This window comes from Pseudoduganella sp. R-34, from assembly GCF_049904655.1.
Lineage (GTDB): Bacteria > Pseudomonadota > Gammaproteobacteria > Burkholderiales > Burkholderiaceae_D > Rugamonas.
In genome coordinates, this window is sequence record NZ_CP184572.1 from 3,556,813 (window position 1) to 3,787,498 (window position 230,686).

Consider the following 230,686-nt stretch of genomic DNA (forward strand, 5'->3'; position numbering starts at 1 on the left):
CGGGAACCACCTCGATTGCCCACCTCAAGGAGAACCTTGCCGCACAGGCGCTCGATTTGCCCGGCGAGGTCCTGGCGGAACTGGATGGCATGGCGCGCTAGCGGCGCGCTTAGAGGAATCGATCGAGGATCTTCTTGCTGTGCTTATCCAGCGCGAACTGGTCGCGGATCAGGAAGTGGATGCCGTGGCTGTCCGACACCAGCAAGGAAACGCTGCCGATGCGGCGAATATCTTCTTCGCCGCGCAGCACGAAGGTGGTATCGCCGCGGTCGGTTTCGACGCTCCAGGTGGAAGGGCAGGCATAGCTGCCCACGTCCACGATACGCTGGATGACCGGCATGAATTCACGGCCGGCCAGTTCTTCGCGCACAATGTCCGCCAGTTGCGGCGACAGGTCGGAAATACGATCCAGCCAGGCCACTTCCTTGCCGTCGGTGTTTACCAGCGACAGGCCTTCATCCGGCGCCTGGATGGGAAACGCGCGTACCGGCGACACGCCTTCATGCAGCACGCCGTTGGCGTCGATGAGGTTCAGCTTACCGAAGCTGTCCCGGCTCAAAGTAAAATTAATCATCTTCACGGCTCTTTGCCTTGTCATCCATGTCTGTATCGACGTTACGTGCCTGCGCCTGGTAGAGGCGGTAGTAGGCGCCTTCCCTGGCCATCAGTTCTTCATGAGGGCCTTCTTCGACGACCTTGCCGCGGTCCATCACCACCAGGCGATTCGCACGCTGCAGCGTTGACAGGCGGTGCGCAATGGCAATCGTGGTGCGGCCGGCGACCAGGTTGTCCAGCGCCTTCTGGATTTCTTTTTCCGTTTCCGAGTCCACCGATGCAGTCGCTTCGTCGAGGATCAGGATGCGCGGATCGATCAGCAGCGCGCGCGCAATCGAAATACGCTGGCGTTCACCGCCCGACAGGCCCTGGCCGCGCTCGCCCACCATCGAATCGTAACCCTGCGGCAGGCGCAGGATGAAGTCGTGGGCGTGCGCTGCGCGGGCGGCCTTCATGATTTCTTCGCGGGTGGCTTCCGGCTTGCCGTAGGCGATGTTTTCCGCAATGGTGCCGAAGAACAGGAAAGGCTCCTGCAGCACCAGGCCGATATTGCGGCGGTAGTCCGACACCGCGTAGTTGCGGATATCCACGCCATCCAGCAGGATCGCGCCCTCCGCCACGTCGTAGAAGCGGCAGATCAGGTTGACCAGGGTCGACTTGCCGGAGCCGGAATGGCCCACCAGGCCAATCATTTCGCCGGCCTTGATCTCGAGGTTCACCCCGCGGTTGACGGCGCGGTTACCGTAGCGGAAGCCCACTTCGCGCAGCGTGATGTCGCCGCGGACCTTCTCGACCTTCACCGGCTGCACCGGATCGGGCACGCTCGACACGTGGTCCAGGATGTCGAAGATGCGCTTGGCGGCCGAAGCGGACTTCTGCGTCACCGACACGATGCGGCTCATGGAATCCAGCTTGCCATAGAAGCGGTTGGCGTACAGGACGAAGGAGCTCAGGACGCCGACGGTGATGTTGTGCTTGGAGATCATCCAGATGCCGAACACGTAGATCACCAGGATGCCCAGTTCGGTCAGGAAGGACACGGTCGGCGAGAACAGCGACCATACCTTGTTCAACTTGTCGTTGACGGCCAGGTTGTGCTTGTTGGCGGTGCGGAAGCGGGTTGCTTCGCGGGTTTCCTGCGCAAACGCTTTCACCACACGGATGCCGGGAATCGTGTCGGCCAGCACGTTGGTCACTTCGCCCCAGACGCGGTCGATCTTTTCAAAGCCGGTACGCAGCTTGTCGCGCACCAGGTGGATCATCCATGCGATGAAAGGCAGCGGCAGCAGGGTGGCAATGGCCAGCCAGGGATCGATGGTGAACAGGATCACGCCGGTCATGATGATCATCAGGACATCGGAGGCGAAATCGAGCAGGTGCAGGGACAGGAAGACGCAGATGCGGTCCGACTCGGAGCCGATGCGCGACATCAGGTCGCCAGTGCGCTTGCCGCCGAAATACTCCAGCGACATGCGCAGCAGGTGCTCATACGTCGTGGTGCGCAGGTCCGCGCCGATGCGTTCCGATACCAGCGCCAGCACATAGGTCTTGGCCCAGCCGAAGATCCACGCCAGCACGGCGGCGCCGGTCAACGCTGCCATGTACTGCACCACCAGCATGTGCTCCACCGGCTTGCCGTTCTGGTAAGGGATCAGCACATTGTCCGTCAGCGGCATGATGATGTACGGCGGGATCAGGTGCGCGCCGGTCGACAGCAGCATCATGGCAAAGCCAAGCGCCAGTTGCCATTGGTAGGGACGCGCAAAGCGCCACAGGCGGAACAGGGTCCAGGTGGACGGCGGCGTGTGGACGACTTTGGTGCAGACCGGGCATTCTTCCTGGTCGGCTTCCAGCGGCGCCTTGCAGGTAGGGCAGGAATTCTGTTCGACCTGCTGCAGCGGCTTGCCGTGCACGTGCGCTTCCAGCAGGCGCGGAAAGTTCTCGGACAGGCGGATGGCGAGCAGGTTCTGGCCCAGCGTAAAGCGCCACGCGGCCAGGCGCTGCTTGTCATCCACCAGTTCCAGGTGGCCGACACCGGCGTGATCGTGCAGTTTTAGCGACATGCCAGGACGATAAGTCCAATCTCGCCATACCGTTTCACCGGGTGCGCGTGCCATAATGCGGCGTTCCGTAAGGAGTACCAGGCCTTTGTTGAAGTGAAGCTTGGAGTCCAGGTCAACCTCCAGCGCGCCAAGTACGTTTTCTTCGGGTGCAAGCGCTGGCAACTCTGTGCGCCACCTGTCGGGAAGTTCTGTCAGGCTGAGCTCAGAGGAAAGTTGGTTTGTTATCATTGTGGATCAGACTCCGGCACTCTTTGCCAAGTGGCAAGAATTGCGAAACAGTGGGAAAATAGAAGGACGGGCGGAGTATACCGCAAGAGGTACAAGAGCTAAAACATGACAAAAAAGAAAGACATTGAGTTTCTCCGTGTAACACACCTGCGCGGACCGAACATCTGGACCTATCGCCCGGTGATCGAGGCTTGGCTGGATATCGGCGAGCTTGAAAACTACCCCTCGAACAAACTCCCCGGTTTTTATGAACGCTTGACGGCCTTCCTGCCTGGCCTGATCGAGCATCGCTGCGGCGTCGGCGAACGCGGCGGCTTCTGTGAGCGCCTGCGCGACGGCACCTACGCTGGCCATATCCTCGAACACGTGGTGCTGGAATTGCAAAACCTGGCCGGCATGCGCACCGGCTTTGGCAAGACCCGCCAGACCGCCGAAGGCAGCGGCTTTTACAAAATGGCATTCCGTACCCGCCAGGAGCAGGTTGGCCGCGCCGCACTGGCCGCCGGCAAGGACCTGCTGATGGCGGCCATCGAAGACAAGCCGTACGACCTGGCTGCCACTGTTGAAAAACTGACTTCGATGGTCGAATCGCTGTGCCTCGGCCCATCGACCGCCTCCATCGTGGACGCGGCGACCGACCGCAAGATCCCGCATATCCGCCTGACCGACGGCAACCTGGTGCAACTGGGTCACGGTGCGCGCCAGCGCCGCATCTGGACTGCGGAAACCGACAACACCTCCGCCATCGCCGAAGGCATTGCCTCAGACAAGGACATGACCAAGGACCTGCTGAAGTCCGTTGGCGTGCCGGTGCCGGAAGGCACCCTGGTCAAGAGCGCCGACGAGGCCTGGGAAGAAGCGCAGGACATCGGACTGCCGGTGGCCGTCAAGCCTTACGACGGCAACCATGGCCGCGGCGTGTCGCTGAACCTGATGACCGAAGCCGACGTGCGCGCTGCTTACGATATTGCCGTTGTGCGCGGCGGCAGCAAGAGCGTGATCGTCGAGAAATTCATCGTCGGTAATGAACACCGGCTCCTGGTGGTTGGCCGCCGCATGGTGGCAGCGTCCATGGGCGAATCGCTGTGGGTGACTGGCGACGGCAAGTCCTCTGTGCAGGAGCTGGTGGACAGCCAGATCAACACCGACCCGCGCCGCGGCACCACTGAAGAATTCCCGCTGAATATCGTTGAACCGAAGAAGTCGGAAGAAGTGCAGCTGGACCTGAAGCGCCAGGGACTGACGCCGGACTCGGTGGTGGAAGCCGGCCGCAAGGTCCTGATCCAGGTCAACGGCAACGTGGCCAACGACGTGACCGACCTGGTGCACCCGGCGGTTGCCGAAATGGCAGCACTGGCGGCCCGCACGATTGGCCTCGACATCGCCGGCATCGACCTGGTCGCCGCCGACATTTCCAAGCCGCTGGAAGAGCAGGGCGGCGCGATCATCGAAGTGAATGCGAGCCCCGGCTTGCTGGCCCACCTGAAGCCTGCCGCCGGCGGCGTGGCGCGTCCGGTTGGTCACGCGATTGCCGACCAGCTGTTCGCGGAAGACGACGATGGCCGCATCCCGATCGTGGGCGTGGCCGGCAGCCGCCAGAACGCGCTGATCGCACGCCTGATCGGCTGGCTGCTGCAAATGAGCGGCCGCTACGTCGGTACTGCAACCGAGCAGGGCGTGTTCCTGAATGGCCGCAATGTGGCGCGCGGTCCGCTGACCGAATGGGAATCAGGCGAGCGCCTGCTCCTGAACAAGAATGTGGAAGCGGCGGTATTCGCCAATTCCGGCCGCATGATCCTGAGCGAAGGCTTCTCTTACGACAAGTGCATGGTGGGCGTGGTGACCGACGCCGCCGGCCACGAGGAACTGGGCGAGTTCTACATCAACACTGCTGAACAGATGTACGGCGTGCTACGCACTCAGGTCGACGTCGTGCTCCCGGAAGGCGCTGCCGTGCTGAATGCCTCCGATGCGCAAGTGGTCGAAATGGCCGAACTGTGCGACGGCGACGTGATCTTCTACGGCACCGACGAACACGTGCCTGCGATCGACTCGCACCGCCAGGATGGCGGCCGCGCCGTGTTCCTGCGCGATGGCGGTTTCGTCATGGCTGCCGGCCGCGACGAACTGGCTGTCTTGCCGCCGTCCTGCCTGCCGGCCAGCGGTGAAGACCGCAAGGAAGCAGTGCTGGCTGCAATCGGCGCCGGTTGGGCCATGGGCCTGTCGCCGGACCTGATTGGTGCCGCGCTGCGCACCTTCGAGTGGAATACCAAGAAAAACTAAGGATTACCAGGAATGGAAGTTATTCGCCTCCGCGCACTGCGCGGCCCTAATCTGTGGAGCCACCATACGGCTGTTGAAGCCATCGTGTCCTGCACGCCGGAAGAACGCTCCGTCGACAAGATCCCTGGTTTCGAAGTGCGCCTGCGCACCCGCTTCCCGCGCCTGGCGCAGCTGCAGCCGGACGGACATGCCGACACCATCCCGATGGCGCACGTGCTGGAACTGGCGGCCCTGGGTCTGCAAGCCGAAGCTGGCTGCCCCGTCACCTTCAGCCGCACCACGCAGACCCTGGAAGATGGCATCTACCAGACCGTCGTGGAATACACCGAGGAAGCGGTAGGCCGCCTGGCGATGGAATGGGCTGAGAAGCTGTGCAAGGCCGCCATGGACGACGCTCCATTCGATCTGGCAGCTGCCTTGCACGAACTGCGCGAGCTGGACGAAGATGTGCGCCTGGGCCCATCCACCGGTTCGATCGTGTACGCCGCTGTGGCGCGCAAGATCCCGTTCCGCCGCATGACCGAAGGTTCGATGGTGAGCTTCGGTTGGGGCTCCAAACAGCGCCGCATCCAGGCTGCTGAAATGGACAGCACCAGCGCGATCGCCGAAACCATCGCGCAGGACAAGGAACTGACCAAGAAGCTGCTGGACGCCGCCGGCGTGCCGGTGCCCGTTGGCCGGACCGCGGTCGACGCAGAGGACGCATGGAAAGCCGCGCTGGAGATCGGCCTGCCTGTCGTGGTCAAGCCGAAAGACGGCAACCAGGGCAAGGGCGTAACGGTCAACATTACCACCCGTGAGCAGACCATCGCAGCGTACAACGCGGCCAAGGAATTCCGCGACGACATCATGGTCGAACGCTTCCTGGCCGGCCACGACTTCCGCCTGCTGGTGATCGGCAACAAGCTCGTTGCTGCCGCTCGCCGCGATCCTCCGCATGTTGTGGGCGACGGCGTGCACTCGGTGCGTGAGCTGGTGGACATCGTCAATTCCGACCCGCGCCGCGGCACCGGCCACGGTACCGCGCTGACCAAGATCCGTTTCGACGACATCGCCCTGGCGCGCCTGGCGCTGCAAGGACTGGCGGCCGATTCCGTGCCGCCGATCGGCCAGCGCGTCGTCCTGCGCAATAACGCCAACCTGTCGACCGGCGGCTCAGCCACCGACGTCACCGACGACGTGCATCCTGAAGTGGCGGCGCGTGCGGTGGAAGCGGCGCAGATGATCGGCCTGGATATCTGCGGCGTGGACGTGGTGTGCGATTCCGTGCTGCGTCCTATCGAAGAACAGAATGGCGGCGTGGTGGAAGTCAACGCCGCGCCTGGCCTGCGCATGCACCTGTCGCCGTCTTACGGCAAAGGCCGTCCGATTGGCGAAGCAATCATCAACACCATGTTCCCCGAGGGCGACGATGGCCGCATTCCGGTGATTGCGGTGACCGGCACAAACGGCAAGACCACCACCGTGCGCCTGACCGCGCACCTGATCGCGTCCTCCGGCCTGCGCGTGGGCATGACCAATACCGATGGCGTGTACGTCAACGGCCGCCAGATCGATTCAGGCGACTGTTCCGGCCCGCGTTCGGCGCGCAATGTGCTGCAGCATCCCGACGTGGATGCGGCCGTCTTCGAAACCGCCCGTGGCGGCATCCTGCGCGAAGGCCTGGCTTATGACCGCTGCAAGGTGGCCGTGGTGACCAATATCGGCGCCGGCGACCACCTGGGCCTGAACTACATCACCACCGTGGAAGACCTGGCGGTGCTGAAGCGCGTGATCGTGATGAATGTCGACGAGCATGGCTACGCCGTGCTGAATGCGACCGATCCGATCGTGGCTGCGATGGCGGCCAAGTGCAAGGGCAAGGTGATCTTCTTCGGCGCCGATCGTTACCACCCGGTTGTAGCGACGCACCTGGCGCAGGGCAAGCGCACCGTCTACATCGAAAATGGCCAGCTGGTGGCGGTGGAAGGCAAGAACGAGCAGCGCATTCCGCTGGCCGATGTGCCGATCACCTTCAATGGCACCATCGGCTTCCAGGTGGAGAACACCATGGCGGCGGTGGCAGCGGCCTGGGCTGCCGGCATTGACTGGGATTCGATCCGCCGCGGCTTGCTGACCTTTACCACCGATAGCCATAACGCGCCGGGCCGCTTCAATATCTTCAAGTATCGCGGCGCGACCGTGATCGCGGACTATGGCCACAATCCGGATGCGATGCTGGCACTGGTGCAGGCAGTCGATGCGATGCCGGCCAAGCGGCGCTCGGTGGTGATTTCCGGTGCGGGCGACCGCCGCGACCAGGATATTCGCGAGCAGACCGAGATTCTCGGCAAGGCGTTCGACGATGTGATCCTGTATCAGGATGCTTGCCAGCGCGGGCGCGCTGACGGTGAGGTGGTGGGCTTGCTGCGCCAGGGACTGGTGGGGGCAAGCCGTACCAGGAATATCGACCAGATTACCGGCGAGTTCATTGCGATCGATGCGGCGATGGACCGGCTGCAGGATGGGGATCTTTGCCTGATCCTGGTGGATCAGGTGGAGGAATCGCTGCGGCATATTGCTGACCGGATTGCTGCCGGCTAAAACCGGTAAACCAGGGTCTGACCCGCAGGGTCAGACCCTGTCAGATCGACTGCTGGCGGTGTTGGGCCTGGTCTTTTGATCTTCGACGAACGTCTAAGGCGCACAACCCGAACCAGCGGCCTTCGAACAGACTGGGTCTGACCCTGCGGGTCAGACCCGGGTTTACCGGTTTTCAGGCAGCCAGAACAGCCTTCGGCAGCACCAGCCGCGCCGTCTCGCCTTCCACGAACTGCGCAGCAAACACCCGCTTCTCCGCCTCATGCTCCCCATCAGCCTCGATCAGGTTGCAGATCAGATCCGCGGTCGCCACCGCCATCTTATGCAATGGCTGTTTCAGTGTGGTGAGCTCATAGCTCAACCAGGTTGAGCCCTCAACCGCATCACACCCAACCACCGACATCTGCGACGGCACGTCGATGTGCAAATGCTGGCGCGCCGCGTCCACGCAACCCATGGCCATCGCATCATTCCCGCAGATCACGGTATCGGGCACCGCGCCGATGCGCGCAATCAGCTCGTGCAGGCCCGCCACCCCGCTGGAATAGTCAAAGCAGCCATGGAACACCGGCGCGTCAGGCAGCCCCAATTCCGCGATCCGGTCCAGCGCGCCGCGCAAGCGTTCGCGCGCCACAGAGTTCTGGGCCGGCCCGCCAATCAGGGCAAACTGACGGTGCCCGGCCGCGGCCAGGCGGGTCACCAGCGCACGGCTGGCTTCATACTGGTCGCACAGCACCGTATTGACGTCCAGGTCGCGCAAATGGCGGTTGAACACCACCAGCGGCACCTTCCTGCGCTTGAATTCCGCGACATGCGCCTCGGTCAGGCGGGATGCGGCCACCACGCCGTCGACCTGGAATTGCCAGATCTCGGTCAGGATGCTCTCGATCTCGCCCTCGTGCTGCATGGTGAAGAGCAGGGCGCGCTTGCCGCGGCGGTTAAGCTGCTGGCTAAGCTCCGACAAGGCCGCCGGGTTGTACAGCATGCTGGTGTGCGACACCACGATCGCAACGATATTGGTGCGGCGCGTGATCAGGCTGCGCGCCGCCGCGTTCGGGATGTATTCCAGCCCTTCGGCCGCCTTCATCACCCGCGCATAGGTCGCTTTCGACACGCTGGCGCCAGGCTTGAAGCAGCGCGAAACCGCCGATTGCGATACGCCGGCCACGAGCGCGACATCATAAGACGTGACGCGGCGCCCTTCCCGGAGGATGATGGCCTTTTGCTCGGCAAGGCTGATCGCAGGTTGTGGCTGGGTTTGGCGCATGAAAGCGATTTTGCGGCAAGGTTGCTTGCGATTTTGAAAATAAACCTCAATCTTACCACATGGCAATAGTTTCCCTCGGTTTATACGAGCCAGCCTGGCTTTGGTGTGGCGCCCAAGCCGCGCCGCGCTCTGGTAAAATATCGCCCCTTTTGGTTTTCGGATGATTAAGATGGCACAGGCTTGCGGCATCGACTTTGGCACTTCCAACTCCACCGCAGGATGGGTGCGCCCCGGCCAGCCCATCATGCTGGAACTCGAAGATGGCAAGATGACCCTGCCGTCCGTGGTTTTCTTCAATGCTGAAGACGAGGAAACCAGCTATGGCCGCGCCGCGCTGGCCGAATACCTGGCCGGTTGCGAAGGGCGCCTGATGCGTTCCCTGAAAAGCCTGCTGGGCACCAGCCTGATTGATGGCCAGACCGAGGTTGGCGGCCGTGCGCTGCCATTCCGCCTGCTGCTGTCCCAGTTCATCGGGGAAGTGAAGCGCCGCGCCGAAAGCGCCGCCGGCCGCCATTTCGACCATGTGGTGATGGGCCGCCCGGTGCATTTCATCGATGACGACAAGGTCGCCGACCAGCTGGCGCAAGATACCCTGGCCGACATCGCGCGCAGCGTCGGTTTCCGCGAGGTCGCTTTTCAGTACGAGCCGATTGCGGCCGCTTTCGAATATGAAGCGCAGGTCGACCGCGAAGAGCTGGTCCTGATTGCCGACATCGGCGGCGGCACATCGGACTTCACCCTGGTGCGGCTTGGGCCTGACCGGGTGGCGCGTGCCGAGCGGGTGGACGACATCCTCGCCACCGGCGGTGTGCATATCGGCGGCACCGATTTCGACAAGTACCTCAGCCTGTCGAGCGTCATGCCGCTACTGGGCTATGGCAGCCAGTTCCTGAGCGGCGCCGAGGTGCCGTCCAGTTACTACTTCAACCTGGCGACCTGGCACACCATCAACCAGGCTTACACGCGCAAGATGCAGGCGCAGTTGACGGAAATGATCCGCGATGCGCGCGAGCCGGCGAAGCTGGAACGCTTGCAGCACCTGATCGTGGAGCGTGCCGGCCACTGGCTGGCATTGAAAGTGGAAGAGGCCAAGATCGGCCTGTCCACCGAGGACCAGGTGCAGCTCGGCCTGGAGCGCTTTGCGCCGCCGGTGCTGCTGGAGGTGACGCGCAGCGGTTTCGATAGCGCGGTGGAGCACTTGGTATCGAGCGTCGGCGCCACGGTGACCCGGCTGCTGGCCGATGCCGGCGTCCAGCCGGGACAGGTCGACACCATCTTCTTCACGGGCGGTTCCAGCGGCGTGCGGCTGCTGCGCGAGCGCATTGCCGCGTTGGTGCCGGGCGCCCGCCGCGTCGAGGGCGACCTGTTCGGCAGCATCGGCGCCGGCCTGGCACGTGATGCATTGCGCAAGTTTGCATAATCTGCTTACAATAGCCGCCGTGAAGAAAGCCAATCGCCATTTCCTGCACGTTTTGCTCGCGGTGCTGCTGGTCCTGTCCCAGCAGCTCGGGATGGCGCACGCGGTATCGCACTGGTCGGACTTCCGCCATGGCAGCGAACAGCAGCAGGCAAGCGACGTCGACGTCGATGGCAATGGCCTGAGCGCCGGCCTCGCGCTGGATCACAACTGCAGCCAGTGCGCGGCCTTTGCCTCGCTGGCGACGGCGATCCACACGCCAAGCTTCACCTTCCCGTCTGTCGACTACAACGCGCCTCAAGCCGGCGCCGCCTTGCCGCAGATCCACAGGGCGCGCACCGCACGCGCCTACGATTCACGCGCGCCACCTCTGGCCTGACACAAACAACGTAATGCTTTTGTTGCCGCCGCGGCCTCGTGCTGTGCGCTGCCTATTGTTTGTCGTATCCAGAGGTTAAATATGAATTTCAAGTACTCCTTGCTGGCAGGCGCCGTCCTGTCGGCCGTATCCGCCATTGCCTGCGCCGATGACGGCGAAGTGACCAAGGTCGTCGTGACCGCCAACCCTTTCCATAAAGGCGAAACCGAGCAAATCCTGCTGCCGGCCAAAGTGCTTTCCGGCGACGAATTGCGCGACAAGATGGCCAACTCGCTGGGCGAAACACTGTCATCCGAGCTGGGCGTGTCGTCCTCGGCCTTCGGCGCCGGCGCTTCGCGCCCGATCATCCGCGGGCTGGAAGGCGCCCGTGTGAAGATGCTGGAGAACGGCATGGCGGTTTCCGATGTGTCGGGCTTGTCCAACGACCACGCCGTATCTGCGGAAGGTTCGGTGGCGCACCAGATCGAAATCCTGCGCGGCCCGGCTTCGCTGATGTACGGTTCGGGCGCGATTGGCGGCCTGGTCAACGTGGTGAACGAGCGCATTCCGCCCGCGCTGGAGCCGAAGCTGACCGGCCAGGCGGAAGCGCGCTACAGCACCGTTGATGACGGCAAGGCGAGCTCCGGCACCATCGACGGCGCTATCGGCAAGTTGGCGCTGCACCTGGATGCGAACACCCGCCAGACCGGCGACTACAAGATTCCGGGCAACCGTATCGAGGGCGATCCTGACTCGGCTTCCGGCCGCCTGCCGCATTCCGGCACCAGGGAAAAGGGTGCCGGCTTTGGCGGTTCCTACATCGATAGCTGGGGCTACGTCGGCGCCTCCGTCTCGGGCCTGGACAACAAGTACGGCATTCCGAGTGCGGAGGGTTCGACAATCGACCAGCACCAGACCCGTTACGATATCGACAGCCTGTTCAAGAACCCGCTGCCCGGCATCGAATCAGCCAAGTTCAAGGCCGGCTACACGGACTACCACCATGCTGAACTGGGCGACGATGGCCAGCCGGAAGTGCTGTTCAAGAACCGCACCGTCGAAACCCGTGCCGAGGCCGTGCACAAGGCGATCAGCGGCTGGCATGGCACTTTCGGCATGCAGACCGAATTGACGCACTTCTCGGCGCTGAGCGCGGAAGGCGGTCCGGATACCGTGCCGGTGACCCGCTCGAATTCCACCGCCGGCTTCCTGGTCGAGGAAAAGGAATGGGGACCGGTGCGCGTCAATGCCGGCCTGCGCCTGGAACGCATCAAGCGCGAACCGGTAAGCGGGCTGGATCGCTCGTTCTCGCTGCAAAGCGGCGCCCTGGGCGCCTTGTGGTCGTTCACGCCGGGTTATGCGACCGGCCTGACGCTGTCGCGCGCGCAGCGCGCTCCATCGACCGAGGAACTGTACTCCGGCGGCCCGCACGATGCGACCATCACCTTCGACCAGGGTGACCCGAACCTGCGCAAGGAGACTTCGCGCAATATCGAGTTCTCGCTGCAGAAGACCGCGGGCCTGATTCGCTGGAAAGCCAACCTGTTCCACAACAGCATCTCCGACTTCATTTACGGCCACGTTACCGGGCGCACGCTTGATGAAGAAGGAAATGACGGCGGCGAATTCCGCGAGCGCCTGTTCAGCCAGGGCGACGCCACCGTGCGCGGCGCCGAAGCAGAGATCGAATACAACCCGCTGGCCATGGGCCTGAATGGCCGCCTGTTTGCCGACACCTCGCATGGCGACCTGAAAGACAGCGGCAGCCTGCCGTTGCAGCCGGCATCGCGTGTGGGCGCCACCATCGGCTACCGCACGGCCAACTGGCGCGCTGGCGCCACGTGGATTCACGCCCAGGCGCAAGATCGCCTGGCAGCTTTCGAGTCCACGCCAACCGGTTCCTACAACCAGTTGAACGCAAACCTGTCGTACACGCAGAAGCTGAAGGACATGGACCTGACCTGGTTCGTGCTCGCGAAGAATCTGTTGAATGACGAAATCCGCGTATCGACCTCGCTGCTGAAGGATGTTTCGCCTTTGCCAGGCCGCAGCTTTGTCTTTGGTGTGCGCGCCAAGTTCTGAGTTTGCGCAAAATCAAACGTAGCACGGAGTCGCTTCTTATACTTTAGATAACAATCCAGGGTATGGGAGGCGACGATGGGCAAACGTGTGGCAGACCGGGAGCGCATCTTCCGGTGGTTTCTTGGCCCCGCCCAGCGGGGCAATCCCTACGCCCAGTTCAACCTGGCGCTTCTTTACAAAAACGGGCACGGCGTCGAGGCCGACGCGCGCCAGGCATTCAGCTGGATGCGCATGTCGGCGCTCCAGGGCCTGGCCTTCGCCCAGAACCAGCTTGGAGCCATGTACTACAAGGGCCTCGGCATCGGAAGCAGCGATGCCGAAGCCCTGTACTGGTTCCGGCGCGCTGCGCGCCAGGGCGACCCCGCCGCGCAGCAAAACCTGGGGCAGATGTACCGGCGCGGCCGCGGCGTGCCGGTGAATGAGGAGATGGCGGCGCGCTGGTTCAGCCGCGCAGCCGAGCAGGGCGTCTCCAGTGCGCAGGCCTTGCTGGGCGAGGCCTATCTGAACGGACGCGGCGTGGCGGCGGACTGCAAGCTGGCGCAAGCCTGGCTGCGCAAGGCGGCGGTGCGCGGCGAAGTTCACGCGCAATGCCTGCTGGGCAGCATGTTCGCCCACGGTACCGGCGTTGAGCGTGACACGATGCAGGCGTTGATGTGGTACACCCTGGCCGCGGAAGGCGGTTCGGCCCAGGCCCAGTTCAGCGTCGCCGTGCTGTATGCCTGCGGCGACGGCGTGCAGCGCGACCTGGTGCAGGCCGTGCACTGGTATCGCAGCGCAGCTGAAAAAGGCGATGCTGCGGCCCAGAATAATCTTGGCGTGCTGTATGCAACGGGGCAGGGTGTGACGCAGGACCAAACCGAAGCACTGCGCTGGTACAGGCGCGCGGCCGCCCAGGGCCACGCCCTGGCGCGGCACAATCTGGCGGGCTTGCGTGGCGGCGCGGTGAATGCGGCGCTGCCTGACGAGCAGGCCCACGGCAATATTGATTTCGATGAAACCTTGCGCTCACGCCCCCATGTGCCGGAGGCGCGCAACAGCCCGCGCTGATGCGGCTTAGCGCTGCGCGGACAGGAGATGGTCGGTGCCCGGCGCCAGTACCACCGTGGTGGTCAGGCGTTCCAGCCCGGCTTGGGCCTCCACGTTCTCGATGCGCACGCTGTAGGCGCCCCGGGACAGGGGGAAGTTGCCAAGGCTGCGCGAACGCTGATTGGCCCATTTGCTGGCCACGCACAAGGTATTCACGGTGCGCGAATGAACCAGCAGATTGTCCGGTTTGTGGCGCACCTCCACCTTGAATGTCATTCGGCGGCCGAAGCTGGCGCGGTCCTGCCTGGCAACCTTGGCCAGGTCGACGTTCTCGTCGCATTCTTCCACGCGGCGGTCGCCGATGATCGACACTTCCTGCTTGCTCAGGGATTCGCCGGCAGGATTGCTCATTTCAAGCACCAGGGAGTAGTTCAGATCCACCGGCACTTCGACGTCGGCTGCGGCCACGCTGCCCGCTTCGCCGAGCTTCATCTGGACGTCCTTCATGAGCGGAGGGAATTCACACAGTGCGACAGTTGCCATCGCCAAGCCGACAATGGGTTTCTGGCACAGGTTGTAGATGAATGGGCTCATGAATCCAATATAGACTACGCCCCCTGCGTTTGCAGCCTTCGGTCAAGGAAAAGACTGTTGCCATGTATCTTTTTGGCCTGTTTCTTGGCGTCGGCTGCGCTGGCTGCGATCTGGTGGTGCGAATAGTACTGGTGCGGCTCGACCCGGATCACGCCCACCGACAGGCTCATGAGCGAATAGAAGACTTTTTTGCCCTGGCGGTCCTCGCTGATATAGCCGCCGCGCTCGCGGTCTTCGTTGCTGTAGAAGCCGGCGATGGCGGTGGCAAAATCTTCCAGCACGGCATGGCAGCGCTGCTCCCAGTCTTCGCTCTGGAACAGGATCACGAAGTCGTCGCCGCCGATATGGCCGACGAAATCGCGATTGCGGTCGCCGTGTTTAGCCAGGATATGGCCTGTCAGCTGGATCACGTCGTCGCCGCGGCGATAGCCATAGACATCGTTGAAGGGCTTGAAGTGGTCAAGGTCCACATAGCAGACCCAGAACCGCGTGCCGCTCTCCAGCAAACGGTCGATATGTTCGTTGATCGGCACATTGCCCGGCAGCTGTGTCAGCGGATTGGCGTAGCGCGCAGCGTTGATCTGCATTTGCGTGATCTCGCGCATCAGGTCATGGCCCGTGCCCATGCCCACATAGCTGCCGCCTTCGGTGATGATGAAACCATTGAACAGGTGGTGCGCATCCGATTCGGCCATGCGGCAGGACAGGTCCTGCAGGCTGGTGTCGACGTCGGCAATGATCGGTTTGGCATCCATGAAAAGCGTGCATGGTTTCTTGCCGTACAACTCGCGCTGGTAGGGGCGCGCGAAGTGGTCGATCATGTCGAAGCGCGATACCAGGCCAAGCGGGCGGCCGGCGTCCACCACGGGAATGATCATCAGCTTGGGATCGGCCATGAAGATTTCATAGACGTCGTTGTTGTTCATGGACGGCGGCACGGCGGCCACGTCGTGCAACAGCTTGCGGATGGACACGGCATTTCTCTCGGCAGCGCGTTGCGGATAAACCGCCACGCCATTGCGGCCCAGTACCTTGACGACTTCCGCCGGCAGGGCCCGTGCCGGCTGGATGTGGGGGCGTCCCAGGTGGTAGCCCTGGCCGTACGCGATGCCCAGGTCGCGCAGCACCAGCAGCTCCGCTGCCTTCTCGATGCCTTCCGCGATGACCAGGGTGTTGGATTTGTCGGCAATCTCCTGGATCGAGCGCACGAACTGCAGCTTGACCGGGTCGTGATCGATGCCCTGGATGAAGTGCATGTCGATCTTGACGTACTCGGGGCGCAGCTCGGACCACAGGCGCAAGCTGGAAAAGCCCTCGCCCAGGTCGTCGATTGCGATCTGGAAGCCCATTTTGCGGTAATGCAGCACCGCTTCGCGCATCCGCTCGTAGTCGTAAGTGGGCTGGTTTTCGGTCAGCTCGATGATGACGTTGGCGGGATTGAGGCCGAATTGGTGGATGTAGCCGAGTGTTTCACCCTGGCTGCCGGCGTGCTGGCGCACCAGCGACTCGGGGCTGACGTTCAGGAACAGCTTGCCGGGCAGCTGCAGTTCGGCGAAGCGCTCCAGGACGATGCGGCGGCACAGGTATTCCACTTCGCGCGACAGGTTGTTGGCGCGCGCCAAGCGGAACAGGTTGAGGGGCGAATGCAGGGGGCTGTCGGAAGGGCCGCGAACCAGGCCTTCGTATGCGATGATCTCGCCGCTTTGCATGTGGACGATAGGCTGGAACAGTGCGTGCAGCTGGCGGCGCTGGATGATGTCCAGCAGGTGCTGGCCGAGCATGTCGGTTGGCGGAGGACGCAGGTAGCTTACGTTGTGCGGGAGGGTGGCGGTAGAAGTGCTCACGATGGTGGTCGCAAAAATGGCAACCCCATCATTGTGTGTCGCAATTGTGACGGCATGATGAACGCTGGAAACACTTTTTGGCGTTACAATAAGCTTCCACGTCCTTGACTGAGACCGATGCCGAGCCAGTTCTTGATCCGTTCCGCTGCATTGGCGGCCTGCTGTTTTTCCGGTGCCGCCGTCGCGGCCAGCGTTGCCGTGCACGTCGCCGATGGAAACGGCAAGCCGCTAGCCGATGCCGTGGTCTATCTCGAAGCCGATGGCGGCCAGCCGCTGCCCAAGCTGCAAAATGCCGGTGAAATCAGCCAGAAGGGCTTGAAGTTCATCCCCCTGGTAACGGTGATCCAGACCGGCAGCAAGATCTATTTCCCGAATAACGACAAGGTGCGGCACCATATCTATTCTTTTTCTGCGCCGCACAAATTCGACCAGAAGCTGTATTCCGGCACCACCGCCGACTCACAGACGTTCGACAAGCCGGGCACCGTGGTCCTGGGCTGCAATATCCACGACAAGATGATCGCCTACGTGCGTGTCGTCGACACGCCGTATTTCGGCAAGACCGATGCCACTGGAGACGTGGTGCTGGACGCTCCCGCCGGCAAATACATGCTGAAGGCCTGGCATCCCGATATGGCGGGCGGCAATCCTCAGGAGCAGGCCGTACGCCTGGCCGACGGCCCGGCTAGTGCCGCCTTCCGGCTCACGCTCAAGCGTCCTGCAAGCGATCCGGACGCGCAAGGCTACTGACCATGCGATTCCGCAGCCTCGAAAGCCGTATCGTCACGCTGTTCCTCGTGCTGCTGATCGTGGTGCAGCTGGTCGGGCTGGTCGTTATCCAGCGCGGCATCGACAGCAACGCACGGGCCGCGATCGCCTCGGAACTGGTCAACGGCAGCAAGGTCTTTGCGCGGCTGATGGACCAGAACGCGCAGAACCTGCGCAACGGCGCGCGCCTGCTATCGCGCGACGCCGGCTTCCTGTCGGCGATCGGGAATACGGACGACGATGATCGCGCCACCATCGAATCGGCGCTGGCCAACCATGGCCGCCGCATCAAGGCCGCCATGACCATGCTGGTGAGCCCGGAGCGCAAGGTTGTCGCTTCGACCAGCGATGCGCAGGCCGCGGGACTGGAGCACATGGTGATGGCCATGCTGGACAAGGCCGAGCAGGGCGAAGGCGCGAATGGCATTGCCATCGTCGAGCGGCTGCCGTACCAGGTCGTCGTGGTGCCGGTAAAGGCGCCGGTGACGATCGGCTTCGTGGTGATGACCTTCCCGCTGGATGAACGCCTGGCGCGCGACATGCAGGAAACCACGGCGCTGCAAACCCTGCTGCTGACACGCGATGCGAACGGGCGCTGGCTCCCCGTGGCGTCCAGTCTTGCGCCGGCCGCCGTGGAGCGCTTCATGCAGCAGCTGCAAGGCATGGGCGGCATGCCAGCCGAAGCGTTCGACGTCGACGTCGGCGGCGACAAGCTCAGCGTGCACATGACCAAGATTGGCGTGGACGATGGCAATGTCGCGGTGGCGATGCTGGGCCGCTCGATCGACGAAGCAACTGCGGAATATGCGCGCCTGGAGCGCTGGCTGCTCGGCTTGACTGTCGTTGGCATGGTGGTGTGCGTGGTGGCCAGCGTGCTGACAGCCAAGCGCATCGCGCAGCCGCTTCGCCAGCTGGCCGATACCGCCAAGAAGCTGGAGCAGGGCGATTACAAGGTCGATATCGGCTCTTCCCGCGCCGACGAGATCGGCGAACTGGCGCACGCCTTTGGCAGCATGCGCGACGGTATCGCCAAGCGCGAGCAGGAAATCCGCCGGCTGGCGTACTGGGATCCCCTGACCAACCTGCCGAATCGCGCCCAGTTCCTGCTGCTGCTGAACGAAGCCATTGGCGAAGCGCGCAAGCGCGGCGGTTCGGTGTATGTGCTGATGATGGACCTGGACCGCTTCAAGCATGTGAACGACGTGATGGGCCACAGTTTCGGCGACGCCTTGCTGAAGCAGGTGGCGGGCCGGCTGATGCAAAAGCTGGCCAATCGCCGCCAGCCGGCCCAGGTGGCGCGCCTGGGCGGCGACGAATTCGCCGTGCTGCTGGCCGGCTCCAACCTGGACCAGGCCGTGGTTGTCGCAGCGGAGATCCTGCAGGCGCTGGAATCGCCGCTGTCGCTGGACGAGCAGATGGTCGACATCGGGGCTGGCATCGGCATCGCCGGCTTCCCCGAGAACGGCGTCGACGGCGAAGAGTTGCTGAGCAAGTCGGAAATCGCCATGTACACCGCCAAGCAGCGCAACGAAGGCGCCGTGGTCTATGAGGACGCGATCGATAAAGGCAGCCAGCAAAGCCTGTCGCTGCTGACGGAACTGCGCCAGGCGGTGGAGGGCAATCAGTTGCGCCTGTTCGTGCAGCCGAAGGTGACCCTGGCCACCGGCCACGTCGTGGGCATGGAAGCGCTGGTGCGCTGGCAGCATCCGGTGCGCGGCAACGTTTTTCCCGACCAGTTCATCCCGTTTGCCGAGCAGACCGGTTTTATCCGCGTGATCACGCACTGGGTGCTGGAGCGCTCGGCGGAGTTGTGCCATGAACTGGCGCAACGCGGCATTCACCTCAAGGTCTCGGTCAACCTTTCCACGCGCGACCTGCTGGACCAGGAATTGCCATTCAAGTTCGGCGAGATCTTCATGCGCCACCACGTTTCGCCTGGCGCGTTCTGCCTGGAGATCACGGAAAGCGCGATCATGGACGACCCGGTGCGCGCCCAGCAAACGCTGGAACGGCTGCATGGCATGGGCTGCGATCTCTCGATTGACGATTTCGGCACAGGGTATTCTTCGCTGGCCTACCTGAAACGATTGCCCGTCGACGAACTGAAAATCGACAAATCGTTTGTACTGAACATGGCGAATGACGTGGGCGACGCAAAGATCGTGCGCTCGACCATCGACCTTGGCCACAATATGGGCCTGCGCGTGGTGGCCGAAGGCATCGAGAGCGAGGCCGCGTGGAACATCCTGGCGGAGATGGGCTGCGACCAGGGGCAGGGCTATTACATGAGCCGCCCGATGCCGGCCGGCGAACTGGCGGGCTGGGTCGAGAACTGGAAAGCGTCAGCATTGGCCGAATAATAGCTGGCGCCGCCGGCTTCGGAGAGTTACTTATTCGTCAAAGTTCACGTTATGATCGCTGCCGCATCATAACTACTCTACGGACGACCAATGCCATTCAAGCGCGCCACCCTAGCACTCTCGCTGTTCGCCGCCTTCTCCGCACCTGCCTTTGCCCAGACCTGCCCGTCGACTGCGCCGGCCGTGGCCTATCCGGATTCCAGGAAGGCCGACCAGCAGGACAACTATCACGGCACCATGGTCGCCGATCCATACCGCTGGCTGGAAGACGCCAACAGCGACGAGACCAAGGCTTGGGTGGTTGCGCAGAACAAGGTAACGCAAGCGTGGCTGGGACAGATCCCTGAACGGGAGGCGATCAAGGCGCGGCTGACCAAGCTGTGGAACTACGAGCGTTATGGCGTGCCATCGAAGAAGGGCGGCCGCTACTTCTACAGCCGCAACGACGGCCTGCAGAACCAGGCGGTCCTGTACACGGCGAGGAGCTTGTCCGAAACCCCGCGCGTGCTGCTCGACCCCAACACGCTGGCCACTGACGGCACTGTAGCGCTGGCCGCCACCGCCGTGAGCCCGAATGGGAAATTCCTGGCATACAGCACCGCCGCATCGGGCTCCGACTGGAACGAAATCAAGGTGCGCGATATCGCGACCGGCAAAGACCTGGCCGACCATATCAGGTGGGTCAAGTTCTCCAACACCGCATGGGCCGCGGATGGTTCCGGCTTCTACTACAGCCGCTACGACGAGCCGACCGAAGAGAGCAAGCTGGCCGGCGTGAACTACTTCCAGAAGGTCTACTTCCACAAGCTGGGCACCCGGCAAGACAGCGATGCGCTGGTTTATCACCGTCCGGACCAGAAAGAATGGGGCTTTGGCGCTGAAGTAAGCGACGATGGCCGCTACCTGGTGATCAACGGGTCGCAAGGTACCGAAGCCAGGAACCGTGTCTTCGTCAAAGACCTGAAGGCCAGGGACGCGCAAGTGGTTGGCCTGCTGGAAGCATTCGATGCCTCCTACCACTTCATTGACAATGAAGGCCCGGTGTTCTACTTCCTGACCGATAAGAATGCGCCGCGCTCGCGCATCATCGCTATCGATATCCGCAAGCCCGCCATGGAAAACTGGAAGGAAATCGTTCCGGAAGCGCAGCAAACCCTGACCGGCGCCAGCATCGTCAACAAGCAGCTGGTGCTGAATTACCTGAGCGACGCGCATAGCGCAGTCAAGGTGTTCGACCTGAAAGGCAAGCCGGTACGCGAGATAGCGTTGCCGGGCCTGGGTACCGCGTCCGGCTTCGGCGGCAAGGCAAGCGACACGGAGACGTTCTACGCCTACACCAGCTTTACCACGCCGACCACGATCTACCGCCTGGACATGAAGAGCGGCAAGTCGAGCGTCTATCGCCAGCCGAAGGTCGACTTCGATCAGAGCGCCTTCGACACGCGCCAGGAGTTCTTCACCAGCAAAGACGGCACCAGGGTGCCGATGTTCATCGTGTCGAGGAAGGGGATGAAGCTGGATGGCAGCAATCCCACCTACCTGTATGGCTACGGCGGCTTCAATATCTCACTGACCCCGAGCTTCTCGGTCTCGAACCTGGCATGGCTTGAAATGGGCGGCGTGTACGTCGTTGCCAACTTGCGCGGCGGCGGCGAATACGGGGAGGCCTGGCACAAGGCCGGCACCAAGCTGCAAAAGCAGAACGTGTTCGATGACTTCATCGGCGCGGCGGAATGGCTGGTGGCGAACAAGGTGACGTCGCCGGCCAAGCTGTCGATCGGCGGCGGTTCGAATGGCGGCCTGCTGGTTGGCGCCGCGATGACCCAGCGCCCGGACTTGTTCGGTGCGGCGGTGCCGTCGGTAGGCGTGATGGACATGCTGCGCTTCCAGAAGTTCACCATCGGCTGGGCATGGGCCTCGGATTACGGCTCCTCCGACAACGCGGACGAGTTCAAGGCCCTGCTCAAGTACTCCCCGCTGCATAACCTGAAGCAGGGGGGCTGCTACCCGGCCACCATGGTGATGACTGCCGACCACGATGACCGTGTGGTGCCGGCGCACAGCTTCAAGTTCGCCGCCGCAGCGCAAGCCGCGCAGGCAGGCGCCGCTCCAATCCTGATTCGCATCGATTCCAAGGCAGGCCATGGCGCAGGCAAGCCGACCACCAAGCAAATCGAGGAAGTGGCAGACCGTTGGGGCTTCCTGACCCGTGCACTGGACATGCATCCCGCGGCAGCGGCAACGACCACCGGCGGCCAGTAAGCATGCGCGCGCTCCTGCTGCTGTGGACCGCCTTGCTTGCGCCGGCCGCGGCGGCGCAAGCGTCTGAATCATTCGCCGAGCAGACCCGGTCGCTCGCGGTGCAGCCGGGCTTCATCGAGGTCTGGCGCGACACGGCGAAGGGCAGGGTGCTGCTCTCCGTGCGAGAACTGAACCAGTCCTTCCTGCTGGTTTCGTCCTTGCCTTATGCCCTGGGCTCCAACGACGTCGGCCTGGACCGCGGCCAGCCGGGCAGCCCGAAACTGGTAAGTTTCCAGAAGTTCGGCAACCGCCTGTTCCTGGTGCAAGAGAACACGCGCTTTGTAGCGCGTTCCTTGGATGCAGACGAGCGCAATGCCGTGGCGGAGTCGTTTGCGGGTGCGGTGTTGTGGTCGGGCGAGATCATCGCCAGCGAGGGTGCACGCAACCTGGTCGACTTCTCCAGTTTCCTGCTGGCCGACCAGCACGGCGTGGTGCAGCGGCTCGACGAGACCAGGCAGGGCGCCTATCGCGTGGACGAAAAACGCAGCGCCGTGCTGGCGGCGGAAGCCAAGGCATTCCCAGACAATATTGAGCTTGAGTCCTTGCTGACGTTTGCCGGGCCAGGTACCGGTGAATACGTCAAGCAGGTGGCGGCCGATCCGGCCAGCCTGTCCATGCGCCAGCATATTTCGATGGTGCGACTGCCGGACAATGGCTACAAGCCGCGCCGCTACCACCCGTTTTCCGGCGGATTTGACACGGCCTATTATGATTTCGCCACGCCACTTGCCAGCAGCCTTGACGTGCGCTGGCAAGTGCGCCATCGCCTGGAAAAAGGCGGCAAGCCTATCGTCTACTACCTGGACCGCGGCGCGCCGGAGCCCGTTCGCTCGGCGCTGCTCGAAGGTGCGCGCTGGTGGACAAGCGCCTTTGAAAAAGCGGGTTTCAAGGACGGCTTTCGTGTCGAGCTGATGCCGGAAGGGGCTGACCCGGCCGACGTGCGCTATAACGTGATCACCTGGGTGCACCGCGCCACGCGTGGCTGGTCGTATGGCAATGCGATTGCCGATCCGCGCACGGGCCAGGTGATTCGCGGCGCGGTGACGCTCGGCTCGCAGCGCGTGCGACAAGATATCCTGATTGCGGAGGCCTTGCTGGCGCCTTACGGCAAATCTGCCCCCGCCGAGCGCCGCAAGCTTGCAGAGGAAATGGCGCTGGCACGCCTGCGCCAGCTTGCAGCCCATGAGGTAGGACATACCCTTGGCTTTGCACACAACTTTGCGGCGAGCCGGCAGGGCAACGGTTCGGTAATGGATTACCCGCATCCAGTGCTGAAACTCGGCTCCGGTGGCGCGATTGACTTGCAGGACGCCTACGGCACAGGCGTTGGCGCCTGGGACGATTACGTGGTCAAGCACATTTATGGCGATTTCGGCAGCGGCGAAGCAGAAGCTGCCGGCCTGGCCAGGTTGCGCAGCGACGCTCGCGCCGCTGGCCTGCAATATGTCTCGGACGAGGACTCGCGCGCGGCCGGCGCATCGCATCCGAATGGGCTGTTGTGGGACTTTGGCCCGGACACCCTGAAAACCTGGGATCAGCTCGGCGCCATCCGGCGCAGAGCGCTGGACAACTTCTCGCTTGACGTCCTGTCCGACGAGCGCCAGGCCGGCGAACTGGAGGCGCGCCTGGTACCGGTGTACCTGTTGCAACGTTATCAGGGCGAAGCCGTGGCCCGCTTGCTGGCTGGCGGCGAATACGAATCCGCCACCAGTGCCGACATCCGTGCCGGGCGCGCTGCCGCGGGCATCAAGGTTACGCCTGCCCCAACCCAGCGCGCCGCGCTGTCAAGGTTGGCCGATACGCTGCGTGCCGAATACCTTGCTTTGCCGGCGGGCGTACTCGACCAGTTGTCGCCGCCATCGACAGGCTTTGAACGCAACAAAGAGTACTTCGGCACCCGCATGACCGCGGTCTTCGACGCGCTGTCCGCAGCCGAAACGGCCGCAGCGCAGACAGCGAGCTTCCTGTTCGAAGCCGGCCGCCTGAACCGCCTGTACTGGCAGCACGCACGCGACGCTGCAATGCCAGGCGCCGACGAAGTCGTCGAAGCCGCGCTGTCGCGTGGCTGGAAGCGCGGTCCAATGCCCGTCAAAGTGGTCGGTGGCGAGGCCGTCCAACTGGCCGCAAACTGGGTCGTGCTCGATGCGCTCCTCCAGGCGCTGGACGGCGGCAAGCTCCATGCCAACGTCGACGCCGGGCTGCGCCAGCAGCTGCGTGAGTTCGCCGGCTGGTTGAAAGCAAATCCGGGCAAGGGCACCACCGCCGCCAGCCGCGCCCAGGCAGCCGACCATGTACTGCGCTACCTGGCCGATCCGCGCAGCGTCAAGCTTCGCGCTTTGCCGGCCATTCCGCCTGGCGCGCCAATCTGATTGAGGACCGCCGGGGTCAGGGCGGGGCCATCGGCGGCAGCTGCGGCATGACGGTGGAAAGCCAGCAGAGGATCTGCAGGCCTTTTACCTCCAGGGTGTCCTTGTTCAGGGTCGAATCGCGAATGTCGAAATAGCCCAGGGCAGTCGCCTGACCGAGGTTTTGCCGGTCCTCCTTCGACCAGTTGGCGGTAATCTTCAGGTCACGGATGACGATGAACGATGTGGGCAGCAACGGGAACATGCCTGGATTGTCGGTGCCGGAGCCATTGGAATATTCGCCGGCCTTGGTGCCGTACATGTACCAGTTTTTGGTTTTCAGCAGGGCGAGCTTGAACCAGCTGCGGTCGATGTTCACGCGGCAGTACCTGAAGGAGATGCTGAAGTTGTCGCTGGCGCCGGCGGGTTTGGTCTGCAATTCTTCGTTGACGAGGTTCACCAGGTGGTAGCGGTTGGCGACGTCAATGCGTCCGACGTTCAGATCCTTCTGCGTCAGGTCAACCGCCTGGAGCTGCTTGGCCAGGTTATACCTGTTGTAGGAGCTTGCGGGCGCGCTTTTCTGCTTGAACAAGGTCTGGGCGTTCGCCTTGGCCAGGTTGGCGACGAATACGGGTGACTTGGTCACATCCATGACAGCCGGCTTGGCTCCGGCGAGGGGAGCGATGGCAGGCATTGCCTTGATTGCCGTTGCCGCATGCAGGTTCAAGGGCTTTGTCACCACGGGGATCGGCCCGATGGGTTTGGCGAGCGCCAGCTGTGCTCTTTTTACGATCAACTGGTTTGCATTGGCCTTGATCAAGTTGGCCTTCGTGACGTCTGCCGGCCGCAGTTTCCATACGCCTTTGTTGACCAGTGTCGGCCCGCCTGCCTTGACAAACTGGGAAGTCTGCGCCGCCGGCTTGATCGCCCCGGATTGCATGTTAAGCGTAGGCCAGAACTGCGCTGCAGCCTCGTCGTACCAGTTGGACGGTGTTGCAAGGCAGGGATAGTAGAAGGAATTGGGATCGCTTGCGCTGCCGGTCCTGGCTTGAAGGAACTCGTATTGCGAGTCACTGAACATCTTGTACATCGGATTGGTGCCGATGTTGTCCGGTGTTGCGCCGCCCGGGATTGCGCCGGTCAGCAGGATTTCGTACAGGTCATCCACTTCGAGCCCGGAGTTCTGGAAGTAGGCGTTGGCCAGCGATGGCGCGATGTTCGCTATATGCGAGAACGTTTCCTTTGCGACCTGGGGATCGTAGGGACCGTTCGGGTTGTTGGCCGGCTTGAAGTCCTGCGCGGAGAGCGAGAATCCCGGCCAGGCCATTTGCATGACGGTGGAGGGATTCGCGTCCGATATGTTCAGCAGCCTTGCCAGTTCGTCATACACCGCGCCGATAAAGTCGACGGTATTGGACATGGAACCCCCTTGCTGAAAGCAGCGTGCTCAAATGGCGGCTCCGTACGGAGCCGCCTCTCATGGCTTCAACCAGGGCGAAACACTAGGCCGGCGGGCTGTATGGCACGACCTGGCTGATGAAGCCGATGATCTGCACGCCCGGTACCGTGATCGTCCCCGCCGCCAGCGCCGACGAGAATTTCTGGTTGGTGCTGGAGTGGGCATAGTTGCCGGAGATGCTGAAAGGCCCGATCCCGAAACCGCCTCCGCCGCTGGTTTTCGAAGTGATCAGGTCCCAGTCCGCCTTGGCCCAGTTGGCGGAGATCTTCAACTTGCGCACAACCACGAAGGAGGTTGGCAACAGCGGCATCAGCTCACCGTCCTGGTGTGCCTTGCTGCCGTTGGAAAGCGTTCCTTTCTTGTACAGGTTGCCGAGGTCCCAGCCCTTGGTTGAGAGCAGGCTGGCCTGCATCCACGGGCGGCGGATAGTGACCAGCGTGTATTCAAAGCTGACGCGCAGGCCGTTGGTCTCCGAGCTGGCGTGCTGCTGCGAGCTGCTATGCCCGGCCGAACCGCCAATGCTGAACAGCCCGAGGCTGAAGCCCGCCGAACCGCCATAGGACGTGAAGTCGGACGAGGAACTGTTTGCCACGCTGCTCGATGCCGAGTCGAAGGTGGTCCAGCCGCTGGATTTGCTGGTGCTGCTATACCAGTCCGACGGCAGCAGCTGCACGCGGTACACCTTCGGCGAGAGACCGGTGCCGGTGTCGTTCAACACCACGCCGTAGCCTTCAAACAGGTCCTGCGCCTGCTTCCAGGCCAATTGCAGTGCATTCTGGACGGAGGTCGTTTTGATCGCCAGGTTTTGTTCAACCTTGTTGGCATCTTCAGCGCGCCAGCGGTCGTAGGCGGTCTTCACAGGGATTTGCAAGGTCGATGCGACCATCGGCCAGGTATTCTTGCCGGTCGTGGTTTTCTGGGCTTCCAGGAAGGCGCCAATGTAGGCGATACGTGCATTGTTGTACGCGGCCTGGTTGTCCAGGTAGTCGCGGTAAACCTGCGATTCGATCTTCTTCTTCGACTCTTCGCCGGTGTCCGGATCGGTCACGGTAATCGTGCGGAAGAGGTAGTTCTCAGCATCGGTGAGCTGCTTCTCGACTGCCGGATTAGGCGGTTGTGCAGGAATGTGCACGCCGTCCAGCATCTGTTTGTACATCTCGCTGATCTTGCGCGTGCTGTCGGTATAGATGGCCGACATCTTTGGCGCTACGTCCACCAATTCTGCGGTGTTGATGGCGGCGTCCTGGCTGCCATTGCTGTTACCCGGAGTCCAGGGATTGCGGAAGTCGGCTGAATTGATGGCGAGGCCGGGCTTCATCAATGAGAGTACGGTGGACGAAGCCTGGAGGACGGGTTTGCCGCCAGGTTCAGCCTGCGTGACGGAATTGAAGATGTTGTCGAAGATGTTTTGGATCAGCTTTGCTACTTCAGCTTGTGTCATGGTAGCGCTCCTCACCAGATGATTGAGTTTTTATGGCGCGCCTGTACGCGCAGGATCCGTGCTGCTTGCAACCGGTTGACGATGAATGAATTGAATGGATTGCCAGTTAAATATAGACGGCCGAGCCGCCTAGACATACACGCTTTGTCACAGCCTCGAAATTTGTTGCGGAGCGCTTGGGCAGAAACGCAGCCGTGCTAACATTTGCGGAATTTTCAATCAACTGTGTCCTTCAGCATGAGTGAATTCCGCATCACCACAAAAGCAGGCGAGCTGGATACTGGGCTCGTGCACCGATTCCTTTCGGAGCAGAGCAGTTGGGCGAAGGGCATTTCCCGCGACCTGGTCGAACGTTCGATTGCGAACTCGCTTTGTTTTGGCGGCTTCCTGGGGCGGGAGCAAATCGCATTTGCGCGCGTGATCTCCGATTACACGACCTTTGCAAACCTGGTGGACGTCTTCGTCCTGCCCGGACATCGGGGAAAAGGGTACAGCAAGGAGCTGATGGCTGCAGTCTTCGCACATCCCGAACTTCAGGGTTTGCGCCGCTTTACGCTTGCCACTGGCGATGCGCATGGACTGTATGCGCAGTATGGCTTCACTGCGCCTTTGTATCCGCAATCGCTCATGGAGCGCTATTTCCCGGGAATGTACGAAGCGAAGCCAGACCTTCAGGTCAAACATCCAACAGGAGCAATGCGATGACAAAACGCCTCGCGTCTTGCAGTTGTGGTCAGCTCACCGCCGAAGTGATTGGCGAACCAGTCAGGATCTCGATCTGCCATTGCCTGGCGTGCCAGCGCAGGACTGGCAGTGTGTTCGGCGAGCAGGCCAGGTTTCCGCGTGAGAACGTCACCGTGTCTGGAACTTCGACCGAGTACGTGCGGATTGGCGATGAAGGCGGCAAGGCCACATTTCATTTCTGCCCGACTTGCGGTTCGACGGTCTATTACGGCCTCGATAGCATCGATGGCTTCGTCGGAATTCCGGTCGGGGCTTTTGCAGATCCTGGCTTTCCCGCGCCGCGGGTGTCGGTCTACGAAGAACGAATGCACGCCTGGGTGGTTCCGCCGCCCGATGCGGAGCGGATCCCCTGATTGGCGCCGCACGGTTCCACCGCTAGCGGTGGATCACCACCAGCAGTGCCTTGGCTTCAGTCTTGCCTGGGTTGCGGATGGCGTGGTGCACGTCTGCGGCGTAGCGTGCCGTGCCGCCCAGCTTGATTTTCTTCTTGTTGGCGCCGACTTCCAGCTCCATCGAGCCGTGCAGGATGGTGAGGTGCTCGGTGGTGCCGGGATCGTGCGGTTGCGACACCAGTTCGCCGCCTGCCGACAGGGTCAGCTCGTACCATTCGTATTTGCCGGCCAGCTCCATCGGCCCTAGGATTCGCAGCACATAGCCGGCGTGGGCGCCGGGCAGGGTAGGGGTTTCGTGTGCATCGATCAACTTTATCGCTTCGACATCCTTCTCGACATCGGAGAGCAGTTCGCCGATCTGCACGCCCAGCGCATTGGCCAGGCGCCAGGTGATGGCAATGGTCGGATTGGCCTTCTCGCGCTCAATCTGGGACAGCATGGATTTGGAAACCCCGGCAATGCGGGACAGGTCTTCCAGCGTCAGGCCGCGGGCCAGGCGCAGTCGTTGCAGGGCGGCGCCGACTTCCGGCGGGGCGTTGGTTGAAATGTTCGGCTTCACGCTTGCAGAGTTCAATATAGTAAAGTAGGATTCCGTATATCGAATTTACGTTCAATATAGTGAATTTCGGCCTTATTAGTGAAATAAGAGTAAACTTTACATCAGAGGACGACCATGAGCCAAGCGACGAATGCGTTTTACACCGGCCTGCAACAAAACCTGGAAAAGCTGCGCAGCGATGGCCTCTACAAGCCAGAGCGCGTGATCGCTTCCCGCCAGGGCAGCGAGGTGCAATCGGAAGACGGTCGTACCCTGATCAATATGTGCGCCAACAATTACCTCGGCCTGTCGGGCCAGGAATGGGTGGCGCAGGCCTCCATCGCGGCAACCGAGAAATACGGTTACGGCTTGTCCTCGGTGCGCTTCATTTGCGGCACCCAGACCGTGCACAAGCAACTGGAGAAGGCAATCTCCGAATTCCTGGGCACCGAAGACACCATCCTGTACGCGGCAGCATTTGACGCCAACGGCGGCGTATTCGAGCCTTTGTTCGATGAAAACGACGCCATCATCTCCGACGCGCTGAACCACGCATCGATCATCGACGGCATCCGCCTGTGCAAGGCAGCGCGCTTCCGCTACGCGCACAACGACATGGCCGACCTGGAAAAGCAATTGCAGGCGGCCGCCGACAAGCGCCACAAAGTCATCGTGACCGACGGCGTGTTCTCGATGGACGGCACGATTGCGCAGCTGGACAAGATCGTCGAGCTGGCGGAGAAATACGGCGCCCTGGTCATGATCGACGAATGCCATGCTTCCGGCTTCATGGGCAAGACCGGCCGCGGCACCCACGAGCACCATAATGTGCTGGGCAAGATCGACATCATCACCGGCACCCTGGGCAAGGCCCTGGGCGGCGCGATGGGCGGTTTCACTTCCGGCCGCAAGGAAGTCATCGACACCCTGCGCCAGAAATCGCGTCCTTACCTGTTCTCGAACACCCTTGCGCCGGCCATCGCCGGCGCTTCGCTGGAAGTGTTGAAGCGCTTGTCCGCTTCGACCGAGCTGCGCGACCGCCTGCATGAAAACACCGCCTACTTCCGCAAGGAGATCGAGCGCATCGGCTTCACCATCAAGCCGGGCACCCATCCGGTCGTGCCGGTGATGCTGTTCGATGCGCCGGTAGCACAGAAGTTCGCGGCCCGCATGTATGAACTGGGCGTGCTGCTGTCCGGCTTCTTCTATCCGGTGGTGCCGATGGGCCAGGCGCGCGTGCGCGTGCAGCTTTCCGCCGCCCACACCCGCGAGCAGCTGGACAAGGTCCTCGCAGCATTCGAACAAGCCGGCAAAGAGCTGGGCATCATCAAGAACTAATCTGGAATATAGGTAGGAATCATGGAACGCATTCTCGTCATCGGCGCCAACGGCCAAATCGGTAGTGAACTGGTGGAAGCCCTGGCAAGACAGCACGGCGAACAGAACGTCATCGCAACCGATATCAGCCCGGTCAACAAGTACAACGCAGCCCGCTACCAGGTGCTGAACGTGATGGACAAGGCCGCACTGCAAGCATTGGTTGCTGCCGAAGGCATCACGCAGGTGTACCAGCTCGCTGCGATGCTGTCCGCCACGGGCGAGGCGGCTCCGCTGAAGGCGTGGGACCTGAACATGGACGGCCTGCTGAACATCCTGGAAGTGGCGCGTGAACGCGGCGAACAGGGCAAGCCGCTGCGCATCTTCTGGCCGTCGTCGATCGCCGCCTTCGGCCCGAACACTCCGGCCGAGAACACCCCGCAGTACACGGTGATGGACCCGACCACGATTTACGGCATTTCCAAGCTGGCCGGCGAACGACTGTGCGAATACTACTTCCTGAAGTATGGCGTGGACGTGCGTTCGATCCGCTACCCAGGCATCATCAGCTTCAAATCGCCTCCAGGCGGCGGCACCACCGACTACGCAATCGCGATTTTCCACGCCGCGCTGCGCGGTGAACGCTACGATTGTTTCCTCGGCCCGAAGACCACTTTGCCGATGATCTACATGCCTGACGCGATTCGCGCAACCATTGAATTGATGGACGCACCGGCTTCACAAATCAAGATTCGTTCGTCGTACAATGTCGCCGGCGTTTCCTTCAACCCGGAAGAACTGGCCGCGGCGATTACCCGCGCACTGCCTGAGTTCAAGATCGCCTACACGCCGGACAGCCGGCAGGCCATCGCCGACAGCTGGCCGCGCAGCCTGGATGACTCCCAGGCGACCGCGGACTGGAACTGGAAAGCGAAGATCGGCGTGGAAGAGATGGTGAAGGATATGCTGGCAAATATCGACGTGAGCCTCAGCGAGGCCGCATAACCAGAGAGAGACAAGCAACAATGGACATGAGTGTTTTCGACTTATTCAAGATTGGCATTGGCCCATCGAGTTCGCATACGGTGGGACCAATGGTGGCGGCACGCCGCTTCCTGGTCGAAAACTGTCCATTGGACGATGTCGCTTCGGTGACGGCCGAGCTTTACGGTTCGCTGGCCTTGACTGGCGTCGGCCACGGCACTGACAAGGCCGTGCTGCTTGGCCTGATGGGCGAGACGCCGCAGGGCGTCGATCCGGATGCGGTGGAAGACATGCTGGCGGCAGCCGACGTGGACGGAGAGTTGCGCCTGCTGGGCGAAAAGGCCATTCCATTCACGCGCAAGCAGCACCTGGTGTTCCATATGGCCGAGAACCTGCCGGAGCATCCGAACGGCATGCGCTTTACGCTGACGCGCGCAGACGGCAGTTCGGTTTCCAGGATTTACTACTCTGTGGGCGGTGGCTTCATTCGCGCAGAAGGCGAAGAGGCAAGCACGGATGGCAAGCCTGCCGTTCGCCTGCCATACCCGTTCAACACAATGGCCGAGCTGCTGGGCCATGGCGTCAGCAGCGGCAAGACCATTCCGCAAATGCTGCGCGCAAACGAGCTGACGCGCATCAGCGAAACTGAACTCAACGAAGGCATGGACCGCATCTGGCACGTCATGCGCGACTGTATCCAGCATGGCCTGGAGACCCGCGGCCAGTTGCCGGGCGGCTTGAACGTGAAGCGCCGCGCAGCCGATCTGTGGCGCCAGGCCCAGGGCGGCGACCGTGCCAATCAGCTGCCGCACGATGCGCTGAACGGCGTGAGCCTGTATGCGATGGCGGTCAATGAAGAGAATGCAGCGGGCGGACGTGTTGTAACGGCGCCTACAAATGGGGCTGCCGGCATCATTCCCGCTGTGCTGAAATACTATGCGGAAGACTGCAAACCGGTCGACCCGGTTTCCGGCGTGCGTGCGTTTTTGCTGACGGCTGCGGCGATTGGCATGCTGTGCAAGCGCAATGCTTCGATCTCCGGTGCGGAAGTAGGGTGCCAGGGCGAAGTTGGCGTTGCATGCGCGATGGCGGCTGCCGGCCTGGTGGCGGCGCTTGGCGGTTCCAATGCGCAGATCGAAAATGCGGCGGAGATCGGGATCGAGCATCACCTGGGCATGACTTGCGACCCGATCGGCGGCCTGGTGCAGATTCCTTGCATCGAACGCAATGGCATGGGGGCGGTGAAGGCGATCACCGCTGCATCGCTGGCCATGAAGGGCGATGGAACCCACTTCGTCACGCTGGATAATGTGATTGAGACCATGCGCCAGACTGGCGCTGACATGCAGGCCAAGTATAAAGAGACTTCGCTGGGCGGCCTGGCGATTCATGTGGTGTCGGTGAATCACGCCGCCTGCTAAAACCGGCAAACCAGTGTCAGGCCCGCGGGGCCTGACACTATGACGCGGCGGCTGCGGGGCAGGCACCGGTTCACCGGTTTTCGATAGAAAATTTCAAAAACTGGCTTAATTCACATAGAAACTCCGGCCAGACTATAATAGGTGTCCGTTTTCACCCGCCACCGGACTTTCTACTTTATGCAATACGTGTCTACCCGGGCCGACGCGTCGGCTGCATCGCACTCCCTCCAGCAATTTTCCGACATCCTCCTGGGTGGTCTGGCGCCAGACGGCGGCCTGTACCTGCCAGTCGAGTACCCTCAGGTTAGCGGCGAAGAGCTGAACAAGTGGCGCCACCTTTCCTACGCTGACCTGGCGGTAGAAATCCTGAAGAAATTTGCCGGCGACATTCCGGAAGCCGACCTGCGCTCCCTGGCTAAAAAGACTTATACCGCCGACGTGTACCGCAACGTGCGTGAAGGTGAAAACGCCGCCGACATCACCCCGCTGCGCGTGCTGGAAGAGACCGACGGCAAGAAACTGGTGCTGCAATCGCTGTCCAACGGCCCGACGCTGGCCTTCAAGGACATGGCAATGCAGTTGCTCGGCAACCTGTTCGAATATGCCCTGGCCAAGCAGGACGCGCAGCTGAACATTTTCGGCGCCACCTCGGGCGACACTGGCAGCGCCGCCGAATACGCGATGCGTGGCAAAAAAGGCATCAAAGTCTTCATGCTGTCGCCGCACAAGAAGATGAGTGCCTTCCAGACCGCCCAGATGTTCAGCCTGCAGGATCCGAACATCTTCAACATCGCGGTAGAAGGTGTGTTCGACGACTGCCAGGACATGGTGAAGGCGGTGTCGAACGACCTGGAATTCAAGGCCCGCCACAAGATCGGCACCGTGAATTCCATTAACTGGGCGCGTGTCGTGGCGCAGGTCGTGTACTACTTCCGTGGCTATCTCGCGGCGACCAGGAGCAATGAACAAAAGGTGTCGTTCACCGTCCCATCGGGCAATTTCGGCAATATCTGCGCCGGCCATATCGCCCGCCAAATGGGCCTGCCGATCGACAAGCTGGTGGTCGCCACCAACGAAAACGACGTGCTGGACGAGTTTTTCCGCACCGGAATTTACCGCGTGCGCAAATCGGCCGAGACCTACCACACCTCCAGTCCATCGATGGACATCTCCAAAGCTTCCAATTTCGAGCGCTTCGTGTTCGACCTGGTAAAGGGCGACGGCAAACGCGTGCGCGAACTGTTCAGGAAAGTGGAAACCGACGGCGGCTTCGACCTGTCGGGCGCGCCCGGCAGCGACGGCGACGAATTCAAGCTGGTGGCCAATTACGGCTTCAAGTCGGGCAAATCCACGCACGATGACCGTGTGCAGACCATTCGCGACGTGGCTGACGATTACGGCATCGTGATCGACACCCACACCGCCGACGGCATCAAGGTTGCCAAGGAATACATGGAGCCGGGCGTGCCGATGATCGTGCTGGAAACCGCTCTGGCCGCCAAATTCAATGAAACCATCCTGGAAGCACTGGGCGAAGATGCCGAGCGTCCGGCAGGTTTCGAGAACATCGAAGCGCTGCCGCAGCGCTTCGAAGTCATGCCGGCCGACGTGAGCAGGATGAAGGCTTACATCGCCGCCAATACAGGACTGTAAAACATGGCAATGCTCGCCGTACGCGAAGCCCTCGATTTCCTCCTCGCCGCCGCCCGCCCGGTGGCTGGGACCGAGCAGATTCCAACCCTGGAAGCCAACGGCCGCGTGCTCGCGAGCGCCGTGGTGTCCGCCATGAACGTGCCGGGCCACGACAACACGCAGATGGACGGCTATGCGGTGCGCTCCGCCGATTGCGCCAGCGGTGATGCGACGCTGACGGTAACACAGCGTATCCCGGCAGGGCACGTCGGCCAGCCGCTGCTGCCCGGCTGCGCCGCGCGCATTTTTACCGGCGCGCTGATTCCCGAGGGCGCCGATGCTGTGGTCATGCAGGAGCAATGCGAGGCGAAGGACGGCCTGGTGACGATCCGCCACACGCCCAAAGCCGGCGAATGGATCCGCCGTACCGGCGAGGACATCAGCGTTGGCAGCGTGATCCTGGCGGCCGGCACGCGCCTGCGCAGCCAGGAACTCGGCCTTGCCGCCTCGATCGGCATGGCGGAGCTGAACGTGCACCGCAAGCTGCGCGTGGCCGTGTTCTTCACCGGCGACGAGCTGGCGATGCCGGGCGAACCGCTGGCGCCGGGGGCGATCTACAATTCCAACCGCTTCACCCTGCGCGCCCTGCTGGAAAACCTGGGCTGCGAAGTGCGCGATTTCGGCATCGTGCCCGACTCGCTGGAAGCGACGCGCAAGGTCTTGCGCCAGGCAGCCGACGGCAATGACCTGATCATCACCTCCGGTGGCGTGTCGGTCGGCGAAGAGGACCATATCAAGCCGGCTGTCGAAGCCGAGGGCAAGCTGAATATGTGGCAAATCGCCGTCAAGCCCGGTAAGCCGCTGGCATTTGGCGAAGTGGGACAGGCCTTCTTCCTTGGCCTGCCGGGCAATCCGGTATCGAGCTTTGTCACTTTCCTGCTGTTCGTGCGGCCATTCCTGCTGCGCCTGCAGGGCGCAGACGTGCCGGCGCAACCACGCGGCATGCTGGTGCGCGCCGATTTCAGCTGGCCGAAAGCCGACCGGCGCAATGAATTCCTGCGCGCCAAGCTGAACGGGCAAGGCGGCCTGGACCTGTTCCCCAACCAGGGCTCCGCTGTGTTGACCTCGACCGTTTGGGGCGATGGCCTGGTGGACAATCCGCCCGGCAACCCGATCGCGCCAGGCGATGTCGTGCGCTTCATCCCATTCAGTGAACTGATGTATTGATATGCTGATCAACCTTAAATATTTTGCCAGCGTGCGCGAAGCGCTGGGCGGCGGCGAGCAGGTGGTGCTGCCGCCGGGTGCCGAGACGGTCGGCGATGTGCGTGCATGGCTGCTGGCGCGCGGCGAACCGTGGGCAAGCGCCCTGGCCGAGGGCCGCGCCTTGCGCATGGCCTGCAACCAGCGCATGTGCGACGCCGGCACGCGCGTTGCACCGGGCGATGAAGTTGCCTTTTTCCCACCTGTGACAGGCGGTTAAGGCCTATTGCTGTGCCCGCGCAACAGTCGAGTACTGACTGTTGACCAAAAGCATTGTCACGTTATACTTGACCACAGGCGGCCCAAAACCTGCGCCGCGCCTATCACCGCACACATTCCTGTCGCCTCTTCCCTGCGGCTTTTTCCTTTCACTGCAAGGAGAGTCGCAATGGGTTTTGTCTTTGCCGCCCTCGGCCTGAATGGCATCACACGGGGCCACGTTCCCGTCCCGCCGCGCAAGCGTGCGCAAAAGCTCCACATCGCCGGTTCGACCACGATGGGGCCGTTGTTGCAGGAGATCGCCGCCAAGTACCATCTGGCGCACCCTGAGATCGCCGTTGATGTCGAACTGGGCGGGTCGTCGCGTGGCCTGGAAGACGTGCGCTCTGGCCATGCGCATATCGCCATGCTGTCCCGCGCTCTCGCACCGGCGGAACGCGACCTGTACGGCATCCCGATTGCGCGCGACGGCGTTGGCGTCGTGGTGCATGCCAATAACCCGCTGCGGGAGTTGAGCGTGGAAGCACTGCAAGGCATCTTCACCGGCCGCCTGCGGGACTGGCGCGCAGCCGAAGGCAGCCCAGGATCGGTGTACGCGCTGGGCGGGCTGCACGATGGCGCCTCAAGTGCGCTGTTTGCCCGCTTTCTCCGTCAGCCGCTGGAGGCATTCAGCCTGAACGCGGCTGTGGAATCGAATATTGAACGTCTGGCCGTAGTGGCCTCATGCGAGAACGCAATCGCCTACGTCTCGGTCGGTACGGCGGAGCGCGCGATTTCGCAGGGCGTCCCGGTGCGCTTGCTGCCTATTGCCGGCGTGCCAGCCAGTACCGCAACTATCCGCAACGGCAGCTATCCGATCTGCCGCATCCTGACCCTGGCGAGCAGGGATGCGCCAACCGGGGTCGCGAGAAGCTTCTTCTCTTTTTGCCTTTCCGCTCAAGTGAACGGCATCCTGTCGGCATTCGACTTTGTCCCCTACCTGGACTGACGCCATGGAAAACTACATTTTGCTTGGATTGCTCGCTGCATGCGCAGCGGCGGCAACGGTCTGGGGCGTCCTCGCGCGTGAAGACGAGCACCAGCGCGCCAGTGCACAGGCAGACGAACTGCTGCGTGCCAACCAGGCCTTGCGCATGGCCTCGAGCTGCCGTGCGGCGTTGCTGCATGCCAGCAGTGCGGAAGAGATGATGGCGGCCATGTGTCGCGTCATTTCAGCCGAAGGCGCTTACTCGCTGGTCTGGACCGGCCTGTCGATGGCCGGCAGCAGCAAGGATCTGCTGGCCAGTGAGATCCAGGGCACGCCAGCGGGACGCTTTGCGGCGGCTGCTGGTGGATTGCAGCGCGGTTGCGCCTGTGAAGGCATCGCGCTTGATGTGATGGGGGACGGCCAACTCCGGCTGCGCCACGGAACGCCGGCGGAGTACGGTTATCCCAGCGTGCTTGCTTTGCCCTTGGACGGCACCGGTGAAGATGCGTCGCCGACGGGTGTATTGTGCGTGTACTCGATCGATCCCTGCGCCTTCGACGCAGATGAAGTACAGGTTTTGCAGGAACTGGCGGCCGACCTGGCGCTCGGACTCAGGAATATGCACGAAGCACGCAGGCGCCGGGCGGCAGAGCAGGCCTCGGCCAGCCATGCCCACCATGACCCGGCAACAGGCCTGGCCAATCGCGCCATGTTCAATGACCGCCTGCGCCAGGCCCTGGCGGCTGCCGAACGCACCGGCCGCAAAGTGGCGGTACTGGCCCTGACCATGGACCGCTACCGCGGCGTCAAAGCCAGCCTGGGCCCGGAAGCCTGCAGCGCCTTGCTGATGCATGCGGCTTCCGCCATGAAGTCCTGCCTGCGCGAAGGCGATACCGTCGCCCATTTGCTCGGCAACGAATTCGCGGTGATCCTGTCCGACATGGCCAATGATGACGGTGTGCTGCCGGTTGCTGGCAAGCTGCTCGAGGCGATCAAGGCTCCTATGCGCTGGAAGGACAACATCGTCAATACCACCGCCAGCATCGGCGTTGCATTGATGGGCGAGGGTGGCGCTGAGCCCTCAGTCATGCTGCGCTCCGCCAACTCGGCCATGGCGCACGCGGTCGGTCACGGCGGCAATCGTTTCCGTTTCGTCGCACAGGAGATGAACGAGCGCGCCTCGCGCATGTTTGCGCTGGAGGCTGAGCTGCGCAGCGCCCTGGTGCACAATGAAATGGTGGTCCATTACCAGCCGCGGGCGGCGTTGAGCGACGGCAGCCTGGCCGCTGCCGAAGCCCTGGTGCGTTGGCAGCACCCGGTCCGCGGCCTGGTGCCGCCAGCGGAGTTCCTGCCGCTGGCGCGCCGGTGATCCTGAGGCGCGAATGGCTGTGTGACCATTACTGCGACGAGATGCAGGGCTGCTTCGTTGCCCTGCCCATGGCGCCGGAGGACTTTGCTCAACTGCTGGCAGCCGATCGTCCGAGATCGACTACAATGCTGCCCCTATGGAAAGCAATCAATTACAAGGTGTAGCGGTGATCGGCGGCGGGCCGGCGGGCTTGATGGCGGCTGAAGTGTTGGCAGCGGCAGGTGTGCGTGTGGATGTGTATGACGCCATGCCCTCGGTCGGCCGCAAGTTCCTGCTGGCCGGCCGCGGCGGCATGAACCTGACCCATTCCGAGCCTTACGAAGCATTCGTGGCCCGCTATGGCAGCCGTGCCGCTGCCTTGCGCCCGATGCTCGATGCTTTCAAGCCCGACGATCTGCGCGCCTGGGTGCACGGTCTGGGCATCGACACTTTTGTCGGCACCTCAGGCCGGGTCTTTCCTACCGAGATGAAGGCAGCGCCCATGTTGCGCGCCTGGTTGCATCGCCTGCGCCAAAGCGGAGTGCATTTCCACCAGCGCCATCGCTGGCTGGGCTGGACGGAGGAAGGTGGCTTGCGTTTTGAGACGCCGGAAGGCGAGCGCAATGTGCAACATCGTGTGGTATTGCTCGCACTGGGTGGGGCAAGCTGGGCGCGCCTCGGTTCGGATGGCGCCTGGCAGCCCCTGTTGGCCGGGCGCGGCGTCGCAGTTGCGCCGCTGGTGCCGGCCAATTGCGGTTTCGATGCCCGCTGGAGCGCGCATTTCTCGCAGAAGTATGCGGGGCAGCCCCTGACCACCGTGGCCATTGGCGGCCGGAAGGGCCAGATGGTTGTCACCGCGACCGGCGTGGAAGGCAGCCTCGTGTATGCGCTGTCCTCTGGGATCCGCGACCGTATCGCAGCGCATGGCAGTGCGACCATCGAGCTGGACTTGGTGCCGGACTGGCCGCTGGAGCGCTTGCAACAGGAACTGTCGCACCCGCGCGGTTCGCGCTCGATGTCGAGCTTCCTGCAAAGCCGCCTCCACATCAAAGGCGTCAAGACCGGCCTGTTGCACGAAGTTCTGGACAAGGACGCCTTCCATGACCCGATGCGCGTGGCAGCAAGCTTGAAGGCCTTGACAATCACGCTGTATGCGCCGCGCCCGATTGACGAGGCGATCAGCAGTGCTGGTGGCGTGCGATTCGAAGCGCTGGAAGGAACGATGCTGAAGGCAATGCCGGGCGTGTTCGTAGCCGGAGAAATGCTGGACTGGGAAGCGCCGACCGGCGGCTACCTGCTCACGGCCTGTTTCGCCAGCGGCCTGGCCGCCGGCAAGGACATGTTGCGCTACTTAATGCACCCAGCTCACGCCGCCTGAGCCGCTGCGGCTGACGTTGCGTTCGGAAGGGTTGCCAAACACGCGGATATTGCCGGTCCCCTTGACGGTGAGATCGGCCGACTGGCGGGCGAAGACATTGGTGGTGCCGGAGCCCAGCAGGGCCACCACCACTTTGTCCGTCGCCAGGTGCTGGGCGTCCAGGTCGCCGGAACCGGTCACTTCGGCCGTCAACTCCTTGCAGCTGCCGCTGGAAGTAATGGCGCCGGAACCGACCATTTCCAGGGCGACTTTCTCGCCGTGGCCGGTGTTCAGGTTCAGGTCGCCGCTGCCGTGCACGCCGGCTTCCACATTCTTGTAGCGGCCATTGAAGGTCAGGTTGCCCGAGCCTTGCAACTGGATGCTCAGGTGCTCGCCGCTGAAGCCATTGACGTTGCTGTCGCCGCTGCCATTGACCACCAGCTCGTTCAGGGACGGCAGTACCAGCTCGACCTCAATCGGGCGGCGTGGATGCAGCAGCAAGCCCTTGGAACCGATGCGGAGCGTTGCGCCATCCTGTTCGGTGCCGATATTGCCCAGCAGGCGCTGTTCGCCGCGCACCTTCAGGGATGGCACATCGCCCTGTTTCAGGCGCAGGTCGATGGGTCCGACCAGTTCGACATTGGAAATCGTTGCGCTGATTTCGCGCACTTCGGTGCGGGCGGCGCGGCCGGCCACGCTGGTGGGATTGGCGGCGCCCTGGGCGCGCAGCATGCTGTAAGTGACGGCCGTCAGCAGCACCGCCAGCAATGCCATGCCAAAGCCAATCTTGAGCAGGGAACGGATGTTCATTGCGTTTCCTTTCATTGGCCGCGCAGCAGCGCAACGTTCATCTGGATGTAGCGTTTCAAGCCGATCAGCGAGTAGCGCGTGATCACGATGCTTGCCAGGCTCAATGCGATACCGAGCAATACCAGGCCGATGCCGACCGCGGTTTGCGTGGCGCGCGATTCGTTATCGAGGTCGGAGGTGATGCGTACGCCGCCTTCAGCCATGGCTTCCGCGCCTTCCAGCCACTGTTCGGACTTGCTGTCCGCTTCATCCCATTCCTTGCGCAGCCCCGCCGAAGGTTCCTGTAACACTTCGACACCCTGGTCGCTGATCGAAATCCTGGTCTGCATGCGGGCATCAACCTGGTCGCCATCATCGAAGACGACGAGGTGGCGCAACGGGCCCGTGAGGACCAGTTCATTGGCTCCCGCCAGGCCGGTGGCGGTGATGGCGATCCCGCTGATGTAAAAGGCAAAGGCGCTGGCGTAAATCGACACCAGCAAGGCAGAAAAGACCGCGGCCGGGACCACCATGAAGAGGTTGAAGATGCCGAGGCCAATGAGGGAAAACACCATGCGGGCGAGGTTGGCCGGGTTGCGCTTTTGCTCGAATGCGCTGCGGTGGGCGTTGGCGCGCAGGGTCATCGCGATCTTGCGCGGTTCGTCCAGCTCGGCGGCGATTTCTTCTTCAGTCTTGCCGGCGGCCAGGCTGTCGATAAAACGCTGTTCGTAGTAAGCCATCGTCTTGGCCGCCACGTCGGGCGGCAAGCCGGCGAGGGCTTTCTTCAGTGCGTCGAGGTACTCATTCTTGCTCATTGGAAACTCAAGCCTCCTGTTGTTCCATGATTGCACTGTATCGCTGGCACTGGAGGGGCTCGAGCTGTTTACGACAGGATGCAGAAATGGGGGAGCAGGCGAGCAAAACGCGGGACAGGCGGGACATCAAGGTTTCGCCTTCGCGAGCAGGTGCGCCGCCTGGACGCCGCTGCGGACGGCCATCTCGAGGGTGGCGGGGTATTCCCCGGCCGTGTAATCGCCGGCCAGGATCAGCCCTTTTGCCGGCGTTTCGTTGGCTGGGCGCTTGAGGGCAGGCGTGCAGGCGTAGGTGGCGCGCTTTTCCGTGATGACCCTGGACCAGGCCGGATTGCCAAGCTCGGGCCGCGCCAGGTCGGCAGCCAGTTGTGCGGCGATCGCCGCTGCCAGCTCCTCCTGCGGCAGGCTTGCGGCGTCACTTGAGGCGCTGATCACGACGGCGAACAGGCCGGCATGCTTGGCATCGAGCTGGCCGCGATCGAAGACGAACTGGCCCCAGCGCTGGGTTGCCGGATCGTCGATCAGGGCGTAAAACGGGATTGCCAGCCGCGTGTCCGGGGCATATTGCAGGTAGCAGGTCGTGATCGGTTCGGGCTCGAATGCCGCAAGCTGGCTTGCCAGTTCGGCGAATTCCGAAGGATTTACGGCTTCGCTGGCCCCGGCGCGGTGTGCGCTGGCGAGCAGTGCGGCGGTCGCAGTGGGGGAGGTGGCGAGTACGACGCCATCAAACTTGCCGGTCCAGTCGCCGCCAACAGCCGCGCCGCTTGCCTCGACGGTCCAGCCTCCGGCTTCGGAGCCGATGGAAGTGACCTTTGCGCCGAGATGGACGGTGTTGCCCTTGCCTTGCAGCCAGGCGGCGGCGGCATCGGGGAAGAGGGCGGACAGGTCGGCACGGGGAACCAGCATGTCCGATGCTGCCCGTCGTGCGCCGAGGCTGTCGCGCAGCACGGCAAGGAACACCTGCGCGGAAGCACGTTCCGGCGGCGTATTCAGGGCGGCGAGGCACAACGGCCGCCACATCAACGCCACCAGCCTTGGCGTCTGGTCGAAGCGTTCCAGCAACTCGGCCACGCTGCAATCATTGTTCAAGCGCCAATCCATCCAGCGCGCAGTCGTGGTAAAGCGGGCCAGGGCCATCTTGTCCTCGCGCGCCAGGCCTTTCGCCCGCAACAGGGCAATGCCGACATGCAGGGGCGCAGGCAAACGCGGCGCCAGGAAATCCATGCCGCCGCCACCGGGCGGATAGCGCATCTGCAGGGGCAGCGTGAGAACGGCGGAACGCAAATCCACGCCAACCGCACGCATGATGCGAAGCGATTCCGAATAAGCCCCCAGCATGATGTGCTGGCCATTATCCAGTTCACGCCCGTCGAAAGCTACGCGGCGCGCCCGGCCGCCCAGCGAGCGGGCAGCCTCGAAAACGGTCACCTGGTGGCCGGAACGGGCGAGTTCTACGGCGGCGGCGAATCCCGCCCAGCCGCCGCCGGCAACGGCGAAGTGCTTAGCCACGAACCCAGGTCTTCCACGCCAGCCACAGCTTGCGGATAGGCGTAAGGGAAATGCGCTGCTTGAGGACGTGGTAGCCATCCTCCTCGATTTCATTTAACAGGGTGCGGTAAATGGCCGCCATGATCAGGCCCGGGCGCTGGGCGCGGCGGTCTTCCTTCGGCAACAGCGCAAACGCCTCGTCATAAGCCTTCTGGGCACGCGCCACCTGGAATTGCATCAGCTTCGAGAAGTTCTCGGTCTCGCGGGCATTCAACAGGTCCGCGGCAGTTACGTTGAACTGCTGCAGTTCGTTGACAGGCAGGTAAATGCGGCCTTTGCGCGCATCTTCGCCCACGTCACGGATGATATTGGTGAGCTGGAAGGCATGGCCCAGCTTTTCGGCATATTGCAGCGTCTCCGGCCTCGTCACGCCGAAAATCGACGCCGACAGGATGCCGACCACGCTCGCCACATGCCAGCAGTACTTCGTCAGGCCGGCGTAATCGAGATAGCGGGTCTGGTTCAGGTCCATCTCCATGCCGTCGATGATGGCCTGCATATGTTCCTGCTTCAGGTCATACGTCGCAATATGCGGCTGCAAAGCCTGCGTCACCGGGTGGGTCTGCTTGCCCTGATACATCTGGGCGATCTCATTGCGCCACCAGGCCAGCTTGATGCGCGCCAGCGATTCATCGCTGCACTCGTCGACGGTGTCGTCGACTTCGCGGCAAAAGGCGTACAGCGCGGTGATAGCGCGGCGGCGCTCCGGCGGCAGGAACAGGAAGCTGTAGTAGAAACTGGAACCGCTGGCGGCGGCCTTCTGCTGGCAGTATTCGTCGGGGGACATGTTCTTATGGCTTTGGTAATGCTGACAAAGGCGCTATTTTATAGTGAAGACGGCTTCATCCGAAGCGCGCGCCAGAAAACCTTGAACCAGTCGCGCTTTTCAAGCTTGGGCCGACGAAGAAAAACGTCGTAATCGACTTCCTCGATTGCCTCCAGAATACGCAGGCCGCCCTGGACCACCATGCGCAACTCCAGTCCAATGCGGCCTTTCAGGCGGCAAGCCAGCGGCGCGCCCGAAAGTATCAGGGCGCGGGCGCGGTCGACTTCGAATTTCATCATGGCGCGCCACTTCGCCCTGTTGTCGGGGCGTGCCAGGTGGGCTGGCGACAGCGCGTAACGCGCCAGGTCTTCCATCGGAATGTAAATACGCTCCTTATGTTCATCGATGGCGACATCTTGCAGGAAGTTGATGATCTGGAGCGCCGAGCAGATGGCGTCCGACTGGCGGATATTCTCCTCATCGGCCGCGCCGTACAGGTGCAGCATCAGCAGGCCGACCGGATTGGCCGAGCGGGCGCAGTAATCGAGCAGGGAGGCGTAGTCCTGGTAGCGGTGCACCACAATGTCCTGCTTGAAGGCGGAAAGCAGGTCGTAGAAAGGGCGCATGGGCAGCCTGTGCTGCGCGATCACGGATGCCAGCCGTTCGAACATCGGTTCATGGCCGCCTTCGGCGCGCTCGATGCGGCCCAGGGCTTCCTCGTAAGCGGCCAGCCCCGCCAGGCGCTGTTCCGGCGTGGCGTCGCCCTCGTCGGCGATATCGTCGGCGCTGCGGGCGAAGGCGTAAATCGCCTCCACCGCCGGGCGCAAACGGCGCGGCATGAGGATGGAAGCGACAGGGAAATTCTCGTAATGGTCAACGGACATAGAGGTGCTGTTCTAAATTAATGACGCGAAAGTCATTTGCAAGTTCGGTTGACCCGGCTATAATTTTTTTCTTACTAAACGGAAAGTCATTTAGTTCCAAACGGGAAATAATAATGGCAAACATATACACCCGGCAATTGCCAGAGACACCAAAAAGGAATTCCATCGTGTTCGTCGCGAAAAAACTACCCCTGGTTGCAGCCTGCGCCTTGCTGCTTGCAGCCTGCTCGAAAGAAGCCCCCAAGACCGAAGACATCCGGCCCGTGCGCGCCATGGTGCTGCAAAGCTCGGATATCGATGTGAATGCCGAATTCTCCGGCGAAGTCCGTTCGCGCGTCGAATCGCGTCTCGGTTTCCGGGTTGGAGGCAAGATTATCTCCCGCAAAGTGGATGTGGGCAGCGTCGTCAAGCGCGGCCAGGTGCTGATGGATCTCGACCCGCAGGACCTGAAGCTGTCGCAGGCCCAGTCGATGGCGGCCCTGCGCGCTGCTGAAACCACGCGCGACCTGGCCAGTGCCGAATTGAAGCGCTACCAGGAGCTGCGCGAAAAGAATTTCGTCAGCCAGGCCATCCTCGATGCCAAGCTGTCCGCCTACAAGTCGGCGCAGGCCCAGGTGGACTCGGCGCAAGCGGCATATCGCGGCATGTCCAACCAGGCCGGCTACGCGAGCCTTGAATCGGACATCGACGGCGTTGTCACCGCCGTGGATGCGGAAGTAGGGCAAGTCGTATCGCCGGGGACGCCGGTAGTTCGCGTTGCCAAGACCGACGAAAAGGAAATCGTGTTTGGCGTACCGGAAGACAAGGTCGATACTTTGCGCAATATCTCGGACGTGCATGTGCGCCTGTGGGCCAGCCCGGATAAATCGGTGCCGGGCAAGATCCGCGAGATTTCGCCGGTGGCAGACCCGTTCACCCGTACCTACGCCTTCCGCGTCTCGATCCCTGCCAGCCTGGCCGAGGCCAAGCTGGGCATGACCGCCTTGGTGGCTTTCGCCTCGCGCACGCCGCAACCGCAGATCAAGGTGCCGCTGACGGCACTGTTCCATGAAAAGGCGGCGACCTCGGTCTGGGTTGTCGAGAACGGCGTGGTGCGCCTGGTGCCGGTCACGGTGAGCGGGGTATCGGGCAATGACCTGGTGCTGGGCAGCGGCGTCAAGCCCGGCCAGACCGTGGTCACCGCCGGCGTCAACCTGCTGAAGCCGGGCCAGAAAGTGACCATCCTCGGAGCCGCCAAATGAAGGGCTTCAACCTTTCGCGCTGGGCGCTGGAGCACATCCCGCTCACGCGCTACCTGATTGCGGTGCTGCTCCTGGGCGGCATGCTCGCCTACAAGAACCTGGGGCAGGATGAAGATCCGCCGTTTACCTTCCGTTCCATGGTGGTGCAGGCCTTCTGGCCGGGCGCTACCTCGCTGCAGATGGCCGAGCAGGTTACCGACAAGCTGGAAAAGAAGCTGCAGGAAACGCCGTTTGTCCACGAAATCACCAGCTATTCAAAGCCGGGCCAGACACTGATCATTCTCAGCTTGCGCGAGTCGACGCCGCCGAAAGAGGTGGCGCAGGCCTGGTATCAGGTGCGCAAGAAGATCGGCGACATCCGGTCGACGCTGCCGTCGGGCGTGCAAGGACCCGTCTTCAACGATGAATTCGGCGATACCTATGGCTCGATATTCGCACTGTCCGGCGATGGCTTTACCTATGCGGAGTTGAAAGACTACGCGGACCTGGTGCGCCAGCAGCTGCTCGGCGTGAAAAAGGTATCGAAGGTCGAGCTGTTTGGCGTGCAGGATGAGAAGATCAATATCGAGTTCTCGCACAAGAAATTTGCCCAGCTGGGACTGACCATCGAGCAGATTGCCAACCAGATCACCACCCAGAACGTAGTGGAGGCGACCGGCGTCGTGGTGACGCCAACCGACAACCTGCAAGTGCGCGTTTCGGGCGCGCTGCGCACGGTCAAGGACCTGGAAGAACTCGAGCTGCGCGCCAACAACACGACCTTCCGTCTTGGCGACTTCGCGACCATCAAGCGCGAATACCTCGATCCGCCGCGCGACAAGATGCGCTTCAACGGCAAAGAAGTCATCGGCTTGGGCGTGTCGATGGAAAAGGGCGGCAACATTATCCAGATGGGCAAGGACCTGGAAAAGACCGTGAATGCGATGAAGACCAAGCTGCCGGTCGGCATTGAGCTGGAGCGCGTGTCGGACCAGCCGGCCGCTGTCACGGCGTCGGTAGGCGAGTTCCTGCACACGCTGGTCGAGGCGGTGCTGATCGTGCTGGCGGTGAGCTTCGTCTCGCTCGGCCTGCACACCAAGCCCAAGCTGCGCCTCGACGCGCGGCCTGGCCTGGTCGTGGCGCTGACAATCCCGCTGGTGCTGGCGGTGACCTTCCTGTTCATGCGTATCCTGGACATTGACCTGCACAAGATTTCGCTTGGTGCGCTGATCATCGCACTGGGGCTGCTGGTCGACGATGCCATCATTGCGGTTGAAATGATGGTGCGGAAGATGGAAGAGGGCCATTCGAGGCTGGAAGCGGCGACCTTCGCCTATACCTCCACGGCCATGCCGATGCTGACGGGCACCCTGATCACTGTCGCCGGCTTCCTGCCGATCGGGCTTGCCGCATCGGCGGCGGGCGAATACACCTTCTCGCTGTTCTCGGTCAACGCGATTGCGCTGGTGACTTCGTGGATCGTGGCCGTCGTGTTCACGCCTTATATCGGCTACATCCTGCTGAAAGTGAAGCCGCACTCGGAAGGCGGCGGACACCACGAACTGTTTGATACGCCGGGCTACCGCAAGTTCCGCGCCGTCGTGAACTGGTGCGTGGAGTACCGCAAGACCACGATTGTGGCGACGCTGGTCGTGTTCTTCCTCGGCGTGTACGGCTTCAAGTTCATCGAGAAGCAGTTCTTCCCTGACTCCAGCCGCCCTGAACTGATGGTGGAAATGTGGTCGCCGGAAGGCACTGCATTCGCGCAGACCGAGCGCCAGGCGAAGAAATTCGAGGAATTCATCCGCAAGGAGCCAGGCGTGGCAAGCGTGACGACCTACGTCGGCACTGGCAGCCCGCGCTTCTACCTGCCGCTGAACCAGATCTTCCCGCAGACGAACGTCTCGCAGACCGTGGTGCTGGCGAAGGACCTGCATTCGCGCGAAGAGCTGCGCAAGAAGATCAGCAATGTCTTCAAGACCGATTTCCCGGAAGTTCGCGGCCGCGTGCAGTTGCTGCCGAATGGTCCGCCGGTGCCGTACCCGGTGCAGTTCCGCATTACTGGCACCGAGGTTGATGGCGTGCGTTCCATTGCCGACCAGGTGAAGGACATCATGCGTGCCAATCCCAATGCAGTGGGCGTCAACGACAACTGGAACGAGTCGATCAAGGTGCTGCGCCTTGACCTGGACCAGGACAAGATGCGCGCGCTGGGCGTGACTTCGCAAACAGTGATGCGTGCCGCGAACACGATCCTTTCCGGCACGCCGATCGGCCAGTTCCGCGAAGGTATTCGCCTGATCGACATCCAGGTACGCCAGCCGCTGGACGAGCGCAGCACCATTGCGGTCCTGAATGACACCTACATCCCGACCAATAGCGGGCGTTCGGTGCCGATCTCGCAGCTGGCACGCGTGCATTTCGTGTGGGAGCCGGGCGTGGTGTGGCGCGAGGGCAGGGAATGGGCGATCACCGTTCAGTCGGACGTGGTGGAGGGTGTGCAGGGGCCAACCGTGTCGGGCCAGATCAATCCGAAGCTGGACGCACTGCGCGCCAAGCTGCCGCCGGGCTATGAGATCAAGGTCAAGGGCGCCGCCTCGGACAGCAGCGCGGCGGAGGAGTCGATTGCCGCTAACCTGCCGCTGGCCGTGTTCATCATTTTTACCTTGCTGATGCTGCAGCTTCACAGCTTCTCGCGTGCGCTGCTGGTGTTCCTGACCGGGCCGCTCGGCGTGGCGGGTGCGGCGATGGCGCTGCTGGTGATGGGGCGGCCGCTAGGCTTCGTGGCGAACCTGGGCATTATTGCGCTGTTCGGCATGATTATCCGTAACTCGGTGATCCTGGTGGACCAGATCGAGCAGGACATCAAGGCTGGTGTGCCGGCCTGGGATGCGATTGTGGAATCGGCTGTGCGGCGTTGCCGTCCGATTATCCTGACGGCGGCAGCGGCGGCGCTGGCCATGATTCCCTTGTCGCGCTCCGTGTTCTGGGGGCCAATGGCGGTGGCGATCATGGGTGGGTTGATTCTGGCGACTGCGTTGACGTTGCTGTTCTTGCCAGCTTTGTATGCTGCGTGGTTCCGCGTGCCCAGGCCAAACCGGTAAACCGGTGTCAGACCCATGGGGTCTGACACCCGACCTGCGGCTGCCGCGAATCGGTGTCTGACCCTGTGGGTCAGACACCTGGGTTGCCGGTTTTGCCCAAATGTTGCGCAATACGCAAAAAAGCACTACCGCACTCCAGAAACACCGTATAGAATGCCGGGTTGAAGTTGAAAGCCCCGGGCGACCCCGTTTTCACTGTAAGGTCGCCCTTTGCTTTTGTGCAAATATGCCGCGAGGATGGCGAAATTGGTAGACGCACCAGGTTTAGGTCCTGACGCCAGCAATGGTGTGGGGGTTCGAGTCCCCCTCCTCGCACCATAAGTACACTTAAATTTTTATTGGACGATTTTTACAATGGCCACTGCAGTTGAAACCCTGGGCAAACTCGAACGCCGCATGACGATTTCCTTCCCACTGTCGGACGTGCGTTCCGAAGTGGAAAAGCGCCTGAAAGTGCAGGCTCGCTCCGCACGTGCTCCTGGCTTCCGTCCAGGTAAAGTGCCAATGAAGATGGTTGCCGCACAATACGGCTACCAGATCGAAACCGAAGTGCTGAACGACAAAGTCGGCCGCGCTTTCAACGACGCAGCCAACGAAAACCAGCTGCGCGTTGCCGGTTTCCCACGCATCGAGCCAAAACAAGACGCACCAGAGGGCCAACTGTCCTTCGACGCAACCTTCGAAGTGTATCCGGAAGTTGAAGTCGGCGACCTGACCAAGGTTGAGATCGAAACCGTCAAGTCCAACGTGACCGACGTAGAAATCGACAAGACCATCGACATCCTGCGCAAACAGCGCGTGCACTTCCACGTGAAGGGCGAGAAGGGCGAACACGGCGACGGCGGCGAAGCGATCGCTGCTAACGGCGACCGCGTGACGGTCGACTTCGTCGGCTCCATCGACGGCGTTGAGTTCCCAGGCGGTAAAGCTGAAGGCTACCCGTTCGTCCTGGGCGAAGGCCGCATGCTGCCGGAATTCGAAGCCGCTACCGTCGGCCTGAAGGTTGGTGAATCCAAGACCTTCCCGCTGTCGTTCCCAGAGGACTACCATGGCAAGGACGTGGCTGGCAAGACCGCCGAGTTCACCATCACCCTGAAGAACCTGGAATGGGCGCACCTGCCGGAAGTCGATGCCGAGTTCGCCAAGTCCCTGGGCGTGGCTGACGGCGACCTGGCCAAAATGCGCGAAGACATCAAGGTGAACCTGGAGCGCGAAGTTGCAGGCCGCGTCAAGGCTCGCAACAAAGAAGCCGTGATGGACACCCTGGTGAAGACCGCGACCCTGGAAGTGCCGCAGTCGCTGATCGCGCAAGACACCGAGCGCCTGGCTGAAATGACCCGCCAGGACATGGCCCAGCGCGGCATGAACGTAAAAGATGTACCATTCCCTCCAGAGCTGTTCAAGGACAAGGCTGAGCGTCGCGTACGCCTGGGCCTGATCCTGTCCAAGCTGGTGGGCGACCAGAACCTTCAGGCTACCCCTGACCAGGTGAAGGCACAGATCGAAGACTTCGCACAAAGCTACGAAGATCCACGCGAAGTGCTGAAGTACTACTACTCCGATCGCCGCCGCCTGGCTGAAGTCGAAGCTCTTGTATTGGAAGAAAACGTCGTTACTTACGTCCTGGGCCTGTGCAAGAACGTCTCGAAAGAAATTCCTTTCGACGAACTCATGGGAAGCGTACAAGCTTAATAGCTTGGTTAACCGCCAAACCGGTAACCCGGGGTCAGACCCACAGGGTCAGATCCCAGCAACGCGGCAGTCGCCGACCGGGGTCTGACCCTTGGGTCTGACCCCGTTTTTATTGGTTTGGCAGCAAAACAAGGAATTGGAATGAATCGTAATCCCGCACTCGATACGGAAATGCTCGGCCTGGTGCCGATGGTGATCGAACAAAGCGGCCGCGGTGAGCGCTCGTACGATATCTACTCGCGCCTGCTGAAGGAACGCGTGATCTTCATGGTCGGTCCGGTCAACGACCAGATGGCCAACCTGATTGTCGCCCAGCTGCTGTTCCTGGAAAGCGAAAATCCTGACAAGGACATCTCGCTGTACATCAATTCCCCGGGCGGTTCCGTCTCCGCGGGCCTGGCGATCTTCGACACCATGCAGTTCATCAAGCCTGACGTGTCGACCCTGTGCACCGGCATGGCCGCCTCGATGGGCGCCTTCCTGCTGGCCGCAGGCGCCAAGGGCAAGCGTTTCTCGCTGCCGAACAGCCGCATCATGATCCACCAGCCGTCCGGTGGCTCGCAAGGCATGGCGTCGGACATCGAGATCCAGGCCAAAGAGATCCTCTACCTGCGCCATCGCCTGAACAGCATCATGGCTGAGCGCACCGGTCAGTCGATCGAGCAAATCGCCAAGGATACCGACCGCGACCGCTTCATGTCTTCGGACGAAGCAGCGGAATATGGCCTGATCGACAAAGTCTTGACCAGTCGCGCATAAGCGTCCTTGCAAGTCGACGCCCGGACGCTACAACGTTCGGGCGTTTTGCTTTTATTTCGGGTAGCATGTGGTTGTGCGCAGGATTTCTTGCTTGTGCGCACGGTAAACTTGCACCAAAACTAAAGATTAGTCCCATGTCAGAGAAAAAATCCTCCAGCGGTGAAAAACTCCTTTACTGCTCGTTCTGCGGCAAAAGCCAGCACGAGGTGAAGAAGCTGATTGCCGGCCCGTCCGTCTTCATCTGCGATGAATGCATTGACCTGTGCAATGACATCATCCGCGACGAGACGTCCAGCATCGAATCTGTCACGGGCGCGAAATCGGACCTGCCAACCCCGCAGGAAATCACCGATCTGCTGAACCAGTACGTGATCGGCCAGTCGACTGCCAAGCGCATCCTGTCCGTGGCCGTGTACAACCATTACAAGCGCCTGAAGCACCTGGGCAAGAAGGACGACGTCGAGCTGGCCAAGTCCAACATCCTGCTGGTGGGCCCGACCGGCTCCGGCAAGACCCTGCTGGCCCAGACCCTGGCGCGCATGCTCAATGTGCCGTTCGTGATCGCCGACGCCACCACCCTGACCGAAGCCGGTTATGTGGGCGAAGACGTGGAAAACATCATCCAGAAGCTGCTGCAGAGCTGCAACTACGATGTGGAAAAAGCACAGCGCGGCATCGTCTACATTGACGAAATCGACAAGATTTCCCGCAAGTCCGACAACCCATCGATCACCCGCGACGTATCGGGCGAGGGTGTGCAGCAGGCGCTGCTGAAGTTGATCGAAGGCACCATGGCTTCCGTGCCTCCGCAGGGCGGCCGCAAGCATCCCAACCAGGACTTCGTGCAGATCGACACCACCAACATCATGTTCATCTGCGGCGGCGCCTTTGATGGCCTGGCCAAGATCATTTCCAACCGTTCCGAAAAGTCCGGTATCGGCTTTGCCGCGGAAGTGAAGAGCAAGGAACAGCGCTCGAACAGCGACCTGATGATGGACGCGGAGCCGGAAGACCTGATCAAGTTCGGCCTGATCCCTGAGCTGGTGGGCCGCCTGCCGGTCGTGGCAACCCTGGCCGAGCTGACTGAAGAGGCCCTGATCGAGATCCTGGTCGAGCCGAAGAACGCGCTGGTCAAGCAGTACTCCAAGCTGTTGGAAATGGAAGGCGCGGAACTGGAAATCCGTCCTGCCGCCTTGCACGCCATCGCCCGCAAGGCGCTGGCCCGCAAGACCGGCGCCCGCGGCCTGCGTTCGATCCTGGAACACGCCCTGCTGGACATTATGTTCGACCTGCCAAACCAAACGAACGTCACCAAAGTCGTAATTGATGAAAATACGATCACCAGTGGCGCAAAACCCCTCCTGATTTATCAGGAAACCCCAAAAGCAGCAGGGGAAAACTAAATAGGGTTTTGAATCCCTGAGGCAAGGCGTTACAATCGGTCTCAATAACCATAACGCCGGCTTCAGTCGAAAAGCCACTCGCGATCACCTGTCGCGCGTGGCTTTTTTTGTTCCAAAAATGGCTTTATTGCGGCGTTTAGTTAGAGTAAAACTGCATTTTCTCAAAGCAAATATAATTGCAGCATAGGGCTTGTGAATTGGCCGCTGGGGCCTATATCAGAACCAAGCTTTTAAAATAAGGTACGCCATGACAACTACCAAATTAACTGAGCAAACTCAACTGCCTCTGTTGCCACTGCGTGATGTCGTTGTCTTCCCGCACATGGTAATTCCGTTGTTCGTTGGCCGACCAAAGTCCATCAAGGCGCTCGAAGCTGCCATGGAGCAGGGCAAGAGCATCATGCTGGCAGCACAGAAAGCCGCTGCCAAGGACGAACCTTCGCCATCGGATATCTATGAAATCGGCTGCGTGGCCAACATCCTGCAGATGTTGAAGCTGCCTGACGGCACCGTGAAGGTGCTGGTCGAGGGCGCCCAGCGTGCACGCATCAAGAAGATCACCGATAGCCCAACCCATTTCATTGCCGACCTGATGCCGCTCGAATCCGAGCAGGGCGATGAGTCGGAGATCGAGGCCATGCGCCGCGCGATCGTCCAGCAGTTCGACCAGTACGTCAAACTGAACAAGAAAATCCCGCCTGAGATCCTGGCTTCGCTGTCGGGCATCGACGACGCCGGCCGCCTGGCCGACACCGTGGCTGCGCACCTGCCGCTCAAGCTTGAGCAGAAGCAGGTGATCCTGGAAATCATCGAAGTCTCGAAGCGCCTGGAGCACCTGCTTGGCCAGCTGGAAGGCGAGCTCGATATCCTGCAGGTGGAAAAGCGCATCCGTGGCCGCGTCAAGCGCCAGATGGAGAAGTCGCAGCGCGAGTACTACCTGAACGAACAGGTCAAAGCCATCCAGAAGGAGCTCGGCGAGGGCGAAGAGGGCGCCGATATCGACGAACTCGAGAAGAAAGTCGCCGCCGCCAAGATGCCGAAGGAAGCGCTGGAAAAGGCGCAGGCCGAGCTGAAGAAGCTGAAGCTGATGTCGCCGATGTCGGCTGAAGCGACCGTGGTGCGCAACTATATCGACACCCTGGTGTCGCTGCCATGGAAGAAGAAGTCCAAGGTCAACAACGACCTGGCCAACGCTGAGAAAGTGCTCGATCACGACCACTACGGCCTGGAAAAAATCAAGGAACGCATCGTCGAGTACCTGGCAGTCCAGCAGCGCGTGGACAAGCTGAAGGCACCGATCCTGTGCTTCGTCGGTCCTCCAGGCGTGGGTAAAACCTCGCTGGGCCAGTCGATCGCCAAGGCCACCAACCGCAAATACGTGCGCATGGCGCTGGGCGGTGTGCGCGACGAAGCCGAGATCCGCGGCCACCGCCGTACCTACATCGGTTCCATGCCGGGCAAGGTGCTGCAGTCGCTGGCGAAAGTCGGCGTGCGCAATCCGCTGTTCCTGCTGGACGAGATCGACAAGATGGGTGCGGATTTCCGCGGCGATCCATCGTCGGCCCTGTTGGAGGTGCTGGATCCTGAACAGAACCACACTTTCTCGGACCACTACATCGAAGTCGACTTCGACCTGTCCGACGTGATGTTCGTGGCGACTTCGAACTCGTACAATATTCCGCCGGCCTTGCTGGATCGCATGGAGGTGATCCGCCTGTCCGGCTACACGGAAGACGAGAAGACCAACATCTCCTTGCGCTACCTGTTGCCGAAGCAGGTGAAGAACAACGGCCTGAAAGACGAAGAAATCTCCGTCAGCGAAGCAGCGGTGCGCGACATCATCCGCTACTACACCCGTGAAGCGGGCGTGCGTTCGCTGGAGCGTGAAATCTCCAAGATCTGCCGCAAGGTCGTGAAGATGCTGCTGCTGAAGAAGTCGGACAAGAAGGTCAGCGTCACGCCGAAAAACCTGGACAAGTTCCTGGGCGTGCGCCGTTACGACTTCGGTGTCGCCGAGAAAACCAACCAGGTGGGGCAGGTGGTCGGCCTGGCCTGGACCGAAGTGGGCGGCGACCTGCTGACCATCGAATCGGTTGGCATGCCTGGCAAGGGCAATGTGATCCGCACCGGTACTTTGGGCGACGTGATGAAAGAGTCGATCGAGGCAGCCCGCACCGTGGTGCGCAGCCGCGCTTCGCGCCTCGGCATCAAGAATGAAGTGTTCGAGAAGCAGGACATCCACATCCACGTGCCGGAAGGCGCGACGCCGAAGGATGGTCCATCGGCAGGTATTGCAATGACCACGGCGATGGTGTCGACCTTTACCGGCATTCCGGTCCGTGCGGACGTGGCGATGACCGGCGAGATCACGCTGCGCGGCGAAGTGCTGCCGATCGGCGGATTGAAAGAAAAACTGCTGGCAGCGCATCGCGGCGGCATCAAGACCGTGCTGATTCCTGAGCAGAACGTGAAGGACCTGGCCGAGATTCCGGACAATGTGAAGAACAAGCTGGAAATCGTCCCTGTGCGCTGGATCGACAAGGTGCTGGAAGTCGCGCTGGAACGCCAGCCGGAGCCGATCGTGGAAGCGGCCGCGCCGGTTGAAGTACCGGCAGTCGCAGCGACCGCCGACGGAAGTGAAGTAGTTAAACATTAAACCGGAGGGCCAGTGTCTGACCCAATGGGTCAGACACTGGTTTGCCGGTTTTGCCGGTAAAAAAGGGCGCCAGAAATGGCGCCCTTTTCATTTCTACCCTTGACACAGTGCAACCCCGACCTGTCTAATACGGCCCTGAGATTTTTATACGCTTCAAAACGCGGCATAAAAAACGGTATAAACGATATAAACCTTTGTGACGGGGACTGTAATGAACAAGACCGAACTGATCGACCACATCGCGACTTCCGCTGACATCTCCAAGGCCGCTGCTGCACGCGCCCTGGATGCTGTGATCGATGGCGTAACCACCACCCTGGCCAAGAACGACAGCGTCACCCTGGTTGGCTTTGGCACCTTCTCCGTGAGCGAGCGCGCAGCCCGTACCGGCCGCAACCCACGCACCAAGGAAGAGATCAAGATCGACGCAGCAAAAGTTCCTAAATTTAAAGCTGGTAAAGCGTTGAAAGACGCTGTACAATAATGGCCTTCGGTAAGCAGTGATGCTTACCGGGCAGTTTAAGCGGGCGTTTAGCTCAGTTGGTAGAGCGGATCCCTTACAAGGATTAGGTCGGGAGTTCGACCCTCTCAACGCCCACCACTTAAACAAAACGTAGTACCTGTGTTGTGAATGCTGGAGCGGTAGTTCAGTTGGTTAGAATACCGGCCTGTCACGCCGGGGGTCGCGGGTTCGAGCCCCGTCCGCTCCGCCAGCAAACGCACACACACTACCTGGAGCGGTAGTTCAGTTGGTTAGAATACCGGCCTGTCACGCCGGGGGTCGCGGGTTCGAGCCCCGTCCGCTCCGCCAGAATCCCGAGAAAGCCCCACCAGTCCAAAAGACGGTGGGGCTTTTTTACATATTGCACCATCAGCAACTGCCCTGTAAAATCGCGCGAGCAGTTTTAAAGCCTCCACTCTAGGAAACCACGCTGACATGTTTGATTTCGTACGTACGCATCAAAAGCTGATGCAGATTATCCTGGCGCTCCTGATCGTGCCGTCGTTTGTGCTGGTCGGCGTGAGCGGCGTCAAGCTGTTCGGCGAAGACGCGAACACCATCGCTAAAGTCGCGGGCTATCCGCTGACCCAGCAGGAATGGGAAAATGCCCAGCGCCGCCAACTGGACCAGATGCGCCAGCAAATGGGCAAGAATTTTGACCAGAAGGCCTTTGACACTCCTGAGTTCAAGCAGAACGTCCTGGACCAGCTGATCGCCCAGCGTGCCGTGAACGCGGAAATCCGCAGCGCCCATCTGACCACCAGCGAGCAGAAAGTCCAGGAAGCGATCAGTACGCAGCTGCCAATGCTGTTCAAGGCCGATGGCACTTTCGACAAGGAGCAATACCTGCAGATCCTGGCTGCGCAAGGCATGAACGCCGGCATGCACCAGGAGCAGGTTCGTCACGACCTGGCGCTGCAACAGGTGGCCAATGGCGTGGAATTGAGCGGCTTTGTTCCACGCACTGTCTCCAAGGCGATTTCCGATTTCGGCTCGCAAGAGCGTGAAGTGCAGGAGATGGCCCTGCCAGTCTCGCAATTCCTGCCGAACGTGAAGGTTACCGACGACATGGTGAAGGCCTTCTACGATAAGAACGCCAAGCTGTTCGAGATTCCTGAGTCGGCCAAGATCGAGTACGTCGTGCTGAACACCGATGCCGTGGCTGCACAAGCTGCCGTAAGCGACCAGGAAGTGGCCAGCTACTACGAATCGAACAAGAAGCGCTTCACGAGCGAAGAAGCGCGCCGCGCGTCGCACATCCTGATCAAGGGCGAAGGCGACAAGGCAGCCGCGAAAGCCAAGGCCGAAGCAGTGCTGGCCGAAGTGCGCAAGAATCCAGGCGATTTCGCCAAGATCGCCAAGGCCAAGTCGGATGACCCGGGCTCCGCAGCCCAGGGCGGCGACCTGGACGTGCTGGTGAAGGGTTCTTTCGTCAAGCCGGTCGAAGATGCAATCCTGAAGCTGAAGCAAGGCGAAATCAGCGACCTGGTCGAATCCGATTTTGGCTATCACATCATCACCGTTACGGAGCTGAAGCCGGCGCACCTGAAGCCGCTGGATGAAGTGAAGGGCGACATCGCTGCGGAAATCAAGAAGCAGAAAGCCGCCAAGCTGTACTCGGAGATGTCCGAGCAGTTCACCGATACCGTGTTTTCGGATTTCGAAAGCCTGAAGCCGGTTGCCGACAAGCTGAAGCTGAAGATCGAAACCATGGAAGGCGTTCGCCGCCAGCCTAACCCGATCCTGGGCGCGGCTCCTTTCAACAACGCCAAATTCCTGGCCGCACTGTTCTCCGACGATTCGCTGAAGAACAAGCGCAATACCGAAGCGGTTGAAGTCGCACCGCAAACCCTGGTTTCCGGTCGCATCGTCGAATTCAAGCCTGCTGCCAAGAAGCCGCTGGCTGAAGTCGAAGCTGCAATCAAACAGCAGGTCGCGCTGGAAGAGGCTGTGAAAGCTGCGAAGAAGGCTGGCGAAGAAAAGCTGGCAGCAGCCAGGAAGTCCGGTGACGCTGCTGGTTTCGGCGAGGCGAAGACGATCTCCCGCGCCAAGGCAGACGGCATCAACCCGGCTGCCGTAGCAGCGGTGATGAAGGCCGATGCCGCCAAGCTGCCAGCCTACGTTGGCGTGGAAATCCCTGGCCAGGGCTACGGCGTGTACCGCATCAACAAGGTCGGCCAGCCGGCTGAGCAGGATGCTGCCCGCCGCGAACAAGAAGGCCAGCGCATCAACCAGATCGTCGCGCAACAAGAGATGACAGGCTACATCGACGCGCTGAAGCAGAAGGCCAAGGTCAAGATCCTGCACCCGGTCGCAACGATCAAGAAGCAAGCCGAATAAGCAGCTGAACGCTCTATGAGGGCCGGTGTCCGTGCAAACGGACCCCGGCCTTTTTCTTATGTGCGGATAATGTCCTGCGGGGCGGCGCCCCGCTGCCCATGCCTTGGGAGGAGCACATCATGCACATGATCCGTTTAGGTCTCGCTGCGCTGTTCTGCGCTTGCGTCGGCGCCGCCGGCGCCCAGGAACCGCCTGCCGCGCCCGGCACCAGCGAAATCGTCCTGCAGCTGTCGGACCTCGAATTCGACGCGTATTCCCTCGATCCGCTGGGAGGAACCGCTGCGGCGGGCTTGTTGGGACAGGAGTATCGTGCGGCCGCGGAAGTGCTTGGAACGCGGGAGCAGTTTTCCATGGTGCATGCCGGTGCCGGTCCGGTCAGCGCCTACGCGCTTGGCGATTCGACCCGCATGGAGTACGCCAGCAGCATCTTTATCGATTGGAATCGCTATTCCGACGCCACGGACTACGCTTTCGATGCGCATGCCAGGCTGCGCGATCCGCTGAGTCAATGGTATCTCGCGGAAGGAACGGCAAGCTGGAGCGCCACCATACACCTGACGCCCAACTCCGTGCTGGTGGTGAGCGGCCATCTGTTCGGCACGCAGGAAGTCGGCGCCGGGGCCCCCTTCGGTGCAACGGCGGGAGGGTTTTTTGATATCGGGCTTGAAGGCGCCGGCGCTGCAACGGCTTACACAAGAAGCTTCGGATCGGACAGCGCACAGCCGGGCATCGACGAGTCCTTTTCGCTGTCGATCTTCAACCGCAGCGACACGGCCAAGGACTTCAGCTGGAGCGTCGTAGCCGGCGCGAGCGCCGCCAAGGCCATTCCGCCGGTGCCGGAACCGTCCGCCCTGGCGATGACCCTGTGTGGATTGCTATTGCTCGCTATGCGCCATGCAGCCTGCGCGCAGCGGCGATGAAGGATTCGGGCGAGATGTCGGCAAGCGCCACTTCAGTGGCCTGGTCGTATTGAACGAAGTTGCGGTGGATCGATTTGAGATAGGCCGGGTCGTAATGATCGACCAGGAGTTCGTCGACCAGGGCGGGCATCTCGCCCGCAGTGGCCATGGCCTGCCAGCGTTCGATGCGTTCGCGGCCGTGCAACTGCACCAGGAATTCCAGCTGCGCGTTGAGCGCCGGGGCGTTGCAGGCGAAATGCTGGTAGTCCTCGATCAGCAGCTTAACGCGGTCTTCCCGCGCCACCTGCATGGCGATGCAGGGCGAAGCCCGCATACGTTCCATCAGCGCGCCCGGCACGCGCAGGCTGCCCACCTTGCGGCTTTCCGATTCGACGAAGACCGGCAACTGCGGGTCGAAACGGCGCAGGCGGTCCCAGATCGAGGTTTCGAAGGCCTTTTGCGAAGGCTGCGGCTGGCATGGAATGTTGCCCAGCACCGAACCGCGGTGCGCCGCCAGCTGCTCCAGGTCCAGCACCTGCGCCCCGATCGCCTCCAGCGTGTCGAGCAGGCGGGTCTTGCCGCTCCCGGTGGTGCCGCAGATCACGCGGAAGTCGAGTTCCGGCGTCCGTTCAAGCTGCGCATTGATGGCGGCGCGGAAGGCCTTGTAGCCGCCATCGAGTTGCACCACGGGCCAGCCGATCTTGGCCAGCACCGTTGCCATGGAGCCGCTGCGGTTGCCGCCGCGCCAGCAATAAACGAGGGGCTTCCAGTCGCGCGGCTTGTCCAGCCACAGCGTCTCGATATGGTGGCCGATATTCTTTGAGACCATGGCCGCGCCGACCTTCTTCGCTTCAAAGGAGCCGACCTGCTTGTACATGGTGCCGACGGTGATGCGCTGCTCGTCGTCGAGCACCGGACAGTTGATCGCGTTCGGCAGGTGGTCGAGCGCGTACTCGGATGGGCTGCGCGCGTCGATGATGGTGTCGAAATCGTCAAGGCGGGCCAGGACGTCTTCGATCGGCAGGATTTCTGGATACTTCATTTTGTTTTCAGTATTGGCTGGAGGTGGGGCCAGATATTGCCCAGGATGATAGGGTGGGCCGTTGCCAGCGGGTGCAGGCGGTCTGGCTGGAACAGCTCGGGCTTTTGCGCGACGCCATCAAGCATGAAGGGCGCCAGGGGTACTTTGACATCCTTGCTCACGGCGCCGTACATGGCGAAGAATTTGTCGGCGTAGTCGCGGCCATAGTTGGGAGGAATGCGAATGCCGACCAGCAGCACCTGTGCACCTGCCTTGCGCGATTCATCCACCATGGCGCGCAGGTTGGTTTCGGCGGCGGCCACCGGCAGGCCGCGCAAGCCATCGTTGGCGCCCAGTTCGATGATGACGATATTCGGCTTGTGCTTGCTCAGCAAGGCAGGCAAGCGGGTGCGGCCGCCGCTGGTCGTCTCGCCGCTGACGCTGGCGTTGACCACGGTTGCCGGCAGTTTCTGGTCCTTCAGCCGCTGGTCGAGCAGGGCGACCCAGCCGGCGCCGCGCGAGATGCCGTATTCGGCCGACAGGCTGTCGCCCACCACCAGGACGGTTTTTGATGCAGAATAGGCGTTCGTGGCGGCGCTGAACATCAGGATCAGCATCGCGAAGCAGCGTACACTATTTTTGAACATGACCATGCGTGATATTCCTCAAACCTCCAGTCAGTTGGCCAAGGCGGCTATTTCCGTTTCCGGCCTGGGCAAGCGGGTGGCCGACGCCAGCGGCGAACTGACCATCCTGCATGGAGTGGATTTTACAGTGCAAAAGGCGGAAACGCTTGCCATTGTAGGGGCTTCCGGCTCCGGTAAATCGACCTTGCTTGGCCTGCTGGCGGGCCTGGATACGCCCACCGAGGGCAAGGTGGTGCTGGATGGCGTGGACATTTTCGCGCTCGATGAAGATGGCCGGGCTGCCTTGCGCAAGGAAAAACTGGGCTTTGTGTTCCAGTCTTTCCAGTTGCTGCCTCATTTGACGGCGGTCGAAAACGTGATGCTGCCGCTTGAACTGGCCGGCGACGGCGCGGCGCGCGAAAAGGCGGAAGCCATGCTGGGCCGCGTCGGTCTTTCAAGCCGCTTGAAGCACTATCCGAAATTCCTGTCCGGCGGCGAGCAGCAGCGCGTCGCCCTGGCGCGCGCCTTCGTGACGCAGCCGCCCTTGCTGCTGGCCGATGAGCCGACAGGAAGCCTGGATGCGGCCACTGGCGAATCCGTCATCCAGCTGATGTTCGAATTGAACCGCGAACACGGTTCGACCCTGGTGCTGGTCACGCATGACACCCATATCGCAGCGCGCTGCGGGCGCGTCATCACGATCGCGGCGGGGCGCATCGCCTGATTCTTCAGGAGCCGTGCTGCGCCGCCAGCCGGTTGACGGCGGTGCGGATGGCTGGAATCAGTTCGCTGGCCGTCAGGCCGATGGGTCCTGCACCCTCCGTGACGAGATCGTCGGCCGCCATGCCATGCAGCCAGACCCCGGCCAGGGCTGCCTCCCATTCCGGCCAGCCCTGGGCAAGCAGGCTGCCGCACAAGCCGGACAGCACGTCGCCGGTACCGGCAGTGGCGAGGGCCGGATTGCCGGTTGTATTGATCACAATTTCCCCATTGCGGGCGGCAAGCACTGTTCCCGATCCTTTCAGTACGACCGTCGCCGCCAGCCGCGAGGCCAGCATGCGTGCAGCGGACGGGCGGTCTGCCTGGATTTCGGCGGCCGTCACGCCCAGCAAGCGGGCGGCCTCCAGCGGATGCGGCGTCAGGATGCACGGCGCCTTGCGCTGCGCCAGTTGCGTGCGCAGTGCTTCGGAACCAGCCAGCAGGTTGAGCGCGTCGGCGTCAAGTACGGCCGCGCTTTGGCTATGCAGCGCGCTGGCCAGCATTTCGGCGCTTGAGGCGGAGCCGCCCATGCCGGGGCCGATCACCAGCACCGCGCTGTTGAAATCATATTCCTGGGCGCTGCGGCACATCAGTTCTGGCTGTGCGGCATCGAAGGCCGGCGGCTCGCCGACGAAGCAGGCGTAGACGCGGCCGGCGCCGCTGGTGAGCGCAGTTCGGGCGGCCAGGATCGGCGCGCCTGCCATGCCGCGTGCGCCTCCCACCACAGCCACGCTGCCATGGCTTCCTTTGTGCGAACTGTGGCGGCGCCGGCGCACGCAGTGGGCGAACAGCGCCACGTCGTTCAGTCGCGCGCGCGGCGCCGGAAAGAGCTCGGGGTCGATGTCGAGATTGCTGACCGTGACAGCGCCCGCATGATCGCGGCCCTCGGCCGTGTGCAAGCCGGGCTTGTCGCCGATGAAGGTGAGCGTGCGCGTGGCACGCACCGCGATGCCTGTCTTGCCGCCCCCAACCACAGCGCCGGTGTCCGAGTCAAGGCCGCTGGGGACGTCGAGCGCGAGGATGGGGCAGGCCAGCTCGTTGACGGTCGCCACCAGCGCCGCGAAGTCGCCCGTGATTGGCCGGGCCAGCCCGATGCCGAACAAGCCATCAATCATCAGTGTCCAGGCGGTGCCAGTCACCACGGCACGGGCGTCGGCGGCCTCGGTGATTGCGGCGAAGCGGGCAGGGGAACTGCGTGCACGGCGCAAGGCCTCGATGCGCTCCGCTGCGGCTGCGTCTGCAGGCGGAAAATGCAGCACGGTGACCTGGGCGCCGGCATGGCCGAGGTGCGCTGCGGTTTCCAGTGCGTCGCCGCCGTTGTTGCCCGGGCCAGCGAGCACCAGTACCTGGGCGCGGTGAATGGTAAAGGGAAGCAGGTCCAGTGCCTGGTTGGCGCCGGCCTGGCCCGCGCGCTGCATCAGTGCACCTTCGGGCAAGCGCTGCGCCGCAGCGTGCTCGATCGCGCGAAGTTCTGCAATCGTAAAGAGGGGCGTCATGCGGGGCATTCTAGCACTACAATAACTGCTTCACGATTAGAGCGAGGCAGCGCAATGGATTGGCAATTCTGGATCGACCGTGGCGGTACTTTCACTGACATCGTGGCGCGCCGCCCCGATGGCGGCCTGATGACCCAAAAGCTCCTGTCGGAAAGTCCTGAACACTACCGTGATGCAGCCATCGCTGGCATTCGCCATCTGCTGGGCGTTGCAGGCGGCGCTGCCATCCCGGTCGGGCAGGTCGAGGCCGTGAAGATGGGCACAACGGTCGCCACCAACGCGCTGCTCGAGCGCAAGGGCGAGCCGACCGTGCTTGCGATAACGCGCGGCTTCCGCGATGCGCTGCGCATTGCGTACCAGAACCGTCCGCGCCTGTTCGACCGCCACATCGTCCTTCCCGAACTGCTCTACCGGCATGTGGTGGAGATTGATGAGCGCATGGGCGCGCACGGGGAAGTGGTCAGGGCACTGGATACAGCGGCGGCGCGGGCCGGCCTGCAGGCGCACTTTGACCAAGGGCTGCGTTCGATCGCGATTGTCCTGATGCATGGCTACCGCTACAGCGCGCATGAAGCGGCGCTGGCGCAAATTGCCCGCGAAATCGGCTATACCCAGGTCTCAGTGTCCCACCTGGTCAGCCCGATGATGAAGCTGGTGGCGCGCGGCGATACGACCGTGGTCGATGCCTACCTGTCTCCAATCCTGCGGCGCTATGTGGGCCAGGTTGCATCCGAGCTGCCGGGCGTGAACCTGCAATTCATGCAGTCCAACGGCGGCCTGACCGACGCGCGCACCTTCCAGGGCAAGGATTCGATCCTGAGCGGCCCGGCCGGCGGGATTGTCGGCATGGTGCGCGCCAGCCGGGCGGCAGGATTCGAAAAGATCATCGGCTTCGACATGGGCGGTACTTCGACCGATGTCTCGCATTTTTCGGGCGAATTCGAGCGTGTGTTTGAGACCCAGGTGGCCGGCGTGCGCATGCGCGCGCCGATGATGAGCATTCACACGGTTGCTGCCGGCGGCGGCTCGATCCTGCATTTCGACGGCAGCCGTTTCCGCGTCGGACCGGACAGCGCGGGCGCCGCTCCGGGGCCGGCCAGCTATCGCCGCGGCGGCCCGCTGGCTGTAACGGACTGCAACGTCATGCTGGGCAAGATCCAGCCAGCGTTCTTCCCGAAACTGTTCGGCAGCGATGGCGCGCAAGCGCTCGATGCGGCAACCGTGCGCGAAAAATTCGCCGCCATGGCCGCGGAAATCCAGGCGGCGACAGGCGCGCCGTCCTCGCCGGAGCAGGTGGCCGAGGGCTTCATCGAAATTGCCGTCGGCAATATGGCCAACGCCATCAAGCAGATTTCCGTGCAACGCGGTCATGACGTGACCGAGTACGCCCTGACCAGTTTTGGCGGCGCCGGCGGCCAGCACGCCTGCCTCGTTGCAGACGCGCTGGGCATGAAGACAGTCTTCATTCATTCCCTGGCCGGGGTGCTGTCGGCCTACGGCATGGGCCTGGCCGACCAGGCAGCGATGCGTGAAAGCGCCGTCGAACTTCGGCTCGCGGCTGAAGCGCTGCCGGCGCTGGAAGCGCGCCTGCAGGCGCTTGCCGCGGAGGCTGTGGCGGAGCTGCACGCTCAGGCGGTGGCTGGCGAGCGTATCAGCGTGGTGCACCGTGTCCACCTGCGTTACGAGGGCACGGATTCGGCCCTGATCGTGCTGTTCGGCACCATCGACAGCATGAAGGCCCAGTTCGAAGCCGCCTATCGCAAGCGCTTCTCCTTCCTGATGCCGGCCAAGGCCCTGATTGTGGAGGCGGTCTCAGTGGAGGCCATCGGCAAGTCCAACGCCCCGCCGGAAGCGGCGCCGCAGCAGGCGCCGCGCCACGCACCGCTGCAGCCTTCGCAAACAGTGCGCATGTACAGCGCCGGGCAGTGGCACGACACCGGCCTGTTCAAACGCGATGCGACCCGCATCGGCGATATCATCAAGGGCCCGGCCATCATTGCCGAGGCCAATGCCACGACGATCGTGGAGCCGGGCTGGCAAGCCGAAGTCACGCCACAGGACCATCTGGTGCTGACCCGCGTCGAGGCACTGCCGGTGCGCCGCGCCATTGGCACCACGGCCGATCCGGTCATGCTGGAGATCTTCAACAACCTGTTCATGTCGATCGCAGAGCAAATGGGCCTGCGCCTGCAGAACACTGCCTACTCGGTCAACATCAAGGAGCGCCTCGACTTCAGTTGCGCCATCTTCGACGCTGAAGGCAACATGATCGCCAATGCCCCGCACATGCCGGTGCACCTTGGATCAATGGGCGAGAGCATCAAGACCGTCATGCGCGAAAACGCAGGCCGGATGCATCCGGGCGACGTCTACATGCTGAACGATCCCTACAACGGCGGCACGCACCTGCCGGACGTTACCGTCATCACGCCCGTGTTCGATGAGGCAGGCAGCGCGATCCTGTTCTACGTCGGCTCGCGCGGCCATCACGCCGATATTGGCGGCAGTACGCCGGGCTCGATGCCGCCGGACTCGCGGAATATTGAAGAAGAAGGCGTCCTGATCAACAATTTCAAGCTGGTCGACGGCGCCAGCGGCAGCCAGTTGCGCGATGCCGAGGCGCGCGCCTTGCTGGCCAGTGCACGCTACCCGGCCCGCAATCCCGACCAGAACATGGCCGATTTCCGCGCCCAGGTCGCCGCCAACCAGAAGGGCGTTGAAGAACTGGGCAAGATGGTCGCGCACTTCGGCCTTGACGTGGTGCGTGCCTACATGGGCCACGTGCAGGACAACGCCGAAGAGGCAGTGCGGCGCGTGATCAGCGCCCTGCGCAACGGCAGCTATGAGCTGAAACTCGATAACGGGGCGGTCATCAACGTCGCGGTGCGCGTGAACGCGGCCGAACGCAGCGCCGAGATCGACTTCAGCGGCACTTCCAGCCAGCTGGATAACAATTTCAACGCGCCATCCGCCGTATGCATGGCGGCAGTCCTGTATGTCTTCCGCACCCTGGTCGACGATGACATCCCGCTTAACGCCGGCTGCCTGAAACCGCTGCACGTGATCATTCCACCGGGCTCGATGCTGAACCCGCATTTCCCGGCATCGGTGGTATCGGGCAATGTCGAAACCTCGACCTGCATCACCAATGCGCTGTACGGCGCGCTTGGCGTGCAGGGCGCTTCGCAGGGAACGATGAACAACTTCACCTTCGGTAACGCGAAGTACCAGTATTACGAAACGATCAGCGGCGGTTCCGGCGCCGGCGATGGATTCAACGGTACCGACGTGGTGCAGACCAATATGACCAACTCGCGCCTGACGGACCCGGAAATCCTGGAGTTCCGTTTCCCGGTGCGGCTGGAAAGCTATGAAATTCGCCACGGCTCCGGCGGCGCCGGCCGCTGGCACGGCGGCAACGGGGGCGTGCGCAAAGTACGCTTCCTGGAGCCGATGACGGCTGCCATCCTGTCGAATAACCGCGTGCATGCGCCGTTCGGCATGGCCGGCGGCGCTCCGGGGGCCTTGGGCCGCAATACGGTGCTGCGCGCCGATGGCAGCACCGAACAACTGGGCCACATCGGCAAGACCGAAATGCAGCCCGGCGATATCTTCGTTGTCGAGACGCCGGGCGGGGGCGGTTACGGTCCCGCAGGCGGCGAGGGCGCTTAGGCGGTCGTCGAAATACCGTATTTGCGCTGGGTGCCCGAATACTGCATCAGCAGGGCTTCCAGCGCAGGGCTGCCGGCGTCGAGACGGCGGATGCGGTCGATCAGGGCGCCCGCCTGGTCGCCCAGCGGTGCTTCCCAGCCCAATTCGTCCAGTTGGCGCAGGATGGCCTGCACGGCCGCGTACAGCACCTTCAGGTTGCCCGGCGTGCGACGCAGGGCCTGGTGCAGGGTCGCCACTGCCGCGCGATGGTCGCCCTGGCGGGCCATCGACTCCGCTTCCGTGACCAGTTCCTGCATGACGTTGTCGATCTTCTCGCCAACGCCGCGCGCCAGGTCGTGGCGGCCTGCCTTTTCGAAGACGCTGACAGCTTCTTCCATGGTGATCGGCTTTTCATTGTCGTTCATCATGTGCATGACGACGTCGGCAGCGTCCTTGTCCAGCCGGTGCTTGAGGCAGGAATCCACCAGCCCTATGCGCAGGCGGTTCGACAGGCCGCGCGCCATGCCGACCGCCGTGACGGCGTTGGACAATTCGGAGGCGGCCTCGGTTGCGTGCCCGGTCACGTCCAGCAGCAGGGCCGAAGAAATATGCTTGCACACTTCCGTGTTGGCACTGGCGCGCAGCGTGCGCTCCATATCGCGGATCACGCCCGAAGCCTGGTTGACGTCGCCCTTGCGTACCAGGGCGCGAACCAGGTTCACGTGGTCTTCAGGATCGCGGAATTCGGAGTAGCGGGCCTTGGTCACCACCTGGCGGAAGGCCTTCTCCGCCGCCGAGATATCACCGGTGCCGTAGGCGACCTCGCCAAGGTGGCGCAGGCGCCGCACCATGTTCGGCGACATGGCAACTGCATCTTCCAGGATCTTTTTCGCCTGCTGCGACTGGCCCATGGCCTCGTACGAGCGGGCCAGCAGGTCGTAGGCCGCCATCATGTTGGGATTGGCCTCGAGCAGGCGCTCCAGCGTCCCCATTGCGTCGGCATAGTGTTCGAGGCCGAACTGGCATCGCGCCAGGCCAAGCTGAGCCCAGCCCGCCGGGCGGCCGATCAGGATCGACTGGTAGATCAGCTCGGCCTGCGCAAGCTCGCCGATTTCATAGTGAAGTTCGGCGCGCAGGCGGGAAAATTCGGTGGCGTAGCGCGGATTCGCAGTCTCGGCCTCCTGGCAGGCATCGATGGCTTCGCGCTGCTTGCTCTGGGCGATGAGCTGATAGACCGGCATGAATACTGCGCGGCGTTCCACTGCGCGGCCGATGCGCTGCATCAGGCCATCGACAGTGAAGGGCTTCAGCACGTAATCGGTCGGCGTCAGTTCTGCGGCGCCAATCACCTTGGATTGCACCGCCTCCGAGGTCAGCATGATGAAGATGGCCGAGCGGTCGATCAGCTTGTGGTGGCGCAGGTCTTCCAGTAGTTGCTGGCCATCCTGGCCGTTGTCTTCATTGCCGCTGCCCAGGTCGTACTCGCACAGGATGACGTCAAAGCGCTTGTTGGTCAGTTGGCGGATCGCCGTGCCCGAGCTGACGGCATACTCGATCCGCGTGATCGAGGCCTGGTTCAGCATATTGTGCAGGTTGCCCCGCATTGCCGGGTTGGGGTCGATGATCAGCACCGACAGGTCGCTATACGATTGCATTGACTTCGTCTCTTATTGTTTGCCCCGCAGGGTGACATATTGTGATGATAACGCAGCCAGCATGGGATGATGGGGATCTGCCTTGCGCATGCGTATCAGCAGCGCAGCACATTGCTCGCCCAGCGCGGCTTCCCAGCCGCTGTCGCCCATCAGGCGCAGCATGGCGGAGGCGAGGGCGGAGATCAGTCCGGCATTTTCGGGCCGCCGCCGGACCGCCACCTGGAGCACGTCGATGGCGCCACGCTGGTCGCCCTGGCCGCTGCGCGCGGCCGCCTGCCGCACCAGGCCGTCAAGGTAGCGTTCCACGCTGTCGCCGCGGTTTTGCGCCAGTTCGGCGCGGCCGCTGCGCTCGTAGACGGCCGCCGTATCGGATTCGCTGATGCCGCTGGCGGGGTCGCTGGCCAGCGCATCGAGCAACTGCATGCCTTGCTCGTCCATGCCTTGCTTCAGGCAGCTTTCCGCGATGCCGAGTTTCAGCGCGCTGGAAAGGGTACCTGCCTCGCCGGCAGCGCGCACGGCATTGGCCAGCTCCGACTGCAGCGCCGCGCCATTGCCGTTCAATTCCTGCAGCAGGACGGCGGAAAAAGCCTTGCAGGCATCTGTCGCCGGGCCGCTGCGCGCCGAGCGATCGAGCTCGCGCAGGGCGTTGGCTGCGCCGGCGGCATCGCCTTTCCGGACCAGGGCCCGCACCAGGTTGACGTGGTCTTCGGGGTCGCGAAACTCGGAATACCTGGACTTGGCGACGACTTGTTTGAAGGACTTTTCGGCTGCATCGAGATCGCCGGCTTCAAGCGCCACCTGGCCCATGTGGCGCAGCCGGCGCACCACATGGGGAGAGATCGACACCGCAGTTTCCAGCGCGGCGCGGGCATCGGCCGCGCGGCCGAGGGCCTGCTGGGTGCGGGCCATGAGGTCGTAGGCCGCCATGTACCTGGGATTGTCGTCGATCAGGCGCTGCAGGGTCTCCAGCGTTTCAGCGAACTGGCCCTGGTCGAACTGGCAACGGGCCAGGCCAAGCTGGGCCCAGCCCAATGGGCGGATTTCGAGGATTTCCCGGTAAATCGCTTCCGCCTGCGCCTCCTCGCCCAGCGCGGCATGCGCCTCCGCGCGCAGGCGGGCGCATTCCGTCGCATAGCGCGGATTGGCCGCGGCCGACACTTCACTGGCCAGGATGGCTTCGTGCAGCCGGTCGCGTTCGATCATCCGGTGCACCGGGAGGAGGGCGGCGCGCCGGTCGACGGCCCGGGCAATGCGCTGCGCCAGCACATCGACTGTAAAAGGCTTGAGGATGTAATCGGTCGGCGTCAATTCCGCTGCGCTCACCACCTTGCCGTACACGCCCTCGGTGGTGAGCATGATGAAGATGGTGGAAGGGAGGATCAGCTTGTGGTGGCGCAGGTCTTCCAGCAACTGCTGCCCGTCCTGCCCCTGTTCGTTGCCCAGGTCGTATTCGCAAAACACCAGGTCGAACGCCTTCTTCTCGAGGTGGCGGATGGCAGTGCCTGCGCTCACGCCGTGCTCGATGCGGGTAATCCCCAACTGGCCGAGCATATTGTGCATTCCGCTGCGCATATGCTGGTTGGGGTCGATTAGCAGGACTGACAGGTCGCTATATTCTTGCATTTTGAAGGCAGAAGGCTGTCATAGAGGGAGAATACCCCAAGGCCGCTCAAAAAACAGGCGTAAACGCAGCAAATGTTGCTTTCGGACCAATGAAGGAAGGGTGGGAAGTGATGCCTGAAACAAGTATAATGTCGGCAAATCGAAATACAGCAAGACCAGTCAGCTCGTGCACAGTATTCCTTTAAACCGCAGCAACGCTGCATTCTTCACGCCCCCACTATGTTGATTCTGCCGGGCTCCAACGCCCTGTCCTCTTTCCGTAGCCAACGCCTCCTCAACCAGCTTCAAGCAGTTCTGCCGTCCATTACGTCGGTCCAAGCCCGCTTTATCCACTTTGTCGACTCCGCTTCGCCCCTGTCCGAAGACGATCTGAACCGCATGAATGGCTTGCTGACCTACGGCGAGCCAGCCTTGCCGGAGCATGCCGAGGGCGTGGTGGAAGAGTTTGTCGTCATTCCCCGTTTCGGCACCATTTCGCCATGGGCTTCCAAGGCCACCGACATCGTGCACAACTGCGGCATGGCGCATATCCACCGCGTGGAGCGTGGCGTTGCGTACCGTATCAACCTGAAGGGCGGCATCCTGGGAACCGGCCTGGGCGCGGCCAGGCGGCTGGATAGCGAGCAGGCGCAAGCTGTTGCCGCGCTGCTGCACGACCGCATGACCGAATCCGTGCTGCGTCACCCGGACCAGGCTGCCGGCCTGTTCTCGAGCCTGGAAGCCAAGCCGCTGGAATCGATCGACGTGATGGGCGCCGGCCGCAATGCGCTGGAAAAGGCCAATACCGACCTGGGCCTGGCGATGTCGGACGACGAGATCGACTACCTGCTGGAAGCCTTCACCAACGCCAAGCGCAACCCGACCGACGTCGAACTGATGATGTTCGCGCAGGCCAACTCGGAGCACTGCCGCCACAAGATCTTCAACGCCGACTGGACCATCGACGGCGTGGCACAGGACAAATCGCTGTTCAAGATGATCAAGAACACGCACGAGAAGAACCCGCGCGGCACCGTCGTGGCTTATTCGGACAACTCCTCGATCATCGAAGGCGCCGAAGTGACCCGCTTCTACCCGCGCGAAGGCCAGGAATACGCGCCGTCCACCGAGCTGGTGCACACCCTGATGAAGGTGGAAACCCACAACCACCCGACCGCGATTTCCCCGTTCCCTGGTGCTTCGACTGGCGCCGGCGGCGAGATCCGCGACGAAGGTGCAACCGGCCGCGGCTCCAAGCCCAAGGCAGGCTTGACCGGCTTTACCGTGTCCAACCTGATGATCCCTGGCGCCGTGCAGGCGTGGGAAAACGCCGCCAACGTGACCGCTCCGGTCGGCAAGCGCGACGAAAGCCAGGTGTACGGCAAGCCGGAGCGCATCGCTTCGCCGCTGCAGATCATGATCGAAGGCCCGCTGGGCGGCGCGGCATTCTCGAATGAATTCGGGCGTCCGGTGCTGGGTGGCTACTTCCGCACCTACGAACAGAATATCGGCCAGCAGTTCGCCGGCGGCAAGGACACCGTGATGGGCTACCACAAGCCCATCATGATCGCCGGCGGTATCGGCAACATCTCCGCTTCGCATACCCACAAGAACGACATTCCGGTCGGCAGCCTGCTGATCCAGCTGGGCGGCCCGGGCATGCGCATCGGCATGGGCGGTTCGGCTGCCTCGTCGATGGCGACCGGCACCAATACCGCTGACCTGGACTTCGATTCGGTCCAGCGCGGCAATCCTGAAATGGAGCGCCGGGCCCAGGAAGTCATCAACGGCTGCTGGCAATTGGCCGACAAGAATCCGATCATTTCGATCCACGACGTGGGGGCGGGCGGCCTGTCGAATGCCTTCCCTGAGATTACGAACGACGCCAAGCGCGGCGCGATTTTCGACCTGCGCAAGGTGCCGCTGGAAGAGTCCGGCATGGCGCCCAAAGAAATCTGGTCCAACGAATCGCAGGAACGCTATGTGCTGGCGATCGCCCCGAGCGACCTGGCCGTGTTCCAGGCCCTGTGCGAGCGTGAGCGCTGCCCGTTCGCCGTGGTCGGCGTGGCAACGGAAGAGCGCCAGCTGAAGGTGATCGACCAGGAAATGGGCAATAACCCAGTCGACATGCCGATGGAAGTCCTGCTGGGCAAGCCACCCAAGATGCACCGCGATGTGAAGCATGTCCAGCACGACCTGCCGGCCATCGACCTGACCGGCATCCAGCTGGAAGAGGCTGCCAAGCGCGTGTTGTTGCTGCCAACCGTGGCCGACAAGAGCTTCCTGATCACCATCGGCGACCGTACCGTGGGCGGCATGTCGGTGCGCGACCAGATGGTCGGCCCGTGGCAGGTGCCTGTGGCCGACTGCGCGGTGACCACCCTCAGCTACGACGGCTATGTGGGCGAGGCGATGGCAATGGGTGAGCGTACCCCGCTGGCAGTGATCGACGCGCCAGCTTCGGGCCGTATGGCGGTGGGCGAGACCGTCACCAACCTGGCAGCGGCGCCTATCAACGATATCTCCGACATCAAATTGTCGGCCAACTGGATGGCTGCCTGCGGCCAGCCAGGCCAGGATGCAGCCCTGTTCGACACCGTGAAAGCGGTCGGCATGGAGCTGTGCCCGGCGTTGGGCCTGTCGATCCCGGTCGGCAAGGATTCCCTGTCGATGCGCACTACCTGGAAGGACGAGGGCGCCGACAAGGCCGTGATTTCGCCGGTGTCCCTGATCGTTTCCGGCTTCTCGCCGGTGTACGACGTGCGCAAGTCGCTGACCCCGCAGATCCGCACCGACCTGGGCGAAACTTCCCTGATCGTGATCGACCTGGGCCGCGGCAAGAACCGCATGGGTGCTTCGGCCCTGGCGCAAGTGATGGGCCAGCTGGGCAATGCCGCGCCGGACGTGGATTCGCCGGAAGACCTGAAGGGCTTCTTCAACGCCATCCAGCAGCTGAACAAGGAAGGCAAGATCCTGGCTTACCACGACCGTTCCGATGGCGGCCTGTATGCAACCCTGGTCGAAATGGCCTTCGCCGGCCGCGCCGGCCTGTCCGTCAACCTGGACATGCTGACCCTGGGCGAAGAGGGCACCATGGATCACGGCGACGCCAAGAACTGGGCCGGCCAGGTGGCTGAACGCCGCAATGAACTGACCCTGTCCGCGCTGTTCAACGAAGAACTGGGCGCGGTGATCCAGGTACGCGCCGACGAGAAATCGGCGGTGATGGACGTGCTGCGCAGCTTCAACCTGGGCGCTTGCAGCCACATCATCGGCAAGCCGAACGACCGTGGCGTGATTGAGTTCACGCGCGACGCCAAGATCATCTACTCGCAGCCGCGCGCCGACCTGCACCGCCTGTGGAGCGAAACCAGCTGGCGCATTTCCCGCGTACGCGAAAACCCGGCCACGGCGGATGCCGAATACGATCGCCTGCTGGATGAAACCGACCCGGGCATGCAGCCGAAAATCACCTTCGATATGGCGGAAAACGTCGCGGCGCCTTTCCTGGCGACCGGCGTTCGTCCACGGGTTGCCATCCTGCGCGAGCAGGGCGTTAACTCGCATATCGAGACGGCCTGGGCAATGCACCGCGCCGGCTTCGCCGCTGTCGACGTGCACATGAGCGACCTGATTTCGCGCCGTGTATCGCTGGCTGATTTCCAGGGGATCATCGCTGTCGGCGGCTTCTCCTACGGCGACGTGCTGGGTGCGGGCGAGGGCTGGGCCAAGTCCATCCTGTTCAATCCTGAAATGGCTGAGCAATTTGCCGCCTTCTTCCAGCGCAAGGACACCTTCGGCCTGGGCATTTGCAACGGTTGCCAGATGATGTCGAACCTGAAATCGCTGATTCCGGGCGCGCATGCGTGGCCGAAGTTCACCACCAACAAGTCGGAGAAGTTCGAAGCACGCTTCTCGATGGTGGAGGTGCTGGATTCGCCATCGATCTTCCTGCAAGGCATGGCCAGCACCCAGACGCCGATCGCGATCGCGCACGGCGAAGGTTTCGCCGACTTCAGCCAGACCGGCAATATCGATGAGGCAATCGGTGCGTTGCGCTTCGTGGACAATCAAGGCGGCGCCACCGAGGGCTACCCATATAACCCGAACGGTTCGCCGCGCGGCTTGACCTCGGTGACCACGCCTGACGGCCGCTTCACCGTGATGATGCCGCACCCGGAACGCGTTTCCCGCACGGTGCAGAATTCCTGGCATCCGGACGGCTGGGGCGAGGATTCGCCTTGGGCGCGCATGTGGGGTAACGCGCGCAAATTCATCGGTTAAAGGCTAAGCGCGCCTCCGGCGGGCCGCCAGCAAGGCGGCCATGCCACCGAGCATCAAGACGGCCCCGCCCGGGGCCGGTACCTGGGTCGCATCGACGAACTGGAAGTCGTCGGCGACCCAGTTTCCATTCTGTTGTCCGAGTTCGCGCCGGTCGATCCGGTAGCCTGTGATCGGGCCCAGCGCAGCGAAAATGCTGGTGTTGACGAACGACAGCGGCTCCGGCAAACCCGGATGACTTTCTGGCAAGTCGAACACGACTGAGCCCAATTCACTTGCACCATTCAGCGCCACGATCGTGACCTGGTCAGCGCCACCCTCGCCGAAACCGTAGTACTGGTTGCGGCCGAACCATGCGCCGGTCAGGATTTTATCGGTCGTGATCGTCATGCCGCTCGATCCGCTCGAATTGGAGACAAAGTAGTGCCCGGAGTGGGAAATGCCGAATAATGGGCCGCTCGGCCCGCCAACGCGATATTGGTCGCCCACCACGCCGAACCTGGCATCCCAAATAACACCCTGGTATTCCAGGCTGCTGCTGGCATTTGTCCATTGGATGCCTGTCGCACTATCAAGCGCAGGAGGGAATGGCAGATCGTCGAAAGTAGCGATAACGCTTGCCATGGCAGGAGCCGCGGTAATAAAAGCGCCGCACAGGATTAACTGCCGTAATGCGAGTTTATTCATCGTCAGCCTCCATTTAGTTGTCACGAGTTTAACGCGACATTTTCAGGAGCGGCAATTGTGCGAATTATTTCTGTTGTTTTGATGCCGAATGGCGGCTAGCAGGATAAACGCTAACTTCTGGCACGTATGCACCAGCTCCTGGCTTAAGCAAAGGGCGCAAGGTGCTTGCTGGCCTCGCGAACGCTCAGCTTCGACAAAGACGCCTTATTTTCATTAATAAAATGAGCGACATTATGTGGAGCGTGCCGCGCATAATCCCGCAAGGCCCAGCCAATTGCTTTTTGAATGAAAAATTCATTTTCATGGCCGAGCGCAAGTGAATAGCGGAACAGGCGCATTTCATCGGTTTTGCCCCGCCACCCTAATTGGTGGAGCAGGGCAATTCGCCGCATCCAGAAGCTGTCATGTTTTATCGCTTGGTCCATGCCATCGTGCCCGAAACGCAGGACATCACCGATAATCGCAGCCATGCCGTCCACCGAATCCCACCAGGATTTGCGCATGACAAAAGCCAGCAATTCCGGTAAATCGCCGGCGCTGAACTGTTTCCAGTGTGCGGCCATCAAATCCAGTGCCGCGTACTGGTATTCACGTTCCGGCAGGCGCCATAGCTCATCTGCAATGCCGAGGAGTTCAGCCGGCGGCGCGCCCTTGAACGCGCGGATGGCAGGCTTGAGTGCTTCGCGTCGCGCCGGCGTGGGAATGCCGAGGAAAGGGAACTGCTCGCGCATATAGGCGCGCATGGCTGGCGCCCGCGAGGCGTCGGCCAGCGGTGCGAGGGCGGAAATGATGTCTTTGCTTGTTGGCATAATAAAAAAGCGCCCCGTGGGGCGCTTCGTGAAGATCGCCTGTAAAGGCGCATCTGGATTATTGCACTTTGGCCTTGGCCACCAGCTGGTCGCGGTACGCTGCGACTTTACGCTGGGTCAGGGACTCGGCGATCTGCGGCTTGATTTCTTCCAGCGACGGCACCTTGGCGGCGCGCGAGCCTTCCAGCTTGATCACGTGGTAGCCGAACTGGGACTGCACTGGCTTGTCGGTGATCTGGCCGTCTTTCAGGGCGACCATGGCGTCGGCAAATGGCTTCACGTAGTTGCCTGGCGCTGCCCAATCCAGGTCGCCGCCATTGGCAGCCGAGCCTGGGTCTTGCGAGGCCTTGGCCAGCTCTTCAAACTTGGCGCCGCCTTTCAGCTTGGCGATGATGTCGGTCGCTTCCTTCTCGGTCTTCACCAGGATGTGGCGAGCGTGGTATTCCTTGTCGCCCTTGGAAGCCTTGAACTGGTCGTAAGCGGATTTGATTTCTGCGTCGCTCACTGGATTCTTCTTGACATAGTCAACCAGCAGGGCGCGGATGATGATGTCCTGGCGAGCTTGTTCCAGGGCTTCTTTCACTTCCTTGTTGGCAGCAACGCCTTGCTTGGTGGCTTCCTGCACCAGCACTTCACGGCCGATCAGGGATTTCTTGATCATGTCGCGCAGTTGTGGCGAGTCAGGCTGGCCTTGGGCAGCAGCTTGCTTGACAGCGGCTTCCATCTGGGCCGATGGGATAGCTTTACCGTTCACGGTAGCGACGTTCTGGGCAAATGCAGGGGTCGCTGCAACTGCGATCAGGGCCAACAGCAGGGTGGCTGGTTTGAATTTCATTGAGTATTTCCTTAGTTAAAATAAATCCGGCGCCGCTTGGGCGCCGGATCAGGTCCGTGACGGATTATTGTACTTTGGCTTTCTTCACCAGGGATTCCTGATAGGCCTGCAGTTTCGCGCGCATCAGGGAATCGGCGATACGTGGCTTCACTTCTTCCAGGGTAGGCAGCTTGACTGGACGGGTGTCTTCGACCTTGATCACGTGGAAACCGCTTGGGGTTTGCACTGGCTTCTCGGTCACCTGGCCTTTTTGCAGGGAAGTGAACGCGTCAGCGAAGACTTTAGGGAAGTTGGCTGGAGTGCCCCAGTCCAGGTCGCCGCCGTTGGCAGCGGAACCGGTGTCCTTGGAGTTCTTGGCCAGGTCTTCAAACTTGGCGCCGCCTTTCAGTTTGGCGATGATGTCGCTTGCTTCTTTTTCGGTTTCCACCAGGATGTGGCGCACGTGGTATTCCTTGTCGCCTTCGGCGGCAACGGCGCGGTCGTATTCAGCCTTGATTTCGGCGTCGCCAACCGGGTTCTTTTTCACGTAATCAGCAGCCAGGGCGTTCAGCATGATGTCCTGGCGAGCCTGTTCCAGAGCAGTGGTAACGTCCTTGCTCTTGGCCAGGCCTTGCTTTTCCGCTTCCTGGATCATTACTTCGCGGCCGATCAGGGACTTCTTGATCATTTCGCGCAATTGAGGGGTGTCTTGCTGCTGGCCTTGGGCAACGACTTGCTTGACCAGGGCGTCAACTTTGGCGGTCGGGATGGCTTTGCCATTGACGACAGCGGCGTTCTGGGCGAAAGCTGGTGCAGCGGCAACGGCGATAAGTGCGAGCAGCAAGCGGGCTGGCTTGAAAGTCATTTAGTTTAATTCCTAGGGAAAGTTTACTGAATTGCGGGGATTTTGGGCTGGTTCGCCGAGATGTCTCTACTATTCAACGATCGAGGTTCTTTTTGATGTTTCCCAAAAACTCCGCGCATATCATACTTCGGACGGTGCCAATGCGGTAATGGCCAATGCATGAATTTCTTTATGCATCATATCGTGCACGGAATCATACACCAGACGATGGCGCATGACGAGTTTCACACCTTCGAATTTAGTAGAGACAATTTTCAGCCTGTAATGTCCGCCGCCGGAGGCTGCGCCGGCATGGCCGGCATGCAGCGCGGATTCATCTTCCAGCACGATTTCCGATGGCGCCAGCGAGGCTTCCAGGCGCTCGCGAATCCTGGCAAGGCGCGGGTCGCTCATGCTTCATCCTTAATATGTTTAGAGAGGTAGAAAGCCTGTGCGATAAAGAACACCAGCATCAAACCGGTAACTCCGAAAGCCTTGAAATTGACCCAGGCGTCGTTATCGGACTTGAACAGGATGAAGGCGACAAAGAGGTTCACAAAACCCAGCACCAGCCAGAAGGTAATCCACATGAAATGCAGGCGCACCCAGACATGTTCCGGCAGTTGGACCTGCTTTTCCATCGCCAGGCGGATCATGTTTTTATCGAAGAAGCGGTACGCCACCAGCATGGCCGTCGCAAGCGACCAGTAAATAATGGTTGGCTTCCACTTGATAAAGTCATCGTCGTGGAAATAGATGGTCATGCCGCCGAATACGATAAACACTACCAGGGAAACCCATAGAGCCCCGTCGACTTTCTTGCGCCGGGCCAGCAGATATAACACCTGGGCAGCGGTGCCGATAATGCCGACAATAGTCGCGACCACGATCGGCGCCTGCGATGCCGGAATCGCTCCGCCGGAAACCAGGCCGCCAAGATGGGCATTCAGCATGGCATGCGCGGCCTCCTGGTGACTGCCGGCAAATTTGTAGCTGACAAAAAACAGGATCAGCGGAAACAGGTCAAAAATAATCTTCATCTTTTCAAGGCTTCGGTTCAAAGCGCAGCGAGGCCGAATTAATGCAATAGCGCAATCCGGTCGGCGGCGGGCCATCAGGGAAGACGTGGCCCAGGTGGGCATCACATACTGCACAGATGATTTCGGTGCGCAGCATACCATGCGAGCGATCCGTTTTCTCTATGATATTCGCAGGATCGAGCGCCTTGAAGTAACTCGGCCAGCCGCAGCCGGAATCGAATTTGGCATCCGACTCGAAAAGCGGGGTGTTGCAGCATACGCAGGTGTAAATGCCATGCTCGTGGTGGTCCCAGAACTTGCCCGTAAATGCGCGCTCGGTGGCGGCATGGCGGGTAACCTGGTATTCCATCGGGTCGAGCTGGGCGCGCCATTCGGCATCGGTCTTGACAACTTTGTCGCTCATTGTTGATCTCTCACGAAGAGCAGCTTACCGAGAGCTGGCTGGACCAGTCTGGCGGAAAGCCTGCATATTGTTCATTCTCTGCTTGTTCGTCGAAGGGGCGTTCGAGCAGGGTCAAGAGGCGCTCGACTTCGGAAAAGTCCTTATTTTGCGCCTTTTCGATGGCGAGCTGTGCCATATAGTTTCGCAGCACATACTTGGGATTGACCTGATCCATCGCAAGTTTGCGCGCAGCATCGTCGCTGTTTTCGGCGCGCAGGCGCGCACGATAAGCTTCGGCCCATTTATCGAAAGCGGGGCGATCGATGAACAAGTCGCGCAAGGGTTCGTCGCCTTCCGAGCTGCCGGCGCGCAAGGCGCTCAGGCGGCGGAAGAAAATCGTGAAGTCAGTGTGGTTGGCTTGCAGGATGGCAAACAGGCCGTCAAGCAGTTCGCGGTCGCCTTCTTGCGTGGTAGCCAAACCGAGCTTGGCATGCAGCAGCTGATCGATGTGACGCGCGAACTCCGGCTGGTAGACGTCGAGCGCTTCCTGGGTCAGTTCGACTTCGCCAATCAGCGGCAACAAGGCTTGCGCGAGGGCGTAGCAGTTCCAGTGACCGATCTGCGGCTGGTTGGAATACGAGTAACGGCCACGCTCGTCGCTATGGTTGCAGATCTGGTTGGCGTCGAATCCGTCCATGAAACCGAAGGGGCCGTAATCGAGAGTCAGCCCCAGGATCGACATATTGTCGGAATTCATTACACCATGCATGAAGCCTACTGCTTGCCAGTGCGCAATCATGCGCGCGGTGCGGCGGGTCACTTCTTCCAGCAAGGCAGCGTACGGGTTTTCCTCGTCGCGCAGGGAAGGGTAGAAGCGGTCGATGACGTAATCGGCTAATTGCTTGAGTTCATCCGGCTTGCGATTGTAGTACCAGTGTTCAAAAGAACCAAACCGGATGAAGGTTGGGGCCATGCGGACGACGACGGCCGCGGTTTCGATCGATTCGCGCACGATTCCCTGGTCAGAACCGACTACCGACAAGGCGCGGGTGGTCGGGATGCCGAGGCCATGCATCGCTTCCGAGCACAGGAACTCACGGATGGACGAGCGCAGCACGGCGCGTCCATCGCCCATCCTCGAGTATGGCGTCATGCCGGCGCCTTTCAGCTGCAACTCGATCGGGCCCTCGGGAGTGGCTAGATCGCCGAGCAGGATGGCACGCCCGTCGCCGAGCTGGCCGGCCCAGACGCCAAACTGGTGGCCGGAATAGACAGCCGCAAGCGGCTTCGAACGCTCCGCGAGGCGGTTGCCGGTCAGGATATCAACCGCTTCTTGCGTCGCCAGCGTTGCTGGTTCAAGACCAATGAGGCGTGCAGCCGCAGGACTCAGCCCAACAAGGTAAGGCGCCGGCAATGGAGTCGGCATCAGGTGAGTGTAGAACGCTGGCGGCAAACCTGCGAAGGAATTTTCAAACTGGAAGTTAGTAGCGCTCATGTCCAGCGCATTTTAACGCAGGCACCCGAGGCCGTCTTGCGCCCTAAGGGAAACCTAAGTTTCCGTACGAAATCAGGGGTGACTTTCATGTCAATGTCGAGAATTCTTACAATTTTTGGGGTCAAGATTTAACTGCTGAGGTTAACCGATTGATTTCGTTGGTGAGTAACTTTTAGGCACGCTATATGCGTATAGGAGTTCGTACCATAATAAAAGGGGGTGTAACATGAAAAGTATCAAAACTGCGCTGGGTGTCTTGGGAGCAGCACTGCTGATGGGGGTTGCTCCTTTGTCTCATGCGGGCGAATGGACGCTCAATTTTAATAACGCCAACGTCTACACCGGAGACGCGCCACCCCTGCAGTCTGGGGCGACTGCAACCGACTCGTGGGCGCAACTGAAGTTTACCGACTATGGCACGAATTATGTGGACATCAGCCTGAGCGTTGCAACCGGCGTGCTGTTGCCGGGCATCTATGTGAACGACTGGTGGTTCAACGGTGATGCACTGGCCCAGACCGGAACGTTCTCCTTGTTAAGCGGGGTGAACGCCAACACCAGCATCTGCTCGGATTGCCAGAACGGCACCGGGTCCGGCAGCTACGATGGTGTGTTCCATTTTGTGAATGCGAACCCGGGTGAGCTGGCGCAGGGGAACGAATCGGTCTGGCGTCTCTCTGTCGACCTAAGCGAGACGCTAAGCGTCAATGATTTCATGTCCCTGTCGTGCATGCCAGGCCGTACCTGCGGAACGGACGGCTTGTTTGCAGCAGTGCATGTCCAGGGCTATGCATCTTCCGCTAAATCCGGTGCCTGTGTGGACGGAGAAGAAAACTGCAATCCGCCTGAATGCCCTCCAGGCGACACACGTCCGGAATGCGGAGGCGGTGAACAGGAAATTCCAGAGCCTGCTACGTTGGCCATATTCGGTGTCGGCCTGCTGGGTTTGGCGCTCAGCCGCCGGCGCAGTATCCGCTGATCGCGACCTGATGAAAAACGGCAGCCAAGGCTGCCGTTTTTCATTAGAGCCGCTTACTTGCGTACGCTCACGCTGCTGGCGGCAGTGTTACCGGCGCGATCACGGGCGACTGCTTTCAGGGTATGGCTGCCGTTGCTGGGTTTCCAGCTGTAGGCCATGCTCGATCCGCTGCCCGAAGCAACCAGCGCGCCGTCCACGTAAAGCGACATCGAAATCCCAGCCGCGCCGCTATTGTCCGATGCATTCACGGTAACGTTGACGTTGCCGTGAACGGTGCCGCCATTGCTTGGGTTGGTGATAGCCACAACGGGCGCAACCGTGTCGGTCGTCGGAGAAATGGTGGTGGTACTGTTCGAGACGTTCACGCTGACTGGCGTGGAAGAGGTCACATTGCCGGCAGCATCACGCGCGACGGCCGTCAGGGTTGCCATACCGTTGGCAACGCCTTTGGAATCCCACGCAAAGCTAAATGGGCTGCTCGCATCGCTCGCTACCACCGTGCTATTGACTTTCAAGTCCACGCGCGCCACGCCGACGTTATCAGCAGCGTTGACGTTGACCGAGACGATGCCCGACACCGTGCTGCTGCCCAGCGGGGCAGCGATCGAGACCGTTGGCGTAGTGGTGTCGGCCGTGGTTGTGGTACCCGCAGCTTTTGCTACGGCAGCCGAAGCATTCACACGGCCATAGCCGAAGTAGATGTCGCGGCCGGCAGTGCCCAGGTCGACAGCGGTGGTGAACAGGATGCTCTTCACCTGGTCTGCGCTCAGGGAAGGATTGGCCGACATCACCAGGGCTGCCACCGCTGCGGCGACCGGGCTGGCGAAGGAGGTGCCATTGACCGCGCCGTAGCCGCCACCCTGGACGGTGGTGTAGATGCCCGCGCCCGGCGCCGACAGCGCGACAAAGGCGCCGTAGCTGGAGAAGCTGGCACGGTTGTCGGCCGAATCGGTGGCCGAGACCGGGATCATGGTGTCGGTCGGGGTGAAGCCTTCATCGCGGTTGTAGTTGCCGGCCGAGACGAACAGCAGGCCGCCCTTGCCTTTGAGGTAGTTGGCAGCGCTTTGCACGGCCGAGCTGGTTGGCACGTTGGCGTAGCTGATGTTGACCACGCGGGCGCCGTGGTCGGCAGCCCAAGTCACGCCGCTGGCCATGGTCGAGAAGTAAGCGTAGCAGGTGCCGGAATTGTTGTAGGCAATGCGCACTGGCATGATCCTGGCTTGGCCCGCCACGCCGGCGACGCCGATGGCGTTATTGGACGCAGCTGCCGCGGAGCCGGCAGCCTTGGTGCCGTGGCCGCAGACGTCGGCGGTGTTGGTGTTATTGTCGTAGGTGTTATAGCCTGCTACCAGGCGGCCCGAGAAGTCGGGGTGGCTTGCGTCAACGCCCGAATCCAGGATGGCAATGGTGATGTTGCCGCCCTGTGTCTTGTCCCACGCGGCGCTGGCGCCGATCTTTCCGATGTGCCATTCGCTGCCCAGGTAAGGGTCGTTGGTGGTCGCGCTGACTTCCACACGCTGGTCAAGTTCGGCGAACTTGAAATGGGGATTGTGTTTCAGCTTGTTGGCAATCGCCCTCTCGGAGCCATGCGGCACGTCAATAATATGGATATTGCTCTGACCAAGCTTCTGAGCCTTGCCGGCGCCATGGCCTTTCAAGTCTTTGGCGAACTCATCGGCAGTCAAGCCTGCCTGAGGTTCGACCAGGATACGGCCGGGAGCAAAATCAGTATCGTTGCCTGGGGCTGCAAATACGATAGGGGCGGCGCCAGCGAGGATGAGGGTGGCGATGCAGGTGCGGTTCTTCATTAAAGCAGATCCTTTTTCAAGGTTTCAGAAAAAAGGACTGCCGGCCACTCCCAAGGGAGTAGTTGGAGAGCACACCGGGGACATCAGGGTCACCTGTGTATCTGGCAGTCCAGCCGTCATGGACGCTTGCGCGTCGTTAGACCGTTGACTTTGCGTCCCGTGCTTTCGCGCGGTTTGCCTTTGTCAGACTTCAGGTTCGATAGTAATTCACGATTTACCGCGAGGCAAATGAAATTTCCCTCAAATTACATCCTGATACAAATCCGTCTGAGCATTTGTGCAAAGTTGGCTTGCAAGATTGTAGCGATTAATAATATTCAGTCAAATCAAAGAGTTAACTAATGGCGCAAAGAAATGGATATTAACTTCATTTCATTTGATTTGGAGTTAACTGATATTTCCTTCGGCTAATAAAAAAAGCCCGGCCGAAGCCGGGCTGAAACAGGGTATTGATATTAATTAGCGGATTACCTGGACGCTGGTGGTCGAGGTATTGCCGGCAGCGTCCCTGGCCACGGCTTGCACGGTATGGGTGCCGCTGGCGAGCTTGCGGGTGTTCCAGCTGTAGGACAGCGAAGAGCCGGCGCCGGAAGCCTTCAGTTGGCCGTCGATGTACACGCTCATGTTGATGCCGGCGGCGCCGCTGTTGTCCGAAGCGTTGACGGTGACGTTGACGGTACCGGAAACAGCGCCCGAAGTCGGGTTGGTGATGGCGACCACCGGGGCAGTGGTATCGGCTACCACGGCTGGAGCGGCGTTGGAGACGTTGACCGACACGGTGCTGGAGGTGGCGACATTGCCGGCAGCATCGTAAGCGATGGCCACCAGGTTGTTCATGCCGTTGGCTACACCGGCAGAATTCCAGCTGAAAACGTATGGGCCGGCGCTGTCCGAAGCAACCACGGTGCCGTTGACTTTCAGGTCGACGCGGGCCACGCCCACGTTGTCGGCGGCGTTCACGCCGATCGAGACCAGGCCGGAGACGGTGCTGCCGCCTACTGGATTGGCAATGGCCACGGTCGGTGCGGTGGTGTCGGGAGCCGGTGCGGCCTTGGCGGCGGCCACGGCGGCGGCGGCATTGACGCGGCCGTAACCGAAATAGATGTCGCGGCCGGCAGTGCCCAGGTCGACAGCGGTGGTGAACAGGATGCTCTTCACCTGGTCTGCGCTCAGCGATGGATTGGCTGCCATCACCAGGGCCGCCACGCCGGCGGCAACCGGGCTGGCGAAGGAGGTGCCGTTGACCGCGCCGTAGCCGCCACCCTGGACGGTGGTGTAGATGCCCGCGCCCGGCGCCGACAGCGCGACAAAGGCGCCGTAGCTGGAGAAGCTGGCACGGTTGTCGGCCGAATCGGTGGCCGAGACCGGGATCATGGTGTCGGTCGGGGTGAAGCCTTCATCGCGGTTGTAGTTGCCGGCCGAGACGAACAGCAGGCCGCCCTTGCCTTTGAGGTAGTTGGCAGCGCTTTGCACGGCCGAGCTGGTTGGCACGTTGGCGTAGCTGATGTTGACCACGCGGGCGCCGTGGTCGGCAGCCCAAGTCACGCCGCTGGCCATGGTCGAGAAGTAAGCGTAGCAGGTGCCGGAATTGTTGTAGGCAATGCGCACTGGCATGATCCTGGCTTGGCCCGCCACGCCGGCGACGCCGATGGCGTTATTGGACGCAGCTGCCGCGGAGCCGGCAGCCTTGGTGCCGTGGCCGCAGACGTCGGCGGTATTGGTGTTGTTGTCGTAGGCGTTGTAACCGGCGACGGCGTTGCCGGCCAGGTCAGGGTGGGCCGAATCCATGCCCGAGTCCAGGATGGCGATGGTCACGCCGCTGCCTTGGGTGTTGTCCCAGGCGGTGGTGGCGCCGATCTTGTTGATGTGCCATTCGCTGCCCAGGTAAGGATCGTTGGCGGTGGCGGACACTGCCACGCGCTGGTCCAGCTCGGCAAACTTGAAGTGCGGGTTGTTCTTCAGCTTGGCAGCGATGGCTTTTTCCGAACCGTGCGCCACATCGATCACGTGGATATTGCTCTGGCCCAGCTTGCGGGCCTTGCCGGCGCCGCTGGCTTTCAGGATCTTGTCCATTTCCGTCACGGTCAGGCCGGCACGCGGTTCGGCGATGATGCGGCCCTGGGCGTAGTCTTCCGCTTGCGCGGCGAAGGCTGGGGCAGCCAGGGTAGCGATGGCGGTGGCGATGGCTGCGGAGATGGTGGTGATGGTTTTCATGGTGCGAGTCCCTGTTTTCAAAAATAAAAAACGAGGACTGCCCGCCGGTCTTTGCCGGGAGAAGACTGCATCACAAAGCGCACTGGGCTACTACCCGGTGGCAGGGATACTTTTGTCTGGCAGTCCTGCCGTCATGGGGCCGAAGCCCGTTAGACCGATGACTTTGCGTCCCACAGTTTCCCGTGGTTTGCCCTTATCAGATCTTGCTGTACGGAATCTTAGTCAAGCAATTGCCGTGTGGCAAGCGGATTTTAAAAACTTTTTTTGAATGTCGCAATTAAGTCTGGACTATTAGAAACATCTGTTAATTCAAAGACTTGGATTATTTCTTATGGTCACTTTTACTTTCGAAGTCTCAATATTGAAGATTAATAAAAAAAGCCCGGCCGAAGCCGGGCTGAAACAGGGTATTGATATTAATTAGCGGGTTACCTGGACGCTGGTGGTCGAGGTATTGCCGGCAGCATCCCTGGCCACGGCTTGCACGGTATGGGTGCCGCTGGCGAGCTTGCGGGTGTTCCAGCTGTAGGACAGCGAGGAGCCGGCGCCGGAAGCTTTCAGCTGGCCGTCGATGTACAGGCTCATGTTGATGCCGGCGGCGCCGCTGTTGTCCGAAGCGTTGACGGTGACGTTGACGGTACCGGAAACAGCGCCCGAAGTCGGGTTGGTGATGGCGACCACCGGGGCAGTGGTGTCGGCTACCACGGCTGGAGCAGCGTTGGACACGTTGACCGACACGGTGCTGGAGGTGGCGACATTGCCGGCAGCATCGTAAGCGATGGCCACCAGGTTGTTCATGCCGTTGGCTACACCGGCAGAATTCCAGCTGAAAACGTATGGGCCGGCGCTGTCCGAAGCAACCACGGTGCCGTTGACTTTCAGGTCGACGCGGGCCACGCCCACGTTGTCGGCGGCGTTCACGCCGATCGAGACCAGGCCGGAGACGGTGCTGCCGCCTACTGGATTGGCAATGGCCACGGTCGGTGCGGTGGTGTCGGGAGCCGGTGCGGCCTTGGCGGCGGCCACGGCGGCGGCGGCATTGACGCGGCCGTAACCGAAATAGATGTCGCGGCCGGCAGTGCCCAGGTCGACAGCGGTGGTGAACAGGATGCTCTTCACCTGGTCTGCGCTCAGCGATGGATTGGCTGCCATCACCAGGGCCGCCACGCCGGCGGCAACCGGGCTGGCGAAGGAGGTGCCGTTGACCGCGCCGTAGCCGCCACCCTGGACGGTGGTATAGATGCCCGCGCCCGGCGCCGACAGCGCGACAAAGGCGCCGTAGCTGGAGAAGCTGGCACGGTTGTCGGCCGAATCGGTGGCCGAGACCGGGATCATGGTGTCGGTCGGGGTGAAGCCTTCATCGCGGTTGTAGTTGCCGGCCGAGACGAACAGCAGGCCGCCCTTGCCTTTGAGGTAGTTGGCAGCGCTTTGCACGGCCGAGCTGGTTGGCACGTTGGCGTAGCTGATGTTGACCACGCGGGCGCCGTGGTCGGCAGCCCAAGTCACGCCGCTGGCCATGGTCGAGAAGTAAGCGTAGCAGGTGCCGGAATTGTTGTAGGCAATGCGCACTGGCATGATCCTGGCTTGGCCCGCCACGCCGGCGACGCCGATGGCGTTATTGGACGCAGCTGCCGCGGAGCCGGCAGCCTTGGTGCCGTGGCCGCAGACGTCGGCGGTATTGGTGTTGTTGTCGTAGGCGTTGTAACCGGCGACGGCGTTGCCGGCCAGGTCAGGGTGGGCCGAATCCATGCCCGAGTCCAGGATGGCGATGGTCACGCCGCTGCCTTGGGTGTTGTCCCAGGCGGTGGTGGCGCCGATCTTGTTGATGTGCCATTCGCTGCCCAGGTAAGGATCGTTGGCGGTGGCGGACACTGCCACGCGCTGGTCCAGCTCGGCAAACTTGAAGTGCGGGTTGTTCTTCAGCTTGGCAGCGATGGCTTTTTCCGAACCGTGCGCCACATCGATCACGTGGATATTGCTCTGGCCCAGCTTGCGGGCCTTGCCGGCGCCGCTGGACTTGAGGATCTTGTCCATTTCCGTCACGGTCAGGCCGGCACGCGGTTCGGCGATGATGCGGCCCTGGGCGTAGTCTTCCGCTTGCGCGGCGAAGGCTGGGGCAGCCAGGGTAGCGATGGCGGTGGCGATGGCTGCGGAGATGGTGGTGATGGTTTTCATGGTGCGAGTCCCTGTTTTCAAAAATAAAAAACGAGGACTGCCCGCCGGTCTTTGCCGGTAGAAGACTGCATCACAAAGCGCACTGGGCTACTACCCGGTGGCAGGGATACTTTTGTCTGGCAGTCCTGCCGTCATGGGGCCGAAGCCCGTTAGACCGATGACTTTGCGTCCCACAGTTTCCCGTGGTTTGCCCTTATCAGATCTTGCTGTACGGAATCTTAGTCAAGCAATTGCCGTGTGGCAAGCGGATTTTAAAAACTTTTTTTGAATGTCGCAATTAAGTCTGGACTATTAGAAACACCTATTAATTCAAAGACTAGGAATATTTCCCACTGTTACTTCAACTTTCGTAGTTAAAATAATGTTTTTAAATAAAAAGCCCGGCTTTGGCCGGGCGTATTCAGAGGAGAAATGAATGGGAGCGGCTTATCTGGAAGCCGCTCCATTGGCCACATTCACCTGGGAAACGGTGGAAGTGTCGGCATTGCCGGCTGCATCGTAGGCGATCACGGCCAGGCTGTTCATTCCGTTGGCAACGCCATTGGAATTCCAGCTGAAGCCGTACGGGGCGGACGTGTCGGAGGCAACGACGGTACCGTTCACTTTCAGGTCGACACGAACGACACCCTTGTCATCGGATGCGGCCAGGTCAATTGCAACCAGGCCGGAAACAGTGATGCTCCCCTCGGGGCTGAGGATGGACACGGTCGGCGCGACAGTGTCAGGTGCCGGCGCCGCCAGGGCGGCAGCAACGGCGCCCGCTGCATTCACCCGTCCAAAGCCGAAGTAGATGTCACGCCCGGCAGTTCCAAGATCGATCGCAGTATTGAACAGGAGGTTCTGGACCTCGTCGGGCGTCAGTACAGGATTAGCGGACATGACCAGCGCCGCAACAGCAGCGGCAATCGGGCTTGAAAAAGAGGTGCCGTTGACGCCGCCGTAGCCGCCTCCGCTCACCGTCGTGTAAATGCCCAAGCCTGGTGCAGACAACGCGACGAAAGCGCCGTAGCTCGAGAAACTGGCCCGGGCATCGTTGGGATCAGTGGCTGAAACCGGGACCATGGTATTCGTCGGCGTAAAGCCTTCGTTGCGGTTGTAATTGCCGGCTGAAACGAAAAGCAGGCCGCCTTTGCTGCGCAGGTAATTCGCTGCGCTTTGCACTGCCGAGCTGGTCGGAACGCTGGCGTAGCTGATATTGGCCACGCGGGCCCCGTGATCGGCTGCCCAGGTCAGCCCGCTCGCCATGGTCGAGAAATAAGCGTAGCACGAGCCTGCACTGACGAAGGCGATGCGGATCGGCATGATTTTGGCCCGGCCGGCCACGCCGGCGACGCCGAGCGCATTATTGCTTATTGCAGCTGCAGTGCCCGCGACCTTGGTGCCGTGGCCGCAGACGTCGGCGGTATTGGTATTGTCGTCGTAGGCGTTATAGCCAGCAACGAGGTTGCCCGCCAAGTCCGCATGGCCTGAATCGACACCCGAATCCAGGATGGCGATGGTGACGCCCGCTCCCTGGCTCGAATCCCAGGCGGTATTGGCCGCAATCTTGTTGATGTGCCACTCGCTGCCGAGATAGGGGTCGTTGGCTGTTGTGGCGACCGGTACTGCCCGGTCAAGTTCAGCAAATTTGAAGTGTGGATTGTGCTTCAGCTTATTGACCATGGCCCGTTCGGCGCCCACAGGTACCACAAGTACGTGAATATTGCTCTGTCCGAGCTTGTGCGCCCGGTTGCCGCCGTTCTCTTTGAAAATTTGCGACACCACTTCCATTGTCAAGCCTGCGCGCAGCTCAACAAGAACGCGGCCGGAGGCAAAAAATTCAGGCTGCGCGGCACTGGCGGATGTATTAAAGGCGGTGGAAAGCGTTGCGATTGCAAGACAATGGGCAATGATCTGTTTCATGATGCAAGTCCCTGTTTTCAAATGGTTTTAAAAAACGAGAACTGCTGTGCCTGGTGTTTGAACGATATTATGCGGACCATTAATGTTGGGCAAGCGCATTTTAAAAGATGAAGTCACTGGCGGAGAAATCTGATTTATACCTGATTGATATTTATTCGATGAAAGCCTGATTAATTTCAAGGAAGTTTTATATAATTTGCGACAAGCGCCGCCAGCGAAGCGCACGATCGTTCGATTTGTGGGTTATAGTAGCTGCTCGGCATCGGACAACCACACCAACAAAGAAGAGACAATCCATGAGCGCAGATTACGCAGTCCACGGTTCCATCGCTGTCATTTCGCTGAACAATCCCCCGGTCAACGGCCTTGGCCTGGCGACGCGCACTGCGGCAATTGAAGGCATTCGGCGGGCGCAGGAGGACGGCGCGGTCAAAGCTGTCGTGCTGACTGGAGCCGGCAAGGCATTTTCCGGTGGGGCTGATATCAAGGAATTCAATTCACCGAAAGCACTGACCGAGCCGACTTTGCACAGCCTGATCCGTGCGGTGGAAGGCTGCAGCAAGCCAGTGGTGGCAGCAATTCATTCGGTCGCCATGGGCGGCGGCCTGGAACTGGCACTTGGCTGCCATTACCGAGTAGCGCTTCCGGGCGCCCAGATTGCACTGCCGGAAGTGAAACTGGGCTTGCTTCCAGGCGCAGGAGGTACGCAGCGCCTGCCGCGCGTGCTGGGCCTGGAGATGGCGCTGAACATGATTGTGTCCGGCACGCCGGTGTTGTCGGAAAAACTCGCTGGCACGGCACTGTTCGACAAGTTGCTGCCGGCCGGCGCCGACCTGCTGGCCGAAGCCTGTGCCTTCGCAGAAGGCATCGCCGACGTGCGACCCCTGCCGAAAGTACGCGACCGCAAAGTGGACTACCCGAATCATGAAGCCTTCCTGCAATTCAGCCGCAATACGGTGAAGGCGGTCGCCGGACCGTTCCCGGCGCCGCTGGAATGCCTCGAAACCGTGGCTGCGTCGGTCACCATGGACTTCGAAGCCGGCCTGAAATTCGAGCGCGAGCGCTTCCTGCACCTGATGCAGACCACCGAATGCAAATCGTTGCGCCATGCGTTCATTTCGGAGCGGGCCGCGAGCAAGATTCCAGATGTGCCGCCCGATACTCCGGTTCGCGAGATCCGCAAGGCTGCTGTGATTGGCGCCGGCACCATGGGCGGCGGTATCGCAATGAATTTTGCCAACGCCGGCATTCCGGTCGTCCTGCTGGAAACCAGGCAGGAAGCGCTGGAAAAGGGCCTTGCCACCATTCGCAAGAACTATGAGAACACCCTGAAGAAGGGCAAGCTCACCCAGGAAAAATTCGAGCAGCGGGTAGCGCTGATTGGCGGCACTCTTGACTACAGCGCCATTGCCGACGCCGACATGGTTATCGAAGCCGTGTTCGAAGACCTGGGCGTGAAGGAAACCGTATTCCGGAAACTGGACGAGGTGATGAAGCCTGGCGCGATCCTGGCTTCCAACACCTCCACGCTCGACCTGGACAAGATTGCAGCCTTTACCAGCCGTCCGCAAGACGTGATCGGGACGCACTTCTTCAGCCCTGCCAACGTGATGAAGCTGCTGGAAGTCGTGCGTGGCAAGGCAACCGGCAAGGACGTCCTGGCGACCACCATGGCGCTGTCGAAAAAGTTGAAGAAGACCGGCGTGGTGTCCGGTGTGTGCGACGGTTTCATCGGCAATCGCATGATCGAACAATACTTCCGCCAGGCCGGGTTCCTGCTGGAGGAGGGCGCCTTGCCTGAGCAGGTGGACAAGGCTATCGAGAAGTTTGGCTTCCCAATGGGACCGTTCCGCATGAGCGACCTGGCAGGCAACGATATCGGCTGGTACATCCGCAAGCGCCGCTACATCGAAAAACCGGAAGTGGTGTATTCCAGGACAGCCGACCTGCTGTGCGAAATGGGCCGTTTCGGCCAGAAGACCGGCGGCGGCTGGTACGACTACAAGGAAGGCGACCGCAAGGCTTCCCCAAGCGCGCTGGTGAACGAAATTATCATCAAGCATTCGGCGGATATCGGCGTCGAACGACGCCAGGTCGGCGAACAGGAAATCGTCGAGCGCCTGGTCTATGCGCTGGTAAACGAGGGCGCCCTGATCCTGGAAGAAGGCATCGCCTTGCGCGCCTCCGACATCGACATGGTCTACCTGACCGGCTATGGCTTCCCGCTGTATCGCGGCGGCCCGATGTTTTACGCCGATACGGTTGGCCTGGGCAATGTATTGGGCACCATCGAGAAATTCGCCCGCGGCCGCCACGGCGAAGCCTGGAAACCGGCGCCGCTACTGGCCAGGCTGGCTGCGGAAGGCAAGGGCTTCAATAGTCATTAAGCAATGCGCTTGCGCATGCGCGATAACGGTACGGCGACGTCGCCTGGAAGCGCCAGCGCAAAATCTTCCACTGTCTCGAAGCCGCACGCAACGTAGAGCGGCACGCCGGGCATGGTGGCTGCCAGTTCCATGAGCAGGAAGCCCGCGGCAGCCGCCTGGCGCTCGCAATGCTCCATGAGCATGCGGCCCAGGCCTTGGCGTGGAACCGAAGGGTCGACGAAGAAGGCCCGGATGCGTGCCGGCTGGGTGGCTGGGTCCAGCAAGGGATCCGGTCCGGCTTTGTGGCGGTCGCCCCCGAACAGCGTGGCACGCTTGCTCCAGCCGCCGCAGGCCCGCAGTTCGCCGTCGCGCTCGATGACGAAATAGGTGCCGTCTTCCACCAGTTGCGTATCGACGCCGAACACGTGACGCGTTACGGCTGTCGCCTGTTCATCCGTATAAAACCCCTTGCTGAGCTCGATGCCGGAGCGCCGGATCAAGGCTTCCATGGCCGGGATATCAGCCTTTGTAGCGGCGCGCAATGTGACTGGATTTGTCATTCGGAAATGCTATCATAGGGTGGCACCGAGGGAGAAATCATGCGCAAATTCGCTGCTGCTATCTTCGCCTTGCTTTGCTGCCTGCCGGCGGCGGCCCGCGACCTGCTGGTGATCGGTACCCATTTCGAACGCGTCTATGAACGCGGCCAGGAGGGTGAGATTGTTGGCCTGGGCCCCGAAATTGTGCGCCTTATCGCCGAGCGCCTGGGACATCGGGCCATCTTCGAACTCTATCCGTGGGCACGCGCCCAGGCCCTGGTCGCGCAAGGCAAGGCCGATATCCTGGTTGGCCCTTACAAGACTTTCGAGCGCCAACAGCTGATGTCGTTCTCAAAACTGCCGTTCTACCAGGACCAGATGGTGTTCTACGTCCGTAAAGGGGCGCTGCAGGATTGGAGCGGCGACTACGCGTCCCTGTCAGAACAGCGCATCGCCATCGTCAACGGCTGGTCCTATGGGCCTGCCTTCGACAAGGCAAGGCCGCAGCTGCGGCTGGATATTGTGAACAGTGTCGACAGCGGGCTGAAAATGCTGGCGGCGCAGCATGCGCAAATGTTTGCCAGTAACCGCCGCAACACCGAACCGGTGCTGGGCCGGCTGGGGCTGTCAGGCCAGTTGGCCATGCTGCCACGGGTGATCGAGGTGCAGGATGGGTACTTCGCATTTCCCAAGCGCCCCGCAGCCGACGCGCTGCGCAAGGAATTCGATGCCGAATTCCAGCGCCTGGTCGAAAGCGGGGAGTTGAAGCGCCTGGGCTTGCGGCACGAGGTGAACGTGCCTTAGCGGCGCTCCGGCGTGAGCACGGTCGGCAAGGCTTTGGGCAGCGTAGCCGGGTAATCGCGGCTGAAATGCAGGCCGCGGCTCTCGCGCCGCTGCAGCGCACTGTTGACGATCAGCGAGGCAACTTCCACCAGGTTGCGCAGCTCCAGCAGGTCGCTCGTGATGCGGAAATGGCGGTAGTACTCGTCGATTTCTTCCTTCAGCAGGGCGATGCGGTGCTGGGCGCGCTCAAGGCGCTTGGTGGTGCGAACGATGCCCACATAGTTCCACATGAAGCGGCGCAATTCGTCCCAGTTGTGGGCGATGACCACTTCCTCGTCCGCGTCGGTGACGCGGCTTTCATCCCAATCCGGCAGGTAGGGCGTGCTTTCCTTGTCCTGGGCCAGGATGTCCTGGGCGCAGGCGCGCCCGATCACAACGCACTCGAGCAGGGAATTGCTGGCCAGGCGGTTGGCGCCATGCAGGCCGGTGCAGGCGGTTTCGCCCACGGCGTACAGGCCAGGCAAGTCAGTGCGGCCAAACAGGTCGGTCACCACGCCGCCGCAGGTGTAGTGCGCCGCCGGCACGATAGGGATCGGCTCCTTGGTGATGTCGATGCCCAGTTCCAGGCAGCGTGCATGGATGGTCGGGAAGTGCTCGATCAGGAAGTCGGCAGGCTTGTGGCTGATGTCGAGATGGACGTAGTCCAGGCCGCGCTTCTTGATCTCGAAGTCGATCGCCCGCGCAACCACGTCGCGCGGCGCCAGTTCGGCCCGTTCATCGTGCGCCAGCATGAAACGCTGCCCGGCGGCGGCGCCGGCTTCCGGCGGCAGCTTGAGCAGGCCGCCTTCGCCGCGGATCGCTTCCGTGATCAGGAAAGACTTGGCGTAGGGATGGTACAGGCAGGTCGGGTGGAACTGGATGAACTCCATGTTCGACACGCGGCAACCCGCGCGCCAGGCCATGGCAATGCCGTCGCCGCTGGCGGTATCGGGATTGGTGGTGTACAGGTAGACCTTGCCTGCGCCGCCGGTCGCCATCACCGTGTGTTCGGCCGTGACGGTGTGCACCTGGCCGGTTGTCACATCCTGGACATACAGGCCGTGGCAGCGGGGCTGCGAATTGGCGGGGCGCGGGCCCAGCTTGTCCGTGGTGATCAGGTCGATCGCGCAGTGCTGCTCGAACAGGCTGATGTTCGGATGCGCCCGGACTTTCTCTTCCAGCGTCACCTGCACCGCGTGGCCGGTTGCGTCGGCCGCATGGATGATGCGGCGCTGGCTATGGCCGCCTTCGCGGGTCAGGTGGAAGCCCAGTTCCGCGCTTTCGTCGCGAGTGAACGGAACGCCGAGGTCAATCAGCCACTCGATGGCTTCGCGTCCGTGTTCAACGATGAAACGGGTGGCCCCTTCGTCACATAAGCCGCCGCCGGCAACCAGGGTATCGGCAATATGCTGCTCGTGGCTGTCGCCGGAATCGAGCACCGCGGCGATACCGCCCTGGGCCCAGTTGCTTGCGCCGTCGAGCAAGGCGCGTTTGGAGATGATGGCTACTTTGCGGCTTTCCGCCAGGTGGAGTGCAACAGAGAGGCCGGCCAGGCCGCTGCCGACGATCACGACATCGAATTTCATGGTGTTTCGGGCTGTTTTTTCGCGTAATAAGCAACAATATAAACTATTTGCCGTTGCGCTGCCTCAAAAGCCCCACCGCCGGCATGCTGCATCATGGGCTCATGACCAAGAAAAAGCTGCTCGTGGTGGAGGATGACCTGGGCCTGCAAAAGCAGTTGCGCTGGGCCCTGGACGCGTACGAGGTGGTGTTTGCGGGGAACCGCGACGCCGCCCTTGGCCAGTTGCGCCGGCACCAGCCGGCGGTGGTGACCATGGACCTCGGCCTGCCGCCGGAACCCGATTGCGCAAGCGAAGGCTTGCTCTTGCTGCAACAGATGCTGGCAATTGCTGGCGATACCAAGGTGATTGTCCTGTCCGGCAACCAGGACCGCGAAAACGTGCTGAAAGCGATGGCGCTTGGCGCCTACGATTTCCACCAGAAGCCACTGGATGGCGAGATGCTGCGCCTGATGGCGGAACGCGCCTTCTTCCTGCACACCGTGCAGCAGGAGAACCGGCGCATGCTGCAGACCGAGGCTGATTCGCCGCTGGCTGGCCTGGTTACCCGCGACCCCGGCATGTTGCGCGTATGCCGGAGCATAGAAAAAGTCGCGCCAAGCTCCGCCACCGTGATGCTGATGGGGGCGTCTGGCTGCGGCAAGGAAGTGCTGGCCCGCGGCCTGCACCAGCTGAGCGCGCGGCACGACCGGCGCATGGTGGCAATCAATTGCGCGGCAATTCCGGAGCATCTGCTGGAGAGCGAATTGTTTGGCTATGAGAAGGGTGCCTTCACCGGTGCCGAGCGGCAGACGCTAGGCAAGATCGAACTGGCCGCCGGCGGCACCTTCTTCCTCGACGAAATTGGCGACATGGCGTTGCCGCTGCAGGCGAAGATGCTGCGCTTCCTGCAGGAGCGCGTGATCGAACGCCTGGGCGGCCGCAGCGAGATCGCGGTCGACGTGCGCATCGTCTGTGCCACGCATCGCAACCTGAAGGCGATGGTGGATGAGGGACGTTTCAGGGAAGACTTGTTCTACCGGCTGAGTGAAATCGTGCTGGTGGTGCCGCCGCTGCGCGAACGGATTGGCGATGCAGTCCTGCTGGCGCAACACTTCCGGCATCGTTTCCTGCAGGCTGAAGGACGCCCGCCGCTGCCATTCCATCCGGATGCGCTGGCCGCGATTGAAGCCTATGGCTGGCCGGGCAACGTGCGCGAGATGGAGAACTGCATCAAGCGTGCCGCCATCATGAGCGAAGGCCCGCATATCACGCTGGAAGACCTGGGCCTGCCGCCCGGCGCCCCGCAGGCCGAGAACATCGACCTGCGCGATGCGCGCGATGCTGCGGAATACCGGGTGATGGTCAAGGCCCTGGCCAGGACCGGCGGCAATATTGCGCGCGCCTCCGAACTGCTGGGCGTGAGCCGGCCCACGCTGTACGACTTAATGAGCCACCACGGGATCAAGTGAATCAGCTTCGCGCCATTCGCGCGCAGCCTTCAATTGCTGCCGCAGGCCGGGGAGCGGGAATCCAAGGCCATATGCCTTGTGTGCCGCATCCAGTGCCGCCGGCCAGTCTTTCTGCCTTACCCGGGCCAGGCCCAGGTTGTACCAGGCGGCGGCATTGCCTGGCTGTGCCTGCAGCGCCGCCTGCAAATGCTCTATCGCATCGGCATCGCGCCGCAAGGACAGCAGATAGGCGCCGAACAGGGCGCGTGTTGCGCCATCTTTGGGCGCGAACGCGATGGCGCGCTGGAAGTAGCACTCCACTGTGTGGTGTGCCCCCGGCGCTTGCGCCTGCTTTGTGCGCAATGCAAGGCGCGCCATTGCCGACAGGGCGCGGGGATGGTTGGGAAAGTGTTCCAGCGTGTAGCCGATATCGCCGCCCAAGGTGCCGGACATCCCGCGCTGCAGCGCTTCCACCTGCGGGCCGAAATGGAAGGTCTCGACCACGGCCAGGCCTTTGGCATCCTCGGCGTCGTAGTAATCGCCGCCGGTTGCGCCCTTGCTGTAGGGCGGGCAGTCGGCCGTGAGGGCGGCGAGCAGGATCAGGTAGGCTGGCATTGCGATTCTCCGTGTTCGAGCGAGCGCGTGTCGAAGACGAGTTGCGGCCGCGACCTGGGGCTGGCGGACAAGTGAACGTAAGGAGGGCGGTTGGCGAACATCAGTTGCCAGCGCCCCAGCGCAATGAACGTCGCGCTGCCAAGGTGGACCGCGCCGATGCGATGATGGGCTCGCAGCGACCCCGGATTGAAAGCCGAAATCCGGCTGCATGTCCACTGGATCCCGCGTGCATGCATGCAGCGGTGTGCCTCATCCCAGATCCGGCAGAATGCCGTACCAAGGCGCATATGCGGCTGCACGAACACATCATAGTCCCAGCAAGAATGCGGCGATGGCAGGCAGTAGCGGGCGCGGACTTCGTCTTCTTCGTAAGCGCCGAACTGGTACCACAGGATTGCGGCGAGCTCGCATCCTTTCCAGGCCGCGATGCTGCAGCCGCCCTGGCGGAATCGCGCCGCCACGACTTCACGCGGCCTGGGATACTCCGCCGGCAAGTCGGCCAGGCTGGCGATGGGAGACATCAGCAGCCTGCCGGGGGCACTGCGCATGGCGCTCGATGGCACGCGCTGCGCGACAAAATGGTAGCGCCACATATGCAGGCCGAACAATTGCAAGGCCCGCGCGGCGGCATACCAGGCCGCATTGCCGGCGCCGAGTTCCGAAACAGTGTGCAGGAAGCGCGTGAACATAAAGTCATTACAGCAAAGCTTCGCGCGGGCTCTTTGAGCTAGCGCAAGCAGCTGCGCCGGCGCCTTGCATAGACTGGGACCTCCAGGGAGGAATCATCATGCTTACTGTGCTGATGGCTACGTTCAACGGCGTGCGCACCTTGCCGCAGGTGCTCGACGCCTACACGCAGTTGCATAGCCCTGAGGAAGGGTGGCGGCTGCTGGTGGTGGACAACGGCAGCGACGACGGCACGCGCGAGCTGTTGATGTCCTACACCAGCCGGCTGCCGCTGCACTATGCCTACGAACCGCGGCGCGGCAAGAACGCTGCCCTGAACCACGGCCTGGCTTTGGCGATGAAGGGGCCAGAGACACGGTTGTTCGTTTTCACCGACGACGACGCCACTCCCGACCGAGACTGGCTTGTACGCTACGCCGACGCGGCAACGGAGCGCCAGGGCTTCGCCATCTTCGGCGGCAGCATCGTTCCCGACTGGAGCGTGGCGCCGCCGGAATGGCTGCTGCGGCTGGTCCCTTGCGGCCTGACGTACGGCCTGACGGACCCGATGCTGCCGGAGGGACCTGTCTACCCCGGACTGGTCTGGGGCGCCAACATGGCGGTGCGCGGCGAAGTATTCCGCCACGGCTATCGCTTTGACGAATCGATCGGGCCGGCCGCGGGCGAGTACGCGATGGGCGGCGAAGTCAGTTTCACCCGGCTGCTGGAAGGCGCCGGCTTCCAGTCCTGGTTCTGTCCGGCGGCCCGCGTTGCCCACCACATACGCCCGGTGCAGCTGACACCGGACTGGGTGATGGCGCGCGCCCGCCGTTATGGCCGCGGCGCTTGCCGTTTGACCCGGCCCGGCCAGTTCCCGGAACTGTTCGGCGCACCGCGCTGGATGCTGCGCAAATATGTGGAAGAACTGTGCGGGCTCGGTGCAGCCATGGTGTTGCGCCAGCCGGAGCGCATATTCCAGCGGCGCTGGGAACTGGCCTACCTTGGCGGCTATATCGCCGAAGCGGCGGCTGCCACCAGGCGTCCGGCCAGCCGGCGCATAGTGCTCACCAGCTTTTCCGGCGAACTGGGCGGCATGGAGCTGCGCATGCTCGACGAGGCCCGCTTCCTGAAAGGCGTTGGCTACGACTGCGTATTGGCGCCACCGCGCTTTGCCGGCGATGAGCGCTGGCGCCAGTCTGCGCAGGATGAATGCGTCGAAATCGCCGACTTGAACGTGCCGCCCATGCTGGAGGAGTGGTCGTGGCGGCGCCTGAACCGCTTGCGGGCCATGGCTTTCAGCGCGCCGGCATTGCGCAAGCTGCGTCCCGACCTGGTGCACGTGGCGTTCTGCTGGACGACATACGGGGCCAGCGCCTTGTGGCTGGCACAGCATTGCGGGGTGCCGGCCGTGATCAGCGTGCACAATGCGTTTCCTCACACCGAATTCAATGGGTGGCAGCGCAGCCTGCTGCAGCGGGCAATGGCAGGCGTGAAGGGTGTGTACGCAGTTTCAGGCTCCGCGATGAAACACTTCCTGTCCCTGTACCGGGAATGGTTGCCTGCCGACGTGCGGCTGGCCGTCATTCCGAACTGCGTGGACCTGCGCCGCTTCCAGGCTTCGCCCCGGCGGCGGTCTGCTGCGCGTCGCCAATGGGGAATCGCTGACAATGACGAAGTGATAGGCAGCGTAGGCCGCCTGTCGGCGCAAAAGCGCCCGGAGGAGTTGCTTGCGATCTTCGCTCATTTGGCCAGGGTGCGGCCCCGTCTGAAACTCCTCTTGGTGGGGACCGGCCCGCTGGAATCGTCATTGCGGGACATGGTGCGCCGCCAGCGCCTGACGCGGCGCGTCATCTTCACCGGCTTCCAGGCCCAGGTCGAGTCGATCATTCCAGCCATGGACCTGCACCTGCTGGTCAGCCGGCGAGAAGGTTTCGGCATTGCGACGATCGAGGCGATGGCATGCGGGGTGCCAGCGCTGGCCACGCGGGTCCCCGGCAGCGAAGATATCCTCGAAGGCAGCGCAGGCGGGCTGCTGCTTACTCCGGGCGATATTGACAATGCGGTCGCGACGATCGGCGCCCTGCTCGACGACCCCGTGCGCCGCACCGAGATGGGCCGCCAGGGCAGGGTCGAGGTGGAAGCGCGCTATGCAGTGCCGGTGATCAGCGCACAGGTGGAGGCTTTCTACGACGGGCTGGCGTGAGATGCGTGGAGTCGCCCGCAACTTTGCCTTTGGCTTTGCCGAGAAGTACCTGCAGGCCGCCCTGGCCCTGGCATCTTCCATCATCCTCGCCCGGCTCCTGTCGCCGTCCGAGATCGGCGTCTATTCGATCGCTGCGGTGCTGACCGGGCTGGCGCAGGTGTTCCGCGACCTGGGGACCGGGCAGTTGCTGGTCGCGCGGCGCGAACTGTCGACCGCGGAACAGCGCGCTCTGCTGTCCATTTCCGTGGCGATGGGATGGAGCCTGGCTGTGCTGCTGGCTGGCCTGGCAGAGCCGTTGGGAGTGTTCTATCGGCAGCCGGATCTGGCACAGGTGCTGCGCATCCTGGCGCTGAATTTCGTACTGGTCCCATTCTCGTCGCAGATAACCGCGATGCTGCGCCGTGAAATGCACGCAAGCGCGCTTTTGATGGTATCGGCCAGCTACTGCTCGACCCAGTTCGCTGCCACCATTGCGTTGGCGGCAGGCGGATTGGGGCCGTGTGCGCTGGCCTGGGGAAGCTTTGCCGCGACCTTCGCAGCCTTCCTCGTCGCGCTCACCCGGCAACCTGCAGGCATGGCGTGGCGCCCGGGGCTGCAGGGGATTCGTGCGCTCGTGCGGCCCGGCGGGCTGGCCGTTGCCGGAAATGCGATCGACGAGATCGGCGTGGTAGCACCGGACCTGATCGCCGGCAAGCTGCTTGGCGCGGAGCAGGTCGCGCTGCTGGGCAAAGCGCAGTCTGTGCTGTCCCTCTTCAACCAGGCCGTTACCAGCGCTGTCTCGCCAGTGATCTTTCCGCTATTCGCGCGGCATGCCCGCGAGGGAGGCGATGCCCTGCAGGCCTATGTGTCGGCTGCCGCCTGCATTACGGCCTTGTCCTGGCCCTTCTTCCTGTTCGCCGGCCTATACGCTGAACCAATTGTGGCGTTGCTGTACGGACATCAGTGGCAAGCCTGCGTACCTTTGATCCGGATCATGTGCGGTGCTGCCGCGCTGTATAGCATGTTCAATATGGGGCGCTACCTGTTGCTCGCCACCGGCCATATCGGCGAGCAGGCGAGGATAGACGCGATCGCTGTACTCGGGCGCTTGTCGATGCTGCTTCCGGCGGGCCTGGCGGGCCTGGAATGGCTGGCGGCAGCAATCGCTTTCAGCCTGGCTTTGCGCAGCTGGCTGGTGTTGCGGTGCTTGCAGAAGTTGTTCGGCCTGCAGCCGGCAAACCTGCTCCGGGCGCTGCGCAAGAGCGCCATGGCTACCCTTGCTGCCATCGCCCCGGCCATGCTGGTGCTGGCGATGGCCCGCAATGAAGCGCCGGGTGTACTGCATTTGATGGCGGGCGCCGGCAGCGGAGCGCTTGGATGGGGGCTCGCAATCTGGCTCCAGCAGCACCCATTGGCGGGCTTGCTGCGCCGCGCCGGCTGGCAACAATGAGGGGAGGGCGCTATGCGAATTGGAATACTGTCGTATCCCATGTTGTTCCAGCGCGAAGGGGGCCTGCAGGTACAGGTGCGTGAAACCATAGCGGCGCTAAATCACCTTGATGCTTCGATGTCGGCCGAACTGGTCGACCCTGCGCGCCAGAGGCTGGCCGACTTTGACCTGATCCACGTTTTCTCTGCCTTTAACGGCAACTTCCGCGTGGTGGAATCGGCGGTCGAACTGGGCCTGCCTGTCGTGCTGTCACCGCTGGTGTCTCCCACCTGGAACCGCAATGCGGGTTTTCGCGCGCGGGTGGCGGACCGGCTGGCCGGGCGCATCTGTTCCTACAATCTCCAGACAAGCTATGCCCAGACAAAGCGCGCCCTGCAGCTAGCCGACCTGGTGATTGCGCTTGGCGAGGCGGAGCGGGAAGCAATCATCAGCGGCTTCCTGACGGAGCGCTCCAAGATCCGCGTCTTTCCCAATGGGATCAGCCGCCAGTTCTTCACGGCGAAAGGCGAGCTGTTCCGTCACCGTACCGGGATAGTCGGTCCCTTCGTGCTCACGGTGGGCACCGTTTCGTCATACAAGAATCAACTTGGCCTGGCGCAGGCGCTGGAGGGCAGCGAGCTGCCTTTGGTAATGATTGGTCCCGTCGCGCGCGAAGAGCATGATTACTTGCAAAGGGTGCTGAAATCACCCTGGGCGCGTTGGCTTGGGGCGCTCAATCATGAAGACCCGCTCCTGGCCAGTGCCTATGCAGCGGCCTCGGTAGTGGCGCTGCCCAGCCAGGGCGAGATCTTTCCCTTGTCGGTGCTTGAAGCCTTGGCTGCCGGAACCCCTGTGGTCATGACGCAAGACAGCGCGCTGCAACTGGATGGTTCAGATGCAATGCTGCGCAAGGTCGCCTGGAATGACCAAGCCGGGCAGCGCGAAGCAATCATCGCACTGGCTTCCCGGCCGCCGGAGCGCACCGGCGTCCAGTCGATGGTGGAGCAGTTTACGTGGCAGCGAGTCGCCACGCAGGTCGCTGCCTGCTATCGGGAATTGGTACCGGCCAAGGCCGCCTGACCTTCAAGCTTTAGGCTTGTAGCGCAGCATGGCGGCGCCCTTTTCACAAGGCAGCGAGCTGATTTCAAGCTCCGGGAATTCGGCTGCCCAGCGTTGCAGGGCCGTACGCTCGCCCGGACGCATTGCGTCGTCAAGGAAGATCGCGGCACCCGGAGCCATGCGCGGGAACAGGATGGGACCGGCGGGATAGCGCGCGGCGTCGCTTGTCGCCTGCGGCGGGCCATCGATCACGACCATCTCGATCGCTTGCCCGGTCGACAAGCCGCTACAGTCGTACCAGGGCTGCTGGCGGCCGCCGAACGTTTGCGTCAGCAGTGGCGCGTCGATGACCGTTGCCCAGTCCGCCAGGCCGTGCAGTTCCAACTGTCGCCGCGTGCGCCGGGCATAGGCGGGATCGTGTTCGAGGCTGTACACCTTGCCGGCGCCGTTGATTTGCATGCATCGGGCCAACACGAGGGTCGAAGTCCCGCTGCTGCATTCGACGACGCATCGCGGCTTCTCATCGAGGGCATGGGCTGCCAGTTCCTGGAGAAAATCCGGCGATGCGGCCCAACCCCGCGTCAGGGGCAAGGCACGCTGCAGCCCCAGGCTGATGTAGAGCCCCTGCAAGGCTTCGAGCTGCCTGAATAGCGACGCATGTTCCTGCCGCGAATCATCCTTCATCGCGTGCACCAGCAAGTGCATATTCCGCACCTTGTGCAGGATGTAGGCGCACATGAGCAGTAGCCCGATGGCAGCGGCATCTATCATTCGTAGTACCCGTAGTATTGGGCGCCGGGGAAGGCGCGCGACTTGTTGTAGACCAGGTTCACGTGCCGGCAATGCTCGATGCGCTGTAGGGCTGCCTGCACGGCGGACTGGGTCGTGGTCTCGGCTTCCACCACCATGACAACCTGTCCCATTTGGGAGACGAGCACACTGGCCTCGGTAGTCAGCAGCAAGGGCGGCGAATCGAAAACGATGATGCGATCCGGGTAGCGACTGGCGAGCTCTTCCAGCAGGCGGCTCATATTATGGCTGGCAAGGAGTTCTGTCGCGTGGCGGCTGGCGGGACCGGAAGGCAGCAAGGTCAGCGACGGAACATTGGTGCGCATGATCACGTCGGACAATTCCACGCTGCCATCGAGCAGCACATTCATCAGGCCCCGTTCAGCCTGCAAACCCAGCACTTTCAGTACCGACGGGCGCGCCACGTCGGCGTCCACCAGCAGCGCGCGTGCATCCTTTTCCATGGAAATGCTCATTGCCAGGTTGACCGCGCAATAGGTCTTTCCTTCTCCCGGCAGGGCGCTGGTGACGACGATCAGGTTGCCGTGCGGGATGGCGTTGGCGCCGCCGGAGCGCGCGTCATTGAGCAAGTGGCGCTTGACGATCCGAAAGTCCTCGGCGACGGAAGTGCGGCCGCTCTCATGCGTCACCATTCCGCGCTGCCGCATCCGGACCAGGTTGATGTCGGCGTAACCGAGTTCGGTCGGCGGTGCAAGTTCCAGCAGGTTGGGCGGTAATTGCATGGGGCCTCCATCTATTGGTAGAACAGGGTGAACACCATCACGCCGCTATAGCCAAGCAACAGGCAGGCGCCGCCGGCGCTGAAACCCAGGCGGTCGCGCGCATGCCGGCGCTTCTCTTCATCGGTCCAGTTCATGCCAATGGTACCGAGCACCCGCAAGCCGGTCGCCGCGCGCAAATCGGCCGGACTCAGGAACGTGGGGCGCAGTTCGGACAGCCCGAGCGCTGCCGCTGCGCCACCGATGAGGCCGGCGGCCAGCACTGCGCTGTAATACAGGGCGCGGTTGGGGCCGATGGGGCGCTGGGGCATGGTTGGCGGATCGATGATCTTGAAACTCATCATTTCTGTGGTGGTTGTCAATTCCCCCGACAGCTTGGCTGCCTCGCGGCGCGCAACGAGCTTCTCGTAATTTTCCTTGTTCACCTGGTAGTCGCGTGTCAGTTGGCCGAGCTGGGACTCGAGTTCGGGCACGGCATTGCGCTGCTCCTGGAGCTGCGCCTGGCGCTGTTGCATGGCCTCGACACGCGCCCGTAATGCGGCCACCCGCGCTTCCGATTCCGCCAAAGCCACCTTCATTTGCTGGAACAAGGGGTTGTACTGGCGCGCTGTGTCGCCGGGGTCAGCCTGCTTCTGGCGCTCTTCGCGCCGTTTCTCTTCAAGCTGGGCGATCAGGCGCAGGGCTGCCACGACATCGGGATGCAGGTCGGTGTATTGCATGCGCAGGGCATCGAGGCTCTTGTTCAAGGCGCTGATGCGCGAGTCGAGCTCGGATACCTCGCCCGGCGTGCCGACGCCCGCAAGCAGCGGCTCGTCGCCGCCGAATTGGGCTTCAATGGCCTTGCGCGCCTGTTCGGCCTCGGCCAGCTCCAGCTGGGCGCTGGCCAATGCGTCGTTCGCGGTCAGCAGCTTGCCGCCATAATCCTGGCCTTCGCGCGGCAGCAGGTAGTTGTGTTTGAGACGGAATTCCTTGACGGCGTTCTCCGCCGTGAGCAGGCGGTCTTCGTAATTCTTGATCTGTTCGTCGATGAACTGGACCGCCTTCTCGGAATCGCCTTTCTTTCCCTTGAAACTGCCTTCCACGAAGATCGACAGCAAGGCCTGCACCACGTCGCGCACCTGGCGCGGGTCGGAGTGGGTGTAGCCGATGGTGTAGATATCGTAGGTGCCGGTGCCGTTGATGTGAATCCGCTTCAGCATATCGTCGACCATCGCATCGTGGTCGCGTGCGGACACCGAGCGCACGTCCAGGTCCACCATGCGCAATACCCGATCGATATTCGGCCGGCTTAGCAAAGTCCGGCTCATGATGGCGACTTGCTGCTCGACGTTGGGCATGCTGGTCATGCCCACCATCAGCGGCTTCAGGATGCTTTGGGTATCGACGAACACGCGGGCCGTGCTCTGGTACTCGTTGGGCAGGGAGTAGACCTTGGCCCAGCCTATCAGCACAATCACCCAGGCGATGCTGAATCCCGCCCAGCGGTGCTTCCAGATGCCTTTCAGGCCGGACAGCAATTGGCTGAAGAGATGCTCCATGCTGCGCTCCCTGGTGATACGCCTCGGTCCTCTGGATTATATGGGCGGGATTCCAGCCTGGCTGGCGAACCCGCCCGAACGTTGAGGCCTGTCAAGAAGTGCTCAGGATTTGCGGCGGCGCAGCGCAACCGACATCGCCAGCATGCCTGCAGCGAGCACGGCCAGCGAATCCGGCTCCGGCAACTCCTGTTGCAGGGCGTTGGCCAGAGTGTTGTGCTGGATCGTGATCTGGTAACTGGTGCCGGCTGTCAGCAAAGGCGACACCTTGGTGAGCGGCACCCCGGGCAGGGTCGCAAAGGTGTACGTAAGGATGCCAGGGCTGCCATCCGTGCGGCTGCGTACACTGAATGCGTTCAGGTCGTCTGGCGCGAAGTCGAAGATCCGGCCCTGGGTGGTCAGGTCGATGATGTTGATGGACCACGACAGCCGTGCATTGGCATTGGCGTCCGGTCCCGATCCGGGCGACACATAAGCCTGGGTGAAGGCGGTTGCGTCGAACGACACAGTCATGGTGTCGGCTGCTCCCAGCGTGAACTGGAAGGTGGTCGAGGTACCGACGTCGGAATTGCCCGATGCGATGGCGTTCAGGGCGGTCGAGGCATCGGCCCGCGTGCGGGCGTGTGCCCCGGCCGGCGCTGCGCCGATGGTAATGGAGGCGCCGGTCAGGTCCTGGTCGGCATAGCCGAAAGTGCCTGGCACTGGCGGCGGGCTGGGCAGCGGGGTGAAGTTGTTTTCGCCCAGCCCCCCGCAGGGGGCGCCCATGCATTGATGCGGCACGTTCGGGACACCAAGCAGGATCGGGATCGACGAGGTTCCGTTCGCGAAGACGCCGTTCAGCGAAGCAGTTGCGTGGGCATCGTTGGTACCCTGCAAGATCGTGAAGTCGGTCGTGCTGTAGGCGGTGCCGTTGGAGTGGAGCAGCCTGAAGTTGTTGATGTCGAGGATGGCCGAGGCAAAGGTGGAGGCCTGGACCGGTACGCTGGCAAGGCTGGCCGCCAGCAAGGCGGCAGTTGCCAGTAAAGACTTGCGCAAGGTAGTCATAGCGTGGATCTCCCGATTGGATTGCGGCAGGTTTGCCGGCATGGTCGTATGAGCAGCATCCGTGCCATGCCGTGGCGCCCCGTTGGCCGCGGCCCGTGAAAAGAAATCCGACGCGTGCGGAACCTTGGGCCAGCCCGAGCATCCAAGCCCTATACCGATAGGAGGACGCACCGTGGACGACGACACCATTGTTTCCCTGTTGATTGACGAGAACGCTGGCGGCGAGCAGCCGTTGCACGCGATCGACCAGCAGCTTTTCCATATCCGGCTGGCCAATTCGGCCGGCAAACGCGAAGCGGCCAGTGTGCTGCTGCAAAAGATGTATGGCTGGCGCGGCTATGAAGTGGATCCCAACGCCCCCCACCAACCCAACCGTATCACCCTGGCGGCCGATAGCCAGGGTGATACGGTTGGCACCATGTCGCTGTGCCTTGACGACCCCGACATTGGCCTGCCGGCCGATGAAAACTTTGGCGACATCCTGTCCGCACTGCGGGAGCAGGGACGACGCCTGTGCGAACCGGCGCGGCTGGCCATCGACCGCAATGTCAATATGCGCGTGTTTGCAGCGCTGATCCACATCTCCTATGTGTACGCGCACAACCTGCACGGTTGCACGGATTATGTGATCGAAGTCAACCCGCGCCATGTCAGGTTCTACAAGCGCATGCTGGGTTTCCGCGATGCGGCGCCGGAGCGGCACTGCAGCCGGGTCGGCGCGCCGGCGGTGCTGCTGCGGCTGGACCTGGCGCACATGGCGGAGCAGATACGGCTCTATGGCGGGCGCATGGAATCGGTGCCTAACGAACGTTCCTTCTACCCCTTCTTTTTCTCGCCGCAAGATGAGGCCGGTATTACGGTCCGCTTGCGCGAGGGGAGGGACTGAGATGGCGAACCTCCAACCCGCACTGCAGGCCTGGCGCCTGCTGCTTGGTCCAGCCCGGGTGCTTGCCTCGCCCAGCGAACTTGCGCCGTACACTGCCAGCACCTCGGGCCAGCCCGTCGCGCCCCTTGCAGTGTTGCGTCCGCTATCGCACGGTGAGGTGGTGGCCGTGGTGCGCAGTGCCGGCGAATTTGGCGTCCCGCTGTATCCGCTGAGTACCGGCCGCAACTGGGGATACGGCGACGCCAACCCAAGCGGCGAAGGCCAGGTCATCGTGGACCTGGGCGGGATGAACCGCATTCTTGAGATCGATCCGGACCTTGCCTATGCCGTGATCGAGCCTGGCGTCACGCAGGCCCAGCTCGCCGGTCAACTGGCGGAGCTGCAACTTCCCCTGTGGATGGATTGTACCGGCGCCGGGCCGGATACCAGCCTCGTCGGCAACATCCTGGAGCGCGGCTTCGGCCATACGCCCTATGGCAACCGCATGCTGCATGTAGCCGGCATGCGCATCGTGCTGGCCAGCGGCGACACGCTCGAGACTGGTTTCGCCCATTTTGCCCACGCCAGTGCCGCCCACCTTTACCCGTATGGTGTCGGGCCATGGCTGGACGGTTTGTTCACGCAATCGAACTTCGGCATTATTACCAGCCTCGGCTTCTGGCTGATGCCGCAAACGGAAGTGGTAAGCCACCTGGTTGCGAGCGTCCCCGGCTTCGAGGGCATCGCCGCAGTTGTGGATGCGCTGCGCCCACTGCGCCTGGATGGCACATTGCCCAGCGTGGTCCATATCGGGAACGATTTGCGCGTGCTGTCGGGAGGAATGGTGTTCCCTGCGTCGCTGGCGCCGCAAGGGCCGCCGCTGCCGCTTCCATTGCGCGCCGGCCTGTGCCGGCAGGCCGGGATCGGCGCCTGGACTGTGTCAGCTGCGCTTTACGGCCGGCCGGCCCAGGTGGCCGATGCGCGCCGTGCCCTGCAGGCGGCCATTGGCAGGCTGGCCACCTTGCGCTTTATCGATGACCGCACGCTGGCACTCGGAAGCATCGCGGCCCGCCTGATGGGAAAAGGCAGGCTCGGATCGCGGTTGTCGGCGCAGGTCGACCTTGGCCGCTCCCTCTTGAACATGAACCGCGGCATTCCGGATGGCCGCTTCCTGGCAGGCGCCTACTGGCGTCGCCGAGGTGGCCTGCCTCAGGGATTCCCACTGGGCGCCAATCCGGCGCGCGACGGTTGCGGAATGATGTGGCTGGCACCCGTGCTGCCGATGCGCGGCACCGACTTGTTGCACGTGCACTCGCTGGTCGAGCCGCTGTTTGCTAGCCATGGCTTCGATCTGTTTGAAACCTTCAGCATGATCAACGAGCGTGCACTGGGCGGCGTGCTGACCATCTGCTTTGACCAGGAAGATGCGGCGGAGGCGGCGCGCGCCCGGCAATGCTACGATGCCTCGTTTGCACGGCTGATGGGCGCTGGATACATTCCCTATCGCGTGGGTCCGCAATCGGTGGGGGCCCTGGACAGCGGCCACGATACGTATTGGGACACCGTGGCCCGCATCAAGTCGGCGCTTGATCCGCAGCACATCATCGCCCCGGGCCGTTACCAGCCGCGCTGACGGCGCATGCGTAGCAGGAACAGCATGGCAGCGCCAATCGGCAGCAAGGCAAGGGTGGAGGGTTGGCCCAGCGCCACCTGGGCGATCACCGGATCGGACAGGCGGGCTGACCAGCCATTCTGGCCAATGGCCGTCAGGGCCAGGATGCTGGTCATGGTATTGGTGCCATAGAAGTCAGCTCCCCCTTGCTGCATACCGCTGGTGAAATAGCCGCATGCCGGACCGCCCGTGCAACGCGCCAGGAAGCTGCCAAAGCCGGACGAAGGCGAGGTGAGGCCGCTTAGCTGTTGCACCAGGGTGACCGGCGTTCCGCCTGGCGTAGTGGGCGATAGTCCCGGTACGAACTCCCAGCGCATCAACAGCTCGCCATCGGTAATGCCGCCAAGTTGCCTGAAACCCTGGCGTTGCGAGGCCTTGATGCCGCCAATGCCAAAGCCTGGGTTGGTTCCGCCGCTCAGTTTATCGAGGTAGAAGTCGAGGTGGATCTTGCCGTCGCAACCGAAGGCAAGATGGGTGCAACCGGTGCCGAAGACCTGGTGTGCCGACGACCCAGCCACCGGGAGCACTGCGGCATCGCCGGCACCATACATCAAGAAGGAAATACTCTGGTTGTCCTGTCCGCTGCGCCAGAGCTGATTGGCGGGGTTGCCGAGTTCATGGATGCTGGTCATATAGCCTGCACCGAAGCTGGCTTCGTGGATGCCGGGCGAAGCGCCGGTGTCGCCGCTGCGGGCCAGGTAGCCGCTGAACTTGATTTCGACCGCGCCCGGCGTGTGCAGCACAAACGGGGCGAGCGGGGTTGCGGCGGCGGTTCCGGCGATCGCCATGGCCGAAAGCCAGGCTGTGCCCTTGCAAAGTACGCTCTTGAACATGGTGTGCTCCCAGTGATGGATAAGCCCCACGTTGCAAGGAACGCGCCAGCGCCGGCGCCAAGGGGCGGCGCGCTCAGGCGTAAATTAGGCCGACACCTTACATCTTCGCCAGCAAGCCCTCGACCTCTGCCCTGTGCGCAAAACCCTGGACTGCCAATAATTGTTCGCATTGGCTGCGCGCGGCCCGCTTGTCGCCACTGCGGAACAGCGCGTGGGCGTAATGCAGCCGGATATCGCTGGCTGTCGGCGCAGTTTCCAGTGCTTTCTTCAGCAAAGGCAAGGCGCGCGCCGGCTTGCCGCTTTCGGCCAGGCTCCAGGCCAGGGTATCGGCTACTGCCGGATTTTGCGGGGCAAGCTGGTAGGCCCGTTCGGCGGTCCGCACCGCGTCCCCGCCTTTGGTATGAAGCAGCGTCCAGGCCAGGTCGTTCAAGGCAAGTACATTGTCCGGGTCGCGTTGCAGGATGATTTCGTACTCGCGCTGGGCGGCGCCAAACTGGGCCTGCTGCAGCAAATGACTCGCATAGTAGAGCCTGGTTGCCTGGTCGGAGGGATGTTGCCCAAGCCAGTCGCGCATGCTTTGGCTCGCCGCCTCAGCCTTTCCGGCTGCCAGCAAGGCGCGGTGCAGGGCGATCAATAGCGGCCCGCTGCTCTGCAGTCGGAAAGCACGCTCATACGAGGCCACGGCGTCAGCTGCCTTGCCTTCTTCAAGCCAGGCATCGCCTTCGAGCTTGAAGCCCATGCCGGAATCAGGCTGACGTTGCTGCACCGAGCGGGCCAGTTTGCGGGCCTCGTCGAATGCGCGGTTATCGAGCAGCAGCGCGCTCACCAGCAGCAGGGCATCTTCCCGGCTCGCGTCGAGCGCGACGGCCTTGCGTGCAGCCAGCAAAGCGGGTCCTTTCTGGCCGAGGGCGAGCGCGCTGCGTGCAATACGCAGTTGCACTTCGGGCTCGACGGGGCGGAGAAGCGCCAGCTTCTGCAGGCTTTCGAGCGCCAGCTTGTGCTGGCCGTTGGCCGCCGCTGCCTGCGCCAGCAAATCAAGGCTGGCCGGTTCGTTTGGGCGAACTGCTTGCAAGCGCTGGGCTTGCTGGAGTGCCTTGGCTGCCTGGCCGTTGCGCAAGTAAAGTGCTGTCAGCGCCTGCACGGGGGCAGCCGCATCGGGGGAGGACGCAATGGCCCGCTCCAGCCAGCTGATCGCTGCTGCGGCGTTGCCTTGCCTTGACTCGAGTTTGGCGAGCGCCATCATCAAGGGCAGGCTATTGCGCTGGCGCTCCAGCGCGGCGGTGTAGCGCTGTCGCGCCAGCGGTACCTTCTTTTCCAGCAAATCGAGCTCCGCCAGGTTGTCCAGCGCAGGCATATGGGCAGGGTCGAGTTCCAGTGAACGCGAAAAGGCCTTGCGCGCGCCAACCAGGTCGCCGCTGGCAAGCAGCACGCCGCCCTTGAGGTTTTGCACCGACGGATTGTCGCCCAGCGCTTCCATTTGCCGGACTTGCTGCATGGCTTTGCTGAAGTTGCGGTTGCGCAGGTAGCTCATGACCAACAGGGAAGCGGCGCGCGAAGCCGACGCTCCTTCCTTGCGTGTTGCCTGTTCAAGGGCGTCGACGGCCCGTGCGTCCTGGCCTTGGCTGAGCAGGCTCAGGCCACTGGCGGCCAAGAGGCTGCTCGACTCCGGCGCCAGGCTGCTGGCACGGCCAAACCAGCGTGCGGCCAGCTCGTGTTGTCCGGCACGCATGGCGGCCTCGCCACCAAGCGCCAGCAAGTCGATCTCTTGCGGATGCTCGGCGATTGCCGGCTCAAGTAGCGCCAGCGCGTCCCGGGGCTTGCCTTCTTGCAGATCACATTGGGCCAGCAGCCGCAGCGCGAACATTTCCCTGGGCTGTGACTGGCGATAGCGCAAGATATGAGACCGCGCCTGGGAAAATGCGCCGTTTTCCAGTTCAACAGTGGCAGCCAACAGCATGCTCGGCAAATGGTCCGGCGCCGCACGCAAGACCATCTGCGCGCGCTCCAGGGCGGCCTTGTGCTTGCCCTCGGCCAGGTCAAGCAAGCCCTGGGCGTAGAGGATCACCAGGCTGGCCGGCTGGATCTTCCTTGCCGCTTCGAGCCCTTCCCGGGCCAGCGCCGGGTTTCCCTGCACAAGATGGACCGATGCAATATCAGCAAATGCTTGTACATTGCTTTTATCGCGTTCAAGGATGGCGCGGTATGCCGCGAGGGCGCCGTCCAGGTCGCCTCGCATGCGCAGCAGGTCCCCCTGGAAGCGCAAGGTTTCGCTATTGTGCGGGTCGGCCGCAAGGGCGTGCTGCACCGACTCGCCTGCCGCATCGGTGTCGTTGCGCAGCAAGGCAAGCCGGGCCTGGCCCAGGTGGGCCTCGACCAGCTTGTCGTCTTTATGGAGTGCCTGGGTGTAAAGCTGGCCGGCATCTTCCGCCTTGCCTAGTCCAAGCAAGGCGTGGCCACGCCAGGCCAGGACGGCCGGGGTCAGCGGATCAGCCTGCAATTCGTCGAGGACGCCCTGCCAGGACGCCTGGGCCAGCATGGCACGGACCAGCAGCGGCAACAGTTCCTGCCGGGGCTGGCCAAGGGCCAGGGCGCGTCGCAGTTCCTTTTCGGCCGAAACGGCATCGCCCATTGCCAGGTGCAACTCCCCCAGCATGCGTCTTGCCGCGCCATGGCCGGGCTCCTGCTGCAGCAGGTTCTTCAGATGGATGACGGCAGCCCGGTCTTCGCCGCTGTCGTGCGCCTTGCGCGCATCGGCAAGTACATCGGCGACCGGCTTCATTCTCTGGCAAGCGAGCAGGGCGGTCAGAGTCAATCCTGCGGCAATGGTAATCACGCGTGACATGGAAAACTCCCAGGCTGGTGGAGTTACCAGCGTAGGGAGCTCTCAGATCTGCTTGTTGATCGCGCTCAAGAAAGCACGCGATCCGTCGGGGGCTTACTTGGTACGGTGCTGGTTGGACAGCTGTACATACAGCGGCCAGCTGCGCGAACCGTCGGCATTTGCGACAGTGGCGCTCGAACGGAAACGGGTGGACAGGTAGTCGACGGAAACGGAGTCGCCGGCGAGGGCGGCCTTCTCCAGCAGGCGCATCGCTTCTTTGTGCTTTGCAACATCCTGGCTGTACAGGAGGCCCAGCTCGCGAGCTGCAACAGGGGAGCCTTGCTCGGCCCATTCGCGCAGGCGGCGTTCTGCCGCTGCCCCGCCATGCACGGCCAGTTTCTTTGCTACGGCTTCGACGACAGGTGCTGGCGGCTCGACGTCTTCCTTGGCTTGGCAAGCAATCAACATGCCGACCATCACAAGGGTGGATGTCACAATCACTCCCGCCTTGTTAAACATTTCCATATTTCTTATTATCCCAGAATGGATGGCATTATATCAATTAATTGCCGTACGTCAAGTTGCGGGCAACTTTCACGATTTTATGAAATGCGAGGCGATACTGGCGCACGGCTCGCAATACTGCCAAACCTATAAGTATTTCGAATCATAACATGCGGGTATTGCGCCGCACAAAAATGGCTGGGGTAACAGATGTAACGAATTGCTAGCGGGCGGCCGCGCGTCCGGCGTGCTGGTCGAGCCAGGCGCCGGCATGGTCGTGCACCAGCTTCAATTCACCTTCCAGGGCAGTGAAAAGCAGTGGTATTTCAACAATACGGCCTTCTTGCAGGGCCAGTTCCAGTGCGAGCGAGGCAGCAACAAAGCGTTTCGCCCCCAGGTTGCCAATCGATCCGCGCAAATTGTGCAGGATGCGGCGCGCTTCCATGAATTTGTTGTCCCGAATTGCGTCGCCAGCCAGATTCAGCGGTTCGACGCCTGGACCAATGCCATCGCGGACGATCTTGACCACGGTATCCAGGGCTTTTTCGTCCTGCCCCATGTATTGCAGTAGTTTGTCGACACAAAAGACTGCTTCATCCGGCGCACTTGCGTAACTCATAAACAAAGTCTCCGTTATACGCGGAACGTCCAATGGCGTCCCATCGCACTTTCGACTGCCTGCAGGCCAAAGCGCTCGGCAGCCCTGGTATGTTGCTTCATCAGGTAATACATATCGCTCAAAGCCGAGCGCTGCTCGGCAAAATACGTGTGACCGATGAAACTTGTCGCCACCTTGCTGGCGTCAATTGTTTCGACACCTTGCGCCACCACCAGGCCGGGGCCGCTTTCACCGGCACGGGCATAGCCATGGACGGATTTGGAAACCCGCAAGGCGCTGTCTTCCGACGACGCATACAGAGTCAATGGGTTCGGGACGGCAGCCAGCGCTGGCAAAACTTGCTGACGGAAAACATCGGCATCGATATCCGGTGCCGCCAAAATTACTTCCCTGATACGGCTCGCAAGTTCCGGTCGCGCGGCGACGACGCTGGCTGTCGCCTGGGCCAGGGCCCGGCTGCCCATGCTGTGCGCGAGCAGGTAGACATGCTCGGCATCGGATTGCTGCAGCACGTCGGCCAGAAAGGCAGCAAGGTCGGCCTGGGTCCACTCCACATTGGCTTCATCCAATATATATCCTGAAAGCTTGCCTTGCGAGGGCCAGCTGTAAAAAATCGGCGCCCCTTGGAAGCCCAGGTCGTATGCCAGCTGGCCAGTGCGACGGGCGGCATCCTCGAACGTGGTACGGTAACCGTGAATGAAAAGCAGGGCGCTGCGCGTGCCACTGGCGGCGATCGACCTGCGCAAATCTTCGAAGTAGCTGTCGCGCTCACTCAAGTCGGCAGAAAGCAACACCACATGCTGCTCAGGGTCCTGGCGAAACTCCAGCCGTAATAGCGAAGGCGATTCCATCTCGCCCATGCGATGGTCGCGAGGAATGCTGACTTCGCAGCTTCCATAACGCAACTGGCCACGCGTGCTGCCGAACAAGCGGGCAGGGTGCCGGTCACCGCTCAGCTCGCGATCGGTGGAAAAGAACACTTTCATCACCGCATGGTCGGGCGCTCCGTCCAGGCTGGCTTTAGGCGAGGTTCGGCCGCTGCGCCGGCGCTCGACTTCATCGATGAGGTTGCGCGCTGCGGCACGCAGGTAGCGGTCACCAGCCAGGCCGGCCGCGGCCAGCGCATCGCTCAGTGCAAACTGGCGCGATCGCGAACCGGGGTCTTCCTCAACGTCGGCAATGGCATCGGCGACCGAAGGAGACTGGGCCGCCAGGCGGGACTTCAGCATCTGATAGGCAGCACTGATGCCGCCCTCGCCGGCACCTGCCGTCACTGCTGTCGTAATGACGTCCATGCTCTTCTCCTGGCTGATTCATGCATATCTGACCACACACGCAACGCCAAGTCCAGTGCCGCGTGAAACTAGTGCTCAGGAGCCAGTTCAAGCCGGTTGATGCGGGCCGCCTTGTTGAAGTCGATGGCGATGCGCAGGGCTTGCGGCTGGCATTTCGCACGGTACACGTAAAGCCGGTCCTCCCCGTTTACGTTTCGCGAAAGCAGCTCCAGCACGAGGGGCCGGCTACACCCTTTCATCAGGCCAGGCAGGCCGGGCGCGGCGAGATAGCCGCTCCCCCGTTCGGTGAAGCGTTCCGCAGCGGCCTTGCCGTCGGCAACGGCTTCCAGCACCTCGGCTACCTGGGCCGTAACGTCGGGCTCCATATCGGGGATCGCCGCTGCCGTGTCCATCAGGCAAAGGCCTGTAAAAATTAACAGAATGTTCAATTTCACTGATGACTCCTTCTAACGTTGCGCGCGCGGTCTTGACTGAATTCTTTTGCGTTCTTGAGCAAAATTTCAACTAAATCGGCGAACTTTTCGTAGTTATACTCGGCCCTCACGCTGTTGAGTGCCAAGCCCGGCGGGGCTCGTTGTTCCATCCAAAAACTAGATCTATAACTGCTTCAGGAGAGAATTACAACATGCGCTACACAACCCGTACCACGATCGCTTCCATGGTCATGCTGGCATGCGCCGGCCTGGCCCAAGCCGGTGAAAAAACCATCGACAACCTGACCGTCTTCACCAATACCAAGGCTGCCTCCGCAGAGGGCGTGCTGAGGGTTCACGCGGCACGCTTCGGCCTGCCGGCGAACCTGAACAACCTGGTGCTGGTTTCAGTCAAGGAATCGCTGACCGGCAAGCATTACTACTACCAGCAAATGCTGCGCGGCCTGCCAGTCGACCGCGCCCAGATCGTCGTGTCGATCGGCAAGAACGGCGACCTGCAAAAGATCTTCAACGAAACCCGCCACATTTCTGCCAAGGTTGAGGCCGACGCCGTCAATCAACTGTACAACAAAGCCCAGATCAGCGACGACGAAGCGTTGGACAAAGGCTGGAAAAACATGAAGGTACAGCACAACCTGGTGAACGTGCCATCGTCCACCCTGGTGTGGGTGCCTACCAAGGATGGCGTGCAACTGGCGCGCAAGGTCGACATTGAAGCGGAGATGCCTACCGGCGGTTTCGTCCAGTACCTGAATGCACATGACGGCAGCCTGATCGATTCCTACTCCACCTCGTTGCCACGCACCAACAAAGGCGGTGAGCGCAGCCTGGCCGCGCGCGCCGCAGCGCCGGGCCAGATGCTGGACCGCCATGCCGCTACCGAGGCAGCCAAGGCCAGCACCAGCGTGAACACGCTCAAGGCCGGCAGCACCGCCACGGTGATGGCGGCGTCCGGCATCAACGGCAGCGGCTACGCTTTCGATCCTGACCCACGCACCACCCTGAACACCGATGCGCTGACCGATACCTCGGCCGCGTCTGCCTTCGACGCAGCGTATTCGACCAAAACCTTGCGCGACCTGACTGTGACCGGCGGGGTATATTCGCTGACCGGACCGTACGTCAACATCAAGAACATCGAGTCGCCAAACACGGCACCAAGCACCACTACCAACGGTGTCTGGACTGCCAAGCGCGGCAACAATGCTTTCGATGACACCAACGTCTACTTCCACATCGACCAGAGCCAGCGCTACATGCAGTCGCTGGGCTTCACCGGCACCAAGTCCATCCTCAACCGTTCGATGGACATCGATACCGACGGCGTCAACGGCGACGACAACTCGCACTTCAGCGGCAGCGGTGCAACCGGCTACCTGGCCTTTGGCCATGGCTGCGTCAACGACAGTGAAGATGCCGACGTCATCCTGCACGAGTACGGCCACGGCATCCAGGCCAGCATCAACTCGAGCTGGTCGGGCGGCGACACTGGCGCCATGGGCGAAGGCTTCGGCGACTACTGGGCTGCGTCGTATTCCTACAGCACGCCGAACGGCCAGGTCTACCACCCTGAGTGGGCCTTCAGCTGGGATGGCCACGGCTCCTGCTGGGCCGGCCGCATGCTGAACCGCACCGACGCTAAGTACAACAGCAGCAAGACCTATAGCGCACACAGCTCGGTGACCGAGAACGGGGTGACCTTCCAGTCCGACGAACTGTGGTCGGCGCCGCTGTACTCGTCGATGGTGTCGCTGATCGCCGCCGGCAAGCCGCGCGCGAACATCGACAAGATCATCCTCGAAGCCCACTTCGGCCTCGGCTCGAACATCAAGATGCCAGCGATGGCAACGGCCATCGTGAACGCTGCCAAGACCCTGTTCCCGTCGGACCTGAGCTACGCCAACACCTTCCAGGCCAAGTTCGAGGCGCAGAACATCCTGAGCGGCGCCTCCTGCACACCGGTGAACATGTCGGAAACGGAGAGCAATAACACCATCGCCACTGCGAATGGCATCAGCCAGTCCTGCACCACCGCCAGCGCCAATATCGGCACCAGCAGCGATGTGGACTACTTCGCCATTACGGTTCCAGCAGGCAAGACGCTGACCGCCACCATGACGCCGAACGCCTCGTCGGACTACGACCTGAAGCTGTACAACAGCGCTGGTACCGAGCTGGCATCGAGCGTGAAAGGCACGGGCCAGGCGGATGTTGTAACGCGCGCCAATACGGGCTCGACTGCTGTAACGTGGTATGCCAAGGTGTACTACTACTCGGGTGGCACTGGTTCGACCAGCGGCACCTACACCTTGAAAGCCTCCTGGTAATACACAGCGCACCCCCGCGCTATCGACCGCCTGGCCGCAAGGGCAGGCGGTTTTTTTTCGCCCGAATTCGCTTACAATTGGCATCGCCGAGTCCGCGAAAAGACCAATCATGCAAACTGACCTGGGCAAGTTCATCCTCGAAGAAGCTCCCGGCGGAATCATTGCCACGGACGGCCACGACACCGTGATCTTCTGGACCCGGGGCGCGACGGAAATCTATGGCTATAGCGGCGAAGAAGCGCGCGGCCACAGGCTCGAGGAGCTGATCGGTATGCCGGGCCACCCGGTACGGCGCGAATTCGGGGCCGATTTCGAGTACCTGCGGCGCCGCAAGGACGGCCAGGCAGTGTATATCGGAGCAGCCTGCAAGCCGGTCTACTCTGCCCAGGGCGACATCCGGTACATCATCCACAGCCAGAACGACATCACCGACGCCAAGGCCTTGCGCGACGCGCGCCAGGTCGAATCGCGCTACCGCGGCCTGCTCGAGTCGATGCCCGATGCCATCGTGATGGCCAATTCCACCGGCCGCATCGTGCTGGTCAACAGCCAGGCCGAGCGGCTGTTCGGCTTCGAACCGCGCGAATTGCTGGGGAAACCGGTTGAAGTATTGCTGCCCAATCGCTTCCGCGGCGGCCATGTCTCGCATCGCGCCCAGTATTTCGTGCAGCCGCGCACGCGCACCATGGGGGCGGGGCTGGAACTGTATGGCTTGCGCAAGGACGGGCTGGAATTCCCGGTCGAGATCAGCCTCAGCATGATCCAGATGGAAGAGGGCGCGATCGTCATGAGCGCGATCCGCGATATCGGCGACCGCAAGAAAGCCGAGCAGAAGTTCCGCGGCCTGCTGGAATCGGCGCCGGATCCGATGGTCATCGTCAACGCGCGCGGCGAGATCGTGCTGGTGAACTCCCAGACCGAGCAGCTGTTTGGCTACCAGCGCCAAGAGCTGCTGGGCAAGCCGATTGAAATCCTGATCCCGGCCCGCTTTGCTGGACGGCATCCGGCGGCGCGCAGCAGCTTCTTCGCCAAAGCCCAGCCGCGCGCCATGGGGGCGGGCACCGAACTGTATGCAATGCGCCGCGACGGTTCGGAATTCCCGGTGGAGATCAGCCTCAGTCCCTTGAAGACCGAGGACGAACTGCTGGTATCGAGCGCCATCCGCGACATCAGCGGACGCCGCCAGATCGAGCGCAAGCTGATCGAACAAAAGCTTGAACTGGAGCAAGCCAGCAAAGCCAAGGATCGCTTCCTGGCCAGCATGTCGCATGAGCTGCGCACGCCGCTGAATGCCATTCTCGGCTTCGGCCAGTTGCTGCATAACGAAAAACTCCCGCTGTCGCAACAACAGCGTTACGCCTTCGCCGGCAATATCGTACAGGCCGGGCAGCACCTGCTGCACCTGATCAATGAAACGCTGGACCTGGCGAAGATCGAGGTCGGCGCCGTCACGCTTTCTCTCGAACCGGTGGCGCTGGACGACCTGCTGCATGAAGCGAGCAAGATGGTCGAGGCCATGGCCGATGCGCGGCAGGTCGCGGTTTACCTGTCCGAACCACGCGGCATGCATGTCAAGGCCGACCGCATCCGGCTGCGCCAGATCGTGCTGAACCTGTTGAGCAATGCAATCAAGTACAACAGCAAGGGCGGCCATGTCTGGGTAGCCTGCGGGGCGGCCGACCCCGGGCGGGCCTGGCTGGCAGTGCGCGACGACGGGCCAGGGCTCAGCGGCGAACAGATGGCGGGTCTGTTCCAGCCCTTTAACCGGCTGGGCCAGGAAGGCGGCTCCGAAGAAGGCAGCGGCATCGGCCTGGTGCTGAGCAAACGGCTGGCCGAGTTGATGAACGCGACCATTGGCGTTACGAGCTCGGTGGGCCAGGGCAGCACCTTCACGGTCGAGATGGAAGCCACGGCGCCCCAGCAGTTGCCCCGCAGCGAGGACCAGGAAGGCATGCCGGCGCCGGCAGCGGTGCGCGGCCACCACAGCAAGCCCCGGCTGCTCTATGTCGAAGATAACCCTGCCAACCTGAAGCTTGTGGAAGAGATCGTCAAGCTGCATCTCGACGTTGAGTTGTTGTCGGCCACCGACGGCAATTCCGGTGTGGCCATGGCGCGCGAATACCTGCCGGATGCGATCTTGATGGACATGAACCTGCCCGGCATCAGCGGCCGCGAGGCACAGCGCCGTTTGCGCCAGGATGCCGCAACGCGCGAGATCCCGATCATTGCGCTCTCCGCCAATGCGATGCCGCTTGATGTACAGGCTGCTCTGGAGGCCGGCTTTTTCCGGTACCTGACCAAGCCCTTGAACATCAATGACTTCCTGGAGGTGGTTGGGGAAGCATTGGAACAGTCGCGCTAAAAAGAAGTTTCACGTGTAACGAGGTCTGGAGTGAAAATCAATATTGCAGCCTTGCTAGCAGCCGCCGCGCTGTCAGGGGAAGCGAAAATGCTGGAAGTCACATTCACCGTCAAAGAGGCAGGCGGCCACCCCGTCTTGCACATCGACCTGGCCAACCAATCGGCGCGGCAGCTGAAGGTCCTGCACGCGCTGGCAACCGAAGAAGAGATGTTCGGCAAGCTGTTCGAGGTGCGCGACGCCGAGACCGGGCAACTGCTCGACTACCAGGGCATCATGGTCAAGCGCGGCCCCTTGACGGAAGCCGACTACCGGGCCATGAAACCCGGGGCGCACCTCAGCAATGCCATCGACCTGGCACCCGCGTACGGCTTCAGGCAAGGGCGTCATGCGTACACCATCAGCTACGCCGGGCACTACCTCATGGACGGAAAGGAAATACCGCTCACCGTTGGACCGGTACGCTTCGAACATACCGGCAGGTGAGCGGCGGCAGGGCAGGCCTTATGGCAGGGCTGGAGTGTTCTCGCCGAAATATTCGTGCGAGTCGGCGTTGTCGATGGCCTTGTTAGGATCGCTGATCGCCAGGCTGGCGGCGCCGGACTGGCCGTAGACCCAGTCATCGGTACCGGCCACCACGTTGAAGTGGCTCATCTCATGCACCAGCGTACCGCCCTTGGAGTCGGTGCCGGACATTGGCGCGCTCCAGAATGCCTTGCAGACATAAATCTTGTAAGGCTGGGTTGGATACACATAGGCGTAGTACGTCTTCTTGCAGCCGCAGTCGACGGTGATCGGCTTGGTGGCGAAGGCATCCTTCAGCGCGGCGAAGTGCGATTTCACGGTGGAGTAGCGGCCGGAATTGTAGCTGCCGAACCATTTCGTGTAGCGGGTGCCTGTCTTGTTGGCGCCCAGGTAGGCGTCGCCGTCGTTGGCCATGCCTTGCGCGGTCGACACGGCAGTTGTAATGTCGGCCTGCTGCGAAGTGGTGCACTTGCTGAAGGACAAGCCGGCTGCGCTTGGCAGGGGCTGTTCCGGCGCCTTGGCGATGCTGCCGCGCGGCAGGGTGCCTTCGATCGACACGCTGAGCTCGGCCGATTGCAGGGTGTCCGGCTGCTTCTTGTCAACTGCCTTGCCGGCCGGGTCGACGTTGCTGAACAGCTTGGGCGACTTGGTGCTGTAACGGATGGTGTAGTCGCCCGAGATGCTCATGTTATACATCTGCGACAGTTCCACCGTGACCTTGTGCGATTTGCCCGGCTGGATGACGTAGTAATCGGCTGCCGTGGGCGCCGGGCGCTTGACGTGCATGCCTTCGTACGGCACCCTGGCGCCGTCACGGGTCACGTCGAACAGGGATTCTTCAATGTCGCCGAACGGGGTATGCCATTTCAGGACGTATTGCGGCACCGATGAAGTATTGGTCAGCGTGACCTGCACGACCACGTCGTCGCGCGGGCCCAGCGCGCGCTTGTCCATGCTGATGCTGGCTGTGAGGCCGTCGGCCGCATAGGCGCCCAGGCTGAAGGAAGCTGCGAGTGCGAAAGCGCCAAGGTGTTTCAAGTTCATTCGTCTCTCCGTCCGGTTGTGGTTGGGGTGAGCCAATCTTGACGGGGAGACTGCGGCAATTCAATCGAAATCGGTGCGCTGTCGCTATTTCAACAACGGTTCCGTTATGCCCTGAACAGGAGCCGGGAAATATGTCCAATTCCGGACATTTGTAACAGGCTCAGACCTGGCTTTGACGACGGATGGCCATCAGGATGCCGCAGCCGATTCCCAGTGTCACCAGGGCAGTGCCGCCATAGCTGAAAAAAGGCAGCGGCACGCCAACCACCGGTACCACGCCGCTCACCATGCCGATATTGATGAAGGCATAGGTGAAGAAGATCATGGTGATGGCGCCGCCCAGCAAACGCGAAAATGGCGTCACCGCGCTGGAGGAAATCTGCAGGCCGCGCCAGATCAGCAAGGCGTACGTCACCAGCAGCGCAATCCCGCCGAACAGCCCGAATTCTTCGGCGAAGACCGAGAAGATGAAGTCGGTGGAGCGTTCCGGAATGAAGCCGAGGTGGCCCTGGGTGCCATCCATCCAGCCGCGGCCAGCCATCCCGCCGGAACCGATCGCGATTTTCGCCTGGGTGATCTGGAAACCCTTGCCGGCCGGATCCGAGTCCGGGTTGAGGAAGGTCAGCACCCTTTGGCGCTGGAAGTCGTGCAGCAGTTGCCATACCACCGGCACCGCGGCCAGGGCGCAAGCAGCCAGGGCCGCAAGCGCCTTCCACGATAGCCCGGCCAGCACGATCACATAGAAACCGGCCGCCAGCACCAGCATCGCCGTGCCGAAATCAGGCTGCTTGGCGATCAGTCCCACCGGAATGGCCAGCAGCACCGCGGCCGCGACGAATACTTGCCAGCCCTTGGCGCCATCGAAACGGTGGAAGTACCAGGCCAGCATCATCGGCATCGCGATCTTCATCATCTCGGACGGCTGGAAATCGTGACCGAGATTGAGCCAGCGCGTCGAGCCTTTTTTCGTAACGCCGAACAGGAACACCGCCAACAGCAAGGCGACGCCAAGCGAATACAGCGTGACTGCATGGCGCATCAGCATGGGCGGCGGGATGTTCGCGACCGCCCACATCAGGCCCAGCGCCATCGCCACGTTACGCAACTGCAGTTCGAAGCGCCCCGGGAAGTCGGCCGAGGCGGAATACAGTGTCAACAGGCCAGCCGCCAGCAGCAAGCCAAGGATGGCAGCCAACGGCGCGTCAACAGCCAGCACCGGCCGCAGGCGGCGCCACAAAGAAGAATGACCGGTCATTGGAAGGCCTGCAGCCAGATTACGCGGCCAGCCAGGACGGCAAAGCCGGAAAATGCGATCGCGCCAATCACGGCAAGCCGGCGGCGGAATTGTTTATCCTCATTATTCATGGCCGAAATTATAAGGCCAGGGCTAGCGCTCGCGCACGTAGTTTCCGGGGGCATCGCCTAGCCAGGGATAATCGGCATGGGCCGCCGGCGCCGGCGTGCGCCACCCGCCGCAGCGCCCGTGCAGCCAGGCGGTCCAGTCCTGCCACCAGGAGCCTGGAGTTGGCGTTTGCACCGCCAGCCAGTCCTTGGCGTCGCGGCCCGCGATCAGGGGCGCCGACCAGTATTGCTGTTTGGCGCTGCCGCCCGGCGGATTGATGATGCCCAGGATATGGCCGGAGGCGGTCAGCACAAAATGTACCGGAGCGCCCACCAGCGCCGCGCTGCGGTAGGTGCTGCGCCAGGGGGTGATGTGGTCCGCCACCGCACCCACGGCATACAGGGTTTGGCGGATGCGGCCAAGGTCAAGCTTCTGGCCGCGGATTTCAAGCGCATCCGCGTGGGCCAGCTTGTTGGCCTGGTATAGCTCGCGCAGGCAGAAACTGTGCGTGGCGCGCGGCTGGCGCGTGCCGTCCGAGTTCCAGGCCAGGGGCGCCAGCGCTGGTGCAGGCTCGCCGAGCAGGTACTTGTGCACCACATAGCGCCAGATCTGCGTATTCGGGCGCAGCATGCGGAAGCTCCAGCCGATCTGCTGCGAGTCGAGGAAACCCTGGCGCGCCATCAGGCCGTCCAGCAAGGCCACGCTTTCGTCGTTGATGAAACTGGCGATGTCGCCAGGCTTGGAAAAATCGGTGAGCGTGGCCAGCAGCGTCCAATGGGCAACCGGGACATCGCGCGCCGCCCGATGGCGGCGGTTCAGCCACGCCATCAACGCCGACAGGGCGGTGCCGCCGATGCAATAGCCGACCGCATGCACTTGCGGGACGCCGGCGATATTGCGCGCCGCGTCGATGGCAGCGAGGATGCCATCGAACAGGTGGTCTTCGAAGCTGGCATCCTGCATATTGGCGCGCGGATTCTTCCAGCTCATGACGAACACGTCGAAACCCTGTTGCACCAGGTGCCGCACCATGCTTTGCTGGGCGGTCAGGTCCAGGATGTAGTACTTGTTGATCCAGGGCGGCACCAGGACCAGCGGCATCGCCCGAACTTGCGGGCAAACGGGCGTGTACTGGATCAGTTCCATCATCTGGTTGCGCATCACAACGCGCCCTGGCGTCGCGGCCAGGTCGCGTCCGAGCTGGAACTGGGCCGGATCCACCATGCGCAGGTCGCCCGCCAGCACATCGCGCAGCCATTCTTCAAAGCCGTGCTTCAGGCTGGCCCCGCCGCTGTCGAAGGCGCGTCGCAGTACGACCGGATTGGTCCAGGGGAAGTTGCTGGGGGCTAGAGCGTTGCACCAATGGCGCAGCCAGAAGGCAGCGCTGCGGGCTTCGCTTTCATCCACGCCCGGCGTGTCGTAGACCTGCCGTTCGAGGGTGCGCGTGAAGCCGAGGTATTGCTGCATCAGGCCATGAAAGAACGGATTGTCGCGCCAGGCGTCGTCGCTGAATCGGTCATCGCCCTCCGCAGCTTCCGCCAGCGGCGCAGGCATGCCGGTCGCCCAGGCGACTGTGGCAAGCTCCTGCCACGCCCGGGCCATCTCCAGTGGATGTGCCAGCCATGCGGCGGCGACATTGGCGAACGGATTTGGCATGCAGGCCAGTATAGACCTAATGCGGACCTAATGCGCCATCAGCACAGGAAGCGTCATGCTTTGCAATACCGTACGGGAAGCGCCGCCCAGCATGATTTCTCGCAAGCGGCTATGGCCGTAGCAACCCATGACCAGCAAATCGGCATCGAGATCCGATGCGAAGGAGAGCAGGGCAGAACCGACGTCGATCGTCGTCGCTTGCGAGGAGACTTCGACCTTGATGCCATGGCGCGCCAGGTAGAGGGCCATGTCTGCGCCCGGTTCGCTGCCGTGGGCCTCGGGTTCGCGGCCGGCATTGAACACAGCCAGCGTGACTTTGCCGGCCTGCTCCATCAGCGGAATGGCAGCGGTGATGGCGCGGGTGGCCTCCATGCTGCCGTCCCAGGCCACCAGCACACGCTGGAACGGCGCTCCGAAATGGCCGGCATAGGGCACCACCAATACCGGCCTTGCGCTGTTCATGGCCACATATTCGGGTGTTTCTTCTTCCATTGGCGAAATCGGATCGTCCGGGTTGACCTGGCCCAGTATCAGGAGGTCGCCGTAGCGCGACTGCAGCACCAGGCCATCCGCGGCCTGGTCGTCAAGCAGGCGGGATTCGAAGGACGGCAGGTCCAGCATCGCGCATTGCGACTCGAAACGCCGCAAGCTGTCGCGGGCGGCTTCCCGCGCTTCGTCGATGCATTGGGCTGCCAGGCTGACACCCATGGCGGTGGCATGGTCGGCGTACAGGAAGCGAGAAATACCGCTCATCGCCGCACCGACCAGGCGGCCTTTTGACATGCGCACGATCTGGGATGCCAGCCGTACCCGGCGCTCGGTATCGGCGGAACTATTCACGTGCACAACGACAGTCTTGAACCCCATGGCAGCCTCCGGGATGGATAGATATGAAAAAGTCTAGGGTTATGCGCAATCCAGCGGCATGATCTGGGTCAATTTCAATCTAATCCGGTAACTTGCATAAGCAAGTGTTGACTTTTAGATGCGAATAGTTATCATTTACGGTTTCGAATAAAGCCAGCTCCCCGCCAGCTAATCATTGATAATTAGCTGAGGTAACGATGGACAAGAAGAAGTTGGCGGTATTGCTTGGGTTGGCATTTCCGGGTGCTGTCCTGGCGGAAGACGCTGCAGTGATGCCGCAGATCCAGGTCACTGCGCAAAGGCCGGATACCTACACCGCGGAACGCAGCCGGACGGCCACGCCGCTGAGCATTTCGCCGCGCGACACGCCGCAATCGATATCCGTGATGACCCAGCAGCGCATCGAGGACCAGGCGTTACAGACCGTGACCGATGTGGTCAACAATGTGACCGGCGTTTCGGTCAACCAGTATGAGACGCATCGCGCCGGTTTTACCGCGCGCGGCTTCGACATTGACAACCTGCAGATCGACGGCGTGCCGACGGCCTGGGAGCAGGCATGGAGTTCCGGCGAAGTATTGGGGAGCCTGGCCCTCTACGACCGTGTGGAAGTGGTGCGCGGCGCCACCGGCCTGATGACGGGCGCCGGCAATCCTTCGGCGGCCATCAACCTGGTGCGCAAGCGTGCGGCCAGCAAGGAGCTCACCGGCAGCGCGCAGCTTGGCACCGGCCGCTGGAACGAGCGCCGCGCCATGGCAGACGTTTCGACCCCGGTCAATGCCAGCGGTAGCGTACGCGCCCGGGTGGTCGGTGAATACCAGCGTTCCGACAGCTGGGTCGATCTGATGAAGAGCAAAAGCCACACTTTCTATGGCACTGTAGAAGCCGACCTGGCGCCCGGCACCGTGCTTTCCGCCGGCTACAGCCGCCAGGAAAACGACCCGCAAGGCCCGATGTGGGGCGGCCTGCCGTACTGGTACACCGACGGCAGCAAGACCAACTGGGATGTCTCGAAAACGTCGGCGGCCGGGTGGACGCGCTGGGAAACAGCGTACGAGAACGCCTTCGCCAACCTTGAACACAGCTTCGACAACGGCTGGAGGCTGCGCGCCGGCTTCAGTCATGGCGACCGCAAGGCCGATTCCGCGCTGCTTTACCTCTCAGGGGTACCTGAGCGCGCGACGGGACTGGGCATGGGCGCGTTTGCAGGCTCCTACATTACGCACACCCGGCAGGACGACTTCAGCCTTCATGCCAGCGGACCCTTTGCGCTCGCCGGGCGCAAGCATGAAGCGGCGTTCGGCTACATGCACTCGAAGCAGGAATTCAATGCCGACAGCCGTGCCGCCGATTACGGCAGTGACTACCCTCCGGTAGGCGATTTCAATCACTGGAATGGTGCAGCGTATCCTGAGCCGAATTGGGGCGCGCCGACATTTTACGAAAAGAGCGTGACCCGGCAGGAAGCGTTGTACGGTGTTGCGCGCTTCTCGATCACCGATCCGCTGAAGGCGATTATCGGAGCGCGCCTCACCAACTACGACAAGACCGGCGCCGGAGCCTGGAGCCCGGCCTATCAGCTGAAGCACGACCACGAATTGACGCCCTATGCCGGCGTGGTATATGACCTCAGCGACAACCTGTCTGCCTACGCCAGTTACACCGACATTTTCCAGCCGCAGAACCGCAAGGACCTGGCGGGAAATATCCTGGACCCGGTAGTCGGCAAGAGCTACGAGGGCGGCATCAAAGGCGAATTCCTGGACGGCCGCGTGAATGCGTCGTTTGCGGTATTCAGGATCAAGCAGGACAAGCTCGCCCAGGAGGCCGGCCTGGTCGACCGCGATGGCACAGGCCCGCTTGCGCCGGAAGCGTACTACCGCGCCGCAAGCGGCGCCAAGAGCGATGGCTTTGAGTTCGAGGTCTCGGGAGAACTGGCGCCCGGCTGGAACGCCACCGCGGGATTTTCCCAGTTCAGGGCCAAGGATGCCGCGGGCGCCGATTTCAACGGCGTCTATCCACGCAAACTGTTCCGCGTCTTCACTACCTACCGCCTGGATGCGCTGACTGTGGGCGGCGGCCTGAATTGGGAAAGCCGTACCTACACCCTGGATCCGGCTGCTCCCGCCGGGACCAATGGCGTGATTGAACAGGGTTCCTTCGCGCTGGCCAGCCTGATGGCACGCTACGACATCACCAGGCAGCTTTCGGCGCAGGTCAACGTGAGCAACCTGTTCGACAAACAGCATTTCGGCATGTTCGCCGCCTATGGCGCCATCACCTACGCCGCACCGCGCAGTGTATCGGCGAGTCTGAAGTATCGCTTCTGATGCGAGGCTGACATGCGCGCAAGCTGGACGCTGGTGCACCGCTATCTTGGCCTGCTCACGGCGGGCTTCCTCTTCATCAGCGGCCTGACAGGCGCTGTCATCTCGTGGGACCACGAGCTGGACGATCTGCTGAACCCGCACTTGATGGAAGCACATACGCCGGGCCGGCCGCAGTCTTCGCTCGCGCTTGCGCGCCAGATCGAGCAGCGCCATCCGGAAGCCAGGGTTTCATACATCCCGCTGCATGCGGAGCAGGGAAAGTCGCTGGGCTTCGGGTTGGATGCCACCGGCTTCAACCAGGTCTTCGTCGATCCGGTCAGCGGCGCGGAGTTGGGCAAGCGCGAGTGGGGCGCGGTCTGGCCGATCAGCAAGGAGACGCTGGTCTCATTCCTCTACCGCCTGCATTACTCGCTGCACGTCCCGGAGATGTGGGGCATAGACCGCTGGGGCATCTGGCTGATGGGCGTGATAGCAATGGTGTGGATGGTGGACAGTTTTGTCGGCTTCTACCTCACGCTGCCAGTACGCACACGCACGCCCGGGGCACGCGGCTGGTGGCAGCGCTGGAAGCCCGCATGGAAGGTCCGCTGGAGCGGCGGCAGCGCCAAGCTCAATTTTGACCTGCACCGCGCTTTCAGCCTGTGGACATGGGGGCTGTTGTTCATCCTGGCGTTCACCGCCTTCTCGCTGAACCTGTACCGTGAGGTCTTCTACCCGGTGATGCAGACGGTCTCGGAGTTGACACCAACTCCCTTCGATACCCGCACGCCAAGGGATTTGCGCAATCCGATCCTGGCGCATATCGGCTATGAAGAAGTATTGCAACGGGCAGCGCAGGAAGCGGCGCGCCGTACATGGAAGGAACCGGCCGGAAGCGTGTTCTATTCCCAGGCCTACGGCATCTACGGCGTCAGCTTCTTCAAGCCGGGCGACGACCATGGCGCAGGCGGCGTCGGGCCTGCCGTGCTGTATTACGACGGGGTCGATGGACGCCTGCTCGGAGATCGCCAGCCCTGGAAAGGGACTGCGGCAGACATCTTCGTGCAGGCCCAGTTCCCATTGCATTCCGGCCGCATCCTGGGCCTGCCCGGCCGGATCCTGGTTTCCGCAATGGGTGTCGTGGCGGCGATGCTGAGCGTCACCGGCGTGGTGATCTGGTGGCGCAAGCGGACTTCGAGGAACAGGGTGGCTGCGGCGCAACGGCGTGGGATGCAGCCCGCCGGTTGAACGTCACGGGCGCCGCTCCCGGCGGCGCACGCACGCCAAGGCAAACAGGCCGAGCGCAAATACCGCCATGCTGGCCGGCTCCGGAACCACCTGTATCGCGCCGCCGGTCGCGGCCACCAAGTAGTCCAGGTAGCTGTGCAGGATGATGCCGCCGAAGTAGGAGCCGAACGCGCCGGCGACAATTCCGTCCGGCGTGCCGCCGAACGTGTTGGTGGCAATCAGCATCAGCTCGCCATATTGCTCGATGAAAGACGGCCCGCCAGAATCGCCGCCGCCAATGCCCGACTCGCGGTCGTTGGGCAGTTGGGCCGAGCAGGCGAGGCCCCATTCGCAAAACGAATCGTGGCCATTGCCGTCGAAGTCCGCATACCAGACTTCGTTCGGGCCATTGAAGCCCTGTTCATCGTCGGCATCGAACAGGTCGACGACGTTCTGTCCGGTACGTTTGATGCGGAAATCGGGACTGATGGTATAGCCATTGATGCCATCGCCGGAGGTTCCATAGCCAGCCATGATGATGCGGGTATTTGCCTGCAGCTGCTGGCCGGCCAGCTTGTAGACCTTGGCGGAGGCCGGGGCGTCCTGGCCAAGCGTGATCACGGCGAGGTCATCGTTCACGCAAAAGCCCGGCACGCCAGCAGGGCAATTGCCGAAGCCTCCGTAATTCGGGTTCATCTGGACCTTGGTAGCGGTGACGACGGCGCGGCCAGGATCGCCCGGCGTGGAGGAAGCATTGAAGACAACGCGTACGTCATTGCCGGGCTTGTTAAGGTCGATCAGGCTGCCTTTGCCATTGGTATCCACGCAGTGACCGGCCGAGACTACCTGGCGTTTGCCGACCAGGGCGCCGGAGCAGATATAGCTCAAGCCGTCATATCGGATATTGATGCTGACGACGCCCGAAAAGGGAGATGCGGCGTTGTTCGGGTCGACGTGGGCTGCCGGCGTATCAGGCAGGGCGCCCGAGGTGATCAAGGGGGTGATGGTCCCGTTGGGAACCGCTTGGGCCGTGCCGCTGATGGCCGCCATCGCTACCGCCATGCCGAGCAGCCTGCTTGCAATGAGTTGTCGCACGTCATTTCCTCCCGAGAATATTGCCCAGTGAATCAACATGTCGGGAAAACGTTTAGCAATTTTCGCGCCTGGAAGGGAAGCTTCTTTACTTTCAGTCACTTGCCGCAAAGCCATGACAGCGTGCTTGAAAAAGCGTAAAGCTTTCCGACATTGCATTGCAAATTGATACAGATTGACCGGGGAGTCTACTGCCGGGCCGCCAGCCGTCGCCGGGCAGCGATGAGGGTGTCGGTAATGGAGCCGATGCTGAAGGGTTTGACGATGAAGCCCAGCGCCCCGCGAGAGACTGCTGCCCGCACGACTTCCTGGTCGTTATGCCCGGATACGACAATGACGAAGACGTCCGGCGAGCGCGCCTTGAGTTCGGAAAGCAGTTCCAGACCGTCGCCATCGGGCAGCCCGAGGTCCAGCAGGACGATGTCTGGCATCAGTTGCATGCAGCGTGCAAGGCCAGCCTGGGCGGTACCCGCTTCGCCGAGGACCGCCAGTTCGGCTTCGTTTGCCCCCAGGCGCATCATTGACCGCATCATTGCGTTGTCGTCAATGATGAAGACGGTCTTGGGCTGCTGCTTATGAAAGGGAGCGATAGTATCAGAATGCATGGCGCAACCTGTATGCCAGCTGTCAGCAGCGGCAGGTTAACACCATGCTGCGCCGGGCGGCGCGCGTATCGGACGCTCAGAAGCGGTAGCCCACGTTCAGCCACGCCATGGGCTGGCTATGGTGCGGCTCGGATCGCGGCTCGCCGCCGCGCGTGCGCCACGCCGCGATCAGGGAAGCATTGAAGGCACGGTTGTCATAACGCAGGCCGGCACCTGCACCAGCCAGGGTGCGGTGATTGCTGTCGCTGGTCCAGGGTTCGCGGTTGGAGGTGATGCGGCCGGCATCGTAAAACAGGTAAGGCATGAATGCTCCGGCGGCATAGCGCACTTCGAGTTGCAGCAGGGCGCCTGCATCGCCGTAGCCTTCGCCACCGGGATAGGCGCGCACGCCATTGCGGCCACCGAGGCCGAATTTTTGCGACGAGTCCAGGTTCTTGCTGGCCCATTGCGCTGACAAGCGTCCATACACGTCCAGGTGCTCGGCGACCGATTGGATGCGTGCGAGGTCGAGGTTCAGTTTCGAAAAGCGGCCGGCGCTGCGGGCCGTGGCTGCGTCGGTCTCGAGCAAGGCGCCATCGAGACTGAGGCGGCCCGGCGTCCAGGACACGGCACCGTAGGTCACGCCGCCCCGCAACAGATTGTCGCGCACGTCGAAATTGACGGCGATCGGCACGGTGTTGCTGCTCTTGTCGCTGTTGCTGTCCGTGGCGCCTTGCTGGTCGCGCAGGCGCTTGTGTTCGAGCGTCGCCGACAAGGTGATGTTGCGGCGCTGCGAGCGCACCAGCGGGTAGCTAAGGCCCGCACTGCTGACGTTGGCTGTACCGGTCGCATTCAGAGCTGCGAAGCTGTCTCCCAGCGCATAGTACGAACGGCTGTAGCCGATACGGCCGCGCAGGCCCGTTGCGCCGAGAGGCAAGGCGTATGCGGCGGAGCCGAACCACATTTGCTCGTTGGTGTACATGCCCTGCAGCGAAATCTGGTCACCTAGCGTGAATGGGCTATCGATGTCCAGGCTGGCGTGTGCGCGCGTGCGACCGGTGTAGCGGGTGCCGTTGTTGTCGAGGCCGATCTCGCCCGCATAGCGATGATCGCGCTGCACTTCGATAGCGAGGTCGCCGGTGCCGACCTCCTTGCCCGGACGGACTACAGGCACGCTGCGCACGCCCGGCTGGTCGTCGAGGATCAGGGTGACGCGTTCGAGTTCGTGGCTTTCGATGACGCTGCCCGGCTTCAGCGGCGACAGGAAGTGCTGGGCCGCGGGACTCAGGGACGTGTCGCCGTTTGCGGTGATAGAACCGTAGCGGCCTTCCAGCACCTCGATGCGCAGGACGCCCAGCTGCAAATCCTGTTGTGGCAGGTATGCCCGTGCAAAAGGATAGCCTGCGGCACGGTAGTAGGCGGATAACTTGTCGGCCAATGCGCTGAGGCCGGCGAAATCGAACGTCTTGCCAACCACAGGGCCCAGTTCACGCAAGAGTTCGTCTTGCGTGATCAGGGTGTTGCCGGTGACCGTTACCTGTTTCAGCGTGACTGTCAATCCGCCAGGTGGAACCGTCGCGGGGGGAGGTGGGGGAGGTAGCGGGAGGGGCGGCGCGGGAGTGGGTTCCCGCAGCGCCCGCTGCCCGTTTTCCTGTAAGGATTGCGTACCTTGCTGTGCAAGGGCTGCCTCGGCAAAGGCGTAAAAGATGGCGATGGTCAGAATGGTGTTAGCTGGTCTCATGTCGGCTTTCAACGCTGTCTGATTGGCAACACCATTCTATCGTTACTTTTGGTCGTTTGTCGCGGTTCCTTGGTTGCTTGCGTCGGCCGATGGCATTTGGATGCCGCCGGAAACCACAAACACGCTCAGAAACTTGACGTCGCGGCCTGCGGTGAGGCTTTGCGTTGCTGGCATGTTGTCGCGGTTGCTGGATCCGGATTGCACGTTGCTCGAGTCACTTACATCGGTGTAGTTCAAGCCACCCACGCTCAGTGAAGGCAAGGTCGGGGTCGCGCCGCCGATGGTTACGGGGCTCGCGGCCTGGGCTGCAATGGCGGTCCTTGCGTCAGGGGCGGCTGCTGGCGTAGCGGCCGGTGTTGGAGTTGCGATTGGGGTTGGCGCTGGCGTGGCTACAGGCGCAGGTTCAGGCGCAGCGACGGGAGCAGGTGCCGGAGCCGGTACGACTTGCGGAACCTGGGCCGCTGCCGGAGTCGGAACAGGCGCAGGTTCAGGCAGCGCGACTGGCGCAGGGGCTACCGGTACGACTGGTGCCGGCGTTGGAATGGCCACTGGCGAAGGCGCGGGCGTCACTACTGGCGTCGGCGCTGTGACCGGCGTCGGTATTGGGGTTGGAGTTGGAGCCGGCACTGGTACAGGAAGCGGAACCGGCACGATGACCGGTTCAGGAACCGGCGCCGGGGCAGGCACGGAGACCGGCTCAGGGACAGGCGCTGGGACGGGCGCGCTGACCGGTTCAGGAACTGGCTCCTGTGCAGGCGCCGGCACAGGAGCAGTCTCGGGAACAGGAACGGGAACAGGTGTCGGCACCGGCGTTGGCGCTGGAACAGCCGTGATGCTGGCCGTGCTTACGCCGCTACCGGAGAAGCTGTAGTTGCCGGCATCGCTTCCTGCCAGCGCAAGTCCAGCCACGCTGACGCTCAACCCGGTGCCGGGAGTAGCCTGCGCAAACTGCGCGCTCGCCGCACTACTGTCGACGCTCACGTCATCGCCGCTGATGACGCCGGACAGGGAACCGCTGGAGGTGAGCGCCGCTATGGTATTGCCGTCCTCCACTTTGTCTGCGGTGGCCAGGTCGCCCACGCTCAACGCTTTCGGGAAGATGGAGGCCGTCATCCCGGCCGGCATCGTCAACTGATAGTTCGACGCCAGGCCGGTACCATCAGCGAGCACAATGCCGCTCACGGAAACCGCCTTGTTATTGCCCGCGTTGCGATCTGCAAACGCCCCGGTCTGGCCGGAGAAGCTCAGAGTTTCCGAACCGACCAAGCCACTCAAGGAACCGCCTACAAGGCTGGCGCCCGTGGTCCCGTCATAAGTCTTGTCGGCCGCCGACATGCCGACGATTGTCAGCGCTTTGCGCGCGATGGACGCACTGGTGTCGGACTGGCCCGTGATGATGTAGTTGCCGACGTAATCGCCGCCGTAGCTGCTGGCGATGTTGACCACCTTGGCAGCGCCGGCATTCTTGTCTGCGAACGCGCCGGTTGCCGAAAGGCTGATCGTCTCGCCGGAGACGAGGTTGGAGAACACGGCATTGCTGGTATCAAGCTGCGCCGCAGTGGTGCCATCATAGGTCTTACCAGCTGCAGTAATGCCGGATACAGTCGTCGCGCGCGGAGTGATCGCCGCAGTAACGCCGGTTGGCAGCGTCAGCTCGTAGTTCGATGCCAGGCCGGTACCGTCAGCGAGCACGATCCCACTGACGGAAACAGATTTGTTGACGCCGGCATTGCGATTCGCAAATGCACCGGTCTGTCCGGCGAAACTCAAGGTCTCCGAACCTACCAGGCCGCTCAACGCGCCGCCGGCCAGGGTGGCGTCAGTCGTTCCGTCATAAGTCTTGTCGGCAGCCGACATGCCGACAACGGTGAGGGCTTTGCGAGCAATCGTCGCGGTGGTACTGGCTTGGCTGGTGATGGTGTAGTTGCTGCCGCCGCTATAGTTGCTGTTAATGGCCACGAGCTTGTTGCTTCCCGCGTTCGCATCGGAGAACGCGCCGGTCGCCGACAGGCTGATGGCCTCGCCGGCAACAAGGTTGGAGAATACTGCGTTGCTGGTATCGATCTGCGCCGCCGTGCTGCCGTCGTAAGTCTTCCCGGACGCGGTAATGCCCGACACCGTGGTAGCGCGCGGCGTGATCGTGCCAGTCACCCCGGAAGGATTGCTGATGGTGTAGTTCGAAGCAAGGCCGGTTCCGTCCGACAGCTGCAGGCCGCTCGCAGTCACTGCTTTGGCCGTGCCGACATTCTTGTCTGCGAAAGCGCCGGTCAAGCCTGAGAAGTTCAAGGTCTCAGCGCCAACCAGGCCGTTCAAGCTTCCGCCGTTCAGCGTTGCCGAGGTATTGCCGTCGTAGACCTTATCGGCCGCCACAAGCCCGGTCAGCGTCAAGGCCTTGGCCGCGACGGATGCGGAATTCGCCGCGCCGGCTGAGCCCAGGCCGGGCAGGCTGTAGTTGGACGCCAGGCCATTGCTGCCGTTGGCCAGCGTAATGGCATTCAGATAGCTTGCACCGTTCACATTGGCGCTGTTCGCAGTGGCGCCCGCGTAGTTCAAGCTCTCGCCGGAGACCAGGTTGCCCAGCGTGACATAGCCGCTCATGTCGGTGCTGCCGTCATAAATCTTCGCCGCCGTCAGCGTGACGGGACGAGCAGTGATGCTGGCGGACGCGCTGGCCGAAGTGTTGGCCAGCGTGTAGTTGCCGGCGTCGGCGCCACTGAGGGTGATGTTGCTGATATCGACAGTGTAATTGCCAACGTTCTTGCTGCCAAAGGCGCCGCTGCCACTGAGGCTGACCGCATCACCGGCCACGATGCCGGTTGCGGAAACAGCTGCTGCAGTCGTCCCGTCATACACCTTGCTGGAAGCAGCCGGGGTCAGGTTCTTCGGCGTGATGGTATAGCTGCCCGTGTTGAAATAGCCCACGGCATAAGTAGTCCCAGCGCTGGTGTAGCTGGATGGATTGGCCGCATCGGCGTTCAGGCTGGCATAGGAACCTGCATTCTTGCTGCTGGTCGTGTATGACACCGCTGGCGTCAGCGCAGAAACGGAGAAGCCATTCGGGCCGCCCATCGTGGTGAAGGAGAGGCCGGTGGCGGTATTGTTGCCGTCGTAGGTCTTGGTGCCGGCAGCATTCTGGATCACGTAAATCGGCTGCGTCGACATGCTGACGGCCTGGTAGGTCGCGTACAGGTAGCTGTTGTTCGAGCCCGGGATCACCAGCGTGCCGCAGTTCGGGTAAGGCGAAGCGCAGCTCGACAACTGCGGCGACTGGGTGTAGGCCGACAGTTGTGGCACGCCGTTCACGAGCACCAACCAGCTGGCAACCGAGTTGCCCTGGAATGCCACGCGCGCCCGATTGCCGTAGGAGACCAGGCCGATCGCGCCCTGGTCCAGCACCGCCTGGGTATTGCCCGCAGTAGTGTTGACGGCATTCAGCAGCATGCCGCCGCCAGCCGAGTTGCCGACCGTGGTGAGGGTGTTCGAATTGCCCTCGAAGGCGACGCCAAAGGTCTTGTTGCCGGCGGTGCTGACGCCGGTGATGAACAGGTTGCCGGTGCCGGAGTTGATGTTCGCATTCGACATGATGTACACGCCGCCGGTGACGCCCGAATAGCTGCCGTTGTTGGAGCCAACCAGCGACTTGCCGTTGATGACAATGTTGCCGCCGCCGGACAGGATATTCATGCCGCGCTCCACGACCACGGCAGCGGTGCCGGAGCTGGAATTGAGTGCATAGCCAAAACCATTCGCCTGTGCGCCCGCATTGCTGCCGACCATGATGTTGCCGCCATTGCTCTTGATATTGGCATTGATGTCGACACCACCGAGCGTGGCGTTTGCCGCGTTGGCCGCGCTCAAGGTCACGCCAAGCTTGCCGACGGTGGAACTGATCTCACTGTTCACGGCGATATTGCGGTCGGCGCGCAGCGTCAGCGTCGCATCGCCGCCTGCGGTCTTGCTGATTGCGCTGGCGACGGTGATGTCGCCGCTGCCAGAACCGGTACTGCCGTAATTTGCGAGGCTGGACTGGGTGGTGATGGTCACGCTGGTGCCCACGTTCAGGGCGCTGACGATATTGCTTGCCGCGCTGGCGTCGATCGTATAGTTGTACGGATCGATCAGCCAATGGCCTCCCTGTCCATGTGCTGCGCTGGCGTCGATCTGCACGGCACGTGCCGTCGCCACGTGCGCCGCAGAAGTCTCGATAAAGCCGCCGTTGCCGCCGTCCGGCGCGCTGGCATCAAGCTTGCCTGCGATGTCGATGCGGCCGTTTTCCATGTCGCCCAACAGCAGGATCTGGCCCTGTTCGCCGGTGGCCAGGGTGCGCGCTTGTACCACGCCATCGTTGTTGATGACGGTGCTAATCAGGTCGCCGGCCGCTTTTGCAGTCATCAGCACTTTGCCGCCGTCGGCACGAATGGCGCCGCCGTTCTCGATCAGCGCATCAATGGCGCCTTTCCGGACCTGCAGCTTGACCGGGCCGCCGAGGTCCAGCATCACCTCGCTGCCGGCGCCCAGCAGCACATTCCCGCGTTCGGCCGAAATCTCGCCGACGTTGCTGACATGCGCCGCCACCAGGGCTACCGAGCCGCCGTTGAAAGCCTTGATGTTGCCCTGGTTGATGACCGCGTTGGCGCTCGCGCCTTGCAGCGTGTAGTTACCGGACATGAAGTCCTGGTTGCTCATGTTCAGGGTCGAGGCGAGCAGGCCGCCCACATTCACCTGGGCCGTAGGCGAGAACAGCACGCCGTTCGGGTTCAGCAGGAAGACCTGGCCATTTGCCTTCAGTGCGCCCTGGATCTGCGAAACGTCGCTGCCGGTGACGCGGTTCAGGGCGACTGCGGAAGAGGAGGGCTGCACGAAGTTGACAGTATTCCCTTTGCCGATCGAGAACGAATTCCAGTCGATCGCCATCCTGGCGCCGCCCTGGTTGATCGTCATCGAGCTCCCTTGCTGGCTGATCTGGCCTTGGCCGGCGACGACCACGCCGCCGGTAGGCAGCTCGGCCGCCAACGCTGCCCCACCAAGCAAGGACAGGCTCGCTGCCGCCATCGCGCGACGCGTGGCGCGCGCGCTGCGTGCTTTGCCATGGGCTCCGCCCAGTTCGGAACGTACTTGCCACATGCCCATGCTGGCATTCCACACAACTCGGAAAATCCTGTTCATAACGCTACCTCGGACGTTGAAATGAGACGGATCGGGCAATCGCGTTTGGATAAACGGAGCCAGACTCGGAACAGCAGGATTCAGGGCTGTGGGAACTCGGTCGCCTTGGACGGCGGAGCGGTGCGCGGAGGTAGGGCGTCACCAGGAAGATGCAATTTCTGTACGGCAATGACGATATTACACAGGTTTACCAGTTTTCACACGGCAACTTCGAAAAATAGTTCTCGGCGTTGGTACAGCGCATCACCTTTCGAAACGCAAGCCGCCTCAGGGCAGCCAGTTGATGCGGCCGCACGCGGCCAGGGGCTTGCTGTCGCGCGGAAGACGAATGGAATAGCGATCTTCGGCGCCGCCGATGATATGGGTGGCCCCATCGAAGGGAATGACCTGCACCGGTTGGCAAGCCTGGTAGTAGCCTGGCGTGCCCGGGTTGATGCCACGCATGACAAAGGCGATCCAGCGCCCGTCGGGTGACCAGGCCGCGCCTTGTACCGATAGTCGAACCGAGCCATTGGCGATGCCCGCTGAAGGCTGCGTAAGCAGTTGCAATTTGCTGTCGCCGATGCGGGCCGCGTAAAGCAGTCCGAGCGGCACCCTGGCCTGTGTCTCAAGAGTCAGGATGACATGTTTGCCGTCCGGACTGGCTTTCAGGCTGGCGCCTTCCACATCGGCGCCGCCCGGTATCTCGAGCCTTGTTTGCGAAATGATCCCTTCGCCGGGCTTGGCGACGACCAGGGTGTTGCCGGCCAGGTAAACATAGCGGCCGTCAGGCAGCCAGTCGAGCGCGTGCGTCGCGCCTTGTGTCGGGTAGCGTAGCGGCGAGCCGTTCTCGATCAGCTTCAGTTCCCGGCCGATGACGAAAAGGCGCGGCTTGCCCTCCTGGTTGGGTTGCCAGTATCCCAGCAGGTATTTGCCATCGGGCGAGGGGATGGCGGAACGGAATTGTGGGTCCAGGCCACGTTCGCGCAACGGCACCAGGTTGATTGCAGCAAGCACGTCCATCGTGCGGCCATCCATGAAGGCGAGGTTGCCGAGCGGATCGGTTCGCAGGAGCGTTCCGCTGCCTGCGGGGTGCCCGGCGGCCCAGGTGTCCGCGCTGGTTTGGCCTTTCGCAATTTCGCTGCGGGGCATGCGTTGCGTTTTCCCGCTGGAGAGTTCAACCAGGCTGGTCTCAAAAGCCTGCTGGCGGCCATCTTCAATCAATAGGCTGCCCGGCAGGACCGGCGGGGAGGGGCGCATATCGGCTGCTTGCGACGCAAAGCTGGATAAGAGAAGCGCCAACAGGAGCGTGCGACGAGTCAGTTCAGGCCTGGACATGGGATTTGCAGGGCGAGTGTAGAGGCGGGCCATCGTAGCACGGTATCCGGCGCCTTTGAAAAATAGGGGGCAACCGAACTCAAAACTAGGTGCCAGCACCAATTCGCGCTTCGCCCCAACTCCCTAAAGTGCTGGACATGCAGCCGCGCCACATCGCGTAGCCAGCATGTTCGCAGCACTTTCACAGACCCGAAGTCCAAACAAGGAGTTATGCAATGGATGCCCAAAACAATGCTTCCGCCATGCAATCGAACCAGATGTTTCCCCCGATGCCCGACGCACTCGATATGCCGTCGCCACAATCCGCCGCCGACATTCGCCCAAACCTGACTGGCCCCGGCGAACTGGTGAACCCGGAACTCCTGCGTATCAAGAGCGTGCGGGCAGCCTGCAATTCCCAGCCAATATCCAGTGGTCCTACAACCCGGATGATGCCAAGCGCCTGCGCCACATGCCGGATATCTACGTGCGTCCAGGCGGCCTGCCATTCGGCACCAGCTACGGGTCCACGCCAATCAGCCCGACCGACATGGAACTGGAGATCGACGGTCTGAGCATGTTCGTCACACCGGTCGCCAGCGCGGTGCCAATCGGTGCACCGGTGCGCGTGAACATCACGATGCAAAACCAGTCCAGCACCCCGATCGCCGCCCCTAACACATTGAGCATGAAGAGCGGCATTGTGCGAGGCAAAGTCATCGACCCTTGCGGCACGATCCGCAGCTTTGCGCCGATCGTCATCTGCGTTGAAGACGACCAGGTTGAACCGCTGGAAGCGCAGGACACCGTGGAGCACTCGCTGACCCTGCTGCGCGGCGGCCAGGGGGCACTGTTCCCGATGCCAGGCGCTTACCGGATCATCGTCGAAGCTCGCTGGGACAATGGCGGCCTGGAATGCACCTGCACCGGCGAGAACACGGTGATGGTGACATCCGCAGTCGACCAGGCGCATGCGGAAGCAGCCTTGAAAGTGCTGTCAACGCCCGACACGCTGTTGTCACTGGCCATCGGCGGCGACCACCTGTACGAAGGAATGGCCGCTATTGACGCTGCAATCGCCAATCCGGTGCTGCGCCCGCACTTCGCCTATATCGAAGCCAAGCGCATGGCAACGCGCTTCCGTGATCGCAAGGCCGACTTCGGCGCAGCCGCCAAACTGATCGACAGCAGCACGGTCATGAGCCCGGCCGAATTGAAGCGCGCAGCGGCCTGGGTCAAGGATGCAGGCCCCAGCACGGCGCCGGGCAAGCAGCTGGCCAAGGAGTTGACCAATAAAGCCAAGGGAATGAAGATCAAGGACGGATTGAAAGATCTTGCTGAACAGGCTTGATGAACGGAAGGGGAGTTCACTCCCCTTGCAAATCCGCTGAAGGATCAAGCACCCATCAATCCCTGGCCACACACCCGGATCGTCTGCCCGCTGATTCCGCAGGCGCCGGGTGTGCACAGGAAGGTCACCAGCTCTGCGACATCGCGTGGTTTGCCGCCTTGCGCCAGCGAGTTGAGGCGCCTTCCGATCTCACGCGTCATGAAAGGCATTTTCCGGGTCATTGGCGTTTCAATGAAGCCCGGCGCGACGGCATTGAAAGTGATGCCTCGCGAAGCATGCAAGCGCGCCTGTGCTGCAACGTAGCCGATCAAGGCCGCTTTCGAAGTAGCGTAGTTTGTCTGGCCAAAATTGCCGGCGATCCCGCTGATCGAAGACAAGCAGACAACGCGCCCATTTTCGCGCATCAAAGCCTCCTCCTGCATTCGCTTGTCGATCGCCGCGATGGCCGCAAGATTGATGTCAAGCACCTGTTCCCATTGGCGCGCTTCCATCTTGGCCAGCGTCCGGTCACGTGTTACGCCGGCGTTATGCACGACAATGTCAACGCCGCCGAAGTTCTCCTTCAGGAATCGTGCAAGCTGCGCCGGGGTATCAGAGGCGGCGATATCGAGCGCTAATGGCAATCCGCCGATTCGCCTGGCGCCGGCACTCAACTCATCGGTGGAAGCCGGCATATCGAGCGGCACCACTTTGGCCCCTTCCTGCGCCAGCCGTTCGGCCGTTGCAAGACCAATGCCGCGCGCGGCGCCGGTGACCAGTGCGACTTTGCCTGCCAGGGTCGCAGTCAAAGGCAGGGCGCCTGGAGCATTCGTTTCGGCCGAAACGTGCACCACCTGGCCGGTGACGTACGCGCATTGCGGCCCGCAGAAGAAGCGCACCAGGCCGTCAAGCCGATCCAACGCCTCTTTCTGCACGCTGGCCAGGTTCGCAGTAACACCGCGCCGGCCAAGTTCCTTCGCCAGCGAACGGACAAAGCCCTCCAATCCACGCGCCACGGCCGCCGCCACAGGATCCTGTTTGGAATCGACCGGCGGAGCAACCAGCAGCACGCGTCCATTGCGAGCGATGCGCCTGATCTCCTGGTGGAAAGCCGAATACACGGCCCTCAGGTCGACGACGCTGCGGCAGCCGGTTGCATCCATCACAAAAATGTCGACGGATTCCACCGCTTCCTTGGCGCCTGCGCGCTGGAGCGCAGCCATAAGTGTAGAAGACGCATAAGCACCCTCCGTAGTCGCAAGCAGGAAGGACTTTGACAGGAAGGGCTGCGCGACGTAGGGATCGGCAGAACGATGCAACTCAGTCGGGTTAGGCAGCCCAATGGCGCGGACGACAGGACCGATGACGGGCCAACGGTTAATTTTGATCAGGGTATCGGACATGTACAGTTCAGGGCAAGTTGGCAATCCGGGACGAAACTATACTACCGAACCCCGGCAAGGCTAATAGAGCAATCCCACGAATTCTCAGGCAGCCTTTGGAACTGTCGTCGGCGCGGCCTTGCCCGCAACGTCAAATTGGACCCGTTCGATGTCTGGAATTGTCTTGTACCGCAAGACTCGGTATCCCGCGCTCTGTAACAGGGCATCCCTATTGGCATCCTGCGACTCACGGCCACGGTGGCTTGAGTCGTCGAGTTCAATGACAGCTGCAATCTCAAATGCATTTGTGCAGACGACAAAGTCCGCGACCTTTTTATCGAAGCGATTCCGCGTCGCCCGGTCCTTGGAGGTTATGAGAGCGGAGAAGGCGACTTGTGAAAGCACTACAGCATTGGGGAATGCTTGAACCAAGCGGAAGTACATGGCTTGCTCGTTTTCGGACACGGGTCTGCGAGCAGTTATCACCCTAATTTTCCCGCGGCTGTTCTTCTTTGCTATGGTTGCGAGCGCGCTGATCATTGCGACAACGAGCGCCATGATCAGCAAATACGAGAGTTTCAACGTCCACCTCCAGGCTATAGAAACGGAAAATTATAGCGAACCGTTCCTCACATTTCCTAAAATCAGATGGCAGATTCACAATATACCGCCCAATAAGACGCTGACTTCCCCGCAACTAGGTAATAATGCCGCCTCAGTTAATTGTGCCGTATGGCAATAAAGAGGCTAATGATGAAAACGACAACAGCATCCCCCGCAGCGCGAATCCTGGTGGTGACTTTGACGGCGATGATGGCGGGTTGCGGCGGCGGCGGTTCCGAGCCATCCAGTTCGTCCGGGCAATCGCTTACTTCCCCGGGCACCACGCCGACCACGCCGACGACGCCGACTGCACCCACGACCCCGACCACCCCAACAACGCCATCCGGCGGCATGGCGGCAATCAACACCAGCAGCAGGGCGGAAGTGGCGGCCTTTTACAACACAACCATGCTGCCTGCCTTCTCGGTTCCGATGCAGTGGACCGGGTCGACCCAGGGCTGTGTCGCCGGTACCACCTCTGCCGAATATAAGGCGGCTGTGCTCAATACTGTGAACAGCTTCCGGGTACTGGCCGGTTTGCCAGGGAATGTTTCCCTCAATCTCACGCATTCGGCGATGGCACAGCAAGCGGCCTTGATGATGGATGCGAACTCCCAGCTAAGCCACTCGCCGCCGACTTCGTGGAGTTGCTATACGGCTGATGGCGCGACGGCAGCGGGCAGGTCCAATCTGGCGCTGGGCAACGCAGGACCAAATGCTGTGCGGGCGTATATTGCCGATAGCGGCACTTCGAGCCTGGGGCACCGCCGCTGGGTGCTCTATTCGCGCCTTGGCGAGGTTGGGACTGGCGACACGACGCGAGCCAATTCGTTGTGGGTATTTGACGGAACCGTCACCGCACCGGCGACTGTGGCGGAAACAGGCGTCGCCTGGCCGGCGCGTGGCTACGTGCCCTGGACCACGAAAGTCGCCGACCCTAGCCACCCTTGGAGCTTCTCTTTGCCCGGCGCAGACTTCAGCGGCGCGAGCGTGACGATGAATAATGACCAGGGCAAAGTGCTCTCCGTCAGCAATGTCGGTCAGCTGCCAAGCGGTTACGGCGACAACACCATGAGCTGGAAACTGGATGCTCCCGCAAGCGAATGGTCACGCTCTCCGGCCGACACCAAGTTCAATGTCCAGATCAGCAATGTGAAAGTTGGCGGACAAGCCAAGTCTTTCCAATACAGCGTTACCTTCTTCGTGCCATAAGTTGAAGATTTTCCCGGCACAGTAGAAGAGGGGAGTTGACCAGCTACGTCCGCAGTGTGATCACTGATCACTGGACGTAGCATCAAGTCTGAATTGCTGAAACCAGTCGGTGCTTGTGACCTTTGCACTCGGCATAGATCAGGTCCATTAACTTCCTGTCCGGTTCAATCGTCCCGCGCATCACTGGAAACGGTTTGCACGCATTTCCGCGTTTAGCCCGGAGTTGAAACTCCATACGGCGGTCGCTGTGCCCGAAGCGGCTACCACTAGCGCCGGCGAATTCGCAAACAGATAGGGACTCGCCACGTACTCGTGGATGGCCGCGGTGTTCCACTGTTTGGTCCTTGAATAGAAATGGGCCGCAATCGGAAGATTGTCTTGTACTGCTGTGACGATTACATTGCCAGCTGAATCGGCACCGATTCTTGGTTCAGCCAGAATACCTGCGCGGGGAAGCACGGTTTGTGGCTCTGACCATTGAGATGAGGCGGCATCAAAGCGAGCGCCATTGATCGCATCTCCTTCGAGCCAAACTGCCGTGACATTGCCCGTGCTGTCGATCGCGATCACTGGAGGATTCACCCCGACGAATGAGGCACTCTTGTCCAGGCGACGTATCGGACTCCAGGCAGCCTTTCGCACGTCGTAAATCGCTGCGTGCGCGGTTGGACTTGCCATCATCCCATATTCGCGCTTCCAGCTGAGTGCAACATTGCCGTTTGCCGATGCAGCGAGTCGCAGCCCATACACAGCAGATTTGTCGAGTTCCAGAGCTGCACTCCAAGAGCCATCGCTCTTGTTGTATCGCGAGACCTTCAATCCATTCTCAACCCAGGCCGCGACAGCATTGCCGCTACCGTCGACTGCCAGGGCATAACCGTAGAAGTAGTTGCTAGACGCGGTGTCCAGGCGCACTGGAGGGCTCCATGTGGATGTCTTCAGATCGTAGCTTGACGCAAACAAACCCGGCGCAGTGGCAAATCCGTAGGCCTGGCTGAAAAAATGCAACTTTCCAGATGGATCTGCAGCCATAACTGTCCCGTCGAACTTCGCGGTGACAGGAACCACGCTTACTTCGGTCGTCGCTTCCCACGTCGCGAGATCGGCACGATAGCGCTTCAGTAGAAAAGCGGAATCGCCATTCCGGTACTCGTTCCAACCCAGGTAGACGTCCCCTGTTGGTGCGCTCACCATTTGCACGCCACCAATGGGATTGGATTCGGCAGCAACATATAGAGGCGCCGGGGCGCTCCAACTGTTCTTTTGTGCATCGAGCAGGCTGAAATATATTGTGTTGGGGGCGGTCACTGCGTACCAAACAGCGACGGTATTCCCCTTGCCATCATTAGCTATCACCGGCGCCGTCCCGGCTGTGAAATAGCTCAGGCCACTAACTTTGCTCGACGCAGCAGCCCAATGTTGTGCCGCTGTCGTAAAGCTCCGGCTCGTCGCTGCTCCGAGTGTTCGTCCATTGGTACTGGCGATGGTCGCGCCAAGGTCCAGTTGATATGTCGTGTTGCCTGGAAGAGGAAGTGTGGTGGGGAGTACCCGAAGTTCGTTGCCGGTCGCCGATACGGTGACTGGTACGACAATCCCATCCGGGCCAGAAAGCTTGAGCGCGCTCGCGTTGGCTGTGCCTGCATCGACTGGTTCGCTGAAGGTCAACGTTAGCGCTGCTTCGCGCCCCACGTCGGTCGCCTTGTCAGCTGGTTGGCTACTTAGCAAGGTGAATGGCTGCGGCGTTGTATTATTTTCGGTACTGGGGGAAGAACTGCTACCCCCGCCGCTCCCGCAGCCAGTAATGGTAGCGAATAAAAGGGAGGCGGAGACTTTGAGGAGGAGGGCTGGAATTTTCATAGGGTGCCGATTTTGCCAGTAAGCACCTTGGTTGTCCATATGGTAATAGACGATTGCTTATTGTCATATTCCAGACGCTGTTGTGAGAGGAATTATCAATTCGTCCTAAAGATTAGGCGGCTTCGGTCCAGAGAATTTGGTTAGAGCGCGGTCATCAACTTTGCGTTTGACTGCTGAGCGCTACGATGGGAGCGCTCCAACATAAAGTTGATGACATTCTCCCCAGCAATTTGATGCGTGGTACGAATGGGGATCGACTTCTTTCACGCTCTCCAAGGAACTGTATTACGTCGACGCTTTAAGCGGGACATGGGGAATCAACGTAATCCTGTGGACATGGGGAATCCACGGTTGCAGTCAATGAGATCGCGATTACATGGGGCGTATCTCTCAAATGTTGGAGCCTCCCAGATTTCCGGTCCGGTTCAAACTATCGAATTGTCACGGTGTTGTTTTTATGAGTTCAACTGGTTTAACTTAAGCACTCACACTAAGTGGTACGTGCTTCTGGGAGCCTGGCTGGTAATTTGCATTAGAAATTAACATTCAGTTTAAGATAGGTATGTGTTTGCTCTCTGATGAGGAAGGCCGATCATCCATTCTGACCGTGGTGGCCACTATCGATGGCCGGGCTGTCTATCTCGGGTCGCAGATGCGAAGCTGACCCGATCAATGTCGCACAAAGCGTGCTCGCCCGACAACGCTGCGGGCGAAGGGTACTTCGGCAGGCTGAAGACGGAGATGTCTTATCCTGGGGACTGGCAATCGACGGCGAACGCAAAGTTCGTTGGGGGGAGGCGATGACTACATTCGCTGGTACAACGAAAAGCGAATCAAGAGATCTCTTGGCTATCTGAGCCCAATAGAGTACCGTGAAAGCTCGGGGTGAACAACACAAACCGGTCCAAGAAAATGTCCGCATCCCCGGTGGGTCAGATTTCAATCAGCGCCAACACCAATATGGTTCGTGCCTTTGCCTGGGCGCGCTTAAGCGCTGCTTAAGGCCTAGACAATAGCAAGGGGAACGGAATGAGGCTGACAAAGGGAGACGTTGTTGCGTGGCAGGTCGCCGCCGAGATCACGTCGACGGTTGCGCCGGAAGAGATGGAGTTCTTGCCGGAACTCGTCGAAACCGTACACGATGCGCCGCCCGCCATCGGCGGCAAGCCGGGCGCATTCAATGGACCTGAAATCGGCTCGGCGGCAATCGTGATCTACCAGGTCACGGTCGAAGCGCTGAGGTTCGCCTGTCCAAAACTATTCGACGCGGCGCTCGATGTGGGCAAGGATGTGCTCAAGAGGATACTGCTGCCTGGGGTGCGCGACAGCGCCCCAGGCAGCCACGCCAGCTCCGCCGGTACCGGCGCGGCGCCGCAGGTCGATATCATTCAGTTGCGCCAACTGATCGTCGCCGCAGCGAAGAAGAATAAGTTGAGCGACGCCACGAGCGAGCGCATTGCCGACGCGGTGGCAATCCATCTTCTGCGCACGAGCGAGGCAGCGTCGCCGGCGGCGCGGTGAAAGCGCTGAACCAGCAAATCCTGGGCGATGAAGCCCGCTGGGGATTCCGGCTGCTGATTGTGTTCTGCCTTGCCGATCTGCTCGACGTACGGACGCCGCTCGTCAATGCGATCGTCGCCGCCCTCGGGTGGGGCAACGATCTGTCAGTGGCGCAGTTGGCTTTTATGGTAGGGATATTGCAGATCAGCATCGCGTTGGTGCTCACGGCGACGATTTGCTACGTGCGCGTAATAGGCCTGAGGTGGCGCCTGCGTTTGCAGGACCTGCACGAACTCAGTCCACAGTTTGCGGATGCCATTGACGAGCAGAGCATGGAAATCGTCGGCAGGAAAACGCACCTGCTATCCAACTCGCGCATGATCGATGGCAACGCCTTCTGCCTGCCATCGTTTTTGGGGACGACTCTCGTCATTGGCGGTGGCCTACGCATGCAATTTAGGAGGGCGCCTTCGCAGGCGCTAGCTATTATTGCCCATGAGTTGGCGCACGTCAAAAACCACGACAGCGGCCTGATGCTCGTCAGCGTGTACCTCATAATGTCGTACATCGCGATTAACGTAGCCAGCGTCGTGTACACGCAGGCATGGTTCTTCCTGCAGATCCCATGGGACCGGTTCTTCGCGCTGGGCTTCTCGTTCCTGGACGTCCTGTTCTTTGAGGCCCGACCGATAGCTGTGAATGCGCTGCCGCTGTTGCCAGCCGCAGCCGTTGTACTGGCGACGCTGTTTTTGATTCGCAACCGCGAGATGTACGCGGACGAGGTGGCAGCGCTACACGGGTATCGCCGGGAGATCGCCGCAGTACTAAGAACCGACAGCGCGAAGATAAGACCGAGGTCGCTGTTCCACCCTCCCGCCACGGCGCGCTCGCGACGTATCGTCGATCCGCTCGGCTGGGGGCGACTTAACATGGCGTTTTTATGCTGTATCGCCCTGATCGCCTGCCGCGGCGCTGATGCATTCTCTGCTGCGTTGACGCCATTGAAGGTCGACACCACTCCGCACTCCGGCACCTTCGCCGACACGTTGCCACAGGTAGGTGGTAATTGGGCTTTCTGGCTCGGTGAAGCCGGCGGCATGCTCATCCTTGTGACCAGCGCCCTGATCATCGCCCACCACGTTTACCGGGCCGGCATGAGCTTGATCGCCCTCGGGTTCGGCAAAGCGGCCCTAGTCACACCGACCGCGCTAGCCGGCTTGTCCTGCACACTCGGGACCTGGCTCGGCACTGTGTTTTCGGCCCGATTCCTGTCAATGGCGACTGACCAGAATTACGCGCAGCTGACGCGCACCGTTTTGGCCGCAGAACTCGAAAGTGCATTCGTGTACGGTATGTTCTCTTGCGCCTTGTGTCTGTCGGCCAGCACCGCGGTGCTGATCACTGTGCGAACTCCAGCGAGACGCGCCGCTGGCGGCCTCCTGTGGCTGATCGCGACCCTGCTGCTTGCATTCATCTGGATGGTGCCGGTCAATTTGCTGTTCATGGCGCTAGTCCCGTTCATCACCGGGACGAGCCTCTACGAGGTGGATATCGGTGCCGATCTACCTTTCGGCACCGTGCTATTGATAGCCGCCATCCCCCTGGTGCTAGTGGCATCGATCGGCCATCTCGCAACGCGAAGGGCCGGGGATCGGCGAATGTTGGGGCATCCCGCGCGGGTCCACGCGAGCCGGCTCGTTGACGTCCCAGAGTAGTAGCAGGGACCTGGCGTCGGCGCCTAAGTGAAAGCCGCCGTGGCCCCGCGGGCAAACTCTTACGGAGCTGGATAAGGCACGTTCTGAAGCTCTGACCATAGATGGCGCCGGACTGTGTTTCGTGAGATGCCAAGCCGCCTAGCTATCTCTCGTAGGGGAATCTGGTGACGAAGGTGCCAGCGTCGAATTATGCCTAACAGAGCCACGTCGATCACTCCGATCTCCTGCCATGAAGACATGTGGAATTGTTCTACCGATGTGGGTCAGAATTAGTTGCAAATAAGTGGGGAAGGTGTCCGCATCTCGGGGGGGGCAGTTTTCGATGCATTCAACAGGAATCTTAATTTAAATTGACTTTTCTGTCTGATTACTCGCTTTGCTTTGCCAAAAAGTCGAGGTGAGGCCCTTTCCTATGGCGGAAGACCTGCTAGATTGAATTAATACTCGGAAAACCTTAGGCGCGAAAAGACTAGTCGCTTAAGAAAATTCACGACGTCGGGAGGTTCGCTATGCGATAAAAAGAAACACGCAGCGGCAGTTGTTTGCCCAGCCACCGCTGCAACGCCAAATGAAGTATGACGACGTTCTAATTGTGATTGTTGTCTTCCGCTAGGCAATAGTCAAGGTGTATCTTTTGCCTCGCGTGGCGCGCCTCCTTTTAACACATAGGGAGGGACAAAGATGCCATCACGATCTAAATCCAGGGCGCTGGTGATTGAAGGACGCACGCCGTCACCGGAATCTGTGCGAGATACGGCAAGCCAAAAGGCCGATATCTACTATTTCCAGTCGCCCAAGAATCATTGCAGGTTCGTCTTTCGCGACCAACTGGTCTTCTTCCTGGCCGTCCTGCTGGAAGCAGATCTCAACGTAATCTCGTATAACCCCACCGCATCTGGGACATCTCAGCAAGGGCCACAGCCTTGTCTCACAGCAGTGTTATTCAGTGGCCAAGAGGTAAGCTTCATCACCTGCTATCGGGTTGACAGCAGTTCTGCGATAACTGTCAAATCCCTTTCAGATTTGAGTACGCCACAGGATGATGGGCAACCAAAGGTGGTGACTGCACAGTTCATCCGGGACGAGCATATCCAGATCGAGAACTGGCTCCTGATCTGTTCGATCATGAATAGGGCGAAGAATTATTCGTGCATTGAAGAGAGTGACGCAGTTCGTCGGGAATTGCGACGGTTTTGTACCGTAAGCGTTGGAACACTGACCCGGGGAGCGGCGACTGACGAAGCCCGTATGCTCACAGCGATCGCAAGGGGGCTGCAGGGGGGCACGCTAATCTGCAACACCGCATCTGAGCCGCTCACTTACTGTTCGGCCCTGACCCTTCGTCGAGGCGTATCGTGAACTCCGTCGGCAGGGCAAGGCGCATGCTTAGAATTCCACTGGCCGCGTGGCCTGCTTTGGACCTTAGTGGCTTTGAAGAAGGCATTCGTACCGACGTCATGAACCGTTCCGCAGCGCTTCGTTTATACGAGCAGGGAACCGCGCTATCGACAATCGAGCGTACGACTGGCCTGCGTCGTCAACAGTTGAGCCGGCTGCTGCAGCGCTGCCAAACAGTCGCGCCAGATGGCAGAATCTACGGCCACCGGGCGCTGTTGCCAGGGCTGCGTATCAAGCCCTACACGCGAACCGCGCCGGTCATCCACGTGCGAGGTGACGGCAGCGCTGGCTACGCAGGTGCATTCACCAATCTCCTTGAGCAGCACCCTGGGTTGGAGAAATTCATTCTTGACGAATATTTACCTTCGACGCAGAAAAGGAAGGAACAACACGCGCGCATCAGCATTGAAAATTTGCATGGCAAGGTGATCACCTGGTTGAAAGAGCGAGGGCTGACGGATTTCCAGTGGCCTCTCAATACTCAAAATGAGGGACTGGAGTCATTACGCAGATACTGTAATACATTGCTCCATTCTCACGAAATGCGATGGATGAAGGCGCGAGCCGGCGCCAATGCGGCTATGCGCAACACCATTGGCCGTGGTGTACACCCCGTCTTTACGCCCTTGCGCCCGTTCACGGCGGCACAGCTCGACTTCCACAAAATCGATGCGGCCAGCGTCATCACGATCACCAACTCGTTTGGCGTCGACATCGATGTTCCACTGCCCAGATGGCATATCGGTCTATTATTTGAGGAGCGCCTTGAACTTATTCTCGGGGTGATCATTGCGCTCGAAAAGACCCCTAGCTCGGACAGTGTGCTGGAGACCATAGAATGCGCCTTGGTTCCGCTGGCAGCACAAGTGACAGGTTGTGGCCTAGCTATTGGCATGAATGGAAAAGTCTTTCCAAATCAGATTCTAGAACAACTACGGGCGCAAGGATTCAGCATCCTGCGCATGGACAATGGCTGGTCCAACACCGCTATCGATGTGATCGACAACCTCATCGACGTGATAGGCTGTGCCGTCAACTTCGGACCTGTGCGCGCTTGGTGGAGCCGCGATGGCATTGAACGCGTGTTCGGTCAAATGACTCGCGCCGCCATGCAATGTAGCCCCTCAACTTACGGTTCCGGGCCGACCGATACGCAGCGAAACAATCCGGAAAAAACCGCCGTGAGGCTTCAAATCCGTCTCAGCGACCTGGTGCGCGCGCTGGAGGCCGTGATTGTGAAGCACTACAGCGATCGCACGGAAGCGCTCAGTATGGGCGCCCCTTTGCCCAGCCTGGTCGCTACAATGAATAGTCCCAATGGCCTCTTCTTACGGGCACCGATTCCGGATGCTGACCGCGACGTACCCGGCGAGGGCAATTTGGTGCTGTATAAAACCATTCGGTCCGTTATACGAGGCAACCGCAAGAAAGGCGTGCGGCCTTATGTAAAAGTAGGCCGCTGGCGGTACACCAACCCGCGGATCGCATCGGATTACAGCCTCATTGGGAGCTCGTTGAACTGCTATTGCTCCATTCGCGATGCGCGCCTGGTGCGTGCGATAAGTCTATCTAGCGGGGAAGACTTTGGCAGGCTGGTGCCGCCAAACAGGTGGGCGCACACGCAAATGAGTTTTCGCATGCGTGCGCTGACTTATCGCAATGGTGCACCGATGCGGCGCAAGGAGCGTAGAAGTATCCGGGCCCACGAATGGTTACCGCCTGAGCGAGGTGGTGGGACGGGCCAGGACACGGTCGCGTCAGACAAGCCGACCAAGGATGAGGCTTTGGCATTGGCCCAACGTGAAAGTCGCAAGACGCACAGCGAGCCGACCGAGACCCAGCCAACGCCAGCACCGCTGCAGGAGCCAGACCCGTCGTCGCGGGCGCCGTTAGCAGGAATCGGACTGTTCAACCTGGACACGCTAGTTCAAATCGGACAAGTTCATCGAGAGGAGTAGATCATGGAACACACGCAGGTTTCAAGCACTTCATCGCCCCCGCTGTTTGCGCACACCGCCAGTCTGAACGATCAGGCTACCCCGCCCTTAACTTCGTTTCTGGCGCACCCCTTGCTGGCCAAAGGCGTGATCCTTCCCACACCGCCGATTCGCGAGTTAGTCACCGATTTACGCAAGGCTGTCATGCTGCGGGAACAGGGATACTGTTTTACCGCGACCAGCGGATACGGCAAGTCGTATGGGTTGGCCATGGCCGAGCGGGAGCTAAGGAGGCTGTTCGAAGACGTGCCGATCTATCGCCACGTCATCGACAACCATCAAGTGCCTTCAATACGGGCATTCTTTAAACACTTCCTGATCACTGTGGGTGAAACCAAGATCAGTGGTGAGACCTATGATTTGCGGATACGGCTTGAGCATCGGCTGATCGATAGCGGCAGGAGCAGCGACATGAAACTGGTGGTCATGTTAATCGACGAAGCCCAGGAGATGGCCCTGCAGGATTTCCAGTTTCTCAAAGACATCGGCAATCACCTCGAGGATGCGGGAGTGCAACTGGTGGTGATTATGATGGGCCAGGATCCGGACTTCACGGGGGCCATCGACAAGTTGCGCGAGGCCGGCCGTCTGGACCTGATTAGTCGGTTCACCCTACGCCGCGTACAGTTCCGGGGTTTGAGCACCAAGGAGGATATCCAGGCACTGCTGGCCGCAATTGACCAACAGGAGCATCCACCGGCGAGTAATTGCACGTGGACGCAATTCTTCGTTCCCAAAGCCTGGCAGCAGGGTTTTCGCATGAAAGACCAGGCTGATACGCTGGTCCAAGGGTTGCGGCAGCGCTTGCCTGGGCAGTCCTTGGCGCGGGGCGTTTCGGCCAGGCAGCTCTTTCTCGCCATTCGACGTTTTCTCGTCGACTACGCCGATATCGAAGCAAAAGGTGGGAACCTGCCGGAAAATTTATGGCATACCGCCATCGACTATGCTTTGATCAAAGATGCGGCCGAGATTGCTGCCGAGGACAAGCGCAAACGGCGCGGACGGGTGCGGCTATGAGACGGTTGAGCGTCCTGGGCGGCTCGGACTTGCCCCCGCTACCATTCGAATCCATGCGGTCAGCCATGACAAGGTTTGGCTGGCGACATGGGTTTAATCCCATCAAACTGGTGAACTTGTGCATCACGCATGAGAACGATCCCAAAGAGCGTCTTCCCCCGAATGTCCCTTTGGGCTACGTCGCGCATTACAGCTTGCTGCGCGAATGGCTGAAGAAATTGTCAGCGGAACGGGTGTTCATGAAAATGAACACCGGTGAATCCGGTACCTTCCGTTGGATCGAGACCGAGTTCCGCTTTTGCCCATGTTGCCTGGAAGCTTGCTACCACAGCTTCCTCTTCCAGTGGCGTAGGCTGGACATTTGCCCAATCCATGGTTGTCCGCTGACGAAAGCATGCATGCATTGTGGCCGCGCGGTCAACGATGCGCATGCGCGCGCAAGCATTGGCCTGACAGGCTACCGCTGCCTTCACTGCAAGGAACCGATTGCAGGGGGATCGCCGAGCCTTAGCCTACACCAGCAACTTCAGTCAGATGCTGACCACCTGGCTGCAGTGTTCGCGGAGCCGGCGCGACACTGCGCTGCCCTGTTTGATCGCCTAACGTTTCTTTGTTCACCTGCTGAAGTGTTCACCGACCAAGCGCAAGGGTCACTTCGGCAATGGAAACCCATTGAGCATATCCTGCACGCTGCGGAGCAAGCGGTCAGTGAGGAGCCCCTCGCGAAGGGCGTAACGCAGGCGTTGGGGATGACATTTGTCCTTTGGTGGGTGAACGATAACGAACGCCGTTCTCAGGAGTATGAAAGACCACTTTGGGAGGCCAGCAGAAAGCGACGCGCAGTCAAATTGTCGCTGGCCTACGCTGCTACGCGCAGGCGGTTGGCACGCTGGATCTTTGCGGGTAAATCAGCAGAAGCTGAGGACCGGCGCCTGTGCGCACTCCTGGACACGGCGGCAGACAACACAATCGTTGGCGATTGGAACCTGTTGGAGTTGACCTATTTGATTTTCAGAATTTCAAGCGAGCAAGGCGACTTGAGACCTGTCTCGACCGGCGCTCCGCCGATATTACGTACCACGCCTCGTGCACTGGAACTATGGGGACAATATGGACATATTTCGCTGATCGCTTACCGTGCATGGTTACTAGCGGCCTTTGCAATCATCCATTCTTATCTGAATATGCGCAGGCATATGACAATTGGCGAGGCTCTGATGGTGCCGGGTTTCCCAGAGACGCTCGTGCCAGTGTTTTCTAACTGGAGAACGCTGTCGCGCCACGTCGAAGGTGGAGTCTATTTCCCCACGATCGATGGCATGCCCTTGTACCCGTTCAGGCCATCTGCACGAGCGCGCGACATGATTCCTTAGGCACTGATCGCCGCTCTCGAATGCTTGGCGTCGTCGATTGGGAGTACGGCTCCCGGCGCGGCATCGGGACAAGCGTTTATTCGCCAGACCTGGCGCAGCGTCCCAAGTGCCTGACCGACCTCTGGTCAGATCAATACGCCGCGCAGCAATTTGTGAAGGTTCACTACCGCCGCTTGCGTTCGACGCGATCAGTGGTAGCGCCGGCGCCGCCTGATCTTGCTGTAAAGTCCAGTGATATCGTGGAATTGTGGCCTGCCGATTGCGCTGCTTGTGTCATGTTACGCATCACGCCCATTCTAAGCACCGGTGCAAGCCATGAACCGCGCCAGCCTTCTTCACAAAAGTAGGGCACTTGGCGTTGCCCAGCGGTATCTTACAGCGCCATTCGCCCCGCCTTTGGCGTCGCGAACTCGTCGGGCTCCTGACCAAGCGGGAAGCCTACTACATACAGAACATCCACTGGTAGCGGGCGGCTGTCTGCGTCCGTCCCTCATTTGACCTGCAATCTTCGTTCGGCATAGCGTAGGGAGACGCCGAGTGACTGTAATTCGTCGATGAGCGCTTGCATCTCGTCGTACACGTCGAACTTCTGTGTTTCCGAGTAAAGATCGGAGCAATCGCGGTATTCTCGAAAATAATCCACCAACCTGGCGAAGGTCTCGTCCGCGTCACGGGTCAATTCGAAAGCCGGTTCGGTCAGATCCATCGCGCAGGCTTGCGCGAGCTTGGCCAACTGCTTGCCCGATGTCAGCGGAATTGCCGTCAGTGTTACGTGCTCGCGGTCGAACTTCTCTTTTGCATCCTTGAGTTCGGCATCGGACGGGATCGTGAAGGGTTTATTGAGCGCATCAATGTTCTCGAATTCGAAAGCGGAGGCGAGGGCACGGCGCGTGTCGAGGCTAGCCGACAAGCCTTGCTCGACACGTTGGACCGTCCGAACATTCAGGCCCGCAATTTCAGCCAATTGTTCTTGTGACCACTGTCGCGTATCGCGGAACAGCTTGATGCACGTGGCCAGTTCAGCAGCTGTCAGTGGCCGGGTCTGTTGGATGTTGTTCGTAGTGCTCATTGAATCACTCCAAGGTTGTTTTCATCGGTAGCACCAAGTATGGGACGTGAGGCACAAAGGCGACATGACAGGAACCCGACAACGGAGCGACAGGCTTTGGCGCTTCATCAAAGCCCGCGTCCGCCCGATATTGTGCGCCAGCCTGATTGGACCGGTAATGGGACGCGCAACCCACCGGCGACCAAATGTCTGCAATTGCATGCTCATTTCGCCAATTGATCCAGCACGCCCTCTATCTCTCGCAGGTCAGCGTTGCGCCGGTGGGCCAGTTGAAGGGCCTGCGTGTTCCGCCGGAGATTCTGGTTGCGAAGCCGATTTGCGTAGGTCGCGGAAGGCGTCCGATGCGTCAAGGTAGCGCATCGCTGAGTGTACGTCCCGCCACCCCACGTACTGCATGAGCGTTTTGAGATCCCAGCCGTTGGAAGTTGCCCAGTTGGCGAAACCCCGCCGCAACGAGTGTCCGCTGAACTGGCGAGGCGAACTAACACCGGCGGCGGTGAAAAGGTTGCGCAAAAGAGGTACCAAGCTATTGATATGGAGGCCTTGTTCGCCAAGGTGTCCCCAGCGGTCGACCGCACGGAAAACCGCGCCTTCGGACAGCCCGGCCAGCTCAATCCATGCCATGTAGGCATCCACAGGGCAAAGAGCCTTGAGCGCGGGTGTGTGAAATGTGCTGCCCAACATGGCTCGATCGCCTTTCGTCTGCGGCAAATAGCAGGTCATTCCTTCACCAGGCGCCACACTAACGAATTGCACCTGCAAACGCGTTAGTTCGTCGCCCCTGAACCCGCGCCAGAATCCCAGCAAAAGTAACGCTTTATTCCGCGTATGGCGCTTCACGATGGTAATCTCGCCGTTGCGAGCTGCAGCCTCAATTGCCGCATCGAGCCACGTCACCACCTGCTGCACCTGTTGGATCTGCATCGGCCGCGCCTGCTTTTCATGTGCGGGGTGTAACGTTCTGATTCCCTTAAGTACTTTCCTTACGGTAGGTGCTTTGGTGGGGTCCGGAAACCCATGCTCGACGTGCCAGTTCGCCAAGGCGGCCAACCGCTGCAATAGGGTATTGATCGCGAGCGAACCGGCATATTTCACCAGATAGCCACATATTGCATCTGACGATGCTGGCAGAAAGCCCCCGTGCTCGACTTCGAAATGAAGTACCGCGCTGCGATAGCTACGACGCGTATTCTCCCGTTCACCGGCACTAATATAGCGTTCGACGTCTGTCATGGCTCATGACCGAGTTGGCCGGAATCATAGAAGTCGCGAACCGCTTTCCAGTCTTCCGGTACAGTTGTCCACACTGTGTTCAATGGCTGCGCCTCGAATTCCTCTTTGGTCATTGATGTCACCGGCTCCGACAGATCGATCGCATTTTCCTTTGCGAACCATTCCAGCGACTGGAATTCCAAACCTACGCGGGCAAAATGAAGCTCGCTCACGCGGAAAACGCCTTCCAGTAGATTGTCAGGGTTGACGCACAACTGAATGGCCCAAGTCCCATCCATCATCATGGTCGCGTGGGATCCATACTTACGGAAGAGCCCCTTAAGATGCGGCATATCGATCACAACAAGAACCGTCACCGCCCCTGTGAGAAATGCCATCAGGTTCTCTGGTTTCAGGGTCAACGTAAAAGGAAGGCACGGCAACCAATTGGGAGTCGGCGTTAGTAGCCGGTAGACCTTCATTGGGCTCACGAGCTGGCTCATGAACCGATCTAAGCCATCTTCGGTAGCCCCAACCAAGTAATGGAGCCCTGGTTCGGGATTCGCCATGGCGCTGCCATTTTGCAGCGCTTGCGCGATACATTGGTTCATTAAGTCGGCGTAAGAGGGCCCCGACGCGATGGCTTGGCGTGTGACGTTCGGTATCCCGCGAAATTCCTTGGCGCCATCGTTCTCATAAAAAGACATCAATTCATCGAGCAGTTGTGCCTGTCGCACCACGCGTGAGCCCGAGTTCGCGCTGCTCTTGACCTCGATTGGCACAGGGTCCGCAGCTGCGAGTGCGCAGACATCTCCATACCGGATCATATTGGTCAGGTCGGACAGCACCACTGGTACACCCGCCTGAATACCGTGCTCAAGAATCGCCCACTCGCGCAACAATCCCTCTTTGCCAGTTATGAAGCCAGCCTCCTGCTTGACTTGGTAGTTCTGGTCGTAGAGCAGGTGCTTCAAGTTATAAGGGCTCTGGTAGACGCACGCGGCGCCGTCGCCAAAGCACTTCCACAGGAAAATCGAGTACCGGGCCTGCTCAAGGTTCGACTCACATGCACTTTGGCGCAACCGAAGGTCGTTGGCGACATCTTTCGACGGTCGATCATTGCGGAGCTTCTTTTGCAGTGCGCGACTCAACATCCGCGCCCGCAGGGCAAACCGCTCGCGCGAACGGATGCGCCGCAACAGTAGGCGTTGGAGCTCCAGCAGGACGAGCAATTGATCAGGATCGGCAGCAAGCCGTGCGAGGAGTGCAGCCGCCTGCGGCATCGTGCGTGCATCGGACTTAAAGAGGGGAGCGGGCAGGCGTTCTTTCATGGGGATCGCAGTTCGGATGTGGAGACTGCCGTCGCAGCATGGGACGCAATTCGCCGCCTTTGCGCGACCTGATGGTCATTTTACCCCGCTCACATGGGATAAGCTTACATTATCACGACTCTATTTCGTATGTATTCTCGATTGAGGAAAGGCCAAAAATAATACATACTACGACAGTATGTAACGTAGTACGTAATTTAGGAGAGGCGTTATGGCCAGAGCAGGAGTGTATCTTTCAGACGTTCGCGGAGCACGTGACACTTTGCGTGCCCAAGGAAGACATCCTTCAATCGATGCGGTACGTATCGAATTGGGCAATACAGGCTCCAAGAGCACCATCCACAAAATGTTGCGGCAATTGGAGGAGGAAGAGGCCGAAAGTGAGCCACTAAACGTCAGTCATGCCCTGCACACTTACATCGAACAGCTTTCTAGCCAGTTGCAGCGGGAAACAGGCGACGTCCTCGAGCGTGAACGCGCATGCTTAGCCGAAGCGGCAGCCGAGCAAGCCAAGATGGTGGCTTCGGCCACTGCACGCGCGACGGCGGCCGAAGCTCAGGTGCAGCAGTTGCAGGCGGAACTTGAACGCGAACGCTCGGCCCATCGCTTGACGGTGCAGGCACTACAAGAAGAGCGGATCGCCCGGCACACGTCGGAGCAAAAGGCAACGGATTTGCAGATTCGCCTGGAAGAGAATGAGGCTCATCGCCTCTCGCTTGAAGAGAAGCACCGCCATGCCCGAGAATCACTGGAACACTTCAGGCAAGCGGCCCATGATCAACGATTACTCGAGACGCACCGCCATGAGTCGGAAATTCAGCAGTTGCGCGCCGACCTTCGTACCACGCAGCACATCGCAAGCGGCAAGCAGGAAGAGGTCAGTCGCCTCAACCTGGAGGCGGCCAATCTCGTCGCGGAACTCTCCGCTTCTCAGCGCGCCCATTACGCGGAACAGCAAATCGTGCGCTCGCTGGAGATCAGGCTTGACAAAATGCGCGGCCTCGAGAGCCAATGTGTCGCACTCACTGCGCAGTTGGAAGAACGTAAGGAGTGGCAGGTGCTGTTCGAAACCCGATTCGATCAGATGCAAGAAGAATGCGACGCAGTGCGCCGAACGTTGATCACTACACAGTTGGAATTCGAGCGGGCGAATGCAGAACTGATGAAGTTCCAGTCCGCACCGGACGGCGGCAAAGCTGAGCCACAATCGCAATGAGCATTACCAGCACCTGAGCGAGGCCATGCCTGAGCGGCGAGCACAACACTGCGGGTTCGCCAGACGAAGGTGCCATCGGCTTATCCACTGACGCGCCTACATGACCAAGCGGCCCGCCAGCCTTTTGGTGCCGGCCAGCTTGGCGAGCATCACGGCTTCGTCCATAAGAATAGGGCGTTCAATCGACGTGCTAATATTGCTCCGATGCTAAATTCGGGGGTGATGTGTTTCCAAGATTCAAGATTTCGTTGGAGGCTCTTTTCGGTGTCACGAGCGTCGTTATAGTAAGCCTTGCTTGCTATTTGAATTGGCCGGACAAGGAGTCCAGTCTCCCTGGATGGTTTCAAGCCTGGGGGGCAATCGGGGCAATATTCGCCGCTTGGCTCGGCATTCACTTGCAGTTGCGTCAAGTAGCGGAGAAGGTGGCGCGCGACGAAATTGAGGGGCAGCGGCAAGCCATGGTCGCGTTGCTCGCCGAGTTGGAGGTGTATTCGACGGCGCTCGCCGATATTGATAGAAAAATGTCGAATGATCTTGGGGTGCTGTTGAGCGGGATGTTGCAGATGATCTTCCCCAGTGCCAGCTTTCGATTCGCCGTCTACCGGGCCAACGCCGACAAAGTGTGGGCAATTCCTGACGACCGGATTAGGCGAACCGTGATAGCCATTTACGCCGAGCTCGACCTCTTTTTTTCTCTTCTTGATCGCAATAGCGCGATCGCAGAGGGAATTCGCGATGACTCCATGCCGAGCAGCCAAATATCGGAGAAACTTCTCGGCTTGTACCCTGTGATTCGGCAACAGCTCGATAAACTGCTTCCGCAAGTGAAGAAACTGCGAGAAGATCTCGCAGCGCAAGTGATCGTGGTAGCCGCTTCACTCAACAAGTAATGCTCCGATATTGAGTCTATTCATGTCGGGCGCTTCCCTGTTTATGCGACATGCAGTCGAAGATTTGCAGGGCGGCTTTTTCTTCGGCTTTCGCATGTGCCTTGGCACGCAACCCACAGGCTCTCCTGCGCCCTTGCCATTCTTCCATTCGATCCATGCTGGCTACAATCCACAGGATTCTGGACGACCTTGAAGCAGTCATCGGTCTAGTGCTCCAACGCGGTAAGCAGGTGTCATAACTCGAACCTCGTTCATGATCGGCGCCACGTGCTCGGCGTGCACAGGTTGTGCGAGCAGACCGATATCGAGACAAACACCAACCAATGCCCTTGATATTTTATTTCTAGCAAGTACTATTGGGTTTCCGTAAAAACTTGCTAGAAATACGTATGTTAAATCGATTTCAAGGGGATGAAGGCCGACGCCTGCGCGTCGAAGCGCTAGTCACACAAAAGATGGTCGGGGGCAATCGCCAGTTGGCGGAAGAGCTCGCCGAAGAGATCGAACTTCGTGCGGTGGAGCCGGGTGAAGTTTTGCTGAAGCAGGGCGACACCGATAACGACGTCTACATGATCCTCGCCGGCCGTGTGGACGTCCTGGTCAATGGACGCATCGTCAGCAGGCGCCAGGCGAACGATCACGTAGGTGAGATGGCTGCGATTGAGCCCCTGCAAAAGCGCGCCGCCACGGTGTTGGTCACCGAAGCTGGTGTGATAGCAAAGATCCCGGAACCGATCATGGCAAAATATGCCGCGCGCTACCCAGAGATCTACCGCTGCCTTGCTCGGGAACTGGCCCGCAGGCTCGAGCAGCGCAATGCAATGGTCACCGCCGCCAGAGAGAAAATCAGGGTGTTCATCATTTCGTCCGCCGAGTCCATGGCAGTAGCACGGGCAGTGCAAAACGCGTTCGCGCACGACCCTTTCACCACGATTGTCTGGACGGACGGCGTCTTCAAGGTGTCCAACTACACCTTGCAGAGCCTCGAAGACGAAGTAGACAAGTCAGACTTCGCCATCGCCATTGCCCATGCAGACGACTTGACCGAGAGCCGGGGAAAAGAGTGGCCCGCACCGCGTGACAACGTCATTTTCGAGTTGGGTCTGTTCATGGGGCGCCTGGGCAAGGCGCGTGCGATTCTCATGGAGCCGCGCGATGCCGGAGTAAAGTTGCCGAGCGACTTAGCTGGCATTACGACGGTTCCGTACCGATACGTCAAAGGCGAAGATGCGGCGGCGCTGATTGCGCCGGCCTGCAACCTCCTGCGCGATCACATCAACCGCCTTGGTCCCAACAATTAAAAGGCGCCCGGATCCACCATGAGCCTGAAAAATAGACTGGACGAAGACGTCCGAAAAACGTTCCGTGAACGGTGGGAAGTCCAGAGTACATCATCTGTTCCCGCCGCTGAAGATTTGCGCCTGAACTCGAACCACGCTAAAGATTTCGAGCAGGCAACCGTGTTGTACGCGGACTTGAACGGCTCCACGAAGATGGTTAATCAGCATGACTGGACCTTCAGCGCTGAAGTCTATAAGACGTTTTTGCGCTGCGCAGCCGATATTATCCGTGATGAAGGCGGGACCATCACGGCGTACGATGGCGACCGGGTCATGGGCATCTTTACCGGCTCGGCCAAAAACACGTCGGCAGTTCGGTGCGCCTTGAAGATTAACTTCGCAGTACTCCAGATAATCCAGCCCGCGTTGAACAATCAGTATTCCGGACAGAATTTTAAGGTGGGACACATCGCGGGCATCGACACCAGCCGGCTGCGATCGGCGCGCACCGGCGTGCGGGGAGATAACGACCTGGTGTGGATTGGTAGGGCGGCAAATTACGCCGCGAAACTGACCGGCGTTGCAGGGAGAAAAACGTGGATAACAGAAGATGTCTACGACGCCATGCACGACTCGGTCAAATACGTCAGCGGTGAAGCCATGTGGACTAAGTACACCTGGAGCGAAATGGCAACGATGACCATCTATGGCTCAGATTACTATTGGCGGTTTGAATAAACCTCATATTCGATCGTCAACTCAAATCAGCTATGGGTATGCCGCATCGATATTAACTTGGATGAAATCGCGTGCCGCGTTACGGCCATCTCCAAGCCAACAGGGCAGCAACGACAAGTGATAAAGACATAAAGGTTAAGGCGGCCGACCGAAAGACCCAATTGGACTTTCTTTGAACAACCTGGGATAAGGAATGATGCTGTTCTAGAGCCTCGTATGCAAATGCTTCCGTTTCAAGTTCCCTAAAGTCTTTGATCATGTTTATTAGGCCGCCTTTCCCGTACTTCTTGGCGATGTACCCATAAAAGCTTAATGGCTTATATTTAGCGGTCCAAGGGCTTCGCCTCCCGACCAGAATAGAAAGACTTTCCCTGGGAGTGATGACAAGAATCGCCGCAATGAGCGCAAGCAGTGAGCAGGCGGTGGCAGCGGCACCGAAAGCGAATGCCGCCCCGTCCCAGTCCTTGATTTTTACACTGCCCCATAAGAACGCAAGAATACCCGCATTCATCGCGGAAAAAAACGTCCCTTTCGAATCCATTACCGAGGTCCATTTTCGATCTATTTCGGCGTAGCTCGAATAAAGTTTTAGACGGTCGTCATCGTCCATCGGCTTGACCTGCGCATTGTCGCCCATCGATTACCCCACGAGTTCTTGCATCTGTGCATCATACACGGCGTACGACCAATGCTGTTTCGAAGGTAAAAATTATCGCCTTAAAAGTCTTCTACGAGGATTTCGGTTTTACTCTTATTCGCCCATCCGCTTAAGTTTCCGAATGGAAATTTCAACCCTTAATTCTCGGTAAAAATAATTTCCTGCTATCCTTGAACCTGAAGTTTTCGACCCAAGCTAGCCTAAATGTTGCAAGGGTGGAATCCAAATGTTTCCAAAGAAGAATTCTGAAGCTAGGGGGAAGTATGGCAAAGCGGACCTGGGAAGAGGGGCGTGCGAAAAAGCGGATCACGACGCGCATCGATGAAGTGAAAACGGTCACGATCAAAGAGTACGTGCGTACCACAGACCTCACTGGGTTGGCCAATGGGCTGGCGTACCGCGTGGACGGGGTGCATCTGTACATCGACATTTTGAACATCGACGAGATGCTCAATGTCACCACCGTGGAGGGCGAGCGGTCCCATCAACGCACTCTCAGATTCCTGAACCTGCACTACCGGGCCGTGCGGAGCATTCTGCTCGAGGTAGATGCCATCGAGGTCGACTTCCATAACCAGCGCCTGCACGCCGTCTTCGCCAAGCCTTACGACGATGAAAAGGCGCGCGTGATGAAAGCCGTCGCCACCGCGCAGTTGATTCGGGAAGTCCTTGCCAAGACTGGTGAGAACGGCGACGATCCGCTTCCTGCGGCAAAAACGCGCGTGGGTATCGACTCCGGTAAGGCGCTTGCGGTCAATAACGGTCGGCGCTCCAGCCGTGAGCCGCTGTTCTTGGGCAACCCGGCAAACCAGGCGGCCAAGCGTGCCGGAGGAAGCGGGGAAGGCATCTACATGACCAATAATGCCCGGGTGGCTGCAGGCTGGGACAAGGTGCTCGATGTGGACGCCACCGCCGTAACGATGAAACAAGTCACCGAAGCGCAGGGCGATGCCGCGCTCACAGTGAACGTCGATCAAGTGGTCAAAAAGTGGGAGGAAGAACTGGAGAGCAGCCCCATCGGCAGTTTCGTGTTTTCCCGCCATACGCCGCCGTATCAGACCCTTGCAATCGAAGACCTGACGCCTGGAAATTCGCGTCGGCAAGAGAGTGTGTCCTTGTATGCCGACATCGATAACTTTACGCGCTATGTGGCCGATCGCATTGATGATGATGAGAAGGCAAAGAGCGTCGTCAAGGCTTTGCACGTGCTGCGGGGTGAGCTAGACAGCGTCCTGCATGAAGACTTTGCAGGCAAAAAGATTCGCTTTATCGGCGACTGCGTGCATGGGATTCTGGTGGAAGGGACAGCCCCGACGACGGACGATGCAGAGACCGCCCAAAACGCTATTCTCTGTGCGGCCGCGATGCGTAGCAGCTTTAATCTTGCGCTCAAGGAGCTGAAGACCGGTGGCATTGATGCTGACGAACTGGGACTGCAGATCGGACTGGAGCATGGCGTCACCTCCGTCACCAGACTGGGCATTAAGGGCGAGCGCGTGCGGTGCTGCATCAGCCGCTCGGTATTGCAATCAGAGTCGGAGCAACGACGTTGCGCGGGCCGCCAGACCGCGATCGGCCCTACACTGCACGAAAATGCGCCAGGAGCTTTTCAAACCCTCTTCGGGTCAACACGGCGCCGCGCCGACTTTGACTACGCTGTGGCGATGGAAGCCCTGGAGCCCAAGGAGGACTCAAAGAAAAACTCCGCTTCTATTGGGTCTAGTCTCGCCAAAGCTGCGCTGCCCACTGCTGCCAGTGCGGGGTTCACCTTTAATGCTACCGCAGCCCAACCTTCGCGCAGCCAGCGAGGCTTTTCCTGATGTGGTTTCAGCGGCCGGACGATCGCCTGGCGCTGGAGCAGCAGGTTATTGCTGCTCTGGTTTCCGAGGGCTGGGTAAAAAATGTCGCCTGGCATATTGACGAAGTGCAGGGAACTGCGCGCGTCGACATCGACTTACTAGCCGGCGAAAAATGGTGGGAGGCTAAGGTCGTTTATCCTTTCATTTACCCCTATGCACCACCCCAGGTGATCCCAAGAGAGGATGCAAAATGGTCCTCCCACCAATGGGGGCGCGGGGAGCTTTGCCTGGAAATACGAACGGATAACTGGCACCCCAGCTTAACTGGCGGCGACATGATCCACAGCGCACGCAAGCTGCTCGAGACCGAATCGACGTTGGACGAAACAGGTGCGCCTCTTGAAGTGGCTTGTGACCATCGTTTCACGGAAGGGCAGTACTTATCGTGGGAACTGATTCGGCTGGTGCTGACCGACGAGCTCATTGCCGAAATTAATCGGCGCGATAACGTCGTCAGTCTACTTGAGCTCGCGCGCGTGGAGTACGACCTGTCTTGGGTATTTACGGGTATCGCTCTCATTGGCGACACCAATTTCGATGCGTGGACCGATCATGGCGTTCCAAAGCAATTTAGCACCTACGGTGTCAGCATTGGCCGCATCGCCAAGCTGGAGGAGGGAGACCAGCGGCATCAGGCGCTGACCAACGCCGACTGCGCGCCAGCAGACGTCTGGCAGCATTTTTCGGACATTCCTTTTGACAGCCCCAAAGTGGTGGTCGGCATTTTGAACAGCAAGGTCTTGGCGAAGTTCCTTGGCAAAGAGAAGGTTTTTGAGGTTGCGAACGTCCCTATGGATAACCAACAACGTACACCGGTTCGTAATGACGCGGTGATTGGTAAGCGCGTCGCTATCGTCGGCTGCGGCTCCATGGGCAGCAAGGTTGCGGCCAGTCTGGTCCGGTGCGGCGTATCGAATTTCCTTTTAATCGACGGCGATGTCTTAAAACCCGGGAACCTGGTGCGTAACGAGCTGGACTGGTTTGCCGTTGGCGCACATAAAGTTGATGGCGTGGTCAATCGCCTACGGGCAATTAGCCCCAAAGTCGACGTCGAGACCTGGAAAGGGCGCCTAGACGGACATACCTCGACGGCGAGGATACTGACGGCCTTGGAGAAGCTCGGGCAATGTGACTTAATTGTGGAAACATCGGGAAGCGGCCAAGGCTTTAGCGTCGCTGCCGCGGTTGCAACGCAAGAGAAGATTCCGATGGTCTGGGGCCGCGTATTTGGTGGCGGCTACGGCGGCTATATCGTTCGATCCAGGCCAGGCATTGAATATCCAGCGCTCGACGTACGGCATCAGCTTTATGTCGCAATGACCGATCCTGAACTGCCAAAGCCGCCGGACGACAGCGACATCGACTACGGCAGCGAACACGATGAACAGGCGATGATTGCCGATGATGCCGATGTTTCGGTCATTTCCGCGCACCTTTCCCGCATGTCTCTCGATTCGCTTCGCCCATCAGACCTATCTGATTACCCTGAGTCCGCCTACCTGATCGGTTTGCGCGAAGAATGGATATTTGAAGCTCCGTTCGAGACTCGGGCAGTGACACTACCTCGCATTGCGCAAGAGAGCACCAATGATTGAAGTGATCTTGAGTGCGAAGTGCGTGAGGAAATTGAAGAAAGAGCTACGCGCCGCCGGTCGCAACGAAATTGGGGGCGTACTGGCCGCCGAGCAGACTGGTGACGGGAAGTTTTTGGTGAAGGCTCTGTCCGTTCAGCGAGATGGTACGCCGACATTGTTTGTACGCGATCCCGCGCAGCACCGCAAGTTCATGCGCCGCTTCCATCTGCTGACGGGGAACCAACCCCAGCGATTCAACTATCTGGGAGAGTGGCACTCGCACCCCAGTTTCCTGGCGCTACCGAGCGCGCCCGACCTACGCGAGATGTACGCCGAAATAGCTGACCCAGAACAAACCGCGTCGTTCTTGGTGCTAATGATCGTCAAGTTAGGCAAAGATGCAGGACTCATTGGCTCGGCTCACGCTTTCCGGCGAGACCACCGGGGTATCCGAGTTTCGTTAAACGCCGAACCGGGAACCACTGTACAGGAAGAAGTTTCCATCCTTGCACCAGGACCAGTGCGAGCGCTGCGCAGGTTCACTGCTTGACTGAATGGTCAATCCGGGTTCAATTGCAGGAACGATAGCCACTAGTAGTTCGCGGCTACACGGGACATAGGGGCGGGCACAAAATTATGTAAAATTCGAGAACAACTTTCTGCAAACCAACGTCCCGGCCGGAACGCGCGCGCCAGTTTGCCGAGCCCCATGCCGTGCATCTCGTCCGGAAGCCCGAAACCAATCCGCTGGGCGTGATTATTCGTGAGATTTTCCTGCGTTTGGTCAATCATAATAGTCGGTAGGAAAGTTCATCGGACAGGCGAGCATTGTCCGGCACGGCCAGTCCTGATGCTGACGCTGGGATTGCCGCCGGTGCAGGTAAGGGGCCATGGATTTCACTAATGTCAAGGAGACGCCGTGCAGGTTGTACGATTGAACATCGAGAATTTCCGCGGCATCCGATCAGCTGATTTCTTGTTCGACGGGCACACCCTGCTGGTGGCCAAGAGCAATGCCGGCAAGAGCACGATATGTGAAGCCCTAGAGTTGGTCCTTGGACCGGACCGCCTGAATCGGACGCCAGCGATTGACGAATTTGACTTCTATAACGCCCAATATCTCACACCGGCCGAAGTGGAAGGTGCGCCACCGGTCTTAACGCAGCTGCGCGTGGAAGTGGTCCTGATCGAGCCAGGTGACGAAGTGCTGCTGAAATGTGGCGGGCATATCGAATATTGGCATACCGTCGAAAAGCGCCTGTTGGGGCAAGGCGAAGCGGCGATCAACCATGCGCCGCATGCCGTACCTTGCCTGCGCATGGAAACCCGGGGCATGTACGATATCGAGGAAGACGAATTCGTCGCACGGACCTACTTTTCACACAGCCCGGACGAAGAGGAGGGGGAATTGAAGGCCGTGCCGCGCCCAATCAAGCGGCTGTTCGGCTTCCTGTACCTGCGTGCAATGCGCACCGGAAGCAGGGCATTAAGTTTGGAGCGTGGCAGTCTGCTAGACGTCATTTTGCGGGCGAAGGGGATCAGGACCTCGTTGTGGGAAAAGTCGATCCAGCGTTTGCGCGCGCTGGATCTCGAAGAGGATGCGGCAGAGATCACGCCAGTACTGCGAGACATCGAAGAGCGCCTGTCGCGCTATATCCCCATGGGTGCCACCGGACATGCCACGAAGTTGCACGTTTCCGAATTGACACGCGATCACTTGCGCAAGACCATGGCATTTTTCCTGGCCCTGACGCCGGACCAGGATCACGTGCCGTTCGCCCATGCGGGAACGGGCACTCTGAATACTTTGGTGCTGGCCTTACTCACCGTCATTGCAGAGATGAGGCCGGAGTCAGTGATCTTCGCGATGGAGGAGCCAGAAATCGCGGTACCGCCGCACACCCAGCGCCGTATTACGCATTACCTGCTGGAGAAGACATCGCAGGCCTTCGTGACCTCGCATTCGCCGTTTGTCATCGAACGCTTCGAGCCCAGCAACACACTGATTCTCAGCCGCGATAACGGCGTCGTCACCGCCCGTAAAGTATCGGAGGCAAGCGGCCTTACCGATAAGGAATTCAAGCAGTACGCCCGGTGGGGCTTGTGCGAGTGCATGCTGGGCAAAGCCGCCATCGTGCTGGAGGGGCTGACAGAATTCCATGCCTTGCCGGTCGCCGCGCGGCGCATAGAGGAAGCGGGTCTCGGCTTTATGCCACTGGACATTTCCGGCGCAACCTTCTTTTACGCCTACGGCGAATCGAACGTTCCGAAGTTCGGTAAGTTTTACAAGTCGCTGGGATTGAAGACCTTCGCCTTTTACGATCTAGTAGTGAAGCGGCCGCAGGCGCAGAAGGAAGCGCTGGCGACGCACTATGACATCAACAGCGAGCATGCGCACCTTGGCTTTGAAGACCTGATCGCACATGAAATGCCGGCCGAACGTCTGTGGATATTTCTGACTGCGTTGCGCGACGGTGAAGGGGCGCATATCGGCATCCCATTCGAACGCCCGGAGGAGGGCGCGGTTCGAACGTTGGCACGCAACGCGCTGAAAAGTAGCAAAGGCGCGGGGTGGGCCGCCCGTCTGTTTGAGGAGTGCGAGTTCAACGAATTACCCGCTTCCGTCATGGACTTCTTGTACCAGGTGTTTTGGGCGATGATCGAGAAGGCCCCAGGGGGCAACCGCGGCCAACAGCCTACTGGTGGTGCTGGCGAGGGGCGGTAGGAATGGCGGACGCCGAGCCTATCGATCCCCGCGATATAATTTTGGCATGCACTGGGCATGCCATGGTGCTGGGCGGGCCAGGCAGCGGCAAGACGACGCTGGCCTTGAAGAAGGCCCTGAAAAGGATTCGGGAAGGCTTGGTGCCAGGACAATCCATCCTGTTCCTCAGCTTTTCTAGGGCAGCTGTGGCCCGTTTGCTGGACGCGGCAAATCTGGTGGTACCCAAAGCGGACCTTGCGGCCTTGTCTGTCCAGACGTTTCATTCGTTCTTCTGGAATCAGCTGAAGGTCCACGGCTATCTGTTAGGCGCGCCGAAGAGGCTCTCCATTCTCTTGCCGCAGGACGAGAAGGCTATTAACGGAGGCATTGACAAGGATAACGCCGACTGGGCAGCCTGGACGCAGGAGCGCGAGCGCCTGTTTCGGGAAGAGGGTAGGGTCGCTTTCGACCTGTTTGCGCCGAATACGGCAACATTGCTTACGGCGAGTTCCAATGTCCTAGCGCAGGTGGCAATGACTTATCCGCTGGTCATCGTAGACGAAGCACAAGACACCGGGGACGATGCCTGGAGTTGCATCGAATTGCTCGCCGCCCATACGCAGGTCGTGTGTCTGGCGGACTTGGAACAGCAAATCTTCGACTTCTTGCCCGGGGTGGGGCCAGAACGGATTCACAGGATTCGCCACGCGCTTCAGCCGCTGGAGGCCGACCTTGGCAACGACAACCATCGTAGCCCGGGAACTGAAATTCTAGCACTTGGCAACGACCTGCTGGCAGCTATGGTCAAACCCGGTGCCTATGCCGGGATCGCATCGATCTTGTATGGTGTTGGCAAGCAGGCTCCGAATTGGAATCTCTTGTTGCGCCGCGCGCTGAGCAATCTGTTTCGCGATATGCGTGGGGACGGCAAGGGATCGGTTAGCACTGTGGCGATCTTGACAATGGGTAAGAGTGGCGCGCTGAAAATGTCCAACGCGCTCAATGGAATGGGTGCCAACCCTGGGAAAGTCGTCCGGCACAAGTTGCTGTTTGACGAAGCGGAAGCGTTGCTGACCGCGCGCTTGGCTGCATTCTTATTGGAGCCGAAACAGGAAGATGAGGAGGCGCTAGATATTGCGACCTGCATGGAGCTAGTTGCCGCAGCCAGGCGTTCCACCGGTGGCGCGAAGGCGGTCGTCGATAAATTGCAGCAGCAGTCCGCCAAGATCCGGGCCGGCAAAACGGTGAACATCAAATTAGTTGCCGCACTACGCAGCATCCTGCGGCAGTTGCGGAGCGATGGTTTCACGGGGGATCCTGCAGCAGACTGGCTACAAGTAAAACGACATCTCCGCGCCAGTGGCCGCGAAGAACTGATCCGGTGCGCCTCCCAACTGGATTATCTCGTCGCCTTCAAACGGGGCCAACGCATCTCGGCGGCGCTGTCAGATGAATGGCTGCGCGATGGGGTCTACACGAGGGCCCGCGTCGCACTGGATGCGGCATTGGCGCAAGAGCAGCTACTAGACGGCATTGCTGAGCCACCAGGGATTCAGGTAATGAACGTCCACAAGGCCAAAGGAAAGCAGTTTGACGGCGTGATCTTCGTGCGCGAGATTCGCCAAGCGGAGAACGGGCCGACATCGTCCTTCTTATGGCGCGGAGACGCCGCCCCTTATGTGCAAAGCCGTCGGCTGGTTCGGGTGGGCATCACCCGAGCGCGCCGGCGTTTGTTGATTCTGACGCCAACGTGGCCGGTCTGCCCACTGCATCGCTGGGAAAGACTATGATGGCTCAGCCCAACTCGTTTAAGGGAAGGCTTGTAATGGTGAATAGCTATCTCGAGCTTATGAGGGTTTCGCCCACGGATCGCATTCAGATGATAAGAGCCGTGCCGACAGTCGCGAGAGCAAAAGCATTGGCCCATGAACTTGGCATTGCTGAGAGCATTCTATTGAACGATCTAGGAATTCCGGCCAAGGCGGGCAACGCAACGCGACTCCCTGTGGCTGCCAGCGAAAGGCTTCTTGGTCTGATGACAATGATCGGCCGAGTAGACGCGATGGTACTTAGTATGGACGCTAGTATCGAGTTCGATGCGGCACGGTGGTTGGGATCTTGGCTGAACTCGCCATTGCCTGCTTTGGGAGGCGCGCGTCCGGGCTCTTATCTGGACACTATGACTGGACAGGAAATGCTGGCAGCGTTGCTAGAAATGGCGCGTTCAGGGGCATACGCATAATTGATCTCTTTCTAACCAAGCATGCGCGGCGCTATGGCCTGATCGTTTGAGGTCAATCGTAAAGATCAAGGAGAAAACCATGGGGCAGGACACAATCACATTCAAATGCTCTTGTGGGAGTACGAAATTTGAAATGCCGAAGAACCCCAAGCCTTCCGATATCGTGAAGTGCATAAAATGCGGCGCGAGCAGCAAACACGGCGAGCTTATGAAGGAAGCGACTCGCCTAGCCAAGGCAGCGATCGATAAGAAGATGAGGGAAGTCTTTAAGAAGTAGGCGCTGCTGAATTCTTTTGTAAGGGAGCTTATGGCAAAAAAGGACGAACTCTATCGAACTGTTATCGTGGAGAGCTTCAAGCCAGCCTTAAGGGCAGGACTTCGCGGGGCAGTACACATTCGGCCCGTCGACGGGCAGGGGTTGTCTACGGAGTTGCATGTGGAGTGTTCAAAGGAGCTCTCTCGGGAATACCCCGTTGGAACAAAATTTCGCATTCGGGCAAAGCTTACTGATCGAGAAAGTGGCGGCGAGTATTTGTACAGCTACCATAAGTGGCCAGTCGATGTCCTTGAATGACGGTGGAAAGAATCCGCCGCAGCGTTATTCAGTGGCATAAGTATAGGGCGCGGGCATAGGGGCGGGTACAAATTGACGCAAGAATCAGGAACAACTTTCTGCCAACTAACGGCCGTGCGCTGAATCAAAGAGAATCCTCAAGACACTGAATCCACGTAATCCTGATGACATCGGGAACTTCAAATCTTCGTCGATGTAACCGTGATGACTTGGAGCAGAATGGGTGGTTTACGCCTGTTTACGTCGAAATGTCATCAACTTTACGTTGGAGCGCTGCCATTGCCCGGCGTAAGCGGCGAGCGCGACGAACAGCATTTGACATAATATAGATTGACCCGGTGCCTCGGCGACAGAGTAGGGCTTATAGGTGCTGGCTTCCGCATTCTTCGGTGTCAAAAATAAATTGACACTCGTTGCCAGCAGCAGGCTAGCGGCTACCGCCGTCGTACGGTTCATAAAAACCTCCCACAGACTCTTCTGGCCGTGGCGCTCTGCTCGATCGAGGTCAACTGCCATGATGACTTGCATCGGGTCGACGGCTAATTCCAGCGCGATCTTTACGCACTTTTCGTTTTCCATCGAGCGCTCACCACTACGGTAATTGCTGATCGATACGGGAGTGACACCCAGCCATTCTGCAAGCTGTTTGTCCCGCTTGTAGCCATGCTTTCGCATGATTTGGTCTAGGTACGCTTCGATTCTCATAGGAAAAATCCTTGACTATTCGCATTTAGATAATTAAATTCGCGGTTAGATAATTATCCGACTGCGAATTTTTATGAATCGTATTGGTTTACCAGCAACAGGTCAACAGGACAATCTCTCAGATTGTCACATTTCGCACACCTCTCAATGATCAATATTTCCAGCGATGTTGAAGCGGCGCTGTTGGCCATTGATGTGGCCGGCGGGCTAGTCATTGGCGTATGGGTCGCGGTTCGCGTTATTTCGTGGTTAAGGGCAGTGATTTATGGCTATTACGGTTGGGGAGAGTTCGGTGAGTAAGGGGAAGAAGCTGTCCCTTTCGGCTCGTCGCCAGCTTGCGCAGGGTGATGCTGAGGCATATGCCGCTAAATCTGGCGGTTCTCCCGCTCGCAAGGTCAAGTCCGAAATTTATGGTCGTGCAAAGGTTGCGGCTGAGGCGGCAGGCTGGGGCGCGCAAGCGGCACGGCCAGCCGCCACGGCCCCGGAAGGGGGGTTAATGCCGCAAAAGCAGGGGGTAGCCGCAGGCGCCGAACAGGTGCCCCCCATTAATAACATGGGGGAAAACTTGCGCAGTGCTGGCGAGGCCGAAGTCAGCGGCCACTGGGTCAGTCTGTGTGATGAGCACCTTGGTGAGGTCAAGCTCGTTCTGTCCGATTCCGGCGAAACGAAAACGGTCATGGTGCGCCGTCCTTCGGAAAGCCAGGCTGCGATTATTGATTGGATCAATTTCACGGTACTGGAAGACACTTTCTTCCGTACGGCGCGCCAGATTCTTATTAGCGATGACCAGATTATTGAGGAGGCCTCCCGCCAACTTGAAGCGGTCTTCGGCTTCGGCATCACGAATAAGCGTGAGCGTGGCATGAATTTCTATCGCGAGTCGTGGGAGTTGGGTGACAAGATGGGTTTTGTCTGCTTCGGTGGGCAGCGTCAAACAATGCTCATTACATTGACAGGGCAGGGCTGTACGCACGCTACGCCGGGCTGGGAGCATCGGCTTTATCGCTGGCTGACTGAGGTTGCGGTGCGTCCGTCAATCTCGCGCATTGACCTTGCGCATGATGATCTGCAAGGCGATTACCTTTCCGTCGATTGGGCTGACGATCAGTGGGCAGCTAATGGCTTTTCGTTCCAAGCTGGCGGGCGTCCTCCTGAAATTCAGCACCTTGGAAATTGGCGTCGTCCAAGTGGTAAGGGGCGCACGTTGACGATTGGCACTCGCGCATCCAGTAAGTTCTGCCGGTTCTATGAGAAGGGCCGTAAAGAAGGTGATAAGCAGAGCAAGTGGTGCCGGGTCGAAGTCGAGTTCAAGAACACCAGTATGGTGATTGTCCCTGATGTTCTGTTGAACCCATCGAAATACTTTGTCGGTGCTTATCCGTGCTTCAAAAAGTTTGAAGACAAGATCGCGCCGGAGCGTCTGAAGCTAAAACAAAAGGTCGCACAGATCAATTGGGATGCGACCAAAGAAATTGTGAAGCGTCAGTTTGGCCGCCATTTGCGCGTAGGCCGCGAATTGGAAGGCGATAAAGATTTTCTCGATGAAGTTTGCTGCGAGGGTGATGACTACTGGCCGAAGCGCTTGTTGCCTGTTACTGCGCATGAGGTGTACTGTCAATAGTGGACACTCTCGTCTCAAGCTGCCAGCACTTCCTTGTTGAAGTCTGCCGCAAAGCGTGCCGGCGATTTGTAGCCAAGGCGCGAATGACGCCGTTGGCGGTTGTAGAAGATCTCGATGTACTCCGTAATGGCCGCCTGCGCTTCAGACCTGCATGCAAAGCGACGATGATGAACCAGCTCATTTTTCAAGCTGCCCCAGAAGCTCTCCATCGGCGCGTTGTCGAAGCAGTTTCCCTTGCGCGACATCGAAGTCTGCATTCCGAATTGGTTCTGCAGTTTCCTGTATTTCTCGGCGCAGTATTGACTGCCGCGATCAGAATGATGGATCAATCCCGCCGCCGGTCTTTTGTTGCGCACAGCCCGCCACAAGGCTTGCGCCGTCAAGTCCTGCGTCATGCGTGGCCCCATCGCATACCCCACCAGCTCGCAGGTGAAAACGTCCTTCACGCCGGCCAGATAGAGCCAGCCTTCCTCAGTCGCGATGTAGGTGATGTCTGCCACCCAGGCTTCGTTTGGCCGCGTCGGCAGGAACGTTTGGTTCAACAAGTTCGGCGCGACCGGCATGTCATGCCCGGAATTGGTGGTGGCCTTGAACTTGCGCTTTTGTCTGCAGCGCAGACCAAGTTCTGTGCGCAACCTGGCGACGCGATCACGCCCGGCCTCAAATCCTTGCTCCTTCAGTTCAGGATGAACGCGCAGCGTGCCATAGGTTTCGCGCGATTGCTGATGCACGGCCTGAATCGCCACCTTCAGCTTGGCGTCCTCCTGAGCGCGGCGCGACGGCTTGCGCCCCTGCCATGCGTAAAAGCCGCTGCGAGAGACATTCAAGACCCTGCAAAGCAAATCCGTCGGGTATCCGTCGAGTCGCACCGACTTCATGAACGCGTACCTGGCAGCGACTCCCTTGCAAAGTACGCCGTTGCTTTTTTTAGCACTTCCTTCTCCATGCGTTCAACGGCCAATTCTTTGCGCAGCCTAGCCACTTCCGCTTCAAGCTCCGCCACGCTGCGACTACCGGGAGCAGCCCCAGTATCATTGCTTCGCTTTGCAGCGTTAACCCAAGTCCCCAGTGTTCCCTTAGGAATGTCAAGCCGCTGCGCGGCTTCCTCCAGTGTCAGTCCCTGTGCGAGGACTAGTTTGACCGCCTCTGCCCGGAACTCCGGTGTGTATGTCTTCGATTTCATAAATGCTTCTCCCGTTGCTAAGTTTAACAAACGAGAGTGTCCGAAAAAGTCAGGTTACCTCAGCATGCGACCAGTGGCCCGGTGCCGATCCACAAGCAAGAGCCGATTGTCATTCCGTCGCTTATGCAATTTATTACTACCGTCCCGTCGTATGGCCTCAACGGGGAAAACGGTTTTCGTAGGCCGCGTGTATAGGAAATGATCAAATGAAATTCAAATCGACCGTCAAAGTAACCGGCATGAAGTTCAGCAAGGGCCAGATGGACAACGGCACTACCTTCGATAGCACGAAGGTCTACGTTGAAACCGATCTGGACACGAGCAAGGGCACCGCCATGGGCACGGCCACTGCCGAGTACAACCTGGGCAAGGCCGAAGAATATAAGAAGTACGAACACCTGTCCGGCGCGTTTCCATTCATGGCCGAAGTGGATATGGAGATCGTCACCAATGGTAATACCCAAAAAACGATCATTTCCGCGTTGCGTCCGATCGAGGCTGCGAAGACGGTGAAACAGAATGCGCCCGCATAACGAGGCGGTTAAGTACATCGTGCAGGACGCAGAAACCGGCTTGTTTTTGATGCCGCATGAGGGTGACGTTGGATTTACCCCTTGGGCGCATGAAGCTGGACGTTTCGACCTGTATGGTGAAGCCCATGATACGGCAACCTTCAATTGCCATCAGGGGTTCTTTGTAACTGGTGTAGTGATTGTAGGAGTGCACTAACCATGGCTATTTGCGCACGCGGGGTGACGGTAGACGGCCAGGTGATGCTGGTCATCGACCCTGCTGCGCCGGATTTGTCGACGTGTCCTTACGTCGTCATGAGTGGGGCTGAGGTGGCGAACAGCCTGTTTTCTTTTACCGCCGCAGATGGAGGTCTGCTGTCCGGTGCCATCGTTGGGTGCTGGGCGGCGGCCTTCGCTATTCGTAGTTTAATCAGTGTTATCAAAGGGAGTACTCAAGAATGAAAAAGCAATTTAAATATCTGGCCGCCTTGGCCCTGGCTTCGGCTGCTGGTGTATCGCAAGCGGCAGTGGACATTTCCGCTGAAGTCACGACTGCCAAGACCGACATTGGAACCGCTGGCGCCCTGATTATCGGCGTGGTGGTGTCGATCGCGGTGTTCTCCTGGATTCGTCGCGTCATTAAGTAGTCGCGGCTGTCATGCGGCGAAAAGGGGCCTATGTGCCCCTTTTTTTGGTTAACGGGCAGGAGGTCGATATGGCGGGAATTGCGGTGATGCTGGCGGTGTGCGGTGGCTTCTGGATTCTGTTCAGGGAGTGATTGTGCGAAAACTATTTATACTGTTTTGGGCCTTATGGAGCGGGGTGGCGGTGGCTGACACTATGTATTACGTTGGTAGGGTCGATCTTGGCTTGTTTGGCAGTCAGGAGGCGGCTTGTCAGGCGCAGGGGGCTCGGCAAAATGCGCTTGGCGGCGATTACACTTTAGAGTTTTCGTCTGTGACTAGTGGCGGCGGCTGTCAGTTTAAGAATTACTATAAGGACGGCACGTACTTTGGGATTATCGGTAGTGGTTCGGCTATGCCTTATACCGTTCCGTCTTGTCCTTCGGGGCAAGTTCACCAAGAGGGGCCGGGAGGTGGCGGTTGTGTGACGCCGCCGAAGGAGCCATGTAAGACGCCTGCCGGGTCTAAGGTTAGTTGGAACGGTTATGCGGGGCATCGTTCTGATGGTCCTGATTCCCCTGTCGTGCCCGGCTCTGTTCCCGAACAGCCTACGTCTTCGCCTACTTGCGGGATTTCTGGCCCGCTTGGCGTCGAGGAGTGTTGGAATGCTCCTGCAGCTGGTGGCGGTAGAGACATCTTTTGTAGGTACTCAGGTACGTCTAATGGGCAGGATACCCCGTCGGGTACTCCTTCAGATTCAGGGGCCAAGCCGACTGGTGCCGAAGGTTCGAATATGCCGCCAACGAAAGCAGGTCCGAGTGGCAGTTGCCCTGCTGGCTCTACTCAGGGCGGTGTTGATTCGGGTGGTACGCCCATTTGCATTGGATCGGGAACGAATCCAACTGGTGCCAACGGCGGCGCGCCTACTGATGCGCGGCCTACGTCTTCCACGACGACTAAGACCACTGACGCTGCTGGGAACAAGGTCACGACCACGATTGGCACGCGTGATAACGGTGATGGCTCCAAGACCACGACTAAGACTGTCGAGACGGAAGCGCCGGACGGTAGCAAGGGGTCAACTACGACCACGACTACTGGGATGACGCCGGGCGGCAAGCAGGGCCAGCCGGATAAGCCAGATACCGATTTTTGCCGGCAGCATCCTGAGCTGAATATCTGTCGCAATTCCTCGATCGCCGGGCAGTGCGGGCAGATTACCTGCTTGGGCGATGCCATCCAGTGCGCCACCTTGCGTGCTGCTGCGGCAATGCAGTGCGCCCAGGAGAAGGATGTGGAGGCGGTTAAGCAGATGCCCGCCAAGGCGCTTGGTGACCAGGTCATGGCTGGCGCCGATCCGATGAAGTCCGAGATTGACGCAGCGATCAAGGGCAGGGAGGTTGACCTGGGGAGTGCTTCGCTTGATCAATCGGGCTTTCTCGGCGGCGGATCATGCTTGCCTGATCGGTCTTTTTCTGTGATGGGAAAAACCGTCACGATGTCGTTTTCAGCGGTTTGTGAACGTATCCAGCCGCTTCGTGCAGCGGTGATGGCCTGTGCGTTCATCGTGGCTTATCTGCTGGTTGCTCGCTCTGTTCTGGCTTCGTAGGAGGATTTATGTTTGCTGTGTTCATTCCTGCGCTGATTGGCGCGTTTGCGGGGGCTATGGGTACGCTGGCGGGGCGTGCTTTGATCGCCCTGGGCTTCGGTTTCGTGAGCTACAAGGGCATCGACTTGGCCATTGGGAAATTGAAGGATGCCGCCATTGCTGGTGTGCAGGGTATACCGGCTGATGCGCTGGTATTGGTTGGCTATCTTTGGCTCGATAAGGCGTTGACGGTGATTTTTTCTGCCGTGGTGGTTGCTCTTTCGATGAAGGCGTTGAATGGCACCGTTAAGAAGCTGGTGGCCAAATGACTCATTTTTTCGACTTTAAGGGCTGGGTCGCGCTTTGTGCTTTGTTGGTCGTGATTGGTCTATTTTTCGCTGTTATTCATGGTCGAGGTGATGAATGATTACGCTGATCACTGGCCTTCCTGGAAATGGTAAGACGCTGTTCGCACTGTGGTACATCAAGCAGAAGGCGGAGAAGGAAAATAGGGAGGTCTACTACCACAATATCAAGGATCTGACGCTTCCCTGGGAGGCGTTCGAGGCTGAGAAGTGGATGGACCTTCCGCATGGTTCGATTATCGTGATGGACGAATGCCAGTTCGTGTTTGCGAAGAAGCCGAACGGGTCGAAGCTGCCGGAGTTTTATGAGCAACTGGCGACACACCGCCATCGCGGTTTTGATATCTACCTGGTCACGCAGCACCCTTCGTTAATCGATAACTTCGTCCGGCAGCTGGTGGGCCAGCACTTCCACGCGGTGCGCAAGTTCGGTTTGGAACGCAACACGATTTATGAGTGGTCGGCGGTGAATGCTGCGCCGACGTCGCCCAGTTCTCAGAAGTCGGCTATTCCTTTGAAGTGGGCCTTCCCGAAGGAGGTCTACGGCTACTACAAGAGCGCCGAAGTGCATACGGTGAAGCGTTCGATTCCGATGAAGGTCGTTCTTGGCGTGCTGTTCATTATTTCCGTTTTGGTGGGTGGCTATTGGCTCCTGGATCGGTTTCAGCATCGGAATGACAAGGCGTCGGTTCCAGAAGCTGCGCAAGTTAGTCAACCTGGTGCAACTGGCGCCGGTTCACCAGCTGGGCAAGCTGATGGGAAGCGGAGGTTTGAACCTGGTTCCCTGGAAGACGCGCAGTACTACGTGGCCATGCAACAGCCGCGGATCGCTGGCTTGCCGCAGTCGGCGCCGAAGTATGATGAGCTGACCAAGCCTTCGCGTGTTCCGGTGCCGGCCGCGTGCATCCAGATCGGTTCGGTGCGTGATGAACGGTCCATTCGGTGTAAGTGCTATAGCCAAGATGGCACGCCGATGAACGTGGAGTTCAACATGTGCATCAAGATTGCCCAGGAGGGCGTGTTCCTGGACTTTAATCCGGATCCGAATAAGCAATCGCAGGGCACTGTAGCGGGCTCAGAGGCTTCGCCAGGCTCCAAACCTAGTACTCCAGCCATTGCGCCGCAAAACGGCTCCCAGGTGGTTTCTATGGGGGCGGCTCAGCCTGTGCCCACGGTTGGTGCGGGCAAGAGGCAGGACACGATCCAGGATGGTCCGCCAAACAATCGGGCAACGCGGGCCGATTTCAGCGCAATGCCGCAAGGTTAATGATTAAGCGTGATGCCGATGTGCGTCACGCATTTTCCAGTTTCTTCTCGAGCGATTTGATTTTGCGTGACGCTTTTGCGGCGTCACTCTTAAGCGTGGCTACCTGTGCTTTGGCGGCGTTGGTCGCCTGTACGGCGTCTTCGAACAGTGTGCGCAGTTCGGCCTTCTGAACCGCCAGGGCGTCGTAGCTCCGTCTCCATTGAGTCTCTATTTTGGATTTGGCTTCCTTCGCGTAGCTTAAGGCGTTCTCGGCTTCGACTTTCTTCAGGTACTCGGTGTCCAGTTCGAGCTGCTTCTTGTAAAGCAGGCTTGTTAGCTGTTCGACTTTAGCGGTCAGGTCGACAACTTGGCGCTCAAGCTCGTCGACCTGGTCGGCCATCATCATCAGGGGGTAGTCTGGTTGAGCTTCATTTTGCGTGACGATAGCTCCGTCACTATTTTTCTTTGCGCGTTTATTATCGCGGTAACGTTTGGCGCGTTCAGCCTGGCTTAGCGCGTGTTCCAGCTTAGGGCGGCCGCGACCGCGCTGCGCCAATGGTAGTTCCATGGTTTTGCTGTCCTCTGGTTGCTTCATGATGCCTCCGCTTTGTCGATGTAGTTATTATATGTGACGCGTCACAATAAATCAAATTAAATGTGACGCGTCACGCAAATAGATTTCTATGAGCGCCGCCGACCTGGTAGGCTCTCGCTATTTACGTGACCGTCACGTAAATTGTTCGCTCGTCTCATGCGCGCTGCTCCGTCGCGAACCGAACAAAATTCGACCTGGTAGCGCCCGATCGGGACCTCTGCAGCAAAATTGCAGCTGACCAGGTCGAATTAAATTCTGTCTCGAGAACGAAATCGGCGAATTTTCAGATGGTGGCGGGGTCTGGGCTGCAAGGCCCAGATAGACCATGACCAGGTGAGCGGCCATGTTTGTTTGTGTGCGGCTCGGGTGTTTGTGATCCGTTGGCAGTGCGCGCGCGATAAAGACAAACCAGCGTAAGAGCAGAGTTATCTTTCGGGCATTATAATTGCTTCAATGCAATTAGAGCTTTTCCCGTTTGACACGCTCAGTCCAGCAGAGCGTAAGGCAATTCAGATTTCGATTCGACAGGCGTACTGGCAGCTTCGGAATATTCGTGGCGGCAGGTTCGGCCAGGCCAGGGCGCGCAAGCTGTATCGCCAGGTGGCCGAGCAAAAAAAACGCCTGCAAGTAGCAGGCGTCTCAAAGCGTGAAGTGCTGGATTTCTTAGCTTGTTGCAGGCTCCAGTGCGCCAGGTACAAGCACCCATTTAATCCATGCAGCCATTGCCCGGCGTAAGCGGCGATAACGGCGACGCAGCATTTGACATAATATAGATTATGCGAAGTTCGTTACCGCCGCCGCCGGGCAGTGCTTACATGGTTTAAACGGATGTTTGTACCTGCTGCACTGCGCACGGCAGCAAGCTAAAAAATCCAGCACATCACGCTTTGAGACGCCTGCCAACAGCAGGCGTTTTTTTTGGGCCTCGACCGCCCGATAGTGCCGACGTAGCTGCCCCTGATGGATAGCACTACGGCGCAAATTTCGAATGTACCAGTATCGATTGCGAATGGCGTTGTAGATCGACTTCCGCTCGACGTCACCGAGCGCTTCAAACGGGAAAAGCTCTAATTGCATTCATGCAATTTTACCTAGTCCATTGCAATTCTGCTCTTGATCTGATCCAGTGCATGATGAGCAGCCGTACTCGGTGAATATGATGGCCCACGAATGACCAGCTTATCGTGCTCTTCAATCCGATACTCTTGACTGCCGAAGTGCTTGGCCCAATCCTCAGGAGTTAGACGCCATCGCGTCTTAATCCACGTAGCCTTACCCGGCTTACGATAGCTGGCAAAGTACAGCGTAAATGGATAAGTTTTCTGTTCCATGGTCGCACCTATTTGAACTGTATATCCATACAGTATAGCCGACCACCTGCCAGCGCCCGATGTTTGGCATGGCGCGCCCACCGCCAACGATTGCCAACCGACAGAGCCGCACTCAAACGACCAGGCTAATTTGCTACAGCAAACTTGCATGGGCCTTGCAGCCCATACCCCGCCACCACTTGCTAGGTCAACGCTTACGCATCAACTGAGTGCGGATCAGACGTTCTATCACTTCGTCCTTCGTCTCGTCTTTGAAGTGCGTGAACCGGGCCAACGCCTGCACCACGTCGATAGACACCTTTACAGTCAACGTCTTCTTACCCTCAACGGCCAACCGCTTCCGCCGCAAAGCTTGACGCTCAGCGCCAGTCATGGCCTTGCCGGTAGATGGTCGACCACGTTGGCGAATAGCCCCTTCGAGCAAATCACCAGTTCGCGTATCTTCAATTTGCTTTGTCATGGACCCTCCAATTTATCGTTATAAGTCACGGAAATTCAGAATGGACAATCCGGTTCAACCGGAAGACCCGGCGCTGTCGCGAGGTAAACGACCCCTAACGGGTTATTACACCAAGTGATCAAGCCATCCATCGTATGGCCTTCAATGAATCGGAACGCAGCACGAGCGGCATCCAACATGCAGGTGCAATTCGGAAGGCGCCACGACTGAACCTCAGGCACCACAATTCCACGAGAACAAAAGTACCGCTTCTGATTCAAATCGCGCAAAGCCATCTCCTTGCCGCAGTACTTGGAGATATACGCCGCCAGCCGATGCGCACCATTCTTGCCAAAGCCGAACCTGTTAGGGTTACTTACGTTCACCTGCCCCATCTGTTCACCATTCTCACCACGACCAAGGACGCGCTGCCAGATCGAACGCAAAAGCAAATAGTTCTGCCGCCCATGAACCGCCACGTGGAAGTGCAGTGAGCCACGGTCTTGCTCCTCAATGACAGCAACGTAGTGAAACGCGTTGACCTTACCGACCCGGCGACAAAAAGCCTTAAAGTGCTTAAGTGCCAATTCACGATCAGTCATATTTTCACGATAGGTCAAGGTAACGATGCGATCGGCACCAATCGTCTTACAGCGCTCCGACACCTTTTGCCTAGCACGACGCCCGGCGAATTCCTCACTCGCTTCGCGGTTCTCAGACTCACCACGCTTTGCCTTTTGGCGGGTCTGTGCAGGCCCTACAAAGAATTTATCCTTCGTGACCGTCACCACACACTGCCCATCAGGAAAGACGCGCTTACGGGCCGTAAACGTGTCTTGCCACGTGCCCTTGGTGTTATCGTCGCTCCAGCCGAAAGGCTTTTCGTTCTCAGAAGCCTGCACAGCAGGTTCAAAATCGATTGACTCAAGAACAGCTTCGTAATCTAATTCAGTCATTGGTAACCCTATGTCGGTAGGTTTATCAAGGGCCTCGACCAGTTCCAGCTAGTCGGGGCCTTTTTCTTTTCAGCTCAAACTTCTTTACCGCCCTGCCCACGCTCTGTGTTCGCGTGTCTGTGTTCTTAAGTGTTCTAGGTACAAGTTTAGGCGGCGCTTCGCGCCGCCGCCCTTGCTGCGCGGGGCTTGCTACGGGCGGCGTCTACAATCACCGCCTCACCCCTGAGGCATAGCACTAAAGTCCGCCGCCCGTGTAGCCTTGTTATTCGGCGGGCCGTCTTGAATAGTGTCTACACGCTTGCCGCTACCAAGCTTCGGAACAGGCTCAGAAACACCGATAGAAACGACCTGAGACCCGTTCTGAGGCGGAACGGCCGGAGTGTTGGGCTTCGACTCCGGACCGCCCCGAACACCCGCCACGCGCTCCCTGTCACGCTTATTCGGATCTGGGTCAAAATCCAAGAAGACGCCCTCCTGGGCAATCTTGATACACATGTTGAATTCCACACTCATGGGCGTGCCGTCCTGGCTGTAGCACTTACACCGAATCGCACGCTCATCACGCACCGACCCGATCTGGATGCACGCCGCCGGCACAGGCACCCGAGAAGGCTTCGTCAACTCGTCATACTTAGGCGCCGTGTACTGCACGCCCGCAACCCGTGGAGTCTCCCGCCAAACGTAAGCCTGCGCATCGACACGGGGATCAAGCGGATCATGCTTGCTCGAAGCAGGCACAGACTGCACAGAGGACAAAACCTTTTCCGGCACCGGAGCACTGTCCGCAACCGGAGCATCAGAACTCGTCAACTTCTTATAGAAAAAGGAGCCGAGCCACACTAACGCACACAATGAAAAGAAAGCCAACGCCAATAGCAACTTAACGCGAAACGGAATCGACGGCTTCATCGTGTGCACTTCGGCAGACTTGTACATACCGTACATGGCCTTGTCGAATGACCAGCGCGAACTCTGAGAATCTTTACGACCGCCCGACTTGTCGCAGTTATCCTTGACCGAGTCCCACTCGTGCACGGTAGAAGCCTCATAGCCCCATATCCGCACAAGATGACGATGACGACCAACCAGCTTGCGGACAGCAGGATCAATCAGGCTCGGATGCTGCGTGATCAATACAAGGTCAATGCCAAGATGGCGATGCTCTTCCAGATCGGTAACGAACTTATCAGGTATAGACCCTAACGACCGATTACGAAAAGTCTTCTGCGCCTCGTCAATCACTACAATCGCATTAGGTGGAACCGATGCCCAATCTTTCGGAGATTCCAGCAGCTCCCAATCTAGCTTCAGTTCCTTGATGCCGTGGTAGAACACCGGACGACTCTCACGCTCCGCCCTCTCCTTCACCTTGGACAGCGTATAGCACGTCTTGCCAGCACCCGGAATACCAGTATTCAGCTCAATCATGTTCAGGCACCCTTCGTCACCAATCGAGTCAGCACACCGCTCGTGCCCAACTTAATAAGAGCCGCCGCCGCATAGGCCGAAAACATCATCGAGATAGCCTTATCAACCCACAGGTAAGCGAGAAGCTGTACGGCCTGCGTAGGCATAGCGCCGATGTTCATCTTGATTTGCATGAGAAGCCAGTCAATCCCCGCGCCGACGCCCTTGTACGTGACATACCCCATCCCCAACGCAAGCAACACACGCCCTACCAAAGGTGCGCAAAGTCGCAGCAGTAGACCAGCCAACACATTCACGAAAGGCATGACTTAGCTCCCCAGGACTGCACCCGACAGGATGCGGAAAGATACGAGCGCAGCAGCCACCATCAGTGCGTAACGCAGCACCAAAAGCGCGGAAGCCCCCTTAGACAAAGGAATCGCAATGCTCTGCCCCATAAAATCAACCGACACATCTTCAGGCGGTGCACCACCACCAAGCCAACCATCGGCATTCAACGCGGAGACATCCACTGTCTGACCATTCCCCGGCGCAGGCAACGTGCCCTTTTCAGGATCATTTCCATTAGCAGCAGCCTGACCCAACGCATGCAAAGGACTCGCTTTGAGCGCGTCCTCTTCCTCTTTTTGTCGACACTGAATCGTTGCCGCCTCGCGCAACGTCGCGCACTGGATAGCATCACCCATACAACTAATCTGCCCGCACTGCCCGGCGACCGACGAATTACGACACATATTCAACTCGGGATGAACCCGGCAAAAATCGTCATCAGGTTTGTCCGGCTGGCCCTGCTTCCCGCCCGGCGTAAGGCCTGTCGTTGTTGTAGTTGTCGAAGACTTGCTGCCATCTGGGCCTTCAGTCTCAACGGTCTTGGTTGTAGTCTTAGATCCATCGCCGTTATCCCGGGTGCCGGTCGTGGTGGTCACCTTATTCCCGGCAGCATCAGTGGTCTTAGTCGTTGTCGAAGAAGTAGGCCTCGCGTCAGTCGGAGCGCCGCCATTCGCACCAGTTGGATTGGTGCCCGAACCCACGCAAACGGCCATGCCATCGGCTGACACACCGCCCTGAGTCGTACCAGCAGGGCAACTACCAGTCGGCCCAGCCTTAGTAGGCGGAATATTCGTCGGCGTAGCACCAGCTGGCTTAGCACCCGCATCAGAAGGCGAGCCACTAGGAGCGTCCTGACCATTCGACTTAGCACTGAACTTACAAATGGCATCAAACCCACCATCACTGGTCGGAACCGCCCAACAATCCTCTACCTTAGGCGTACCCTGAACACCGCATGTAGGCGAACTCTGAGGAAAACCACCCGACCCATCAGACGTCGTAGCATCAGGGTCTGTTGAATGACCAGTCTTTTGAGTCCAACTCACAGCAGACCCTGCAGGAGTCTTGCAGGGCTCCTTGGGAGGCGTTACGCAAGACCCGGTACCGCCCTCTTGATGCACCTGCCCCGAAGGACAAGACGGAACGGTATAAGGCATAGCCGAACCACTACCGATAATCCCAAAGTACGTGCCGTCCTTATAGTAATTCTTAAACTGACAGCCACCGCCACTGGTCACCGACGAAAACTCTAAAGTGTAATCGCCGCCAAGAGCATTTTGCCGAGCCCCCTGCGCCTGACAAGCAGCCTCCCGGCTACCATACAAACCAAGATCGACCCTGCCCACGTAATACATAGTGTCAGCCGCCGCCGCCCCGCCCCACAAGAGCAAAAACAGTATAAATAGTTTTCGCATCCCATCAGTCCGAAAAGAGAATCCACCAGATACCCAAGTAGGTCACCAACAAAATCAACGCCATACCCCACCCCACAAAAAAAAGGAGCGCCAAAGCGCCCCTTAGACTGTCCAGGCGCCAGCCTTACATCGCCGAGCGAATCAGCTTGAACGCCTTGATGCCTGCAACAGTGCTGGTGTAAGCAGCACCAACCACAGCCGCCGCCGCGCCAGCAGCCACAATTGCAGCCACGATAGTGGTGGTATCAATAGCGTCAGCCGCATGCGCCGAAACAGCCGCAGTAGCGAAACCGACCACAGCACCGCCAACAAAGCGCTTAGCCGAACCGGCGAACGCAGACTTCAGAATCTTCTTCATGCTTTACTCCTTATCTTCAACATTGAGCGAAATTGCCCTAGAAATCGCCTTCCACCCCCAAGCGACTGCCCAAACCCAACCGATGTTCAGGCTAATCACTTCGGCGTCCCGGATGCTCATATTGCCCAGTTCTTGCCAAGCATTACTTGCACCCGACTCCGCTACATAGGCGCATGTAGCGGTATTCGTTACAGAGGGATCAAGCGCAAGCAGCAACGTTCCATCGGACTGCTGCACAGTGCGCAAACAAACAGCCATATTCAAGCTCCCCCCCCCCACTACATTGCTATAGCTAACAAGACTCCCTAGCGCGCTCTCGCTTGCTTCCGACCCAATTTGTAAACAAATTGAATCGGCATGAGCCCTTCGGCATACGCCCCGGTTAAGCAGCTGGTGCAGGTGCTTTACCCGCAGGGGCCTTAGCGCCCTCACCTACCGGCGTGATCGTGTAGACCGCCGACTCCACGCGCTTATCACGCGAGATGGCAACTTCGAATTCAACCTCGTAATTTCCCGGCTTCAGGTCTTTGTAGCGCTCCGGCAGCAACAACTCGCCTATCAGCGGTTCCACCACGCCAGTTTCGCGATTGACCTTGTGAACGATGCACTGCGCCATGCGCATGTCGTAATCGTTGCCGGTCTTTTTGGAACGGCCGGAGTTCACGGCCACGTACAGAATTTGGATATTGCTTTTCATATTTTTCTTCCTTTAAGAATTCGCCCACTAGAGCGAGTAATCAATGCGCCGACTTAGCGCCCTTCCTCAACCGCTTGCTCAAGACGCTTTGCGAACATGGCACGAGCCACCTCTGTGAACGCCGCCGCCTCCTCGGGAGAGACCTCAATCTCCCCATAAGAGGTGGAGATAGTGAATCCGCGCTTCATGTCTGGAACCTGCTTACTCAGTGCATAGCTAGCACGCATCGCCATTTCATTCATTCCCGTCTCCTATCAGCCCACTAGAGCGATTTACCGTTACAAGTAACGAAAAATGTCATAATCAAAAATCATTCCTACCGACAACATCATGAACACCGTCATCGTCTACAGCCGCGACCTCGCGAACCTCATCACACTGGCCGACTTAGCCTGGAACCTACTGATCAACTGCCTCCTCTTCTATGCCGGCATGCGCTACGAGCGGCGGCGAAGCGGAAAAATCGAATACCACGACGACCACGGACCGAACTGGGACAGAAAAGAGCCGGAGCTATAAGAAATTCACAAACGTACTGTTGACCCGCCAGATGTAAACCACTAGCATTCGGTTCATGTGCTACGGATGTATCTGCTACAGACGTATCATGTGATACGAACGTAGCACTTGTCAAGGAGAAAAATGTGAAAAGCGTGAAATATTTGGAATTGGTCCGCCAGAAGCACAAATTGAAAACGGACGGAGAAGTCGCCGACCTACTCGGAATTAGCCGATCCGCAGTCAACCACTATTCGACTGGCCGCCGAATCATGGACCGCGAAACCTGCGCAAGGGTCGCTATGGCCTTGAACCTAAACGAACATGAAGCTATGCAGCTTATCGCTGCCACAGCAGCCGACCAAGCAGAACAATCGGGTGAGAAATCGCTTTGGGAGGTTTTTATGAGCCGCGGCGCAGCAGTCGCCGCAAGCGTACTGATGGCGACTAGTGTCAATTTATTTTTGACACCAGCCCCCGCAGAAGCAGCATCCATGCGGGTTACAGAGGGTAGTGACTCCTCGCAATATAGATTATGCGAAGTTATGGCTATTCCCATAGATCCTTCAATCCAACCGCCAAGGCATCAAAAACCGTCTTGCAACGTGCACTGTGCCGCAAATCCGAATGCATGGTGATCCATGTCGTCATTGTCATGTGCATTTCCTTTTCCAGGACACGAACCAGGGTCTTATCGCGCTCCGCCAGTCCAACCTGGTATGCGCCAATGCCCGCGCCTGCACGGACCAAGGCCATTTGCGCCAGATTGCTGTCTGTCCGATATGCGAACCCTTCACGCTTCCAGGCGCCCAGTTTTGCGCTGGCCGCCCGCAGGAATGGCGTCTCCATGTCGAATCCGATCAAGCTGTGACGCGCGAGGTCCGCAACATTTTTCGGTTCGCCTTGCGTCGCCAAGTAATCCCTGTGCGCGTAGAAACCGACGGCGACCTCACCGACGCGCTGCGCCAATAAAAGATCCTGCTGCGGCTGCGTCATCCGCACGGCGATGTCGACCTCTCGACCAAGCAAGTCCTGGACTGCGTCGCTCAGCACGAGTTCGATCGCCAGTTCAGGATGTTTGGCGCGAAGCGGCGCCAGGATCGATGGCAGGATTTCTATGCCTACGACTTCACTTGCCGAGATCCTTACGGCGCCGCGAACGGCACTGTGTCCGTGGGCGCTGCGTTCTATCGACGCGGCGGCGTGCTGCATTTCTTCGAGTTGGGTCCGCAACTGCAGTGCGGCCTCCGTTGGCTGCAGCCCTGACTGGGAGCGCGTAAACAAGGCCAAACCCAGGCCGGACTCGAGTTCGGAAACGTGGCGCCCGACCGTTGGCTGCGTCAATCCCAGCGATCGCGCGGCGCCGGATAAGGACTGGGCGTCCAAAACGTGCAAAAAGGTCCTGTACAGGTCCCAGGGAATCGACTTTGTCATACAAATTTGTATAGCCGCTACAAAGATTTAGGGAATTTTCGTTGGGCCTGAGTTTGGCCATAATTTGCTTCATCGTCAACTCAAGGGGAGCATGTCATGGATCGAAAATCGGTATTGATACTCGGCGCGAGCGGTGGAATCGGCGGCGAAATGGTTCGCCAACTCGTGGCGCGAGGCTGGACAATTCGTGCGCTGAAACGTGGCCTGGGCGTAGCAAACCGCATGGCTGACGGCGTCGAATGGATTGAGGGCGACGCAATGAACGCGCTGGATGTCGGCAGGGCGTCTGAAGGGTGTTCTGTCATCGTCCATGCCGTCAATCCGCCAGGCTATCGAGGCTGGAGCCAGCTGGTCTTGCCGATGATTGACAATACGATTGCCGCTGCGGCCTCGCAAGGCGCGACCATCGTTTTGCCGGGAACCGTCTACAACTTCGGCCCCGACGCCTTCCCGGTCCTGCGTGAAGACTCGTTGCAGCGCCCTCTTACACGCAAAGGCAAAATTCGCGTCGAACTGGAGACGCGGCTACGGAAAGCCAGCGAGCGTGGAAACGTGCGAACAATCGTCGTCCGTGCGGGGGACTTCTTTGGACCCAATGCCCGGAATAACTGGCTTTCGCAAGGGATGATACGGCCCGGCGAGGTGCCGGCAGAAGTCAAATTGCCAGGTTCACCCGGTATTGGGCATCAGTACGCATACCTGCCGGACGTTGCGGCCACCATGATTGCTTTGCTCGAAATGCGCGACAAGTTGCCGCGTTTCGCCAGCTATCACATGGCCGGTTATTGGGATCATGACGGCACCGAATTCGGACGCGCGATCCAGAGCGTAATCGAGTCGCACGGCGCAAAGCCTCCGAAGCTGAAGGCCTTTCCCTGGTGGCTGGTCCGCCTCGCGGCGCCGTTCAACGAAACCCTGCGTGAAATGCTGGAAATGCGCTACCTGTGGCAGCGCACCGTTCGAATGGAAAACCAGCGGCTGCGGAATGTACTCGGCGCCGAACCGCATACACCGCTGGAAACCGCCCTCGCCTGCACACTTGGCAGCCTTGGCTGCCTTCCTGCCAGGTCTTAACGGGCTTTGGCTGCAGCCTTGGCGCGCGCCGCGTGCAATTTCCTGTAACTGTCGATCTTGCGCTGATGCCTGTCGAGGCCTTCCAGCTTCATGCTGGTCGGGGTCAGGCCGTAGAAACGCACGCTGCCGTCGACCGAGCCGATGACCGCGTCCATTTTTTCGTCGCCAAACATGCGGCGGAAATTGACAACGTAATCGTCCAGCTCCATCTCTTCATCCAGCAGCACTTCGAGCACCGCGCTCAGGGCCTGGTAGAACAGGCCGCGATCCAGCGAGTTGTCGTTGTACTGCAGGAAGGCGTCGACCAGTTCGCGCGCAGCTTCGTATTCGTTGAGGGCCAGGTTAATCAGCAGCCTCAATTCGAGCACAGTGAGCTGGCCCCAGACCGTGTTCTCGTCGAATTCAATGCCGATGAGGGTCGCAATATCGCCGTATTCATCAAGTTCGCTGTTTTCCAGGCGTTCGAGCAGTGCTTCCAGGCTCTCGTCGTCCAGGCGGTGCAGGTTCAAAATATCGTTGCGGAACTGGAGCGCCTTGTTGGTGTTATCCCAGATCAGGTCTTCCACCGGATAGATTTCCGAATACCCTGGCACCAGGATGCGGCAGGCAGTAGCTCCCAGCTCGTCGTACACGGCCATGTAGGACTCCTTGCCCAAGTCCTGGAGGATGCCGAACAAGGCGGCGGCTTCCTCGGCATTCGAGTTTTCGCCCTGGCCGGAGAAGTCCCATTCAACGAAGTCAAAATCCGATCTGGCGCTGAAGAAGCGCCAGGACACGATACCGCTCGAATCGATGAAATGCTCGACGAAGTTGTTTGGTTCGGTCACGGCGTTGCTGACGAAAGTCGGACGTGGCAGGTCGTTCAGGCCTTCAAAGCTGCGGCCCTGGAGCAATTCGGTCAGGCTGCGTTCCAGCGCGACTTCAAAACTCGGATGTGCGCCGAACGAGGCAAACACGCCGCCCGTGCGCGGATTCATCAACGTCACGCACATCACTGGATAGGTTCCGCCCAGCGATGCGTCTTTCACAAGTACCGGGAAGCCCTGTTCTTCCAGGCCTTTGATGCCGGCCAGGATGCCCGGATATTTCGCCAGGACTTCCTGCGGAACGTCCGGCAAGGCCAGTTCGCCTTCCAGGATTTCCCGTTTGACCGCCCTTTCGAAAATCTCGGACAGGCATTGCACCTGCGCTTCCGCCAGCGTATTGCCAGCGCTCATGCCGTTGCTGACAAAGAGATTCTCGACCAGGTTGGTCGGGAAGTACACCACCTCGCCGTCCGATTGCCTCACGAACGGCAAGGAGCAGATGCCGCGATCGACGTTGCCGGAATTGGTGTCGTACAGATGCGAGCCACGCAGTTCGCCATCCGGGTCGTAGATTCCACGGCTGTATTCATCGAGGATCTCCGCCGGCAGCGCGTCTTTGCGGCCGGGCTTGAACCATCGCTCATTCGGATAATGCACGAAGTCAGCGTTGGCAATGTCTTCTCCCCAGAATTCGCCGGCGTAGAAGTGGTTGCAGCTGATTCGCTCGATGTACTCGCCCAATGCAGAGGCCAGTGCACTCTCCTTGGTCGAGCCTTTGCCATTGGTGAAGCACATTGGCGAGTGCGCGTCGCGGATGTGCAGCGACCAGACATTGGGAACGATATTGCGCCAGGATGCGATTTCAATCTTGATGCCGAGATTGGCCAGCAGGCCCGACATATTGGCGATGGTCTGCTCCAGCGGCAGGTCCTTGCCTGGAATGTAGGTGCTCGTGCCGGATGCCGCGTCGATGGTCAGCAAGGCCTGTGCATCGGCGTCGAGGTTTTCCACTTCCTCGATGATGAATTCCGGGCCGGCCTGCACCACCTTTTTGACCGTGCAGCGGTCGATGGAGCGCAAGATGCCTTCGCGGTCCTTGGCCGAGATATCAGGCGGCAGCTCCACCTGGATCTTGAAGATCTGCTGGTAGCGATTTTCAGGATCGACAATATTGTTCTGCGAGAGACGAATATTCTCGGTCGGGATATTGCGAGTTGAGCAATACAACTTCACAAAGTACGCGGCGCACAAGGCCGACGAAGCCAGGAAATAGTCAAACGGCCCAGGCGCCGAGCCGTCTCCCTTGTAGCGGATTGGCTGGTCGGCGATGACCGTGAAATCGTCGAATTTGGCTTCCAGGCGAAGCTTATCGAGAAAGTTGACCTTAATTTCCATGGGAATGTTCCAAAATAGTGCTCAAAATAGCGTGGCCGCTATTATCGGCCCTTTTCAGGCGCACCGCAAAGGCTGTCAGCCGATCTTGCTGGGCGTGACGAACGCCAGCGCCTCTTCGAACGATTGCAGCACCAGGTCGACGTGCGAAGCGATGGTTGCGTGCTCGTTGCCCACATCGTCGCGCGGGCGGATCGTTACCAGTTGCACGTCGGGCAAGGCCGCCCGCAACTCGGTCACGGCCGATATCCACGCTGCCGGCGCACTCTCGATCGGGTAGGCAATGAAGACCGTGGAGACCAGGTTGTCGGCTCCCGGGTCGTCCTCTGGTCCTGCAGGATCAAGGACAAAGCTGCGCGCATCCAGCTTCGCATCGCGGAACACCAGGACCAGCAGCTCGCTCAGGAACTCTTCGCGTACGCCTGGCATGGAGATGCAGACAATGACCGAACGCGCAGGCACGTCCAGCGAACCTTGCCAGCGCCCCAACCTCTCCTCGCGCTGGTGGCGCAAATGGGCGCCAACGTTCTCGTCGAGCATGGAGATGTTGCGGCGGCGGGCGCGGCTTGGCGCGTGGCCGGCGTCCAGCGTATCGGCCACCATTGCGACTGTCGCGCGCAGGCGGCTTTCCTGGCCGCTTTGCAGCCCTGCCCCCGCCATGGCGAGGCCGGGCAGCAGCACCCTGTCGCAATAACGAGCCAGGGTCGACTTGCGCAGGAAGGCGCGCGCGTCTTCGATAATCGCGTTGGCATCGCCGCTCAGCACCCGGTGGTAGAAGCGCTGCGCTTCATTGGTATTGGGCGATTCCGCGAACATGATGCTGATCGGCTCCAGGCTCTTGATATAGCGCCCGCCGACCACGATGCACAGAGTGAGCGGCGTGGAGAGCAGCAATCCCAACGGACCCCAGATAGCCCCCCAGAACAGCGCCGACACAATCACCGCCAGCGGCGACATGCCAACGCTATGGCCATACACGCGCGGCTCGATCACGTTGGCGACGAATACTTCGAGCACGATGAACAGCACGATGGCGTAAACAGCGAGCGTCCAGCCAGGTTCGACGGCGGCGGCAAACAGGGCGATTGCGGCGCCTGCGATCAGTGCGCCGATATAGGGCACGAAACGAAGTGCGGCACAAAGTGCGCCCCACAGTGCGGCGTGCGGTATGTTGATCAGCCAGAGCGCGATCGAGATCACCACGCCAAACGTCAGGTTCAGGAGCAACTGCGTAAAGAAGAAGCGCGACACGCCCTCGGCCGCGTCTTCCAGGCCTTTGATGGTGCGACTGACTTCGCGCTGGCCCACCAGCCGCAGGACGCGATCCCGCAGGTTTTCCCGGTCCAGCAGGATGAAAATCATCAGCACCAGCACGAGGAAAGCCTCGCCCAGGGGCCCCGAAACCACGCCGATGGCCTTGGCGATGGAATCGCTGGTGCTGGCGTGTTCACGAATCTCCACCGGCACCGGCCGCGGGCCCGTTTCAAGTGCGCTTGCCGATGGCTGTTCTTCCAGCAGTTGCGGCGCCAGGCGTGCCAAGGGATGCTGGGCCAGTTCTTCCAACGACTTTGACTTGGAACGGATTTCGGCGGTGTATTGGGGCAGGTCCGAGGTCAGCGCCATGACATTGGCGCCCAGGATCGCGAAAGCGCCGGCGAACAGCACGATCACCAGCGCCAGGGCGCCGAAGGTCGCATTGACGCGGGAAAGTCCGAGGCTGCCCATGGTGCGGATCAAGGGAGCCAGCGCGAGGCTCAGCACCAGCGCCGTGACCACAGGCTGCAGCACCTCCCTGCCAAAATAGAGAAGGCCAAGCACACACGCCGCCGTGACGGCAAAATTCACTTTCATTCGGTTCCACCCATGCCTATGCCAGCCGCGATCATACTTGATCTTCACCGGCCTGATGGCAATGATCCCAGGCTTCATCACTAGCAAGTGCGACGCACGCTTGACTTTCGTATCCAGATGGACAATATTGCCTACCAGCAATTGGAAAGGATTCCACTTACGGAGGCATCATGTTCACCAAACACAGGATCACCCGCGGTTTGCCCCTTGCCCTCGCCACGCTGCTGGCAGCTTGCGGCGGCGGTAATGGAAGCGACAGTACGGCACCGGGAACAGTGCTCAAGGCCGAGAGCGCGGTGCAAACAACGGAAGTTGCCTTGACGCCGGCAGGCGCCACCGCTTCTGCGGTTGAACGCGGCGACCTGTCTGCCGCAGCGGCCATCGACCATAACGACGGCACGCGCTGGAGCAGCGGCTTTACCGACGACCAGTACCTGACGCTGGATTACGGCAAGCCGGTCGCCATCAACCGCGTCAGGATTGCCTGGGAAAATGCCCACGCAAGCGAATATCAGCTTCAGGTATCGGATGACAACGCTACCTGGACCACGATCAAGTCCGTGCAAAACAGCCAGGGCGGCACCGAGGACTGGTCCGGCCTCGCTGGCCAGGGCCGATATTTGCGCATGAAGGGTATCAAGCGCTCCTCCCAATACGGCTATTCGATCGTCGAGATCCAGGCGTTCACCGGCACGCCGGCTTCCCCCACCCCGACACCGCAACCGGAACCGCTGCCTGGCGATCCTGCTGCGCCTGGCGTTGCGGTGAAGCCGCTCGCCGCAACTTCGTCCGCGGTGGAGAACGCGGGCATGCCGGCCTCCGCCGCGATAGACGGGCTGGCCAGCACGCGCTGGGCCAGCGCCAGGGAGGATGGCGCCTGGATCCAGTTCGATTTCGGCGCCCGGACTGCCATCGGCTACATGAAGCTGTCCTGGGAAAATGCCTATGCCAAGCAGTATTCCCTGCTTGTCTCAGACGATGGCAGCAATTGGTCGCAACTGCGCCTCGTCAGCAACGGCCGGGGCGGCACGGAAGAATTCTTCAACCTCGGCATCAATGCCCGCTATGTCCGCATGCAGGGCATTGCCCGCGCAACGCAGTACGGCTATTCGCTGTTCGAGGTGGAGTTCAAGTCGCCGGGCAGCGACAACACCCTGCAGCCCGGCGCGACGTCGGCGTTGCGCTTCCCGGCCGGCGGCCAGGATATCGTGCCGTTGCCAGTGGCGCCATCTCCACTGGAGACGCTGCAATTCACGCTGGCAGACGGCACCCTTGTCACCCGCTTCGGCGCACGCGGCTTCGCACGCCACGGCCGCGAGCGCGGCGAGGAGTGGAATGAAGTCGGCTACGGCCCGAACGAGACCGTCGATCCGGCAACCGGACAGGCTGTCGATAAAGGCCCCGGCAACTACCTCACCTTCGTGCCGCAATACTTCAAGAACCGCACCTGGGGCGTGGAAATCGTCGACAACAGCCGCGTTCCCGGCGTCACCAAGCCTACGCTGGTCGTCAACCAGTACACGACGGTCGATTTCCTGTCCGGCGGAATTGCCTTCTTCCGCGCCATCGACCGCCCGGGCGTCACCGGTTATGGCTGGATGGCGCCAGGGGAGCTGGTCGATCACAACGTCAAGGTCTGCAAACCGACGCCCTACCCTGCGGCCGGTCAGCTCTCGGCGCCGGGAGGCATCAATGGCGCCTGCACGCTGCTGGTCAAGCAGTATCCCGGGATGAACGGGCTCGATGCAAACGGCTTCCCGAATGGCAGCAATATCCCGGCGCGGCCGCTGGTGCTGGGCGATGCGATCGAAGTGTCTCCCTCCATGTTTTCCACTAGCGAGTCCATGCTCGGCAAGGGCGATAGCGGCGGCATCCGCTACTATTCAGCCGAATGGATCTATGTGGTCGGCACCGGCCTGCGCCCATGGTATGGCGTGCAGCCGCGCCTCAATTCGGTGCCGCTGCCGGCGGAGACCCTGTCAGGCGGCCTTGGTTCGGTGTCCTACAATTATTCGGACAACGGCCTGTTCATGTTCCAGCAGCCGCAGAACAATGCAGGCATGCAGAATATGCAGCGCTTTGTCGAAGGCCGCCGCCTGATCCACACCAGTTTCACCACGGGCGACCATAATGAGGCCGGCAACGACCGCTACACACCTGCCGTGGGCCTGCAGGGGCCGCGCTTCAACCATTCGGCCTGCATCGGCTGCCACGTCAACAATGGCCGCAGCCCGGCACCATTTGCCGTCAACCAGAAGCTGGACACCATGTCGGTTCGGGTCGCCGTGACGGGAGCGGACGGCCAGCAGTTGCCGCACCCTCTGTATGGAACCGCGGTGCAGATGAACGCTTTCTCCAGCACCGGCGCTCCACAGAACTGGGGCACCGGCGTGCGAGTTGCCGGCTTCGAGACACGCTCGGCAACGCTGGCCGACGGCACGGCTGTGGAATTGCGCAAGCCCCTGCTCGCCTACGAAGGACCGGCGCCGGAGATTGCGTCACTGCGCGCCGCGCAGCCGATGATCGGCACCGGCTTGCTGGAAGCGGTTCCCGAAGCCGATATCCTGGCCCGCGTCCGCAGCGCCCCGGATGCGGATGGCGTCAAAGGCGTCGCCAACTTCGTCTACGATCCCGAAACCGGCGCGGTGCGCCTGGGCCGCTTTGGCTGGAAAGCCGCCAAGGCAACGCTGCGCCACCAGGCCGCAGCGGCACTGTTGCAGGACATGGCAGTGACATCGCCGGTCTACCCGAACCGCAGTTGCGGCAGCGACCCTGCCGGTTGTAAAACTGCCACTGCACAGCGCGGTGTGAGCGAGGCCGAACTACAGCTGATCTCGCAGTACCTGGCCCTGGTCGCCGTTCCTGCACAGCGCAGCCTGCCAAGCGGTTTCCCGAAAGGCGTGGCGCCGCTCGAAGAATTGCGCGTCGACGCGCAGCAAGTAGGCGCCGGATCGCGCCTGTTCCAGGCCATGCGTTGTTCGGCATGCCATACGGTGGAAATGCGCACCGGCCCGGGACATCTGCTGGCGGAGCTGCGCAACCAGGTGATCCGCCCCTATACGGATCTGCTGCTGCACGACATGGGCGCCGGACTGGCCGACAATTTTGTCGAAGGCCAGGCCAGGGGCGGCATGTGGCGTACCGCGCCGCTGTGGGGTATCGGCTATACCGACAAGGTGATGGGCAATGGCGGCAAGGCCGGCTACCTGCACGATGGCCGCGCGCGCAACCTGACCGAGGCCATCATGTGGCACGGCGGCGAGGGTGAGGCCTCGCGCCAGCGCTTCGCCGCCCTGTCCCCGGCGGACCGTGAAGCCTTGCTGGCCTTCCTGAAATCGCTGTAAGTACGACAGCCGTGCCGGCCCGGGGCGTCAGTCCCAGGCCGGCGCCAGGCCTTCCGGGTTGACCATGCGGCCGTTGCGTTCCAACGCTGCGATGTCGACCATGTCCTGTGCGCTCAATTGAAGGCGGGTGGCCTGGAGGTTGCTGGCCAGGTTTTCGCGCTTGGTTGACGATGGGATAACCGCGTACCCGAGCTGCATTGCCCAGGCCAGCGTCACCTGCGCTGGCGTTGCATTGCGGCGCGCAGCAATGGCGCCAATCGCCGGGTCGTCCAGCACCTTGCCATAGCCCAGCGTCATATACGAAGTGACGTGGATGCCCTGCCCCTGCAGGAAGTCCACCAGTTTGCGGTTCTGCAGGTAGGGGCTCAGCTCGATCTGGTTGGTCGCGATCTGACCGGCGCCGACGGCAGCGATGGCGCGCCTGGTGTAATCAATATTGAAGTTCGAAATGCCGATCTGGCGCGCCAGGCCGCGCTCGCGCGCTGTCGCCAGCGCCACCATGTATTGTTCGACCGGCACCTTGCTCAGCGGCCAGTGGATCAGCGCCAGGTCGACGTAATCTGTGCTCAGCTTGACCAGGCTTTCTTCCAGGCTGGCGACCAGCCGGTCGGCGGCAAAGTTGTCGTTCCAGACCTTGGTGGTCAGGAACAGCTCCTTGCGGGCGACGCCGGATTCGGCGACAGCCTGGCCGACTTCAGTCTCGTTGCCGTAGATTTGCGCCGTGTCGATCGCGCGATAACCCGCTTCAATGGCATTGCGGACCGAGTCGAAAGCGGCCTGTCCTTGCAGGCGGAAGGTGCCTGCGCCAAACGATGGGATAGTCATTTTTCAGTTCCTTGCTGGGTTCAATGAGGCTGCCACTCTAGCTTCAAGACTTTTGCGGAAAAAGCCGGTTTTCCGAGAAAGATATTTGAGCAATAATCAAAGATATGAAGACTACCCTTGACGAGATGCAGGCATTTATTGCCATTGTGGCCACAGGATCGATCAGCGCCGCCGCTGAACGCCTGGGATTGACGGTTTCCGCAGCCAGCCGCACCCTGACCCGCCTCGAAGAGAAACTCGAAACCACGCTGGTTCGCCGTACCACGCGCCGCCTCGAGCTGACCGAGGAAGGCAAGGCTTTCCTCGATTGCGCCCGCACCATTGTCGCCAAGGTGGAAGAAACCGAAGAGAAGATGTCGCTGCGCCGCCAGGGTCCTGCCGGGAGGCTGCGCATCGATGCATCGACGCCCTTCATGTTGCACGTCATCGTGCCGCTGGTGAACGGCTACCGCGAACGTTTCCCGCGCGTGGAGCTTGAGCTGAACAGCAATGAAGGGATCACCGACCTGATGGAAAAGCGTACCGACGTCGCCTTTCGCATTGGCCGCCTGCGCGATTCGACCCTGCACGCGACGCCGATCGGAACCGGCCGCCTGCGCATCCTCGCCAGTCCCGCCTACCTGGAAAAGCACGGCCCGCCGGCCAACGTGGCAGACCTGGCCAACCACACGATCCTGGGCTTCAACCAGCCGGAGACCCTGAACGACTGGCCATTGGAGGACGCCGACGGCCAGCCCGTGCACGTCACGCCGGATATCTACACCTCAAGCGGCGAAACCCTGCTGCACCTGGCGCTGCACGGGGCCGGCGTTGTCTGCCTGTCGGACTTCCTGAGCAATGCCGACCGCAAGTCCGGCCGCCTGGTACAAGTCCTGGCCGAAGAAACGTTGGAGGTTCGGCAACCGATCAATGCCGTCTACTACCGCAATACGGCACTGTCGGCGCGGATCGCGTCGTTTGTCGACTACATGAAGGAAAAACTGGGCGATCGCGCCTTCAGCGAGCCGGTATAATATCCACCCTTGCAACTGTAGGGTTATCTCAGAATGTCATTGCTTGATCACGAGCTCGAACTGCTGGCGCCAGCCAAGACCGCGGAAATTGGCCGCGAAGCCATCCTGCACGGCGCCGATGCCGTCTATATCGGCGGTCCCGCCTTTGGCGCTCGCCACAACGCCAGCAATCCGATCGAGGATATTTCCTCGCTGGTGGAATTCGCCCACCGCTACCGCTCGCGCATCTTCGTGACCATGAACACCATCATGCACGATTCGGAGCTTGACCTGGCGCGCAAACAGATCTGGCAACTGTACGAGGCCGGCGTCGATGCGCTGATCATCCAGGATATGGGCCTGCTCGAACTGGACCTGCCGCCGATCCAGCTGCACGCTTCCACCCAGTGCGACATCCGCACGGTGGAAAAAGCCAAGTTCCTGGGTGACGTAGGTTTCTCGCAGCTGGTGCTGGCGCGCGAACTGACGCTCGAGAAGATCAAGCAGATTCGCGCCCAGGTGGACACCCCGCTTGAATACTTCGTACACGGCGCGCTGTGCGTGGCCTTCTCCGGCCAGTGCTATATCTCGCATGCAGACACCGGCCGCAGCGCCAATCGCGGCGATTGCTCGCAGGCTTGCCGCCTGCCGTACACGCTGTCCGACAACCAGGGCCGCGTCGTCGCCTTTGAAAAGCACCTGCTGTCGATGAAGGACAACGACCAGAGCGCGAACCTGGAAGCGCTGGTCGATGCCGGCATCCGCTCCTTCAAGATCGAAGGCCGCTACAAGGACATGGGCTATGTGAAGAACATCACCGCCCACTACCGCCTGCTGCTCGATGAACTGCTGGAGCGCCGTCCCGAGTTCGCCCGCGCCGCCAGTGGCCGCACCCGCGTGCTGTTCACGCCGGACGTCGACAAGACTTTCCACCGCGGCCACACCGACTACTTCGCCAATGGCCGCCAGGACGATATCGGCGCCTTCGATTCGCCGAAATACGTCGGCGTGGAACTGGGCACCGTGGTGCGCATGGGCGGCGACCATATCGACGTCATCACCAATGCGCCGATGGCCAACGGCGACGGCCTGAATTACATGAACAAGCGCACCACGGTCGGCATCCAGGCCAACAAGGCCGAAAAGCTGGGCGATAGCGAAGACGGCCAACGCTGGCGCGTGTTCCCGAACGAGCAAATGGCGGCCCTGCCAGGCTTGAAAGTCGGCACCGTGATTCACCGCAACCGCGACCACCAGTGGGAAGCGGCACTGCACAAGAAGTCTTCCGACCGCCATGTGGGCCTGCAACTGACATTGGCCGAGACCCAGGGCGGGCTGCGTCTCTCGATCATCGATGAAGATGGGATCGTCAGCACTACCGATGCGGCAATGGCGCTGCAGCCGGCGCAGAACGCCGAGCAGGCTGAAAGCGGCTTGCGGGCCAGCCTGGCGAAGCTGGGCAACACCATGTTCGTGGCCGATCACGTCGAGCTGAAACTGTCGCAGGCCTGGTTCCTGCCTTCATCGGCAATCAACGCCCTGCGCCGCGATGCGGTGGCCGCGCATGAAGCGGCCCGGCTGGCGGCCTGGCAGCGTCCAAAGCGCAAGGCGCCCGCCGAACCGCGCGCTGTCTATCCGGATACGCAACTGAGCTACCTCGCCAACGTCTATAACGAAAAGGCGCGCGAGTTCTATCACAAGCATGGCGTTGCGCTGATCGATGCGGCCTACGAGGCGCACGAGGAAGCGGGCGAAGTGCCGCTCATGATCACCAAGCATTGCCTGCGCTTTTCGTTCAACCTGTGCCCGAAACAGGCCAAGGGCGTGCAAGGGGTGCAGGGCCAGGTCAAGGCGGAACCGATGACGCTCGTCAGCGGCGACCACACCTATACGCTGCGCTTCGATTGCAAGCCGTGCGAGATGCACGTGGTAGGCGCCATGAAGCCGGGCATCCTGAACTCCCCTCCTCCATCGGCGGTGCCATACAGCCCGCTGGTGTTCCACCGCAAGCGGCCGAACTAAGCCAGCAAGGCGCGCGCTTCTGCCAGCAAGCCCTCGGCGCAGGGCTTGCCGGTCTTCGATTCCCTCAATGAGACATGCCACAGGCCGATGACGCCGGCCAGCTGGCTTTCGTCTTTTGCATGTTCGATGCGGCGCACCAGGTCGGCCGCCATCAGGCCGAGGTGCTTGCGCGCTGCGGCCACCATGAATTCGCGTGCCGCCGCCAGCGCTGCCGTACCGATGGCGGCAGGATGGCTTGCCGCCGGCACCGGCGCTGGCGCCGAACTGATCCCCACCAGTCCCTTGCGCAGCAAGGCTTCCACCGCCTCCAGCATTTCGTCTTCACCCAGCCAGGTCTCGATTTCACCGAAGGCCTTTTGGCCGTCGATCAGGATCAGCACGGAGCGCTGGCGTGCCGAGAGCCCGGCGCTACGCTGGACAAATTCCACCCGGCCCGCCTCGGTCTTGCCAAATACCGTGCCGCGCAAGCGGATTCGATTTTCTGGAGTCAATTGCATGTTGACATGCTACGGGGCAAATGTGACAACTTCATTTCAGCCTTGTACATCTTCCATGATATAAAGGCATCACCACTGACCCGCTCTCCGCACCATGCCACTTCGCCTGCGTACGCTGACAGTCCTGCTGCTCGCTACTGGAGCGTATTACCTGCTGGCGCGGCTTGGCCTGATGCTCGCACTGGCGCAAAGCAATGCCAGCCCGATCTGGCCGCCATCGGGCTTCGCACTGGTGCTGCTGTTGCGCTTTGGACGGCAGTTGTGGCCTGCGATCCTCGCCGGTGCCTTCTTCGCCAACCTGGCTGTCTTCCATAACAACAACGTCGCCTCCTTGCCGGTGCTGCTGACAGTCTCGCTGACGATTGCCATCGGCAATACCTCAGAGGCACTGGTGGCCAACTGGCTGTCACAGAGGCTTGGCATCGCCGGCATGGCTCTGAATAACCAGCGTGAGGTATACAAGTTCGGCGCAGTGGCTGCTGTCGCCGCCCTTGCATCGGCGGCAGTTGGCGTGGTCTCGCTCGAACTGTCCGGCATCATCCCGCCGGCACTGACCTGGCAAGTCGCTGCCACCTGGTGGACCGGCGACTTCCTCGGAATGTTGCTGCTGGCGCCGCTGGCGATGGCGATTCCCACCCATCCAGCCTGGCCGCAATGGTCGCCAGGCCAATGGGCCTTCCTCGCTGCGCTGGCGATTGCCACGCTGGCTGTCTTCCTGAGCGATTCGCATCTCGCCGCAGCCCAGTTCCTGCCTTACTGCCTGCTGTTCTTCCTGGGCCTGGCGGCAGTGAAGCGCTGGCGTTCCATGGTGCGCATCGCGCTCGCCATCATTTCCGGCATCGCGATACCGGCCACGGTCATGGACCACGGGCCCTTTGTTTCCGGCGTCCTGCACCATTCGCTGCTCTCGCTCTCGACCTACCTCGCGATCAGCAGCATACTGGCCTGGGTCCTGGCCACGGAGGAGGAACCCGGGCTCGCGGAAAGCTACGTCTGGACCCCGATCCTGATCCTGTTGGCCTGCATGACGCTGACCGTAAGCGCCTGGGGCTGGATCACCTACGACACCGAATCCCGCACCAGCGAGCGGTTCCAGCGTGCCGCGGACAATGTGCGCGAAACCATACGCCTGCGCATGGAGGGCTACGAATCCCTGCTGCGTGCCGGCACGGCGCTGTTCGATGCCTCCTATAGCGTCGAGCGCGAAGAATGGCAGCAGTTCGTGACCGGACTGGAGCTGCCAAAGCAGTATCCGGGCGTGCTCGGCATGGGGTATGCGCGTTTTGCGCCAGCTGGCGCCGTCGCCGCGCTGAACAAGGAAATCAAGGTCTGGCCGGAAGGCGACCGCGACCTGCATGCAGCAATCGTCTACCTGGAGCCGCAATCGGAACGCAACAAGTTCGCGATCGGCTACGACATGATGTCCGAACCGACGCGCAGGGACGCCATGGTTGCGGCCATGCAAACGGGCAAAATGACTGCCAGCGGCCCCATCACGCTGGTGCAGGAGATCAAAGGCCCCAAGCAGGTCGGCTTCCTGATGTTCAATCCGGTTTATAGAAAAGACAGCGCTGGACATCGCGAATTGCAGGGCTTTGTCTACAGTCCCTTCCGCATGGGCGACCTCATGCAAGGCATCTTTGGCAGCGACCTGCGTGAGGTGCGCCTCGACGTCTACTTCCAGGACACCAAGGGGCAACTGATGTACACGAGCACTGGCAGCAGCGGGGGACAGAGCTTCACCCGCCTTTCCAGCCTGCAGTCCGTGCCGGTCGGCGACAACGGCCAGACCTGGGCATTGAATGTGCGCCCGACCGCCCTGTTCGACGCCGCGGTCGACCAGGGCAAATCCTTCATGGTGCTGGTGATGGGCACGTTGATCAGCCTGCTCTTCTTCGGCGCCAGCCGCAACCTGGTGCATGAACGTATTGCTGCCCTGCGCGCCAAGGACCAGTCGGCAAAGCAGCTCGAGCAACAGACTGCCAGCCTGGAAGAATCGGAAGCGCGCTTCAAGCTGCTCACTTCCCACATCCGCAACCACGCCATCGTGCTGCTCGACCCGACCGGCACCATCACCACCTGGAATGATGGCGCCGAAAAGCTGTTCGGCTACAAGGCGGCAGAGATCGTCGGCCAGCCCCTGAAGGTCCTGTCGACCGAAAGCCATGCGATCACCAGCATGACCCTGGCCCTGGAACACGGCCAGTATGAAGCGACCTCGCTGCGCCGCCGGCGCGACGGCAGCACCTTCCTCGGCCTGAAACAGCTGTTCCCCGTGCGCGACGACCATGGGCTCTGCATCGGCTACGCCATGATCATGCGCGACGTCACGGCCGAAAAGGCCGCCGAGAAGGAACTGAACGACGCCAAGACCCAGGCCGAATCGGCCAGCGCCGCCAAGAGCGCCTTTGTCGCCAACGTCAGCCACGAATTGCGCACGCCGATGAATGCAGTGCTGGGCGTCAGCCAGATCCTGGCCCGGACGCCGCTCAATGCCGAGCAGCGCCAATATCTCGACATGGTCTCCGGTGCCGGCCGCTCCCTACTTGCCTTGCTCAACGATGTGCTCGATTTCTCCAAGATCGAGGCCAACAAGCTGGAGCTGGTCGACGACGATTTCCTGGTCGAGGACGTGCTGTGCGCGCTGGCCGCCGTCATGGCCATGACCAGCGCCGACAAGGGCCTGGCATTGTCCCTGTGCGTGGATGCGGACGTGCCTGTCTCGCTGCACGGCGATGTGCAGCGCATCCAGCAAGTGCTGCTCAACCTGGTCAGCAATGCCCTCAAGTTCACCGACAGCGGCAGCGTCACCGTGCATGCCAGCCGCGATCCGGCCGACCCCGGCATGCTGCGCTGGGAAGTCAGCGATACCGGCATCGGCATCAGCCCCGAGCAATTGCAACGCCTGTTCACACCGTTCAGCCAGGCCGACGCTTCAATGGCGCGGCGCTATGGGGGGACCGGACTGGGGCTCGCGATTTCCCAGCGCCTGGTGCAGATGATGGGCGGCACGATCGAAGTAGCGAGCACGCCGGGCCGCGGCACCACTTTCACCTTCCTGATGCCGCTGCGCGAGGGCGACCTGCCCGACCCGTACGCTTTGACCGGGGCGAAGCGCAACTGGCGCGTGCTGTACGCCGACCCCGGGCCGCACTTGCACGACGACGTGGTGCAGTTGGCTGCGCGCTGGGGCTGGCGCTGCGACACGGTTGATTCCGCGGCCGGGATCGGCGCCGCCCTGGCGCGCGCCAATTACGATTTGCTGATCTATGACAGCAGCTTCGCCGGTACCGCGCGTGCAAGCGATGTGCCGCAACGTATCTGCGTGCGCAGCGGCGCGCAGGATACAACGGGCGGCCCGCGGCCCGACCCCGAGCTGTTGCGCCCCCTGACGCGTTCCGCCCTGTTCTACGCCCTGAGCACCCAGGCCGACAAGGGAGGCGCCCAACAGGGCGCCTTCAGCAGCGGCAGCAAGGTGCTCACAGGACAATCCATCCTGCTGGCCGAGGACAATGCGCTGAACCAGCTGGTCGCGCGCAGCATGCTGGAAGCGGTCGGCGCCAACGTCCATATCGCCGAGAACGGGGCGCAGGCTGTCGATTTCCTGCGCCATGGCGAGCCGCCGGTGGACCTGGTCCTGATGGACGTGCAAATGCCGGTGATGGACGGCTTCAGCGCCACCCAGGCAATCCGCAAGGAACTGGGCCTGGACGTGCCCGTACTTGCCATGAGCGCCGGCGTCACCATCGGCGAACGCGCCGAATGCGATGCCGCCGGCATGAACGGCTTCGTTGCCAAGCCAGTCGATGGGGATGACTTAATTACAACGATTTTGCAATTTGTTCATGCCAAGGCCCGCAATTGAAATCTAAAGAAATGACACAAACGCTATAATTGGCCGGCAGTCATTAAATTTTTGGAAATAAATGAAAAAGCTTTTCATTGGGGCTACCTTTGCTGCCCTGTCGATGCCGGCGCTTGCCGACACCTTTAGCGTGATTGAAAACCAGCCGTTATCCGAACTTTGGGTAAATCCGGGCTTCTACTCCTATCACTTCCAGCGCGACAAAGGCTTCGACGATACCAATCCCGGCTTCGGGGCGGAATACCGCTTTTCCACTGTTGCCTCAGTGACTGCAGGGCGCTTTCACAACAGCGACCGCCAGATGTCGAATTACGCCGGCGTGTATTACCAGCCCTGGGCAATCGGCCCGGTGCGACTCGGCGCCGTGATCGGCGGCTTCGATGGCTATCCAAAAATGCGCGATGGCGGATGGTTCCTCGCGGCAATTCCAGTGATCAGCGTGGAATACCAACGCGTTGGCGTTAACTTTGCTATCGTACCTACATACAAGGAACGTTTGCATGGCGCTCTCTCCGTGCAGCTCAAGTTCAAACTGATGTGATTCAAATGAACAAGCGCACATCCATTGAACACTTGCAGTCCAGCTCGCTGGAGGAATTACAGCGGCTGGCTGGATTTGTGTGTGGAAAACCGGTGCCGGCCGAGGCACTGGAGGATGAGCAGCTCTTGTTCAGCCATTTGCCGGATAAGCATTCTCCCGAACAGCATGCCGCGCTGGCCGATATCGCCCATTGCCTGCGCACCCAGCAAAGCCTGCGCCAGGGGCTGGCCCGGGCCAGGGGTTTCCTGGCCGGGTTCGCCGAGCACGCACCGGCCCCGCTCTGGATCAGGGATGCGGCCGGCAATTACGTGATGGGAAGCGGCCTCGAGCAGCAGGACGGCGCGCCTGAGAATCCGGACGTCACCAAGACCATGGAGACAACCGACGAAGGCAAGCGCCATTGGCTGGTGCATAAATTCCCCATTCACGTGAATGGCGAATCCTTTACCGGCGGCTCCGCGATCGACGTCACCACCGAGGTGGAAAAAGAACGCGCCCTGATCCGCCATGACAATTTTTATGTGCTGCTGTCGCGCATGAGCGCCCTGATCCCCCGCTCGCGCACGCTGGAGCAGCTGTGCCTTGATGCCTGCCGCCTGGCAGCGCACCAGCCCAGCCTTGATTGCGCCGCCATCAGCCGCCGCGCCGACGATGGCACGCTCTACCTGTTTGCCTCGGCCAGCCGCGAAGGCCAGGAGCGCCACTGGAGCGCTGGCGAAACGCCGCCGGACTGGCTGGCGGCGGAACTGGCGGCCCATGTGCTGGCCACCGGCCGCGTCCAGTCGGGTTCGCGCAAGGGCCACGAGATCGCGTCCTGCATGGCGGTGCCGCTGTTCGTCAACAACCAGCCCTGGGGCGTGGCGACTTTCTATTCGCGCCGCGAACAGCATTTCGACGCCTTCTATCGCGAGCGTGCCGGTGAGTTGAGCAACGAGCTGAGCTACGGGATCGAGCGCCTGGTCAATGCCCAGGAAATGCACCGGCTGGCGCGCACCAATGTGCTGTCCGGGCTGCCAAGCCGGCTGCAGTTCGAGGAAGAGATTGCCGCCCTGGCCGCTTCCGACGCGCGCGGCACGGTCCTGCTGGTCAACATCAACCGTTTCGACGAAATCAGTTCCGCCTACGGCAATGCCGCCGCCGTCGGCCTGATGCGCCATATCGCCCAGCGCCTGCGCTCGGTGGTCGCGGAAAGCATGCTGCTGGCCCACGTCGGCGTCGGCCGCTTTGCAGTCTTCCTGCCCGCGCACGGTACCCAGACTGCCGCGGAATTCATCCACGAGACGGCGGTGCCGATGCTGCAAGGCGCCTACCAGGTCAAGGAGCACAAGATCTGGTGCACCATCAACGCCGGGGCCGCCGCCCTGCCCGACGATGGCACCACGGCCGACGAGTTGCTGGTCAAGGCCTGGGACGCGCTGGCCGCGGCACGCGACCTCGACCTGCGTTTCGGACAGTATGACCGCGCCGCCGACCGCGTGGTGGCGCGCCAGATCAGCCTTGAAGTGGAATTGCGCGACGCGTTGGAACGCCAGGAGTTCGTCAATTTCTACCAGCCGAAAATCGACCTGCGCACCGGCAAGCTGACCGGCGCCGAAGCGCTGGTGCGCTGGCGCCATCCCCTGCGCGGCCTGGTGCCGCCGTCGGAATTCGTGCCGGAGCTCGAGCGCACCGGCCTGGTGATCGCCGTTGGCCGCCAGGTCATGCAGCGCGCCATGCAGGACTGGCGGGCCTGGCACGATGCCGGGCTGCAGCCGCCGCAAATTGCCGTCAACGTGGCGCCGGCCCAGTTCCGCTGCGATTCCCTGTTCAGCGACATCGAGCATGCCCTGCACACGGCCGGCGCCGACAAGCAGCCGTTGTCGATCGAGATTACCGAAAGCTCCCTGGTCTCGGACCATGACCGCGTGGTCGAAATCCTCAATAAGGTGCGCGCGCTGGATGTGCCGGTGGCCATCGACGATTTCGGCACCGGCTATTCCTCGCTGTCCTATCTGGTCAGCCTGCCGGTGGACGTGATGAAGATCGACCGTTCCTTCGTCACCCGCATGTCGCTCGATGCGGGCTATATGGGCCTGGTCAGCACGGTGGTGTCGCTGGCGCACAACCTTGACCTCAAGGTCGTGGCCGAGGGGATCGAGACCGAAGAAGAAGCCAAGCTGCTCAAACTGCTGCGTTGCGAACAGGGACAGGGCTACCTGTATGGCCACCCTGTCCCGGCCGACGAATTCGCGGCCTTGCTCGAACCGGCCTAGTGCTTCGACGCGGCGCGCGCCGTCGCCACCTGGTCGAGGATGTGCTTGGGCACCGCCGCGTAGTGCTGGAACTCCATGGTGTAGGTCGCCCGTCCCTGCGTCAGCGAACGCAGCGAAGTGGAATAGCCGAACATCTCCGCCAGCGGCACCAGCGCGCGAATCTGCTTGCCGCCGCCCCCGGGGATTTCGTCCATGCCCTGCACCATGCCGCGCCGCGTGGTCAGGTCGCCCATCACATTGCCCATGAATTCCTCGGGCGTCTCCACCTCGACGTGCATCATGGGCTCCAGCAGCTGCGCGTCAGCCCTGCGCATGCCTTCCTTGAAGGCCATCGAACCGGCCATGCGAAAGGCGTTCTCGTTCGAGTCCACGTCGTGGTAGGAGCCGAAAGTCAGCGTGGCGCGCACGTCGACCACCGGATAGCCAGCCAGCACGCCGGTATTGAGCGTCTCGCGGATGCCCTTCTCCACCGCCGGAATGAACTCGCGCGGCACCACGCCACCCTTGATGGCGTCCACGAACTCGAACCCCTTGCCCGCTTCCATCGGTTCCAGCTTCAGCACCACGTGGCCATACTGGCCCTTGCCGCCTGATTGCTTGATGAACTTGCCCTCGATATCGCTGACCGCCTTGGTCACGGTTTCGCGATAGGCCACTTGCGGCTTGCCTACCGTGGTTTCGACGCTGAATTCGCGGCGCATGCGGTCCACCAGGATTTCCAGGTGCAGCTCGCCCATGCCGGACATGATGGTCTGGCCCGATTCCTCGTCGGTATGCACGCGGAACGACGGGTCTTCCTGCGCCAGGCGGTTCAGGGCGATCGCCATCTTTTCCTGGTCGGCCTTGGTCTTCGGCTCCACCGCCTGTGAAATCACGGGCTCGGGGAAGACCATTTTTTCCAGGATGATCACCTTGTCCGGATTGCTCAGCGTGTCCCCGGTGGTCACGTTCTTCAAGCCCACGGCAGCGGCGATGTCGCCCGCGAACACTTCCTTGATCTCCTTGCGTTCGTTGGCGTGCATCTGCAGGATGCGGCCCAGGCGCTCTTTCTGCCCCTTGGTCGGGTTGTACACGGTATCGCCCGAATTCACGATCCCCGAATAGACGCGGAAGAAGGTCAGCTGGCCGACGAACGGGTCGGTCATGATCTTGAAGGCGAGCGCGGAGAACGGCTCGTCGTCCGATGGATGGCGTTCGATCTCGTTGTCGTCTTCGTCGTGACCCGCGATGGCCGGCACGTCGACCGGCGACGGCAGGTACTCGATCACCGCATCCAGCATCGCCTGCACGCCGCGGTTCTTGAATGCGCTGCCGGCCAGCATCGGCACGATCTCGTTGCGGATCGTGCGTTCGCGCAGCGCCGCCTTGATCTCGTCTTCGCTCAGGGTCTCGCCATTCAGGTATTTCTCCGTCAGCTCGGGCGTCGCCTCGGCGGCGGCTTCGATCATATGGTCGTGCCACTGCTGCGCCAGCTCTTTCAGGTTCGCGGGAATGTCCTCGTAGGTGAACTTGACGCCCAGCGTCTCGTCGTCCCACATGATGGCGCGCATCTTGACCAGGTCGACCACGCCGTGGAAATTCTCCTCGGCGCCGATCGGGATCTGGATCGGCACGGCAGTGCCTTTCAGGCGGTCCTTGATCTGCCGCTGCACGCGGAAGAAGTCCGCGCCGACGCGGTCCATCTTGTTGACGAAGGCAAGGCGCGGCACCTTGTACTTGTTGGCCTGGCGCCAGACGGTTTCCGATTGCGGCTGCACGCCGCCGACCGAGTCATATACCATGACCGCGCCATCGAGCACGCGCATCGAGCGTTCGACTTCGATCGTGAAGTCGACGTGGCCCGGCGTGTCGATGATATTGATGCGGTGCTCGGGGAAGTTCCCGCCCATGCCTTTCCAGAAGGCGGTGGTCGCTGCCGAGGTGATGGTGATGCCGCGTTCCTGCTCCTGCTCCATCCAGTCCATGGTCGCGGCGCCGTTGTGCACCTCACCCAGCTTGTGGTTGACCCCGGTGTAAAACAGGATGCGCTCCGTCGTCGTGGTCTTGCCAGCGTCGATATGGGCACTGATGCCGATGTTGCGGTAACGCTCGATAGGTGTCTTGCGGCTCATCACAATCTCCTTGAACGATGCCTTGCGGGCATCTTCGATTCTATCAGTAACAGGAGTGCGAAGATTGGGCGGCTCAACAAGAAATCAAGGGAGCGGTTTCGCTTTTATCATCGCACTCGCACGCGCAAAATGTCCGGCACCAAGATGGTGCAGGGTGTGCAGATCGGCATTGTCGTCACGGAACGACCAGTGCCCGTCGGAAAAGACTCTTTCATCGGCAGCGGCCGCCACCACTTGTGCGAAGCAGGTGTCGTACGCGTCTTCGGCATGGCGCTCGGGGATCAGGCGGCACTCCAGCCAGGCCACGCAGCCGGTGGCGAGCAGCGGCGCGCCGGTGGCCGTGCCAGGCCGGGAGTCAAGCCTGAAGCGGGCGAACTTGTCGCCTTCGCGGCCGCTCGACGTGCCAACGGCGTATGCCAGGTCGGCTGCCGCGGCGCCGGGGATGCAGACCGCGAACACGCCGCTGGCGGCGATCAGCTCGCGGCTGAAGGTAAGCTTGTCGATCACGACGGCAATGCGGGGCGGCGTAAATTCGACCGGCATCGACCAGGCAGCGGCCATGATGTTGCGCCGGCCCTCATGGGCGCTGGTGACGAGTACGGTCGGGCCGTGGTTGAGCAGGCGGCTGGCTTGGTTCAGGGCAACCGGCTTGAAGTGTTCAAATTGCTGAGTCATCCCCCATTCTAGCGCCGAAGCGCATTTCCGGCAGGCCGACCGCGTTGGTCACCGGCATGCCAAACACGCCGCCGGCATAGCGTTCGCTTTCCAGCAAATCCACCAGGGCACTGGTGACGAACAGCTGGTCCAGCCCGGGGCCGCCAAAGCAGGGGCAGGTCGGCTGGCTGACCGGCACCGCCACCGCGCGCTCGATGCTGCCATCGGGACGGTAGCGCACGATCCGGCCGGCGCCCCATTCGGCATTCCAGAGGAAGCCGTCGGCATCGATCGCAGAGCCATCGGGCTCGCCGCAGCCGGGCGGCAAATGGGCGAAGATGCGTTCGCCCGCCACTTGATCGCCATAATCGCAGCAGCGGATTATGCCGCTCAGGGAGTCGCAGAAATACATGGTGGCGCCATCCGGGCTGAAGCAGATGCTGTTGGCAATCGCAACCGGCGCCAGCGGCAGCGTTTCCAGCTGCAGATTGTGGCCGAGGCGGTAGAAGCGCCCGATCGGCGCCCTGCCGATCGCTTCGTTCATGGTGCCGAACACGAAACGGCCCTGGCGATCGCAACGGCCGTCGTTGAGCCGCGTGCCGGGGACGTCGCTCTCCACTTCCACGATCGTCATCACCTCGCCAGCGGCAAAGTCGAACCAGGCCAGCCGGCTTTCCAGGCCGAGCAACAAACGGCCTTCCGACGCCGCCAGCGCAAACGACGCCAGGCGCTCCGGCATCTCCCACTGCTGCGTCACCCCGGTCGCGGGCCGGTGCCGCCACAGGCGGCGCCCCAGGATATCGGTCCACAGCAGGGATTGCGTACGCTCGCACCAGACAATGCATTCGCCCAAGGCATTCTGGGCATCCACGATCAGCTCCACATTCACCTCCACCTGTCGATGACATAGCGCGTGCTTGCGCTGTAGGGGGCGCCGGGGCCGCAGAACGCATTCGGGAAGCCGGGCTGGTTCGGCGCGTCGGGGAAATGCTGCGGCTCCAGGCACAGGCCTGCATGGCGTGTGAAGTCGCGCCCCTTGCCGCCGAGCGCGCCATCGAGGTAATTCCCGCTGTAGAACTGCAAGCCAGGGCAATCGGTATAGATCTCCATCTGGCGCCCGGACGCGGGGTCAGCCAGGCAGGCCTGCGGGCCGCGCCCTCCCGCCAGCACGAAATTGTGGTCATAGCCGCGCGCCAGGGCCAGTTGCGCATCCGCCTCTGCCAGCGCGCTGCCGATCCGGCGCTTCAGGCGAAAGTCGAACGGCGTGCCGGCCACTTCCCTCACCTGCCCGCTCGGCAGCAATCCCGTGCGCACCGGCAGGTAGTGGGCAGCGTCCAGGCGCAGCTCGTGCCCGAGAATGTCGCCCTCGCCAGCGAGGTTGAAGTAGCTGTGCTGGCTGATGCTCACTGGCGTCGGCCGGTCGCACACGGCCTGGTAGTTGCAGCGCAGCTCCCCGCTTGTCGTCAGCTCGTAGGTGACCATGACCAGCAGGTTACCCGGATAGCCTTCTTCGCCGTCGCGGCTGAGGCGGCACAGGCTGATGCGCGCCGCGTCGTTGTCGCTGCTCGCGTGGCCCTGCCAGCTTTGCTTGTGGAATCCGCGCCGGCCGCCATGCAGGTGATTCTCGCCTTCATTTTGCGTCAGCTGCACCACGCGGCCATCGTGCACGTAGCGGCCGCCCGCTATGCGATTGGCGAAGCGCCCGACCACGGCCCCGAAATAGGCCGTGTCGCGTTCGTAGTCAAGCATGGTATCGAAACCCAGCACAAAATCGAGCGGTGGACGATGCCGTGCCAGCACGCGCCAGCTACGGATGATGCAACCGTAGTCAAGCACCGATAACAGCATGCCCTGCCCGTTATCGAGCGTGAATTCCATGACCGGCTCGCCGTTGGCAAGCTCCCCGAACAAGCGGCTTTCGACACAGGGCTTCATCGGGCGCGCCAGGCGGCAATCAGCTCGCGCGCCCGCGACTCGAGCTCGGGCAAGGCAATGCCCGGCTCATACAAGCGGCCGCCAATCCCGAAACCGTCGGCGCCGGCGCGCACCCATTCATGCAGGTTGCCGGCACTGACGCCGCCGACCGGCCACACCCTTGCCGATGGCGGCAGGATGGTCTTGACACTACGCAGCCCGCTCGGGCCCAGCGTCTCGGCGGGAAACCACTTGACCGCATCCGCGCCCGCCGCCAGCGCCGCCAGCGCTTCGGTCGGCGTGGCAACGCCCGGCAGGGTCAGCATGCCCAGGTCGCGCGCGCGCCGCATCACCGCCGGGTCGAAATTCGGCGCGACCATGATGCGGCCGCCGGCCGCGTGGACCGCGTCCACGTCGGCGACGCTGGTCATCGTGCCGCCGCCGACCAACCCATCGTTGGGCTTCATGCCGTCCAGCAGACGGATGCATTCCAGGGCGCCCGGGCGGTTCAGCGGCACTTCCAGGATCCGGAAACCGCTGTAGAACAGTGCTGCCGCGACTGCCGGCGCTTCCGCAGCGGTCAGTCCGCGAAGAATCGCAACCAGCGGCGGCTGGTACTCGTCGATTGCGCTCATCAGATTGCCTCCATGAAGCGAGCCAGGGCCGCGCAATAGGCTTGGTCCGGGTCAATCAACTCTGTCGCGTAGCCGAGCATTTGCGCGACCTCGCGGTACGGCGCAGTCAGCTCGGCCGAGGCGATCAGGTGCAGCACAGGCATGCTGCCGGCTGCAGCGGGCGCCTCTTCACGGCGCGCCGCGAACTCCGTGCCGATCAGCAGGCCGCTGACATAGGAACGCGTTTCGCCTGCGTTCGAATCGCCCGCCACGACGCGGGCGCGCGCTTCAAACAGAGTATGGCTCAGGGCTTCGGCGCTTTGCGCACGGTTGGCGCCGGCGCGCAAGGCATCTGCGTCGGCATGGCCCTCGGCCATCAGTGCTGCCAGGGTTCCCGATGAGCGCAGGGATGCATACAATTCGCCGGTGATGAAGGTGGTCAGGCGCGCTATCTTGCCGTCGGCAACTTCCACCCATTTGCTGTGCGTGCCCGGCAGCACGTAGCAGCCGTCGCCATGCCTGAGGAAATGCGCGCCGAAGAGCTGGGTCTCTTCGCCGCGCATGACGTCAATGCTGCCGTGCTCGCGATAACAGTAGCCCGGCACGATGAAGCAGCCTGGCGCGCCGCTGACCGGCACCAGGGTCTCGGGCAGGCGCGCCAGCGGCACGCTGCTATCGAGGTAAGCCACTTCCTGCCAGCCCTGCGCACTGCCTACCATGCCCGACATGACGACCGGCACCAGCGCGTCGAGCTCGAGCAGCTGGCGCAGCGCCTGCAATGACTCGGCAAAATGGCCCTGGGCCGCCAGGGCGCCCTGCGCGTCCTCGTGCTTGCGCAGGCAACTCCCTTCCGCGCCGATGACATAGGCGCGCCGGTTGCTCGTGCCCCAGTCAATGCCCAGCAGGCAGGCTGGCGCTACCATTCGGCCACGCTGCCATCGGCGTGCCGCCACAGCGGATTGCGCCAGTCAGGCGCTGCGCGGCTGGCCTCGATGACCCGTTCTTCATTGATGTCGACACCCAGGCCCGGCAGAGGCAAGGGGTCAATATAGCCGCCTTCCATGCGGAAGTCGCCCGCGTTGTGCACGTAGTCGAGCAGCTCTGCCCCCTTGTTGTAATGGATGCCCATGCTCTGCTCTTGCAGCACGGCGTTATACGAGACAAAGTCCACTTGCAAGCAGGCTGCCAGCGCCACCGGGCCGAGCGGGCAGTGCGGCGCCAGCGTGACGTCGTAGGCTTCCGCCATGGCGGCGATGCGCAGGCATTCGCTAATCCCGCCCGCGTGCGACAGGTCCGGCTGCAAGATCGCCAGTCCGCCCTGCTCCAGCACGCGCTTGAATTCGAAACGCGAGAACATGCGCTCGCCGGCCGCCAGCGGAATGCTGGTCATGTCGGACAGGCGGCGGTAATACTCCGACTGCTCGGCCAGCACTGGCTCTTCGACGAACAAGGGGCGGTAGGGCTCGAGCGCGCGCAGCAGCGGCTTGGCCATCGGCCAGGCCACCCGGCCGTGAAAGTCGATGCCGAACTCGATGTCGTAACCGAAGGCGGAGCGGATGCCGGCAATGCGCTCGACGGCCGCGTCCACCGCCGTGGCGCAGTCGAGCATGGCCATTTCCTCGGTACCGTTCATCTTGAAGGTATTCAGGCCGATATCGCGCAAGGTCTGGATGCCCGCCACCACATCGGCCGGCCGGTCGCCGCCCACCCAGCTGTAGATCTTCATGCGCTCGCGCACCTTGCCGCCAAGCAGCTGGTACACCGGCACCCCCAGCGCCTTGCCCTTGATGTCCCACAAAGCCTGGTCGATGCCGGCAATGGCGCTCATGAAGACCGCACCGCCGCGATAGAAGCCGCCGCGGTACATGGCTTGCCACAGGTCGCTGATCTGCGCCGGATCGCGCCCGACCAGCAGCTCGCCCAGCTCGTGCACCGCCGCTTCCACGGTGCGCGCACGGCCTTCGATCACCGGTTCGCCCCAGCCGCTGATGCCCTCGTCGGTCTCGATCTTGAGGAACATCCAGCGTGGCGGCACACGATAAGTGCTGAGTTGCGTGATCTTCATGGTCAGGACGCCTTCGGTGCAGCCCGGCTGCGAAGGCGCGCCACCTGCTCGGCCGCGCGCTTGCCGGCCAGGAAAGCATGGTCGGAGTTGTAGTACTCCCATTCGCTGTAGCGGCCGGCCAGCAGGATGTCATGCTGCGCCAGCCATTCCCGCACGATGGCGACGTTGCGCGCACGCTGGTGGTCGTAGACGACATAAGCCACCGGCATGTCGACCTGGTTCGCCACCACCACCTTGTCGTCCGCACGCAGGAAGCCGACCTTGACCGCATCGGCAATGCAGCGCTCGATCAAGGCGTCGCCATCAAGCGGCAGCGGTTTCCATGGCGAATAAGAGATTTCGCAGGTAAAGCCGAAGCCGCCCGGCGCATTGCATTCAGGACTGGCGTTGCCTTGAACGAAGATGCGATGGAAGATGCTGTCTTCGGGGTAGTAGATCCAGTGCTTGTCCGTCACATCGCTGCGCGCGATGCCGATATTGACGCAGCGGATCGAGATATGGCGCAAGCCGTGCGCCGCTTCGCGCACTTCCGCCGGCGCCGCTGCGCCGATCAGCTTGACCAGTTCCGGCAGCGGCATGGTGCTGATCAGGTTGCCGTACTTGAATCGCCGGCCATCAGCCAGCGTCACGACGTGCTCCTCGGGCAGCACCTGCGCCACTTCCGCATTCACTTCGATTTTGCCGCGGATCAGGGGCAGGAAGCCATTCATCAGGGCCTGGAAGCCGCCGCGGCGCGGATAGCCGAAGCGGGCATTCGGCCCCATCGGGCGCGGCACCGGGCGCAAGGCGCCTTCGATAATCTCGGACAGGTCCGGCAGGGGCACGCGGCCGCCAAGCCAGGAGGTTTCCATTTCGCTTAATGGCACCGTCCACAATTTGCGGTTATAGGGAATTGCAAAGTGCTTCGCAATGCCTTTGCCCCATGCCTTGTAGATAAAGTCTTCAAAACTCTCGGTCTGGGCTGCGCGCGCTTCCTGGCTGGCTTTGGCCGCCTCGGCGCCGCCGTCGGCGCAGCAGTCCTCCACTTCCACGCTGGAGCAAGCCTGGCCGCTGCCGGCATCGCCATAACGCGCATCGATGGCGCCCACGATGCACTCCTTGATCACTTCCGGCGGCAGGCCATACAGCGCGCCCTGGAAGGGATAGCGGGTATACACGCCCTTGCTGTGGACCCAGGCTTCGCGCATCTGCCAATGCTGGTTGTCGCCCAGCAGCTTGTCGTACAGTTCGAGCACGTAGGGATCGTTGGAAAACATGATATGGCCGGCATGGTCGAAGGTGAAGCCGCCCTCCTCGATCGAGCGGCACCAGCCGCCCACCGTCTCGTTTCGCTCCAGCAGCAGGTTGTCCGCGCCCACGTGGTAGGCGGCGGACAGGCCGGTCGGTCCGCCCCCGATCACAATGCTGCCGAACGACTGGCCGCTGGCCGAGCCGCGCAGCGGGTTGACGTTGGGCGCCGCGCTGGCGCCGGCCAGCTTGCGCGGGGCGCCTTTGCCGGCCAGGCGCGCCGCCTTGCCGCCTGGCGGTGTCTGGTCGATCAGTTCGTGCATGCGGTCAGCCGTTGCATCCCACGAGGTGCGCGCCACCACCTCGCGCATGGCCGCCGCCATCGCCGCCGCTTGCTCAGGTGCCTGGGCCAGCGCCGCCTCGCAATGGCAGATGAACTCGTTGTGGTCATGAGCGATTGCCACGATGTCCCCATACGGCTGTTCCACGTCGCGGATGGCAGTGCTGACAATGGGAAGTTCCGCGGCCATGTACTCCAGTACCTTGGTCGGGCTGATGAAGCGCGTCGCTTCGTTTAGCGCAAACGGCAGCAGGCAGACGTCCCAGCCCGCCAGGAACTGCGGCAGGGCCTTGTACGATTGCTGTCCCAGGTAGTGCACGTTCTGGCGCTGCGGCAAGGTGGCCGGGTCGATCTTGACCACCGGGCCCACCAGCACGACCTGCCAGTCCGAATGCGCATCGGCGATGTCGGCAATCAGTTCGGCATCGAAGCGTTCGTCAATCACGCCGAAAAAGCCCAGGCGCGGACGCGGGATGGCCGTGTGCAGCGGGTGGCCGTTGCTGCGGTCCAGCGCCTGCTCGAAATGCACCGCATCGACGCTGCTTGGGAAGCAATGCGCATTGTCGTGGCGCGAGCGCTTGGCTTCGTACAGGCTGGGCCCGCCGGTAAATACCAGGTCGGCAATGTTCAGCAAGGCCGTCTCGCGCTGCAGCAATTGCTTGGGCGGGTTCCGGAAGGCGCTCAGTTCGTCCATGCAGTCATAGATGACCAGGGAGGGATGCAGGGCTTGCAGCAAAGGCAGCGCCATCGGGGTGTAGAACCAGACCAGCACTTCCTCGCCGTCCGGCGCCAGGGCCGCCACCAGCGGCTGCAGCAGCGGGATCTGGTCGTCGTGGAAACCGCGCGCGTCGACCGGTGTGTGGGGCTGGCAGACCGTCAGGTTCGGTGCGGGATGGGACATGACCATGCGTGCCTCCCCTTCCTCATACACCGGCTCCTCGACGAACACCACCTTGTAGTACTTGGCCAGGCGGGTGAGCAGGTGCTGAGGACGCTGGTATACGAAATCCCAGCGCAGGTGGCAGAAAACAATCAACGTTTGCATGGCATTCTCCTTGGTTTCACACAGGCTGTCGGTCAGCCGGATCGATTGGCGCAATGCGGTGGCGTACGGTGCGACGAGGACGCGGGCCAGCGGATCGGGCCCGTCGCGGTCCAGGTCCCACAGCCCGCTGTGGTGCCAGTGCTCGGCGTTTTCCCAGTCGGGCCGGTCGATGGCGGGGTACAGGCAGATGCCGCATACCTCGGCGCCGCGTTCGCGCGCCATCATGCTTTGCTCCGCCATTTCCCTGATCCAGGTGCCGCGGCCGCTGCCGACATGGCTGGTCTCCGCCAGCAGCACCGGCCGGCCGTAGCGCTGGTGTAGTTCGACCAGGATGTCGGACAGGGGCCGGCGGCGCGGGTCGTCCAGGTGCCACCACAGCCGCATATTGGTGCCGCTTTCCCACTGGTTGCTGTGGTAATAGTTGCCGCCCACCAGGTCCAGGTAGCGCGGGTGCCCGCCAAGCTCCGGTTCGACGCGGCCGCACAGCATGTCCAGCGCCTCGTATTGCGAAGCGGTCCAGCCGGCGGCCTGCGCCGCCCAGTCGGGACGGTCCTTGGGCGCGATGACGTTGATCAGCGGGTCGCACTGGAAAAAGCGCGCCCCCGGCGTGATCTCGCGAATGGCGTCGATGGCGGCGATGGAAGCGCGCACCAGCTGGCGCTTGCCCAGTTCACCGGCCCGCTCGTGGTACATGTTCAGGCAGCGGAACATATGCACCGACAGGCCCCAGGCCGTGAAGGACAGCTCGTTCATCGGCGAGTACACCGGCTCTTCGCCCAGCCAGGGCGCCAGGAAGCGCGCGCTGGCCTGGCAAAAACGCACGAAACGCGGCACGAAGTCGTCGCTGTAGATGTCGACGTCTTCCGGCCAGCCGTAGTGGCAGAAGGTCCAGCAGCTTTGCAGCCCCAGCGCGCGTGCGGCTTCCAGGCGCGGCAGCAGCGGCGAGAAATCGAACTGGCCGTCGCGCTCGACCAGCCGCCAGCCGATCGATTCGCGCACCGTACGGATGCCGAACCGGGCCAGCAGCTCATAGTCGGCGCGGGCGCGCTGCAAATGGCCGGTGACCAGGTTCATGTCCTGCGGCTGGCCGGCATGGTTGACGTGGTCGGCGCCCTCATAGCCGGCTTGCCAGAAGGTGGCGAAGGGATGGCAGGCGGGGGTCGTCACGGCGCACCTATTGCACGTTGCGCGTCGCGGCGCTGATCAGCTCGAGGGGAATCTTGGGCGTGCGGTCGGCGTTCAGCAGGCCGTTCGTTTCCTGGAAGGTGTCGGCGAACTGGGTATAGCAGAAGCCACTGAACATCATGGTTTCGTTGACGACCTTCAGCAAGGAACGGTAGTGCTCGAGGAAGCCCTCGGCCGTGTTCTGGCGCGAATAGCCCCAGGTATGGTGGGCCGGTGCGTTCGGGTCGAAGGCGATGCCGCCGAACTCGGTCAGCACGATCGGCTGGCCGCGGTGCGGGAAGCCGTCCAGCGTGAGGATGCGCCCGCCCGGGCGGCGCTGGTCGAACAGGGTGCGCACCGGATCGGTCACTTCATAGCGCTGGCGCACGCGCTCCGGGTCGGGATCGTAATCGTGGATGCCGAGGATGTCGGTGGCCGAAGCCTCCCAGCCGTCATTGCCGATCACGGGCCGGGTCTGGTCCAGCATGCGCGTCAGGTGGTAGAGCGCTTCGACTGCGTTGCGGTGCGATTGCACGGCGGTCAGGTTGGGCACGCCCCAGGATTCGTTGAACGGCACCCAGACGATCAGGCTGGGGTGGCTGTAGTCACGCTCGATCGCCTCGCTCCATTCATGCAGCAGGCGCGTCATGGCGCGCGCCGAAAAGGCGTAGGCCGACGGCATCTCTTCCCAGACCAGCAGGCCAAGGCGGTCGGCCCAGTACAGGTAACGCGGGTCCTCGATCTTCTGGTGCTTGCGCACGCCGTTGAAGCCCATCGCCTTCGCCAGCTCGACATCGCGCCGCAAAGCCTCGTCGGAAGGTGCGGTCATCAGGCTTTGCAGCCAGTAGCCCTGGTCAAGCACCAGGCGCAGGTGGTAGGGCCGGCCGTTCAGCATGAAGCGGTCGCGGTTGATCGACACCGAACGCATGGCGGTATAGGAGCGCACGCGGTCCAGTATCTGGCCATCGCGGTACAGGGTCAGCTCGGCGTCCAGCAAGGTGGGCCGCTCGGGGCTCCACAGGATCTCGTTGCGCGAATCGTCGATGCCTGGGTCCGACAAGGCGATCTTGCGGTTGGCCTCCTGGCCCACCATCAAATACCGGTCCGCGGCCAGCAGCTTCGCGCCGAGCCAGACCTTGACTTCTACCGTCAGGCCGGGCGCGGCGTCGCCGCCGGCCAGCACTTCGCAGCCGAGTTCATAGCCGTCGAAGATCGGTGTCCAGCGCAGCCTGCGGATATAGGTGGCCCCGACGTTTTCCAGCCATACGGTTTGCCAGATGCCGGTGGTGCGCGGGTACCAGATCGAATGCGGCTCGAGCTGCCAGTCCTGCTTGCCGCGCGGCTTGTTCAAGTCGGCAGGATCGTCTTCCACGAACAGCACCAGGGTCTGCTCGCCCTCCACCAGTTCGTCGGTGATGTCAGCCGTGAAGGAAGTGTGCCCGCCTTCGTGCTCGGCCACCATGTGGTTGTTGATCCACACGCGCGCCTGGTAGTCGACGGCACCAAAATGCAGCAGCGTGCGGGCGCCGCGCTGTTCGACCTTGAAACGGCAGCGGTACCAGCAAGCGTTATGGAAACCGGTGTCGCCGATCCCGCTCAGTTCCGACTCCGGCGCAAACGGCACATTGATGCGGCGCGACCAGGGAATATCGTCCGAAGGCAGGCAATACCTGTGTTCGTCGTCGAACTCGAACTCCCACTCGCCATTGAGCGACTGCCATTGATCGCGCACCAGTTGCGGCCGCGGATATTCGAATTGCCCCATTGTCTGCCCCGCCCATCGTTGTCATTCGATGGGCCATCGTAGCAGCGCGATTGCCACAGTGCGCTTACGATACGGGCCGGAAAAATTTCCGCCGGCTTCGCATAAAACCTTTAGATACTGGCGGTATGCAAAATGCCGCGCCAGGCGGTTAGCGCGGCGAACCACCCAGCACGCGCGCCGGCAGCATGACGATGGCGCGCAGCAGTTCGAACACCGCTTCGACACCGATGCCAAGCAAGCGGAACGGCAGCAACAGCAGCCAGACGATGGGATACAGGGCCAGGGCAAGCAAGGCCAGTGGCCAGCACAGGAACAGCAACAACAGCCATAAGATGAAGCCGAACATTCCAGCACCTCCGATTGAAGTTGAGGCAACTGTAAAGCGGACGTCCGGCCCGGACAACGGACATGCGACCAAATGCAGATTAGGCCGACAGAGAGCGAAAAAGCGGGGTCAAGCTGCAAAGGCCGGCAAGGCGGCCGTGGTGCGCAGGGCGACCGCGCGCATGGTCGCTTGCAGGGACTGGATCTGGCCGCCGGCACGGTAGGCAAAGCTGACTTGCACGGCCTCGCCGGCCCGCAGCTGGACCGGCTCGGCCAGCGGCAAGGTCATGTAGTGGTTCAGCCAGTCGATGGTGCTGTTGCGTTCGGACACGACAGCCAGGATGTTCTTGGTGATGAAACGCAGCGCGTTGAGCTGGCCGTCCCTTTCGGCGATGAACTGGCCTTCCCAGCGATACAGCATTTCGTTGGGCTGGGTGAAATCGATCAGTGCATAGACCTGGGGCTGGGACAGTTCCACCGTGGCATTCTGGATCTGGCCCGGCTGCTGGAACTGCACGATCGGGGCGATGAAACCGTCGAAATCGTATTCCTGCTGGACCGGCTGGACCGCCATCAGCACCGCCTCCGGCATGAACACAGGCAGAGGGCCGCCAAAGCGCTCCAGGTAGCGCTGCTTGAAATGCTCGATGACCTCGACCTGCTTTTCGCGCAACATGGCGACGTGGATCATTTCGCAGATGACGACATCGACCGGCTCCGGCGGCAGGTATTCGAAGGCATCGGCATGCACCACTTCGACGCGCTCGCCATTGTTGTTCATTGCCAGGAACTTGCGCGCTTCCTGCACCATGTCCGGGTTAAATTCAACACAATACACCTTGTCGGCCTTCTGCGCCGCGAAAAAGGACAGCACGCCGGTGCCGCCGCCCAGTTCCAGCACCTTCATGCCCGGCTTGACCACGTAATCGATGGCGGCCTTGAAGTTGTGCATGCGGTTGGCATCCATCAGCATATTGTGATGGTAGTGCAGCGGGATGAACTGGCCGAGGTAGCAGCTTTCGATTTCGCGTTCGTTCAGCATGGCAGTGGCGCGGGCGCGCGGTGGGTTGTCGACAACAGGATTGTCGCCCCAAGCACGCCTGGCCATTTGCACGATATGAAAGGGAAATACCGCCTTATTTGCCGCCGAGGTGCTGGCGGATTTGCCCGGCGATCCACGGTTTTTGCGCGCGAATGGCAAATTCGGCGGCATTTTCGCGCCAGGCACGGTCTTTCAGGCGGGCGTCGGCGCCCTCATCGAGCAGGAGCTTGACCGCATCTTCCTGTCCTTCGCGGGCGGCCAGCATCAGGGGCGTGGTGCCAGTCGGCGACGCGGCGTCGATGTAGGCGTGGCGCTCGAGCAGCAGCTTCATGATGTCGAGGTCGCCGGACGCGGCGGCGTAATGCAGGGCCGTCCAGCCGGGGCGGTTGACCTGCGCACCGCGCTCCAGGATGGCGAGCACGGCGGGCTTGTTCTTTTGCAAAGCTGCCATCATCAAGGCCGTATTGCCGTTCGGCGACTGTTCATCGATTCTCAAGCCAGGCTGCGCGAGCAGCAGCCTGGCAACGCGCATTGCGTCGTTGCGCATCGCAATGATGAGACCGGTCTCTCCGCGCTGCGGGTCGTGCAGGTTGGGATCGAGGCCGCGCGCCAGTACGGCCTTGACGGTGCGGTCGTCGTCGATCTGGACAGCGCGGAAGAACGCGACCTGCTCGGCTTCGGCGTCGAACGCCTCTCCGGCCGCGTTCGCGCTTGCCAGCCCGGCGAGCAGCGCCGAGGCAGCTCCGGCCAGGAAGGCGAGCGCGGCGCGGCGGCTCATCATCAGGCTGCCGCCTTGAACAAGTCGAAGAAGTTGGCGGAAGTCTGCTCGGCGACCTTTTCCAGCGGGATGCCTTTGAGCTTGGCAATGAATTCGGCAACGTGGGCCACATAGCCCGGCTCATTCATCTTGCCGCGGTACGGTACAGGCGCCAGGTAGGGCGAATCGGTTTCGATCAGCATCCGTTCCAGCGGCACTTCCAGCGCCACTGCCTGCAGCTCCTTGGCGCTTTTGAAGGTCACGATGCCCGAGAAGGAAATATAGAAGCCTTGCTCCATCGACGCGCGCGCTACCTCCAGCGATTCGGTAAAGCAATGCATGACACCTGCCACGCCGCCCTGACCGGTGCCGGCGCCCTCTTCGCGCATGATCCGAATGGTGTCTTCCGAGGCGGAACGGGTGTGAATGATCAATGGTTTGCGCGACTCGCGCGAGGCGCGGATATGGGTCCGGAAACGCTCGCGCTGCCATTCCAGGTCGCCTTCCAGGCGGTAGTAGTCAAGGCCGGTTTCGCCGATGGCGACGATCTTCGGATGCCGAGCCAGGTCGACCAGCTGTGCAACCGTCGGTTCAGGCGTGTCTTCGTAATCGGGATGCACCCCGACCGAGGCGTAAATATGCGGATACTGCTCGGCCAGCGCCAGCACGCGCGGGAAGTCCGGCAAGTCGACCGACACGCAGAGCGCGTGGCTGACCTTGTTTTCCGCCATCTTGGCGAGAATTTCAGGCATCCGGGCAGCCAGCTCCGGGAAGTCGATATGGCAGTGGGAATCGATAAACATCCCGGCATTTTATCCGATGCCGCTTGCTTTGCGCAGGAGCCGGAGCTTTTCCGGAAGCCGCCTGCCCAAGGTGAGTACCAACCGGAGCAAGCCGCAGCAAAGTAGCCCTAGACGACGCGCTTGCCCAGGATGACCAGGTCGCGCTCGACGCCGTCCAGGTTGGCGACGCGCGGCAGCGTGGCCCAGGTCTCGAAGCCGAATTTCTCGAACAGCGCCAGCGATGGCTTGTTGTGGCCGAAGATGAAGCCGAGCACGGTATGCACGTTTACCTGCGGCGCGAAATCAATCGCTTCCTGCAGCGCATAGCGCCCGACGCCCTTTCCGCGCCACGCCTGGTCGATATAGATCGATACTTCCGCCGTGCCCGCATAGGCGGGACGGCCATAGAAGTTCGAATAGGAAATCCAGCCAATGATGCCCTCGCGCCCCGCCTCCTCGATCACCCACAGCGGCCGGCGGCCGGGCTCGTGTTCGTGGAACCACGGCAGACGCGATTCAAGCGACACGGGCTCGGTATCGGCTGTCACTTCGCGGGAGGCGACGGTGCTGTTGTAGATCGCGACAATCGTCGGCAGGTCGTCGAGTGTGGCGAGGCGGTGGCGGAAATGTGGGTGGCGCAACTTCGTCATGCGTTAAAGCGTGTGGGTGGCACGGGACGAGCGCAGCGCAGCGCCCAGGATTTCTTCGATGCGCAGGCGGGTACGGGTGCCGGTCTCGTCGTCCGGAAAATGCACGCCGATGCCCTGCGTCTTGTTATTGGCCGCGCCGGGCGGCGTGATCCAGACGACCTTGCCGGCGATCGCGTACTTGGCAGGATCGTCCATCAAGGTCAGCAGCAAATAGATCTCGTCGCCAATCTTGTATGGCTTTTGGGTTGGCACGAACATGCCCCCATGCTTCAGGAAAGGCATATAGGCCGCATACAGGGCCGCTTTTTCCTTGATTGCGAGGGACAACACCGTTGGCCGGTTGACGGCCGCGGCACCTGGTTCGGTTGGGCTTGCGCTCATTTTTTCCTTTCTTCAGCTACAGCAAGCAGTGTAGTCAAGAAGCATATCTTCAATAAACAGTTTCGGCGACAGCGGATGGTCGGACGTCGCGCGCCTTTCGTTGGCGCCCTTGACCGCTGCCATCAGGCGGCTGATGTTCACCTTGTCCGCCAGTCCGGCCAGCTCGCGCTGGTAACGGGGATAATAACGGATGTTACCTGCAAGTTTGTACGAAAACAGATCGTAAAGCCAGCGCTGTTGCCACGATACCAAGGCGCTGAGTGGTACTTTCTGCAATTTGTCGGCAGTTTTCAGGGCTCCCTCCACGCTCGGACGGGCCAGGTACTGCAGTAAAGCGTCCAATTCTTCGCGGTTGCCGGTTTCAGAGGCAGCTACGGCGGCCAGCGGCGAACCGCCCTGCTCGCGCAGCCAGCTGTCGGCATCGGGCACGCCCTGCTCCTTGAGCCAGGCCAGCGCTTCGGCATGGGAAGGCATCGGCATGGCAAACTTGCGGCAGCGCGACAGGATGGTCGGCAGCACGCGGTCCAGGCCGTTGGATGACAGCAGGAACACCGTGCCTGGCGGCGGCTCTTCCAGCGTTTTCAGCAAGGCATTCGAGGCCGGCATGTTCAGCGCTTCGGCCGGATAGAGCACCACCACGCGCAAACCCTGGCGGTGGGTCGAGATGTTCATGAAATCGGCCAGGGCGCGGATCTGCTCGATCTTGATCTCTTTGGAAGGCGCCTTCTTGGCGGCCTTCTTGTCTTCGCCCTCTTCGCCCTCGCCCGGCTCGTCTTCGAAGATTTCCGGCCGCACGCGGCGATAGTCCGGGTGGCTGTGCTGCTGGAACCAGCCGCAGCTTGGACACTCGCCGCAAGCGTGGCCGTCCGGGCGCGCGTTTTCGCACAGCAGCGCCTGGGCGAACTGCTCGATGAAGTCGGCCTTGCCGATGCCGTTGGCGCCGTGGAACAGGATGGCATGCGGCATGCGCTGGCGCAGCTGCTGCAGCTGTTGCCAGGCGCCCTGCTGCCATGGGTAGACCTGGCCGCTCAAGCAAGCGCTCCCACGATGCGGGCGAGCTCGGCCTGGATATCGGCAATGCTGCGGGTGGAATCGATGACGCGGAAGCGCTGCGGCGCCTCGGCGGCGCGGCGCAGGTACTCGGCGCGGGTAGCCATGAAGAAATCGGCTTGCTCGCGCTCGAAACGGTCCAGTTCGCGCGTCGCATCGAGGCGGGCGCGCGCCACATCCAGCGGCACGTCGAACAGGATGGTCAGGTCCGGTTCCAGGTTGGGGTGCACCCAGTGCGCCAGGATGTCCAGTTTTTCCCGGCTCAGGCCACGGCCGCCGCCCTGGTAGGCAAAGCTGGCGTCGGTAAAGCGGTCGGAAATGACCCAGGCGCCGCGCGCCAGGCCCGGTTCGATCACTTGTGCCACGTGTTCGCGGCGGCTGGCAAATACCAGCAGGGTTTCAGTCTCGACGTGCATGGTTTCGTGCAGCCACAATTCGCGCAGCTTCTCGCCCAGCGGCGTGCCGCCCGGTTCGCGCGAACTGACCAGCTCGAGGCCGCGTGCCTTGACCAGCTCGCCAACGAACTGGATATGGGTCGACTTGCCTGCGCCGTCAATGCCTTCGAAAGTGATGAATTTACCGCGTGTTGTCATTTATTGTTTTTGGTACTGGTTGACCGCCCGGTTATGATCGGTCAGGTTATCGGAGAACTGGCTGGTGCCATTGCCGCGCGCCACGAAGTACAGTGCGCCGGATTTGGCCGGTGCCAGCGCAGCCGTCAGCGAAGCCACGCCCGGCAGCGAAATCGGGGTCGGCGGCAAGCCGACCCGCATATAGGTATTGTAGGGGGTGTCGGTTTCCAGGTCCTTCTTGCGGATATTGCCGTCAAACCTGGGGCCGATGCCGTAAATGACGGTCGGGTCGGTTTGCAGCAGCATGCCCAGCTTGAGGCGGTTCACGAACACGGCGGCAATCATATTGCGTTCGGACTTCTGGCCGGTTTCCTTTTCCACGATGGACGCCATGGTCAGCGCCTCGTAGGGCGTTTTGTAGGGCAGGCCGGGATCGCGTTTCTCCCAGGCTTCGCCCAGGCGCTTCATCAGCATGCTGTGCGACTGGCGGAAAATGGCCAGTTCGCTGGAATTCTTGGCGAACAGATAAGTATCAGGGAAGAACAGGCCTTCCGGATCCTTGAATTCGGGGTTGACGCGCGCCATCAGCTCGCGGTCGCTAAGCTCGGCGGTATCGTGCTTTAAGCCGGTATGCGCGGCAATGGCCTGGCGCATCTGGCGGAAGGTCCAGCCTTCAATGATGGTCAGGGACTCTTGGGCAAACTCGCCGCGCACCAGCTGGCCGATCAGGCGCATCGGCGTCGTGCCAGGTTTGAGCTCGTACGTGCCAGCCTTTAGTTGCCCGCTCTTGCCGGTCACGCGCGCCAGCAGGTTGAACATCAGCGGCTGGATCGGCACGCCGGCAGCGGCCATCTGCTGGCCGGCGGCGCTGGCCCCGCTGCCTTTGCTGATGGTGAACTCAATGGCAGGCTCCTGGCCAATGACAGGCTGGCCCGCCCACCAGGCAAACCCGCCCACGGCCCCGGCCGCGGCCAGGATACCCAGTGTGATCGACTTCTTGATAAACGCCATTTCCAAATGCCCGTTCGATAATCCAATCTTGAACCAGTTTCAGCCTGGACGACAGCGTTTTCCAAGCCCCCGGCGGAATTTGCGCGGGATCACTATAATGAAGGCCGTAATGATAATGCTTTCATCGCCAGAATATGGGAATTTATGAATAACTGGAATCAACTTTTGACACAGGAACAAGAAACACTGAGCACGAGCCAGCTCGCGACCGGTTTTGTTGCCCCGCTCACCGACCAGGGCCTGATCGCCTTCACCGGCGAAGAATCGGCCAGTTTCCTGCATAAGCAGTTGACCAACGACGTCGAACACCTGGGCCTGGGCGAGGTGCGCCTGGCCGGTTATTGCTCGCCGAAGGGACGCATGCTGGCGTCCTTCCTGATGTGGAAGACCGAAGAATCGATCTTCCTGCAACTGCCGCGCGCAATCCAGCCGGCGGTGCAGAAGCGTTTGCAAATGTTTATCCTGCGCAGCAAGACCAAGCCGGCCGATGTCACCGACCAGTACGTGACGCTGGCCATTGGCGGCGACGATGCGGAGGCTGTGCTGCAGACCTGGTTCGACGTGCTGCCGGCCAAGCCGTTCAGCAAGATCGGCCACCCGCTGGGCACGGTACTGCGCGTGGCCGATGCCTTCGGCGCGCCGCGCTACCTGTGGCTGGCGTCGCCGGAAGCGGCGTCGACCGCCGCTTCCGTGCTGAAGGACCGTTTGGTGGTGGGCGGCAACGAGGCTTGGCGCCTGTCTGAAATCCATGCGGGCGTGCCACAGGTTGGCCCGGGCACCCAGGAGCAGTTCGTGCCGCAGATGGTCAATTTCGAGTTGCTGGGCGGTGTGAACTTCAAGAAAGGTTGCTATCCGGGCCAGGAAATCGTGGCGCGCAGCCAGTACCTGGGCAAGCTGAAGCGCCGCACCGCGCTCGCTTCCATCGCCGATGCATCGGTGGCCCCGGGCGCCGAGGTATTCTCGCCGGCCGATCCGGAGCAGCCCTGCGGCATGGTGGTCAACACGGCGCGCAACGGCGCAGGCGGCGTCGATGCCCTGGTGGAGATGAAGCTGGAAGCGCTGGAAGCGGGCGACGTGCGCTTCGGCTCGGCCAGCGGGCCGGCTTTGCAGTTCAAGCCCCTGCCCTACCTGCTGGACAAGCTCGACGTCTGAACATGGACCTCTACGTGTATTACAAGGTGCAGGCCGCACAGGCGGCTGGCCTGCAGGCGGCGGTTATCGCCATGCAGTCGTCGCTGTCGGCGGCGCATGGGGTGGGCGCGCAGCTCAAGCGGCGCCCGGAAGCACCCGGCGGCGTGCAGACCTGGATGGAGGTTTATCCGGGCGCCGGCAACGCATTCCTTGTCGTGCTCGACGCAGCGGCGGCGCAAGCCGGGCTGGCGCGCTGGATCGCAGGGCCGCGCCACGTCGAAGTATTCGAGGATATGCCGCCATGTGCCTGATCGTATTTGCCTGGCAGGTGGTGCCTGGCGTGCCCCTCATCGCGGCGGCAAACCGCGACGAATTCTACGACCGCGATACGACGCCGGCGGCACCGTGGCCGGATGCGCCGCACATCTATGCCGGCCGCGACCTCAAGGCCGGCGGCAGCTGGATGGGGATCACGCGGCCAGGCGACCCGGCTGGCGCAGCCGCTGCCGGCCCCTCGCGCTTTGCGGCGATCACCAATGTGCGCAATCCGCAGGAACACAACCCGCTGGCGCCATCGCGCGGCCAACTGGTGGCCGATTTCCTGGCCGGCGGGATGACAGCGCAGGAATACGTGGCGCAGGTGGCGCCGGGCGCGGGCGAATACAACGGTTTCAACCTTGTCCTGTGCGATGGCAAGGAACTGGTCTGGTATTCGAACAAGGGAAATGACGACCCACGGAACGGCAGGCCGCTGGAGCCGGGCATCTATGGCCTGTCGAACGCCCTGCTCGACTCGGCATGGCCGAAAGTACTGAAGACCAAGGCGCAATTCGCCAGCCTGCTGTGCCTTGGCGCGCCGGAAGACGCCTATTTCGAGATGCTCTCCGACACCACCCGGGCGCCGGACATGCGCTTGCCGGAAACCGGGGTGCCGCTGGAGCTGGAACGGCTGCTGTCAGCCGTGAAGATCGAGTCGCCGAACTACGGCACGCGCAGTTCCACCGTGGTCAAGCTGTACGCGGACGCCCCGGCACAACTGCACGAAGTCCAGATCCGTTAAGGAAGCTGCTCCCGCACACAGGATGGCTTTTCCTTGCCCTGGCGGGAGCAGGAAATCAAGGTACGGGTCCCGGTGTCGATGGCATAGAAATGGGTCGGTCCGTTGGCCGTGGCGGGAGCTGCAGCGGCGGCCGGCCATTGCACGCCTGCGCCGCCAACCTGGGCTTGCGCCACCTGGATCGGGCTGATGGAACCGGCGAGGAAGCCCGCGCCAAACACTGCGCAGACACCGAGCGCGATGATCGAACGTTTCATTTTCAACTCCTAGAATTCGTAGTGCATTTCGATGTGGGGAATGCCCGCTTCGTGGAAGACATCACCTGCCATGGCGAAGCCGTGGGCCAGGTAAAACTCCGCCGCGTGGGTCTGGGCGCTGAGGACAACCCTGGTGTCGCCGCGCTCGCGGGCCTTTTCCATCAAGCCCTTGAGGATGGCGCCGCCCACTCCCGCACCGCGCGCGCTGCGCAGCACAGCCATGCGGCCGATATGGCCATCAGGCAGCAGGCGCCCAGTCCCGAGCGCCTTGCCGGCCGCATCATAGGCCACGGCGTGCAGGCACACGGCATCCCTGTCGTCCATTTCCAGGTCGGCAGGCACGTTCTGTTCCCGCACGAAGACTTCGATGCGGATCGGTGTCGCGTCGGCCTGCATGGCGGCCCAATCGCCAAAGCGGAGTGTTGTCGTCATGCCGCGCATTCTCTCACAACATTGCGCGCAGGGCCTCACGAACCTGCGGCGTGGCTTCATAGGGATCGGCCGGATTGTTCCGGGCCACCATGTCGCGCGCCCTCTGCGCCACACCGTCCAACGCTTGCGGGTGGGTGAAGATGTAGAATTTGTCGCCCGCGATGGCGGCGAACGTCAGTTCGGCCACGTCGTGCGCCGACACCTTGCCGGAAGTAACCGCCTTGGTCACCATGGCTTGCGCCGCCATCTGGCTGGCGGTCGGCTTGCCTTCCATCGGCGTGTCGCCAGGACGATTGCGGTGCGACTGGTGGATGCCGGTCGGCACGAAGAACGGGCACAGCACCGAGGCGCCGATCGGGGCCTGCACCAGCGCCAGGTCGTGATACAGGCTTTCGGTCAGCGCCACCACGGCGTGCTTGGACACGTTGTAGACGCCCATCACCGGCGGGCAGAGCACGCCCGCCATCGAGGATGTGTTGACGATGTGGCCTTCGTAGTCCGGGTCGCGCCGGGCGCACTCGAGCATCAGGGGCGTGAAGATGCGCACGCCGTGGATCACGCCCGAGACGTTCACCCCCATCACCCAGTCCCAGTCCGCTTCCGTCGCTTCCCACAGCAGGCCGCCGAAGCCGACGCCGGCGTTGTTGAAGACAAGGTGCACCGCGCCGAACTCGCGCATCG

At 61.0% G+C, this 230,686-nt stretch carries 187 protein-coding genes, 4 tRNA genes, 2 pseudogenes and 3 riboswitches (2 of these 196 running past the window's edge); of the genes and pseudogenes, 92 read left to right on the top strand and 101 right to left on the bottom strand.

Annotated features, from left to right (window positions below):
* Nucleotides 1-101 (top strand): annotated as a pseudogene (locus ACN9MW_RS16375) (aldo/keto reductase family oxidoreductase); it begins 759 nt to the left of the window's first position.
* An 8-nt stretch (nt 102-109) separates the two neighbouring features.
* Here ACN9MW_RS16375 and ACN9MW_RS16380 read toward each other — a convergent pair.
* Together ACN9MW_RS16380 and ACN9MW_RS16385 are read right to left on the bottom strand one after the other, a co-directional pair.
* Nucleotides 110-574: a DUF1854 domain-containing protein gene (locus ACN9MW_RS16380; protein ID WP_426161505.1), complete on the bottom strand. Its 465-nt coding sequence runs from the start codon at nt 572-574 to the stop codon at nt 110-112.
* The gene (locus ACN9MW_RS16385) at nt 567-2,846 is read right to left on the bottom strand and encodes an ABC transporter ATP-binding protein (RefSeq protein ID WP_426161506.1); all 2,280 of its coding nucleotides are present in this window, start codon (nt 2,844-2,846) and stop codon (nt 567-569) included. Before ACN9MW_RS16385 ends, ACN9MW_RS16380 begins: the two co-directional genes overlap by 8 nt.
* A gap of 105 nt (nt 2,847-2,951) precedes the next feature.
* Here ACN9MW_RS16385 and cphA (ACN9MW_RS16390) point away from each other — a divergent pair, with 105 nt between their 5' ends.
* Nucleotides 2,952-5,129: a cyanophycin synthetase gene (gene cphA, locus ACN9MW_RS16390; RefSeq protein ID WP_426161507.1), complete on the top strand. Its 2,178-nt coding sequence runs from the start codon at nt 2,952-2,954 to the stop codon at nt 5,127-5,129.
* A gap of 12 nt (nt 5,130-5,141) precedes the next feature.
* Complete coding sequence (gene cphA / locus ACN9MW_RS16395; protein WP_426161508.1) at nt 5,142-7,712, top strand: cyanophycin synthetase; 2,571 nt, start codon at nt 5,142-5,144, stop codon at nt 7,710-7,712.
* Nucleotides 7,713-7,884: 172 nt separating this feature from the next.
* Here the strand turns inward: cphA (ACN9MW_RS16395) and ACN9MW_RS16400 are convergent, their stop codons facing one another.
* Entirely contained in the window at nt 7,885-8,976 is a 1,092-nt protein-coding gene (locus tag ACN9MW_RS16400; RefSeq protein WP_426161509.1) for a LacI family DNA-binding transcriptional regulator, read from the bottom strand.
* 169 nt (nt 8,977-9,145) lie between these two features.
* Here ACN9MW_RS16400 and ACN9MW_RS16405 point away from each other — a divergent pair, with 169 nt between their 5' ends.
* The 4 genes from ACN9MW_RS16405 (at nt 9,146) to ACN9MW_RS16420 (ending at nt 13,880) form a co-directional block, all read left to right on the top strand.
* Nucleotides 9,146-10,396 (top strand): Hsp70 family protein, encoded by a 1,251-nt coding sequence (locus tag ACN9MW_RS16405; RefSeq protein ID WP_426172220.1) that lies wholly within the window; start codon nt 9,146-9,148, stop codon nt 10,394-10,396.
* A gap of 19 nt (nt 10,397-10,415) precedes the next feature.
* Nucleotides 10,416-10,772: a hypothetical protein gene (locus ACN9MW_RS16410; protein WP_426161510.1), complete on the top strand. Its 357-nt coding sequence runs from the start codon at nt 10,416-10,418 to the stop codon at nt 10,770-10,772.
* An 81-nt stretch (nt 10,773-10,853) separates the two neighbouring features.
* Entirely contained in the window at nt 10,854-12,833 is a 1,980-nt protein-coding gene (locus tag ACN9MW_RS16415) for a TonB-dependent receptor (protein WP_426161511.1), read from the top strand.
* A gap of 75 nt (nt 12,834-12,908) precedes the next feature.
* On the top strand, nt 12,909-13,880 hold the full coding sequence (locus ACN9MW_RS16420; protein WP_426161512.1) for a tetratricopeptide repeat protein: 972 nt from the start codon (nt 12,909-12,911) through the stop codon (nt 13,878-13,880).
* Between the two features lie 6 nt (nt 13,881-13,886).
* On the opposite strand, the gene ACN9MW_RS16425 is transcribed toward ACN9MW_RS16420, so the two are convergent.
* Together ACN9MW_RS16425 and ACN9MW_RS16430 are read right to left on the bottom strand one after the other, a co-directional pair.
* Nucleotides 13,887-14,453, bottom strand: a complete 567-nt coding sequence (locus ACN9MW_RS16425) for a hypothetical protein (protein ID WP_426161513.1) — start codon at nt 14,451-14,453, stop codon at nt 13,887-13,889.
* A gap of 14 nt (nt 14,454-14,467) precedes the next feature.
* The gene (locus ACN9MW_RS16430) at nt 14,468-16,234 is read right to left on the bottom strand and encodes a GGDEF domain-containing protein (protein WP_426172222.1); all 1,767 of its coding nucleotides are present in this window, start codon (nt 16,232-16,234) and stop codon (nt 14,468-14,470) included.
* A 180-nt stretch (nt 16,235-16,414) separates the two neighbouring features.
* Between ACN9MW_RS16430 and ACN9MW_RS16435 the strand changes: the two genes are divergently transcribed.
* The 4 genes from ACN9MW_RS16435 (at nt 16,415) to ACN9MW_RS16450 (ending at nt 24,095) form a co-directional block, all read left to right on the top strand.
* A complete protein-coding gene (locus ACN9MW_RS16435; protein WP_426161514.1) occupies nt 16,415-17,047 on the top strand; it encodes a methylamine utilization protein in 633 nt (210 codons plus the stop codon).
* A gap of 2 nt (nt 17,048-17,049) precedes the next feature.
* Nucleotides 17,050-19,425, top strand: a complete 2,376-nt coding sequence (locus tag ACN9MW_RS16440) for a putative bifunctional diguanylate cyclase/phosphodiesterase (RefSeq protein WP_426161515.1) — start codon at nt 17,050-17,052, stop codon at nt 19,423-19,425.
* Between the two features lie 90 nt (nt 19,426-19,515).
* On the top strand, nt 19,516-21,687 hold the full coding sequence (locus tag ACN9MW_RS16445; RefSeq protein WP_426161516.1) for a prolyl oligopeptidase family serine peptidase: 2,172 nt from the start codon (nt 19,516-19,518) through the stop codon (nt 21,685-21,687).
* A 2-nt stretch (nt 21,688-21,689) separates the two neighbouring features.
* A complete protein-coding gene (locus ACN9MW_RS16450) occupies nt 21,690-24,095 on the top strand; it encodes a zinc-dependent metalloprotease (RefSeq protein WP_426161517.1) in 2,406 nt (801 codons plus the stop codon).
* A gap of 16 nt (nt 24,096-24,111) precedes the next feature.
* On the opposite strand, the gene ACN9MW_RS16455 is transcribed toward ACN9MW_RS16450, so the two are convergent.
* Together ACN9MW_RS16455 and ACN9MW_RS16460 are read right to left on the bottom strand one after the other, a co-directional pair.
* Nucleotides 24,112-25,491, bottom strand: coding sequence for a hypothetical protein (locus ACN9MW_RS16455; RefSeq protein WP_426161518.1), 1,380 nt, complete (start codon nt 25,489-25,491; stop codon nt 24,112-24,114).
* An 82-nt stretch (nt 25,492-25,573) separates the two neighbouring features.
* On the bottom strand, nt 25,574-26,971 hold the full coding sequence (locus ACN9MW_RS16460; RefSeq protein WP_426161519.1) for a hypothetical protein: 1,398 nt from the start codon (nt 26,969-26,971) through the stop codon (nt 25,574-25,576).
* A 237-nt stretch (nt 26,972-27,208) separates the two neighbouring features.
* Here ACN9MW_RS16460 and ACN9MW_RS16465 point away from each other — a divergent pair, with 237 nt between their 5' ends.
* Nucleotides 27,209-27,676, top strand: coding sequence for a GNAT family N-acetyltransferase (locus ACN9MW_RS16465; RefSeq protein WP_426161520.1), 468 nt, complete (start codon nt 27,209-27,211; stop codon nt 27,674-27,676).
* Nucleotides 27,673-28,068 (top strand): GFA family protein, encoded by a 396-nt coding sequence (locus ACN9MW_RS16470; RefSeq protein WP_426161521.1) that lies wholly within the window; start codon nt 27,673-27,675, stop codon nt 28,066-28,068. The genes ACN9MW_RS16465 and ACN9MW_RS16470 overlap by 4 nt, the downstream gene beginning before the upstream one ends.
* Before the next feature lie 22 nt (nt 28,069-28,090).
* Here ACN9MW_RS16470 and ACN9MW_RS16475 read toward each other — a convergent pair whose 3' ends face one another.
* The gene (locus ACN9MW_RS16475; RefSeq protein ID WP_426161522.1) at nt 28,091-28,666 is read right to left on the bottom strand and encodes a helix-turn-helix domain-containing protein; all 576 of its coding nucleotides are present in this window, start codon (nt 28,664-28,666) and stop codon (nt 28,091-28,093) included.
* A 114-nt stretch (nt 28,667-28,780) separates the two neighbouring features.
* On the opposite strand from ACN9MW_RS16475, the gene kbl reads away from it, so the two are divergent.
* From kbl to ACN9MW_RS16520, 9 genes are all read left to right on the top strand, one after another.
* Nucleotides 28,781-29,983, top strand: coding sequence for a glycine C-acetyltransferase (gene kbl, locus ACN9MW_RS16480; RefSeq protein WP_426161523.1), 1,203 nt, complete (start codon nt 28,781-28,783; stop codon nt 29,981-29,983).
* 21 nt (nt 29,984-30,004) lie between these two features.
* Nucleotides 30,005-30,967: an NAD-dependent epimerase/dehydratase family protein gene (locus tag ACN9MW_RS16485; protein ID WP_426161524.1), complete on the top strand. Its 963-nt coding sequence runs from the start codon at nt 30,005-30,007 to the stop codon at nt 30,965-30,967.
* Nucleotides 30,968-30,987: 20 nt separating this feature from the next.
* On the top strand, nt 30,988-32,367 hold the full coding sequence (locus ACN9MW_RS16490) for an L-serine ammonia-lyase (RefSeq protein ID WP_426161525.1): 1,380 nt from the start codon (nt 30,988-30,990) through the stop codon (nt 32,365-32,367).
* A 177-nt stretch (nt 32,368-32,544) separates the two neighbouring features.
* Nucleotides 32,545-34,020 (top strand): threonine synthase, encoded by a 1,476-nt coding sequence (gene thrC, locus ACN9MW_RS16495; protein ID WP_426161526.1) that lies wholly within the window; start codon nt 32,545-32,547, stop codon nt 34,018-34,020.
* A gap of 9 nt (nt 34,021-34,029) precedes the next feature.
* Nucleotides 34,030-35,226 carry a gephyrin-like molybdotransferase Glp gene (gene glp, locus ACN9MW_RS16500; RefSeq protein WP_426172224.1) on the top strand — a complete coding sequence of 399 codons (1,197 nt, stop codon included), beginning with the start codon at nt 34,030-34,032 and terminating at the stop codon, nt 35,224-35,226.
* A gap of 1 nt (nt 35,227) precedes the next feature.
* A complete protein-coding gene (gene moaD, locus ACN9MW_RS16505; protein WP_426161527.1) occupies nt 35,228-35,482 on the top strand; it encodes a molybdopterin converting factor subunit 1 in 255 nt (84 codons plus the stop codon).
* 168 nt (nt 35,483-35,650) lie between these two features.
* The gene (locus tag ACN9MW_RS16510; RefSeq protein ID WP_426161528.1) at nt 35,651-36,469 is read left to right on the top strand and encodes a substrate-binding domain-containing protein; all 819 of its coding nucleotides are present in this window, start codon (nt 35,651-35,653) and stop codon (nt 36,467-36,469) included.
* A 4-nt stretch (nt 36,470-36,473) separates the two neighbouring features.
* Entirely contained in the window at nt 36,474-37,817 is a 1,344-nt protein-coding gene (locus ACN9MW_RS16515) for a diguanylate cyclase domain-containing protein (protein ID WP_426161529.1), read from the top strand.
* Between the two features lie 136 nt (nt 37,818-37,953).
* Nucleotides 37,954-39,174 (top strand): TIGR03862 family flavoprotein, encoded by a 1,221-nt coding sequence (locus ACN9MW_RS16520; RefSeq protein ID WP_426161530.1) that lies wholly within the window; start codon nt 37,954-37,956, stop codon nt 39,172-39,174.
* Here ACN9MW_RS16520 and ACN9MW_RS16525 read toward each other — a convergent pair.
* From ACN9MW_RS16525 to hpnC, 5 genes are all read right to left on the bottom strand, one after another.
* Complete coding sequence (locus ACN9MW_RS16525) at nt 39,148-39,963, bottom strand: head GIN domain-containing protein (protein ID WP_426161531.1); 816 nt, start codon at nt 39,961-39,963, stop codon at nt 39,148-39,150. The genes ACN9MW_RS16520 and ACN9MW_RS16525 overlap by 27 nt on opposite strands.
* A gap of 11 nt (nt 39,964-39,974) precedes the next feature.
* The gene (locus tag ACN9MW_RS16530; protein ID WP_426161532.1) at nt 39,975-40,757 is read right to left on the bottom strand and encodes a DUF1700 domain-containing protein; all 783 of its coding nucleotides are present in this window, start codon (nt 40,755-40,757) and stop codon (nt 39,975-39,977) included.
* 126 nt (nt 40,758-40,883) lie between these two features.
* The gene (gene hpnE / locus ACN9MW_RS16535) at nt 40,884-42,263 is read right to left on the bottom strand and encodes a hydroxysqualene dehydroxylase HpnE (RefSeq protein WP_426161533.1); all 1,380 of its coding nucleotides are present in this window, start codon (nt 42,261-42,263) and stop codon (nt 40,884-40,886) included.
* Complete coding sequence (gene hpnD / locus ACN9MW_RS16540; protein WP_426161534.1) at nt 42,256-43,089, bottom strand: presqualene diphosphate synthase HpnD; 834 nt, start codon at nt 43,087-43,089, stop codon at nt 42,256-42,258. The genes hpnE and hpnD overlap by 8 nt, the downstream gene beginning before the upstream one ends.
* Before the next feature lie 38 nt (nt 43,090-43,127).
* Nucleotides 43,128-43,952, bottom strand: coding sequence for a squalene synthase HpnC (gene hpnC / locus ACN9MW_RS16545; protein ID WP_426161535.1), 825 nt, complete (start codon nt 43,950-43,952; stop codon nt 43,128-43,130).
* 167 nt (nt 43,953-44,119) lie between these two features.
* Between hpnC and ACN9MW_RS16550 the strand changes: the two genes are divergently transcribed.
* The 13 genes from ACN9MW_RS16550 (at nt 44,120) to ACN9MW_RS16610 (ending at nt 58,548) form a co-directional block, all read left to right on the top strand.
* Nucleotides 44,120-45,193, top strand: coding sequence for an efflux RND transporter periplasmic adaptor subunit (locus tag ACN9MW_RS16550; protein ID WP_426161536.1), 1,074 nt, complete (start codon nt 44,120-44,122; stop codon nt 45,191-45,193).
* Entirely contained in the window at nt 45,190-48,276 is a 3,087-nt protein-coding gene (locus tag ACN9MW_RS16555; RefSeq protein ID WP_426161537.1) for an efflux RND transporter permease subunit, read from the top strand. The genes ACN9MW_RS16550 and ACN9MW_RS16555 overlap by 4 nt, the downstream gene beginning before the upstream one ends.
* 231 nt (nt 48,277-48,507) lie before the next feature.
* Nucleotides 48,508-48,594, top strand: a tRNA-Leu gene (locus tag ACN9MW_RS16560).
* A gap of 36 nt (nt 48,595-48,630) precedes the next feature.
* On the top strand, nt 48,631-49,968 hold the full coding sequence (gene tig, locus ACN9MW_RS16565) for a trigger factor (RefSeq protein WP_426161538.1): 1,338 nt from the start codon (nt 48,631-48,633) through the stop codon (nt 49,966-49,968).
* A gap of 141 nt (nt 49,969-50,109) precedes the next feature.
* The gene (clpP, locus tag ACN9MW_RS16570) at nt 50,110-50,727 is read left to right on the top strand and encodes an ATP-dependent Clp endopeptidase proteolytic subunit ClpP (protein WP_055927915.1); all 618 of its coding nucleotides are present in this window, start codon (nt 50,110-50,112) and stop codon (nt 50,725-50,727) included.
* Between the two features lie 134 nt (nt 50,728-50,861).
* Nucleotides 50,862-52,130 carry an ATP-dependent Clp protease ATP-binding subunit ClpX gene (clpX, locus tag ACN9MW_RS16575; protein ID WP_426161539.1) on the top strand — a complete coding sequence of 423 codons (1,269 nt, stop codon included), beginning with the start codon at nt 50,862-50,864 and terminating at the stop codon, nt 52,128-52,130.
* Nucleotides 52,131-52,377: 247 nt separating this feature from the next.
* Entirely contained in the window at nt 52,378-54,786 is a 2,409-nt protein-coding gene (gene lon, locus ACN9MW_RS16580; RefSeq protein WP_426161540.1) for an endopeptidase La, read from the top strand.
* Between the two features lie 211 nt (nt 54,787-54,997).
* Nucleotides 54,998-55,270, top strand: a complete 273-nt coding sequence (locus ACN9MW_RS16585) for an HU family DNA-binding protein (RefSeq protein WP_055927923.1) — start codon at nt 54,998-55,000, stop codon at nt 55,268-55,270.
* 41 nt (nt 55,271-55,311) lie between these two features.
* A tRNA-Val gene (locus ACN9MW_RS16590) sits at nt 55,312-55,387 on the top strand.
* Between the two features lie 35 nt (nt 55,388-55,422).
* Nucleotides 55,423-55,499 (top strand) — tRNA-Asp (locus ACN9MW_RS16595).
* Between the two features lie 21 nt (nt 55,500-55,520).
* A tRNA-Asp gene (locus tag ACN9MW_RS16600) sits at nt 55,521-55,597 on the top strand.
* Between the two features lie 126 nt (nt 55,598-55,723).
* Entirely contained in the window at nt 55,724-57,628 is a 1,905-nt protein-coding gene (locus ACN9MW_RS16605; RefSeq protein WP_426161541.1) for a SurA N-terminal domain-containing protein, read from the top strand.
* Between the two features lie 119 nt (nt 57,629-57,747).
* Entirely contained in the window at nt 57,748-58,548 is an 801-nt protein-coding gene (locus tag ACN9MW_RS16610; protein WP_426161542.1) for a hypothetical protein, read from the top strand.
* On the opposite strand, the gene mnmH is transcribed toward ACN9MW_RS16610, so the two are convergent.
* On the bottom strand, nt 58,514-59,569 hold the full coding sequence (mnmH, locus tag ACN9MW_RS16615; protein WP_426161543.1) for a tRNA 2-selenouridine(34) synthase MnmH: 1,056 nt from the start codon (nt 59,567-59,569) through the stop codon (nt 58,514-58,516). The two genes, ACN9MW_RS16610 and mnmH, sit on opposite strands and share 35 nt — an antisense overlap.
* Nucleotides 59,566-60,201 carry an arylesterase gene (locus ACN9MW_RS16620; RefSeq protein ID WP_426161544.1) on the bottom strand — a complete coding sequence of 212 codons (636 nt, stop codon included), beginning with the start codon at nt 60,199-60,201 and terminating at the stop codon, nt 59,566-59,568. The genes mnmH and ACN9MW_RS16620 overlap by 4 nt, the downstream gene beginning before the upstream one ends.
* Between ACN9MW_RS16620 and ACN9MW_RS16625 the strand changes: the two genes are divergently transcribed.
* On the top strand, nt 60,200-60,898 hold the full coding sequence (locus ACN9MW_RS16625) for an ABC transporter ATP-binding protein (RefSeq protein WP_426161545.1): 699 nt from the start codon (nt 60,200-60,202) through the stop codon (nt 60,896-60,898). The two genes, ACN9MW_RS16620 and ACN9MW_RS16625, sit on opposite strands and share 2 nt — an antisense overlap.
* A gap of 4 nt (nt 60,899-60,902) precedes the next feature.
* Here ACN9MW_RS16625 and ACN9MW_RS16630 read toward each other — a convergent pair whose 3' ends face one another.
* Complete coding sequence (locus ACN9MW_RS16630; protein ID WP_426161546.1) at nt 60,903-62,429, bottom strand: NAD(P)H-hydrate dehydratase; 1,527 nt, start codon at nt 62,427-62,429, stop codon at nt 60,903-60,905.
* A gap of 54 nt (nt 62,430-62,483) precedes the next feature.
* Here ACN9MW_RS16630 and ACN9MW_RS16635 point away from each other — a divergent pair, with 54 nt between their 5' ends.
* Nucleotides 62,484-66,101, top strand: coding sequence for a hydantoinase B/oxoprolinase family protein (locus tag ACN9MW_RS16635; RefSeq protein ID WP_426161547.1), 3,618 nt, complete (start codon nt 62,484-62,486; stop codon nt 66,099-66,101).
* On the opposite strand, the gene ACN9MW_RS16640 is transcribed toward ACN9MW_RS16635, so the two are convergent.
* Both ACN9MW_RS16640 and ACN9MW_RS16645 read right to left on the bottom strand, forming a co-directional pair.
* On the bottom strand, nt 66,098-67,735 hold the full coding sequence (locus ACN9MW_RS16640) for a tetratricopeptide repeat protein (RefSeq protein ID WP_426161548.1): 1,638 nt from the start codon (nt 67,733-67,735) through the stop codon (nt 66,098-66,100). The genes ACN9MW_RS16635 and ACN9MW_RS16640 overlap by 4 nt on opposite strands.
* 12 nt (nt 67,736-67,747) lie before the next feature.
* On the bottom strand, nt 67,748-69,295 hold the full coding sequence (locus ACN9MW_RS16645) for a tetratricopeptide repeat protein (RefSeq protein ID WP_426161549.1): 1,548 nt from the start codon (nt 69,293-69,295) through the stop codon (nt 67,748-67,750).
* Between the two features lie 282 nt (nt 69,296-69,577).
* Between ACN9MW_RS16645 and purL the strand changes: the two genes are divergently transcribed.
* Nucleotides 69,578-73,621: a phosphoribosylformylglycinamidine synthase gene (gene purL, locus ACN9MW_RS16650; RefSeq protein ID WP_426161550.1), complete on the top strand. Its 4,044-nt coding sequence runs from the start codon at nt 69,578-69,580 to the stop codon at nt 73,619-73,621.
* A gap of 3 nt (nt 73,622-73,624) precedes the next feature.
* Here purL and ACN9MW_RS16655 read toward each other — a convergent pair whose 3' ends face one another.
* The 8 genes from ACN9MW_RS16655 to ACN9MW_RS16690 all read right to left on the bottom strand — a co-directional run bounded on the left by ACN9MW_RS16655 (nt 73,625) and on the right by ACN9MW_RS16690 (nt 79,689).
* On the bottom strand, nt 73,625-74,305 hold the full coding sequence (locus ACN9MW_RS16655) for a hypothetical protein (protein ID WP_426161551.1): 681 nt from the start codon (nt 74,303-74,305) through the stop codon (nt 73,625-73,627).
* A gap of 143 nt (nt 74,306-74,448) precedes the next feature.
* Nucleotides 74,449-75,114 carry a DNA alkylation repair protein gene (locus ACN9MW_RS16660; protein WP_426161552.1) on the bottom strand — a complete coding sequence of 222 codons (666 nt, stop codon included), beginning with the start codon at nt 75,112-75,114 and terminating at the stop codon, nt 74,449-74,451.
* Between the two features lie 58 nt (nt 75,115-75,172).
* Entirely contained in the window at nt 75,173-75,949 is a 777-nt protein-coding gene (locus tag ACN9MW_RS16665) for a peptidylprolyl isomerase (RefSeq protein ID WP_426161553.1), read from the bottom strand.
* 64 nt (nt 75,950-76,013) lie between these two features.
* Nucleotides 76,014-76,793 carry a peptidylprolyl isomerase gene (locus ACN9MW_RS16670; RefSeq protein WP_426161554.1) on the bottom strand — a complete coding sequence of 260 codons (780 nt, stop codon included), beginning with the start codon at nt 76,791-76,793 and terminating at the stop codon, nt 76,014-76,016.
* 120 nt (nt 76,794-76,913) lie between these two features.
* Nucleotides 76,914-77,186, bottom strand: coding sequence for a BolA family protein (locus ACN9MW_RS16675; protein ID WP_426161555.1), 273 nt, complete (start codon nt 77,184-77,186; stop codon nt 76,914-76,916).
* A complete protein-coding gene (locus ACN9MW_RS16680) occupies nt 77,183-77,812 on the bottom strand; it encodes a septation protein A (RefSeq protein WP_426161556.1) in 630 nt (209 codons plus the stop codon). The genes ACN9MW_RS16675 and ACN9MW_RS16680 overlap by 4 nt, the downstream gene beginning before the upstream one ends.
* A gap of 4 nt (nt 77,813-77,816) precedes the next feature.
* The gene (gene msrB / locus ACN9MW_RS16685; RefSeq protein ID WP_426161557.1) at nt 77,817-78,215 is read right to left on the bottom strand and encodes a peptide-methionine (R)-S-oxide reductase MsrB; all 399 of its coding nucleotides are present in this window, start codon (nt 78,213-78,215) and stop codon (nt 77,817-77,819) included.
* Nucleotides 78,216-78,225: 10 nt separating this feature from the next.
* Nucleotides 78,226-79,689 carry a protein adenylyltransferase SelO gene (locus ACN9MW_RS16690; protein WP_426161558.1) on the bottom strand — a complete coding sequence of 488 codons (1,464 nt, stop codon included), beginning with the start codon at nt 79,687-79,689 and terminating at the stop codon, nt 78,226-78,228.
* A 226-nt stretch (nt 79,690-79,915) separates the two neighbouring features.
* Here ACN9MW_RS16690 and ACN9MW_RS16695 point away from each other — a divergent pair, with 226 nt between their 5' ends.
* Nucleotides 79,916-80,668 carry a PEP-CTERM sorting domain-containing protein gene (locus tag ACN9MW_RS16695; RefSeq protein WP_426161559.1) on the top strand — a complete coding sequence of 251 codons (753 nt, stop codon included), beginning with the start codon at nt 79,916-79,918 and terminating at the stop codon, nt 80,666-80,668.
* Between the two features lie 53 nt (nt 80,669-80,721).
* On the opposite strand, the gene ACN9MW_RS16700 is transcribed toward ACN9MW_RS16695, so the two are convergent.
* From ACN9MW_RS16700 to ACN9MW_RS16715, 4 genes are all read right to left on the bottom strand, one after another.
* Nucleotides 80,722-82,476, bottom strand: coding sequence for a S8 family serine peptidase (locus ACN9MW_RS16700; protein ID WP_426161560.1), 1,755 nt, complete (start codon nt 82,474-82,476; stop codon nt 80,722-80,724).
* 100 nt (nt 82,477-82,576) lie between these two features.
* Nucleotides 82,577-82,665: riboswitch (cyclic di-GMP riboswitch) on the bottom strand.
* Between the two features lie 270 nt (nt 82,666-82,935).
* A complete protein-coding gene (locus tag ACN9MW_RS16705; RefSeq protein ID WP_426161561.1) occupies nt 82,936-84,690 on the bottom strand; it encodes a S8 family serine peptidase in 1,755 nt (584 codons plus the stop codon).
* A gap of 115 nt (nt 84,691-84,805) precedes the next feature.
* Nucleotides 84,806-84,892, bottom strand: a riboswitch (cyclic di-GMP riboswitch).
* A gap of 218 nt (nt 84,893-85,110) precedes the next feature.
* Nucleotides 85,111-86,865 (bottom strand): S8 family serine peptidase, encoded by a 1,755-nt coding sequence (locus ACN9MW_RS16710; protein ID WP_426161562.1) that lies wholly within the window; start codon nt 86,863-86,865, stop codon nt 85,111-85,113.
* A 115-nt stretch (nt 86,866-86,980) separates the two neighbouring features.
* Nucleotides 86,981-87,067, bottom strand: a riboswitch (cyclic di-GMP riboswitch).
* A gap of 224 nt (nt 87,068-87,291) precedes the next feature.
* Nucleotides 87,292-88,767 carry a S8 family serine peptidase gene (locus ACN9MW_RS16715; protein ID WP_426161563.1) on the bottom strand — a complete coding sequence of 492 codons (1,476 nt, stop codon included), beginning with the start codon at nt 88,765-88,767 and terminating at the stop codon, nt 87,292-87,294.
* A 296-nt stretch (nt 88,768-89,063) separates the two neighbouring features.
* Here ACN9MW_RS16715 and ACN9MW_RS16720 point away from each other — a divergent pair, with 296 nt between their 5' ends.
* Nucleotides 89,064-91,154 (top strand): 3-hydroxyacyl-CoA dehydrogenase NAD-binding domain-containing protein, encoded by a 2,091-nt coding sequence (locus ACN9MW_RS16720; RefSeq protein ID WP_426161564.1) that lies wholly within the window; start codon nt 89,064-89,066, stop codon nt 91,152-91,154.
* On the opposite strand, the gene ACN9MW_RS16725 is transcribed toward ACN9MW_RS16720, so the two are convergent.
* Nucleotides 91,151-91,693 (bottom strand): GNAT family N-acetyltransferase, encoded by a 543-nt coding sequence (locus ACN9MW_RS16725; protein WP_426161565.1) that lies wholly within the window; start codon nt 91,691-91,693, stop codon nt 91,151-91,153. The two genes, ACN9MW_RS16720 and ACN9MW_RS16725, sit on opposite strands and share 4 nt — an antisense overlap.
* Before the next feature lie 39 nt (nt 91,694-91,732).
* Here ACN9MW_RS16725 and ACN9MW_RS16730 point away from each other — a divergent pair, with 39 nt between their 5' ends.
* Nucleotides 91,733-92,476 carry a substrate-binding periplasmic protein gene (locus ACN9MW_RS16730; protein ID WP_426161566.1) on the top strand — a complete coding sequence of 248 codons (744 nt, stop codon included), beginning with the start codon at nt 91,733-91,735 and terminating at the stop codon, nt 92,474-92,476.
* Here ACN9MW_RS16730 and nadB read toward each other — a convergent pair.
* A complete protein-coding gene (nadB, locus tag ACN9MW_RS16735) occupies nt 92,473-94,080 on the bottom strand; it encodes an L-aspartate oxidase (protein ID WP_426161567.1) in 1,608 nt (535 codons plus the stop codon). The two genes, ACN9MW_RS16730 and nadB, sit on opposite strands and share 4 nt — an antisense overlap.
* Nucleotides 94,081-94,181: 101 nt before the next feature.
* Here nadB and prsR point away from each other — a divergent pair, with 101 nt between their 5' ends.
* A complete protein-coding gene (prsR, locus tag ACN9MW_RS16740; protein WP_426161568.1) occupies nt 94,182-95,528 on the top strand; it encodes a PEP-CTERM-box response regulator transcription factor in 1,347 nt (448 codons plus the stop codon).
* On the opposite strand, the gene ACN9MW_RS16745 is transcribed toward prsR, so the two are convergent.
* Both ACN9MW_RS16745 and ACN9MW_RS16750 read right to left on the bottom strand, forming a co-directional pair.
* Entirely contained in the window at nt 95,502-96,122 is a 621-nt protein-coding gene (locus tag ACN9MW_RS16745; protein WP_426161569.1) for an ABC transporter permease, read from the bottom strand. The genes prsR and ACN9MW_RS16745 overlap by 27 nt on opposite strands.
* The gene (locus ACN9MW_RS16750) at nt 96,107-96,811 is read right to left on the bottom strand and encodes a hypothetical protein (protein ID WP_426161570.1); all 705 of its coding nucleotides are present in this window, start codon (nt 96,809-96,811) and stop codon (nt 96,107-96,109) included. The genes ACN9MW_RS16745 and ACN9MW_RS16750 overlap by 16 nt, the downstream gene beginning before the upstream one ends.
* A 98-nt stretch (nt 96,812-96,909) precedes the next feature.
* Between ACN9MW_RS16750 and ACN9MW_RS16755 the strand changes: the two genes are divergently transcribed.
* The 3 genes from ACN9MW_RS16755 to ACN9MW_RS16765 are packed head-to-tail and all read left to right on the top strand — an operon-like array spanning nt 96,910 to nt 101,479.
* Nucleotides 96,910-98,991, top strand: coding sequence for a glycosyltransferase (locus ACN9MW_RS16755; protein ID WP_426161571.1), 2,082 nt, complete (start codon nt 96,910-96,912; stop codon nt 98,989-98,991).
* Nucleotide 98,992: 1 nt separating this feature from the next.
* Nucleotides 98,993-100,420, top strand: coding sequence for an oligosaccharide flippase family protein (locus ACN9MW_RS16760; RefSeq protein WP_426161572.1), 1,428 nt, complete (start codon nt 98,993-98,995; stop codon nt 100,418-100,420).
* 12 nt (nt 100,421-100,432) lie between these two features.
* Nucleotides 100,433-101,479, top strand: a complete 1,047-nt coding sequence (locus ACN9MW_RS16765; RefSeq protein WP_426161573.1) for a glycosyltransferase family 4 protein — start codon at nt 100,433-100,435, stop codon at nt 101,477-101,479.
* Nucleotides 101,480-101,482: 3 nt separating this feature from the next.
* On the opposite strand, the gene ACN9MW_RS16770 is transcribed toward ACN9MW_RS16765, so the two are convergent.
* The 4 genes from ACN9MW_RS16770 to ACN9MW_RS16785 form a co-directional block, all read right to left on the bottom strand.
* On the bottom strand, nt 101,483-102,229 hold the full coding sequence (locus ACN9MW_RS16770; RefSeq protein WP_426161574.1) for a class I SAM-dependent methyltransferase: 747 nt from the start codon (nt 102,227-102,229) through the stop codon (nt 101,483-101,485).
* Entirely contained in the window at nt 102,226-102,990 is a 765-nt protein-coding gene (locus ACN9MW_RS16775) for an XrtA-associated tyrosine autokinase (protein WP_426161575.1), read from the bottom strand. Before ACN9MW_RS16775 ends, ACN9MW_RS16770 begins: the two co-directional genes overlap by 4 nt.
* A gap of 11 nt (nt 102,991-103,001) precedes the next feature.
* A complete protein-coding gene (locus tag ACN9MW_RS16780) occupies nt 103,002-104,525 on the bottom strand; it encodes an XrtA system polysaccharide chain length determinant (RefSeq protein WP_426161576.1) in 1,524 nt (507 codons plus the stop codon).
* A 102-nt stretch (nt 104,526-104,627) separates the two neighbouring features.
* The gene (locus ACN9MW_RS16785; RefSeq protein ID WP_426161577.1) at nt 104,628-105,566 is read right to left on the bottom strand and encodes an EDSAP-1 family PEP-CTERM protein; all 939 of its coding nucleotides are present in this window, start codon (nt 105,564-105,566) and stop codon (nt 104,628-104,630) included.
* 172 nt (nt 105,567-105,738) lie between these two features.
* On the opposite strand from ACN9MW_RS16785, the gene ACN9MW_RS16790 reads away from it, so the two are divergent.
* Together ACN9MW_RS16790 and ACN9MW_RS16795 are read left to right on the top strand one after the other, a co-directional pair.
* Nucleotides 105,739-106,452: an N-acyl amino acid synthase FeeM domain-containing protein gene (locus ACN9MW_RS16790; protein WP_426161578.1), complete on the top strand. Its 714-nt coding sequence runs from the start codon at nt 105,739-105,741 to the stop codon at nt 106,450-106,452.
* Nucleotide 106,453: 1 nt separating this feature from the next.
* On the top strand, nt 106,454-108,064 hold the full coding sequence (locus ACN9MW_RS16795) for an FAD-binding oxidoreductase (protein ID WP_426161579.1): 1,611 nt from the start codon (nt 106,454-106,456) through the stop codon (nt 108,062-108,064).
* On the opposite strand, the gene ACN9MW_RS16800 is transcribed toward ACN9MW_RS16795, so the two are convergent.
* From ACN9MW_RS16800 to ACN9MW_RS16825, 6 genes are all read right to left on the bottom strand, one after another.
* Nucleotides 108,049-108,936 carry a hypothetical protein gene (locus ACN9MW_RS16800; RefSeq protein ID WP_426161580.1) on the bottom strand — a complete coding sequence of 296 codons (888 nt, stop codon included), beginning with the start codon at nt 108,934-108,936 and terminating at the stop codon, nt 108,049-108,051. The two genes, ACN9MW_RS16795 and ACN9MW_RS16800, sit on opposite strands and share 16 nt — an antisense overlap.
* Nucleotides 108,937-109,033: 97 nt before the next feature.
* Nucleotides 109,034-111,778: an XrtA/PEP-CTERM system TPR-repeat protein PrsT gene (gene prsT, locus ACN9MW_RS16805; protein ID WP_426161581.1), complete on the bottom strand. Its 2,745-nt coding sequence runs from the start codon at nt 111,776-111,778 to the stop codon at nt 109,034-109,036.
* Nucleotides 111,779-111,871: 93 nt separating this feature from the next.
* The gene (locus tag ACN9MW_RS16810; protein ID WP_426161582.1) at nt 111,872-112,252 is read right to left on the bottom strand and encodes a hypothetical protein; all 381 of its coding nucleotides are present in this window, start codon (nt 112,250-112,252) and stop codon (nt 111,872-111,874) included.
* A 232-nt stretch (nt 112,253-112,484) separates the two neighbouring features.
* Nucleotides 112,485-112,880, bottom strand: coding sequence for an Hpt domain-containing protein (locus ACN9MW_RS16815; protein WP_426161583.1), 396 nt, complete (start codon nt 112,878-112,880; stop codon nt 112,485-112,487).
* A 14-nt stretch (nt 112,881-112,894) separates the two neighbouring features.
* The gene (locus ACN9MW_RS16820; protein WP_426161584.1) at nt 112,895-114,175 is read right to left on the bottom strand and encodes an alpha/beta hydrolase; all 1,281 of its coding nucleotides are present in this window, start codon (nt 114,173-114,175) and stop codon (nt 112,895-112,897) included.
* A gap of 68 nt (nt 114,176-114,243) precedes the next feature.
* Nucleotides 114,244-114,609, bottom strand: coding sequence for a hypothetical protein (locus ACN9MW_RS16825; RefSeq protein WP_426161585.1), 366 nt, complete (start codon nt 114,607-114,609; stop codon nt 114,244-114,246).
* A gap of 191 nt (nt 114,610-114,800) precedes the next feature.
* Between ACN9MW_RS16825 and ACN9MW_RS16830 the strand changes: the two genes are divergently transcribed.
* From ACN9MW_RS16830 to ACN9MW_RS16840, 3 genes are all read left to right on the top strand, one after another.
* Nucleotides 114,801-116,936, top strand: a complete 2,136-nt coding sequence (locus ACN9MW_RS16830) for a hypothetical protein (protein ID WP_426161586.1) — start codon at nt 114,801-114,803, stop codon at nt 116,934-116,936.
* Nucleotides 116,937-117,045: 109 nt separating this feature from the next.
* Nucleotides 117,046-119,298, top strand: a complete 2,253-nt coding sequence (locus ACN9MW_RS16835) for a PAS domain S-box protein (protein ID WP_426161587.1) — start codon at nt 117,046-117,048, stop codon at nt 119,296-119,298.
* A gap of 30 nt (nt 119,299-119,328) precedes the next feature.
* Nucleotides 119,329-119,781, top strand: a complete 453-nt coding sequence (locus ACN9MW_RS16840) for a hypothetical protein (RefSeq protein ID WP_426161588.1) — start codon at nt 119,329-119,331, stop codon at nt 119,779-119,781.
* Between the two features lie 18 nt (nt 119,782-119,799).
* Here the strand turns inward: ACN9MW_RS16840 and ACN9MW_RS16845 are convergent, their stop codons facing one another.
* The 4 genes from ACN9MW_RS16845 to ACN9MW_RS16860 all read right to left on the bottom strand — a co-directional run bounded on the left by ACN9MW_RS16845 (nt 119,800) and on the right by ACN9MW_RS16860 (nt 124,729).
* A complete protein-coding gene (locus tag ACN9MW_RS16845; RefSeq protein ID WP_426161589.1) occupies nt 119,800-120,864 on the bottom strand; it encodes a M35 family metallo-endopeptidase in 1,065 nt (354 codons plus the stop codon).
* Between the two features lie 160 nt (nt 120,865-121,024).
* Nucleotides 121,025-122,119: a rod shape-determining protein RodA gene (gene rodA, locus ACN9MW_RS16850; protein ID WP_426161590.1), complete on the bottom strand. Its 1,095-nt coding sequence runs from the start codon at nt 122,117-122,119 to the stop codon at nt 121,025-121,027.
* 132 nt (nt 122,120-122,251) lie between these two features.
* Nucleotides 122,252-123,862: a PHA/PHB synthase family protein gene (locus ACN9MW_RS16855; protein ID WP_426161591.1), complete on the bottom strand. Its 1,611-nt coding sequence runs from the start codon at nt 123,860-123,862 to the stop codon at nt 122,252-122,254.
* 27 nt (nt 123,863-123,889) lie between these two features.
* Nucleotides 123,890-124,729 carry a universal stress protein gene (locus ACN9MW_RS16860; protein WP_426161592.1) on the bottom strand — a complete coding sequence of 280 codons (840 nt, stop codon included), beginning with the start codon at nt 124,727-124,729 and terminating at the stop codon, nt 123,890-123,892.
* Between the two features lie 197 nt (nt 124,730-124,926).
* Between ACN9MW_RS16860 and ACN9MW_RS16865 the strand changes: the two genes are divergently transcribed.
* On the top strand, nt 124,927-127,059 hold the full coding sequence (locus ACN9MW_RS16865) for a TonB-dependent siderophore receptor (protein ID WP_426161593.1): 2,133 nt from the start codon (nt 124,927-124,929) through the stop codon (nt 127,057-127,059).
* A gap of 12 nt (nt 127,060-127,071) precedes the next feature.
* Nucleotides 127,072-128,286 carry a PepSY-associated TM helix domain-containing protein gene (locus tag ACN9MW_RS16870; RefSeq protein ID WP_426161594.1) on the top strand — a complete coding sequence of 405 codons (1,215 nt, stop codon included), beginning with the start codon at nt 127,072-127,074 and terminating at the stop codon, nt 128,284-128,286.
* A gap of 3 nt (nt 128,287-128,289) precedes the next feature.
* On the opposite strand, the gene ACN9MW_RS16875 is transcribed toward ACN9MW_RS16870, so the two are convergent.
* From ACN9MW_RS16875 to ACN9MW_RS16895, 5 genes are all read right to left on the bottom strand, one after another.
* Nucleotides 128,290-129,360 carry a trypsin-like serine protease gene (locus ACN9MW_RS16875; RefSeq protein WP_426161595.1) on the bottom strand — a complete coding sequence of 357 codons (1,071 nt, stop codon included), beginning with the start codon at nt 129,358-129,360 and terminating at the stop codon, nt 128,290-128,292.
* A gap of 185 nt (nt 129,361-129,545) precedes the next feature.
* Nucleotides 129,546-129,962, bottom strand: coding sequence for a response regulator (locus ACN9MW_RS16880; protein ID WP_426161596.1), 417 nt, complete (start codon nt 129,960-129,962; stop codon nt 129,546-129,548).
* Between the two features lie 76 nt (nt 129,963-130,038).
* On the bottom strand, nt 130,039-131,499 hold the full coding sequence (locus ACN9MW_RS16885) for a ShlB/FhaC/HecB family hemolysin secretion/activation protein (RefSeq protein ID WP_426161597.1): 1,461 nt from the start codon (nt 131,497-131,499) through the stop codon (nt 130,039-130,041).
* Between the two features lie 225 nt (nt 131,500-131,724).
* Nucleotides 131,725-136,848: a YDG domain-containing protein gene (locus ACN9MW_RS16890; protein ID WP_426161598.1), complete on the bottom strand. Its 5,124-nt coding sequence runs from the start codon at nt 136,846-136,848 to the stop codon at nt 131,725-131,727.
* Between the two features lie 267 nt (nt 136,849-137,115).
* Nucleotides 137,116-138,087 (bottom strand): hypothetical protein, encoded by a 972-nt coding sequence (locus ACN9MW_RS16895; protein WP_426161599.1) that lies wholly within the window; start codon nt 138,085-138,087, stop codon nt 137,116-137,118.
* A gap of 529 nt (nt 138,088-138,616) precedes the next feature.
* Between ACN9MW_RS16895 and ACN9MW_RS16900 the strand changes: the two genes are divergently transcribed.
* Nucleotides 138,617-139,495 (top strand): hypothetical protein, encoded by an 879-nt coding sequence (locus tag ACN9MW_RS16900; protein WP_426161600.1) that lies wholly within the window; start codon nt 138,617-138,619, stop codon nt 139,493-139,495.
* A gap of 44 nt (nt 139,496-139,539) precedes the next feature.
* Here ACN9MW_RS16900 and ACN9MW_RS16905 read toward each other — a convergent pair whose 3' ends face one another.
* Together ACN9MW_RS16905 and ACN9MW_RS16910 are read right to left on the bottom strand one after the other, a co-directional pair.
* Nucleotides 139,540-140,877 carry a 3-oxoacyl-ACP reductase gene (locus ACN9MW_RS16905; protein WP_426161601.1) on the bottom strand — a complete coding sequence of 446 codons (1,338 nt, stop codon included), beginning with the start codon at nt 140,875-140,877 and terminating at the stop codon, nt 139,540-139,542.
* Between the two features lie 84 nt (nt 140,878-140,961).
* Nucleotides 140,962-141,438, bottom strand: coding sequence for a DUF2726 domain-containing protein (locus ACN9MW_RS16910; protein WP_426161602.1), 477 nt, complete (start codon nt 141,436-141,438; stop codon nt 140,962-140,964).
* A 168-nt stretch (nt 141,439-141,606) separates the two neighbouring features.
* On the opposite strand from ACN9MW_RS16910, the gene ACN9MW_RS16915 reads away from it, so the two are divergent.
* Nucleotides 141,607-142,671 carry a CAP domain-containing protein gene (locus ACN9MW_RS16915; RefSeq protein ID WP_426161603.1) on the top strand — a complete coding sequence of 355 codons (1,065 nt, stop codon included), beginning with the start codon at nt 141,607-141,609 and terminating at the stop codon, nt 142,669-142,671.
* A 180-nt stretch (nt 142,672-142,851) separates the two neighbouring features.
* Here the strand turns inward: ACN9MW_RS16915 and ACN9MW_RS16920 are convergent, their stop codons facing one another.
* Nucleotides 142,852-144,528: an Ig-like domain-containing protein gene (locus ACN9MW_RS16920; RefSeq protein ID WP_426161604.1), complete on the bottom strand. Its 1,677-nt coding sequence runs from the start codon at nt 144,526-144,528 to the stop codon at nt 142,852-142,854.
* 585 nt (nt 144,529-145,113) lie between these two features.
* Between ACN9MW_RS16920 and ACN9MW_RS16925 the strand changes: the two are divergent.
* From ACN9MW_RS16925 to ACN9MW_RS16935, 3 genes and pseudogenes are all read left to right on the top strand, one after another.
* Nucleotides 145,114-145,417 (top strand): annotated as a pseudogene (locus ACN9MW_RS16925) (transposase); the annotation flags it as partial.
* Nucleotides 145,418-145,557: 140 nt separating this feature from the next.
* Nucleotides 145,558-146,049: a hypothetical protein gene (locus ACN9MW_RS16930; RefSeq protein ID WP_426161605.1), complete on the top strand. Its 492-nt coding sequence runs from the start codon at nt 145,558-145,560 to the stop codon at nt 146,047-146,049.
* Nucleotides 146,046-147,743: a M48 family metalloprotease gene (locus ACN9MW_RS16935; RefSeq protein ID WP_426161606.1), complete on the top strand. Its 1,698-nt coding sequence runs from the start codon at nt 146,046-146,048 to the stop codon at nt 147,741-147,743. Before ACN9MW_RS16930 ends, ACN9MW_RS16935 begins: the two co-directional genes overlap by 4 nt.
* Before the next feature lie 59 nt (nt 147,744-147,802).
* On the opposite strand, the gene ACN9MW_RS16940 is transcribed toward ACN9MW_RS16935, so the two are convergent.
* Complete coding sequence (locus tag ACN9MW_RS16940) at nt 147,803-147,982, bottom strand: helix-turn-helix domain-containing protein (RefSeq protein ID WP_426161607.1); 180 nt, start codon at nt 147,980-147,982, stop codon at nt 147,803-147,805.
* A gap of 442 nt (nt 147,983-148,424) precedes the next feature.
* Between ACN9MW_RS16940 and ACN9MW_RS16945 the strand changes: the two genes are divergently transcribed.
* The 4 genes from ACN9MW_RS16945 (at nt 148,425) to ACN9MW_RS16960 (ending at nt 153,528) form a co-directional block, all read left to right on the top strand.
* Complete coding sequence (locus ACN9MW_RS16945) at nt 148,425-149,102, top strand: hypothetical protein (RefSeq protein ID WP_426161608.1); 678 nt, start codon at nt 148,425-148,427, stop codon at nt 149,100-149,102.
* Nucleotides 149,099-151,099, top strand: coding sequence for a hypothetical protein (locus ACN9MW_RS16950; RefSeq protein ID WP_426161609.1), 2,001 nt, complete (start codon nt 149,099-149,101; stop codon nt 151,097-151,099). Before ACN9MW_RS16945 ends, ACN9MW_RS16950 begins: the two co-directional genes overlap by 4 nt.
* Nucleotides 151,100-151,102: 3 nt before the next feature.
* Nucleotides 151,103-152,155: an ATP-binding protein gene (locus ACN9MW_RS16955; RefSeq protein WP_426161610.1), complete on the top strand. Its 1,053-nt coding sequence runs from the start codon at nt 151,103-151,105 to the stop codon at nt 152,153-152,155.
* 65 nt (nt 152,156-152,220) lie between these two features.
* Complete coding sequence (locus ACN9MW_RS16960) at nt 152,221-153,528, top strand: hypothetical protein (protein WP_426161611.1); 1,308 nt, start codon at nt 152,221-152,223, stop codon at nt 153,526-153,528.
* Nucleotides 153,529-154,018: 490 nt separating this feature from the next.
* Here ACN9MW_RS16960 and ACN9MW_RS16965 read toward each other — a convergent pair whose 3' ends face one another.
* The 3 genes from ACN9MW_RS16965 to ACN9MW_RS16975 all read right to left on the bottom strand — a co-directional run bounded on the left by ACN9MW_RS16965 (nt 154,019) and on the right by ACN9MW_RS16975 (nt 157,140).
* On the bottom strand, nt 154,019-154,597 hold the full coding sequence (locus ACN9MW_RS16965; protein ID WP_426161612.1) for a helix-turn-helix domain-containing protein: 579 nt from the start codon (nt 154,595-154,597) through the stop codon (nt 154,019-154,021).
* Between the two features lie 246 nt (nt 154,598-154,843).
* Nucleotides 154,844-155,830 (bottom strand): site-specific integrase, encoded by a 987-nt coding sequence (locus ACN9MW_RS16970; protein WP_426161613.1) that lies wholly within the window; start codon nt 155,828-155,830, stop codon nt 154,844-154,846.
* Nucleotides 155,827-157,140 (bottom strand): hypothetical protein, encoded by a 1,314-nt coding sequence (locus tag ACN9MW_RS16975; protein WP_426161614.1) that lies wholly within the window; start codon nt 157,138-157,140, stop codon nt 155,827-155,829. The genes ACN9MW_RS16970 and ACN9MW_RS16975 overlap by 4 nt, the downstream gene beginning before the upstream one ends.
* A gap of 211 nt (nt 157,141-157,351) precedes the next feature.
* Here ACN9MW_RS16975 and ACN9MW_RS16980 point away from each other — a divergent pair, with 211 nt between their 5' ends.
* From ACN9MW_RS16980 to ACN9MW_RS16995, 4 genes are all read left to right on the top strand, one after another.
* Nucleotides 157,352-158,356 (top strand): DNA-binding protein, encoded by a 1,005-nt coding sequence (locus tag ACN9MW_RS16980; protein ID WP_426161615.1) that lies wholly within the window; start codon nt 157,352-157,354, stop codon nt 158,354-158,356.
* Between the two features lie 395 nt (nt 158,357-158,751).
* Nucleotides 158,752-159,246 (top strand): hypothetical protein, encoded by a 495-nt coding sequence (locus tag ACN9MW_RS16985; protein ID WP_426161616.1) that lies wholly within the window; start codon nt 158,752-158,754, stop codon nt 159,244-159,246.
* Nucleotides 159,247-159,635: 389 nt separating this feature from the next.
* Nucleotides 159,636-160,547, top strand: a complete 912-nt coding sequence (locus tag ACN9MW_RS16990; protein WP_426161617.1) for a TIR domain-containing protein — start codon at nt 159,636-159,638, stop codon at nt 160,545-160,547.
* Nucleotides 160,548-160,565: 18 nt separating this feature from the next.
* Nucleotides 160,566-161,264, top strand: a complete 699-nt coding sequence (locus ACN9MW_RS16995; RefSeq protein ID WP_426161618.1) for an adenylate/guanylate cyclase domain-containing protein — start codon at nt 160,566-160,568, stop codon at nt 161,262-161,264.
* A gap of 79 nt (nt 161,265-161,343) precedes the next feature.
* Here the strand turns inward: ACN9MW_RS16995 and ACN9MW_RS17000 are convergent, their stop codons facing one another.
* Entirely contained in the window at nt 161,344-161,901 is a 558-nt protein-coding gene (locus ACN9MW_RS17000; RefSeq protein ID WP_426161619.1) for a Pycsar system effector family protein, read from the bottom strand.
* Between the two features lie 284 nt (nt 161,902-162,185).
* Here ACN9MW_RS17000 and ACN9MW_RS17005 point away from each other — a divergent pair, with 284 nt between their 5' ends.
* From ACN9MW_RS17005 to ACN9MW_RS17035, 7 genes are all read left to right on the top strand, one after another.
* The gene (locus tag ACN9MW_RS17005) at nt 162,186-163,742 is read left to right on the top strand and encodes an adenylate/guanylate cyclase domain-containing protein (RefSeq protein ID WP_426161620.1); all 1,557 of its coding nucleotides are present in this window, start codon (nt 162,186-162,188) and stop codon (nt 163,740-163,742) included.
* Nucleotides 163,742-165,376 (top strand): ThiF family adenylyltransferase, encoded by a 1,635-nt coding sequence (locus tag ACN9MW_RS17010; protein ID WP_426161621.1) that lies wholly within the window; start codon nt 163,742-163,744, stop codon nt 165,374-165,376. The genes ACN9MW_RS17005 and ACN9MW_RS17010 overlap by 1 nt, the downstream gene beginning before the upstream one ends.
* Nucleotides 165,369-165,905 carry a Mov34/MPN/PAD-1 family protein gene (locus tag ACN9MW_RS17015; RefSeq protein ID WP_426161622.1) on the top strand — a complete coding sequence of 179 codons (537 nt, stop codon included), beginning with the start codon at nt 165,369-165,371 and terminating at the stop codon, nt 165,903-165,905. Before ACN9MW_RS17010 ends, ACN9MW_RS17015 begins: the two co-directional genes overlap by 8 nt.
* 384 nt (nt 165,906-166,289) lie before the next feature.
* Nucleotides 166,290-168,080, top strand: coding sequence for an ATP-dependent nuclease (locus tag ACN9MW_RS17020; protein WP_426161623.1), 1,791 nt, complete (start codon nt 166,290-166,292; stop codon nt 168,078-168,080).
* A 2-nt stretch (nt 168,081-168,082) separates the two neighbouring features.
* Nucleotides 168,083-169,849 carry a UvrD-helicase domain-containing protein gene (locus ACN9MW_RS17025; RefSeq protein ID WP_426161624.1) on the top strand — a complete coding sequence of 589 codons (1,767 nt, stop codon included), beginning with the start codon at nt 168,083-168,085 and terminating at the stop codon, nt 169,847-169,849.
* Complete coding sequence (locus ACN9MW_RS17030) at nt 169,846-170,301, top strand: antitoxin Xre/MbcA/ParS toxin-binding domain-containing protein (protein WP_426161625.1); 456 nt, start codon at nt 169,846-169,848, stop codon at nt 170,299-170,301. The genes ACN9MW_RS17025 and ACN9MW_RS17030 overlap by 4 nt, the downstream gene beginning before the upstream one ends.
* 133 nt (nt 170,302-170,434) lie before the next feature.
* A complete protein-coding gene (locus tag ACN9MW_RS17035; RefSeq protein ID WP_426161626.1) occupies nt 170,435-170,578 on the top strand; it encodes a hypothetical protein in 144 nt (47 codons plus the stop codon).
* A 525-nt stretch (nt 170,579-171,103) separates the two neighbouring features.
* On the opposite strand, the gene ACN9MW_RS17040 is transcribed toward ACN9MW_RS17035, so the two are convergent.
* Nucleotides 171,104-171,580, bottom strand: coding sequence for a Cro/Cl family transcriptional regulator (locus ACN9MW_RS17040; RefSeq protein ID WP_426161627.1), 477 nt, complete (start codon nt 171,578-171,580; stop codon nt 171,104-171,106).
* 147 nt (nt 171,581-171,727) lie between these two features.
* Here ACN9MW_RS17040 and ACN9MW_RS17045 point away from each other — a divergent pair, with 147 nt between their 5' ends.
* Both ACN9MW_RS17045 and ACN9MW_RS17050 read left to right on the top strand, forming a co-directional pair.
* The gene (locus ACN9MW_RS17045; protein ID WP_426161628.1) at nt 171,728-171,880 is read left to right on the top strand and encodes a hypothetical protein; all 153 of its coding nucleotides are present in this window, start codon (nt 171,728-171,730) and stop codon (nt 171,878-171,880) included.
* Nucleotides 171,873-173,201: a replication initiation factor domain-containing protein gene (locus ACN9MW_RS17050; protein WP_426161629.1), complete on the top strand. Its 1,329-nt coding sequence runs from the start codon at nt 171,873-171,875 to the stop codon at nt 173,199-173,201. The genes ACN9MW_RS17045 and ACN9MW_RS17050 overlap by 8 nt, the downstream gene beginning before the upstream one ends.
* Before the next feature lie 14 nt (nt 173,202-173,215).
* Here the strand turns inward: ACN9MW_RS17050 and ACN9MW_RS17055 are convergent.
* Nucleotides 173,216-174,384, bottom strand: a protein-coding gene (locus tag ACN9MW_RS17055; RefSeq protein WP_426161420.1) for an IS3 family transposase whose coding sequence is annotated in 2 segments (ribosomal slippage) — nt 173,216-174,117 and nt 174,117-174,384 — 1,170 coding nt in all. Because the reading frame shifts where the segments join, the coding sequence is not laid out codon by codon here.
* A 206-nt stretch (nt 174,385-174,590) separates the two neighbouring features.
* On the opposite strand from ACN9MW_RS17055, the gene ACN9MW_RS17060 reads away from it, so the two are divergent.
* The 7 genes from ACN9MW_RS17060 (at nt 174,591) to ACN9MW_RS17090 (ending at nt 178,739) form a co-directional block, all read left to right on the top strand.
* On the top strand, nt 174,591-174,917 hold the full coding sequence (locus tag ACN9MW_RS17060) for a hypothetical protein (RefSeq protein WP_426161630.1): 327 nt from the start codon (nt 174,591-174,593) through the stop codon (nt 174,915-174,917).
* Nucleotides 174,904-175,113 (top strand): hypothetical protein, encoded by a 210-nt coding sequence (locus ACN9MW_RS17065; protein ID WP_426161631.1) that lies wholly within the window; start codon nt 174,904-174,906, stop codon nt 175,111-175,113. The genes ACN9MW_RS17060 and ACN9MW_RS17065 overlap by 14 nt, the downstream gene beginning before the upstream one ends.
* Before the next feature lie 2 nt (nt 175,114-175,115).
* Nucleotides 175,116-175,358, top strand: a complete 243-nt coding sequence (locus tag ACN9MW_RS17070) for a hypothetical protein (RefSeq protein WP_426161632.1) — start codon at nt 175,116-175,118, stop codon at nt 175,356-175,358.
* The gene (locus ACN9MW_RS17075; protein WP_426161633.1) at nt 175,355-175,543 is read left to right on the top strand and encodes a major capsid protein; all 189 of its coding nucleotides are present in this window, start codon (nt 175,355-175,357) and stop codon (nt 175,541-175,543) included. Before ACN9MW_RS17070 ends, ACN9MW_RS17075 begins: the two co-directional genes overlap by 4 nt.
* A 1,078-nt stretch (nt 175,544-176,621) precedes the next feature.
* Nucleotides 176,622-177,128, top strand: a complete 507-nt coding sequence (locus ACN9MW_RS17080) for a virulence factor TspB C-terminal domain-related protein (protein WP_426161634.1) — start codon at nt 176,622-176,624, stop codon at nt 177,126-177,128.
* Nucleotides 177,129-177,136: 8 nt separating this feature from the next.
* Entirely contained in the window at nt 177,137-177,436 is a 300-nt protein-coding gene (locus ACN9MW_RS17085; RefSeq protein ID WP_426161635.1) for a DUF2523 family protein, read from the top strand.
* A 94-nt stretch (nt 177,437-177,530) separates the two neighbouring features.
* On the top strand, nt 177,531-178,739 hold the full coding sequence (locus ACN9MW_RS17090) for a zonular occludens toxin family protein (protein WP_426161636.1): 1,209 nt from the start codon (nt 177,531-177,533) through the stop codon (nt 178,737-178,739).
* A 25-nt stretch (nt 178,740-178,764) separates the two neighbouring features.
* On the opposite strand, the gene ACN9MW_RS17095 is transcribed toward ACN9MW_RS17090, so the two are convergent.
* The 12 genes from ACN9MW_RS17095 to ACN9MW_RS17150 all read right to left on the bottom strand — a co-directional run bounded on the left by ACN9MW_RS17095 (nt 178,765) and on the right by ACN9MW_RS17150 (nt 186,509).
* Nucleotides 178,765-179,313: a hypothetical protein gene (locus ACN9MW_RS17095; RefSeq protein ID WP_426161637.1), complete on the bottom strand. Its 549-nt coding sequence runs from the start codon at nt 179,311-179,313 to the stop codon at nt 178,765-178,767.
* Between the two features lie 774 nt (nt 179,314-180,087).
* On the bottom strand, nt 180,088-180,390 hold the full coding sequence (locus tag ACN9MW_RS17100; protein WP_426161638.1) for a hypothetical protein: 303 nt from the start codon (nt 180,388-180,390) through the stop codon (nt 180,088-180,090).
* 14 nt (nt 180,391-180,404) lie between these two features.
* Nucleotides 180,405-180,644 (bottom strand): hypothetical protein, encoded by a 240-nt coding sequence (locus ACN9MW_RS17105; protein WP_426161639.1) that lies wholly within the window; start codon nt 180,642-180,644, stop codon nt 180,405-180,407.
* Between the two features lie 187 nt (nt 180,645-180,831).
* Complete coding sequence (locus tag ACN9MW_RS17110; RefSeq protein ID WP_426161640.1) at nt 180,832-181,104, bottom strand: hypothetical protein; 273 nt, start codon at nt 181,102-181,104, stop codon at nt 180,832-180,834.
* A 35-nt stretch (nt 181,105-181,139) separates the two neighbouring features.
* A complete protein-coding gene (locus ACN9MW_RS17115; protein WP_426161641.1) occupies nt 181,140-182,039 on the bottom strand; it encodes a rolling circle replication-associated protein in 900 nt (299 codons plus the stop codon).
* Between the two features lie 216 nt (nt 182,040-182,255).
* Nucleotides 182,256-183,467 (bottom strand): zonular occludens toxin domain-containing protein, encoded by a 1,212-nt coding sequence (locus ACN9MW_RS17120; RefSeq protein WP_426161642.1) that lies wholly within the window; start codon nt 183,465-183,467, stop codon nt 182,256-182,258.
* A 2-nt stretch (nt 183,468-183,469) separates the two neighbouring features.
* Nucleotides 183,470-183,772: a DUF2523 domain-containing protein gene (locus ACN9MW_RS17125; RefSeq protein WP_426161643.1), complete on the bottom strand. Its 303-nt coding sequence runs from the start codon at nt 183,770-183,772 to the stop codon at nt 183,470-183,472.
* Nucleotides 183,773-183,775: 3 nt separating this feature from the next.
* Nucleotides 183,776-184,393: a hypothetical protein gene (locus ACN9MW_RS17130; protein WP_426161644.1), complete on the bottom strand. Its 618-nt coding sequence runs from the start codon at nt 184,391-184,393 to the stop codon at nt 183,776-183,778.
* Between the two features lie 943 nt (nt 184,394-185,336).
* On the bottom strand, nt 185,337-185,570 hold the full coding sequence (locus ACN9MW_RS17135; protein ID WP_426161645.1) for a major capsid protein: 234 nt from the start codon (nt 185,568-185,570) through the stop codon (nt 185,337-185,339).
* Between the two features lie 3 nt (nt 185,571-185,573).
* Nucleotides 185,574-185,834 (bottom strand): hypothetical protein, encoded by a 261-nt coding sequence (locus tag ACN9MW_RS17140; protein ID WP_426161646.1) that lies wholly within the window; start codon nt 185,832-185,834, stop codon nt 185,574-185,576.
* Nucleotides 185,835-185,952: 118 nt separating this feature from the next.
* Entirely contained in the window at nt 185,953-186,267 is a 315-nt protein-coding gene (locus ACN9MW_RS17145) for a hypothetical protein (protein WP_426161647.1), read from the bottom strand.
* Between the two features lie 53 nt (nt 186,268-186,320).
* Nucleotides 186,321-186,509 (bottom strand): hypothetical protein, encoded by a 189-nt coding sequence (locus tag ACN9MW_RS17150; protein ID WP_426161648.1) that lies wholly within the window; start codon nt 186,507-186,509, stop codon nt 186,321-186,323.
* An 88-nt stretch (nt 186,510-186,597) separates the two neighbouring features.
* On the opposite strand from ACN9MW_RS17150, the gene ACN9MW_RS17155 reads away from it, so the two are divergent.
* The gene (locus ACN9MW_RS17155) at nt 186,598-186,786 is read left to right on the top strand and encodes a hypothetical protein (protein WP_426161649.1); all 189 of its coding nucleotides are present in this window, start codon (nt 186,598-186,600) and stop codon (nt 186,784-186,786) included.
* Between the two features lie 528 nt (nt 186,787-187,314).
* Here the strand turns inward: ACN9MW_RS17155 and ACN9MW_RS17160 are convergent.
* Nucleotides 187,315-188,199: a LysR family transcriptional regulator gene (locus ACN9MW_RS17160; protein WP_426161650.1), complete on the bottom strand. Its 885-nt coding sequence runs from the start codon at nt 188,197-188,199 to the stop codon at nt 187,315-187,317.
* Nucleotides 188,200-188,295: 96 nt separating this feature from the next.
* Here ACN9MW_RS17160 and ACN9MW_RS17165 point away from each other — a divergent pair, with 96 nt between their 5' ends.
* Nucleotides 188,296-189,273 carry an NAD-dependent epimerase/dehydratase family protein gene (locus ACN9MW_RS17165; protein WP_426161651.1) on the top strand — a complete coding sequence of 326 codons (978 nt, stop codon included), beginning with the start codon at nt 188,296-188,298 and terminating at the stop codon, nt 189,271-189,273.
* Here ACN9MW_RS17165 and ACN9MW_RS17170 read toward each other — a convergent pair.
* Complete coding sequence (locus ACN9MW_RS17170; protein ID WP_426161652.1) at nt 189,270-191,474, bottom strand: OsmC domain/YcaO domain-containing protein; 2,205 nt, start codon at nt 191,472-191,474, stop codon at nt 189,270-189,272. The genes ACN9MW_RS17165 and ACN9MW_RS17170 overlap by 4 nt on opposite strands.
* 75 nt (nt 191,475-191,549) lie before the next feature.
* Nucleotides 191,550-193,322 (bottom strand): AI-2E family transporter, encoded by a 1,773-nt coding sequence (locus ACN9MW_RS17175; RefSeq protein WP_426161653.1) that lies wholly within the window; start codon nt 193,320-193,322, stop codon nt 191,550-191,552.
* Nucleotides 193,323-193,492: 170 nt separating this feature from the next.
* Here ACN9MW_RS17175 and ACN9MW_RS17180 point away from each other — a divergent pair, with 170 nt between their 5' ends.
* Nucleotides 193,493-196,666 carry a di-heme oxidoredictase family protein gene (locus ACN9MW_RS17180; RefSeq protein WP_426161654.1) on the top strand — a complete coding sequence of 1,058 codons (3,174 nt, stop codon included), beginning with the start codon at nt 193,493-193,495 and terminating at the stop codon, nt 196,664-196,666.
* 27 nt (nt 196,667-196,693) lie between these two features.
* Here the strand turns inward: ACN9MW_RS17180 and dkgB are convergent, their stop codons facing one another.
* On the bottom strand, nt 196,694-197,491 hold the full coding sequence (gene dkgB, locus ACN9MW_RS17185) for a 2,5-didehydrogluconate reductase DkgB (RefSeq protein ID WP_426161655.1): 798 nt from the start codon (nt 197,489-197,491) through the stop codon (nt 196,694-196,696).
* A 104-nt stretch (nt 197,492-197,595) separates the two neighbouring features.
* Between dkgB and ACN9MW_RS17190 the strand changes: the two genes are divergently transcribed.
* Complete coding sequence (locus ACN9MW_RS17190; RefSeq protein WP_426161656.1) at nt 197,596-198,504, top strand: LysR substrate-binding domain-containing protein; 909 nt, start codon at nt 197,596-197,598, stop codon at nt 198,502-198,504.
* 33 nt (nt 198,505-198,537) lie between these two features.
* Nucleotides 198,538-200,505 (top strand): peptidase U32 family protein, encoded by a 1,968-nt coding sequence (locus ACN9MW_RS17195; RefSeq protein WP_426161657.1) that lies wholly within the window; start codon nt 198,538-198,540, stop codon nt 200,503-200,505.
* On the opposite strand, the gene ACN9MW_RS17200 is transcribed toward ACN9MW_RS17195, so the two are convergent.
* Nucleotides 200,502-201,002, bottom strand: a complete 501-nt coding sequence (locus ACN9MW_RS17200) for a hypothetical protein (RefSeq protein WP_426161658.1) — start codon at nt 201,000-201,002, stop codon at nt 200,502-200,504. The genes ACN9MW_RS17195 and ACN9MW_RS17200 overlap by 4 nt on opposite strands.
* Nucleotides 201,003-201,096: 94 nt before the next feature.
* On the opposite strand from ACN9MW_RS17200, the gene ACN9MW_RS17205 reads away from it, so the two are divergent.
* The 3 genes from ACN9MW_RS17205 (at nt 201,097) to ACN9MW_RS17215 (ending at nt 207,660) form a co-directional block, all read left to right on the top strand.
* A complete protein-coding gene (locus ACN9MW_RS17205; protein WP_426161659.1) occupies nt 201,097-204,867 on the top strand; it encodes a CHASE domain-containing protein in 3,771 nt (1,256 codons plus the stop codon).
* 61 nt (nt 204,868-204,928) lie between these two features.
* A complete protein-coding gene (locus ACN9MW_RS17210) occupies nt 204,929-205,408 on the top strand; it encodes a hypothetical protein (protein ID WP_426161660.1) in 480 nt (159 codons plus the stop codon).
* A 5-nt stretch (nt 205,409-205,413) separates the two neighbouring features.
* On the top strand, nt 205,414-207,660 hold the full coding sequence (locus tag ACN9MW_RS17215) for a putative bifunctional diguanylate cyclase/phosphodiesterase (protein ID WP_426161661.1): 2,247 nt from the start codon (nt 205,414-205,416) through the stop codon (nt 207,658-207,660).
* Here ACN9MW_RS17215 and fusA read toward each other — a convergent pair.
* The 18 genes from fusA to mltG form a co-directional block, all read right to left on the bottom strand.
* Nucleotides 207,657-209,771: an elongation factor G gene (fusA, locus tag ACN9MW_RS17220; protein ID WP_426161662.1), complete on the bottom strand. Its 2,115-nt coding sequence runs from the start codon at nt 209,769-209,771 to the stop codon at nt 207,657-207,659. The two genes, ACN9MW_RS17215 and fusA, sit on opposite strands and share 4 nt — an antisense overlap.
* 84 nt (nt 209,772-209,855) lie before the next feature.
* Complete coding sequence (locus ACN9MW_RS17225) at nt 209,856-210,446, bottom strand: flavin reductase family protein (RefSeq protein WP_426161663.1); 591 nt, start codon at nt 210,444-210,446, stop codon at nt 209,856-209,858.
* Entirely contained in the window at nt 210,430-211,308 is an 879-nt protein-coding gene (locus ACN9MW_RS17230; protein WP_426161664.1) for an SMP-30/gluconolactonase/LRE family protein, read from the bottom strand. Before ACN9MW_RS17230 ends, ACN9MW_RS17225 begins: the two co-directional genes overlap by 17 nt.
* A gap of 2 nt (nt 211,309-211,310) precedes the next feature.
* The gene (locus ACN9MW_RS17235) at nt 211,311-212,360 is read right to left on the bottom strand and encodes an aldose epimerase family protein (RefSeq protein ID WP_426161665.1); all 1,050 of its coding nucleotides are present in this window, start codon (nt 212,358-212,360) and stop codon (nt 211,311-211,313) included.
* Nucleotides 212,357-212,974 carry a 2-dehydro-3-deoxy-6-phosphogalactonate aldolase gene (locus ACN9MW_RS17240; protein ID WP_426161666.1) on the bottom strand — a complete coding sequence of 206 codons (618 nt, stop codon included), beginning with the start codon at nt 212,972-212,974 and terminating at the stop codon, nt 212,357-212,359. Before ACN9MW_RS17240 ends, ACN9MW_RS17235 begins: the two co-directional genes overlap by 4 nt.
* A complete protein-coding gene (locus ACN9MW_RS17245) occupies nt 212,974-213,876 on the bottom strand; it encodes a 2-dehydro-3-deoxygalactonokinase (protein ID WP_426161667.1) in 903 nt (300 codons plus the stop codon). Before ACN9MW_RS17245 ends, ACN9MW_RS17240 begins: the two co-directional genes overlap by 1 nt.
* Nucleotides 213,870-215,018 (bottom strand): galactonate dehydratase, encoded by a 1,149-nt coding sequence (gene dgoD / locus ACN9MW_RS17250; RefSeq protein ID WP_426161668.1) that lies wholly within the window; start codon nt 215,016-215,018, stop codon nt 213,870-213,872. Before dgoD ends, ACN9MW_RS17245 begins: the two co-directional genes overlap by 7 nt.
* Before the next feature lie 2 nt (nt 215,019-215,020).
* Nucleotides 215,021-218,797 (bottom strand): NAD(P)-binding protein, encoded by a 3,777-nt coding sequence (locus ACN9MW_RS17255; protein WP_426161669.1) that lies wholly within the window; start codon nt 218,795-218,797, stop codon nt 215,021-215,023.
* Between the two features lie 7 nt (nt 218,798-218,804).
* A complete protein-coding gene (locus tag ACN9MW_RS17260; RefSeq protein ID WP_426161670.1) occupies nt 218,805-220,559 on the bottom strand; it encodes a glycoside hydrolase family 2 protein in 1,755 nt (584 codons plus the stop codon).
* 148 nt (nt 220,560-220,707) lie between these two features.
* Nucleotides 220,708-220,905 (bottom strand): hypothetical protein, encoded by a 198-nt coding sequence (locus ACN9MW_RS17265; protein WP_426161671.1) that lies wholly within the window; start codon nt 220,903-220,905, stop codon nt 220,708-220,710.
* 108 nt (nt 220,906-221,013) lie between these two features.
* On the bottom strand, nt 221,014-221,925 hold the full coding sequence (locus ACN9MW_RS17270) for a methyltransferase domain-containing protein (protein WP_426172226.1): 912 nt from the start codon (nt 221,923-221,925) through the stop codon (nt 221,014-221,016).
* Between the two features lie 94 nt (nt 221,926-222,019).
* Complete coding sequence (locus tag ACN9MW_RS17275) at nt 222,020-222,706, bottom strand: ankyrin repeat domain-containing protein (protein ID WP_426161672.1); 687 nt, start codon at nt 222,704-222,706, stop codon at nt 222,020-222,022.
* Nucleotides 222,706-223,485, bottom strand: coding sequence for a TatD family hydrolase (locus ACN9MW_RS17280; RefSeq protein ID WP_426161673.1), 780 nt, complete (start codon nt 223,483-223,485; stop codon nt 222,706-222,708). Before ACN9MW_RS17280 ends, ACN9MW_RS17275 begins: the two co-directional genes overlap by 1 nt.
* A gap of 107 nt (nt 223,486-223,592) precedes the next feature.
* Nucleotides 223,593-224,114 carry a GNAT family N-acetyltransferase gene (locus tag ACN9MW_RS17285; RefSeq protein WP_426161674.1) on the bottom strand — a complete coding sequence of 174 codons (522 nt, stop codon included), beginning with the start codon at nt 224,112-224,114 and terminating at the stop codon, nt 223,593-223,595.
* A 3-nt stretch (nt 224,115-224,117) separates the two neighbouring features.
* Nucleotides 224,118-224,495: a PilZ domain-containing protein gene (locus ACN9MW_RS17290; RefSeq protein ID WP_426161675.1), complete on the bottom strand. Its 378-nt coding sequence runs from the start codon at nt 224,493-224,495 to the stop codon at nt 224,118-224,120.
* A 12-nt stretch (nt 224,496-224,507) separates the two neighbouring features.
* Entirely contained in the window at nt 224,508-225,527 is a 1,020-nt protein-coding gene (locus ACN9MW_RS17295; RefSeq protein ID WP_426161676.1) for a DNA polymerase III subunit delta', read from the bottom strand.
* Nucleotides 225,524-226,138 carry a dTMP kinase gene (gene tmk / locus ACN9MW_RS17300; RefSeq protein WP_426161677.1) on the bottom strand — a complete coding sequence of 205 codons (615 nt, stop codon included), beginning with the start codon at nt 226,136-226,138 and terminating at the stop codon, nt 225,524-225,526. The genes ACN9MW_RS17295 and tmk overlap by 4 nt, the downstream gene beginning before the upstream one ends.
* Nucleotides 226,139-227,128: an endolytic transglycosylase MltG gene (gene mltG, locus ACN9MW_RS17305; protein WP_426161678.1), complete on the bottom strand. Its 990-nt coding sequence runs from the start codon at nt 227,126-227,128 to the stop codon at nt 226,139-226,141. It abuts the gene before it with no gap.
* Between the two features lie 144 nt (nt 227,129-227,272).
* On the opposite strand from mltG, the gene ACN9MW_RS17310 reads away from it, so the two are divergent.
* From ACN9MW_RS17310 to ACN9MW_RS17320, 3 genes are read left to right on the top strand one after another with little or no spacing between them, the layout of a single operon-like run.
* A complete protein-coding gene (locus tag ACN9MW_RS17310) occupies nt 227,273-228,280 on the top strand; it encodes a YgfZ/GcvT domain-containing protein (RefSeq protein ID WP_426161679.1) in 1,008 nt (335 codons plus the stop codon).
* A gap of 2 nt (nt 228,281-228,282) precedes the next feature.
* Nucleotides 228,283-228,570 carry a DUF4936 family protein gene (locus ACN9MW_RS17315; RefSeq protein WP_426161680.1) on the top strand — a complete coding sequence of 96 codons (288 nt, stop codon included), beginning with the start codon at nt 228,283-228,285 and terminating at the stop codon, nt 228,568-228,570.
* A complete protein-coding gene (locus tag ACN9MW_RS17320; RefSeq protein WP_426161681.1) occupies nt 228,561-229,319 on the top strand; it encodes an NRDE family protein in 759 nt (252 codons plus the stop codon). The genes ACN9MW_RS17315 and ACN9MW_RS17320 overlap by 10 nt, the downstream gene beginning before the upstream one ends.
* Here ACN9MW_RS17320 and ACN9MW_RS17325 read toward each other — a convergent pair.
* The 3 genes in view from ACN9MW_RS17325 to ACN9MW_RS17335 are tightly spaced (at most 13 nt apart) and all read right to left on the bottom strand, a layout consistent with a single transcriptional unit that may run on beyond the window.
* On the bottom strand, nt 229,316-229,573 hold the full coding sequence (locus ACN9MW_RS17325) for a hypothetical protein (protein WP_426161682.1): 258 nt from the start codon (nt 229,571-229,573) through the stop codon (nt 229,316-229,318). The two genes, ACN9MW_RS17320 and ACN9MW_RS17325, sit on opposite strands and share 4 nt — an antisense overlap.
* A 9-nt stretch (nt 229,574-229,582) precedes the next feature.
* Nucleotides 229,583-230,005, bottom strand: coding sequence for a GNAT family N-acetyltransferase (locus ACN9MW_RS17330; protein WP_426161683.1), 423 nt, complete (start codon nt 230,003-230,005; stop codon nt 229,583-229,585).
* A gap of 13 nt (nt 230,006-230,018) precedes the next feature.
* Nucleotides 230,019-230,686: the 3' portion of an SDR family oxidoreductase gene (locus ACN9MW_RS17335; RefSeq protein WP_426161684.1), read on the bottom strand. 229 nt of this gene lie beyond the right edge of the window; the window shows 668 of its 897 coding nt (coding positions 230-897); its start codon lies beyond the right edge, outside the window; its stop codon occupies nt 230,019-230,021.

What these genes read in the sequence shown, in the direction of transcription:
- ACN9MW_RS17175 (WP_426161653.1), bottom strand. Translation starts at nt 193,322, where the DNA reads ATGAAAGTGAATTTTGCCGTCACGGCGGCGTGTGTGCTTGGCCTTCTC.
- ACN9MW_RS17100 (WP_426161638.1), bottom strand. Translation starts at nt 180,390, where the DNA reads ATGCAATTAGAGCTTTTCCCGTTTGAAGCGCTCGGTGACGTCGAGCGG.
- dkgB (WP_426161655.1), bottom strand. Translation starts at nt 197,491, where the DNA reads ATGACTATCCCATCGTTTGGCGCAGGCACCTTCCGCCTGCAAGGACAG.
- ACN9MW_RS17120 (WP_426161642.1), bottom strand. Translation starts at nt 183,467, where the DNA reads ATGATTGAGCTGAATACTGGTATTCCGGGTGCTGGCAAGACGTGCTAT.
- clpX (WP_426161539.1), top strand. Translation starts at nt 50,862, where the DNA reads ATGTCAGAGAAAAAATCCTCCAGCGGTGAAAAACTCCTTTACTGCTCG.
- ACN9MW_RS16855 (WP_426161591.1), bottom strand. Translation starts at nt 123,862, where the DNA reads ATGCCAAATCCGTTCGCCAATGTCGCCGCCGCATGGCTGGCACATCCA.
- ACN9MW_RS17065 (WP_426161631.1), top strand. Translation starts at nt 174,904, where the DNA reads ATGCGCCCGCATAACGAGGCGGTTAAGTACATCGTGCAGGACGCAGAA.
- ACN9MW_RS16920 (WP_426161604.1), bottom strand. Translation starts at nt 144,528, where the DNA reads ATGAAAATTCCAGCCCTCCTCCTCAAAGTCTCCGCCTCCCTTTTATTC.
- ACN9MW_RS17070 (WP_426161632.1), top strand. Translation starts at nt 175,116, where the DNA reads ATGGCTATTTGCGCACGCGGGGTGACGGTAGACGGCCAGGTGATGCTG.
- dgoD (WP_426161668.1), bottom strand. Translation starts at nt 215,018, where the DNA reads ATGAAGATCACGCAACTCAGCACTTATCGTGTGCCGCCACGCTGGATG.
- ACN9MW_RS17000 (WP_426161619.1), bottom strand. Translation starts at nt 161,901, where the DNA reads ATGGGCGACAATGCGCAGGTCAAGCCGATGGACGATGACGACCGTCTA.
- ACN9MW_RS16865 (WP_426161593.1), top strand. Translation starts at nt 124,927, where the DNA reads ATGGACAAGAAGAAGTTGGCGGTATTGCTTGGGTTGGCATTTCCGGGT.
- tig (WP_426161538.1), top strand. Translation starts at nt 48,631, where the DNA reads ATGGCCACTGCAGTTGAAACCCTGGGCAAACTCGAACGCCGCATGACG.
- ACN9MW_RS16970 (WP_426161613.1), bottom strand. Translation starts at nt 155,830, where the DNA reads ATGACAGACGTCGAACGCTATATTAGTGCCGGTGAACGGGAGAATACG.
- ACN9MW_RS17215 (WP_426161661.1), top strand. Translation starts at nt 205,414, where the DNA reads ATGAACAAGCGCACATCCATTGAACACTTGCAGTCCAGCTCGCTGGAG.
- ACN9MW_RS16620 (WP_426161544.1), bottom strand. Translation starts at nt 60,201, where the DNA reads ATGGTCATGTTCAAAAATAGTGTACGCTGCTTCGCGATGCTGATCCTG.
- ACN9MW_RS17125 (WP_426161643.1), bottom strand. Translation starts at nt 183,772, where the DNA reads ATGCCTTTCGTGAATGTGTTGGCTGGTCTACTGCTGCGACTTTGCGCA.
- ACN9MW_RS17115 (WP_426161641.1), bottom strand. Translation starts at nt 182,039, where the DNA reads ATGACTGAATTAGATTACGAAGCTGTTCTTGAGTCAATCGATTTTGAA.
- ACN9MW_RS17005 (WP_426161620.1), top strand. Translation starts at nt 162,186, where the DNA reads ATGGCAAAGCGGACCTGGGAAGAGGGGCGTGCGAAAAAGCGGATCACG.
- ACN9MW_RS17235 (WP_426161665.1), bottom strand. Translation starts at nt 212,360, where the DNA reads ATGAAGCCCTGTGTCGAAAGCCGCTTGTTCGGGGAGCTTGCCAACGGC.
- ACN9MW_RS16715 (WP_426161563.1), bottom strand. Translation starts at nt 88,767, where the DNA reads ATGAAACAGATCATTGCCCATTGTCTTGCAATCGCAACGCTTTCCACC.
- glp (WP_426172224.1), top strand. Translation starts at nt 34,030, where the DNA reads ATGCTCGCCGTACGCGAAGCCCTCGATTTCCTCCTCGCCGCCGCCCGC.
- prsR (WP_426161568.1), top strand. Translation starts at nt 94,182, where the DNA reads ATGACCAAGAAAAAGCTGCTCGTGGTGGAGGATGACCTGGGCCTGCAA.
- hpnC (WP_426161535.1), bottom strand. Translation starts at nt 43,952, where the DNA reads ATGTCCGTTGACCATTACGAGAATTTCCCTGTCGCTTCCATCCTCATG.
- ACN9MW_RS16420 (WP_426161512.1), top strand. Translation starts at nt 12,909, where the DNA reads ATGGGCAAACGTGTGGCAGACCGGGAGCGCATCTTCCGGTGGTTTCTT.
- ACN9MW_RS16405 (WP_426172220.1), top strand. Translation starts at nt 9,146, where the DNA reads ATGGCACAGGCTTGCGGCATCGACTTTGGCACTTCCAACTCCACCGCA.
- ACN9MW_RS16705 (WP_426161561.1), bottom strand. Translation starts at nt 84,690, where the DNA reads ATGAAAACCATCACCACCATCTCCGCAGCCATCGCCACCGCCATCGCT.
- ACN9MW_RS16860 (WP_426161592.1), bottom strand. Translation starts at nt 124,729, where the DNA reads ATGGGGTTCAAGACTGTCGTTGTGCACGTGAATAGTTCCGCCGATACC.
- ACN9MW_RS16465 (WP_426161520.1), top strand. Translation starts at nt 27,209, where the DNA reads ATGAGTGAATTCCGCATCACCACAAAAGCAGGCGAGCTGGATACTGGG.
- ACN9MW_RS17165 (WP_426161651.1), top strand. Translation starts at nt 188,296, where the DNA reads ATGGATCGAAAATCGGTATTGATACTCGGCGCGAGCGGTGGAATCGGC.
- ACN9MW_RS16435 (WP_426161514.1), top strand. Translation starts at nt 16,415, where the DNA reads ATGCCGAGCCAGTTCTTGATCCGTTCCGCTGCATTGGCGGCCTGCTGT.
- ACN9MW_RS16835 (WP_426161587.1), top strand. Translation starts at nt 117,046, where the DNA reads ATGCAAACTGACCTGGGCAAGTTCATCCTCGAAGAAGCTCCCGGCGGA.
- ACN9MW_RS17040 (WP_426161627.1), bottom strand. Translation starts at nt 171,580, where the DNA reads ATGAGAATCGAAGCGTACCTAGACCAAATCATGCGAAAGCATGGCTAC.
- ACN9MW_RS16400 (WP_426161509.1), bottom strand. Translation starts at nt 8,976, where the DNA reads ATGCGCCAAACCCAGCCACAACCTGCGATCAGCCTTGCCGAGCAAAAG.
- ACN9MW_RS17285 (WP_426161674.1), bottom strand. Translation starts at nt 224,114, where the DNA reads ATGACGAAGTTGCGCCACCCACATTTCCGCCACCGCCTCGCCACACTC.
- ACN9MW_RS17105 (WP_426161639.1), bottom strand. Translation starts at nt 180,644, where the DNA reads ATGGAACAGAAAACTTATCCATTTACGCTGTACTTTGCCAGCTATCGT.
- ACN9MW_RS16830 (WP_426161586.1), top strand. Translation starts at nt 114,801, where the DNA reads ATGCGCTACACAACCCGTACCACGATCGCTTCCATGGTCATGCTGGCA.
- cphA (WP_426161507.1), top strand. Translation starts at nt 2,952, where the DNA reads ATGACAAAAAAGAAAGACATTGAGTTTCTCCGTGTAACACACCTGCGC.
- ACN9MW_RS16965 (WP_426161612.1), bottom strand. Translation starts at nt 154,597, where the DNA reads ATGAGCACTACGAACAACATCCAACAGACCCGGCCACTGACAGCTGCT.
- ACN9MW_RS16720 (WP_426161564.1), top strand. Translation starts at nt 89,064, where the DNA reads ATGAGCGCAGATTACGCAGTCCACGGTTCCATCGCTGTCATTTCGCTG.
- ACN9MW_RS17325 (WP_426161682.1), bottom strand. Translation starts at nt 229,573, where the DNA reads ATGAAACGTTCGATCATCGCGCTCGGTGTCTGCGCAGTGTTTGGCGCG.
- ACN9MW_RS16490 (WP_426161525.1), top strand. Translation starts at nt 30,988, where the DNA reads ATGGACATGAGTGTTTTCGACTTATTCAAGATTGGCATTGGCCCATCG.
- ACN9MW_RS17205 (WP_426161659.1), top strand. Translation starts at nt 201,097, where the DNA reads ATGCCACTTCGCCTGCGTACGCTGACAGTCCTGCTGCTCGCTACTGGA.
- ACN9MW_RS16980 (WP_426161615.1), top strand. Translation starts at nt 157,352, where the DNA reads ATGGCCAGAGCAGGAGTGTATCTTTCAGACGTTCGCGGAGCACGTGAC.
- prsT (WP_426161581.1), bottom strand. Translation starts at nt 111,778, where the DNA reads ATGTCACGCGTGATTACCATTGCCGCAGGATTGACTCTGACCGCCCTG.
- ACN9MW_RS17200 (WP_426161658.1), bottom strand. Translation starts at nt 201,002, where the DNA reads ATGCAATTGACTCCAGAAAATCGAATCCGCTTGCGCGGCACGGTATTT.
- ACN9MW_RS16470 (WP_426161521.1), top strand. Translation starts at nt 27,673, where the DNA reads ATGACAAAACGCCTCGCGTCTTGCAGTTGTGGTCAGCTCACCGCCGAA.
- ACN9MW_RS16425 (WP_426161513.1), bottom strand. Translation starts at nt 14,453, where the DNA reads ATGAGCCCATTCATCTACAACCTGTGCCAGAAACCCATTGTCGGCTTG.
- ACN9MW_RS16640 (WP_426161548.1), bottom strand. Translation starts at nt 67,735, where the DNA reads ATGCAATCGTATAGCGACCTGTCGGTGCTGATCATCGACCCCAACCCG.
- kbl (WP_426161523.1), top strand. Translation starts at nt 28,781, where the DNA reads ATGAGCCAAGCGACGAATGCGTTTTACACCGGCCTGCAACAAAACCTG.
- ACN9MW_RS16930 (WP_426161605.1), top strand. Translation starts at nt 145,558, where the DNA reads ATGAGGCTGACAAAGGGAGACGTTGTTGCGTGGCAGGTCGCCGCCGAG.
- ACN9MW_RS16515 (WP_426161529.1), top strand. Translation starts at nt 36,474, where the DNA reads ATGGAAAACTACATTTTGCTTGGATTGCTCGCTGCATGCGCAGCGGCG.
- ACN9MW_RS17180 (WP_426161654.1), top strand. Translation starts at nt 193,493, where the DNA reads ATGTTCACCAAACACAGGATCACCCGCGGTTTGCCCCTTGCCCTCGCC.
- ACN9MW_RS16460 (WP_426161519.1), bottom strand. Translation starts at nt 26,971, where the DNA reads ATGACACAAGCTGAAGTAGCAAAGCTGATCCAAAACATCTTCGACAAC.
- ACN9MW_RS16775 (WP_426161575.1), bottom strand. Translation starts at nt 102,990, where the DNA reads ATGCAATTACCGCCCAACCTGCTGGAACTTGCACCGCCGACCGAACTC.
- ACN9MW_RS16700 (WP_426161560.1), bottom strand. Translation starts at nt 82,476, where the DNA reads ATGAAGAACCGCACCTGCATCGCCACCCTCATCCTCGCTGGCGCCGCC.
- ACN9MW_RS17330 (WP_426161683.1), bottom strand. Translation starts at nt 230,005, where the DNA reads ATGACGACAACACTCCGCTTTGGCGATTGGGCCGCCATGCAGGCCGAC.
- lon (WP_426161540.1), top strand. Translation starts at nt 52,378, where the DNA reads ATGACAACTACCAAATTAACTGAGCAAACTCAACTGCCTCTGTTGCCA.
- ACN9MW_RS17245 (WP_426161667.1), bottom strand. Translation starts at nt 213,876, where the DNA reads ATGGTAGCGCCAGCCTGCCTGCTGGGCATTGACTGGGGCACGAGCAAC.
- ACN9MW_RS17090 (WP_426161636.1), top strand. Translation starts at nt 177,531, where the DNA reads ATGATTACGCTGATCACTGGCCTTCCTGGAAATGGTAAGACGCTGTTC.
- ACN9MW_RS16995 (WP_426161618.1), top strand. Translation starts at nt 160,566, where the DNA reads ATGAGCCTGAAAAATAGACTGGACGAAGACGTCCGAAAAACGTTCCGT.
- ACN9MW_RS16665 (WP_426161553.1), bottom strand. Translation starts at nt 75,949, where the DNA reads ATGAAATTCAAACCAGCCACCCTGCTGTTGGCCCTGATCGCAGTTGCA.
- ACN9MW_RS16605 (WP_426161541.1), top strand. Translation starts at nt 55,724, where the DNA reads ATGTTTGATTTCGTACGTACGCATCAAAAGCTGATGCAGATTATCCTG.
- ACN9MW_RS16690 (WP_426161558.1), bottom strand. Translation starts at nt 79,689, where the DNA reads ATGAGCGCTACTAACTTCCAGTTTGAAAATTCCTTCGCAGGTTTGCCG.
- ACN9MW_RS16695 (WP_426161559.1), top strand. Translation starts at nt 79,916, where the DNA reads ATGAAAAGTATCAAAACTGCGCTGGGTGTCTTGGGAGCAGCACTGCTG.
- ACN9MW_RS16675 (WP_426161555.1), bottom strand. Translation starts at nt 77,186, where the DNA reads ATGAGCGACCCGCGCCTTGCCAGGATTCGCGAGCGCCTGGAAGCCTCG.
- ACN9MW_RS16945 (WP_426161608.1), top strand. Translation starts at nt 148,425, where the DNA reads ATGCCATCACGATCTAAATCCAGGGCGCTGGTGATTGAAGGACGCACG.
- ACN9MW_RS16385 (WP_426161506.1), bottom strand. Translation starts at nt 2,846, where the DNA reads ATGATAACAAACCAACTTTCCTCTGAGCTCAGCCTGACAGAACTTCCC.
- ACN9MW_RS17310 (WP_426161679.1), top strand. Translation starts at nt 227,273, where the DNA reads ATGAATAACTGGAATCAACTTTTGACACAGGAACAAGAAACACTGAGC.
- ACN9MW_RS16440 (WP_426161515.1), top strand. Translation starts at nt 17,050, where the DNA reads ATGCGATTCCGCAGCCTCGAAAGCCGTATCGTCACGCTGTTCCTCGTG.
- ACN9MW_RS16510 (WP_426161528.1), top strand. Translation starts at nt 35,651, where the DNA reads ATGGGTTTTGTCTTTGCCGCCCTCGGCCTGAATGGCATCACACGGGGC.
- ACN9MW_RS17280 (WP_426161673.1), bottom strand. Translation starts at nt 223,485, where the DNA reads ATGTTTATCGATTCCCACTGCCATATCGACTTCCCGGAGCTGGCTGCC.
- ACN9MW_RS17035 (WP_426161626.1), top strand. Translation starts at nt 170,435, where the DNA reads ATGCCGAAGAACCCCAAGCCTTCCGATATCGTGAAGTGCATAAAATGC.
- cphA (WP_426161508.1), top strand. Translation starts at nt 5,142, where the DNA reads ATGGAAGTTATTCGCCTCCGCGCACTGCGCGGCCCTAATCTGTGGAGC.
- ACN9MW_RS17085 (WP_426161635.1), top strand. Translation starts at nt 177,137, where the DNA reads ATGTTTGCTGTGTTCATTCCTGCGCTGATTGGCGCGTTTGCGGGGGCT.
- ACN9MW_RS17265 (WP_426161671.1), bottom strand. Translation starts at nt 220,905, where the DNA reads ATGTTCGGCTTCATCTTATGGCTGTTGTTGCTGTTCCTGTGCTGGCCA.
- ACN9MW_RS16450 (WP_426161517.1), top strand. Translation starts at nt 21,690, where the DNA reads ATGCGCGCGCTCCTGCTGCTGTGGACCGCCTTGCTTGCGCCGGCCGCG.
- ACN9MW_RS16955 (WP_426161610.1), top strand. Translation starts at nt 151,103, where the DNA reads ATGGAACACACGCAGGTTTCAAGCACTTCATCGCCCCCGCTGTTTGCG.
- ACN9MW_RS16845 (WP_426161589.1), bottom strand. Translation starts at nt 120,864, where the DNA reads ATGAACTTGAAACACCTTGGCGCTTTCGCACTCGCAGCTTCCTTCAGC.
- ACN9MW_RS16635 (WP_426161547.1), top strand. Translation starts at nt 62,484, where the DNA reads ATGGATTGGCAATTCTGGATCGACCGTGGCGGTACTTTCACTGACATC.
- ACN9MW_RS17025 (WP_426161624.1), top strand. Translation starts at nt 168,083, where the DNA reads ATGGCGGACGCCGAGCCTATCGATCCCCGCGATATAATTTTGGCATGC.
- ACN9MW_RS16765 (WP_426161573.1), top strand. Translation starts at nt 100,433, where the DNA reads ATGCGAATTGGAATACTGTCGTATCCCATGTTGTTCCAGCGCGAAGGG.
- ACN9MW_RS16525 (WP_426161531.1), bottom strand. Translation starts at nt 39,963, where the DNA reads ATGAACATCCGTTCCCTGCTCAAGATTGGCTTTGGCATGGCATTGCTG.
- ACN9MW_RS16710 (WP_426161562.1), bottom strand. Translation starts at nt 86,865, where the DNA reads ATGAAAACCATCACCACCATCTCCGCAGCCATCGCCACCGCCATCGCT.
- ACN9MW_RS16430 (WP_426172222.1), bottom strand. Translation starts at nt 16,234, where the DNA reads ATGCTCGGCCAGCACCTGCTGGACATCATCCAGCGCCGCCAGCTGCAC.
- ACN9MW_RS17080 (WP_426161634.1), top strand. Translation starts at nt 176,622, where the DNA reads ATGACGCCGGGCGGCAAGCAGGGCCAGCCGGATAAGCCAGATACCGAT.
- ACN9MW_RS17170 (WP_426161652.1), bottom strand. Translation starts at nt 191,474, where the DNA reads ATGGAAATTAAGGTCAACTTTCTCGATAAGCTTCGCCTGGAAGCCAAA.
- ACN9MW_RS17275 (WP_426161672.1), bottom strand. Translation starts at nt 222,706, where the DNA reads ATGATGAGCCGCCGCGCCGCGCTCGCCTTCCTGGCCGGAGCTGCCTCG.
- ACN9MW_RS17160 (WP_426161650.1), bottom strand. Translation starts at nt 188,199, where the DNA reads ATGACAAAGTCGATTCCCTGGGACCTGTACAGGACCTTTTTGCACGTT.
- ACN9MW_RS16745 (WP_426161569.1), bottom strand. Translation starts at nt 96,122, where the DNA reads ATGCCAGCCTACCTGATCCTGCTCGCCGCCCTCACGGCCGACTGCCCG.
- ACN9MW_RS16915 (WP_426161603.1), top strand. Translation starts at nt 141,607, where the DNA reads ATGATGAAAACGACAACAGCATCCCCCGCAGCGCGAATCCTGGTGGTG.
- ACN9MW_RS16750 (WP_426161570.1), bottom strand. Translation starts at nt 96,811, where the DNA reads ATGTTCACGCGCTTCCTGCACACTGTTTCGGAACTCGGCGCCGGCAAT.
- msrB (WP_426161557.1), bottom strand. Translation starts at nt 78,215, where the DNA reads ATGAGCGACAAAGTTGTCAAGACCGATGCCGAATGGCGCGCCCAGCTC.
- ACN9MW_RS16585 (WP_055927923.1), top strand. Translation starts at nt 54,998, where the DNA reads ATGAACAAGACCGAACTGATCGACCACATCGCGACTTCCGCTGACATC.
- ACN9MW_RS16815 (WP_426161583.1), bottom strand. Translation starts at nt 112,880, where the DNA reads ATGAGTTACGCAAGTGCGCCGGATGAAGCAGTCTTTTGTGTCGACAAA.
- ACN9MW_RS16890 (WP_426161598.1), bottom strand. Translation starts at nt 136,848, where the DNA reads ATGAACAGGATTTTCCGAGTTGTGTGGAATGCCAGCATGGGCATGTGG.
- ACN9MW_RS16485 (WP_426161524.1), top strand. Translation starts at nt 30,005, where the DNA reads ATGGAACGCATTCTCGTCATCGGCGCCAACGGCCAAATCGGTAGTGAA.
- ACN9MW_RS17030 (WP_426161625.1), top strand. Translation starts at nt 169,846, where the DNA reads ATGATGGCTCAGCCCAACTCGTTTAAGGGAAGGCTTGTAATGGTGAAT.
- fusA (WP_426161662.1), bottom strand. Translation starts at nt 209,771, where the DNA reads ATGAGCCGCAAGACACCTATCGAGCGTTACCGCAACATCGGCATCAGT.
- ACN9MW_RS16900 (WP_426161600.1), top strand. Translation starts at nt 138,617, where the DNA reads ATGCCGGATATCTACGTGCGTCCAGGCGGCCTGCCATTCGGCACCAGC.
- ACN9MW_RS16770 (WP_426161574.1), bottom strand. Translation starts at nt 102,229, where the DNA reads ATGATAGATGCCGCTGCCATCGGGCTACTGCTCATGTGCGCCTACATC.
- ACN9MW_RS17290 (WP_426161675.1), bottom strand. Translation starts at nt 224,495, where the DNA reads ATGAGCGCAAGCCCAACCGAACCAGGTGCCGCGGCCGTCAACCGGCCA.
- ACN9MW_RS17195 (WP_426161657.1), top strand. Translation starts at nt 198,538, where the DNA reads ATGTCATTGCTTGATCACGAGCTCGAACTGCTGGCGCCAGCCAAGACC.
- clpP (WP_055927915.1), top strand. Translation starts at nt 50,110, where the DNA reads ATGAATCGTAATCCCGCACTCGATACGGAAATGCTCGGCCTGGTGCCG.
- ACN9MW_RS16960 (WP_426161611.1), top strand. Translation starts at nt 152,221, where the DNA reads ATGACAAGGTTTGGCTGGCGACATGGGTTTAATCCCATCAAACTGGTG.
- ACN9MW_RS16610 (WP_426161542.1), top strand. Translation starts at nt 57,748, where the DNA reads ATGCACATGATCCGTTTAGGTCTCGCTGCGCTGTTCTGCGCTTGCGTC.
- ACN9MW_RS17135 (WP_426161645.1), bottom strand. Translation starts at nt 185,570, where the DNA reads ATGAAGAAGATTCTGAAGTCTGCGTTCGCCGGTTCGGCTAAGCGCTTT.
- ACN9MW_RS16670 (WP_426161554.1), bottom strand. Translation starts at nt 76,793, where the DNA reads ATGACTTTCAAGCCAGCCCGCTTGCTGCTCGCACTTATCGCCGTTGCC.
- ACN9MW_RS16555 (WP_426161537.1), top strand. Translation starts at nt 45,190, where the DNA reads ATGAAGGGCTTCAACCTTTCGCGCTGGGCGCTGGAGCACATCCCGCTC.
- ACN9MW_RS17015 (WP_426161622.1), top strand. Translation starts at nt 165,369, where the DNA reads ATGATTGAAGTGATCTTGAGTGCGAAGTGCGTGAGGAAATTGAAGAAA.
- ACN9MW_RS16905 (WP_426161601.1), bottom strand. Translation starts at nt 140,877, where the DNA reads ATGTCCGATACCCTGATCAAAATTAACCGTTGGCCCGTCATCGGTCCT.
- moaD (WP_426161527.1), top strand. Translation starts at nt 35,228, where the DNA reads ATGCTGATCAACCTTAAATATTTTGCCAGCGTGCGCGAAGCGCTGGGC.
- ACN9MW_RS17145 (WP_426161647.1), bottom strand. Translation starts at nt 186,267, where the DNA reads ATGAAAAGCAATATCCAAATTCTGTACGTGGCCGTGAACTCCGGCCGT.
- ACN9MW_RS16725 (WP_426161565.1), bottom strand. Translation starts at nt 91,693, where the DNA reads ATGACAAATCCAGTCACATTGCGCGCCGCTACAAAGGCTGATATCCCG.
- mnmH (WP_426161543.1), bottom strand. Translation starts at nt 59,569, where the DNA reads ATGAAGTATCCAGAAATCCTGCCGATCGAAGACGTCCTGGCCCGCCTT.
- ACN9MW_RS17190 (WP_426161656.1), top strand. Translation starts at nt 197,596, where the DNA reads ATGAAGACTACCCTTGACGAGATGCAGGCATTTATTGCCATTGTGGCC.
- ACN9MW_RS16655 (WP_426161551.1), bottom strand. Translation starts at nt 74,305, where the DNA reads ATGAATAAACTCGCATTACGGCAGTTAATCCTGTGCGGCGCTTTTATT.
- ACN9MW_RS17240 (WP_426161666.1), bottom strand. Translation starts at nt 212,974, where the DNA reads ATGAGCGCAATCGACGAGTACCAGCCGCCGCTGGTTGCGATTCTTCGC.
- ACN9MW_RS16380 (WP_426161505.1), bottom strand. Translation starts at nt 574, where the DNA reads ATGATTAATTTTACTTTGAGCCGGGACAGCTTCGGTAAGCTGAACCTC.
- ACN9MW_RS16645 (WP_426161549.1), bottom strand. Translation starts at nt 69,295, where the DNA reads ATGCACAATATGCTCGGCCAGTTGGGGATTACCCGCATCGAGCACGGC.
- tmk (WP_426161677.1), bottom strand. Translation starts at nt 226,138, where the DNA reads ATGACAACACGCGGTAAATTCATCACTTTCGAAGGCATTGACGGCGCA.
- ACN9MW_RS16785 (WP_426161577.1), bottom strand. Translation starts at nt 105,566, where the DNA reads ATGACTACCTTGCGCAAGTCTTTACTGGCAACTGCCGCCTTGCTGGCG.
- rodA (WP_426161590.1), bottom strand. Translation starts at nt 122,119, where the DNA reads ATGACCGGTCATTCTTCTTTGTGGCGCCGCCTGCGGCCGGTGCTGGCT.
- ACN9MW_RS16455 (WP_426161518.1), bottom strand. Translation starts at nt 25,491, where the DNA reads ATGTCCAATACCGTCGACTTTATCGGCGCGGTGTATGACGAACTGGCA.
- ACN9MW_RS17155 (WP_426161649.1), top strand. Translation starts at nt 186,598, where the DNA reads ATGAACACCGTCATCGTCTACAGCCGCGACCTCGCGAACCTCATCACA.
- ACN9MW_RS16895 (WP_426161599.1), bottom strand. Translation starts at nt 138,087, where the DNA reads ATGCGCCCCTCCCCGCCGGTCCTGCCGGGCAGCCTATTGATTGAAGAT.
- ACN9MW_RS16975 (WP_426161614.1), bottom strand. Translation starts at nt 157,140, where the DNA reads ATGAAAGAACGCCTGCCCGCTCCCCTCTTTAAGTCCGATGCACGCACG.
- hpnD (WP_426161534.1), bottom strand. Translation starts at nt 43,089, where the DNA reads ATGTCCCCCGACGAATACTGCCAGCAGAAGGCCGCCGCCAGCGGTTCC.
- ACN9MW_RS16990 (WP_426161617.1), top strand. Translation starts at nt 159,636, where the DNA reads ATGTTAAATCGATTTCAAGGGGATGAAGGCCGACGCCTGCGCGTCGAA.
- ACN9MW_RS17110 (WP_426161640.1), bottom strand. Translation starts at nt 181,104, where the DNA reads ATGACAAAGCAAATTGAAGATACGCGAACTGGTGATTTGCTCGAAGGG.
- ACN9MW_RS16870 (WP_426161594.1), top strand. Translation starts at nt 127,072, where the DNA reads ATGCGCGCAAGCTGGACGCTGGTGCACCGCTATCTTGGCCTGCTCACG.
- ACN9MW_RS16880 (WP_426161596.1), bottom strand. Translation starts at nt 129,962, where the DNA reads ATGCATTCTGATACTATCGCTCCCTTTCATAAGCAGCAGCCCAAGACC.
- ACN9MW_RS17225 (WP_426161663.1), bottom strand. Translation starts at nt 210,446, where the DNA reads ATGACTCAGCAATTTGAACACTTCAAGCCGGTTGCCCTGAACCAAGCC.
- ACN9MW_RS16795 (WP_426161579.1), top strand. Translation starts at nt 106,454, where the DNA reads ATGGCGAACCTCCAACCCGCACTGCAGGCCTGGCGCCTGCTGCTTGGT.
- ACN9MW_RS16530 (WP_426161532.1), bottom strand. Translation starts at nt 40,757, where the DNA reads ATGAGCAAGAATGAGTACCTCGACGCACTGAAGAAAGCCCTCGCCGGC.
- ACN9MW_RS17095 (WP_426161637.1), bottom strand. Translation starts at nt 179,313, where the DNA reads ATGAAGCAACCAGAGGACAGCAAAACCATGGAACTACCATTGGCGCAG.
- purL (WP_426161550.1), top strand. Translation starts at nt 69,578, where the DNA reads ATGTTGATTCTGCCGGGCTCCAACGCCCTGTCCTCTTTCCGTAGCCAA.
- ACN9MW_RS16415 (WP_426161511.1), top strand. Translation starts at nt 10,854, where the DNA reads ATGAATTTCAAGTACTCCTTGCTGGCAGGCGCCGTCCTGTCGGCCGTA.
- ACN9MW_RS17320 (WP_426161681.1), top strand. Translation starts at nt 228,561, where the DNA reads ATGTGCCTGATCGTATTTGCCTGGCAGGTGGTGCCTGGCGTGCCCCTC.
- ACN9MW_RS17260 (WP_426161670.1), bottom strand. Translation starts at nt 220,559, where the DNA reads ATGGGGCAATTCGAATATCCGCGGCCGCAACTGGTGCGCGATCAATGG.
- ACN9MW_RS17045 (WP_426161628.1), top strand. Translation starts at nt 171,728, where the DNA reads ATGATCAATATTTCCAGCGATGTTGAAGCGGCGCTGTTGGCCATTGAT.
- ACN9MW_RS16520 (WP_426161530.1), top strand. Translation starts at nt 37,954, where the DNA reads ATGGAAAGCAATCAATTACAAGGTGTAGCGGTGATCGGCGGCGGGCCG.
- ACN9MW_RS16820 (WP_426161584.1), bottom strand. Translation starts at nt 114,175, where the DNA reads ATGGACGTCATTACGACAGCAGTGACGGCAGGTGCCGGCGAGGGCGGC.
- ACN9MW_RS16755 (WP_426161571.1), top strand. Translation starts at nt 96,910, where the DNA reads ATGCTTACTGTGCTGATGGCTACGTTCAACGGCGTGCGCACCTTGCCG.
- ACN9MW_RS16800 (WP_426161580.1), bottom strand. Translation starts at nt 108,936, where the DNA reads ATGTTCAAGAGCGTACTTTGCAAGGGCACAGCCTGGCTTTCGGCCATG.
- ACN9MW_RS16680 (WP_426161556.1), bottom strand. Translation starts at nt 77,812, where the DNA reads ATGAAGATTATTTTTGACCTGTTTCCGCTGATCCTGTTTTTTGTCAGC.
- thrC (WP_426161526.1), top strand. Translation starts at nt 32,545, where the DNA reads ATGCAATACGTGTCTACCCGGGCCGACGCGTCGGCTGCATCGCACTCC.
- ACN9MW_RS17075 (WP_426161633.1), top strand. Translation starts at nt 175,355, where the DNA reads ATGAAAAAGCAATTTAAATATCTGGCCGCCTTGGCCCTGGCTTCGGCT.
- ACN9MW_RS16780 (WP_426161576.1), bottom strand. Translation starts at nt 104,525, where the DNA reads ATGGAGCATCTCTTCAGCCAATTGCTGTCCGGCCTGAAAGGCATCTGG.
- ACN9MW_RS16660 (WP_426161552.1), bottom strand. Translation starts at nt 75,114, where the DNA reads ATGCCAACAAGCAAAGACATCATTTCCGCCCTCGCACCGCTGGCCGAC.
- ACN9MW_RS16445 (WP_426161516.1), top strand. Translation starts at nt 19,516, where the DNA reads ATGCCATTCAAGCGCGCCACCCTAGCACTCTCGCTGTTCGCCGCCTTC.
- ACN9MW_RS16625 (WP_426161545.1), top strand. Translation starts at nt 60,200, where the DNA reads ATGCGTGATATTCCTCAAACCTCCAGTCAGTTGGCCAAGGCGGCTATT.
- ACN9MW_RS17150 (WP_426161648.1), bottom strand. Translation starts at nt 186,509, where the DNA reads ATGAATGAAATGGCGATGCGTGCTAGCTATGCACTGAGTAAGCAGGTT.
- ACN9MW_RS17010 (WP_426161621.1), top strand. Translation starts at nt 163,742, where the DNA reads ATGTGGTTTCAGCGGCCGGACGATCGCCTGGCGCTGGAGCAGCAGGTT.
- ACN9MW_RS16760 (WP_426161572.1), top strand. Translation starts at nt 98,993, where the DNA reads ATGCGTGGAGTCGCCCGCAACTTTGCCTTTGGCTTTGCCGAGAAGTAC.
- nadB (WP_426161567.1), bottom strand. Translation starts at nt 94,080, where the DNA reads ATGAAATTCGATGTCGTGATCGTCGGCAGCGGCCTGGCCGGCCTCTCT.
- ACN9MW_RS16730 (WP_426161566.1), top strand. Translation starts at nt 91,733, where the DNA reads ATGCGCAAATTCGCTGCTGCTATCTTCGCCTTGCTTTGCTGCCTGCCG.
- ACN9MW_RS17315 (WP_426161680.1), top strand. Translation starts at nt 228,283, where the DNA reads ATGGACCTCTACGTGTATTACAAGGTGCAGGCCGCACAGGCGGCTGGC.
- ACN9MW_RS17270 (WP_426172226.1), bottom strand. Translation starts at nt 221,925, where the DNA reads ATGCTGAACGAACGCGAAATCGAAAGCTGCTACCTCGGCCAGTTCATC.
- ACN9MW_RS16940 (WP_426161607.1), bottom strand. Translation starts at nt 147,982, where the DNA reads ATGTCTTCATGGCAGGAGATCGGAGTGATCGACGTGGCTCTGTTAGGC.
- ACN9MW_RS17210 (WP_426161660.1), top strand. Translation starts at nt 204,929, where the DNA reads ATGAAAAAGCTTTTCATTGGGGCTACCTTTGCTGCCCTGTCGATGCCG.
- ACN9MW_RS17060 (WP_426161630.1), top strand. Translation starts at nt 174,591, where the DNA reads ATGAAATTCAAATCGACCGTCAAAGTAACCGGCATGAAGTTCAGCAAG.
- ACN9MW_RS16630 (WP_426161546.1), bottom strand. Translation starts at nt 62,429, where the DNA reads ATGACGCCCCTCTTTACGATTGCAGAACTTCGCGCGATCGAGCACGCT.
- mltG (WP_426161678.1), bottom strand. Translation starts at nt 227,128, where the DNA reads ATGGCGTTTATCAAGAAGTCGATCACACTGGGTATCCTGGCCGCGGCC.